General features: G+C 45.6%; 195 protein-coding genes, 20 tRNA genes, 10 rRNA genes, 4 pseudogenes and 1 riboswitch (2 of these 230 only partly in view). Of the genes and pseudogenes, 90 read left to right on the forward strand and 139 right to left on the reverse strand.

What is annotated here, in order from left to right; all coding sequences use genetic code 11:
- The 4 genes from rsmE to ruvX all read left to right on the forward strand — a co-directional run.
- Positions 1-568, forward strand: the 3' portion of a protein-coding gene (gene rsmE, locus DBX26_RS12790; protein WP_118119390.1) for a 16S rRNA (uracil(1498)-N(3))-methyltransferase. The gene continues 164 nt to the left of window position 1, outside the view; only the last 568 of its 732 coding nucleotides appear in the window; its start codon lies off the left edge, out of view; the stop codon is at positions 566-568.
- 14 nt (positions 569-582) lie between these two features.
- Positions 583-1,533 carry a glutathione synthase gene (gshB, locus tag DBX26_RS12795; RefSeq protein ID WP_014233028.1) on the forward strand — a complete coding sequence of 317 codons (951 nt, stop codon included), beginning with the start codon at positions 583-585 and terminating at the stop codon, positions 1,531-1,533.
- Between the two features lie 379 nt (positions 1,534-1,912).
- Entirely contained in the window at positions 1,913-2,476 is a 564-nt protein-coding gene (locus DBX26_RS12805; protein WP_014233029.1) for a YqgE/AlgH family protein, read from the forward strand.
- A gap of 41 nt (positions 2,477-2,517) precedes the next feature.
- A complete protein-coding gene (gene ruvX / locus DBX26_RS12810; RefSeq protein WP_014233030.1) occupies positions 2,518-2,943 on the forward strand; it encodes a Holliday junction resolvase RuvX in 426 nt (141 codons plus the stop codon).
- A 65-nt stretch (positions 2,944-3,008) separates the two neighbouring features.
- Here the strand turns inward: ruvX and DBX26_RS12815 are convergent, their stop codons facing one another.
- The gene (locus DBX26_RS12815) at positions 3,009-4,115 is read right to left on the reverse strand and encodes a PilT/PilU family type 4a pilus ATPase (RefSeq protein WP_014233031.1); all 1,107 of its coding nucleotides are present in this window, start codon (positions 4,113-4,115) and stop codon (positions 3,009-3,011) included.
- Between the two features lie 30 nt (positions 4,116-4,145).
- Positions 4,146-5,186: a type IV pilus twitching motility protein PilT gene (locus DBX26_RS12820; protein WP_014233032.1), complete on the reverse strand. Its 1,041-nt coding sequence runs from the start codon at positions 5,184-5,186 to the stop codon at positions 4,146-4,148.
- A 28-nt stretch (positions 5,187-5,214) separates the two neighbouring features.
- On the opposite strand from DBX26_RS12820, the gene DBX26_RS12825 reads away from it, so the two are divergent.
- The 7 genes from DBX26_RS12825 (at position 5,215) to hemW (ending at position 10,204) form a co-directional block, all read left to right on the forward strand.
- Positions 5,215-5,928: a YggS family pyridoxal phosphate-dependent enzyme gene (locus DBX26_RS12825; protein ID WP_118119392.1), complete on the forward strand. Its 714-nt coding sequence runs from the start codon at positions 5,215-5,217 to the stop codon at positions 5,926-5,928.
- 122 nt (positions 5,929-6,050) lie between these two features.
- Positions 6,051-6,869 carry a pyrroline-5-carboxylate reductase gene (gene proC, locus DBX26_RS12830; RefSeq protein WP_118119394.1) on the forward strand — a complete coding sequence of 273 codons (819 nt, stop codon included), beginning with the start codon at positions 6,051-6,053 and terminating at the stop codon, positions 6,867-6,869.
- A 52-nt stretch (positions 6,870-6,921) separates the two neighbouring features.
- On the forward strand, positions 6,922-7,479 hold the full coding sequence (locus DBX26_RS12835) for a YggT family protein (protein ID WP_014233035.1): 558 nt from the start codon (positions 6,922-6,924) through the stop codon (positions 7,477-7,479).
- Positions 7,479-7,769, forward strand: coding sequence for a DUF167 family protein YggU (gene yggU / locus DBX26_RS12840; RefSeq protein ID WP_118119396.1), 291 nt, complete (start codon positions 7,479-7,481; stop codon positions 7,767-7,769). Before DBX26_RS12835 ends, yggU begins: the two co-directional genes overlap by 1 nt.
- A gap of 74 nt (positions 7,770-7,843) precedes the next feature.
- Complete coding sequence (locus tag DBX26_RS12845) at positions 7,844-8,275, forward strand: DUF4426 domain-containing protein (RefSeq protein WP_020334002.1); 432 nt, start codon at positions 7,844-7,846, stop codon at positions 8,273-8,275.
- Positions 8,276-8,408: 133 nt separating this feature from the next.
- A complete protein-coding gene (locus tag DBX26_RS12850; protein ID WP_118119398.1) occupies positions 8,409-9,011 on the forward strand; it encodes an XTP/dITP diphosphatase in 603 nt (200 codons plus the stop codon).
- A 17-nt stretch (positions 9,012-9,028) separates the two neighbouring features.
- Complete coding sequence (gene hemW, locus DBX26_RS12855; RefSeq protein ID WP_118119819.1) at positions 9,029-10,204, forward strand: radical SAM family heme chaperone HemW; 1,176 nt, start codon at positions 9,029-9,031, stop codon at positions 10,202-10,204.
- Positions 10,205-10,283: 79 nt separating this feature from the next.
- Here the strand turns inward: hemW and glsB are convergent, their stop codons facing one another.
- The 3 genes from glsB to trmB all read right to left on the reverse strand — a co-directional run bounded on the left by glsB (position 10,284) and on the right by trmB (position 13,052).
- Positions 10,284-11,204 (reverse strand): glutaminase B, encoded by a 921-nt coding sequence (glsB, locus tag DBX26_RS12860; RefSeq protein WP_014233039.1) that lies wholly within the window; start codon positions 11,202-11,204, stop codon positions 10,284-10,286.
- Between the two features lie 88 nt (positions 11,205-11,292).
- Positions 11,293-12,321, reverse strand: a complete 1,029-nt coding sequence (locus DBX26_RS12865; protein ID WP_118119400.1) for a TRM11 family methyltransferase — start codon at positions 12,319-12,321, stop codon at positions 11,293-11,295.
- Between the two features lie 11 nt (positions 12,322-12,332).
- Positions 12,333-13,052 (reverse strand): tRNA (guanosine(46)-N7)-methyltransferase TrmB, encoded by a 720-nt coding sequence (gene trmB / locus DBX26_RS12870; RefSeq protein ID WP_014233041.1) that lies wholly within the window; start codon positions 13,050-13,052, stop codon positions 12,333-12,335.
- A gap of 203 nt (positions 13,053-13,255) precedes the next feature.
- On the opposite strand from trmB, the gene mutY reads away from it, so the two are divergent.
- The 16 genes from mutY to DBX26_RS12950 all read left to right on the forward strand — a co-directional run bounded on the left by mutY (position 13,256) and on the right by DBX26_RS12950 (position 19,395).
- Positions 13,256-14,332, forward strand: a complete 1,077-nt coding sequence (gene mutY / locus DBX26_RS12875) for an A/G-specific adenine glycosylase (RefSeq protein WP_118119402.1) — start codon at positions 13,256-13,258, stop codon at positions 14,330-14,332.
- Positions 14,333-14,351: 19 nt separating this feature from the next.
- Complete coding sequence (locus DBX26_RS12880) at positions 14,352-14,624, forward strand: oxidative damage protection protein (RefSeq protein WP_014233043.1); 273 nt, start codon at positions 14,352-14,354, stop codon at positions 14,622-14,624.
- Between the two features lie 92 nt (positions 14,625-14,716).
- Complete coding sequence (gene mltC, locus DBX26_RS12885; RefSeq protein WP_118119404.1) at positions 14,717-15,859, forward strand: membrane-bound lytic murein transglycosylase MltC; 1,143 nt, start codon at positions 14,717-14,719, stop codon at positions 15,857-15,859.
- A gap of 100 nt (positions 15,860-15,959) precedes the next feature.
- Positions 15,960-16,035, forward strand: a tRNA-Phe gene (locus tag DBX26_RS12890).
- A 54-nt stretch (positions 16,036-16,089) separates the two neighbouring features.
- Positions 16,090-16,165: transfer RNA gene (locus DBX26_RS12895), tRNA-Thr, on the forward strand.
- Between the two features lie 7 nt (positions 16,166-16,172).
- A tRNA-Phe gene (locus DBX26_RS12900) sits at positions 16,173-16,248 on the forward strand.
- Between the two features lie 72 nt (positions 16,249-16,320).
- A tRNA-Asn gene (locus tag DBX26_RS12905) sits at positions 16,321-16,396 on the forward strand.
- 69 nt (positions 16,397-16,465) lie between these two features.
- A tRNA-Thr gene (locus tag DBX26_RS12910) sits at positions 16,466-16,541 on the forward strand.
- Between the two features lie 7 nt (positions 16,542-16,548).
- Positions 16,549-16,624: transfer RNA gene (locus DBX26_RS12915), tRNA-Phe, on the forward strand.
- A gap of 54 nt (positions 16,625-16,678) precedes the next feature.
- Positions 16,679-16,754, forward strand: a tRNA-Asn gene (locus DBX26_RS12920).
- Positions 16,755-17,008: 254 nt separating this feature from the next.
- Positions 17,009-18,634 carry a methyl-accepting chemotaxis protein gene (locus DBX26_RS12925; RefSeq protein ID WP_118119406.1) on the forward strand — a complete coding sequence of 542 codons (1,626 nt, stop codon included), beginning with the start codon at positions 17,009-17,011 and terminating at the stop codon, positions 18,632-18,634.
- A 233-nt stretch (positions 18,635-18,867) separates the two neighbouring features.
- Positions 18,868-18,943: transfer RNA gene (locus tag DBX26_RS12930), tRNA-Phe, on the forward strand.
- Positions 18,944-18,997: 54 nt separating this feature from the next.
- Positions 18,998-19,073 (forward strand) — tRNA-Thr (locus DBX26_RS12935).
- A 20-nt stretch (positions 19,074-19,093) separates the two neighbouring features.
- Positions 19,094-19,169: transfer RNA gene (locus DBX26_RS12940), tRNA-Asn, on the forward strand.
- A gap of 39 nt (positions 19,170-19,208) precedes the next feature.
- Positions 19,209-19,284, forward strand: a tRNA-Thr gene (locus tag DBX26_RS12945).
- A gap of 35 nt (positions 19,285-19,319) precedes the next feature.
- Positions 19,320-19,395, forward strand: a tRNA-Asn gene (locus tag DBX26_RS12950).
- A gap of 1,209 nt (positions 19,396-20,604) precedes the next feature.
- Here DBX26_RS12950 and DBX26_RS12955 read toward each other — a convergent pair.
- The 9 genes from DBX26_RS12955 to DBX26_RS13000 all read right to left on the reverse strand — a co-directional run bounded on the left by DBX26_RS12955 (position 20,605) and on the right by DBX26_RS13000 (position 27,933).
- Positions 20,605-20,681, reverse strand: a tRNA-Asp gene (locus tag DBX26_RS12955).
- 31 nt (positions 20,682-20,712) lie between these two features.
- Positions 20,713-20,829, reverse strand: a 5S ribosomal RNA gene (rrf, locus tag DBX26_RS12960).
- Positions 20,830-20,847: 18 nt separating this feature from the next.
- Positions 20,848-20,923, reverse strand: a tRNA-Thr gene (locus DBX26_RS12965).
- 61 nt (positions 20,924-20,984) lie between these two features.
- A 5S ribosomal RNA gene (gene rrf / locus DBX26_RS12970) occupies positions 20,985-21,100 on the reverse strand.
- Between the two features lie 93 nt (positions 21,101-21,193).
- Positions 21,194-24,084 (reverse strand): 23S ribosomal RNA (locus DBX26_RS12975).
- A gap of 294 nt (positions 24,085-24,378) precedes the next feature.
- A tRNA-Ala gene (locus tag DBX26_RS12980) sits at positions 24,379-24,454 on the reverse strand.
- A 45-nt stretch (positions 24,455-24,499) separates the two neighbouring features.
- A tRNA-Ile gene (locus DBX26_RS12985) sits at positions 24,500-24,576 on the reverse strand.
- Positions 24,577-24,641: 65 nt separating this feature from the next.
- A 16S ribosomal RNA gene (locus DBX26_RS12990) occupies positions 24,642-26,194 on the reverse strand.
- Together the 16S, 23S and 5S rRNA genes with 4 tRNA genes alongside form the textbook arrangement of a ribosomal RNA operon.
- A 485-nt stretch (positions 26,195-26,679) precedes the next feature.
- Positions 26,680-27,933, reverse strand: a complete 1,254-nt coding sequence (locus tag DBX26_RS13000) for an HD-GYP domain-containing protein (RefSeq protein WP_118119408.1) — start codon at positions 27,931-27,933, stop codon at positions 26,680-26,682.
- Positions 27,934-28,233: 300 nt separating this feature from the next.
- On the opposite strand from DBX26_RS13000, the gene DBX26_RS13005 reads away from it, so the two are divergent.
- Positions 28,234-28,908, forward strand: coding sequence for an SDR family oxidoreductase (locus tag DBX26_RS13005; protein ID WP_118119410.1), 675 nt, complete (start codon positions 28,234-28,236; stop codon positions 28,906-28,908).
- Positions 28,909-29,045: 137 nt separating this feature from the next.
- Here the strand turns inward: DBX26_RS13005 and DBX26_RS13010 are convergent, their stop codons facing one another.
- The 4 genes from DBX26_RS13010 to DBX26_RS13025 form a co-directional block, all read right to left on the reverse strand.
- A complete protein-coding gene (locus DBX26_RS13010; protein WP_118119413.1) occupies positions 29,046-29,984 on the reverse strand; it encodes a bile acid:sodium symporter family protein in 939 nt (312 codons plus the stop codon).
- Between the two features lie 1,092 nt (positions 29,985-31,076).
- Complete coding sequence (locus DBX26_RS25665) at positions 31,077-31,241, reverse strand: hypothetical protein (protein ID WP_254063484.1); 165 nt, start codon at positions 31,239-31,241, stop codon at positions 31,077-31,079.
- 277 nt (positions 31,242-31,518) lie between these two features.
- A complete protein-coding gene (locus DBX26_RS13020; protein ID WP_118119417.1) occupies positions 31,519-32,643 on the reverse strand; it encodes an ImmA/IrrE family metallo-endopeptidase in 1,125 nt (374 codons plus the stop codon).
- Positions 32,643-33,254: a peroxidase gene (locus tag DBX26_RS13025; protein ID WP_118119419.1), complete on the reverse strand. Its 612-nt coding sequence runs from the start codon at positions 33,252-33,254 to the stop codon at positions 32,643-32,645. Before DBX26_RS13025 ends, DBX26_RS13020 begins: the two co-directional genes overlap by 1 nt.
- Before the next feature lie 548 nt (positions 33,255-33,802).
- On the opposite strand from DBX26_RS13025, the gene DBX26_RS13030 reads away from it, so the two are divergent.
- The 4 genes from DBX26_RS13030 (at position 33,803) to DBX26_RS13045 (ending at position 38,736) form a co-directional block, all read left to right on the forward strand.
- On the forward strand, positions 33,803-36,670 hold the full coding sequence (locus DBX26_RS13030; protein ID WP_118119421.1) for a DNA polymerase: 2,868 nt from the start codon (positions 33,803-33,805) through the stop codon (positions 36,668-36,670).
- Positions 36,671-37,301: 631 nt separating this feature from the next.
- On the forward strand, positions 37,302-37,901 hold the full coding sequence (locus tag DBX26_RS13035) for a hypothetical protein (protein ID WP_118119423.1): 600 nt from the start codon (positions 37,302-37,304) through the stop codon (positions 37,899-37,901).
- Between the two features lie 60 nt (positions 37,902-37,961).
- On the forward strand, positions 37,962-38,432 hold the full coding sequence (locus DBX26_RS13040) for a hypothetical protein (RefSeq protein ID WP_061871896.1): 471 nt from the start codon (positions 37,962-37,964) through the stop codon (positions 38,430-38,432).
- Positions 38,433-38,466: 34 nt separating this feature from the next.
- Positions 38,467-38,736, forward strand: coding sequence for a hypothetical protein (locus DBX26_RS13045; protein ID WP_025534411.1), 270 nt, complete (start codon positions 38,467-38,469; stop codon positions 38,734-38,736).
- Positions 38,737-38,976: 240 nt separating this feature from the next.
- On the opposite strand, the gene DBX26_RS13050 is transcribed toward DBX26_RS13045, so the two are convergent.
- The 3 genes from DBX26_RS13050 to DBX26_RS25740 form a co-directional block, all read right to left on the reverse strand.
- Positions 38,977-39,177 (reverse strand): hypothetical protein, encoded by a 201-nt coding sequence (locus tag DBX26_RS13050; RefSeq protein WP_118119425.1) that lies wholly within the window; start codon positions 39,175-39,177, stop codon positions 38,977-38,979.
- 85 nt (positions 39,178-39,262) lie between these two features.
- A complete protein-coding gene (locus tag DBX26_RS25490) occupies positions 39,263-39,400 on the reverse strand; it encodes a hypothetical protein (RefSeq protein ID WP_005484894.1) in 138 nt (45 codons plus the stop codon).
- Positions 39,401-39,415: 15 nt separating this feature from the next.
- Positions 39,416-39,538, reverse strand: coding sequence for a hypothetical protein (locus tag DBX26_RS25740; protein WP_254901957.1), 123 nt, complete (start codon positions 39,536-39,538; stop codon positions 39,416-39,418).
- Between the two features lie 223 nt (positions 39,539-39,761).
- Here DBX26_RS25740 and DBX26_RS13055 point away from each other — a divergent pair, with 223 nt between their 5' ends.
- From DBX26_RS13055 to DBX26_RS13060, 3 genes are all read left to right on the forward strand, one after another.
- Positions 39,762-40,622, forward strand: a complete 861-nt coding sequence (locus DBX26_RS13055) for a YafY family protein (protein ID WP_301951771.1) — start codon at positions 39,762-39,764, stop codon at positions 40,620-40,622.
- A gap of 396 nt (positions 40,623-41,018) precedes the next feature.
- Entirely contained in the window at positions 41,019-41,144 is a 126-nt protein-coding gene (locus tag DBX26_RS25745; protein ID WP_273982550.1) for a hypothetical protein, read from the forward strand.
- Positions 41,145-41,373: 229 nt separating this feature from the next.
- A complete protein-coding gene (locus tag DBX26_RS13060; RefSeq protein ID WP_061894856.1) occupies positions 41,374-41,832 on the forward strand; it encodes a hypothetical protein in 459 nt (152 codons plus the stop codon).
- 528 nt (positions 41,833-42,360) lie between these two features.
- On the opposite strand, the gene DBX26_RS13065 is transcribed toward DBX26_RS13060, so the two are convergent.
- The 5 genes from DBX26_RS13065 to DBX26_RS13085 form a co-directional block, all read right to left on the reverse strand.
- Complete coding sequence (locus DBX26_RS13065; RefSeq protein ID WP_025629828.1) at positions 42,361-42,792, reverse strand: DUF2787 domain-containing protein; 432 nt, start codon at positions 42,790-42,792, stop codon at positions 42,361-42,363.
- Positions 42,793-42,892: 100 nt separating this feature from the next.
- Positions 42,893-43,393, reverse strand: coding sequence for a hypothetical protein (locus DBX26_RS13070; protein ID WP_118119429.1), 501 nt, complete (start codon positions 43,391-43,393; stop codon positions 42,893-42,895).
- Between the two features lie 44 nt (positions 43,394-43,437).
- Positions 43,438-43,821 (reverse strand): hypothetical protein, encoded by a 384-nt coding sequence (locus tag DBX26_RS13075; protein WP_053805198.1) that lies wholly within the window; start codon positions 43,819-43,821, stop codon positions 43,438-43,440.
- Between the two features lie 103 nt (positions 43,822-43,924).
- Entirely contained in the window at positions 43,925-45,163 is a 1,239-nt protein-coding gene (locus DBX26_RS13080; protein WP_118119430.1) for an integrase family protein, read from the reverse strand.
- Between the two features lie 108 nt (positions 45,164-45,271).
- A protein-coding gene (locus DBX26_RS13085; RefSeq protein ID WP_118119432.1) for an IS3 family transposase occupies positions 45,272-46,449 on the reverse strand; the annotation gives its coding sequence in 2 pieces (ribosomal slippage) (positions 45,272-46,182 and positions 46,182-46,449; 1,179 coding nt in all).
- Positions 46,450-46,999: 550 nt separating this feature from the next.
- Between DBX26_RS13085 and DBX26_RS13090 the strand changes: the two genes are divergently transcribed.
- The 4 genes and pseudogenes from DBX26_RS13090 to DBX26_RS13105 all read left to right on the forward strand — a co-directional run.
- The gene (locus DBX26_RS13090; RefSeq protein ID WP_118119434.1) at positions 47,000-48,889 is read left to right on the forward strand and encodes a PTS mannitol transporter subunit IICBA; all 1,890 of its coding nucleotides are present in this window, start codon (positions 47,000-47,002) and stop codon (positions 48,887-48,889) included.
- A gap of 139 nt (positions 48,890-49,028) precedes the next feature.
- The gene (locus DBX26_RS13095) at positions 49,029-50,177 is read left to right on the forward strand and encodes a mannitol-1-phosphate 5-dehydrogenase (protein ID WP_118119436.1); all 1,149 of its coding nucleotides are present in this window, start codon (positions 49,029-49,031) and stop codon (positions 50,175-50,177) included.
- A gap of 53 nt (positions 50,178-50,230) precedes the next feature.
- Positions 50,231-50,767, forward strand: a complete 537-nt coding sequence (locus DBX26_RS13100) for an MltR family transcriptional regulator (protein ID WP_118119821.1) — start codon at positions 50,231-50,233, stop codon at positions 50,765-50,767.
- A gap of 341 nt (positions 50,768-51,108) precedes the next feature.
- Positions 51,109-51,243: pseudogene (locus DBX26_RS13105) on the forward strand (IS3 family transposase); the annotation flags it as partial.
- Positions 51,244-51,459: 216 nt separating this feature from the next.
- Here DBX26_RS13105 and DBX26_RS13110 read toward each other — a convergent pair.
- From DBX26_RS13110 to DBX26_RS13130, 5 genes and pseudogenes are all read right to left on the reverse strand, one after another.
- Positions 51,460-52,488 (reverse strand): annotated as a pseudogene (locus DBX26_RS13110) (IS110 family transposase).
- Between the two features lie 274 nt (positions 52,489-52,762).
- Positions 52,763-53,440, reverse strand: a complete 678-nt coding sequence (locus DBX26_RS13115; RefSeq protein ID WP_118119822.1) for an HNH endonuclease — start codon at positions 53,438-53,440, stop codon at positions 52,763-52,765.
- Between the two features lie 106 nt (positions 53,441-53,546).
- Positions 53,547-53,792 carry a hypothetical protein gene (locus DBX26_RS13120; protein ID WP_162889703.1) on the reverse strand — a complete coding sequence of 82 codons (246 nt, stop codon included), beginning with the start codon at positions 53,790-53,792 and terminating at the stop codon, positions 53,547-53,549.
- A gap of 390 nt (positions 53,793-54,182) precedes the next feature.
- Positions 54,183-54,267: transfer RNA gene (locus DBX26_RS13125), tRNA-Leu, on the reverse strand.
- 188 nt (positions 54,268-54,455) lie between these two features.
- Positions 54,456-55,121 carry an SDR family NAD(P)-dependent oxidoreductase gene (locus DBX26_RS13130; protein WP_118119440.1) on the reverse strand — a complete coding sequence of 222 codons (666 nt, stop codon included), beginning with the start codon at positions 55,119-55,121 and terminating at the stop codon, positions 54,456-54,458.
- Between the two features lie 178 nt (positions 55,122-55,299).
- Here DBX26_RS13130 and DBX26_RS13135 point away from each other — a divergent pair, with 178 nt between their 5' ends.
- Positions 55,300-56,568: a DUF2254 domain-containing protein gene (locus DBX26_RS13135; RefSeq protein ID WP_118119442.1), complete on the forward strand. Its 1,269-nt coding sequence runs from the start codon at positions 55,300-55,302 to the stop codon at positions 56,566-56,568.
- A gap of 193 nt (positions 56,569-56,761) precedes the next feature.
- Positions 56,762-57,241: an RDD family protein gene (locus tag DBX26_RS13140; protein WP_118119444.1), complete on the forward strand. Its 480-nt coding sequence runs from the start codon at positions 56,762-56,764 to the stop codon at positions 57,239-57,241.
- A gap of 31 nt (positions 57,242-57,272) precedes the next feature.
- Here the strand turns inward: DBX26_RS13140 and lptG are convergent, their stop codons facing one another.
- Together lptG and lptF are read right to left on the reverse strand one after the other, a co-directional pair.
- Complete coding sequence (lptG, locus tag DBX26_RS13145) at positions 57,273-58,343, reverse strand: LPS export ABC transporter permease LptG (protein WP_014233052.1); 1,071 nt, start codon at positions 58,341-58,343, stop codon at positions 57,273-57,275.
- A 3-nt stretch (positions 58,344-58,346) separates the two neighbouring features.
- Complete coding sequence (lptF, locus tag DBX26_RS13150) at positions 58,347-59,447, reverse strand: LPS export ABC transporter permease LptF (RefSeq protein WP_020334475.1); 1,101 nt, start codon at positions 59,445-59,447, stop codon at positions 58,347-58,349.
- Positions 59,448-59,647: 200 nt separating this feature from the next.
- Here lptF and pepA point away from each other — a divergent pair, with 200 nt between their 5' ends.
- From pepA to DBX26_RS13180, 5 genes and pseudogenes are all read left to right on the forward strand, one after another.
- A complete protein-coding gene (gene pepA, locus DBX26_RS13155) occupies positions 59,648-61,156 on the forward strand; it encodes a leucyl aminopeptidase (protein WP_020334476.1) in 1,509 nt (502 codons plus the stop codon).
- Positions 61,157-61,258: 102 nt separating this feature from the next.
- A complete protein-coding gene (locus DBX26_RS13160; RefSeq protein WP_014233055.1) occupies positions 61,259-61,708 on the forward strand; it encodes a DNA polymerase III subunit chi in 450 nt (149 codons plus the stop codon).
- Between the two features lie 159 nt (positions 61,709-61,867).
- Entirely contained in the window at positions 61,868-64,726 is a 2,859-nt protein-coding gene (locus tag DBX26_RS13165; protein ID WP_118119446.1) for a valine--tRNA ligase, read from the forward strand.
- A gap of 204 nt (positions 64,727-64,930) precedes the next feature.
- Positions 64,931-65,335 (forward strand): DUF2061 domain-containing protein, encoded by a 405-nt coding sequence (locus DBX26_RS13175; RefSeq protein WP_065297407.1) that lies wholly within the window; start codon positions 64,931-64,933, stop codon positions 65,333-65,335.
- A gap of 63 nt (positions 65,336-65,398) precedes the next feature.
- A pseudogene (locus DBX26_RS13180) lies at positions 65,399-65,875 on the forward strand (GNAT family N-acetyltransferase); the annotation flags it as partial.
- 20 nt (positions 65,876-65,895) lie between these two features.
- On the opposite strand, the gene DBX26_RS13185 reads toward DBX26_RS13180, so the two are convergent.
- Complete coding sequence (locus tag DBX26_RS13185; RefSeq protein WP_118119447.1) at positions 65,896-66,696, reverse strand: hypothetical protein; 801 nt, start codon at positions 66,694-66,696, stop codon at positions 65,896-65,898.
- Between the two features lie 146 nt (positions 66,697-66,842).
- Complete coding sequence (gene rraB, locus DBX26_RS13190) at positions 66,843-67,259, reverse strand: ribonuclease E inhibitor RraB (protein ID WP_014233060.1); 417 nt, start codon at positions 67,257-67,259, stop codon at positions 66,843-66,845.
- A gap of 558 nt (positions 67,260-67,817) precedes the next feature.
- Between rraB and arcA the strand changes: the two genes are divergently transcribed.
- From arcA to DBX26_RS13220, 5 genes are all read left to right on the forward strand, one after another.
- The gene (gene arcA / locus DBX26_RS13195) at positions 67,818-69,041 is read left to right on the forward strand and encodes an arginine deiminase (protein ID WP_014233061.1); all 1,224 of its coding nucleotides are present in this window, start codon (positions 67,818-67,820) and stop codon (positions 69,039-69,041) included.
- Between the two features lie 150 nt (positions 69,042-69,191).
- Positions 69,192-70,196, forward strand: a complete 1,005-nt coding sequence (locus DBX26_RS13200) for an ornithine carbamoyltransferase (protein ID WP_020334483.1) — start codon at positions 69,192-69,194, stop codon at positions 70,194-70,196.
- Between the two features lie 273 nt (positions 70,197-70,469).
- Positions 70,470-71,399 carry an aspartate carbamoyltransferase gene (gene pyrB, locus DBX26_RS13210; protein ID WP_014233063.1) on the forward strand — a complete coding sequence of 310 codons (930 nt, stop codon included), beginning with the start codon at positions 70,470-70,472 and terminating at the stop codon, positions 71,397-71,399.
- A 15-nt stretch (positions 71,400-71,414) separates the two neighbouring features.
- Positions 71,415-71,876, forward strand: coding sequence for an aspartate carbamoyltransferase regulatory subunit (gene pyrI / locus DBX26_RS13215; RefSeq protein ID WP_014233064.1), 462 nt, complete (start codon positions 71,415-71,417; stop codon positions 71,874-71,876).
- A gap of 130 nt (positions 71,877-72,006) precedes the next feature.
- Positions 72,007-72,396: a RidA family protein gene (locus DBX26_RS13220; protein WP_014233065.1), complete on the forward strand. Its 390-nt coding sequence runs from the start codon at positions 72,007-72,009 to the stop codon at positions 72,394-72,396.
- A 75-nt stretch (positions 72,397-72,471) separates the two neighbouring features.
- Here DBX26_RS13220 and DBX26_RS13225 read toward each other — a convergent pair whose 3' ends face one another.
- The 8 genes from DBX26_RS13225 to mlaF form a co-directional block, all read right to left on the reverse strand.
- Positions 72,472-73,197 (reverse strand): 1-acylglycerol-3-phosphate O-acyltransferase, encoded by a 726-nt coding sequence (locus tag DBX26_RS13225; protein ID WP_065297409.1) that lies wholly within the window; start codon positions 73,195-73,197, stop codon positions 72,472-72,474.
- Between the two features lie 129 nt (positions 73,198-73,326).
- Positions 73,327-74,592, reverse strand: coding sequence for a UDP-N-acetylglucosamine 1-carboxyvinyltransferase (gene murA / locus DBX26_RS13230; RefSeq protein ID WP_014233067.1), 1,266 nt, complete (start codon positions 74,590-74,592; stop codon positions 73,327-73,329).
- 9 nt (positions 74,593-74,601) lie between these two features.
- Entirely contained in the window at positions 74,602-74,856 is a 255-nt protein-coding gene (gene ibaG / locus DBX26_RS13235) for a BolA family iron metabolism protein IbaG (protein ID WP_014233068.1), read from the reverse strand.
- A gap of 3 nt (positions 74,857-74,859) precedes the next feature.
- A complete protein-coding gene (locus tag DBX26_RS13240) occupies positions 74,860-75,180 on the reverse strand; it encodes a lipid asymmetry maintenance protein MlaB (RefSeq protein ID WP_065302910.1) in 321 nt (106 codons plus the stop codon).
- Complete coding sequence (locus DBX26_RS13245; protein WP_020334486.1) at positions 75,180-75,818, reverse strand: phospholipid-binding protein MlaC; 639 nt, start codon at positions 75,816-75,818, stop codon at positions 75,180-75,182. The genes DBX26_RS13240 and DBX26_RS13245 overlap by 1 nt, the downstream gene beginning before the upstream one ends.
- A gap of 2 nt (positions 75,819-75,820) precedes the next feature.
- On the reverse strand, positions 75,821-76,309 hold the full coding sequence (gene mlaD / locus DBX26_RS13250) for an outer membrane lipid asymmetry maintenance protein MlaD (RefSeq protein ID WP_014233071.1): 489 nt from the start codon (positions 76,307-76,309) through the stop codon (positions 75,821-75,823).
- 2 nt (positions 76,310-76,311) lie between these two features.
- Entirely contained in the window at positions 76,312-77,103 is a 792-nt protein-coding gene (gene mlaE / locus DBX26_RS13255; RefSeq protein WP_014233072.1) for a lipid asymmetry maintenance ABC transporter permease subunit MlaE, read from the reverse strand.
- A complete protein-coding gene (gene mlaF / locus DBX26_RS13260; protein ID WP_014233073.1) occupies positions 77,093-77,896 on the reverse strand; it encodes a phospholipid ABC transporter ATP-binding protein MlaF in 804 nt (267 codons plus the stop codon). Before mlaF ends, mlaE begins: the two co-directional genes overlap by 11 nt.
- Positions 77,897-78,353: 457 nt before the next feature.
- On the opposite strand from mlaF, the gene DBX26_RS13265 reads away from it, so the two are divergent.
- From DBX26_RS13265 to mgtE, 11 genes are all read left to right on the forward strand, one after another.
- The gene (locus DBX26_RS13265; RefSeq protein WP_014233074.1) at positions 78,354-79,319 is read left to right on the forward strand and encodes a calcium/sodium antiporter; all 966 of its coding nucleotides are present in this window, start codon (positions 78,354-78,356) and stop codon (positions 79,317-79,319) included.
- A 39-nt stretch (positions 79,320-79,358) separates the two neighbouring features.
- Positions 79,359-80,330, forward strand: coding sequence for an arabinose-5-phosphate isomerase KdsD (kdsD, locus tag DBX26_RS13270; RefSeq protein ID WP_014233075.1), 972 nt, complete (start codon positions 79,359-79,361; stop codon positions 80,328-80,330).
- Positions 80,331-80,407: 77 nt separating this feature from the next.
- Complete coding sequence (gene lptC / locus DBX26_RS13275; RefSeq protein WP_014233076.1) at positions 80,408-80,971, forward strand: LPS export ABC transporter periplasmic protein LptC; 564 nt, start codon at positions 80,408-80,410, stop codon at positions 80,969-80,971.
- Positions 80,952-81,446 (forward strand): lipopolysaccharide transport periplasmic protein LptA, encoded by a 495-nt coding sequence (gene lptA, locus DBX26_RS13280; protein WP_014233077.1) that lies wholly within the window; start codon positions 80,952-80,954, stop codon positions 81,444-81,446. The genes lptC and lptA overlap by 20 nt, the downstream gene beginning before the upstream one ends.
- A 1-nt stretch (position 81,447) precedes the next feature.
- Entirely contained in the window at positions 81,448-82,173 is a 726-nt protein-coding gene (gene lptB / locus DBX26_RS13285) for an LPS export ABC transporter ATP-binding protein (protein WP_014233078.1), read from the forward strand.
- Between the two features lie 50 nt (positions 82,174-82,223).
- The gene (locus tag DBX26_RS13290) at positions 82,224-83,696 is read left to right on the forward strand and encodes an RNA polymerase factor sigma-54 (protein ID WP_020334488.1); all 1,473 of its coding nucleotides are present in this window, start codon (positions 82,224-82,226) and stop codon (positions 83,694-83,696) included.
- A gap of 23 nt (positions 83,697-83,719) precedes the next feature.
- Entirely contained in the window at positions 83,720-84,007 is a 288-nt protein-coding gene (gene hpf, locus DBX26_RS13295) for a ribosome hibernation promoting factor (RefSeq protein ID WP_014233080.1), read from the forward strand.
- Positions 84,008-84,009: 2 nt separating this feature from the next.
- A complete protein-coding gene (gene ptsN, locus DBX26_RS13300) occupies positions 84,010-84,456 on the forward strand; it encodes a PTS IIA-like nitrogen regulatory protein PtsN (protein WP_014233081.1) in 447 nt (148 codons plus the stop codon).
- A gap of 15 nt (positions 84,457-84,471) precedes the next feature.
- On the forward strand, positions 84,472-85,335 hold the full coding sequence (rapZ, locus tag DBX26_RS13305; RefSeq protein WP_014233082.1) for an RNase adapter RapZ: 864 nt from the start codon (positions 84,472-84,474) through the stop codon (positions 85,333-85,335).
- Positions 85,336-85,337: 2 nt separating this feature from the next.
- Positions 85,338-85,613 carry an HPr family phosphocarrier protein gene (locus DBX26_RS13310; protein WP_014233083.1) on the forward strand — a complete coding sequence of 92 codons (276 nt, stop codon included), beginning with the start codon at positions 85,338-85,340 and terminating at the stop codon, positions 85,611-85,613.
- Between the two features lie 244 nt (positions 85,614-85,857).
- Complete coding sequence (mgtE, locus tag DBX26_RS13315) at positions 85,858-87,213, forward strand: magnesium transporter (protein WP_014233084.1); 1,356 nt, start codon at positions 85,858-85,860, stop codon at positions 87,211-87,213.
- 78 nt (positions 87,214-87,291) lie between these two features.
- On the opposite strand, the gene pmbA is transcribed toward mgtE, so the two are convergent.
- Positions 87,292-88,635 carry a metalloprotease PmbA gene (gene pmbA, locus DBX26_RS13320; protein WP_065297413.1) on the reverse strand — a complete coding sequence of 448 codons (1,344 nt, stop codon included), beginning with the start codon at positions 88,633-88,635 and terminating at the stop codon, positions 87,292-87,294.
- A 110-nt stretch (positions 88,636-88,745) separates the two neighbouring features.
- On the opposite strand from pmbA, the gene yjgA reads away from it, so the two are divergent.
- The gene (yjgA, locus tag DBX26_RS13325; protein ID WP_014233086.1) at positions 88,746-89,273 is read left to right on the forward strand and encodes a ribosome biogenesis factor YjgA; all 528 of its coding nucleotides are present in this window, start codon (positions 88,746-88,748) and stop codon (positions 89,271-89,273) included.
- 66 nt (positions 89,274-89,339) lie between these two features.
- Here the strand turns inward: yjgA and DBX26_RS13330 are convergent, their stop codons facing one another.
- Positions 89,340-90,302: a D-2-hydroxyacid dehydrogenase gene (locus tag DBX26_RS13330; RefSeq protein ID WP_118119449.1), complete on the reverse strand. Its 963-nt coding sequence runs from the start codon at positions 90,300-90,302 to the stop codon at positions 89,340-89,342.
- Between the two features lie 32 nt (positions 90,303-90,334).
- Positions 90,335-91,087, reverse strand: a complete 753-nt coding sequence (gene rluA, locus DBX26_RS13335) for a bifunctional tRNA pseudouridine(32) synthase/23S rRNA pseudouridine(746) synthase RluA (protein WP_014233088.1) — start codon at positions 91,085-91,087, stop codon at positions 90,335-90,337.
- A 392-nt stretch (positions 91,088-91,479) separates the two neighbouring features.
- Here rluA and DBX26_RS13340 point away from each other — a divergent pair, with 392 nt between their 5' ends.
- Positions 91,480-92,745 carry an NRAMP family divalent metal transporter gene (locus DBX26_RS13340; RefSeq protein WP_065302916.1) on the forward strand — a complete coding sequence of 422 codons (1,266 nt, stop codon included), beginning with the start codon at positions 91,480-91,482 and terminating at the stop codon, positions 92,743-92,745.
- Between the two features lie 88 nt (positions 92,746-92,833).
- Here the strand turns inward: DBX26_RS13340 and rapA are convergent, their stop codons facing one another.
- Positions 92,834-95,743, reverse strand: coding sequence for an RNA polymerase-associated protein RapA (gene rapA, locus DBX26_RS13345; protein ID WP_014233090.1), 2,910 nt, complete (start codon positions 95,741-95,743; stop codon positions 92,834-92,836).
- A gap of 567 nt (positions 95,744-96,310) precedes the next feature.
- Between rapA and DBX26_RS13350 the strand changes: the two genes are divergently transcribed.
- The gene (locus DBX26_RS13350; RefSeq protein WP_014233091.1) at positions 96,311-97,687 is read left to right on the forward strand and encodes a PhoH family protein; all 1,377 of its coding nucleotides are present in this window, start codon (positions 96,311-96,313) and stop codon (positions 97,685-97,687) included.
- A 73-nt stretch (positions 97,688-97,760) separates the two neighbouring features.
- Here DBX26_RS13350 and tldD read toward each other — a convergent pair whose 3' ends face one another.
- The 26 genes from tldD to DBX26_RS13480 form a co-directional block, all read right to left on the reverse strand.
- A complete protein-coding gene (gene tldD / locus DBX26_RS13355; protein WP_020334495.1) occupies positions 97,761-99,206 on the reverse strand; it encodes a metalloprotease TldD in 1,446 nt (481 codons plus the stop codon).
- 11 nt (positions 99,207-99,217) lie between these two features.
- Positions 99,218-100,039 (reverse strand): carbon-nitrogen hydrolase family protein, encoded by an 822-nt coding sequence (locus DBX26_RS13360; RefSeq protein ID WP_118119452.1) that lies wholly within the window; start codon positions 100,037-100,039, stop codon positions 99,218-99,220.
- Positions 100,040-100,080: 41 nt separating this feature from the next.
- The gene (locus tag DBX26_RS13365; RefSeq protein WP_118119454.1) at positions 100,081-103,959 is read right to left on the reverse strand and encodes a YhdP family protein; all 3,879 of its coding nucleotides are present in this window, start codon (positions 103,957-103,959) and stop codon (positions 100,081-100,083) included.
- Positions 103,960-103,970: 11 nt separating this feature from the next.
- Positions 103,971-105,440 carry a ribonuclease G gene (gene rng / locus DBX26_RS13370; RefSeq protein ID WP_014233095.1) on the reverse strand — a complete coding sequence of 490 codons (1,470 nt, stop codon included), beginning with the start codon at positions 105,438-105,440 and terminating at the stop codon, positions 103,971-103,973.
- A gap of 18 nt (positions 105,441-105,458) precedes the next feature.
- Positions 105,459-106,028: a nucleoside triphosphate pyrophosphatase gene (locus DBX26_RS13375; protein ID WP_065297419.1), complete on the reverse strand. Its 570-nt coding sequence runs from the start codon at positions 106,026-106,028 to the stop codon at positions 105,459-105,461.
- A gap of 4 nt (positions 106,029-106,032) precedes the next feature.
- A complete protein-coding gene (gene mreD / locus DBX26_RS13380) occupies positions 106,033-106,521 on the reverse strand; it encodes a rod shape-determining protein MreD (protein WP_014233097.1) in 489 nt (162 codons plus the stop codon).
- On the reverse strand, positions 106,511-107,410 hold the full coding sequence (gene mreC, locus DBX26_RS13385; RefSeq protein ID WP_014233098.1) for a rod shape-determining protein MreC: 900 nt from the start codon (positions 107,408-107,410) through the stop codon (positions 106,511-106,513). Before mreC ends, mreD begins: the two co-directional genes overlap by 11 nt.
- A 149-nt stretch (positions 107,411-107,559) precedes the next feature.
- Positions 107,560-108,603 carry a rod shape-determining protein gene (locus tag DBX26_RS13390; RefSeq protein ID WP_014233099.1) on the reverse strand — a complete coding sequence of 348 codons (1,044 nt, stop codon included), beginning with the start codon at positions 108,601-108,603 and terminating at the stop codon, positions 107,560-107,562.
- Between the two features lie 152 nt (positions 108,604-108,755).
- Positions 108,756-112,496: a DUF6701 domain-containing protein gene (locus DBX26_RS13395; protein ID WP_118119456.1), complete on the reverse strand. Its 3,741-nt coding sequence runs from the start codon at positions 112,494-112,496 to the stop codon at positions 108,756-108,758.
- Positions 112,497-112,501: 5 nt separating this feature from the next.
- Positions 112,502-112,942, reverse strand: coding sequence for an MSHA biogenesis protein MshP (locus DBX26_RS13400; protein WP_118119458.1), 441 nt, complete (start codon positions 112,940-112,942; stop codon positions 112,502-112,504).
- Positions 112,932-113,663 (reverse strand): PilW family protein, encoded by a 732-nt coding sequence (locus DBX26_RS13405; RefSeq protein ID WP_118119460.1) that lies wholly within the window; start codon positions 113,661-113,663, stop codon positions 112,932-112,934. The genes DBX26_RS13400 and DBX26_RS13405 overlap by 11 nt, the downstream gene beginning before the upstream one ends.
- Positions 113,663-114,271, reverse strand: coding sequence for a prepilin-type N-terminal cleavage/methylation domain-containing protein (locus tag DBX26_RS13410; RefSeq protein WP_118119462.1), 609 nt, complete (start codon positions 114,269-114,271; stop codon positions 113,663-113,665). Before DBX26_RS13410 ends, DBX26_RS13405 begins: the two co-directional genes overlap by 1 nt.
- A complete protein-coding gene (locus tag DBX26_RS13415; protein WP_118119464.1) occupies positions 114,268-114,780 on the reverse strand; it encodes a type II secretion system protein in 513 nt (170 codons plus the stop codon). Before DBX26_RS13415 ends, DBX26_RS13410 begins: the two co-directional genes overlap by 4 nt.
- A 124-nt stretch (positions 114,781-114,904) precedes the next feature.
- Positions 114,905-115,135 carry an MSHA biogenesis protein MshA gene (locus DBX26_RS13420; protein ID WP_162889704.1) on the reverse strand — a complete coding sequence of 77 codons (231 nt, stop codon included), beginning with the start codon at positions 115,133-115,135 and terminating at the stop codon, positions 114,905-114,907.
- 71 nt (positions 115,136-115,206) lie between these two features.
- Entirely contained in the window at positions 115,207-115,707 is a 501-nt protein-coding gene (locus tag DBX26_RS13425) for a type II secretion system protein (protein WP_118119466.1), read from the reverse strand.
- A gap of 288 nt (positions 115,708-115,995) precedes the next feature.
- Positions 115,996-116,451 carry an MSHA biogenesis protein MshF gene (locus DBX26_RS13430; RefSeq protein WP_118119468.1) on the reverse strand — a complete coding sequence of 152 codons (456 nt, stop codon included), beginning with the start codon at positions 116,449-116,451 and terminating at the stop codon, positions 115,996-115,998.
- 3 nt (positions 116,452-116,454) lie between these two features.
- Positions 116,455-117,678: a type II secretion system F family protein gene (locus DBX26_RS13435; RefSeq protein WP_065302927.1), complete on the reverse strand. Its 1,224-nt coding sequence runs from the start codon at positions 117,676-117,678 to the stop codon at positions 116,455-116,457.
- Between the two features lie 8 nt (positions 117,679-117,686).
- On the reverse strand, positions 117,687-119,411 hold the full coding sequence (locus tag DBX26_RS13440) for a GspE/PulE family protein (RefSeq protein ID WP_020334510.1): 1,725 nt from the start codon (positions 119,409-119,411) through the stop codon (positions 117,687-117,689).
- Entirely contained in the window at positions 119,408-120,508 is a 1,101-nt protein-coding gene (locus tag DBX26_RS13445; RefSeq protein WP_118119470.1) for a lipopolysaccharide assembly protein LapB, read from the reverse strand. Before DBX26_RS13445 ends, DBX26_RS13440 begins: the two co-directional genes overlap by 4 nt.
- On the reverse strand, positions 120,505-121,350 hold the full coding sequence (locus DBX26_RS13450) for an ExeA family protein (RefSeq protein ID WP_118119472.1): 846 nt from the start codon (positions 121,348-121,350) through the stop codon (positions 120,505-120,507). Before DBX26_RS13450 ends, DBX26_RS13445 begins: the two co-directional genes overlap by 4 nt.
- A 44-nt stretch (positions 121,351-121,394) precedes the next feature.
- Positions 121,395-123,074 (reverse strand): pilus (MSHA type) biogenesis protein MshL, encoded by a 1,680-nt coding sequence (mshL, locus tag DBX26_RS13455; RefSeq protein WP_081280096.1) that lies wholly within the window; start codon positions 123,072-123,074, stop codon positions 121,395-121,397.
- 20 nt (positions 123,075-123,094) lie between these two features.
- Positions 123,095-123,427, reverse strand: coding sequence for a hypothetical protein (locus tag DBX26_RS13460; RefSeq protein ID WP_020334514.1), 333 nt, complete (start codon positions 123,425-123,427; stop codon positions 123,095-123,097).
- On the reverse strand, positions 123,420-124,070 hold the full coding sequence (gene gspM / locus DBX26_RS13465; protein WP_014233114.1) for a type II secretion system protein GspM: 651 nt from the start codon (positions 124,068-124,070) through the stop codon (positions 123,420-123,422). The genes DBX26_RS13460 and gspM overlap by 8 nt, the downstream gene beginning before the upstream one ends.
- Positions 124,067-125,512, reverse strand: a complete 1,446-nt coding sequence (locus tag DBX26_RS13470) for an MSHA biogenesis protein MshI (RefSeq protein WP_118119474.1) — start codon at positions 125,510-125,512, stop codon at positions 124,067-124,069. Before DBX26_RS13470 ends, gspM begins: the two co-directional genes overlap by 4 nt.
- A gap of 11 nt (positions 125,513-125,523) precedes the next feature.
- Positions 125,524-127,533, reverse strand: coding sequence for an RNase E specificity factor CsrD (gene csrD, locus DBX26_RS13475; RefSeq protein WP_065297434.1), 2,010 nt, complete (start codon positions 127,531-127,533; stop codon positions 125,524-125,526).
- Positions 127,534-127,770: 237 nt separating this feature from the next.
- Positions 127,771-128,310: a single-stranded DNA-binding protein gene (locus tag DBX26_RS13480; RefSeq protein WP_014233117.1), complete on the reverse strand. Its 540-nt coding sequence runs from the start codon at positions 128,308-128,310 to the stop codon at positions 127,771-127,773.
- A 277-nt stretch (positions 128,311-128,587) separates the two neighbouring features.
- On the opposite strand from DBX26_RS13480, the gene DBX26_RS13485 reads away from it, so the two are divergent.
- The 4 genes from DBX26_RS13485 to DBX26_RS13500 all read left to right on the forward strand — a co-directional run bounded on the left by DBX26_RS13485 (position 128,588) and on the right by DBX26_RS13500 (position 135,101).
- Positions 128,588-129,232, forward strand: coding sequence for a LuxR C-terminal-related transcriptional regulator (locus DBX26_RS13485; RefSeq protein ID WP_118119476.1), 645 nt, complete (start codon positions 128,588-128,590; stop codon positions 129,230-129,232).
- Between the two features lie 179 nt (positions 129,233-129,411).
- A complete protein-coding gene (gene galU / locus DBX26_RS13490) occupies positions 129,412-130,284 on the forward strand; it encodes a UTP--glucose-1-phosphate uridylyltransferase GalU (protein ID WP_014233119.1) in 873 nt (290 codons plus the stop codon).
- 148 nt (positions 130,285-130,432) lie between these two features.
- Positions 130,433-133,255: an excinuclease ABC subunit UvrA gene (gene uvrA, locus DBX26_RS13495; protein WP_118119478.1), complete on the forward strand. Its 2,823-nt coding sequence runs from the start codon at positions 130,433-130,435 to the stop codon at positions 133,253-133,255.
- Between the two features lie 67 nt (positions 133,256-133,322).
- Positions 133,323-135,101 (forward strand): PglL family O-oligosaccharyltransferase, encoded by a 1,779-nt coding sequence (locus DBX26_RS13500; RefSeq protein ID WP_118119480.1) that lies wholly within the window; start codon positions 133,323-133,325, stop codon positions 135,099-135,101.
- A gap of 49 nt (positions 135,102-135,150) precedes the next feature.
- On the opposite strand, the gene DBX26_RS13505 is transcribed toward DBX26_RS13500, so the two are convergent.
- Positions 135,151-136,272 (reverse strand): alanine--glyoxylate aminotransferase family protein, encoded by a 1,122-nt coding sequence (locus DBX26_RS13505; protein WP_065297439.1) that lies wholly within the window; start codon positions 136,270-136,272, stop codon positions 135,151-135,153.
- 227 nt (positions 136,273-136,499) lie between these two features.
- A riboswitch (Lysine riboswitch) is annotated at positions 136,500-136,678 on the forward strand.
- A gap of 99 nt (positions 136,679-136,777) precedes the next feature.
- Here DBX26_RS13505 and lysC point away from each other — a divergent pair.
- Positions 136,778-138,130, forward strand: a complete 1,353-nt coding sequence (lysC, locus tag DBX26_RS13515) for a lysine-sensitive aspartokinase 3 (RefSeq protein ID WP_065302936.1) — start codon at positions 136,778-136,780, stop codon at positions 138,128-138,130.
- Positions 138,131-138,193: 63 nt separating this feature from the next.
- On the opposite strand, the gene metH is transcribed toward lysC, so the two are convergent.
- Positions 138,194-141,874, reverse strand: coding sequence for a methionine synthase (gene metH, locus DBX26_RS13520; protein ID WP_065297440.1), 3,681 nt, complete (start codon positions 141,872-141,874; stop codon positions 138,194-138,196).
- Positions 141,875-142,066: 192 nt separating this feature from the next.
- Between metH and DBX26_RS13525 the strand changes: the two genes are divergently transcribed.
- Together DBX26_RS13525 and DBX26_RS25495 are read left to right on the forward strand one after the other, a co-directional pair.
- A complete protein-coding gene (locus DBX26_RS13525; protein WP_024372849.1) occupies positions 142,067-143,425 on the forward strand; it encodes a sodium:proton antiporter in 1,359 nt (452 codons plus the stop codon).
- Between the two features lie 255 nt (positions 143,426-143,680).
- A pseudogene (locus DBX26_RS25495) lies at positions 143,681-144,716 on the forward strand (IS630 family transposase).
- A gap of 302 nt (positions 144,717-145,018) precedes the next feature.
- Here the strand turns inward: DBX26_RS25495 and DBX26_RS13550 are convergent.
- From DBX26_RS13550 to dusA, 16 genes are all read right to left on the reverse strand, one after another.
- Positions 145,019-145,095 (reverse strand) — tRNA-Asp (locus DBX26_RS13550).
- Positions 145,096-145,138: 43 nt separating this feature from the next.
- Positions 145,139-145,254: ribosomal RNA gene (gene rrf, locus DBX26_RS13555) — 5S ribosomal RNA — on the reverse strand.
- A gap of 93 nt (positions 145,255-145,347) precedes the next feature.
- Positions 145,348-148,238, reverse strand: a 23S ribosomal RNA gene (locus tag DBX26_RS13560).
- A 275-nt stretch (positions 148,239-148,513) separates the two neighbouring features.
- Positions 148,514-148,589 (reverse strand) — tRNA-Ala (locus DBX26_RS13565).
- Positions 148,590-148,634: 45 nt separating this feature from the next.
- Positions 148,635-148,711: transfer RNA gene (locus tag DBX26_RS13570), tRNA-Ile, on the reverse strand.
- 65 nt (positions 148,712-148,776) lie between these two features.
- Positions 148,777-150,329 (reverse strand): 16S ribosomal RNA (locus tag DBX26_RS13575).
- Between the two features lie 318 nt (positions 150,330-150,647).
- Positions 150,648-150,764 (reverse strand): 5S ribosomal RNA (gene rrf, locus DBX26_RS13580).
- 93 nt (positions 150,765-150,857) lie between these two features.
- Positions 150,858-153,748, reverse strand: a 23S ribosomal RNA gene (locus DBX26_RS13585).
- A gap of 280 nt (positions 153,749-154,028) precedes the next feature.
- A 16S ribosomal RNA gene (locus DBX26_RS13590) occupies positions 154,029-155,581 on the reverse strand.
- Positions 155,582-156,203: 622 nt separating this feature from the next.
- Entirely contained in the window at positions 156,204-156,983 is a 780-nt protein-coding gene (locus DBX26_RS13605) for a phosphoadenylyl-sulfate reductase (RefSeq protein ID WP_020334598.1), read from the reverse strand.
- Positions 156,976-158,712 (reverse strand): assimilatory sulfite reductase (NADPH) hemoprotein subunit, encoded by a 1,737-nt coding sequence (cysI, locus tag DBX26_RS13610; protein WP_014233128.1) that lies wholly within the window; start codon positions 158,710-158,712, stop codon positions 156,976-156,978. Before cysI ends, DBX26_RS13605 begins: the two co-directional genes overlap by 8 nt.
- Complete coding sequence (locus DBX26_RS13615; RefSeq protein WP_014233129.1) at positions 158,712-160,583, reverse strand: assimilatory sulfite reductase (NADPH) flavoprotein subunit; 1,872 nt, start codon at positions 160,581-160,583, stop codon at positions 158,712-158,714. Before DBX26_RS13615 ends, cysI begins: the two co-directional genes overlap by 1 nt.
- A gap of 117 nt (positions 160,584-160,700) precedes the next feature.
- A complete protein-coding gene (locus DBX26_RS13620) occupies positions 160,701-160,931 on the reverse strand; it encodes a hypothetical protein (RefSeq protein ID WP_014233130.1) in 231 nt (76 codons plus the stop codon).
- A 150-nt stretch (positions 160,932-161,081) separates the two neighbouring features.
- Positions 161,082-161,741 (reverse strand): TIGR04219 family outer membrane beta-barrel protein, encoded by a 660-nt coding sequence (locus DBX26_RS13625; RefSeq protein ID WP_020334602.1) that lies wholly within the window; start codon positions 161,739-161,741, stop codon positions 161,082-161,084.
- A gap of 108 nt (positions 161,742-161,849) precedes the next feature.
- Complete coding sequence (pspG, locus tag DBX26_RS13630; RefSeq protein WP_014233132.1) at positions 161,850-162,065, reverse strand: envelope stress response protein PspG; 216 nt, start codon at positions 162,063-162,065, stop codon at positions 161,850-161,852.
- A 163-nt stretch (positions 162,066-162,228) separates the two neighbouring features.
- The gene (gene dusA, locus DBX26_RS13635) at positions 162,229-163,209 is read right to left on the reverse strand and encodes a tRNA dihydrouridine(20/20a) synthase DusA (protein ID WP_014233133.1); all 981 of its coding nucleotides are present in this window, start codon (positions 163,207-163,209) and stop codon (positions 162,229-162,231) included.
- A gap of 344 nt (positions 163,210-163,553) precedes the next feature.
- Between dusA and zur the strand changes: the two genes are divergently transcribed.
- The gene (zur, locus tag DBX26_RS13640) at positions 163,554-164,012 is read left to right on the forward strand and encodes a zinc uptake transcriptional repressor Zur (RefSeq protein WP_014233134.1); all 459 of its coding nucleotides are present in this window, start codon (positions 163,554-163,556) and stop codon (positions 164,010-164,012) included.
- A 15-nt stretch (positions 164,013-164,027) separates the two neighbouring features.
- Positions 164,028-164,489: a chemotaxis protein CheX gene (locus DBX26_RS13645; RefSeq protein WP_005381269.1), complete on the forward strand. Its 462-nt coding sequence runs from the start codon at positions 164,028-164,030 to the stop codon at positions 164,487-164,489.
- A 90-nt stretch (positions 164,490-164,579) separates the two neighbouring features.
- On the opposite strand, the gene pgi is transcribed toward DBX26_RS13645, so the two are convergent.
- Complete coding sequence (gene pgi, locus DBX26_RS13650) at positions 164,580-166,232, reverse strand: glucose-6-phosphate isomerase (protein ID WP_020334604.1); 1,653 nt, start codon at positions 166,230-166,232, stop codon at positions 164,580-164,582.
- A gap of 306 nt (positions 166,233-166,538) precedes the next feature.
- Here pgi and DBX26_RS13655 point away from each other — a divergent pair, with 306 nt between their 5' ends.
- Positions 166,539-166,958 carry a secondary thiamine-phosphate synthase enzyme YjbQ gene (locus tag DBX26_RS13655; RefSeq protein ID WP_118119485.1) on the forward strand — a complete coding sequence of 140 codons (420 nt, stop codon included), beginning with the start codon at positions 166,539-166,541 and terminating at the stop codon, positions 166,956-166,958.
- A gap of 57 nt (positions 166,959-167,015) precedes the next feature.
- Here DBX26_RS13655 and alr read toward each other — a convergent pair whose 3' ends face one another.
- Positions 167,016-168,092, reverse strand: coding sequence for an alanine racemase (gene alr, locus DBX26_RS13660; protein WP_118119830.1), 1,077 nt, complete (start codon positions 168,090-168,092; stop codon positions 167,016-167,018).
- A 13-nt stretch (positions 168,093-168,105) separates the two neighbouring features.
- Complete coding sequence (locus DBX26_RS13665) at positions 168,106-169,506, reverse strand: replicative DNA helicase (protein ID WP_020334607.1); 1,401 nt, start codon at positions 169,504-169,506, stop codon at positions 168,106-168,108.
- Between the two features lie 320 nt (positions 169,507-169,826).
- On the opposite strand from DBX26_RS13665, the gene DBX26_RS13670 reads away from it, so the two are divergent.
- Positions 169,827-170,591: a DUF481 domain-containing protein gene (locus tag DBX26_RS13670; protein ID WP_024372658.1), complete on the forward strand. Its 765-nt coding sequence runs from the start codon at positions 169,827-169,829 to the stop codon at positions 170,589-170,591.
- Between the two features lie 87 nt (positions 170,592-170,678).
- Here the strand turns inward: DBX26_RS13670 and rplI are convergent, their stop codons facing one another.
- The 14 genes from rplI to pilM all read right to left on the reverse strand — a co-directional run bounded on the left by rplI (position 170,679) and on the right by pilM (position 181,844).
- The gene (gene rplI, locus DBX26_RS13675) at positions 170,679-171,131 is read right to left on the reverse strand and encodes a 50S ribosomal protein L9 (protein ID WP_065297445.1); all 453 of its coding nucleotides are present in this window, start codon (positions 171,129-171,131) and stop codon (positions 170,679-170,681) included.
- Between the two features lie 33 nt (positions 171,132-171,164).
- The gene (rpsR, locus tag DBX26_RS13680; protein WP_000090472.1) at positions 171,165-171,392 is read right to left on the reverse strand and encodes a 30S ribosomal protein S18; all 228 of its coding nucleotides are present in this window, start codon (positions 171,390-171,392) and stop codon (positions 171,165-171,167) included.
- A 16-nt stretch (positions 171,393-171,408) separates the two neighbouring features.
- Positions 171,409-171,711, reverse strand: a complete 303-nt coding sequence (priB, locus tag DBX26_RS13685; RefSeq protein ID WP_014233141.1) for a primosomal replication protein N — start codon at positions 171,709-171,711, stop codon at positions 171,409-171,411.
- A gap of 8 nt (positions 171,712-171,719) precedes the next feature.
- Positions 171,720-172,109: a 30S ribosomal protein S6 gene (rpsF, locus tag DBX26_RS13690; protein WP_014233142.1), complete on the reverse strand. Its 390-nt coding sequence runs from the start codon at positions 172,107-172,109 to the stop codon at positions 171,720-171,722.
- Between the two features lie 231 nt (positions 172,110-172,340).
- Positions 172,341-173,012, reverse strand: coding sequence for a ribulose-phosphate 3-epimerase (gene rpe, locus DBX26_RS13695; RefSeq protein ID WP_014233143.1), 672 nt, complete (start codon positions 173,010-173,012; stop codon positions 172,341-172,343).
- A 100-nt stretch (positions 173,013-173,112) separates the two neighbouring features.
- The gene (locus tag DBX26_RS13700; protein ID WP_014233144.1) at positions 173,113-173,952 is read right to left on the reverse strand and encodes a Dam family site-specific DNA-(adenine-N6)-methyltransferase; all 840 of its coding nucleotides are present in this window, start codon (positions 173,950-173,952) and stop codon (positions 173,113-173,115) included.
- A gap of 69 nt (positions 173,953-174,021) precedes the next feature.
- Entirely contained in the window at positions 174,022-175,515 is a 1,494-nt protein-coding gene (locus DBX26_RS13705; RefSeq protein ID WP_118119487.1) for an SPOR domain-containing protein, read from the reverse strand.
- Positions 175,516-175,567: 52 nt separating this feature from the next.
- The gene (aroB, locus tag DBX26_RS13710; RefSeq protein ID WP_118119489.1) at positions 175,568-176,668 is read right to left on the reverse strand and encodes a 3-dehydroquinate synthase; all 1,101 of its coding nucleotides are present in this window, start codon (positions 176,666-176,668) and stop codon (positions 175,568-175,570) included.
- Positions 176,669-176,699: 31 nt separating this feature from the next.
- Positions 176,700-177,218, reverse strand: a complete 519-nt coding sequence (aroK, locus tag DBX26_RS13715; RefSeq protein WP_014233147.1) for a shikimate kinase AroK — start codon at positions 177,216-177,218, stop codon at positions 176,700-176,702.
- A gap of 188 nt (positions 177,219-177,406) precedes the next feature.
- Complete coding sequence (locus tag DBX26_RS13720; protein ID WP_162889729.1) at positions 177,407-179,146, reverse strand: type IV pilus secretin PilQ; 1,740 nt, start codon at positions 179,144-179,146, stop codon at positions 177,407-177,409.
- A gap of 31 nt (positions 179,147-179,177) precedes the next feature.
- Positions 179,178-179,693, reverse strand: coding sequence for a pilus assembly protein PilP (locus DBX26_RS13725; protein ID WP_020334614.1), 516 nt, complete (start codon positions 179,691-179,693; stop codon positions 179,178-179,180).
- Positions 179,683-180,276 (reverse strand): type 4a pilus biogenesis protein PilO, encoded by a 594-nt coding sequence (locus DBX26_RS13730; protein WP_020334615.1) that lies wholly within the window; start codon positions 180,274-180,276, stop codon positions 179,683-179,685. The genes DBX26_RS13725 and DBX26_RS13730 overlap by 11 nt, the downstream gene beginning before the upstream one ends.
- Positions 180,269-180,844 (reverse strand): PilN domain-containing protein, encoded by a 576-nt coding sequence (locus tag DBX26_RS13735; protein WP_118119493.1) that lies wholly within the window; start codon positions 180,842-180,844, stop codon positions 180,269-180,271. The genes DBX26_RS13730 and DBX26_RS13735 overlap by 8 nt, the downstream gene beginning before the upstream one ends.
- Entirely contained in the window at positions 180,828-181,844 is a 1,017-nt protein-coding gene (gene pilM / locus DBX26_RS13740; RefSeq protein WP_065302946.1) for a type IV pilus assembly protein PilM, read from the reverse strand. The genes DBX26_RS13735 and pilM overlap by 17 nt, the downstream gene beginning before the upstream one ends.
- A 143-nt stretch (positions 181,845-181,987) precedes the next feature.
- Here pilM and DBX26_RS13745 point away from each other — a divergent pair, with 143 nt between their 5' ends.
- Positions 181,988-184,555: a penicillin-binding protein 1A gene (locus DBX26_RS13745; RefSeq protein ID WP_118119495.1), complete on the forward strand. Its 2,568-nt coding sequence runs from the start codon at positions 181,988-181,990 to the stop codon at positions 184,553-184,555.
- A 62-nt stretch (positions 184,556-184,617) separates the two neighbouring features.
- Here DBX26_RS13745 and oxyR read toward each other — a convergent pair whose 3' ends face one another.
- Positions 184,618-185,526: a DNA-binding transcriptional regulator OxyR gene (gene oxyR / locus DBX26_RS13750; RefSeq protein ID WP_118119497.1), complete on the reverse strand. Its 909-nt coding sequence runs from the start codon at positions 185,524-185,526 to the stop codon at positions 184,618-184,620.
- Between the two features lie 158 nt (positions 185,527-185,684).
- On the opposite strand from oxyR, the gene DBX26_RS13755 reads away from it, so the two are divergent.
- On the forward strand, positions 185,685-186,413 hold the full coding sequence (locus DBX26_RS13755) for a redoxin family protein (RefSeq protein WP_014233155.1): 729 nt from the start codon (positions 185,685-185,687) through the stop codon (positions 186,411-186,413).
- Positions 186,414-186,626: 213 nt separating this feature from the next.
- On the opposite strand, the gene argH is transcribed toward DBX26_RS13755, so the two are convergent.
- The 4 genes from argH to argC form a co-directional block, all read right to left on the reverse strand.
- The gene (gene argH / locus DBX26_RS13760) at positions 186,627-188,501 is read right to left on the reverse strand and encodes an argininosuccinate lyase (RefSeq protein WP_118119499.1); all 1,875 of its coding nucleotides are present in this window, start codon (positions 188,499-188,501) and stop codon (positions 186,627-186,629) included.
- A gap of 246 nt (positions 188,502-188,747) precedes the next feature.
- On the reverse strand, positions 188,748-189,962 hold the full coding sequence (locus tag DBX26_RS13765) for an argininosuccinate synthase (protein ID WP_118119501.1): 1,215 nt from the start codon (positions 189,960-189,962) through the stop codon (positions 188,748-188,750).
- Positions 189,963-190,051: 89 nt separating this feature from the next.
- Positions 190,052-190,843, reverse strand: coding sequence for an acetylglutamate kinase (gene argB, locus DBX26_RS13770; RefSeq protein ID WP_014233158.1), 792 nt, complete (start codon positions 190,841-190,843; stop codon positions 190,052-190,054).
- A 21-nt stretch (positions 190,844-190,864) separates the two neighbouring features.
- The gene (argC, locus tag DBX26_RS13775; RefSeq protein WP_020334620.1) at positions 190,865-191,869 is read right to left on the reverse strand and encodes an N-acetyl-gamma-glutamyl-phosphate reductase; all 1,005 of its coding nucleotides are present in this window, start codon (positions 191,867-191,869) and stop codon (positions 190,865-190,867) included.
- 144 nt (positions 191,870-192,013) lie between these two features.
- Between argC and argE the strand changes: the two genes are divergently transcribed.
- From argE to DBX26_RS13790, 3 genes are all read left to right on the forward strand, one after another.
- The gene (gene argE / locus DBX26_RS13780) at positions 192,014-193,150 is read left to right on the forward strand and encodes an acetylornithine deacetylase (protein WP_118119503.1); all 1,137 of its coding nucleotides are present in this window, start codon (positions 192,014-192,016) and stop codon (positions 193,148-193,150) included.
- A gap of 277 nt (positions 193,151-193,427) precedes the next feature.
- Positions 193,428-196,061, forward strand: coding sequence for a phosphoenolpyruvate carboxylase (gene ppc / locus DBX26_RS13785; protein WP_014233161.1), 2,634 nt, complete (start codon positions 193,428-193,430; stop codon positions 196,059-196,061).
- Positions 196,062-196,502: 441 nt separating this feature from the next.
- Complete coding sequence (locus tag DBX26_RS13790; protein ID WP_014233162.1) at positions 196,503-197,042, forward strand: PadR family transcriptional regulator; 540 nt, start codon at positions 196,503-196,505, stop codon at positions 197,040-197,042.
- Between the two features lie 76 nt (positions 197,043-197,118).
- On the opposite strand, the gene metF is transcribed toward DBX26_RS13790, so the two are convergent.
- The 3 genes from metF to DBX26_RS13805 all read right to left on the reverse strand — a co-directional run bounded on the left by metF (position 197,119) and on the right by DBX26_RS13805 (position 201,861).
- Complete coding sequence (gene metF / locus DBX26_RS13795) at positions 197,119-198,015, reverse strand: methylenetetrahydrofolate reductase (RefSeq protein ID WP_014233163.1); 897 nt, start codon at positions 198,013-198,015, stop codon at positions 197,119-197,121.
- A gap of 264 nt (positions 198,016-198,279) precedes the next feature.
- Complete coding sequence (locus DBX26_RS13800) at positions 198,280-200,688, reverse strand: bifunctional aspartate kinase/homoserine dehydrogenase II (protein WP_118119505.1); 2,409 nt, start codon at positions 200,686-200,688, stop codon at positions 198,280-198,282.
- Positions 200,689-200,697: 9 nt separating this feature from the next.
- The gene (locus DBX26_RS13805) at positions 200,698-201,861 is read right to left on the reverse strand and encodes an O-succinylhomoserine (thiol)-lyase (RefSeq protein ID WP_020334622.1); all 1,164 of its coding nucleotides are present in this window, start codon (positions 201,859-201,861) and stop codon (positions 200,698-200,700) included.
- Positions 201,862-202,087: 226 nt separating this feature from the next.
- Here DBX26_RS13805 and metJ point away from each other — a divergent pair, with 226 nt between their 5' ends.
- Entirely contained in the window at positions 202,088-202,408 is a 321-nt protein-coding gene (gene metJ, locus DBX26_RS13810; protein WP_014233166.1) for a met regulon transcriptional regulator MetJ, read from the forward strand.
- Between the two features lie 113 nt (positions 202,409-202,521).
- Here metJ and DBX26_RS13815 read toward each other — a convergent pair whose 3' ends face one another.
- The 12 genes from DBX26_RS13815 to fkpA all read right to left on the reverse strand — a co-directional run bounded on the left by DBX26_RS13815 (position 202,522) and on the right by fkpA (position 212,415).
- The gene (locus tag DBX26_RS13815; RefSeq protein WP_014233167.1) at positions 202,522-203,793 is read right to left on the reverse strand and encodes a malic enzyme-like NAD(P)-binding protein; all 1,272 of its coding nucleotides are present in this window, start codon (positions 203,791-203,793) and stop codon (positions 202,522-202,524) included.
- 210 nt (positions 203,794-204,003) lie between these two features.
- Positions 204,004-204,480: a bacterioferritin gene (gene bfr, locus DBX26_RS13820; protein ID WP_118119507.1), complete on the reverse strand. Its 477-nt coding sequence runs from the start codon at positions 204,478-204,480 to the stop codon at positions 204,004-204,006.
- Between the two features lie 96 nt (positions 204,481-204,576).
- Positions 204,577-204,762 carry a (2Fe-2S)-binding protein gene (locus DBX26_RS13825; protein WP_076633424.1) on the reverse strand — a complete coding sequence of 62 codons (186 nt, stop codon included), beginning with the start codon at positions 204,760-204,762 and terminating at the stop codon, positions 204,577-204,579.
- A gap of 334 nt (positions 204,763-205,096) precedes the next feature.
- Entirely contained in the window at positions 205,097-206,281 is a 1,185-nt protein-coding gene (gene tuf, locus DBX26_RS13830) for an elongation factor Tu (RefSeq protein WP_014233170.1), read from the reverse strand.
- Positions 206,282-206,434: 153 nt separating this feature from the next.
- On the reverse strand, positions 206,435-208,534 hold the full coding sequence (gene fusA / locus DBX26_RS13835) for an elongation factor G (RefSeq protein WP_118119509.1): 2,100 nt from the start codon (positions 208,532-208,534) through the stop codon (positions 206,435-206,437).
- 75 nt (positions 208,535-208,609) lie between these two features.
- Positions 208,610-209,080, reverse strand: a complete 471-nt coding sequence (gene rpsG / locus DBX26_RS13840) for a 30S ribosomal protein S7 (protein WP_005382796.1) — start codon at positions 209,078-209,080, stop codon at positions 208,610-208,612.
- Between the two features lie 101 nt (positions 209,081-209,181).
- Positions 209,182-209,556 (reverse strand): 30S ribosomal protein S12, encoded by a 375-nt coding sequence (rpsL, locus tag DBX26_RS13845; protein WP_004399892.1) that lies wholly within the window; start codon positions 209,554-209,556, stop codon positions 209,182-209,184.
- A gap of 179 nt (positions 209,557-209,735) precedes the next feature.
- On the reverse strand, positions 209,736-210,011 hold the full coding sequence (tusB, locus tag DBX26_RS13850; protein ID WP_118119511.1) for a sulfurtransferase complex subunit TusB: 276 nt from the start codon (positions 210,009-210,011) through the stop codon (positions 209,736-209,738).
- A gap of 7 nt (positions 210,012-210,018) precedes the next feature.
- Positions 210,019-210,375 carry a sulfurtransferase complex subunit TusC gene (gene tusC / locus DBX26_RS13855; protein WP_118119513.1) on the reverse strand — a complete coding sequence of 119 codons (357 nt, stop codon included), beginning with the start codon at positions 210,373-210,375 and terminating at the stop codon, positions 210,019-210,021.
- The gene (gene tusD / locus DBX26_RS13860) at positions 210,372-210,767 is read right to left on the reverse strand and encodes a sulfurtransferase complex subunit TusD (protein WP_118119515.1); all 396 of its coding nucleotides are present in this window, start codon (positions 210,765-210,767) and stop codon (positions 210,372-210,374) included. Before tusD ends, tusC begins: the two co-directional genes overlap by 4 nt.
- Entirely contained in the window at positions 210,764-211,486 is a 723-nt protein-coding gene (locus tag DBX26_RS13865) for a transcriptional regulator (protein ID WP_014233175.1), read from the reverse strand. The genes tusD and DBX26_RS13865 overlap by 4 nt, the downstream gene beginning before the upstream one ends.
- Positions 211,487-211,632: 146 nt before the next feature.
- Positions 211,633-212,415: an FKBP-type peptidyl-prolyl cis-trans isomerase gene (gene fkpA / locus DBX26_RS13870; protein WP_014233176.1), complete on the reverse strand. Its 783-nt coding sequence runs from the start codon at positions 212,413-212,415 to the stop codon at positions 211,633-211,635.
- A gap of 128 nt (positions 212,416-212,543) precedes the next feature.
- Here fkpA and DBX26_RS13875 point away from each other — a divergent pair, with 128 nt between their 5' ends.
- Positions 212,544-213,530, forward strand: a complete 987-nt coding sequence (locus DBX26_RS13875; protein WP_118119517.1) for a WD40 repeat domain-containing protein — start codon at positions 212,544-212,546, stop codon at positions 213,528-213,530.
- Positions 213,527-213,754, forward strand: coding sequence for a SlyX family protein (locus DBX26_RS13880; RefSeq protein ID WP_014233178.1), 228 nt, complete (start codon positions 213,527-213,529; stop codon positions 213,752-213,754). Before DBX26_RS13875 ends, DBX26_RS13880 begins: the two co-directional genes overlap by 4 nt.
- Positions 213,755-213,824: 70 nt before the next feature.
- On the opposite strand, the gene DBX26_RS13885 is transcribed toward DBX26_RS13880, so the two are convergent.
- The 5 genes from DBX26_RS13885 to kefG form a co-directional block, all read right to left on the reverse strand.
- Positions 213,825-214,766, reverse strand: coding sequence for an isoaspartyl peptidase/L-asparaginase family protein (locus DBX26_RS13885; protein WP_014233179.1), 942 nt, complete (start codon positions 214,764-214,766; stop codon positions 213,825-213,827).
- Between the two features lie 116 nt (positions 214,767-214,882).
- Positions 214,883-215,440 (reverse strand): peptidylprolyl isomerase, encoded by a 558-nt coding sequence (slyD, locus tag DBX26_RS13890; RefSeq protein ID WP_014233180.1) that lies wholly within the window; start codon positions 215,438-215,440, stop codon positions 214,883-214,885.
- Positions 215,441-215,532: 92 nt separating this feature from the next.
- A complete protein-coding gene (locus DBX26_RS13895) occupies positions 215,533-215,733 on the reverse strand; it encodes a YheV family putative zinc ribbon protein (protein WP_014233181.1) in 201 nt (66 codons plus the stop codon).
- A 33-nt stretch (positions 215,734-215,766) separates the two neighbouring features.
- Positions 215,767-217,563 (reverse strand): glutathione-regulated potassium-efflux system protein KefB, encoded by a 1,797-nt coding sequence (gene kefB, locus DBX26_RS13900; protein WP_118119519.1) that lies wholly within the window; start codon positions 217,561-217,563, stop codon positions 215,767-215,769.
- On the reverse strand, positions 217,547-218,143 hold the full coding sequence (gene kefG, locus DBX26_RS13905; protein WP_014233183.1) for a glutathione-regulated potassium-efflux system ancillary protein KefG: 597 nt from the start codon (positions 218,141-218,143) through the stop codon (positions 217,547-217,549). Before kefG ends, kefB begins: the two co-directional genes overlap by 17 nt.
- Positions 218,144-218,318: 175 nt before the next feature.
- Here kefG and DBX26_RS13910 point away from each other — a divergent pair, with 175 nt between their 5' ends.
- The 6 genes from DBX26_RS13910 to crp all read left to right on the forward strand — a co-directional run bounded on the left by DBX26_RS13910 (position 218,319) and on the right by crp (position 224,079).
- On the forward strand, positions 218,319-220,238 hold the full coding sequence (locus tag DBX26_RS13910; RefSeq protein WP_065297703.1) for an ABC transporter ATP-binding protein: 1,920 nt from the start codon (positions 218,319-218,321) through the stop codon (positions 220,236-220,238).
- The gene (locus DBX26_RS13915; protein WP_014233185.1) at positions 220,235-220,723 is read left to right on the forward strand and encodes a TIGR02444 family protein; all 489 of its coding nucleotides are present in this window, start codon (positions 220,235-220,237) and stop codon (positions 220,721-220,723) included. The genes DBX26_RS13910 and DBX26_RS13915 overlap by 4 nt, the downstream gene beginning before the upstream one ends.
- 168 nt (positions 220,724-220,891) lie before the next feature.
- Complete coding sequence (locus DBX26_RS13920) at positions 220,892-221,899, forward strand: hydrolase (RefSeq protein WP_065297459.1); 1,008 nt, start codon at positions 220,892-220,894, stop codon at positions 221,897-221,899.
- 87 nt (positions 221,900-221,986) lie between these two features.
- Positions 221,987-222,199, forward strand: coding sequence for a YheU family protein (locus DBX26_RS13925; RefSeq protein ID WP_014233187.1), 213 nt, complete (start codon positions 221,987-221,989; stop codon positions 222,197-222,199).
- Positions 222,200-222,336: 137 nt separating this feature from the next.
- A complete protein-coding gene (locus DBX26_RS13930) occupies positions 222,337-223,206 on the forward strand; it encodes a phosphoribulokinase (protein ID WP_014233188.1) in 870 nt (289 codons plus the stop codon).
- A gap of 240 nt (positions 223,207-223,446) precedes the next feature.
- Positions 223,447-224,079: a cAMP-activated global transcriptional regulator CRP gene (crp, locus tag DBX26_RS13935; RefSeq protein WP_005381432.1), complete on the forward strand. Its 633-nt coding sequence runs from the start codon at positions 223,447-223,449 to the stop codon at positions 224,077-224,079.
- Positions 224,080-224,179: 100 nt separating this feature from the next.
- On the opposite strand, the gene DBX26_RS13940 is transcribed toward crp, so the two are convergent.
- From DBX26_RS13940 to trpS, 6 genes are all read right to left on the reverse strand, one after another.
- On the reverse strand, positions 224,180-224,971 hold the full coding sequence (locus DBX26_RS13940; RefSeq protein WP_118119521.1) for a DUF1338 domain-containing protein: 792 nt from the start codon (positions 224,969-224,971) through the stop codon (positions 224,180-224,182).
- A gap of 223 nt (positions 224,972-225,194) precedes the next feature.
- Positions 225,195-226,652, reverse strand: coding sequence for a succinylglutamate-semialdehyde dehydrogenase (gene astD / locus DBX26_RS13945; protein WP_118119523.1), 1,458 nt, complete (start codon positions 226,650-226,652; stop codon positions 225,195-225,197).
- 28 nt (positions 226,653-226,680) lie between these two features.
- On the reverse strand, positions 226,681-227,700 hold the full coding sequence (astA, locus tag DBX26_RS13950; protein WP_014233191.1) for an arginine N-succinyltransferase: 1,020 nt from the start codon (positions 227,698-227,700) through the stop codon (positions 226,681-226,683).
- 216 nt (positions 227,701-227,916) lie between these two features.
- Positions 227,917-229,128 carry an aspartate aminotransferase family protein gene (locus tag DBX26_RS13955; RefSeq protein WP_014233192.1) on the reverse strand — a complete coding sequence of 404 codons (1,212 nt, stop codon included), beginning with the start codon at positions 229,126-229,128 and terminating at the stop codon, positions 227,917-227,919.
- Positions 229,129-229,489: 361 nt separating this feature from the next.
- On the reverse strand, positions 229,490-230,077 hold the full coding sequence (locus tag DBX26_RS13960) for an aminodeoxychorismate/anthranilate synthase component II (RefSeq protein ID WP_014233193.1): 588 nt from the start codon (positions 230,075-230,077) through the stop codon (positions 229,490-229,492).
- 218 nt (positions 230,078-230,295) lie between these two features.
- On the reverse strand, positions 230,296-230,686 hold the end of the coding sequence (gene trpS, locus DBX26_RS13965; protein WP_014233194.1) for a tryptophan--tRNA ligase. It continues 626 nt past the right edge of the window; 391 of the gene's 1,017 nt are visible here — the last part of the coding sequence; its start codon lies off the right edge, out of view; its stop codon occupies positions 230,296-230,298.

Consider the following 230,686-nt stretch of genomic DNA (forward strand, 5'->3'; position numbering starts at 1 on the left):
AGAAGTCAGCAAAAAGAATGTCCTCGTAGACATCTCTGAGCGCGTAGAGAACAGCATTGAATCCCCTTTGGATCTTCACCTAGGACAGGTGATTTCACGAGGCGACAAGATGGAGTTCACCATTCAGAAGTCAGTCGAACTCGGAGTAAATACCATCACTCCCCTTATTTCTGAACGTTGTGGCGTAAAGCTCGATCAAAAACGATTTGAGAAGAAACTGGCCCAATGGCAGAAGATTGCTATCAGCGCTTGCGAGCAGTGTGGACGTAACATCGTTCCTGAAATTCGCCCAATCATGAGCTTGGAAGAGTGGAGCAAAGAAGAGTACGATGGACTTAAGCTCAACCTTCACCCTCGTGCCAAATACTCGATCAACACCCTGCCTACACCAGTTGAAAAAGTGCGCCTGCTGATTGGCCCTGAAGGCGGTTTGTCAGCTGAAGAAATCGATATGACGCGCGAGTACCAATTTGAAGAGACGCTTCTCGGCCCGCGAGTACTTCGCACCGAAACCGCGGCTCTTACCGCAATTACAGCTTTACAAGTTCGTTTCGGCGATCTTGGTTAAAACGGAGAAAAATAATGATCAAACTCGGTATTGTAATGGACCCAATTTCGTCCATTAACATCAAAAAAGACTCTAGCTTTGCCATGATGCTTGAAGCGCAACGCCGCGGCTACGAAATCCACTACATGGAAATGAATGATCTTCATCTCGACCAAGGTGTGGCCATTGCCGACACCAAAGTGGTTGAGCTAAAAGAAGATCCAAACGGCTGGTACGAATTCAAATCAGAGCAAACTATCGAGCTATCTGAGTTAGACGCGGTTCTGATGCGTAAAGATCCTCCGTTTGACACTGAATACATCTACGCAACGTACATCCTTGAGCGTGCAGAAGAGCAAGGCACACTGATCGTCAACAAACCTCAGAGCCTTCGTGACTGCAATGAGAAGTTGTTTACAGCATGGTTCCCTGAATTGACTCCAACCACTATCGTTACCCGTAAAGCTGAAAAGATTAAAGCATTCCGTGAAGAGCACGGCGATGTGATCTTAAAGCCTCTTGACGGTATGGGCGGTGCGTCTATTTTCCGCGTAAAAGAGAACGACCCAAACGTATCAGTGATCATCGAAACGCTGACTAACCATGGTCAGAATTACGCGATGGCACAAACATTCGTGCCTGATATCAGCAATGGTGACAAGCGCATACTCGTGGTTGATGGCGAGCCAATGCCTTACTGTCTGGCACGTATTCCTGCAAAAGGCGAAACGCGCGGTAACCTTGCGGCGGGCGGCACGGGTGAAGCTCGTCCTCTAAGTGAAACAGACATTAAAATTGCCCAAACCGTAGCACCAACTCTGAAAGAAAAAGGTCTTATTTTTGTGGGTCTTGATGTGATTGGCGATAAGCTGACAGAAATCAACGTAACCAGCCCGACCTGTATTCGTGAAATCGAAGCAGCATTTGATATCTCAATCACGGGCAAACTAATGGATGCCATTGAACGCCGAGTAAAAGGCGAATAAATAGGGTCTGTTTATCTTACGTGGTTAATTTTTGTTCGAGATAAAAACGTTTTAATCGCGGCGAGTGGTTTGTAGCCTAGTCATTCTAAGCAAAATACCTCTCAACAAAGAGTAAAGCGCTTTTAGCCGAACCCTTCGGGCAGCGTTTGTGGATACTTTCTACTGCGTTATCGGCTTATCAGGTAGGTCAACTACATTTCAAAGCCTCTGCCTTGTATAAAGAACCCACAAACAGCTGCAAAAATCAGCACGAAAGGTCAACAGACCCTAAATATATAGTAAAGTTATAGTAGAGAGCCAAATGCAAACTTAAGCAAATTCATGCATATAGTGCTAATTTGCTTAAGTGCACTTCTGAGTCCTAAGGATCAGTATGAATATGAACCTCACAAACCATTTTTTAGTTGCCATGCCTGGAATGAAAGATCCCTATTTCCAGAATAGCGTGATCTACGTCTGCGAGCACAACGAAGAAGGCGCAATGGGGTTGATAATCAATGCGCCAGTCGATATCACGGTGGGTAACATGCTTAAGCAAGTCAAAGTACAACCTGTACACCCGCGTTTGTTCGAAGCAAGCCTTGACCGGCCTGTATATAACGGCGGCCCGATCTCAGAAGATCGTGGCTTTATTCTGCATAAACCAAAAGATTACTATGAATCCAGTATTCAGATGACCGATGAGCTTGCAGTGACAACCTCGCGAGACATTCTGACTGTGTTGGGGACCGAAGCTGAGCCAAGCGACTATTTGGTTGCTTTGGGCTACGCAGGTTGGAGCGCAGGGCAGCTGGAAAATGAGTTAGTTGAAAACTCCTGGCTGACCATTGAAGCTACGCCAGAAATCATCTTTGATACTCCAATTACAGACCGTTGGAAAAAAGCAGTAGAAAAACTGGGGATCGACCCGAGTCAGCTTTCTTCTGATGCAGGACATGCCTGATAAAGCAGACTGTTCCCCTAGATTGAGATTTGAGACACCTTATGTCACGTACAATTATGGCTTTTGATTTTGGAACCAAAAGCATCGGCAGCGCGATTGGCCAGGAAATTACCGGTACCGCCTCTCCGCTCAAGGCTTTTAAAGCCAATGATGGCATTCCAAACTGGGACGACATCGAAAAACAGATCAAAGAATGGCAACCGGATTTATTGGTTGTGGGTTTACCAACAGACCTACACGGTAAAGACTTGGAAACCATTACTCCACGCGCGAAGAAGTTTGCTAACCGTCTACAAGGTCGTTATGGCTTACCAGTCGAGCTTCACGATGAACGTTTGTCCACGGCAGAAGCTCGAGCAGACTTATTTGAAATGGGTGGCTATAAAGCGCTGTCGAAAGGAAATATCGACTGTCAATCGGCAGTTGTCATTCTAGAAAGCTGGTTTGAAAACCTTTGGAATGAGTAAATTTGTCTGAAAAAGAAAAGGTTGGCTTGTGCCAACCTTTTTTAATGTCTGGAATATGGGAAATCCTAGTCCATATCAATCTTAACGTTCGCCAAGCTTCCTGTTGCCAGAGGCTCACCGCGCTGAGTTTTCAGCATGAGACGCAGGTCATTTGCCGAATCTGCACTGTGCAGTGCATCTTCTTCACTGATTTTGCCTTGCATCACTAACTTGTAGAGCGACTGGTCAAAGGTCAGCATACCAAACTCGTTTGAACGAGCCATCGTCGACTTAAGTTCATGCAGATCGCCACGACGGATTAAATCCGAAACACGCGGGCTGTTCAGCAGGATCTCAAACACGCCATGACGCCCCTGCCCACTTTTATCGCGGATCAGCTGCTGACCAACCACGCCTTTTAAGTTCATAGACAGATCAAACAAGAACTGCTCTTTTTGATCTTTAGGTACTAAATGCAGAATCCGCTCTAATGCCTGGTTGGCGTTGTTAGCATGGAGAGTCGCCATACACAAATGCCCGGTTTCAGCAAAGGTCATCGCATACTCCATGGTCTCTCTACTGCGGATTTCGCCGATCAGAATCATATCCGGAGCCTGTCGCAGGGAGTTTTTCAGTGCCACTTCGTAGCTTTCTGTGTCTAAACCGACTTCACGCTGGGTTACGATACAACGCTGGTGTTCATGAACAAATTCTATCGGATCTTCTACCGTCAGGATATGCCCGGTCTTATTACTGTTTCGGTAGCCTGTCATCGCCGCCATTGTGGTCGACTTACCAGAGCCAGTCGCACCAACCACCAGCACCAGACCTCGCTTGGCTATCGCTAAATCTTGCAACACCAGAGGCAGTTTGAGCTGCTCAAAGGTAGGGATGTCGGTCTCAATACGGCGAATAACCGCGCCCGGCAATTCTCGCTGGAAAAAGGCACTGACACGGAATCGACCACAGTCTCTGACGATAGCAAAGTTAGACTCTCGACTTTTTCGAAACTCCTGTCGACGCTCAGGATCCATTGCATTATCCAACAACTGCGCCACATCATTTTCTGTCAGCTTGTCACCTTGCGGACGTAACTCGCCGTCGACACGAAACAAAATCGGCGCACCGACCGTGATATAAAGATCCGACGCTTGCAGCGCCAGCATACCTTCAAGAAATTTATTCAGATCCATTTTCCGTATTCACCATTACCTGTATGAGTGTTACGAGAACTGCTGTACATCAAGCCCAACTTTGCTGTCGGCCTCTTCGTGAGAAACAATACCTTGCGCCAATAGCTGACGAGCATTTTGCTCCATAGTCTGCATGCCGTGTGCCGCACCAGTTTGAATTATCGAGTACATCTGTGCGACTTTATCTTCACGAATCAAGTTACGGATTGCAGGTGTCGCCATCATGATTTCGTGGCAGGCGACTCGGCCACCACCATTGCGCTTAAGTAACTTCTGGGCAATGACTGAACTCAACGATTCTGACAACATTGAACGCACCATGTCTTTGTCGCTACCCGGGAATACATCGATAATACGGTCGATGGTTTTTGCGGCTGAGCTGGTGTGTAGCGTACCAAAAACCAAATGACCGGTTTCTGCAGCGGTCAATGCAAGGCTGATGGTTTCTTTATCACGCATCTCACCAACCAAGATGACATCCGGGTCTTCACGCAACGCACTGCGCAAGGCGTTTTGGAAGCTATGAGTGTCACGGTGAACTTCACGCTGGTTGATCAAACATTTGTTGTTGGTATGAACAAATTCAATTGGATCTTCAATTGTGAGAATGTGCTTATTGTGATTACGATTGATGTAGTCGACAATGGCAGCTAGAGTCGTCGATTTACCAGAGCCGGTTGGTCCGGTTACCAGAACCAAGCCTTTTTGCCCGCTGGCAATCTTGCTGAAGATTTCTGGAGCTTCGAGTTGATCAAGCGTTGGTATGCTGCTTGGAATGGTACGAAATACCGCCGCGCAGCCGCGGGACTGGTTAAATGCGTTGACACGAAAGCGACCAACGTTCTGTAGTTCAAAAGAAAAATCGACTTCGAGTTTTTCTTCGAACTCACTGCGTTGAGCATCATTCATGATTTCGAATACCAAGCGATGAACCTCTTGGTGTGTAAACGCTGGAATCCCGAGCTTTCTCACATCGCCATCAATTCTGACCATAGGTGGTACACCTGCAGAAAGATGTAGATCTGAGGCATTATGTTTTACACTAAAATCCAGTAACTCAGTGATATCCATTTAAAATCCTTAAGTCTAAAGTACAGCTATGAGTAGTATTCAACAAAATATTGAACATATCACCTCTCAAATTCGCAACGACGAGCAAAAATGCGGTCGTGCTCCGGAGTCAGTGCAACTTCTAGCGGTAAGTAAAACCAAACCCGTTGAAGCCATTCTTGAAGCTTACCAAGCTGGTCAAACCGCATTTGGTGAAAACTATGTGCAAGAGGGCGTGGATAAAGTTCAGCACTTTGCACAGCATTATCCAGATAATTGCATAGAATGGCACTTCATAGGCCCAATTCAGTCCAATAAATCACGCCTTGTCGCTGAACATTTCGATTGGGTTCACACCATCGACCGCGCAAAGATCGCGCAACGTCTTAATGATCAACGTCCTAGCGAATTAGAACCCTTACAGGTACTGATTCAAGTGAACACCAGTGGCGAAGACTCAAAGTCTGGCGTAACCGATGCAGAAATATTCGAACTGGCTGAGTTGATTTCTCGCCTTCCGAACCTCACCTTAAGAGGATTGATGTCTATTCCTGCTAACGTATCGGACTATGATGCACAACTTCATGAGTTCCAGAAACTGGCGGCATTGAAGCAAGCGCTTATGCAGCAGTATCCGGACATCGACACATTGTCCATGGGGATGAGTGGCGACATGGAGGCGGCGATAGAAGCCGGTAGTACTATGGTTCGTATCGGAACAGCGATTTTTGGCGCACGTGACTATAACTCAAAAAGTGAATAGCCATTACCAGTAAGCGAAAAAAGCTCAATCTTCGCATCACAAAGTTAAGCGGTAAGACTTAATTGTCACTATGCACACCTGTGCATTATAAATAGTAAAGTATCACAATGGAAATCAGACAAATGGAACATAAAAAGATTGCCTTCATCGGTGCAGGTAACATGGTGCGAGCCATCATTTCTGGCTTAGTCTCAAATGGTTACCCGGCACAAAATATTGTGGCAACCGCACCTTCAGAAACACGCCGCTTGCCACTCGAGCAAGATTTTGGCATCCGTACGACCAGCGATAACATCCTCGCTGCATCAGAAGCGGATGTAGTGGTGTTGTCTGTGAAACCACAAATGATGGCGGAAGTATGTAAACCACTGCAATCTGTCGATTTCAGTAACAAGTTAGTGATTTCTATCGCTGCTGGCATTAATTGTTCACGTTTAGATGAGATGCTAGCGACTAAGTTGAACTTGGTTCGTGTGATGCCAAATACGCCTTCCCAACTCGGTTTAGGCATGAGTGGTCTTTTCGCTCCAGAACACGTTACTGAGCAAGATAAAGACTTTGCCGCTCAATTAATGGAAGCGGTAGGTAAAGTGGCTTGGGTAGCACAAGAGTCTGGCATCAACAACGTGATTGCGGCTGCCGGTAGCGCGCCGGCTTACTTCTTCTTGTTTATGGAAGCAATGCAAGCAGAAGCAATAGCACAAGGCTTTGATAAAGACACAGCTCGTCTGCTGGTTCAGCAAGCTGCATTAGGTGCTGCAAGCATGGTTGTGGCTAATCCAGAGACTGAGCTATCCACATTCCGTGAAAATGTCACCTCTAAAGGCGGCACAACAGCGGAAGCACTACGCACATTCAACGAACATCAACTTTCTGATATCGTAGCAAAAGCAATGCAGGCAGCGGTTGCTCGTGCGGAAGAAATGGAAAAACTATTTTAATTATCTGGATGCTTACAGAGAAAAGCCATCCACCACTTGTTAAGGGTACCTTATGAATTCAATGAGTTTTCTCATCTCAACCCTATTTGACCTGTATATCATGGTCGTTATATTGCGTATTTGGTTGCAAGCTGCGCGCGCAGACTTCTATAACCCTTTCTCGCAATTTATCGTTAAAGCTACTCAGCCTGTGATTGGCCCTCTGCGTCGTTTTATTCCGTCTGTAGGTAATATCGACCTGGCTACTGTTCTCTTTGCGTATCTATTGTGTGTACTTAAGTTCGTTGCACTGATCCTAATCGCATCTAGCGGTTCAGTGTCTTTCAGTATCGAGTTCCTATTCTTGGGCTTACTATCTCTGATTAAAGCTGCTGGCGGCTTGTTATTCTGGGTATTGCTGATTCGTGCAATCCTCAGCTGGGTTAGCCAAGGCCGCAGCCCTATCGAATATGTATTCCACCAGCTGACAGAACCAATGTGCGCGCCAATCCGTCGCATTCTTCCTGCATTCGGTGGTCTGGATCTTAGCGTCCTGGTTCTGTTTATTGGTCTACAATTCGCCAACTTCCTGATGGGCGATATTATCGGCCCTATCTGGTTCCAACTGTAGTGTCAGCCGCAGTTTGGCGCGATGGCGAGGACATTGTCCTAAGACTCTATATTCAACCCAAAGCAAGCCGCGATAAAATCGTCGGCTTGCATGGAGAAGAGTTAAAAATCGCCATTACTGCGCCGCCTGTCGATGGTAAAGCCAATGCGCATCTCACCAAGTTCTTGGCTAAGCAGTTTAAAGTCGCTAAAGGTTTGGTTCACATAGAAAAAGGCGAACTGGGACGACACAAACAAATTCGGATAGAATCGCCTACCCAGATACCTAATGACATAGAAGCCATCTTATGATGGCTTTTTATTTAATCTTCGAATCGGTTATTTAAATTAAACTTAAATGGAAGTGTCTCCTTGAGGATTTCACAATGAACAAATGGATTACCGCGTTACTGATCAGCCTATTGTCTTTCCCAACTTTCGCTGAACAGTTCAAAAACATGAAAGACATCGAAGTACATTACGTGGCGTTTAACTCTACCTTTTTGACGCCTAAAATAGCGCGAAGCTATGACATCAAACGTAATGGCTATCTTGCGATCATCAATATTAGTGTGCTGGACAGAGCTTCACTCGGAAAACCGGCGTTAGAAGCACAAGTTGCTGGGCAAGCTAAGAACCTGATTGGTCAAACTCAGCAGTTAACCTTCCGAGAAGTCAAAGAAGGTGACGCGATTTACTACCTAGCGGAACTGCCAGTCACACATGAAGAAACTTTTACCTTCGATATTGATGTAAAATCGGGAAACAAAGGCTCAGGAAAGCTTCAATTTACCCAGAAGTTTTATGTTGAAGAGTGATATGTCGAAAAGTAATTAGATCATGATGATCTAAACGCTTTTGGACACCTGCAGACCAAAAGCCATATAAAGTTAGAAATAAAACGATAAGGAGAACGACATGTTCTCCTTATCACAATGAAAAGAGAACCCCATGAAAAAGATTGTGTTAGCAACAGGCAACCAAGGCAAAGTACGTGAGATGGCTGATTTGCTCTCCGATTTCGGATTCGAAGTATTAGCACAAAGCGAATTCAACGTCTCTGAAGTTGCAGAAACAGGCACCACGTTTATTGAAAACGCGATCATCAAAGCCCGCCACGCAGCACAAGAAACTGGCCTACCGGCAATCGCTGATGATTCTGGTTTAGAAGTCGACTACCTTAACGGTGCACCTGGCATCTATTCTGCGCGATACGCTGGCGAAGGCTCGACAGATCAAGAGAACTTAGAAAAGCTGTTAAAAGCGATGGAAGGTGTACCAGAGGCGGGGCGCACCGCGCGTTTCCACTGTGTATTGGTTCTGATGCGTCATAAAGACGATCCAACGCCTGTCGTTTGTCATGGCAAATGGGAAGGCCGTATCCTGACAGAAGCTCACGGTGAGAATGGCTTTGGCTATGACCCTGTCTTTTTTGTACCAGAGGATGACTGCGCATCTGCGGAGCTAGAACCTGCGCGTAAAAAGCAGCTATCACACCGTGGTAAAGCGCTTAAGTCTCTGTTTGCTCAGTTATCAGAACAAGCCGCTCAGTAAGGTAAACGAGTTTGACCATATTAACGCCCCCAGCACTCAGTCTCTATGTCCACATCCCATGGTGTGTGCAAAAGTGCCCATACTGTGATTTCAACTCGCATGAGCTCAAGGCAGAGATCCCAGAAGAGCAATACATCAACGCCCTGCTGGAAGATCTGGATACCGACATTGAGAAGTATCGCTTGAACGATGCGCCGCGTCCTCTGCACTCGATCTTTATCGGAGGCGGTACGCCTAGCCTGATTTCAGCACAAGGGATTGAGCGCCTGTTAAAAGGCATTGAAGAACGTATTCCATTCAAAACTAACATCGAAATTACGATGGAAGCTAACCCGGGCACAATTGAAGCGGAACGTTTTGCCGGCTACCGAAAAGCAGGGGTGACGCGTATTTCCATTGGTGTGCAAAGTTTTGAGCAAGAGAAGCTAGAGCGTCTTGGTCGGATTCATGGCAAAGATGAGGCCGTCAATGCGGCTAACCTTGCTCACCAAATTGGCTTAAATAGCTTTAATCTGGATTTAATGCACGGCTTGCCAGATCAGAGTATTGAGCAGGCTCTGGCCGATTTGGACAAAGCGATTGAACTAGCACCGCCGCACCTGTCTTGGTATCAGCTCACCATTGAGCCGAATACTATGTTCTACTACAAGCCGCCGACGCTACCTGACGACGATGACTTATGGGACATCTTCGAGCTAGGACATAAAAAACTGGCGGCTGCTGGGTACGTACAATACGAGATTTCTGGTTACAGTAAGCCGGGCTTCCAATGCCAGCACAACCTCAATTACTGGCGCTTTGGGGATTACCTCGGCATTGGTTGTGGCTCACACGGTAAGCTGAGTTTTGCTGATGGGCGTATCATTCGTACCACAAAAGTAAAACACCCTCGTGGGTATCTGGCTGCATACCAAAATATGGTGAAGCCGTACCTGCATACTGAACAATTCGTCGAAGATGAAGACCGTCCGTTTGAGTTCTTTATGAACCGTTTTCGTTTAATGGAAGCGTGTCCAAAACAAGACTTTATCGATACAACAGGATTACCACTGAGTAGCATTCAAGACACCATCAACTGGGCGTTAGAGCTGGGATACTTGAGTGAGACAGAAACACACTGGCAAATCACTGAAAAAGGTAAGCTTTTCCTGAACGACTTGCTCGAAGCGTTTATGGCAGAAGAAGACGAATAAGCGTATCTGATATCAAGCGATAAAAAATGCCTCTCTATGTGAGAGGCATTTTTATTTATTCTGATAAAAATGGCCAGCTCTAGAAAATGGAACGACCGATTCGCTCAGAAAGCAATTCCAAAGCTTTAGTGCCAGCTAATGAGTTACCAGCAGGGTCGAGCTCCGGAGACCAGACTGCAATGGTCATATCCCCCGGTACGACGGCAATAATGCCGCCACCCACGCCAGATTTGCCCGGCATACCGACTCGGTAGGCAAACTCACCTGCGCCGTCATAAAGCCCACACGTTGCGAGCAGCGCATTCAACTGCTTAGTTTGAGTCGGTGAGACAATCGGCTTACCGGTATGCACAGACGTACCTTTGTTGGCTAAATAGCTAAAGGTTTTCGCCAAATCAACACAGCTCATCTTCAATGCGCAGGCGTGGAAATAGTTTTGCAGCACTGGAATAACTTCATTCTCGAAATTACCAAATGAGCGCATCAGATAAGCGATCGCAGCGTTGCGGTCACCATGCATCATTTCAGAAGCGGCCACCACTTTGTCGTACACAATGTGGGTATCGCCGGAAAGCTGACGAACAAATTCAAGCAAGCGCTGACGCGGTGCAGACAAACGGCTTTGCAGCAGATCGGCAACCACTATCGCACCAGCGTTGATGAACGGGTTACGTGGAATGCCCTGCTCCATCTCTAACTGGATTAAAGAGTTAAAAGCCTGGCCAGAAGGCTCTTTGCCTACCCTTGCCCATATTTCTTCTTGTTTATATAAGCACATCGCCAGCGTCAGGCTCAGGGCTTTAGAAATAGACTGGATAGAAAAAGGCTCGTCGGCGTCTCCCGCCTTAATCACTTCGCCGTCATTGGTGTATACCGCAATACCTAACTTGTTGCTGGGCACTTTTGCCAGAGCTGGAATGTAGTCTGCTACTTTTCCCTGACCGATCAAAGGACGAACTTCGGTCAGAATATCTGTCAAAATTTCCACTGTAGGTTTCATTGTTCACCTTATTATCACTGATTTAATTCAGAGGTAAAAAAAGCCAACAGTGTGTTGGCTTTTCAAGTATTTGTTATCGAACAATCAATTATGGTTTCACTGCCACAATAATGTTGCGGTTGATAGATTGATCCACGCGGTGAAGATAACCGATATAAGGGTCTTCTGAAAGCACCTTCCATCCCTGTTCTTCAAATAATGCCGCGACATCTTTCCATTTCAGTGTGAACTCGTTGAAAGACAACACCACAGAGCCTTGCTTTTTCAGTACCACTTTCCATGCAGGCAGGGCTTCTTTTAATAGCTCTAATGGGCTGCGGTTCAGTTTGCTGTCTTTGGCATTTTTACTGCCGTGCTGCACGCCGTAAGGCAAGTCAGACACCATGACATCCACCGAATTCTTCTTCACAACTTGGTCTGCGATACGAGTATCCGCCGAGTACAGCTTCATCGTCTGAAGGTTACCTTGGTTGTAATCTTCTTTTGTCGCTGCAGCTTCAACCACGAAACCATCGGCCACTTTTTTGCCACCAGAAGTGCGCTTTTCTTTGCTCACTTTATGCTTAAAGCGACCATTCTTCATAAACTTAACGACGAAGGTTTGGATCTCTTGAACCCATTTCTGGTTGATCTCAACACCCACCACGTTCAAACCATGGATCAAACCTTCAAATAGTGTTGTACCCTTACCACACATCGGATCCATTAACGTCAGTTGCGCGCTATCTGTGTTAGCGGCACTCACGCCAAGGTTTACCATCAAACGCGTAAACTGTTCGTTTGTTTTTCCGGTGTAACGCAGGATCTGACTCATGCTCTCAGGGAAAGTGTTGAACGCAGGCGCCTGAATTGGACGTAACAAACCATCTTCACGCACTTCAAACAGCGCGTAGTAAATAGATGATGCGGCAATCTTGCGTGACTGCTCGTCGTTGAGCGCTTCTGCACACGAGAACACCAATGCTGCAGGTAAGCCGACATCTTTACTGCCAATTTCAGTCACTTCAACACCTTCAGAAGCCAGCATTGCTTTTAGCTCTGAACATGCGATGGTCATTGCGCTATCAAAATAAATACGGTTGTGACCCGGATTCGCTAATATCGCATAGTGGTACATCACCTGGCTCCTTAAGCAGTACGCTTGAATTTGATGTCCCACACACCGTGACCAAGACGGTGGCCGCGAGCTTCAAACTTAGTCAATGGGCGCTCTTCAGGGCGAGGAACAAAGTCACCTTCTTCAGCAATATTTTCAAAGCCTGGTGCCTGGTTCATGATTTCAATCATGTGCTCAGCGTAGTTTTCCCAGTCCGTTGCCATATGGAAGATACCCTCATTAGGGATAAGCTTCTGGCGAACCATTTCAGCAAACTCTAGCTGTACGATACGACGCTTGTGGTGACGTTTTTTGTGCCATGGGTCAGGGAAGAACAGTTGTAGAGTCGCCAAGCTATCATTTGGGATCATGTGCTCAAACACTTCAACCGCATCGTGACACATTACGCGCAGGTTAGTCAGACCCGCTTCACGTGCATCAGCAAGACAAGCGCCAACACCTGGGCTATGTACTTCAATACCGATGAAGTTTTTCTCAGGTGCGTTCTTTGCCATTTCAACTAGTGAAGCGCCCATACCAAAACCGATCTCAAGTACAACCGGGTTGTCGTTACCAAAGACTTCTTTCCAATCAAGAAGTTCTGCTTTGTAATCGATACCCATCGTTGGCCAGCACTCATTCATCGCACTCTCTTGGCCCTTAGTTAGGCGGCCTTCGCGACGAACGAAACTGCGGATTTTACGGATCAGCTTGCCGTCTTCGTTGTATTCGTTAGTGGTTACTTCACTCATTGATTTTGCCTGCACATTGATTAATCAAAGCGGGGATTATCCAAAGAATTTACTCGGGTGCAAGTTTTTGTTGAGCTCTCGGTCTATCATGACTCAAAAGCTATGATGATCCCTGTAATATCCCCACACTTTATCCGTTGTACTTATCACCCAATATGTGGTGCAATTTTGCCCCTAACCAATAATAGAATACAGAGCAAGTCGTGACCCCTTTCGCCAGTGCCATTTTAGAATGGTATGACGCATATGGAAGAAAAGATCTTCCGTGGCAACAGAACAAAACCGCATACAGTGTCTGGTTGTCTGAAATCATGCTTCAGCAAACACAGGTCACTACGGTGATTCCTTATTACCAACGCTTTTTAGAGCGATTTCCGACCGTGGTCGATCTTGCTAATGCAGAGCAAGATGAAGTGCTGCACCTTTGGACGGGCCTCGGTTATTACGCCCGAGCACGCAACCTTCATACAGCAGCAAAAGAGGTGGCCCAAACATATAACGGTGAATTCCCTCTAGATATCGAGCAAATGAATGCACTGCCAGGCATTGGCCGCTCAACTGCGGCTGCTGTACTGTCATCCGTACATAAACAGCCTCATGCGATCCTCGATGGTAACGTGAAGCGAACACTTTCTCGATGCTTTGCCGTTGAAGGATGGCCGGGCCAGAAGAAAGTGGAAAACCAGCTGTGGGAAATTGCCGAGGCACATACCCCACAAACAGATGTCGACAAATATAACCAAGCCATGATGGACATGGGGGCGATGGTCTGCACACGCAGCAAACCTAAATGCACACTATGTCCTGTTGCTGATCTTTGTGTAGCGAAAAAACAAGGTAATATCCTCGACTACCCTGGTAAAAAGCCCAAGAAAGACAAACCGGTGAAGCAAACCCGCTTTGTCATGCTGCATCATAAAAATGCAAATGGGCACGAAGTATGGCTGGAGCAAAGACCCCAAACTGGAATTTGGGGCGGGCTATTCTGCTTTCCACAAACCGAACATGTTGATGTCGAAAGCGATATTGATTTGCTGTTGGAACAACGCGGCATTCAAGCTAATGACATTAAAGAGCAGCAAACGCTGATCACTTTCCGCCATACCTTTAGTCATTACCATCTCGATATCACACCAATTTTGATTGACCTGTCAAAGCAACCCGACGTGATAATGGAAGGTAACAAAGGTCTTTGGTATAACTTATCTAAACCTGAAGAAGTAGGCTTAGCCGCGCCAGTCAAACTATTGCTGGAAACGCTACCCCACGAACTTCGTTAATTGAATGCAAGGAGTCATTATGAGCCGCACTGTGTTTTGTGCTCGACTAAAGAAAGAAGGCGAAGGTCTAGACTTTCAACTTTACCCAGGTGAACTAGGTAAACGTATTTTTGATAATATCTCTAAAGAAGCTTGGGCTGAATGGCAACACAAACAAACCATGTTGATCAACGAAAAGAAGCTTAACATGATGGATCCAGAGCATCGTAAACTGATCGAAACTGAAATGGTGAACTTCCTGTTCGAAGGCAAAGACGTTCACATCGATGGTTACACGCCACCTAGCGAATAACTTGTTAAAATAAAATAAGTTTATTCAGAAACAATGACATCACATAGCACCTTGTGGTGTCATTGCCACACCATCCCGTCAAATAATTAGCCATGAAAAAAATTGTCTTTATCGTTGCAGCCCTTCTATTAACGGCAGGCTGTAGTCGCGAGGTCGTCGAAAAGTTTTATGATGTCGAGTACGAGCCAACCAATCGCTTCGCCAATAACTTAGCCGAGTTACCAGGACAATTTGAGAAAGACACCGCAGCTCTCGATTCGTTGATCAATAGCTTCTCCGGTAATATCCAAAAAAAATGGGGAAAACGAGAAGTTAAGCTCGCAGGTAAAAGCAATTACGTAAAATATATCGATAACTACCTCAGTCGCGCTGAAGTTGATTTCCAAAAAGGCGTTATCACTATAGAAACCGTTTCGCCAACCGAACCACAAAAGCACCTCAAAAACGCCATCATCACAACACTACTCACTCCTGATGATCCGGCGAATGTCGATCTGTTTTCTTCCAAAGATATCAAACTTGAAGGTCAGCCTTTTCTCTATAAACAAGTCGTCGACCAAGATAACAAGCCTATTCAGTGGTCATGGCGAGCTAACCACTTTGCCGATTACCTGATTAACCACGAAATAAAAACCAAAGACGTCGACTTCAAAAAAGCGTACTACGTAGAAATTCCCATGGTGGAAGATCACTTCATCCAACGCAGCTATCAATATGCGAACATCGTGCGCCGAGCTGCAGAGAAATACGACATCCCTGAAGATTTGATTTACGCCATTATCAAAACAGAAAGCAGTTTTAATCCATATGCCGTCAGTTGGGCGAATGCCTATGGCTTGATGCAAGTCGTACCAAAAACAGCAGGCAGAGACGTTTTCGCGCTGGTAAAAAATCGCTCGGGCCAACCAAGCCCAGAGTATTTGTTTAACCCAGAAAACAATATCGATACCGGAACCGCTTACTTCTACATCTTGAAGAATCGTTATTTAAAAGATGTCAGTCACCCTACCTCGCTCGAATACAGTATGATATCCGCGTACAACGGCGGTACTGGTGGCGTTCTCAATACCTTTAACCGCAGTGACCGAAAACGTGCGATGCGGGATCTGAATTCTCTGCAACCTAACCAGGTTTATTGGGCACTAACTAAAAAACATCCCAATGCAGAAGCACGACGCTACCTAGAAAAAGTTACAAATTTCAAAAAGGAATTTAACTCTGTGCAAACTTTCTAGCACGAGTTGAACAAAAAGCGTTCGAACAACCACTTTTTTGAAATTATTTAAAAAAAGTGGTTGACGGAAAGCGGGAAAATCCGTTTAATAGCGCTCCGTTGCCCGGATAGCTCAGTCGGTAGAGCAGAGGATTGAAAATCCTCGTGTCGGTGGTTCGATTCCGCCTCCGGGCACCACAGTTTATTAATTGTTGGTGCTTAGCACGAACAATAGTTAAAAGAATAAAGTGTGCCGACTTAGCTCAGTAGGTAGAGCAACTGACTTGTAATCAGTAGGTCACCAGTTCGATTCCGGTAGTCGGCACCATTCTTTTGCCTCGATAGCTCAGTCGGTAGAGCAGAGGATTGAAAATCCTCGTGTCGGTGGTTCGATTCCGCCTCGAGGCACCATTATTTGGTGCACTTGCTTAATCTAATTTGATTTGCAAGACACAAACAACTTTTTGTTGTTAAAAGAATAATTCCTCCTTAGCTCAGTTGGTAGAGCGACGGACTGTTAATCCGCAGGTCGCTGGTTCGAGCCCAGCAGGAGGAGCCAATTTCTAGAGTTTCATTTAGTTGGAATTCTAAAAAAGAAGAGTCCACTCTTCTAAAAAGAATAAAGTGTGCCGACTTAGCTCAGTAGGTAGAGCAACTGACTTGTAATCAGTAGGTCACCAGTTCGATTCCGGTAGTCGGCACCATTCTTTTGCCTCGATAGCTCAGTCGGTAGAGCAGAGGATTGAAAATCCTCGTGTCGGTGGTTCGATTCCGCCTCGAGGCACCATTATTTGGTGCACTTGCTTAATTTAATTGATTAGCAAGACACAAACAGAATAGTTCCTCCTTAGCTCAGTTGGTAGAGCGACGGACTGTTAATCCGCAGGTCGCTGGTTCGAGCCCAGCAGGAGGAGCCACTTTCAAGAAGCCGCATCACATGATGCGGCTTTTTTTATCTATACATTCTCCCCTACCCAATCACGACTTTCACCACCCCACATATAAAGCTCGCTTACTAAAAACTTATTTCACGATAAAAATTTAATCTCCATCATAGTTTAAACAAGCACTTGTAGGCGCTCATTTCCTTCTTCAATAAGATGCCTTGTCTATTCAATTTCTAAAATAAGCCATGCTTTGCATAGCAACTAAAACATTTGTGAGCCCAAATATGAAACTAAAAACTCAAGCCTATTTACTGTCTGCGATTATATTGCTGGCGCTGCTCGCATTAACCGCTACAGGTTTATGGACTCTGAGAGTTGCAAGTAACCTTGATAACAAAGCTCGAGTGACAGAACTGTTCAAGAGCGCATATAGCATTCTGACAGAAGTAGAAGCAATGGCTGCAAGTGGTGAACTTCCGGAAGATGAAGCAAAAGCACTGGCGACTCGCCTGCTTCGCAACAATATCTATAAAGATAATGAATACGTTTATGTTGCCGATGAGAACATGGTATTTGTCGCTGCGCCTCTCGATCCACAATTGCATGGCACCAGCTTCCATGACTTCAAAGACAGCAATAACAATAGCGTTGGCCAATTAATATTAGATATTTTGGATAACAAAACAGGCCAGATTGTCGAATATACATGGAGTCAAACACAAACTGACGGAAGCATTGAAGAGAAGCATTCAATAGCAGAAAAAACGCCTCACTGGGGATGGGTTGTAGGTACTGGTATTGGGTTTAACGAGGTAAATGCACGATTTTGGGCTACTGCACAATGGCAACTCGTTCTATGCCTCTTCATCGCAGGTGCTATTCTTACCAGCCTAATCATCGCTATCCGCAAGATGCTGAACGTATTAGGAGGAGAGCCTCATGACGTACGCCAAGCCGTTCAGGCAGTCTCTCAGGGCAATATACAGACAAGTTTCGATACGGTAGCCCCAAAAGATAGTATTTACGATGCTGTGCAGAACATGAGTCAGTCTCTGGCCATAATGGTAACGAATCTCGATAGTTCTATGCTCGCTCTGCGCTCAGAGTTATCCGCAGTTGAATCACGCTCTGGAACCATTGCTGATTTGACCCTATCACAACAGGAATCAACCGCTATGATTGCGACAGCGATGACAGAAATGGCCTCATCAGCTAATCAAGTCGCAACGTCAGCAAATGATACCGCGCGAAATACGGATGAGGCAGACAAACAAAGCCAACAAACCCAATCACTGATATGCAGTACAGTGGATAATATCCAGGGACTAGCAAATCAGTTAAGTACAGCCAGTCTGGCGGTAGCTAATTTAGATCAGGATGTAAACAACATAGTCAAAGTTTTAGATGTCATTGGTGATATCGCAGAGCAAACTAACTTACTGGCGCTAAACGCAGCCATTGAAGCCGCTCGCGCGGGTGAGCAAGGCAGAGGGTTTGCTGTTGTGGCCGATGAAGTTCGCAAACTTGCTGGCCGCACTCAAGATAGTACAAAAGAGATCCAGAACATGATCTCAAACCTCCAGCAAGGTTCTCGCCATGCTATCCAAACAATGGAGATTTGCGCCGAGACCAGTCAAAGCACAGTCACACAGTCCCAAAGTGCTTCTGAAGCTCTACAACAGATAGTGACAGCATTAGAAGCCATTACGACAATGAGCCAACAAATCGCAACGGCCGCTGCGGAGCAAACCCATGTCAGCGACGATATTGCACACCGCATAAACCTGATTGAAGAAAGCGGTTATCAGCTAAATTCAGTGGTCACAGAGAGTCAAACAAGCACTCAAAGCCTGGCTTCTTTAGCGAATGATCTGGAAGGATGGGTGAATAAGTTCTCTGTAAAGCACTAGCTTAGAGCCAATTTACTAACTTAAAGCACGTTTTCAAACGTGCTTTATTATTTTTGGCTTACTAATCAGGCAAACAAACTCGTCGTTTAGTTCCCAAGAACGCTTAAAGCAAGGTGTATCACCATTTAAAACGCATAAAAACAGCCCACTCCGAGCACAATTTCATCAAACGATATTTTATTTGAATTTTATTGTTGACCTAAGAAGCGAAAAACCGTTTAATACACCTCGTCGCCCGGATAGCTCAGTCGGTAGAGCAGAGGATTGAAAATCCTCGTGTCGGTGGTTCGATTCCGCCTCCGGGCACCACAATTTATTAATTGTTGGTGCTTTGCACGAACAATAGTTAAAAGAATAAGGTGTGCCGACTTAGCTCAGTAGGTAGAGCAACTGACTTGTAATCAGTAGGTCACCAGTTCGATTCCGGTAGTCGGCACCATTTATTCTTAAAAAGACAATTCCTCCTTAGCTCAGTTGGTAGAGCGACGGACTGTTAATCCGCAGGTCGCTGGTTCGAGCCCAGCAGGAGGAGCCACTTTCAATTAGCAAGATTATTGCTTGTTAATGAAAACGTGCCGACTTAGCTCAGTAGGTAGAGCAACTGACTTGTAATCAGTAGGTCACCAGTTCGATTCCGGTAGTCGGCACCACTTTCTTTAAAGATAAGAATATTTAAAAAGATAATTCCTCCTTAGCTCAGTTGGTAGAGCGACGGACTGTTAATCCGCAGGTCGCTGGTTCGAGCCCAGCAGGAGGAGCCACTTTTGGAAAGCTGCATCATTGATGCGGCTTTTTTTTCGTTTAAAATTCCCGAATAGCTCTTCTTCTCTTCGCAAGCAAGTCTGTATCCCTGCGTAATTAGATTTAAAAATTTTGCTTAACCAACATGCTGCCAGAAAGTTTATCTTTACTCCCCTCTCTTATTAGATCGCGATATAAATAGAAGTATGGCTCCTAAGGCTTAGCAACAGCACAAATCACATTTGCCTCTTTCATTATCCACTTCACACTCAGTCCCAGCATCAACACTCTATAGATACTCATCAAATACCAGTATTGGCTCTCTAACAGCCCTTCAATGACTTTATAAGTTGTTAGTGCGTAATGATCCCATAATAATCGTAATCACCAACCTGTAACGCTCTAGAGAGCTTACAGAGCTAGGAACAGGCTTTAAAAGTAAGCTCTTTCTTTATAACGATAAATCAAGAAAAACACTCACTAAGAGCCGACGCGAGTACTGTTAAGCCGAGAAATGTGCTAATTCATTTCAGCAGAGAAAGCTCTGTAATTAATCCTAAGCAGTTATATCAGTACACCTTACGCCAACAACACCGTAAACATGGATCGACTGGAGACTTCACCATACAGCGCCCAATCACACACCAATGCAAGCGTATAAGCCATCTTTGAAATTCCACAGTAATAAGTATTACCTTTCTAACTAAGACTCAAGACAGGTGACAGCGGGCAAAAAGAACATGAGGTTTCTTCTGACGTTCAGAATAAGCAGAGGATCTGTAGAGCTTGAGATCAAGCAAGCTCCCAACACGAGGAACTTATAGGTCTGAGTAAAGTCACTCAACACAAACTAAAAGATCCTGGCATTTCTGCTTGGATCGGGAATGAATATCAGAAGACCAGAGCCACAGGCAAGCTCTCCTGCTGGACTTATTGATCGAAGACCAACTTAACTCAGCACAAACAAAAGACCCCAGCATTTCTTCTAGGGGCTGGATAAATTGCGGAGTGGCTGAGTCGACATTCCGACGGGACGCTTTCGGCTGAAGAGCCAACATAAACTTAAATGAAAAAAGCCCTGCTATTTCTAGCAAGGCTTTAGAATAAGTGGCAGAGCGGCTCGGGTTGCAGACAACGGGCAAACCTTTTGCGGGACTCATTGGTCGAAGACCAACTTAACTCAGCACAAACTAAAAGACCCCAGCATTTCTGCTGAGGTCTGGAATAAGTGGCGGAGCGGACGGGACTCGAACCCGCGACCCCCGGCGTGACAGGCCGGTATTCTAACCAACTGAACTACCGCTCCGCATTGGTCAGACTATTTGAGTCTAATAAGAACCTGGCGATGTTCTACTCTCACATGGGGAAACCCCACACTACCATCGACGCTACTTCGTTTCACTTCTGAGTTCGGAAAGGAAATCAGGTGGGTCCAAAGCGCTATGGTCGCCAAGTAAAATTCTAATTGTAAATGGTGCTGATACCCAGACTCGAACTGGGGACCTCATCCTTACCAAGGATGCGCTCTACCACCTGAGCTATATCAGCATCAAGATGTCCCTGAAGACTAAAAAAGCCCGTTCTTTCAAACGGGCTCTTTAAATTTAAAGCCTGGCGATGTCCTACTCTCACATGGGGAAACCCCACACTACCATCGGCGCTATTTCGTTTCACTTCTGAGTTCGGAATGGAATCAGGTGGGTCCAAAACGCTATGGTCGCCAAGCAAATTCTTTAATTCGGAAAGCTGTTTTTTAATTCTCGTTATTACACATTCAATGTTCTTACATTGAGTCCATCAAAACCCCTTGGGTGTTGTATGGTTAAGCCTCACGGGCAATTAGTACAGGTTAGCTCAACGCCTCACAACGCTTACACACCCTGCCTATCAACGTCGTAGTCTACGACAACCCTTTAGGATACTTAAAGTATCAGGGAGAACTCATCTCAAGGCTCGCTTCCCGCTTAGATGCTTTCAGCGGTTATCGATCCCGAACTTAGCTACCGGGCAATGCGTCTGGCGACACAACCCGAACACCAGAGGTTCGTCCACTCCGGTCCTCTCGTACTAGGAGCAGCCCCTTTCAATTCTCCAACGCCCACGGCAGATAGGGACCGAACTGTCTCACGACGTTCTAAACCCAGCTCGCGTACCACTTTAAATGGCGAACAGCCATACCCTTGGGACCGACTTCAGCCCCAGGATGTGATGAGCCGACATCGAGGTGCCAAACACCGCCGTCGATATGAACTCTTGGGCGGTATCAGCCTGTTATCCCCGGAGTACCTTTTATCCGTTGAGCGATGGCCCTTCCATTCAGAACCACCGGATCACTATGACCTGCTTTCGCACCTGCTCGAATTGTCATTCTCGCAGTCAAGCGGGCTTATGCCATTGCACTAACCTCACGATGTCCAACCGTGATTAGCCCACCTTCGTGCTCCTCCGTTACGCTTTGGGAGGAGACCGCCCCAGTCAAACTACCCACCAGGCACTGTCCGCAACCCCGATAAGGGGTCGACGTTAGAACATCAACACTACAAGGGTGGTATTTCAAGGACGGCTCCACGAATACTGGCGTACTCGTTTCAAAGCCTCCCACCTATCCTACACATGTAGGGTCAATGTTCAGTGCCAAGCTGTAGTAAAGGTTCACGGGGTCTTTCCGTCTAGCCGCGGGTACACTGCATCTTCACAGCGATTTCAATTTCACTGAGTCTCGGGTGGAGACAGCGTGGCCATCATTACGCCATTCGTGCAGGTCGGAACTTACCCGACAAGGAATTTCGCTACCTTAGGACCGTTATAGTTACGGCCGCCGTTTACCGGGGCTTCGATCAAGAGCTTCGACCGAAGTCTAACCCCATCAATTAACCTTCCGGCACCGGGCAGGCGTCACACCGTATACGTCATCTTACGATTTTGCACAGTGCTGTGTTTTTAATAAACAGTTGCAGCCACCTGGTATCTGCGACTCTCAATAGCTCCATCCGCGAGGGACTTCACCGTCGAGAGCGTACCTTCTCCCGAAGTTACGGTACCATTTTGCCTAGTTCCTTCACCCGAGTTCTCTCAAGCGCCTTGGTATTCTCTACCCGACCACCTGTGTCGGTTTGGGGTACGATTCCTTACAATCTGAAGCTTAGAGGCTTTTCCTGGAAGCATGGCATCAATGACTTCACTACCGTAGTAGCTCGACGTCGTGTCTCAGCCTTAAAGAGAGCCGGATTTACCTAACTCTCAAGCCTACGCACTTGAACCTGGACAACCGTCGCCAGGCCCACCTAGCCTTCTCCGTCCCCCCATCGCAATTGTAAGAAGTACGGGAATATTAACCCGTTTCCCATCGACTACGCCTTTCGGCCTCGCCTTAGGGGTCGACTTACCCTGCCCCGATTAACGTTGGACAGGAACCCTTGGTCTTCCGGCGAGGAGGTTTTTCACCCCCTTTATCGTTACTCATGTCAGCATTCGCACTTCTGATACGTCCAGCATGCGTTACCACACACCTTCAACCGCTTACAGAACGCTCCCCTACCCAATATACAAAAGTATATTGCCGCAGCTTCGGTTTACTACTTAGCCCCGTTACATCTTCCGCGCAGGCCGACTCGACCAGTGAGCTATTACGCTTTCTTTAAATGATGGCTGCTTCTAAGCCAACATCCTGGCTGTCTGAGCCTTCCCACATCGTTTCCCACTTAGTAGTAATTTGGGACCTTAGCTGGCGGTCTGGGTTGTTTCCCTCTCCACGACGGACGTTAGCACCCGCCGTGTGTCTCCCGGATAGTACTTACTGGTATTCGGAGTTTGCAAAGGGTTGGTAAGTCGGGATGACCCCCTAGCCTTAACAGTGCTCTACCCCCAGTAGTATTCGTCCGAGGCGCTACCTAAATAGCTTTCGGGGAGAACCAGCTATCTCCAGGTTTGATTGGCCTTTCACCCCTAGCCACAAGTCATCCGCTAATTTTTCAACATTAGTCGGTTCGGTCCTCCAGTTGATGTTACTCAACCTTCAACCTGCCCATGGCTAGATCACCTGGTTTCGGGTCTATATCCAGAGACTGAACGCCCAGTTAAGACTCGGTTTCCCTACGGCTCCCCTAGATGGTTAACCTTGCCACTGAATATAAGTCGCTGACCCATTATACAAAAGGTACGCAGTCACAGGACAAAGCCTGCTCCTACTGCTTGTACGTACACGGTTTCAGGTTCTATTTCACTCCCCTCACAGGGGTTCTTTTCGCCTTTCCCTCACGGTACTGGTTCACTATCGGTCAGTCAGTAGTATTTAGCCTTGGAGGATGGTCCCCCCATATTCAGACAGGATATCACGTGTCCCGCCCTACTCGATTTCACTGAACACACATCGTCAACTACGGGACTATCACCCTGTATCGTCGGCCTTTCCAGACCGTTCGTCTAACGCGTGTAAAGCTTAAGGGCTAGTCCAATTTCGCTCGCCGCTACTTTCGGAATCTCGGTTGATTTCTTTTCCTCGGGGTACTTAGATGTTTCAGTTCCCCCGGTTCGCCTCGTTATGCTATGTATTCACATAACGATACTTACTTATGTAAGTGGGTTTCCCCATTCGGAAATCCCAGACTCAAGTGGCTTTTACTGCCTAATCTGGGCTTATCGCAAGTTAATACGTCCTTCATCGCCTCTGACTGCCAAGGCATCCACCGTGTACGCTTAGTCACTTAACCATACAACCCGAAGGAGTTTCGAATTGATGTTAAACAACCAAAGTTGTCTCTCATTATTTGAATGAGCGAGAGACATTAGTTTGTTTCCGCTTTAAAAAGCAGAGCCAAACTACGATTTTGCCGGACTCAAATTCCAAGAACACTTGAATGTGTTTTTAGTTGTATTCCATTAGGAATACTTTGAGAACTTTACAAATAATCTTAAAGATTATTTTGTCAGCTTTCCAAATTGTTAAAGAGCTAGATTCATTTAAGAACCATTTTTAAAAGCACTATCGCTAATGCGCTTAAAGATGGTGGAGCTAAGCAGGATCGAACTGCTGACCTCCTGCGTGCAAGGCAGGCGCTCTCCCAGCTGAGCTATAGCCCCATCAAGGTGTGTCGATACTGTATGCCAATTCCTTGGGAAGGGAATTGGTGGGTCTGAGTGGACTCGAACCACCGACCTCTCGCTTATCAGGCGAACGCTCTAACCACCTGAGCTACAGACCCAGTATCGTCTCTTTTACATAAACCGTATCAATCTGTGTGGACACTCATCGTGAGTAATCATCGTATAAGGAGGTGATCCAGCGCCAGGTTCCCCTAGCGCTACCTTGTTACGACTTCACCCCAGTCATGAACCACAAAGTGGTAAGCGTCCCCCCGAAGGTTAAACTACCTACTTCTTTTGCAGCCCACTCCCATGGTGTGACGGGCGGTGTGTACAAGGCCCGGGAACGTATTCACCGTGGCATTCTGATCCACGATTACTAGCGATTCCGACTTCATGGAGTCGAGTTGCAGACTCCAATCCGGACTACGACGCACTTTTTGGGATTCGCTCACTTTCGCAAGTTGGCCGCCCTCTGTATGCGCCATTGTAGCACGTGTGTAGCCCTACTCGTAAGGGCCATGATGACTTGACGTCGTCCCCACCTTCCTCCGGTTTATCACCGGCAGTCTCCCTGGAGTTCCCGACATTACTCGCTGGCAAACAAGGATAAGGGTTGCGCTCGTTGCGGGACTTAACCCAACATTTCACAACACGAGCTGACGACAGCCATGCAGCACCTGTCTCAGAGTTCCCGAAGGCACCAATCCATCTCTGGAAAGTTCTCTGGATGTCAAGAGTAGGTAAGGTTCTTCGCGTTGCATCGAATTAAACCACATGCTCCACCGCTTGTGCGGGCCCCCGTCAATTCATTTGAGTTTTAATCTTGCGACCGTACTCCCCAGGCGGTCTACTTAACGCGTTAGCTCCGAAAGCCACGGCTCAAGGCCACAACCTCCAAGTAGACATCGTTTACGGCGTGGACTACCAGGGTATCTAATCCTGTTTGCTCCCCACGCTTTCGCATCTGAGTGTCAGTATCTGTCCAGGGGGCCGCCTTCGCCACCGGTATTCCTTCAGATCTCTACGCATTTCACCGCTACACCTGAAATTCTACCCCCCTCTACAGTACTCTAGTCTGCCAGTTTCAAATGCTATTCCGAGGTTGAGCCCCGGGCTTTCACATCTGACTTAACAAACCACCTGCATGCGCTTTACGCCCAGTAATTCCGATTAACGCTCGCACCCTCCGTATTACCGCGGCTGCTGGCACGGAGTTAGCCGGTGCTTCTTCTGTCGCTAACGTCAAATGATAGTGCTATTAACACTACCACCTTCCTCACGACTGAAAGTGCTTTACAACCCGAAGGCCTTCTTCACACACGCGGCATGGCTGCATCAGGCTTGCGCCCATTGTGCAATATTCCCCACTGCTGCCTCCCGTAGGAGTCTGGACCGTGTCTCAGTTCCAGTGTGGCTGATCATCCTCTCAGACCAGCTAGGGATCGTCGCCTTGGTGAGCCCTTACCTCACCAACTAGCTAATCCCACCTAGGCATATCCTGACGCGAGAGGCCCGAAGGTCCCCCTCTTTGGCCCGTAGGCATCATGCGGTATTAGCCATCGTTTCCAATGGTTATCCCCCACATCAGGGCAATTTCCTAGGCATTACTCACCCGTCCGCCGCTCGACGCCGTTAACGTCCCCCGAAGGTTCAGTTAACTCGTTTCCGCTCGACTTGCATGTGTTAGGCCTGCCGCCAGCGTTCAATCTGAGCCATGATCAAACTCTTCAATTTAAGATTTTGTTGGCTCAATGAATACTGAACATTACATAAAGTAATGTTTGAATTGACTGTGCTGAATCCGAAGATTCAATGGTCACTTCGTATCATTGAAACCTAATTTGAAACCGAAGTTTCTAATTGGATTATCATCAACGAGTGCCCACACAGATTGATAGGTCTATATTGTTAAAGAGCTTGCTTTGCGAGAAGTTTTTCTCTCAAAGCGGAGGTGCATTCTAGCGATTTGGTTGTTAGTGTCAAACACTTTTTTCAACTAATTTTTCGTAGAAGCTTTTACCTCTCCGACCCTGCTGAAGCCTTATCGCGTCTGCCGTGTCGGTGGATGCGCATTATAGGGAGAAGAATTTCTTTGGCAATACTAAAAATGCAATTATTTCAAAAAAACATGCCAAGTGGACATTTTCCATCCAACCTTAAAATTACCCCAAAATAACACTCAGCATTTCTACATATTACCCACAAAACCCTGTGGATAACTAAGCATCAGTATCGAAGAAGTATGAAATTCGAGAACGCGGATTAAGATACTCTTTTATATTCTCTGGCAGTTTAGAAGGATGTATTGCGTTTACTATCCTTAAATCCTTCGACGCTAAATCAAGTATTGGGGCTTGGGTTCTCGGTACTGAGGGGTCATAAACCAAAACATTAGGGAATAATAGATTCGAAGCATTCACTGAGATAACTAACCCAATCATGTTATTGGTCAGCTGTACAACTGTTCCCGGAGGGAAGACGCCCATAAACTTAATCAGGAGTTTGAGGTTTTCCTCTTTATATAGATGTTTGCAATTCTTATATAGATGGGAAAGTGCGGTATACGGGATCTTTTGTTCTGAAGTAATTCTCGTATGACACAAGTTATCAAATGCATTGGCGACAATAATGATTTGTGCAAACTCGTTTATCTCATCCCCTTGCAACCCCTTAGGATAGCCAGAACCGTCTCTTAACTCATGATGCTGCTCAATAACTGTCTTTGCCGTTTCAGGAAAGTCCTCTATTTGGTTAGCCAGATCCAAACCATACTTAGTATGCAGCTTTAAATAGTTCTCTTCGGGAACCGTCAGTGGTTCTTGCTTTCTTAATATAGCTGTTGGAATTTTGACTTTACCCATATCGTGAAACAATGCGGCAAAGGACAGCTCTTTCAATTGATTAGCAGAGTAACCTTTTGCTCGTCCAATCATCATCGCGATAACCGCAACATTCAGCGAGTGAAAATAGATATCTTCATATTCGTTTTTGCCATTCATGAGATGCAGCGTGACATTATCGTCACACATTAACTTATCTACGATATCTTCGGTTAGCTGCTTTGCTTCGTTAACCGCAGCGACCGGACGATTACGAATTTTCATCATTACTGAGCGCATACGAGCGAGAGAACGCTCAAACTCTTTTTCACATTGAATCACTCTGCGTCGATAAGCACTCAGCTTTTCTATTCGTTTCTGCTTCTCTTGCCATAATGCTTTCGTTTCTAGATCTAACGAATCATCGCTCTTTACTTTATCTTCCCTATCTTGGTTGACAGGTAAGGGCAATGAATCGCTTTGCTCAGGATTAAAGTACACGAACTTAACGCCAAGGTGACGAATCATCTCAACTTGTCCCTGATCTTTAATTTTAAAGCTATTAAGTAAGAATGGGTGATCGTTCCATTTCAACGGTAGACGGATATGTAACCCTGGCTGAATGCGATCTACGGTAAGTTTAATTGCTGCCACTATTCACTACTGACTGGGGTTTCAATATAAGCCCTCAATTTTAAGGGAATTTATAATAAAATTCATCAGTAATGATTATCAATGAGATCAATAGCATTCATCACCTAATTGCCACTACTTCTACCAAGTGAAATAACGCTTTTTCTATATTAAAAGATGATGCTTCAAAGCAGAAACTTTGGTCGGTGTTCAGTCACAAATCAATCGCTATCTCAGTTGAAAAGGCTTACTTCCATTTATCGTTCTATTTAAGCAAGGCATAATAAATTTGAACATTCTTTAAAAACCCGGAGTCAGTAAATGAAAATTCTCGTTACAGGTGCCAGCAGCGGTATAGGATTTGAGCTAGTAAAACAGCTCTGCGCGGAACATCACGAAGTTTTTGCTACAGGCAGAAATAAGAATAAGTTAACAGAGCTACATCAACTGACTGGTTGTAAGTTTGCCTCCTATGATCTCACTGAGTCTCAGCAAGTGATGGATATGTTCAAGCAAGCGACTGAAGAACTAGGTGGGCTGGATGTCCTCATTAACAACGCAGGCATGAATACTCGTAAATGTGCGATTGATGAGTTTTCGCTAGAAGAGTTTGAACAGCAGTACGCGATCAACTTAAGAGCGCCTGCAATTCTATGTAGAGAAGCGCTATCGTTAATGAAAGAGCAGAAGTCGGGCTACATCATTAACGTCACCAGTACCGTTGCCAAACGGGCGAGCGAAACGATGGCAGTTTACACAACCATGAAACAAGGGTTAGCAGGTTTTACCGGCGTGCTAATGAAAGAAGCTCAACCTCATGGTATTAAAGTGACCAACTTATTCCCGGGCGGCACTGATACCAACTTTAGGGCAGCCAGCCGACCTGAGTACATGCAACCCGAAAGCGTGGCTCGTACTATTTTAGGGTTATTAAAGCTTCCGGAAGATGTGGTGGTACATGAAATGGTCTTTAGACCGCTTGTTGAACTTGAATAGCTCGACCGAAAGCACCTATTACCCCCTGAGTAAGATTTAGTATTCGGGGGATAACAGGCGTTTGAAGCCTCAGTAAATACCTAACAAGATAAATACCTCAGCCGATAACTTAACTTGACACTTGTTAATCAGTTGAACTATAGGCTATTAGTTACAGCCTTAGCTTTACGAGCCTTTTTGCTTGCCCAGTATCCAGCTAATAGAGAACCTGAAATGTTGTGCCAAACTGAGAATATTGTTCCGGCAATTGCCGATGCTGGCGAGAAGAACTTCATTGCGAGCGCCGTAGCCAAACCTGAGTTCTGTAATCCCACTTCAAATGCAATTGTCCGACAAGTTGATTCATTAAAGCCAAGTAGACGACAACAATAGTAACCCGCCGTCAAACCTAGGCCATTGTGTAAAATGACGGCCAAAGCTACCAATGGCCCAATGGTATTTAGGTTTTCAGCGTTTAAAGCCACAACGATGGCAATAATAACGACGATAGCGAGCATCGATATCAACGGTAATATTGCATTGACCTTAGCAACGGCTTTAGGAATAAATGTGTTAATAATGACGCCTATTGAGACAGGAAGGAGTACGATCTTAACTAAGCTCATCAACATCCCAGAAACAGGCACATCAACACTTTGACCAATCAACCCTTCTACAAGTAATGGCGTTAATATCACGCCTAATAATGTAGATATAGCCGTCATTGAAATGGAAAGCGCAACATCACCTTTGGCCAGAAATACCATCACGTTAGAGGATGTGCCACCAGCAACGCTACCAACCAGTACCATGCCGACAGTAAGCTCCGTACTAAAACCTAATAAGAAGCTGATGAGCAAAGCGGCAAGAGGCATAATTAAAAACTGAAGAAATACACCGATGCCCACCGCTTTTTTATGCTTGAGAACATTGAGGAAATCACTAGGAGATAAACTGATTCCCATAGCAAGCATGATAATCGTAAGTAAAGGGACGATTTGAGATTTTAAATCGACGAAGAGACTTGGTGAAAAGTAAGCGGTTAAGGCGAATATAACTGCCCAAACGGGGAACAGTTGGGTTAATCTCCCTATCATTTAGATGGTCCTTTTCTTTTAATAGTGATGTTGGCACTCCACCAAACTTTGCCTTTTCGTAACAAAGTTTATGACGCCAAAAGGTAGATAGTTAAGACGAGCATCTTTTCACATATCTCATTATCAAAAAAGACAACCATACCAATACGGTTTGATATTTCATCATTAAACATAGAGAGCTCAGCATTGCACCAAAGTAGTGAAAGTCACTAGTGCAAAGTTTGCAAACTTCCAGACCATACTAGTGAATACGACTTTCTCTCGGATCACTACTCTCTACCTTCGTCAAACCAAACTAAAAGCCTCCTGCTCCGGAAAAATATCGCGAACTTACCTCCAATCCAAACGAGTACACTGAAATGGCAACCGATGAACCAAATCATGGTTCATCAGCAAAGTGAGAAAAAAGTTTATAGATAAAACCGGGCAAGCCTTAGACTCACAAACTCCAGAAACAATAAAGCCCCGAATTACGTCGAGGCTCTGTATTAGAATATGGTACCGGTGGGAGGACTGATTGAGCAGGTATTCCTGCCGCCACCGCGGAGGCAACACTTGAACGTCAGTTTCAATTTTCAAACACCCAAAACGACGAAAGGCAGCTATAAAAGCGACCTTTCTATGTATGGTACCAGTGGGTGACTTGACTGGGCTTGCATCCAAGCCGCCACGCTGGATTTGAATTCACAAACTCCAGAAACAACAAAGCCCCGACTTTCGTCGAGGCTCTGTCTTAAAATATGGTACCGGTGGGCGGACTTGAACCGCCACGCCCGAAGGCAACGGATTTTGAATACAAAATCAGCAAGGCTGATCCGTGTATAAACAATCATTTAAAGTCATTTTCACACCAGAATCCATGGTAACTTATCGGCATGAAATGCACTGTTAGATAACGCAAGTAGAAAACCTTAAATAACTATCGTTTGCTGATAATTTCGCCACAAAGTGTGACAAAGGAGATCTCATCACAACCCAGTCCGCCGTTTCACTTCTAAATCAACTATAAGAGACCATAAATCTTCTCGGTCACTTTCAGATTCAAAATACCGTTGCTTAATGGGGAAGGTTCAAGTCTAGATGGTGTTGAGGCTAAACGTTTTGGGATAGCCATGTCCATTCATCCTCAGTCAACCAACCTGAGTACTCATCAACACGTGAAACAAACATTTTGTCACTTGCATCTAGATAGGGCGAGATCATGTCACGAATCTGTGTTGCATTATAATGTGTAGAAATGAGCCATGTAGAATCCATGATGTGATACCACTTAGAAAAGCCCTTTAAAACTTCATGTACTTTTTCGTATTTCTGTCCCGGAGAATTCAAATCATAACTAACGCAGTAAACTGCCATTTTAAGTCACCTAATTAATAATAAAGAGACTTCATGATAAATAGAAAACAGGTTGAATATCTGTGGTTCACTTCCCAAAAGAGTTACGATATGCGTGGCGGGTTACTACATTTCAGAAACAGAACGACAATGATGAATAATTAAGGGCAAGCACTATGAAGTACTTACCCTTATAAAATCAGAAATTAAACGGTACCACCACATCATCAAATGGAGATACTACCTGCGGCGAGTATTCTATACCTGTGATTTCAGATAGCGTTTCAATTGTAACCCCTAACTTTCGAGCCAACATATCAAATGTTATCCCTAAGTCAGACTCTAGTACTTCTATAGCCTGATTCATAACATGAGGAGATTCAATTGGGATTAACTCATCTCGACGCTCACCCTTTGTTTGACCAGTCTTACTAAACCAAACATTCGCAGAACGATATTGTTGAGCTGTAATAAAACCTAGAAAATGCGCTCTATAAATAATCGCCCTAGCACTCATTTTCCAACGCTGCTTCAAATCATACAAGCGATTCCAACTAATCCCTCGTTGAGTCAAACAACTTGGAAACTCAACCGCAAATGCTTCTCTAGGAAAGAGAAAAGCACTTGCGAACATATCAGCTTCCTTCTCTGTTTGTTTACAACCAGTTTCAATACCATTATGCATAATCAAATGACCACACTCATGAGCGATATCAAAACGTAAACGACATACACTGCCTTTTGCATTGTTGCGAATAATAATAGGGTATTTGCGATTGACCGAAAGTGCATCCACTTTTTCTGATACACCATCAAAGCAAGTAACTATCGCCCCAGCATTCTCAGCCACATCAATCATGTCGTCTATAGGTGCATCAAGAGGAAGCCCCCAAAACTTGCGAGCACCTTCAGCAATTTTTTCAACAATCGGAGCTGATAGTTCTGGAATTTTATCTGCATCAATCAAGTTGAAGCGATTCTCAGGCAAATCTAAATTTTGGTGAAGTATACCGACTAGCTGTTCTAAAACAGTGCTGTACGAAAGAACTCTATTAGCAACTACTGCTGGAGTCGTCTTTCGCTTTCTAAAGTGACATTGCTCTGCTTTTACGTCCCCTGACAAGGGCATATAAAAGAAATCTACAGAGACACCAAGAAATTCAGCTAAAGCACCAACAACATCATCAGGAGGAGTTCTTGCCTCTCCTTCATATTGATGAATACTCTGGCGACTAACAGATACGGCATCTCCTACATCTTGTAAAGTATACCCTTTTAGCGTTCGTGCGAGACGTAATCTCTCACCAACAAAAAATTCACACATTAACGATTACCATTTTGTACATCGCTGTCTTCGTTTGGCTTTTTCTTAACTGATACCTTAGCTTTGTTAAGCTTAGCTGGTTCTGGCAATGCTTCAGTGACCTTACTTAAGACAGGAACAGGTTGTTCTAGCGGCACTTCATATGCAGACACTTGCTCTTCATTGAGATATCCCGTAAAGGTGATACGCTCAACATATCGATCAGAATCAACTTCAACCGCAAAAAGCCAGCGAATATATGATGATTCACCGATATCTTCAAACAAAAATGTCATTTGTCGATGTGCTTCCGCACATGCAATTTGACGCCGTTTCCCAGGAGCTCTTGGGGAACCTCTATACATACGAACAGGAACGCCTCCGATAGAAAAAGTGAAGCGACCATCATCTTTTAACATACCAAGCCACGACCAATTTTCAGTATCTAACGTAGCCCAAATGATCTGCTGACGACAACATTCATAAGCTCTCAATCCCGTAGATCGGGCAGTGTCCCCAAGCTCTTCATTATGTAAATCAATAACGTCATCACGGACAGAACGAATTAGAGAAGCGACTTGTTTAATACGTTCAGGCGTCAACTCTGGAACAATATCCCAAGGGTCTTGCATATTTAAGGTTCCTAATAAATATATGTAGCGGTGAAATCACGTACAATAATATGCTTTTAACCAATTTTGTCAACACCATTAAAATAAGTCACCCCATAAATCACATGTCACCACAACAAGAGTAAGTCAACAGAGCGAAGTCTAATACCATCCTAGTAGCAAAGAGCCTGATCCCACTACAGGATCAGGCTCTCTATACCGCACATACAGTCAGACCAAATCGTTCACAACTCACTATCAGGGTAATACCATATTAAATCGGACCTCCTAGCGGAGTTATTTATATGTTTAGTTACACTCGATGAAAAACAGCACCGTTTTGAGAGTTCCCATACCCGGTATGGGCTTCTACTTTCATCAATTGCCCCACTCTCCATACCACACATCAAAGTCTCAAAAATCATCGTTCTGCCCCTCCCACTTTCTACACAACCTTTTAACTCACACACCAAACCAAGACGAAGCCACACTCATCAGCAGATGAGCTCTGTGGTATAAAGAGGGGCGCGTCACCCACCAACAATGCACTTGGTTATAAGAGAACAACGATGAACAATGAAAACAAACCTAACCATGTTGAAGCCATAGATAAAGAACTCGACGAATACTTCCAAGCAGAAACCACCGACCAAACCATAGAATCAAGCAGCATTGAACTCGACGCTTTTCTAGCGCAAGAGCAAACCGATGAATACTCAAGTAAAGCTGTCGATGATGAGCTCGATATATACTTCGAGAATGAACAGCAGTCACCATGGCAAGCACTCAAAGGTGATGATGAAGCGGTTCACATTGGTATAGACAGTGAGTACGTCTACAACGCCGAGGAAAACCGAAACGACATTCTGTCCTATCAGTATTATCTAATCGCAGGTGAACACCACATGAGTGATGTGGTACTTACCCCCGTTGCTGATGTTATAAAGAAGTCCAGAGCCGCAAACAAAAGCCGTGAAGATGAACTCAAGGCGATTAATCGAATCAAGAAACCACGTAAGAAATTTGAAGAGTTCTTGGTGGAAGTTCTCCAAACTGCAATGGGGCGCGGATTTATCACAGGATGGCCAAAGAAAATCTACATCTATGCGCACTACCTCAGAGCTGACATGGTGTCATTCGAAGCGTTCTGGGATACCAGTCAGAAAGCGAAACTGGAAGTCGTCAGAAGCACATTAACCTCCACGCGTGGCGCATACGGCATCGACCTCGACGCAGTGGGTAGAACCAAGCAAGCTTCAGAACCCGTCCACTTTACAGACAAGAATGGAAAGAAACGTGAGAGTCGTGTCCGCTTTGTAGATACTTTACTACTCAGTCCAGGACAAAGCGGACTTGATAACGTCGGTGAACTCATCAAAATTCCTAAAGAAGTGATACCAGAGCCATATAGTAAAAGCCGTATGGATGAGCTTTTGGTCGCAGACGAGCCACTCTTCCTTCGCTATGCCCTACGAGATGCCGAAATAACAGTGAGGTATGGATTCGATATGCAACAATTCGCCCTCGAAGACATTAAAAAATCACTCAAAGATAAAGTTCCAGAAGAACGGTTAGACAAACTTCAATTTGAACATCTACCATCAACACTGGGTAACTTCTCAGTATCACTCTTCAAAGCACTCACGGGTGATAAAGATGCATTAAACCAAGCACTCGGCATGGAGACCAAAACGATTCAATACTGGAATCAAACAAAAGGTCGTGTCATACAGAAGAAAGAAACTGTCATCACAGCTGGTCGTCGTATCTTCGAACAATTGGCAATAGACTGCTTCCATGGAGGTAGAAACGAGTGTTACGTGTTTGGTGGTGCAAACTTAGGCGATTACAACGATTTCGATCTTGCTACGGCGTACGTCAATGCCTTAATGGACATTAAACCCGTAGACTTCGAGAAAAGCTTCACTTCAACCAATATCAATGACTATCTCGGTCATAAAATGGGGTTTGCTTACGTTAAGTTTAAATTCCCAGAGCATACTAAGTTTCCATCTCTTCCAGTCAGAACGGACTTATACGGTCTGTACTACCCACTAGAAGGTTACTCTTACTGCACGGCACCTGAAATAGAAGTCGCACATAACATGGGATGTGATATTGAAATTCAGTTCGGAGTTATCGTTCCATGGATTGAAGATCAAGAGCCACTTTTCAAAGGCTTTACGGAACTCATCAGAGAGCAAAGACAAAAATACACGGATGAAGGCGATAAATTCAGAGAGAAGCTATGGAAAGAGATAGGCAACACATTGTATGGTAAATTAGGGCAAGGACTCAAAGGAAAACGAGGTTTCAACTCATTAGATGGGTTAAGCAAAAATATCCCACACTCTCCTGTTACTAATCCATATTTTGCTGCCAGTGCCACTGGCTTTGTCAGAGCCGTTCTTTCAGAACAATTAGCAGGGATTCATAAACACCATGGCGACGGAGTTACCGTTGTAAGTGCCACAACAGATGGCTATCTCGTAGACTGTACTGAAGAACAACTCCACGTTTCAGGAACCATTAGCCAACGGTTCAGTAAGATATGTGAGCAAACGGGTGACGGTAAGATGATTAAGCATAAGCACCATGCTAAACAAATCATCGCAATGAAAACCCGTGGACAAATCACTGGTGAATATGGCGATACCGAACCTGTCATAGCAAAAGCAGGCGTTAAGCCACCGGAATCAGCCTTATCATCGGCAAAGGATGAAAATGCTTATATGGTCGAACTGTTCTTAGACCGCTATCCCGGACAAAAGATCCCAAACAACTCATTGATTTCACCCCGTGACATGTACCTCAAAGACATGGACTTGATAGAAATCCAACGAGAAAAGACTCTCAACTTAGAGTTCGACTTTAAGCGTAAACCCGTTAGTCCTCGCATGACTAAAATCCGCCACCCTAAAGGTCACATCGTCGAGCATATCTACTTCGATACCGTACCTTGGAAGAACGAGCAAGAGGGGCAACAGACTCGCGCATTGTTTGATGGATGGCGACGCGATAACTGTCTTAAAACAATGGAAGATTGGGAGAACTGGATCGACTACAGCAAAACCAAACCACTACTGAAGGGGTCATACATCAAGTATGAAGAAGGCGGTTCACAGGGTGCCCTACTAAAACTCGCGTTACGTGCCCTATCTAAAGAGAGCTACGGACTGACCAAAACCATTAATGGTAAGAAACTTACTCTCAAACAACTTACTGAACTGTTTAACAATGCAGGATTTAGGATTGCAGATAATGCCATTAGTAATTCACGAGACACTGCTTTCCGTCCTAACGTACTCGCTGCCACCCCAAGACTAATCCCACTATTACGTTGGTTAATTGCAACGTTCCCTGACATGGAGATAGAACACTTTTTCCATAAAGACGAACTGGATGAAGTAAAAATGATGCTGAAGGACTCGTTATAGTAGGTAACGATAGCGGAAAACGTGAAGGGAATCACTTACACGCAAACATATAACTAATTGATTTAATAAAATTATATCGACATAAATGGATGTTACATCTTGATAGGGGATTAGGTTAACGATTTCGTGATGGGATTACTGGCGTAATCAGAGGGGAATTGCGTGACCTAATTACACTATCAAGATTCAATATCCATTTTTAGCGCTAAGTTTCTGATAGATAATCAGTTTCTCGATTAAACCCTAGCGATGAGACCGTGATTTTTCGCCAATTAACGTGTTTATTTCCTCTGTTGTCAGTAGTCGACCTTTTCTATACAAGACCTTCGCCCTGCGCTTGAAAATGAATCAGTTGTGATGAGTGTCACACTTTAGTTTATTATCAAAATTTTTATTCAACCTCCCTCCTGAGTGGCCGTTCGGGTTTTCAGGTAAGTATTCGAAATGGCTTTCACTTTGTACTGCCGGGGGCTATACCCTCGGAATCCCCCATTTAAACGCGTGCTGGACTGCTTGTAGTGAGCATGACGCGATTCTTACTGGATTTTGCCTGTCTAATTTTTAACCTTTTGATTATGTTGGGTTTTGGTTCTAAATTCGGGGGTATCAATTAAAAATAAGGATGATACCCATGAGTGAACCAATTGATTTATTAAAAGCAACCGAAGAACGACTACAGCTGCTTGCCGAGAATATTGTTGAAGTATTAGGAAATGCGGGCGCTGGTCGTGTTGTTGATAAGGAACAGTGTGAGCAAGCCCAGTACGATATTGGTGCTGCAATGCGCGAAGCTAAGCAGCTCTTTCAAGGGAACAAGAATAAGTTCGGTAAATGGCGTGATGAAAATATTATCGGCAACGGTAAACGTACGGTAGATAAGCGCACGCTTACACGTTGGACTAACTTATGTGAATTCGGAACGCTAGATGAATGTCGTAAAGTAGGATTTACCAAAGTTTACAAGTTATCGAGTAAACACTATGCCCCTTTGCGTGAGCAAATTAAACAATACCTAGAACAACACCCGGATGTTGAATCCGACACTATCAATGAAATGTTCAACGATTTTGCAACTCAATTAAAAACAGAGAAGAAACAGACCACCCCCGTTGTGAATGATGACTTAGTTGACAAGGTATCGGAACTGGAAGCTCGCCTCAAAGAGCTAGAGCAGGAAAATGCCAACCTACGTCAACAGTTAGAAGGTCAACCCACTCTTGAAGCTGCGTAACTTGTTACCGAAACGACATTATGACGTTTCGGTTTTGCTATCGACTATTAAGGAACACCCATGGCAACCGAAGTAAAAAAGAACACGGTGAATTTATTCAGTGTCAAGTTACAGGTGTCAACGAGTATCTTGGCATCAATCAATATCACTGATGGCAATATCAGTGTCAGAGCAGCGAGCGGTAAACAGCTAGCTCATTTGACTCTTAAAGATGAAGAAAGTGAGCAAAATCTCGATACGCTATTTGCTGACCTTGAGAAGCTTTGTATCCGAGACGCGAATTACTGGATAACCCTCCCAACAGGTAGTTGGGTGCGGAAAAACGCCATTCTAGGATATGAATGTCACCTTAGTGAAAAATATCAAGGACTTATCCTGAGAACTCAAGGTAACCGGATTCTTTCATTTATTCCCTGTGATGATCTAGATACACAGTTAATGATCAAACAGGAAATTCAGAAGGCTACAGCAGCCTCATCACCGTCCCGTCGTTACAAACCTAACTGGGACTTCCATCAAAGCGCAGTTTAACTGCATCTTTTACTTAACTATTGGAATATAAATTATGAACATGTCTATCTATGATTTAATCGTTAATGCTTTCACCGCTGAAGCAAATCGCACTAACCAGAACCGTCGAACTCGCCTTCGTGAGGTTCGTAAAGTTGGTCAGAATATCGAGTCGAAAGGTGGCAAGATCCAACACTGGGATCAAATCCTTGATGAGCTTGAAACCGCGCTGGTGCACGACTATGACACTAAACGCGATTCTTTCGGTTACAAGGAGACAGCGAAGCGCTTGAAGCAGGTGATTAGCGAAGTCACTGGTCACTAACGTGTTACACGTTACTCTCACTGCTTAATAGTTTTTTAATAGTACGTTTTTATCAAATAAATTGCCCAGACCTTAGCGATTATTTCATGCAAGAATTTCCATACCCTATCTGAAAGGTGTTTGTTGACGGACGTTAGCAAGCACCTTTCGACCTTCGGCTTTCCATTCTTGAAACGGCATAATGTCGGTACGAAACTACCAATAAAAAAAGAAGCAGAGTCCCCCCTACTTCTTCCCTTGCTAGATAACGTCTTTTTCCTCCATGACCCCACCAATCACTGCTCCTGCCAAAAATCCAACCGCACCAAATGCGACCATCCCTCTAGCCCCGGCGATGCGCCGCCCTAGAACGCTGCCATACTGAGCACCTCGAATCCCCGTCGATAGACTCGGCTTAAACCAGCGCTGTTGAGGGTTAGAATGAAAATGTGTTTTTGCCATAATGTTTTTCCTTTTCTATAGATACAGAAAAGGGCGATACCTTTCGATATCGCCCTTGTTGATAAGCCTAATTTAGTGATGGGACTTAATCATCGTCATCATCAGCCATGAAGTCGCCGCCAAGCCAACCATCGTCGCCCGGTTCCATGTCGAAGTCCTGACTGAAGCCAGAATCTTCTGTGCCATCATCATAGTCACCTTGGTCTTCTGTCCAGTTGCCCATAACGAATACTCCTTCTTAGCTGTAATCCATTGCGCCACATGTATCACATGACCCACCCTTGGTGACCCAACCGGGACAACCTAAAGAACGGCATGAATAACCTGATGCCATAAGTGGCTTAATGAATGTCACTTGCATTACTTGTTTCCTTTAATTGACGTTGTAGTAAATCTACGTTGTGTAGTATCCCACTGCGACCGGACAGGATATGTCCAAGACCGCAGAGTGAGTGTGAAAATAGTCATCGTCATTGCCCTGCCTTATCCGATGAAAGCTATGCCAAACCTCAGTGCGCGACGGTTTGAAACATTTAAAAATGTTTTGCCCTCAACCTGTCCAAGGGAAACCGTACGCTAGTAGCATGAGCGATAAGAGTGAAAAGCTAGCTTTAAGGCTAGGTGACATATTGACGAGATTGTTTATGGGAGAAGTGCTCTCCCCTGAGCAATTGGTAGCGGACTATCAGGTAAGCGAGAAAACCCTGAGACGCGATTTCAATGAAAGGCTAGTCAACGCTCCAATTATCCGCACCAATGAGGGTTATCGGTTAGATCCGGTAACTCGAAATAATGGTAATGCGAATACCAACAAGGTACTGCACGATACGGGTTTGTCTGCGCTACTGCCTAACCACTACAAGTTCAACGGTCAAGCTACCGTTCTGTTTAAGAACCCACGCTCCGAACCCATCGGGAAGTTCGATGCGCTGTTTAGACAACTGACCGAAGTGATCACCACTCACTCTGTGATTGACCTTGTGTACAATGGAAAAACGTTTGAATCTGTCCATCCATATCGTTTGGTAAATGACCGTGGTATCTGGTTCCTCGCTGCAACCTACTGTGACCAGTTACATTCGTACCGACTACCAAATATTTCACGGATTCACCGCCGGGAAGATAAATACAAACCGAATCAAAAGGTCCACGAGGAGATACATAAACAAGGGATGGAGTGGCTAACTCCGGATGATGCTGAGGTGCTTGTACAAGTTGATAGGGAAGTAGCTCCACGCTTTCTTGAAGGAACGATTCTCCCTCACCAGCAGCTATTGAAAGAACTGAGTGACGGTAGTTTGTTGGTTAGCAGTCGAGTATCAAGATTGAGCGATATCTTGCCTTTGTTGAAGTCTTGGATACCTCAAGTCGAGGTGCTTTCCCCTGTCAGCCTTAAGCTTGAACTTATACGCGACCTCCACGCCACATTGGATCGTTACAAGTAGTCGACACGTTTCAGACTACCGAAACCGATCAGCTTACTGAGCAATTAGATCATGATGATCCAAATGCTTTATTTGCCGTACGTAAGTGTCGTGTAATGACTTTGTCACGTTAATAAATAACGCCCTAGCGTTCTCTCTAAAAGCACAGCTCCAAGTCAACAAAGAACCCCGACATAATGTCGTTTCACTACGCTGCTACAGACAGTCCTACCCATGAACTTGTCACTATGTACCGATTTTGCGTTTACCTATGTTGGATAAGGGAAAGGGGTGATTTAGCGAAACCTCAAACCGATACTGTGCAAGGGAAAACTCAAAATGATGCCGTTTTTGGTCGTTAATTAGCAAACACTAAAATAACTTCGAAGAAGGTAAAATTTTAATAGGGGTATAACCATGATGTCTGATGCACGAACTCTGCTCCAAATCACTCAGTCCAGTCCGTATTTTTACCTAGTTGATATCGCCAACTTGTTAAGCTTCACCGCCGTTGGCTATCTACTGGGTATGATGACTAGATAAACAGAGCCATGAATTGAACTTGTCACTATAGATTCCGGTGACAAGTTCCTTTTGTTACACCTAGCCTGTTTTAACTAGCTTCTGAAAATAGGCGAAAAATTTGAGTAAAAGTTCATTTGTGTCAATCCATTCACGAATATCGTTATAAATCTATCAGTTAGACTAGTGTTTTATAAGTTAAGCATGTTTAATCCGCGTATCGAAACTAAAACAAAACAGGTACAAAAACATGTCTATTTCATTCAATAAAACAGAGCATCTACTTAACGACTGTCAAAGTGAGAAAATTGCCAAGTGTGCGGCAGCAGCTTGGGGACATGAAGCAACGATGGGAACTCAAATGTTTTTCGCAGAGTCGGACCACTACTCGATTCAGATGGCAGAAGAGCATTTGGAAAACCCAGAAAGCCAAGAAGTTATCTTCATTGAATTTCTAGCTTACAGCGACCATGAAAAGTCACGCACATCTGCGGTTGTTTACGAGAAAGAAGACCTCGTCATGCTTTGTCATTGGTTTTCATTTGGGGATGATGAGGAAGAATATTTTGAGCCTGGATATCCTATGACCACTTCCGGATTCTTCAGCTACCTGAACTCTCTACCAAATATAAAGAGACATGTTCACCCATCTGCACTAGATGACAAGTATCAGCTAGGGTTGTCTCTACTGGACGAACTAAGCCAGTAAGTTATATCTAATTCTGTTTGTACTGGGGGTAAATTGGATAAGTTGTCATTTCGTATGGCAACGTTGAAAATGATCAAGTTTTCGAGCCAAACTACGAACATAAGATTAAGGGGCGCCTCTCGTCGCATAATAGGCTAGCCTTCATCCCCTAGTTGCAGAGATAGCATCAGACAAATCATTCTCTCGGTATTTTCTATAGGCTTCCCTCCCCTTACTGCTCCCATTGCTTCGACATAGCAATGGGAGCTTTTAATAACAAAACACCAGTGTAAACCAACCAAACTCGTTAAAATTAAGACTCCCTTCCTTGGTGTTTCTACCCTTCATTGCAATTCAGCAACTTCATCCCCTCTGAATCCCGAAGGCAACGGATTGGGTAAACGTTGCTAAAACTTGCCCCAATGAAAAAGGCTTCCCATCACGCCATGATTAACATGAAGCAATGGGAAGCCTTAGTTTCACTAGGAAGTGAGTCGACTATTTTATGGTACATACATGGTGCTTTCTACTTGGTTTGTTACCGATGGGCTAATCCACAGTGACTTTTATCTCATCGAACACGCCCATTTCGACGTAGCTAAGAAAGTTGGATTCCCACATCGAGTAGAACTCCATTACCTCACTACTTGTTATCGGCAGTTCCGGAACATAGGAAAAACTCGCTGTTCCAGATGAGAAGTTAAAATCCACCTCCTTAACCAGTTCGGGATAAGGACCACCGCAATACGCAAAGTCAGTGATGTAATCAAAGATCCACTGGTCGTAGAGGCGGACAAGCCTGATTTCAACAGGGTGCCAACCGCCATTTTCCGAACTGTAGGAAGAATCTCGGAAGTTGATCACCACCGATTGGATCATGGGTGTCCATTTGCCTGATTCGCTGATCACTCGGTTTAAAGCATCTTGAAGATCGACACTGACAGGCAGCAGTAATCGCTCAACGTCAAAAGTTAAGTTCATAATAAAATCTCTTTTAGTTTGTTAGGGAAGCACTCTTGCTAAGTGCTCAGTATGAAAGCCAGAGTTGGCTTAGTGGGTAACGGGTAATGTGGTTTTGGGGTTATTTCGCTTTGGTTTCAGCGTCCACGAGAGACAGCAACTCATCACGACGTTGCTCGTAGTCTGGTGATAGAACGTGAAGAAACACCGATTTCTCCGACTGGATGATAAGACCAAGCCCCCTGCAGCAAGCAGCCATAAAACCAGCGTTGTTCGCTGACTGTCCAGAAAACACGCACTTCATCACAGAACTCTTAAACGGCTTATCACCCTGCACATCTAGTACAGCGGTGATGTCTTTAAGTGGTATCCATTCCTTGCTGTGCAGACCACCACCCTGATTTCCAGACATACGAATATAGAGCTCGTTTTCTTCATCATGAATGGCGATTTCATAGAACACATGGTTCTCCGTTTTCGGACTTAACTTCTTCGCTTTACCCTCGCGCACGATATGAGTGAAATGGTCTACTGGTTGATCGTCAGTGACCGTGACTTGTTCATTGCCTTCTACGATTTCAGGTTGAACCGTTTCTTGTTGTTGGTTTGATTTACGTGCCATAGGGCACCTCCTTTGAGATGGAATTGTTCAGGTTTAATGTGGTTTTAAGATTCAGCTTGATCAGCTAACTTGGCGACAGGGAACGTGGGACTGTTCATAGGAGCACAGCAGTACACACCAGCGCCTTCCATGGTCACTATGGCGACCGCTAATAACCAAGGACAATCATCGTCGTTTAACAACAGAACCCATTCAGGGTAGTTAGTAACAAAGCGAAGGAAGTGTTGGTCTTCCTCAGATTCTTCACTCAAGGTTTCGTCGGTATCGGACTCCTCAATCAAGTACAAGGTCGTACCGACCTCATCCCAAAACGCTTTAGTGCTTTCTTCATCACCGAATGGTTCTATCAGGTGCTCTAGCAGTTTTGCTTTCACACCATCAGGCATTGGCAGTGATTGAATGTCTTCAAACTTGTTTACTGTTTTCATTTCTAATCTCCGTTTAATAATGAAAAAAGCCCCTGTTTAGCTCGTCGCTAAACAGGGGCTTTTCTAATGTCATTTCTAAATTAACTGGTTAAACCTAACTTCTTCATTCCCAACGTATCTCTGGCTTCGCAGTCACCATATCCGACAAACGAGAGCCAATCTCCCGCCGACGCCCTACAGTCAATTTTGAGTAGCGCCTTGTTGATGAAAGGTCAGCGTGATTCAACTGCTTGGCTATGTCGTGTAACGAGACTCCTTGGCTAGCTAATAAACTCCCAACCGTATGACGAGCACTGTGTAGGGTTAGATTCGCTTTATCTCCGGGTATGTCGGGCAGTCCCATCTTGGCTTTGATAGCCTTGAAAGCATGCCTAGGTTGCCCTACTGGTTTACCCTTTTTGCGTCCAGGAAAGAGATACGGATTATTCGCCACATGAGGCACTGACCTCAAAATATCAAGCATGTAATCACTTAGATAAATAACGTGACTACTACCGTTTTTCGTATGAGGAATAATGAGTGTTTTTTCCTCCCAATTCACATCGGATTTCAAGCGTAAACGCAGTTCCTTATCCCTCGCGCCAGTCAAAAACAGCAAAGCTAGGTACGCGCCAATACTTTTGTCTTCATGGTTCAGAGCGTGACCTATGAACTCCTTTAGCTGTGATTCAGACAAGTAACCAGTGCGCACGTTATCCTCTTTCAACAAGCTCACCTTGTCAGCAATGAGTGGAGCGTCCATCAACTTGTATGCTTGACGATTGATCGTTTTGAGCAGGGCTAGAACACGGTTTATCGAAGCAGGAGCATAAGGCTTGCCTTTAATCGTAACGGCATTCTGCATCTCCATTTGGACTTTGATGATATCGGCGGCGGTTAGGTCATGAATTGATATGTGATGTATCGACTTTGCCAAACGAAATCGTGCAACATCATCCTTCCAACTGCGTTTCTGTTTAGCGAGAGGCAAATAGACTTCATCAAAGAACCGTTCAAGAGTCATCGTCTTCTCGGTAGTCTGATTGTCACGTTCAAGCTTGGGATCAATGCCTTCAAGGATCTTCTGGCGGTATTCCTTAGCGATCTTTCTCAAGGTTACAAGATCTGTCTCAGGGTGACGGCCAAGACCAATCGCAGATTTTTTACCCGGAACCTGAGGGCTAATATACCTAAGCAAGAAGCGTTTCCCGCCAGATTTACCCACTAAGCAACGTACGCCAGTAGGTAAACCAGAGTCTTTCATAGCGGATAAATTAACTTCGTAATCAGCGGATTTTGCAGTTCTAGGGTTGGGTTTAAGGTTGTTGAGGAAAGTGGTAGTGAGTCGTTGTGATTTGCTCATTCAAACCTCCATTAACTAGATATTCTATTAGTTAATATGTATTTGAATGATTGTTTGTTACGGGGTACAACAACTTACAACTCTCGACTAAAACAGCATATGTAGTGGTCAACTAAAATTGGCCACGGTTTTAGAGTTTTCCCAATACAGTCGTTCAGACTCATTGGGTGTTAGACCACCATTATATTGATGTGGCCTGAGTTGGCTGTAGTAGCCCGTGATATATCGAGTTATGTGTCCTCTTGCTTCGTTAAAACTCCGATAACCCGACACTGGTATCCATTCTGTCTTTAGGCTTCTGAAGAATCGCTCCATCGGACTGTTATCCCAGCAATTACCTCGCCTAGATAAGCTTTGCTTGATTTGATAACGCCACAACAGTTGCCGATAAGAACGACTGGTGTAATGACTTCCTTGGTCGCTGTGGAACATCACGCCTTTGGGCTTACCTCGTGATTCAAACGCCATAGAGAGTGCTTTCCCTGTCAACTTACTATCAGGCGATACTGACATCGCCCAACCAATTGGCTTTCTCGCGAACAGGTCGATGACAACAGCAAGATACATCCAGCGTTGTCCCGCCCAGACATACGTCACATCACCGACCCAGACTTGATTGGGAGCCGTAACGGCAAATTGTCGAGACAGATGGTTTGGGATCTCTACGTGCTCTTGTGATGCCTTTCGATATCGGTGCTTCGGTGTTTGGCAGCTTACCAACCCTAATAATTTCATTATCTTAGAAGCTCGATAACGTGTCAGTTTTACACCTTGAGCCGTCACCATGTCGGCAATGCTTCTCGCACCAGCAGAGCCGTTACTTGCCGTATGAACTTCTTTAATGAGACTCTTTAGTTTCACCAACTCTGGGGAAACACGCTTAGGGCGACAACGCCAGTATTTGTAACTGCTGCGGTGGACACTGAACACATGACACAAGGTGGTTACACTAAAGCTCTGCCTGAGTTTCTCGATTATCGAGAGTTGTTCAGTGAGTCCGACATCAAGAGAGCGGTAGCCTTTTTTAATATTTCATTGTGCTCTTCAAGGCGTGCAAGTTTCTTCTTCAGCTCTCGTATCTCAATTTGTTCTGGTGTCATTGGTGAGGCTCGAGGAGTCACTCCCTTTCTTTCTTGCTTAAGCTGCCTTACCCACTTATCCATTGTCGATTTACCCACACCCATGGCTTTTGCGGCTTCAACAACAGAGTAGTTTTGGTCGAGAACAAGTTGTGCTGCTTCGAGTTTGAATTCCGCACTGAAAGTGCGTCTGGTACGCTTGGTCATAGTTTCACCTGTCATGCTATGAGGTGCATCTTAACACCTCTAATCAGGTGGCCAAATTCACCGTACCACTACAATACCTTTAATTTTGATTATCTTCCTTTACAGATTCTGTTCTAAACAAAATCGAAAATAAATTTTGACGTTTATTTAGCGTAATTTTATTACAAAAAATAAAGCCAACACTCCAAAAGACGGAATATTGAACCATACCAGTTCGTAACTTGAACTAAAATTGTGCTTTTAAATTTACAAAAACACAAAAACACAACAAAGATCACAATTTAACTTCCACGAACAGCAATCAAAAACGTGACGCAAATCACAACTAAATGATAATAAATATCAACAACAAACCATTGTAATTAAAAAACAGATTACAAATGAGATCTAAATCAAAAAAAAACCCGCAACATTAATAATAAATCGAGACATAAGTCACATAAAAACCAGAAGGAGTGCCTTTTTAAAAAGTTGTGATACATTTTAAGCGACTTTTAAAGAAACGCTTTGGACCAATTTGGTCATCCAATATAAAAATTGAGGTCTCCCTATGTTATCACCAGAAGCTAAGATCAAAGTCCAAAACTTTGGTCGTTTTCTATCCAACATGGTAATGCCAAACATCGGTGCATTTATTGCCTGGGGTTTCATTACTGCACTCTTCATTCCAACTGGTTGGTTGCCAAATGAAACATTGGCATCACTTGTTGGCCCAATGATTAAGTTCCTACTGCCATTATTGATTGGTTACACTGGCGGTAAGATGGTCGGCGGCGACCGTGGTGCGGTTGTTGGTGCCATTACTACAATGGGTGTAATTGTCGGTACCGACATCCCTATGTTTATGGGGGCTATGATCGTTGGTCCACTTGGCGGCTACGCGATTAAGAAATTTGATGAATCGGTTCACGGCAAAGTGAAAAGCGGCTTTGAAATGCTAGTTAATAACTTCTCTGCCGGTATCATCGGTATGATCCTTGCCATTCTAGCTTTCTACGTTATTGGCCCTGCGGTAAAAATCTTATCTAGCGCATTGGCTGCGGGCGTAAACGTGATGGTTGAAGCAGGCGCTCTTCCTCTAGCTTCCATCTTCGTTGAACCAGCTAAAATTTTGTTTCTAAACAATGCGATTAACCACGGTATCTTCTCTCCTCTAGGTATCCAACAGTCTGAAGAGCTAGGTCGTTCAATTTTCTTCCTTATCGAAGCAAACCCAGGTCCTGGTCTAGGTCTTTTACTTGCTTATATGGCGTTTGGTAAAGGTAATGCTAAGCAGTCCGCAGCGGGCGCATCTATCATCCACTTCTTAGGTGGTATCCACGAAATTTATTTCCCATATGTACTAATGAACCCTCGCCTAATCCTTGCAGTTATCGCTGGTGGTATGACAGGTGTATTCACAAACGTGATGTTCGGTTCAGGTCTGATTTCTCCTGCGTCTCCAGGATCAATCTTCGCTGTACTATTAATGACTCCTAAAGGTGCCTACGTTGGTGTAGTTCTATCAGTTATTGCTGCTGCAACAATGTCGTTTTTGGTGGCTTCACTACTGATGAAAACATCGAAAGCAACAGATGAAGAAGACTCTCTAGATAAAGCATCTGAAGCTATGCACAACATGAAAGCAGCATCTAAAGGTCAAGCCGCTGCGGACTTTTCTATTGACTCTGCAACTGTTACGTCGATTTACGTAGCGTGTGATGCGGGTATGGGCTCAAGCGCTATGGGGGCTGGCCTACTGCGCAAAAAAGTGCAAGCTGCTGGTTTAGATATTGATGTGACGAACCTAGCGATAAACAACTTGCCAAGCGATTCACAAATTGTGGTAACCCACAAAGATTTGACAGACCGTGCACGTACTCACGCAGTGAGTGCTATGCATATATCTCTTAGCAACTTCCTAGATGGATCAGTGTACGACAACCTAGTTGCCAAACTTGTTGAAGCACAGAGTGGTGCTGTAAAAAAGTCAGAGGCACCTGCAGCGAAAGCAGAGGAAAAGAAACAGACGTTCACGCTAACTGACGACAGTGTATTCCTCGGACTAAAAGCTAAATCCAAGGGAGAAGCGATTAAGTTTGCAGGTGAGCAACTCGTCAAATTAGGTAATGTTGCACCTGAATACGTTGACGGTATGTTTGCGCGTGAAGAAGTCGTGTCTACCTACCTCGGTGAGTCAATTGCAGTACCACACGGAACCATTGAAGCAAAACAGTACGTCAAGAAAACAGGCATTGTGTTCTGTCAATATCCTGAGGGTATTCAATGGGGTGAAGAGGAAGATGATATCGCTAAGATGGTCATAGGCATCGCAGCCCAAGGTGATGAACACAACATGGTATTAATGGCGATTACCAATTCACTTGATGATGAAGCGGCCGTTGAGAAGTTACAGAACACGTCCAATAAACAAGATGTACTGGACATTCTCAATGCTTAGTGTGGCTTCAGTTTAGCTCCTGAGTGAATGAGGCCAGAACCCCCTCACTGGCCTCTTTTTTAGTCTTGATAGCTGAAGGTTTAGAAGTATGTCGTTAAGTCATCATCTATCTGGATTTAACAGTTGAAAGGTTACTATTATGAAAGTGTTACATTTTGGTGCAGGTAATATTGGTCGTGGCTTTATCGGTAAATTGCTTTCCGATGCGGGCATGGAAGTAACATTTGCAGACGTAAACGAAACGGTAGTCAACGCCCTAATTGAGCGCAAGGAATACCCAGTAAAAATCGTTGGCGAAGAGTGTGTTGTTGAGACTGTGAAGAACGTCACCGCAGTTAATTCATCGACCGATGCAGTTATTGATTGTATTGCTGAATCTGATTTAATCACAACGGCAGTTGGTCCAACGGTGCTAAAGATTATCTCACAATCAATTGCTAAGGGTATTGAAAAGCGTGCTGCTTCGGGTAACGCAAGACCGATGAACATCATTGCAGCAGAGAACATGGTGAGAGGTACAAGCCAGCTAAAAGCAGCGGTACTTGAACATTTATCTGATGAAATGAAGGCATTCACTGAAGAGAATATTGGCTTTGTGGATTCGGCAGTAGATCGTATCGTACCACCGGCTGAAGCAGGCGAAACTGATCCTTTGGCGGTAACGGTAGAGACGTTTAGTGAGTGGATTGTTGACCAAACACAATTCAAAGGTGAGATCCCAAACATCCCAGGCATGGAATGCACAGATAACCTAATGGCTTTTATTGAACGTAAGTTGTTTACTCTCAATACTGGACACCTGATTACAGCTTACTTAGGTGTATTAGCAGGGTACGAGACCATCAAAGACTCCATTGAAGATCCAGATATTCGTGCGCAAGTAAAAGCGGCGATGCAAGAGAGTGGTGCAGTTCTTGTTAAACGTTATGGTTTTGAACCAGAAGCTCACGCTGCGTACATCGAGAAAATTTTGGGTCGTTTCGCTAACCCTTACTTGCGTGATGAGGTCGATCGTGTTGGTCGTCAACCAATTCGTAAGCTAAGCCCTCAAGATCGATTGATTAAGCCATTGAATGGTACCTTAGAGTACGGTTTACCGAACAAACATCTAATTAAAGGTATAGCTTCGGCATTCCACTATAAGAATGATGATGATCCACAGGCGGTAGAATTACAGAACATGCTCGCAGAAAAAGGGTTTGCTCAGACATTAGCGTACTATTCTGAGCTGAATGTTAACTCAGGAGTTGTTAAACTAGCCGAACAAGCTTATAACGCAATCAAATAATGATGGAATATAATAGTGCCACTAATGTGGCACATTTTCCTATTGAAGAAGCCATGCCAATATACTCAAGTAATGAATCGGAACTATTAGAAGAGCTTGCTGAATCTGCTAATGCGGCAGAGTGCTTGCTATGTGCTTATGATGTATTGGAAGACATGCTCGATGCCGTATTAAAGAGTATTTTTCATAAAGATGATTATGCCGTGAAGTTTGTCGTAGATCCCCTTCTCTCAGGTAATGGTCCTTTGGGTGAAACTCTTGTTCGTATTAAACTTTTGCTTGGACTAGGAGTGATCAATAAAGAAACATATGACGACATTGAAGTGTTTGTCACTTTGAAAGAATGGGTCAAAGTTCAAGACGGTAAATTAGATTTTTGGGATCAAGACGTTATCTTCGAACTCAATCGGATTCATGCGATACAAAAAATCATGCCCATCGACTATTCACCGGAATTAGTCGAGGGCCTGAATACTGACATGAAATCGATGTTTTTAGATCGGCACTTCCAAAAAGTTCGCTCCACTATTGTACTCGCAGTTAACGATATACATCAGCAGTTATCCAAAGATAACGCTCTAACATCTTAAAACTAATACTGCCAAAGATATCTTCAATACGCTTACTCTCTTGTTAAGACAGCGTGATTAGACAGGTTTCGGAGTTACATTTTTAATATCCTTAGCCCATTCACCAAACTACGCCAAGAGCTTCTTTAAAAATTGGTTAGATGTCATCATCCCCAACGATTGTATTTCCTTACAATGTGACTCCTTACACAATGGCTGGAGAGCGCTGTAAAGTGCATGTTCAACTTTTTGCATTACTATCAATGTAGCTCCAAGTAGTGATAAAAACTTCTTGACTAACATGGGTATTTTGTTCTGTTTTCATTTCTTCAAAGTTGACTCATCAAGGTAAAAGGGCTATTCAAAAAGAGATTACCCGTTACATTATCGGATACTACTGCCAACTCAGACCACATCAGTATAACGGTGGTCTAACTCCCAATGAATCAGAACGATTATATTGGGAAAACTCTAAAACCGTGGCCAATTTTAGTTGACCATATATGGACGCCTCAGTTTTTACAACACTTTTGAATGATTGGTTCACTACCATATATTCGGCGTCGTTACAGGCTCTTTCGCCTGCGCCTTGATGTAAATCCGAAACCTATTGCCTAATCACTACATCGGCATTTAATGCCTTGGTCAACTCAGGTTACAATAGGTACGGTTAACCGTTTATTCATCAGTGTATGTAAACTTTCTTGAGGTTATTATGCAAAGGCTTTGTTTACGTCAAAGTCATGGCTTCCTGTTAATATTTTCCATGCTATACGAGCTAGTTTATTCGCAAGTGCTACCACAGCTTTATGTTTACCTTGTCTGACAGCTAAAGCGTTGAACCATTGCCCAAGTTTATCTTGCCGTTTGTTGCAAAACGCCCTACAGCCCTCGCGCCATGAATAAGTAACACACGCAGATCGGCGCTGCCATTTTTTGTGATGCTCCCTAAGCGGATTTTACTACCAGAACTTGATTGAGTTGGTACCAATCCGCACCATGCAGATAACTGCCTGCCATTTTTTGAATTGTAGACCTGAACCTATCTCACTAATAAAACTCGCTGTTACTAATGGCCCAAATCCAGGAATTGAAAGCAGTGCTTCGTAGCGAGGTTGATTTTGACAAAGAGCTTTAATATCACGCTCGATTTGCTCTATTCGATAATTTAAAGCGCATAAATCATCATATAGGGACTTAAGAAGGCTACGGAGAGTATACGAAAGATCGTTGCTTCCATCTTCTAAAGCCTCTATTAGGGACGCTTGTAGTTTTATTCTTCCGACACTAAAAATAACGCCAGATTCACCTGCTAAACTGCGAATTTGGTTTACTGTCGCCGTTCTGTTTTGGACTAAGCGGGCCCGAACACAGCGTAATGATTTAATATCTTGTTGATCTACCGTTTTTATAGGCACTTTATGGATATTAGGTCGAAAAGCTGCTTCACATATAGCAAGAGCATCATTCGCATCGTTCTTTTGGCTTGAGACAAATGGCTTAACATGTTGGGCTGGAATTAGCTGAACATCGAAGTCTAACTCTTTGAACTTCCTCCCCCCAATAGTGAGAGGTCCCACATGCTTCCATTGCAATTAAAGTTCCTTGAGGAAATTGCCTTACTTTATCGAGTAGCTTATTGCGTCTAACTTTTGATTACTCTTAATTGAATGATCTACAAGACAAACACAGACCTGAAATACATTTTTGGCTAAATCAATTCCAACAACTTTTATATCCATAATGGCAGCCCTTTAGGTTTACTATCAGCATCAAGTTTGGCAGATACCGCGAAACTTGAGTGCTGAGGCGTCCATCACATCACTACAAAGATAGGTGATAATTGCGAGCAGTAAACGCCTACACCTAATATATGGGGGGGATTGACGCCCCCTTTCTTATCAGACTACGACTTGTCAGTGGGAAACTTATATCAATCCCCTACTAGCTAATAACACACACTCTCTTTCCTTCGAAGTCATAGAGTGAAAGAGTAATTTATTTAAACGATCATTCTTACGTACATTCACTTTCTAGGGTTTGAAATCGATTAAAATGTTCCATCATGTACATTTCAAAGCGAGAGTAATCACCTCGTTCTAAGTTGTTAGTATCAAGCTCAATTCCCTCTTCAATACCTAAAGCAAGCAATGTCTTTTTATCTAATTTTTTTGACGTACGAAGCCTAAAGGACCGATTCTTCAATTCGAAGGACAAGAGGTGACTATCAAATAGCTTATCAATATGAGCGCACAGCAGTAATCCATTAGCTCCATCCAATCTGTCACTACGACCCTGACAATCTCGCCATGGACGAATATGCGAAGCAATTAATAGTTCCTTTATATCTATTAGTGTTACTGCACACCTTTCTCCTCCCCATAGTTTGGCAACTCGTTCTCGAAACACTCCCTGACCAACTCTCGCACTGATCAACTGTAACTTTTCCGTTTCAGAGACATCATCACCACATAAATCCATTACATCACTAACCATGGAGTCAATGTCTGAAGCACTATCTTGAACCAAGTTAAACAGCATGTATCTGGAACTTTTATAAAGATCTGAAACATCCTTATATGAGTCATACAGTACTAAATCTTCTGGCTTAAAGCGGATATTAAAATTAAGCAAAGCATCATCTTCAATGACTCTAGACGAATCTGCACCTACCGTTCGTAATTCATCTGACATTACGTCAAACCAACCATTATGTTGATAAGTCAAAACAGCGTGTTCTGCTTCAGGCCTAGTTAAACATTCAGCTCGCTTTATATGACCGATTGAGAGCTTTTTTCGATCAACTACCGTATACAATTCGATGTAAAAAAACACTTCCTTGATATGTTTGATTTTTAGTGTTTACTCCTTGGAGAAAGGAATACTTAAAACCATCAATTACCTTAGAAAAATCGAGTAACCACTCCTCGTGACCATATCCTGGATTTACTTCAAATGAATTTTTATCCTTACTTTTACCTTCAGGTCCTGAAGGTGCTTTCCAACCGTTATTGTTCCAGCATATTCTCGCTGCTTTCTTTTCCATAAAAAACCTTAAGTAATACTTAACTAGTTTCACACAATACCATTTAATTATTAGAGGCATGAGTTAACACGATCACAATCTCATAGCACCGTAAAGTCACCATGGTCGTACCATGGTTCTAGCAGCTCACAGGTCTTGGTAATACTGGCTTGTGCGACGGCTGCTTTTTGCATTTGTTGGATTTGCTAGGATTCCCTTGCGCACAGAATCGTCATGCGATGAACCATATATGGACCATGGTCGAAATTTTAAGGAGGGTAAAGAGAGCCTATTGGAGCGAAAAAAGAGGCGATAGCAGGAAAGGAATCTTGAGGTAAGCACCTGAAAAATCGAACATTTTCAAACGCCCAAAACGACGAAAGGCCGCTATAAAAGCGACCTTTCTATGTATGGTACCGGTGGGCGGACTTGAACCGCCACGCCCGAAGGCAACGGATTTTGAATCCGTCGTGTATACCAATTTCACCACACCGGCATCTCTGGGCTATTGCCCTTTGATGTTTGGCATTATACGTAAGCTTTTGACCTGCGCAAGCAGAAAAACCTTTAATAACTATCGTTTGCTGATAATTTCGCCACAAACTGTGACAAAGGAGAGCTCGAGCCCCGTAATCTTATCTCCGCCCACCTAGTTTACAGCTATCTTCCCAATATCTATGGCGTTTATAACCGGTTAACCGTGATATCAGAAACATAACCGTTACCGATGCTCGACACCGCATCATGAATCATTTGGGCCGCATCTTCTGCTTGCATAAAACTACTGAGATCTAATGACTTGCCACTGGTTTCCCAAAACTCCGTCGCCATCCCTCCCGGATAAACCGCAATAATTTTCATCGGTTTGCCCTTTAGTTCTAAACGAACAGACTCTATCAGACCTTTTACCGCCCACTTAACTGCGCAGTATGTGGACTCCTGAGCTTTCGGCTGTTGCGATGCAGTCGACATAATCATAACCACATTTACCGAGTGATCCTTGTAACGCTTAACCAACTCTCGCAAGACATTAATGGCAGAATTAAGGTTGTTGTTAATCAACTTTTGAATCTGTTCTGGCTCTTGTTCTTCCAACAGCCCAAAATAACCACTTCCCGCACTATGAATCACTGTTTGGGGAGGCTGGCCTAATTGATCAAATAATTGTTCAACATCCTGATGTAAAGAGAGATCACAAGCTTGGTAACCAATGTTGTTAGATAGTCTGTTTGTGATTTCAGAGAGTTTACCCTCGCTTCGTCCCGTAAGGTATGTTGGCTGACCATCGCAATCGTAAAGCTTAGCCAACTCAGCCCCAAGTCCGCTACTAGCGCCTGTAATTAGAATCATTTTTTACCTCACTACTTCACACCATCTGTACGTTTGAAAATATGCTGATATACGTGCCTTTTCATTATGGCTCATCAAACATTAACCAGACTTCAAAAAATTTAACCTATGCTTTAACAATACTAACGTTTTGAATTTTATATCCACTTTCGAATTATTGTTCGATAGGAGTCAGAGAATGACAGGATCTAAATGGCAGTGGTTGTTAAAACAGGTAACCCGCAAACTATGGGTTCGTACATCATTATTCGCCTTACTTGCGGTCGCTACCGCTTTGATGTCGATTGTTTTAAACGAATTCGTCGTACTGCCTCCCGCGATTAACGTCAGCAGTGATCTACTGAATAACATACTCAATATTCTGGCGACCTCAATGTTGGCGGTAACTACCTTTTCGCTCAATATCATGGTCTCAGCCTACACCGCCGCCAGTGCGGGAGTGACACCAAGAGCCACGAAGCTATTAATGGAAGACAGCACAACGCAAAATGCACTGGCGACGTTTCTTGGTTCGTTCTTATTTAGTCTGGTGGGGATTATCGCGCTTGGTGTTGGTGCCTATCACGAACAGGCGCGCATCTATCTGTTCATCGTAACTATGGTTGTCATCGTGATGATCATACTTACCCTACTGCGATGGATTCAGCATTTATCGGTACTTGGAAGAGTTTCAGAAACAACATCAAAAGTCGAACAAGCTCTGATAAGTGCGATTCGCAAGCGTGGAAATGAGCCTTGGCTTGGAGCCCGCCCCTGGAGTCACCCTGAACATAAACCTAGGGGAAGCAAACCTATTTACAGCCAAGAAATTGGTTACTTACAGCATATTGATATGCACCATCTTGATAGCATTGCCGAAGATAACCAATGCACCATTTACATAGAACGTCAGCCGGGTAACTTTGTTTACTCAGGGCAATCCATCGCTTGGTTATGTGGAGAGCTAGAAGAAGAAAGCGAAGTTAGCGCAGCTTTCACCATTCGAACAGAGCGTTCCTTCGACCAAGACCCTCGTTTTGGCTTGGTCGTTTTGGCAGAAATAGCTTCAAGAGCGTTGTCCCCTGCAGTCAATGATAACGGCACTGCCATTGATGTACTCGGGCGCGCTATAAGGGCATTGTCACTTTGGGGGGAGTTACTGAAGCAAAGACCCATAAAAACGCGTTTTCCTCGATTGTTTGTGCCTTCATTAAGCTGCCAAGATTTGTTTGATGATGTCTTTTTGCCGATAGCACATGATGGCGCAGCCCAACTCCAAGTTCAGATTCGCTTGCAAAAATCATTGTTAGCGATATCGAGCATGCATCCCAAACTCTTCGCCTCTCCGGCCCAAAAACTGTCAGAAAAAGCATTGGAACTCGCACTGTCTCAACATTATACCGAAGACGAAAAACACCAACTCTCTCAGCTTTCCCATCAGGTAATAGACCAGAAATTTCATGGCTGAAAACCAAAACGATTCGAACTGAATTGAAAAACTCCCAATACATTCTCTCTTATCCCCGCCCCTATCAACGATAAGTACGGCTGTAAAAGGCTGGATTTCGCCACAATTGGAGACTCTGTGCGTTGGCTCTCTTTTCACATGGGGAGGGAATCTATATTCTGACGCACAATTTGTTAAGGTAAGTGATGGAATTATGACTACTTCTACAACTCTTCCAACGGCAGGACTCTTTCGTCGACTAGCTGCTTTGGTCTATGACTCGTTGATTGTCATTGCGATAGAAATGATGGCAGCCGGAGTGGTTATGGCCTTTGTCTTTGCACTCAATGCCGCAGGGTTACTGAGCTATGGGGAATATGTCGATGCTGCGGATATGTTATCGAAGCACCCTGTAATAAGCCCAATCTTTACGCTGTATTTAGCGGTAGTTTGGATCTATTTCTTTGTTTTCTTCTGGACTCGCGCAGGTCAAACACTTGGTATGCGTGCCTGGAAACTTCAAGTACGTAACGCCGCTGACGATGCACCAATCACTGTTACTCAAGCGCTGATTCGTATTGCAACTTCAGGCTTCGGGTTAGCCAACCTGACGGTACCTATCGATCCGCAGAAACGCGGTTTCCACGACATGTGGGCCAAAACTAAAGTGGTTGTGTTACCGAAAGCACAATAAAAAAGGAAGGCATTGGCCTTCCTTTTTCTTTTTACAATTTTCTTCTTAATAGCGAGACCGCAATAGCGAGGAATACCAGGCTTGGTGCCAATGCGCCAAACACGGGAGGTATCCCGTATACCAGAGTCAACGGTCCGAAAAACTCACTGGAAATATAGAAAGTAAAGCCAGCGACTACCCCTGACAACACCCTTGCGCCCATCGTCACGCTGCGCAGCGGACCAAATACAAACGACAATGCCATCAACATCATGACCGCTATGGAGAGTGGTTGAGTCAGCTTACGCCAGAACGCAAGCTCGTAACGTGAAGCATCCTGTTCTGATGCTTTCAAGTACGTCACGTAATCGTACAAACCGCTAAGTGATAACTCTTCTGGCTTAACCGTCACAACGGCAAGCTTGTCTGGCGCCAGTGACGTTTGCCATTCCATTTGGTCGACACTTTGCTTGGATATCACGGTCTCACCTTGCATATCGGTGATTTGCACGTCTTTCATGACCCAGTTGTTGTCTTGCTCATAGTCCACTTCTTCAGCAAAGATCACTTTCTGGAGGTTCTTATCCTCATCAAAGCGCCACATATTCAGCGCATACAATTTGTCGTCTTCGACTTTGCCGATAAAGATAAAATCGTTCGCATCCCGAGCCCAAACTCCGGCCCGGACGGACACAATACTACCGCCGGATATTGCAAAAGAGCGTAGGTCACGAGCCATCTTTTGAGCTTCAGGCGCGCCCCACTGACCAAGCGTCATAACAATAAGCATTAAAGGCACGGCAGTTTTCAATACGGATAAACCGATATCCAATTTAGAAAAACCTGCAGCCTGCATAACCACCAGCTCAGAGCTTGATGCTAGCATCCCCAAACCAATCAAAGCGCCCAGCAGTGCCGCCATTGGGAAAAACATTTCAATGTCGCGAGGAATACTCAACAGTACAAAGTAAAGAGCATGCATTAGGTCATACACACCTCGACCAACTTTACGCAACTGTTCTACGTATTTGATGATGCCAGACAAGCCAACAAAGGTGGCCAAAACCAAGGCTGTGGTCGAAATAATGGTTCTACCGATATAAAGGTCTAAGATTTTGAACACGGCTTACGCTAGCCTCTTCTTGCGGAATTTTTCTTTCATTCGTCGAGCTGGAACGCTGTCCATCATGTTAGCCAAAATAGCGACTATTAGTAACATCGCATTGATTGGCCACATTCCAACGGTCGTCGGTATAGAGCCATCTTCCAGTGCCGATTTCGTTGCGCTGATCGCCAGGAAGTAAGCCAAATAAATCAGAATCGCTGGGCCCATTTTGGCGAATCGTCCCTGACGCGGGTTAACTGCAGACAACGGAATAACCAACATCGTGAGCAATGGAATACATACAAACAGTGAAATTCGCCATTGCAGCTCGGCTTGCGCTTCAGGGTCTGGATGACCAATCAAATCGGCCGTAGGGTAAGCTTCCCAGTCCCTGCCTTTCTTTTTCACTTCGCGCTGACCAATCACCCCTTCGTACTGATCGAACTTGGTGATCATATACTCCACGCGAGTAGGCACACCTTCATAGCGCGTACCTTCTTTCATCGTGATGATCTGTCGTCCATCTGACAGCTCTTTCACTTCACCTGAAGAAGAAAACATCACGCTAGGCAGAACAGAATCCCGAGGGCGCATCTGGGCAACAAACACATTGCTCAGCGTGTTGTCTTTAATATCATCGATGAACACCACAGAAGAGCCATCTGGCGTACCCTGGAATTGGCCTTTTTGAAGAAGGTCGACGCTATTTTCAGCCGCAACCTGCTCGTAGAGCTGTTCCACTCTTTCTTGCGACCATGGTGATAACCAAAGAGCGTTAAATGCCGCCACAGCAGAAGTAATCAGAGCTAAGTAAAGTGCTGCTTGCACCAAAAACTTGTTTCCGATCCCCGTCGCATTCATAACGACAATTTCACTCTCCGCATAAAGACGACCAAAAGTGATCAATATGCCGATATACAAACTCAACGGCAGCATCAATAAGCCCATTGCTGGCATATTCAAACCAACAATTGAGAAGATCAATCCAGCTGGAATATCCCCGTCAGAAGCGTCTGCGAGAACACTGATGAACTTTTGGCTCAGAAACACCAAAAAAAGTACGAAAAAGATCGCAAATTGACTCTTGAGTGTTTCGCGGATCAAATATCTAACAATAATCACGCTGAAATTACCTATACAAAACTTGTTTTTTTGGTCGAATCACTATAGTTTCCCGTTGAACCATTTATTTTTTGAAAAATTATAAACTAAATGTTAGTCGCTTAATTAGCTCTGCATGTAAGCCTGGAGCTAAAATTCAACAAGTAAGCGATCATTATCTAACATTTAGAGCAATTTGTCTTCAGGATGTAGGAGTACGCATGGAGTTCAGTGTAAAAAGTGGCAGTCCAGAGAAACAACGTAGCGCATGTATCGTTGTTGGTGTGTTTGAACCACGTCGCCTTTCTCCAGTAGCCGAACAACTTGATAAAATCAGTGACGGTTACATCAGTTCATTACTTCGCCGTGGTGATCTAGAGGGTAAACCTGGCCAGATGCTACTACTGCATCAAGTACCAGGAGTGTTGTCAGAACGCGTTTTACTTGTCGGTTGTGGTAAAGAACGTGAGCTAGGCGAGCGCCAGTACAAGGAAATCATTCAAAAGACGATCAGTACACTTAACGAAACTGGCTCAATGGAAGCCGTATGTTTTCTGACTGAGCTGCACGTTAAAGGCCGCGACACTTACTGGAAAGTTCGTCAGGCAGTTGAAGCGACTAAAGATGGTCTGTACACATTTAACCAGTTCAAGAGCGTTAAGCCAGAAACTCGCCGCCCACTGCGTAAGCTTGTTTTCAACGTACCAACTCGTCGTGAATTGAGCCTGGGTGAAAAAGCGATCACTCATGGTCTTGCTATCGCGTCTGGCGTAAAAGCGTCAAAAGACCTTGGCAACATGCCACCAAACGTAGCAAACCCAGCATACCTTGCGTCACAAGCTCGTCGTCTAGCAGACGATTACGAAACCGTGACCACCAAAATCATTGGTGAGCAAGAGATGGAAAAACTGGGCATGACATCATACCTAGCGGTAGGTCGTGGTTCGAAAAACGAATCTATGATGTCAATCATCGAGTACAAGGGTAACCCTGACTCAGATGCAAAACCGATTGTACTGGTTGGTAAAGGCCTAACGTTCGATTCAGGCGGTATCTCACTGAAACCTGGTGAAGGTATGGATGAGATGAAGTACGACATGTGTGGTGCGGCATCTGTATTCGGTACAATGAAAGCGTTAGCGAAACTAAACCTGCCTATTAACGTGATTGGTGTTCTGGCTGGCTGTGAAAACATGCCGGGTAGCAACGCTTACCGTCCAGGTGATATTTTAACAACGATGTCTGGTCAAACCGTTGAAGTACTTAATACTGACGCGGAAGGCCGTTTGGTTCTTTGTGACGCACTAACTTATGTAGAGCGTTTCGAACCAGATTGTGTGGTAGACGTTGCTACGCTAACAGGTGCTTGTGTTATCGCACTTGGTCACCATATCAGTGGCGTACTTTCAAACCACAACCCACTTGCACATGAGCTGGTAAACGCTTCTGAGCAAGCAAGTGACCGTGCATGGCGTCTACCTATGGCAGACGAGTACCACGAGCAGCTGAAGAGCCCGTTTGCTGACATGCAAAACATCGGTGGTCGTCCTGCTGGTACTATCACTGCTGGTTGTTTCTTGTCAAAGTTTGCTAAAAAGTACAACTGGGCACACTTGGACATCGCAGGTACTGCTTGGAAATCAGGCGCAGCGAAAGGCTCAACAGGCCGTCCTGTCTCAATGCTAGTCCAATTCCTTTTGAACCGCAGCGGCCAAGAGACAGAAGAATAATTTCTGAACTAAATCGAAAAGGGCCGCAAGGCCCTTTTTTATTGTCACCATATTCTCTATAACAAGAGTCGTAAGGTGAGATCAGAACTAAGCGAGAGAATGATGCAAACCGCAACTTTCTACATCATCAAAGAAGACAGCCCACAAGCGCAGCTCACTGGCTTTGAAGAGTATGTCGTATTTTTGGCTCAGCACTTTGCCCGCCAAGGCGCTAAAGTATATCTGAACTGCAACGACAAAATGCATGCCGAGCAGCTCGCTGAAGCTTTCTGGCAAATTGATGCAGACAAGTTCATGGCACATAATCTCGTAGGTGAAGGCCCTAAATACGCCACCAACATTGAAATTGGGCATCATGGTGTAAAACCGTCTTGGAATCGCCAATTAGTAATTAATTTGGCGGAAAATGAGACAACCTTTGCGAACAAGTTTGCTCAAGTGGTAGACTTCGTGCCCTGCGAAGAAAAAGCTAAACAGCTCGCAAGAGAAAGATATAAAATTTACCGACAAGCAGGCTACCAACTGCAGACGATAGAAATTCAATATCCTTAAGGGTCAATCCTTATAGTTAAGCTCTCTCTTTAGAGAGTTCACTTATAGAGATTGACTAAGATTTACCATTAACCAGAATCAAACCTCTAAATAGTTGAGCTTCGATTAAGGCAGTTAAAGCCACAATCCGCCCAAATATGACGAGGAAAAATGAGCGCTATGGAAAAAACATATAACCCAACTTCAATCGAACAAGCTCTGTATCAGACTTGGGAAGAGAAAGGCTACTTTAAGCCACACGGTGACACTACTAAAGAATCATACAGCATCATGATCCCGCCACCGAACGTCACTGGTAGCCTACACATGGGCCACGCGTTCCAAGATACGATCATGGATACGCTTATCCGTTGTGAACGTATGAAGGGTAAAAACACCCTTTGGCAAGTAGGTACTGACCACGCTGGTATCGCAACTCAGATGGTTGTTGAGCGCAAGATCGCGGCAGAAGAAGGCAAAACCAAAAACGATTACGGTCGTGAAGCTTTCATTGACAAAATCTGGGAATGGAAAGGTGAATCTGGTGGCACCATCACTAAACAGCTACGTCGTCTTGGCGCGTCAGTAGACTGGGATCGTGAACGCTTTACGATGGATGATGGCCTGTCAAATGCGGTACAGGAAGTTTTTGTTCGTCTGTACGAAGATGACCTAATCTACCGTGGTAAGCGTCTGGTTAACTGGGATCCAAAGCTACACACAGCAATCTCAGATCTAGAAGTAGAAAACAAAGACACTAAAGGCAACATGTGGCATTTCCGCTACCCACTAGCGGATGGCGTAAAAACGGCAGACGGTAAAGATTACATCGTCGTTGCAACCACTCGTCCAGAAACCGTACTTGGTGATACCGGTGTTGCTGTAAACCCAGAAGATCCACGTTACAAAGATCTTATCGGTAAAGAAATCATTCTTCCTATCGTTGACCGTCGCATCCCTATCGTAGGTGACGAGCACGCGGATATGGAAAAAGGCACTGGTTGTGTGAAAATCACACCTGCGCACGACTTCAATGACTACGAAGTTGGTAAGCGCCACCAGCTACCAATGATCAACATTTTGACTTTTGACGCCAACATCCGTGACGCGGCTGAAGTATTCAACACCAACGGCGAAGCAAGCGAGGCATACAGCACTGAGCTTCCAGCTAAATACCATGGCATGGAGCGTTTTGCTGCGCGTAAAGCTGTCGTTGCTGAGTTCGACGAGCTTGGCCTACTTGAAGAAGTGAAAGATCACGATCTACAAGTTCCTTACGGCGACCGTGGTGGCGTGGTTATCGAACCAATGCTAACTGACCAATGGTACGTACGTACTGCGCCTCTAGCGAAAACAGCGGTTGAAGCAGTTGAAAACGGCGACATCCAGTTCGTGCCTAAGCAATACGAAAACATGTACTTCTCTTGGATGCGTGACGTTCAAGACTGGTGTATCTCTCGTCAGCTATGGTGGGGTCACCGTATCCCGGCTTGGTACGACAACCAAGGCAACGTTTATGTAGGTCGCACTGAAGAAGAAGTTCGTAACAACAACAACCTAGAGTCAGTCATTGAGCTGCACCAAGACGAAGACGTACTGGATACCTGGTTCTCTTCTGCTTTATGGACATTCGGTACTCAAGGTTGGCCAGAGCAAACTGACGATCTGAAAGTATTCCACCCTTCAGACGTACTAGTCACTGGTTTCGACATCATCTTCTTCTGGGTTGCGCGCATGATCATGATGACCATGCACTTCGTGAAAGACGAAGACGGCAAGCCACAAGTACCATTCAAAACCGTTTACGTTACCGGTCTAATCCGTGACGAAAACGGCGACAAGATGTCTAAGTCGAAAGGTAACGTACTTGACCCAATCGACATGATTGATGGTATCGACCTAGAGTCTCTGGTCGAGAAGCGCACTGGCAACATGATGCAGCCTCAGCTAGCGAAGAAGATCGAGAAGAACACTCGTAAGACGTTTGAAAACGGTATCGAAGCATACGGTACAGACGCACTGCGTTTCACACTTGCAGCAATGGCATCAACAGGCCGCGATATCAACTGGGATATGAAGCGTCTTGAAGGTTACCGTAACTTCTGTAACAAACTATGGAACGCTAGCCGTTACGTAATGATGAACACAGAAGAGCAAGATTGTGGCTTCAACGGTGGTGACATTGAATACTCACTAGCGGACAAGTGGATCGAGTCTCAGTTTGAACTAGCAGCGAAAGCGTTCAACAACCATATCGACAACTTCCGTCTGGATATGGCGTCGAACACGCTTTACGAATTCATCTGGAACCAATTCTGTGACTGGTACCTAGAGCTAACGAAACCTGTTCTATGGAAAGGCACTGAAGCGCAGCAACGTGGTACTCGTCGTACGCTAATCACGGTTCTTGAGAAAACGCTACGTTTGGCTCACCCAGTGATTCCTTACATCACAGAGACTATCTGGCAAAGCATCAAGCCACTAGTAGATGGTGTTGAAGGTGAAACAATCATGCTTCAAGCTCTACCTCAATTCGACGAAGCGAATTTCCATCAAGAAGCGCTAGACGACATCGAGTGGGTTAAAGCGTTCATCACTAGCATCCGTAACCTACGTGCTGAGTACGACATCAACCCAGGTAAACCACTTGATGTAATGCTAAAAGCAGCAAGCAAAGAAGATGCGACTCGTCTAGAAGCGAACAAGCAAGTACTGATGTCTCTGGCGAAGCTAGAAGCGGTACGCGTTCTTGAAGCTGGCGAAGAAACACCAGCGTGTGCAACAGCATTGGTTGGTAAGTCTGAGCTGATGATCCCAATGGCGGGTCTTATCGACAAAGACGCAGAACTTGCGCGTCTTGATGGCGAAATCAAGAAAACGCACGGCGAGATCAAGCGTATTGAAGGCAAACTTGGTAACGAAGGCTTCGTAGCGAAAGCACCTGAAGCGGTTGTTGCTAAAGAGCGTGAGAAGCTTGAAGGCTACAAAGAAACACTGGCTAAGCTAGAAGAGCAAAAAACCACAATTGCAGCTCTTTAATCGCTAAAGCAAAAACAGAAGCCAAACGCTTCTATGCTTGAATCAAAAAGGTTGGTCATCAAGGCCAACCTTTTTTGTATCTTCCCTTCGCAACGTACGCATTGATAGCTTTCCCCTATTGAATTAATACTCACCACCCATTGGCGACAATGAGAATTATTATCGATAATAAACTCATCGAAACAAACACGATCAGTAATTATCATGAAAAAGACACTAACTTTCGCTGCATTACATTTTACTATCGCATTTAGTGTCGCTTACGTACTTACTGGCGACATCTTGATTGGTAGTTTAATTGCCATGATCGAGCCATCAGTAAACACGGTCGCTTTCTACTTTCATGAAAAAGCTTGGACAAGTGTTCCCGCTTTAAAAGCTCGTCAATTTATGACCAAGCTAAAAACCGCGAGTTTCGCAACCGTACACTTTAGCGTAGCGTTTACGGTGGTTTACTTGTTAACGGGTGATGCATTCATTGGTGGTGTCATGGCAATGCTAGAGCCATCTATAAACACAGTGGCGTACTATTTCCACGAGAAAGTTTGGTTACGTAAATCTGCAAACCAAACACCTTCATCTCACTTTGGTTTGCATCGACATGCCTAACCACAATATATTGAGCCCTTAAGGGCTCATTTTTGTAGGCAAAGCATGGAACAAATAGCACACTTCACTCTCCGCTCTCTCACACCAGAAGATAACCCAAACATAGCAAGCGTCATTCGCCAGGTTTCAGCAGAGTATGGTCTAACCGCTGACAAAGGCTATGGCGTGGCAGACCCAACGCTGGATGACATGTATTCTGTCTACAACCAACAAGGCGCAGCGTATTGGGTGATTGAGCACAATGGTGTGATCGTTGGTGGTGGAGGTTTTGCGCCACTGGCAGGAGAACCTAACGTGTGCGAGCTACAAAAGATGTACTTCTTACCACAAACTCGTGGGCACGGGCTGGCCAAACGTATTGTGGCTCTGAGTCTGCAATTAGCAAAGCAACTTGGTTATCAGAAGTGTTATTTGGAAACCACCGAGTGCTTAAAAGAAGCCATTGGTTTATATGAGAAGTTGGGATTTGAGCATTTAGATGCCCCGCTTGGACAAACAGGGCATGATGCGTGTGAAGTCGTGATGCTCAAATCGCTGTAGGAATTTAAGCACACCCAATTTTAGAGTACTAAGTGGGTAACACAAAGATCCTGGCTTAATGCCACTGAAAAATCTTGGCGTTGCCCATCTAGCTCTACTGACAATTGGTAGAGATCGCTTGGATTTGGGTTGTTGAGATCAGCGTATTTTGGCGCTTCGATCTGAAACAGAGCGCTAGCATGCTCAGCACGCACATCAATTGGTATGTGGTAAGTCATGCCGTTGAATTTGACCGATGCAGAAACCAACCCCGGTGCGAACGTCTGATAATAAAGATCAACCTTAAACTCACAACCACCACCATGGTGCCAGATCTGCTCAGTGGCAACGCGTTCTAAACGAACGTTGCGAATAAATTGTAGGTAAGGCTCCCGCCATACACCGATTCGATCGTCGCTTTTCTTATACTCTTGATCAGTAAGAGCGCACAGTTCCGGCCGATCTTCCTCAAACAGTAAGTCTTCTTCTTCCTCTAAGAATAAAATCTCAAAGCGGTTACGTCCCATCTGCATGAACGGACGAATGTCTTTCTTGTACACATTCTGGGTACCATCGCAGTCAAACAGTGCCACGCCGTTCAACCGTACTTCGGCATGGTAGTCGACGCCACCTAATACCATTTCTACCGCAGGGAATGCCATCATGGACTCATCCACTTCAATATCATGCATTAAGTGCCATTCTTGCTGGCAGATTGCTTCTTCTGACAATTCATCGGGAAGTACCTGACTTAATGGAGCAGGGAAAGTGATGTCATCCTGAGGGATAGATAGGTCCGTAAGTGGAGAGACTTGCCATAAACCGGCGAGTGACTGTTGCATATACACCTTGAGCTAGATCAATTTTTTACGCATTATGGTAAAAAAACCACACAAGCTCAATGTGAATTAGTTTCATACCTTATCGTTATCAATTGTTAGACATAAAAAAACCAGCTAAATAGCTGGTTTTTTCAATCAAGGAGAGACTATTCTTCGTCTTCATCATCTTCGTCAGAGTATAGAGCGTCTTCGCCCTCATAGTAGGTACCCCAACCGTCATAAATAATGTCGTACTTTTCAGCGAGATGAACCAGCTTCTCAACTTGAGCATCAATTGCTTCTGCATCGAGTGCAGATTCCATCGTCGCATCACAGCAAAGTAGTTTGTTGCCGTCTTCGTCTTCTGTCTCTTCTGCTTCAAGTACTTCAAAGCCCATCTTAAATGCTTCAACAACCGCTTTTTCTAGCGTATCGAAATCTTCTGCAAATAGGTGGTGCTCAATTTCGTATAGCGAATCTGGATCGCTGCCATCTTCTAGTAATGCTGCAATGATATCGCGAGTCTCTTCCTTTTGAATCTCAATTAATTCTTCTACTGATAGATATTCATCTTCGTGAGACATGTTTTGGCTCCAGATTAGTTACTTGGTGGAAACGATCCGGTGAAATATGGCACGGATTGCGACGAAAAGCCACTAACAAACGCCAAACCACAGTGATTGTTGTCAATTATTCCTTGATAAATATTAAACCCCTCTCACAAGGTCACAAAAAGTTAACAAGAAATGCTGTTTTGTAATATTCAGAAGATCCTAATTCGCATAAATAGGGCACAAACCAGCTCTCAATGCGTGTTTATGGTCCTATATTGAATACCGAGACGCCTTGCATTCTCTACTCAGCGAATAAAGAGAACCCCAAAATGCATATTTTAGAATATATATGCACATTTTATGCACTAAGCATGTAATATGCTCAAGTCAGACCAAAAGAATAAAAACGCACTTCACGCCAAAGCATAAAAACAACACAAAAAACCACCAATAGTATCCAATATCAACAAATCTGGATTTTTAATTTAAAATTAAAACGATTAACAAAATATTATCAAAGTTAACTAACTTGCATCTTATCCATAAGGTTGTCATAAATAGCGGCTGGTAAATCTGTAAGGACACAAAATGAGTAAGCTGTACGTTGGATCAGAAGTTGGTCAATTAAGACGAGTTCTTTTAAATCGCCCTGAGCGCGCCCTAACCCACTTAACGCCATCTAACTGTCATGAGTTATTGTTTGATGATGTTCTTGCGGTAGAAGCAGCAGGCGAAGAGCATGATGCTTTCGCTCGTACTTTACGCGACCAAGATGTAGAAGTACTTCTACTTCACGATTTACTAGTCGAAACCCTCGCGGTTCCAGAAGCGAAAAAGTGGCTATTGGATACTCAGATCTCTGATTTCCGATACGGCCCGACCTTTGCCCGTGATCTTCGCGCGTATTTTACAGAGATGGACAATGAACACCTTGCTTCAGTATTGCTAGGTGGTTTGGCCTACTCTGAGCTTCCTATCAAATCATCTTCTATGCTACCGAAGATGCGTCGCCCTCTAGACTTTGTTATTGAACCATTGCCAAACCATCTATTTACCCGCGATACATCTTGCTGGGTATACGGCGGTGTTTCTCTGAACCCAATGATGATGCCTGCACGTCAACGCGAAACAAACCATTTGCGTGCAATTTACCGCTGGCACCCAATCTTTGCAGGTCAAGACTTCATTAAATACTTTGGCGATGAAGACTTACACTACGATAACGCTAACGTTGAAGGCGGTGATGTTCTGGTTATCGGTAAAGGCGCAGTTCTGGTAGGTATGTCTGAACGTACCACAGCGCAAGGTGTAGAAAACCTGGCAGCTAACCTGTTTAAAGCGGGTCAGGCAACAGAAGTCATTGCGATTGATCTTCCTAAACACCGTTCATGTATGCACCTGGATACGGTCATGACACACATGGATGTCGATACCTTCTCTGTTTACCCAGAGATCATGCGTAAAGATCTGGATACATGGCGTCTGACTCCGAAAGGCACTGACGGTGAAATGAATGTTGAAGCATCGCACAACTACCTGCATGCGATTGAATCAGCACTTGGCTTAGATCAGCTGAAAATCATTACAACCGGTGGTGACAGCTACGAAGCAGAGCGTGAACAGTGGAATGATGCCAACAACGTACTGACCGTGAAACCAGGTGTGGTGATTGGTTACGAACGTAACGTCTACACCAACGAGAAGTACGATAAAGCCGGCATTCAAGTATTGACGGTACCAGGTAACGAGTTAGGTCGTGGCCGTGGTGGTGCTCGCTGTATGAGCTGTCCGATTGAACGAGACGATATTTAATCTCTTTCCGAATCAGTGAATAAAAACTAAGGTTGATGTGAATACATCAACCTTTTTTAGTTTTTAATTAAAATAATTATTCACAATAAAAGCATTTATATGTTTTAATGCAGTGATTCAAAATCAATCACACGTACAAAGGGACGAGCTATGGCTTTCAATTTACGAAATCGCAACTTTTTGAAGCTGTTGGATTTCTCAACCAAAGAAATCCAGTTCTTGCTCGAACTGTCTGCAGAGCTAAAAAAAGCGAAATATGCAGGAACAGAGCAGAAGAAACTCCAAGGTAAAAACATTGCACTCATCTTTGAGAAATCTTCTACTCGAACCCGATGTGCGTTCGAAGTTGCGGCCTTTGATCAGGGTGCTCAGGTCTCATATATTGGTCCTTCTGGCTCACAAATCGGCCACAAAGAATCGATGAAAGATACCGCGCGTGTATTGGGCCGTATGTATGATGGTATCGAATACCGTGGTTTTGGTCAGGCGATCGTGGAAGATCTCGGTGCTTACGCAGGCGTTCCAGTCTGGAATGGCCTAACCGATGAATTCCATCCGACGCAAATCCTCGCTGACTTCCTAACGATGCAAGAGCATGGACGTGGGAAGAAACTGCATGACATCACCTTTGCCTACCTAGGTGATGCTCGCAATAACATGGGCAACTCACTGATGGTCGGCGCAGCTAAAATGGGCATGGATATTCGTCTTATTGCGCCAAAAGCGTTCTGGCCGGAAGAGGAGCTTGTTGCCACATGTCAGGAAATCGCGCAGCAAACAGGTGCCAAGATCACTCTGACCGAAAGCGTTGAAGAAGGCGTTAAGGGCTGTGACTTCTTGTATACCGATGTTTGGGTATCGATGGGTGAATCTGCAGAAGCTTGGGATGAACGTGTTGCCCTAATGAAGCCTTACCAAATCAATATGGATGTGATTAAACAGACCGGCAATCCACATGTGAAGTTTATGCACTGTCTACCCGCTTTCCACAATGATGAAACCACCGTCGGTAAAGAAGTGGCTGAGAAATACGGCATGAAAGGTTTGGAAGTGACGGAAGACGTGTTTGAGTCAGAATATTCTATCGTCTTCGATGAAGCAGAAAACCGTATGCACACGATCAAAGCCGTGATGGTGGCAACGCTGGGAAGTTAACGGATTTTAGTAACAAAAACCATGATGTAATCGCTTGCACTAGTAAAAGTTAGGCGTATAATGCTCGGCAATTTGTCTGAGGATTAAGAAATGACCACGCTGATTGCTGCCGTAACAACGCGATTTGCTCTAACTAAGCGACTACGCTTGCGTGGTGTTATTTTCGTTAATTCTATCGATTTTTAAACCTCCCTATTTGGGAGGTTTTTTTATGTCCAAAATTCCTCAAGGTTAATTTTGGAGATAGTCATCACTGTTATAGGGAAGAAGATCATGGCGAACTCGCTTTACCAGAAGCACATCATCTCTATTCCAGAGCTTTCACGTGAAGAGCTGGAACTTATTGTCGCAACCGCAGGTAGCCTGAAAAAGGAACCTCAACCAGAACTGATTAAAAATAAAGTCGTTGCGAGCTGTTTCTTTGAGCCATCAACACGCACACGTCTGTCGTTTGAGACGGCAATTCAACGTGTGGGCGGCGACGTCATTGGTTTTGATAACGATGGAAATACTTCTTTGGCGAAGAAAGGCGAAACCCTTTCTGATTCCGTACAAGTCATATCTTCGTATGTAGACGCTTTCGTGATGCGTCACCCTCAGGAAGGTGCTGCACGTCTGGCGTCTGAGTTTTCAAACGGCGTACCAGTGATTAACGCAGGTGACGGTGCAAACCAGCATCCAACTCAAACTCTGCTAGACCTTTACACCATCGCTGAAACGCAAGGCCGCTTAGATAACCTTAATGTGGCATTCGTTGGTGACTTAAAATACGGTCGCACCGTTCACTCACTGACTCAGGCTCTGGCGAAGTTCAATAACATCCGCTTCTTCTTTATCGCTCCTGAAGCACTGGCAATGCCTGACTACCTTTGTGAAGAACTGGATGAAGCGGGTATTGAATACACCCTGCTCACTGACATGGAAACCGTCATTCCTGAGCTTGATATCCTGTACATGACCCGCGTACAGAAAGAGCGTTTTGATGAGTCAGAATACGCACACATCAAATCCGCTTACATCCTGACAGCCGCAATGTTAGAAGGTGCGCGCGAGAACCTTAAAGTACTGCACCCTCTACCACGTGTAGATGAAATCACAACGGATGTTGATAAAACACCGCACGCTTACTACTTCCAGCAGGCTCAAAACGGCGTATACGCCCGCCAGGCTTTGTTGGCGCTAGTTCTTAACGAAACACTGTAATCGAGGAGAAAAGACATGGCTAAAGAAACTCAATTGCAGGTAGAAGCAATCAAAAACGGTACCGTAATCGACCACATTCCAGCACAAATCGGCATCAAAGTACTGAAGTTGTTCGATATGCATAACTCGTCTCAGCGAGTGACCATCGGCCTTAATTTGCCATCGTCAGCGCTAGGCCATAAAGACCTGCTGAAAATTGAAAATGTCTTCATCAACGAAGAGCAGGCGAGTAAGTTGGCACTGTATGCACCACACGCAACCGTGAACCAAATCGAAAACTACGAAGTAGTGAAAAAGCTGGCGCTAGAGCTTCCGGAAAGAATCAACGACGTATTTGAATGTCCAAATACAAACTGTATTTCTCACAACGAGCCAGTAGAGAGCAGCTTCAAGGTATTTGAGAAGAAAGAAGAGATTCGCCTGAAGTGTAAATACTGTGAAAAAGTGTTCTCAAGAGAGATCGTTACTGAGCGATAATTCAGTAAACATTTCAGACCTCTAATAAGTTCAAATGCCCTGTATTTACGGGGCATTTTGCTCTTTACCTACCATAGATTTAGAGGCACACTGACACTCTTTATTCGCTAAAACAGATGGAACAAATAAAATGACAAAAGTACTTCACACGGAATCAGCACCAGCAGCAATCGGCCCTTACGTACAAGGCGTAGATCTTGGCAACATGGTTCTTACTTCTGGCCAAATCCCTGTTAACCCTGCAACAGGTGAAGTATCTGCGGATATCGCAGAACAAGCGCGTCAGTCTCTAGACAACGTAAAAGCTGTTGTAGAAGCTTCTGGCCTTAAAGTGACGGATATCGTGAAAATGACGGTTTTCGTTAAAGACCTAAACGACTTCGGCACAGTTAACGAAGTGTACGGCAAATTCTTCGACGAGCACCAAGTAGCAAACTACCCTGCTCGCTCTTGTGTTGAAGTTGCTCGCCTGCCTAAAGATGTTGGTATCGAAATCGAAGCTATCGCGGTTCGAAAATAAGTAAACGCGTTAGTTCATTTGAATTAAAAATGGGTAGCCTGAGCTACCCATTTTTATATGCTTGTATTTGGAAGATTAAGCGGCGTTACGCTGTTTAACTTCTTCATCCAACTCTTGCAGCTTCTCTTTCATCTGCTCACGACAAGTGTTCGCTAACTCACGAATCCCTTCTTTGGTACAACCTTCTGTGCTAACTGGTGGCATCATTTCCACAATGACATGACCGTTATTCCAGCGGTTCAGCTTGAGCTTATCAGTTGAACTACAAACGATAGGGATAATTGGCACGCCCGCACCAATTGCCGCGTGAAATGCACCTGTCTTAAATGGCAGTAAACCACGACCACGAGAACGCGTACCTTCTGGGAACATCCAAACCGACACATCACTCTCTTTCATGCTCTTAACCACTTGATCAATCGTGCCTTTCGCTTTTGAGCGGTTCGCACGGTCAATCAGAATATTACCCGTCAACCAGTAAAGCTGGCCAAACAGTGGCATCCACGCCAGGCTCTTTTTACCCACCGTGACCACTTTTGGTGTTACCGCCGCAGAAACCGTAAACATGTCCCAGTTGTTTTGGTGGTTTGCAATGTAAATGTGCTGACCACGCGAGTAAGCATCATCAGGAAGACGAAGTTCAAGTTTAACCCCAAAAACACGCGACATCTTGGCAAACAGACGGCCAAAGGTGAATACGTGTTTAGGGTTTCGTGGACTTAACAGGCAGTAACCACAACCACCAATAAACATCACAATAGCGAAAATTGCGATAGCAAACACACGTAACAGTGCAATCATTCTTATTCTCCAGAAACCGACTTCTAACAGATACAGCTATTAATTTCTCTTACTATGGAAAAGAGAGTGATATAAAAAAGCCGAAACCTGAGTTTCGGCTCTTCATATCCAAATCATCTGCTGTGCAGTTTAACTTGTCACGCTCACGCGCTCAATATTTGCGCCAAGTGCAGCCAGTTTATTTTCAATTTTGTCGTAACCACGGTCGATGTGGTAGATACGATCGACGATGGTTTCGCCTTTCGCAATACAACCTGCAATAACCAGACTTGCAGAAGCACGTAAATCTGTTGCCATTACTTGTGCTGCGCTCAAAGATTCAACGTCACCACAGATAACCGTGTTGCCTTCGATCTCAGCTTTAGCGCCCATGCGCATAAGTTCAGGAACGTGCATAAAACGGTTTTCAAAAATGGTTTCCGTGATTACGCCGCCGCCTTTCGCCATCATGTTCAATAGCGTGAATTGCGCTTGCATATCGGTTGGGAAACCCGGGTGTGGAGCAGTACGGACAGTCACGGCTTTTAGCTCACGATCTGTCATATCAACAGAAATCCAGTCTTCACCGGTTTCTACCAAAGCACCCGCTTCTTCAAGTTTCGAGAGTACCGCTTCAAGCAAATGTGCGTTGGTATTGCGACATACAACTTTACCGCCAGATACCGCTGCAGCAACTAGGAATGTTCCCGTTTCAATACGGTCAGCAACAACACTGTGCTTACAACCGCCAAGACGCTCAACACCTTCAATCGTGATGGTATCTGTACCAGCACCAGTGATTTTTGCACCCAGTTTGTTTAGGAACTCCGCCGTGTCCACAATCTCAGGTTCACGAGCAGCGTTGTCTAGTGTGGTTTTGCCTTCAGCAAGTGTCGCCGCACACATAATAGTAATAGTGGCGCCTACGCTCACTTTATCCATCACGATATGCGCGCCCTTCAGGCGACCATCGACTTCTGCTTTTACGTAACCATCTTCTAAAGTGATGGTTGCGCCTAATTGTTCTAGACCAGTAATGTGTAGATCAACCGGACGAGCACCGATCGCACAACCACCTGGTAAAGAAACCTGACCTTGGCCAAAACGCGCAACTAGAGGACCTAAAGCCCAGATTGAAGCACGCATGGTTTTCACCAAGTCGTAAGGTGCACAGTATTCATTGATGCTGCTTGGATCGACGTGAACCGAACCGTTACGGTCTACTTTAGCGCCTAAACGCTTAAGTAGTTCCATTGTTGTATCAATATCACGAAGGTGTGGTACGTTAGCCACTTCTACTGGCTCTTCAGCCAAAATAGACGCAAATAAAATCGGCAGTGCTGCGTTTTTTGCACCTGAAATGGTCACTTCACCGACTAACGGTTTGTCTGACCCAATAACTCGAAACTTTTCCATCAATAAACCTTAAAGCGACATCAGTTTCTTATCACGAGCCCACTCTTCTGGTGTGAACGCTTTAATTGATAATGCATGAATGTCATTACGCTGGATGTAATCCATCAGAGGACCATAAATTAATTGTTGTTTCTTGACGCGGCTCATTCCCTCAAAGCAAGCATCAACAGCAACCACTTCATAGTGGCTACCTTCACCTTTCACATGCACTTCTTGAAGGTTTAGTGCTTCTTCTAATAACTGTTGTACTTTTGCGCTGTCCACAATTTACCCCTGATAATTCTGTATGTGTTTGTCCACTAACGATTCAACGTTACTTAGTTGAAACAGAGTGCGCAGTTGCGCGGGCACGAAACTGAGCATTATATGACAGTTTTGCTTTTTTGCATGCTCTATTAAGTGAATTAGCATCACCATTCCCGCAGAGTCGACTCGCACCACATCTTCTAGCGAACACTCGATCTCCGCTTGGGAAGGCTTCCATTGCAGAGCATGAGCCCACAATGAAGGCACTGAATCTCTGTCCAGCGCTCCAGAGAGCTTCAGGTTATTCGTGGTTAAGTTCCACTGAGCGTGAGACTGCGCCATTACTTTTTCGCCTCAAAGCGAATCGGTTCCGCCGCCAATTTCTCAAGATCCTTCGCTACTGCCAAAATACCATCCTGGCGAATTTTCGAGTTCCACTCCGACTGCTTGCTTGATAACAGGCTTATGCCTTCAGCAATCATATCGAACGCTTCCCATTCACTGGTTTTGTTATCTTTGCGCAGTTTAAATTCTAACTTGATGTTAGGACGCGGAGCATCAATGATATCGACTTTAACACTCGTAATTCGATCAGATGGATCAAGTTTTGGCTCCGGGCCAAACTCAATTTTCTGATCGCTGTACTGAGTCAGCACTTGCGCGTAAGACGCAATCAGGTAGCCATGAAACGCATCAATAAACTCGAGCACATCTTCACGTTTAGTCCCTTTGAGGTTTGGGCCTAACAATTTTAATGCGGCGTAACGGTAGTTGACGTAAGGCATCAACTCTTCTTCCACAACCACTTTAAGATGGTTGGGATCTTGTTTAATTTTTGGCTGCTCCGCTTTTAAGCGGTCAAACGTAACTTCTGACACTTGCTTCATCATTTGATAAGGCTGTGTTTTATCAACTTCTGCCGCATTCAAGTTAAAAGCTGCGAAAACCGCGACAACTGAAAGTAGTAATCTCTTCAACATAGTTATTCCTTACTTGAATCGTCTGAGCCACCCACGCTGTAAAGCACCTGACCAATTAAGTCTTCAAGTACTAAAGCAGATTTCGTGTCTTCGATGGTATCGCCGTCAACCAACATCACTTCGTCATCAAAAACGAAGCCAGGTACTAAGCCAATGTATTGCTCACCGATCAGTCCCGATGTCAGAATCTGAACACTCGATGTTTCAGGGAACTGATTGTATTGGCTATTGATCGATAAACTGACTTCTGGCAACAGGTTGTCTGGGTTGAGAGTAATATCACTCACTCGACCAATTACAACGCCACCTACCTTGACTGGTGAGCGGACTTTCAAACTACCAATATTATCAAACTCGGCTTTGAGGGTGTAAGTATCACCAGAGCCCATACTTTTTACGTCAGCAACTTGAAAAATCATCACAAGAATCGCGCAAATTCCCGCTAATACAAAGCTGCCAACCCATAATTCTGTTTTACGTGTTTGTTGCATGATTAATTCCCAAACATCAATGCTGTCAGTACAAAGTCTAGCCCCAGTACTGCTAAAGAAGAATGCACAACAGTGCGTGTAGTTGCTCGGCTGATCCCTTCCGAAGTCGGAATCGCATCGTAGCCATTAAACAGTGCGATCCAAGTAACAGTAATCGCAAACGCAAAGCATTTGATCATACTGTTGCCAATGTCCTGCCCCAGTTCGACAGAAGATTGCATCGCCGCCCAAAAACTGCCGTGGTCGACCCCTTTCCAGTCAACGCCGACAAGCTGAGCTCCCCAGATACCGACCGCCATGAAGATCATTGCTAGCAATGGCATCGAGATAGCGCCAGCCCAAAAGCGTGGTGCAATCACTCGCTTCAACGGATCCACCGCCATCATTTCCAAGCTGGAAAGCTGTTCCGTCGCTTTCATCAAACCGATTTCTGCGGTTAAGGCAGAACCAGCACGCCCGGCAAACAGCAGAGCAGTAACAACAGGACCGAGTTCACGCAGCAAAGAAAGCGCAACCATTTGGCCAAGGCTGCCTTCTGCGCCGTAATCCACCAGTACAACATAACCTTGCAAACTCAATACCATACCGATAAACAAGCCCGATACGACAATAATCGCCAGAGACTGAACACCTACGGAGTAAAGCTGTTTGATGAGTAAAGGAAAGCCCTTCGTCGGTTGAGGCTTTGATAACAACGCCCCCAACAACATTAACGTTGCACGGCCAAAAGCTTCACAGATGGATAATGTGCGTCGACCTAATGAGGCAACAAATTGAATAAAGCTATCGACCATCAAATAAATCCTTTTCGATACTTTGAGAAGGGTAGCTAAACGGCACAGGACCATCTGCATCGCCCTGTAAGAACTGCTGCACACGCGGATCAGGATTCTTTCTTAGATCATCTGGAGTACCAAAAGCGATGATTTTACCGTTGGCAAGTAAGTAAACCCAATCGGCAATACTCATGACTTCTGGCACATCGTGAGAAACGACGATAGAGGTCAAACCCAAAGCTTGGTTCAAATTGCTGATCAGTTCGACCAACACGCCCATAGTGATAGGGTCTTGTCCAACAAATGGCTCGTCATACATGATCAAATCAGGATCGAGCGCTATCGCTCTGGCCAGTGCAGCGCGACGCGCCATACCACCAGAGAGTTCGCTTGGCATTAACTGAGCCGCGCCTCGTAAACCAACCGCTTCGAGCTTGAGCAGTACCATTGTACGAATCAACTCTTCTGAAAGATTGGTGTGTTCACGGAGAGGAAAAGCCACATTATCAAATACATTCAAATCTGTGAACAAAGCGCCAGACTGGAACAACATGCTCATCTTTTTACGAGCATGATAAAGTTTTTTGCGTGACAGGGTTGGAATGTTATCGCCATCAAACCAGATCTCGCCTTGTTCGGGATACAACTGACCGCCGATCAAGCGTAACAGCGTGGTCTTACCGATTCCCGATGGCCCCATAATTGCGGTCACTTTACCTTCAGGAACGTGCAGATCGATACCATCAAAGATCGTGCGATTTCCGCGTGAAAAAGTGAGATTGTTAACGGTGACTAAATCGTTGTTCGACATATCATCCCTTCTACTATCGGAGCGTTGGAACTCGCTGTATCATCAAGCCAACTCACGTCCGAATGTTTTTAATTTGTAACCATCGTGCTCCAACAACGTTAAGGTGTATGGTTGACAACCTTCGTACACAAGAGTGGTGGTTAGAAAGCGAAAAACGGCTTCGGTTCATTTATTAGGCTGCAATCATAAGCACATTAGCTACGAATTAAAAGCACTGTTCGATTAAATAAAGTCGGTCAAATTCAATCAATTCTTGATGAACGATGACAGAGTCATGGCTTAATATTTAAATCTTAATGCAGAATCATTGCTTTAACAGTAGTGATTAGATGAGAGAAAATTAAACACAATTTCGTTACTAACCTTTAATTTATTCGTTGTTTATCTTCCATTTTCCGCTGCAAAAGGTCAAAATTAGCGGTTACTCATCACTCTCATTTAATAGTTAGGAATTATCATGCTCGAAGCCGTAGCGTTGCTTATCGTCGGTCTTGTTTTACTTGTCTGGAGTGCAGATAAACTTGTTTTTGGTTCTGCAGCCATAGCCCGCAACGTTGGCATTTCACCTCTTGTGATTGGTATGACAATCCTGGCTATGGGCTCCTCAGCCCCTGAAATGATGGTTTCTGCTACCGCAGCCCTGGATGGAAAGACCGACACCGCCGTTGGTAACGTTCTGGGTTCTAACATTGCGAATATTGCATTAATTCTGGGGATCACGGCGCTGATTAAGCCCCTTTCGATCAGTTCTGGAGTTATTCGTCGTGAACTACCTTTGATGATAGCAGTCACATTACTTGCCGGTGTAATTCTTTGGAATAACCACCTCGGCTTTTACGAAGGTGCCCTTCTGTTTGTGCTGTTTGGTGCATTTTTATTTGTGATGTTGCAGATCAGCCGCAAAGAGCAAAAATCGGGGGACGCATTCCTCGATGATCAGGAATCGGAAATCCCTGAAGGTGTAAGCAACTCAAAAGCCGCAATCTGGGTAGTACTTGGTTTAGTATTACTGCCTGTGTCAGCGAACATTTTGGTGGATAACGCGGTTATCATTGCTAAGCATTTTGGTATGAGCGATCTCGTGATCGGCTTAACCATTATCGCTATTGGTACCAGTCTGCCAGAACTTGCCGCTTCTCTTGCTGGGGTACTCAAAGGTGAAGACGACATGGCAGTGGGTAACATCATTGGCTCGAATGTATTCAATATTCTCGCGGTAATGGGCATCCCTGGCATCATCAATCCATCCATGCTAAGTGAGTACGCAATGGGTCGTGACTTCTGGGTCATGCTGGGCGTTTCGCTATTGCTAGTTGCCATGTGTTTGGGAAGATCTCGCAGCATTAACCGTGTGGAAGGTGCCGTTCTTTTTGTTTGCTTCATTGGCTACCAAGTTTACCTGTTCGCGAACATGACCGCTTAACCACCTTATCTTTTCGTAGACATAAATTGGAGCTCTGATATGTCCCGTCAATTTGATTTTCGCGCTGCTGCAAAGCAAGTTCTTGATATTGAAGTTGCCGCTCTGCAAGAGCTGGATAAATACTTTGATGACCAATTTGAACAAGCTTGCGAAATGATACTTTCCAATAGCGGAAAAGTGGTCATCATGGGCATGGGCAAATCAGGCCACATTGGAAATAAAATTGCGGCGACGCTTGCAAGTACAGGGACTTCGGCGTTTTTTGTTCATCCGGGTGAAGCTTCGCATGGTGACTTAGGTATGATCAGCGCCGGAGACATTGTGATTGCCATTTCAAACTCTGGTGAATCTCATGAGATCCTGTCTCTGTTCCCGGTATTGAAACGCTTGAACATCAAGATCATCAGCATGACGGGCAAGCCAGAATCGAACATGGCGCAACTTTCAGATTTGCACTTGCAGATCACGGTACCACAAGAAGCCTGCCCTCTTGGTTTGGCACCAACCAGCAGTACGACAGCAACGTTAGTCATGGGCGATGCCTTGGCGGTTGCGCTGCTTCAGGCTCGTGGATTCTCCGCTGAAGACTTTGCACTGTCACACCCTGGTGGCGCACTAGGAAGAAAACTGCTGCTTAAGTTGTCTGATATTATGCATTTTGGAAATGCGCTGCCGAAAGTCTCTCCTGATTCACTGATTCGCGACGCACTTCTGGAGATTTCTGAAAAAGGACTGGGGATGACCGCCATTGTCGATGAGCACGATGCTATGCTTGGTATATTCACTGATGGCGACTTACGCAGAACTTTAGATAAGCGTATTGATATTCATACAACCGCCATTGGCGAGGTGATGACACAAAGCCCAACAACTGCGCATCCGGACATGCTTGCAGTTGAAGGTCTCAACCTTATGCAAAGCAAAAATATCAATGCGCTGATTTTATGTAATAACGGTAAAGTGGTCGGTGCACTTAATATGCATGATTTACTAAAAGCGGGTGTGATGTAAACTCATCACAACCACTTATTACACAGATTAAGGCAATAGTCAGGGACGTACTGAGCTAGAAGATAGGCCTCTAATTTATGAGTTTTACTCGCCTTATTTATTTGCTCTTGATATTCGTTATTGCATGGTGTGCTTATTATATAGTGACACCAAAAAGCACAGATACGATTCAAGTCGCACCAGATTCGGAACTGCCCATGTTCAGTGGTACTGGACTGGAAAATATCACCTATGGTGAAAATGGTGTTCGCAGTTACATCATTCGCTCCTCCAACTTAGATTATTATGCTAAGAGTGGAGAAACTATATTTAACAACCCGACATTAATGGTTTACCGTGAAGGTAGTGTCGTTGAGTGGAAGGTGACAGCTACAAGAGCTGTGTTAGATGAAAACCAAACGCTGACCTTATATGACAAAGTATTAATGCAGAACCTATTAGAAGGGGCAAGCTTTGATACCATGGCAACGGATAAGCTGGTGATTAACCTAACCAATCGTGATTTTAAAGCTGACCAACAAGTGATGTTGGTTGGACCACAATTTGAAACTACAGGAGGCGCAATGCAAGGAAACTTGAAACAGCATACTGCGACTCTGACAGATAACGTTCAAGGTCGATATGAAACCGTTACACCTTAGCCTACTAGCACTGGTTTTGGCGGCGCCTCATGCGCTGGCACTTAAGTCGGATACTCAACAGCCGGTTTACATAAACTCTGACACCCAACAGGTGGACATGAAGAGTAACCAGGTAATTTTCAGTGGTGATGTATCTCTTAAGCAAGGTAGCATCAATATCGATGCTGATAAGATCGTAGTCACTCGCGATCCTAAAACAGAAACGATTAATCAAATTCAGGCATTTGGCCAGCCAGCGACGTTCTCACAATTGATGGACGACGGTAAAACATTGAGTGGTCAGGCGACCGAGCTGGATTATCGTATATCGACTGACGAATTAACCATGAAAGGTCACGCCCAGCTAGCCCAAGACGGTAACACCATAAAAGGCTCAACCATCCGTTACCAAATCGGTCAACAAAAACTGGTGGCAGACAGCTCTGAAAACGAGCGTGTCACGACTATTTTGCAACCTAATCAGCTAGAGAAATAATATGGCGGTACTGAGTGCGAAAAACCTGGCGAAAAGCTACAAAAAACGCAAGGTGGTTACCGATGTCAGCTTAGAAGTGGAATCAGGTCAGATTGTTGGTCTACTGGGTCCTAACGGTGCAGGTAAAACGACATCCTTCTACATGATTGTCGGATTAGTGCCTCGTGATGAAGGTGTCATCACCATCGATAACCAAGACATCAGCATCTTGCCAATGCACAGTCGTTCGCGTCTTGGTATTGGCTACCTTCCTCAGGAAGCATCTATTTTTCGTAAGCTGTCAGTTGAAGACAACATTATGGCCGTTCTGGAAACTCGTCAGGAAATGACCAGAGAAGAACGCCAGGATAAACTGGAAGATTTGTTGGAAGAATTCCACATACAGCACATCCGAGCCAGCGCAGGCATGGCACTATCGGGTGGTGAACGTCGTAGGGTTGAAATTGCACGAGCTTTAGCGGCAAATCCTCAGTTTATTTTATTGGACGAACCTTTTGCTGGTGTGGACCCAATTTCAGTTGGTGACATCAAAAAAATTATTGAACACCTGCGCGACAGAGGCCTCGGTGTGCTTATCACCGACCATAACGTACGCGAAACACTAGACGTATGTGAAAAAGCCTATATCGTAAGTCAAGGACACCTAATTGCATCGGGAACTCCGGATGAAGTTCTCAACAATGAACAGGTGAAACAAGTTTATCTCGGTGAACAATTCCGTCTATGATTATATTAGGAACGGTAAGATTCTGAGCATTACAAGGTAAGTAACACTGAATGAAACCTTCATTACAATTAAAGCTAGGTCAGCAGTTAGCCATGACACCTCAGCTGCAACAAGCGATCCGTTTATTGCAGTTGTCGACCCTCGACCTTCAACAAGAAATTCAGGAAGCATTGGATTCAAACCCATTATTGGAAGTTGAAGATGGCCAAGATGAGCCTCTAGCTAACGGTGAAGATAAATCAGAGCTGGATGCATCTGAAAATAGCACCAGCGCTAACGAACCTACAGAAATTGACGTTCCAGACAGTTCCGATGTAATTGAGAAATCTGAAATCAGTTCAGAACTTGAAATCGACACCACTTGGGATGATGTTTACAGTGCAAACACTGGCAGTACAGGGCTCGCTCTGGATGACGATATGCCGGTGTATCAAGGTGAAACGACTGAGTCACTGTACGACTACCTGATGTGGCAGTTGGATTTAACCCCGTTTAGTGAAACCGACCGCACCATCGCAATGGCGATCATTGATGCCGTTGACGAATACGGCTACTTAACCCTCTCTCCAGAAGAGATTCATGAAAGCTTCGATAACGAAGATATTGAACTTGATGAAGTAGAAGCGGTACGTAAACGCATTCAACAGTTCGATCCTCTTGGCGTGGCATCGCGAAATCTACAAGAGTGTCTGCTACTTCAATTAGCGACCTTCCCTGAAGATACGCCGTGGCTTGAAGAAGCCAGAATGATTCTGACCGATCACATTGATCATCTTGGTAATCGCGATTACAAACTGGTTATCAAAGAAACCAAACTAAAAGAAGCGGATCTGCGTGAAGTTCTCAAACTCATTCAGCAGCTGGACCCTCGCCCGGGGAGCCGCATCACTCCAGATGACACCGAATACGTTATTCCTGACGTGTCCGTATTTAAAGATAATGGGAAATGGATGGTCTCCATTAACCCAGATAGCATTCCAAAACTAAAAGTAAATCAACAGTACGCCCAGCTCGGAAAAGGCAATAGTGCAGATAGCCAGTACATTCGTAGCAATTTGCAAGAGGCAAAGTGGTTAATTAAGAGCTTAGAGAGTAGAAACGAGACGCTACTCAAAGTTGCAAGATGTATTGTTGAACATCAGCAAGATTTCTTCGAGTATGGTGAAGAAGCCATGAAGCCGATGGTATTAAATGATGTAGCCTTGGCGGTCGATATGCATGAGTCCACGATTTCTCGTGTTACAACACAAAAATTCATGCATACGCCACGTGGTATTTTTGAATTGAAGTACTTCTTCTCCAGCCATGTTAGTACAGATAATGGTGGAGAATGTTCGTCAACGGCAATTCGTGCACTCATTAAGAAACTGGTCGCGGCAGAGAATACTGCAAAACCACTTAGTGACAGTAAGATTGCCGCTCTTCTGGCTGACCAAGGGATTCAGGTCGCGAGACGTACGATAGCAAAATATCGAGAATCCTTGGGTATCGCCCCTTCAAGTCAGCGTAAACGCCTACTTTAGGCACTAACTGAAAAGGAAAGTCTATGCAAATCAATATTCAAGGCCATCACGTTGATCTTACCGATTCAATGCAAGACTATGTTCAAACTAAGTTTCAGAAGCTCGAAAGATTCTTCGACCATATAAATCAGGTCCACGTTGTACTAAAAGTTGAAAAATTAACTCAAATCGCGGAAGCTACGCTCCACGTAAATCAAGGTGAAATCCACGCGTCAGCTGATGACGAAAATATGTATGCCGCGATAGATTCGCTGGTAGATAAACTGGTTCGCCAACTTAACAAGCACAAAGAAAAACTACACAGTCATTAATCATGCAACTGAGCGAAATACTGTCATTGGACTGCACGAAAAGTGCAGTCCACTGTACAAGTAAAAAACGAGCCCTTGAAATGATCAGCCGCATCGTCGCCGATCATACGGGTCAAGATTCTACCGAACTGTTCGAGTGCATGCTCAACAGAGAGAAAATGGGCAGTACTGGTATCGGAAACGGTATTGCAATCCCGCACGCAAGAATGCAATCAAGCGATAAAGCCGTTGCTGTGCTTCTCCAATGTGATGAAGCGATTGAATTTGATGCGATCGATAATCGTCCTGTCGATTTACTTTTTGCACTCCTTGTACCAGAAGAACAGTGCAAAGAGCATCTCAAGACTCTATCCTCTATGGCAGAGCGTCTGAGCGACAAGCAAGTACTCAAGTTGTTGCGCAATGCTCAAAGTGATCAAGAACTTTACGACATCATGATTCACCAATAAGCAGGACAACTAACCATGCGACTAATCGTTGTAAGCGGGCATTCCGGTGCGGGCAAGAGTATTGCGCTGCGTGTACTGGAAGACTTAGGTTACTACTGCGTTGATAACTTGCCAGTCAATTTGCTTGACGCATTTGTTCAGTCCGTTGCCGATAGCAAACAGAACGTTGCGGTGAGTATCGACATCCGCAACATTCCTAAAAAGCTCAAAGAATTCACAGGGACACTGGAAAAACTCAAACAAGAGTTAGACGTGACCATGCTCTTCTTAGATGCCGATAAGGAAACGCTGCTTAAACGCTACAGTGAAACCCGTCGTATCCATCCCCTGTCACTTGGCAATGAATCGCTCTCGCTTGATCAAGCTATTGAACGAGAAAAAGAGATTTTGAGGCCACTTAAAACTCATGCGGATTTGGTACTTAACAGTAGTGGACAGTCGCTGCATGAGTTGAGTGAGACGGTTCGCATGCGAGTTGTGGCGCGCGAAAGTAAAGGGCTGGTGATGGTATTTGAATCTTTTGGGTTCAAATATGGCCTGCCTTCCGATGCCGATTATGTCTTTGATGTGCGATTTTTACCTAACCCACACTGGGAACCGGGACTACGCCCATATACAGGTTTAGATGCCCCGATCGCCGCGTTTTTAGAACAGCATCAATCTGTCCTCGATCTAAAGCATCAAATTGAAAGCTTTATTGAGAATTGGCTCCCACTGTTAGAAAAGAATAATCGCAGCTACCTCACTGTTGCCATAGGTTGTACTGGTGGTAAACACCGCTCGGTGTACCTGACACAGCAAATCGGTGAGTACTTCGCGAAGAAGGGACACAAAGTGCAGATTCGTCATACCTCACTAGAAAAAAATGCTAAGGAGTAACGGTGGAATTAAGTCGCAAAGTATTGATCCAAAACCGTCTCGGCCTTCACGCGCGTGCCGCAGTAAAGCTAGTGGAACTGGCACAAAGTTTTGAAGCCGTCATCACCATTGATAACGAAGAAGATATCACCGCGACAGCTGATAGTGTGATGGGACTTCTTATGCTTGAGTCGGCTCAAGGTCAATACGTCACGATTCATGCCGCTGGCGACCAAGCAGAACAAGCGCTGGATGCGGTGTGTCTGCTCATTGAAGATAAGTTTGAAGAAGGTGAGTAACGCACTCACCTTTTATCTAATGTAATCAACAACTTCAAACCAAACCTTTCCAACTCCATTATCCTGAAGTAAGCAAACAACTTTGTGTTTGTCTTCAGTTTCAGTCATATCTCCTTCCGTTCTTTTACTGAGTTGCTTTCTTTTAGCAAATAATTTTGTTTAGTTTCACAAGTTGTTATTAAAAGGCGCCTAGAATTAAGTTATTATTCAACGCATTGTAAACATCAGGAATTGGGAGGAACGAATGGCAGAGCAAATAGAATTCGACCAAGCTCACCAAGCCCTCCAAGAAGTCACAGAAGCGTTGGAAAACGGACGCTTCGTCCATGTTCGCCGTCAACTCCAGGACATGGAACCTGAGGATATCGCTCACCTTTTAGAAGCGGCGCCACGTAAAAGCCGTGACGTGCTTTGGCAACTGACCGACCCTGAAGACTACGGTGAGATTCTTGACGAACTCAACGAAGACGTCAAAGACAACCTTGTATCCAAAATGGCCCCTGAAGCGCTTGCTGAAGCAACAGAAGGCATGGATACCGATGACGTTGCTTACGTACTGCGTAGTTTGCCAGATGACCTCTCACGCGAAGTCCTATCCCAAATGGACTCAGCAGATCGTCTTCGCGTAGAAACGGCCCTTTCCTACCCCGAAGATACCGCTGGTGGTCTAATGAACACCGACGTTATCACTATTCGTGGTGACGTCGACGTCGATGTAGTCTTACGCTATCTACGCATGAAAGGCGAACTGCCAGAAGCAACAGATGCATTGTATGTCATTGATGAAGAGAGCAAACTGATTGGTGAACTGCCAATCACAATGCTAATCACGACCCAGCCTGACGTCAAAATTATCGACATTATGGAAGACGCGGATGAAGCAATCACGGTGGATACCAGTGATTCTGATGTCGCGAGCCTGTTTGAACGTCGTAATTGGGTGTCGGCTCCGGTCGTGGATGAAAACCAACATCTCGTTGGCCGTATTACAATCGATGACGTGGTTGACGTTATTCGTGAAGACGCTGAACACTCGATGATGAGTATGGCGGGTATGGACGATGATGAAGATACCTTTGCACCTGTCGTAAAATCTGCGCGCAAACGCAGTATTTGGTTGGGTGCCAATGTTCTCGCTGCACTAGCGGCGGCCTCGGTTTCTAACATGTTTGAAGCGACTCTGGACCAAATGGCGGCGATTGCGGTCTTGATGACCATCGTACCATCTATGGGTGGGGTTGCTGGTAACCAGACAGTAGCACTTGTCATTCGTGGCCTTGCCCTTGGTCATATCGGTGACGCAAACAAGCGAGAGCTGTTGATGAAAGAAGCGGCCATCGGTTTGCTTAACGGCATCATGTGGGCGCTGATCATCGGTGGTATTGTCGTGGCCTGGAAAGGCAACTGGATGCTAGGTGGCATTATCTCTGCAGCCATGCTGACCAATTTACTCGTTGCTGGTATTGCCGGGGTGAGCATTCCAATTCTGCTTAAAAAGATGAACATCGATCCGGCTCTGGCTGGTGGTATGGCGCTGACAACCGTCACGGATGTCATTGGCCTGTCGGTGTTCCTCGGGCTCGCAACCATCATGATCTAAAGTTGCCTCTAACGAATAATAAAAAAGCCTGATGTTAAGTTAACATCAGGCTTTTTGGTATTTGAATCAGGCTTAAACTTACTCGCCAGCGACCTTCATAGTATCCAGTAAGATAGAGCCAGTCTGAATCTGAGAACGTGTTTCCACATCACTGCCAACGGCAACAATCTTGTTGAACATATCTTTTAAATTACCTGCAATGGTAATTTCAGACACTGGGTACTGAATTACACCGTTTTCGACCCAGAAACCAGCCGCACCACGCGAGTAATCGCCCGTGACGACATTCACACCTTGTCCCATCACTTCAGTAACAAGAAGGCCAGTACCAAGCTCTTTAAGCATTTGCTCAAAGTTCTGTCCTGTCGATTTCACGTACCAGTTATGAATACCACCAGCATGGCCAGTTGGGTCCATTTTCATTTTACGCGCCGCATAACTGGTCAATAGATACGTAGCCAGTACACCATCGGTGATAATTTCACGATCTTGTGTGTAGACACCTTCACTGTCAAACGGGCTAGATGCCAATCCGCGTAATACGTGCGGACGCTCTGACACATTAAACCACTCTGGCAGAATTTGCTTACCAAGATGATCGAGAAGGAAGGATGATTGACGGTAGAGGTTGCCGCCACTTATCGCCATAACCAAATGCCCAATCAAGCCTGTCGCAACATCTGCAGCAAACATGATCGGGTATTGTCCCGTTTTGAGTCTCTGTGCATCCAAACGGTTAACGGTGTTTTCAGCGGCTTTACGTCCTACCGTTTCAGGCGTCCAAAGGTCATCACGATGACGAGCAACCGTGTAGCTGTAGTCACGCTCCATTTCACCGTTCTTACCTACGCCAATCACACAACAGCTGGTGCTGTGACGACTCGAAGCGTAGCTTGCCAAAAGCCCGTGACTGTTGCCGTAGACCTTCACGCCATAGTGGCTATCGTAGCTCGCGCCGTCACTTTGTTTGATTGCGCTATCGTAGCTAAGCGCTTCTTTTTCTGCCGCGATCGCCACTTCTGCTGCGTAATCCGGGTCTGGAGAATCTGGGTGGAACAGATCCAAATCTGGAATCGAGTCAACCATGTACTCTTTTGCTGCTGGCCCTGCGAACGGGTCTTCGGATGTGTAATGAGCAATATCCAGCGCCGCGATAACCGTTTGTTCAATCGCAGCCTCACTCAGATCGGACGTAGACGCACTGCCCTTACGCTGACCTCGGTAAACGGTAATGCCAAGTGCACCATCGCTGTTGAATTCGACATTTTCTACGTCCCCCATGCGGGTAGAAACACTTAAACCAGTGCTTTTAGTAATTGCGACTTCTGCGGCATCAGACTTAGTCGATGCAAGCTTTAACGCTCTTGCGACTGCCTGTTCTAGCTCGGTACGTTGCTCAGCAACCTGCTGTTTAATATCCATTGTCTTTCACATCTTGTATTTGATGTTCAATAGAATAACAAGAATTTCGCTTTCTCCCCACGATTCTTGTTAAAATAGTCATAATATTAATCAAAACACAGGCAACTGAAATGGCACGTAAGAATCAAAAAGCGCCATGGGAACCAGAAGAAGAGATCATCTGGGTAAGTAAATCCGAGATGAAGCGAGACATGGAAGAACTGCAAAAGCTAGGCGAAGAGCTTGTCGGCCTAAAGCCTTCAGTTCTCGAAAAGTTTCCATTGAGCGAAGACCTGAGAGAAGCAATTGCGGATGCACAACGCTTTAAAAACGAAGCGCGTCGTCGCCAATTGCAACGTATCGGTAAACTGATGCGTTATGAAGATCCAGAGCCAATCCAGGCAGCACTGGATAAAATTCGTAACAAGCACTCTCAATTAACGGCAGTCTTCCACAAGCTGGAAGCATTGCGTGATCGTGTAGTGGAAGAAGGCGATAAAGCCATTGATGACGTAGTGGAGCTGTACCCAGAAGCCGATCGTCAACGTCTACGTCAACTGGCTCGCCAGGCAGCGAAAGAGAAAAAAGCCGGTAAACCTGCGAAAGCGTACCGCGAAATTTTCCAAATCCTTAAAGGCCTTAACGAAGAAGAATACTAATTCTTTCAAAAATAAGCCCGAAAAAAGCAGACGACTTCGTCTGCTTTTTTATTGAGAAAATGGTGCTCACACTACGCGGTTTACGCTTTCTCCGCGTTCAAATGCATTAATATTTTCAATTAAGATGTCAGCTAAGCGCTGAATAGAAGAGTCACTGCCCCATGCAACATGAGGGGTCAGCAGCAAGTTTGGCATTGCCATGTTTGCGATCAAAGGATTGCTTTCATCAGCCGGCTCTTGAGTAAAGACATCAAAACCCGCCGCCGAAATTTCACCACTTTGTAATGCATCCACCGTCGCCTGTTCGTCAACCAAACCACCGCGGCCGGTATTAATCAGGATAGCCGTGGGCTTCATTTGCTTTAACTCCGCGTCGGCAATGAGATTACGCGTGTGTTCACTCAATGGGCAATGCAGTGTAATTGCATCCGATTGCTTGAGAACGTCTTCAAACGGTACATAGCCTTGTCGGCATTCAGCTGCACCTTTTCGTTCAGCAAACAATACTTTCATTCCTAAAGCTTGTGCTAATTTTGCTGTAGCCTGCCCTAGCGCACCACTACCGATAATGCCTAATGTGCTTCCACTAATATCGCCAATAGGGTGAGTAAAAAAGCAAAACTGCTTGTTGCGTTGCCACTCGCCTGCTGCGATATCTTGATGGTAACCGAAGAGGTTGCGGCGTAGCGCGAACAACATAGCAATCACGTGTTCCGGAACGGTTTGGATCGCATAGCCTTGAACATTCGCAACAGCAATATTATGCGCTGAGCAGTAATCCACATCGACGTTATTAAAACCCGTCGCGGCAACCGCCACCATTCGTAGCTTAGGTAACTGAGTCAGCACTTGCTGATCAAGAATGACTTTATTGCTGATGACAATATCGGCATCAGCAAGTCGTTCAACAACTTGATCTGGGGAAGTAAGACCATACTCAACCCACTCATGCTCAAAGCTAGGGCGTGGGACTTGAATATGGTCAGGGATCGTAGCTCGATCAAGAAAGACGACTTTTGGCAGTAACATAACGGCTCCTTGTTCACTGCCTTAGAATAAGTTTATGGACGTGGCAGTGTTTTGTAATCTGGTAATTTACGCTCTGGGTCGAAATAGTCAAAGATCATCTCTTCCGCTTCCGGATAAAAATCACACGGAACAAAAATACTGCGTAACCAATGGGTTTTTGGATGGTAAAAGCTCAACTCCGCTGCGTGTAACTCTAAGCGTTCTGAGAATGCTTTAGCCTCGTCCATTGCATAGAACTCATCGCCCACAATAGGATGCCCCAAAGCTTGCATATGCACGCGTAGTTGATGAGAGCGCCCGGTAATAGGCAATAGACGCACGATCGTCGTCTTAACACCATTTTCGTGCTCTTCGAGTTTCGCAACTTGGAAAAGTGTTTTGGATGGTTTGCCATCTTCAAAGCAGACTTTTTGCAGCGGACGGTTCGGCCAGTCACAGATCAATGGAAGATCAATCTCACCTTCTTGCTGAGCGATATGCCCCCACACTCTTGCATAGTAGATTTTGTGCGTTAAGCGAAACTGAAATTGTTTCTTCAAGGCACTCTCTGCTCGCTTGTTTTTCGCTAACACCATCAAGCCTGAAGTCGACATATCTAAGCGATGTACGACCTGAATATCTGGGTACTGCTCTTGCAGGCGGCTCCACATACTATCGTGATGCTCGGCAAGACGCCCCGGAACGGATAATAAGCCAGAAGGCTTATTCACAGCCAAAATTTGTTCGTCTTCAAAAACGATGTCAATCCAAGGGTCGGTTGGTGGCGTGTATTCAAGCATTGCCATTGGCAGAGTCTCAAGAAATTAAAAACGCCGCGATTATAACGAGGCCTTGTCAAAAAGACATTTTATTTGAAATTAAAAACCCCACAAATCAAAAGGCATTGTAATGTCAACAAGGGGGCGAAAAACAAAAAATATCGGGATGTAAAATTAGTTTGACAAGGTAAGCAATAAGTTTATAGAGTGCTAGAGAAAGCCTGCTATTCCTGATGCTTCATATCCTTGAAGCCTCACTATTAGACATACAAAAAAATAAATACATTCAGGTTCAAACACATCATTTTTAAACATTACCGTGCGCTTAACGCCATTACTTCTCAGATATAGCGAAATAATGCTGTGAGGTGCTCCCCAAGGCTCGCTTGGGAACAAATAAAATAACAAGGACACGAAGCATGGACTCCGCCGTAACACCACCACCCCAATCAAAAATATCCTTATTCTTTCGCTCGCTAGGCCCAGGGATCCTTATGGCTTCTGCGGCCGTCGGTGGCTCTCACCTGGTTGCATCGACAAAAGCCGGTGCTATCTATGGCTGGCAGCTCGCTGCGCTAATTCTGCTGGTAAACTTTTTTAAGTACCCATTTTTCCGCGCAGGCGTGCAATACACCATGGGCACAGGTAAAACACTGGTTGAAGGCTACGCGGAAATGGGCCGCCCTTACCTCTGGGCATTTTTATTCTTAAGCGCCGTTTCCGCCGTGATTAATACCGCAGCCTTGTTAATGTTCAGTGCGAGCCTGCTGGGCTATTTCATTCCATTTTCGTTATCCATGGCTTCGCTGAGCATCATTGTGATCGCGACGTGTCTGATCATTCTTTTTGCTGGACACTACAAAGCGCTCGATACGCTATCTAAAGTCATCATGTCGGTATTGACCATTGCAACTCTGCTTGCGGTTGCGATTGCGTTTGGTAATCCGGTAGAACAAGTTGCGAATTTTGAATCACCATCAGTGTGGTCCATTGCTGCAATTGGCTTTATTGTTGTGACGATGGGCTGGATGCCGGCTCCTATCGAGATTTCGTGTTTAACCTCTGCATGGTTAAAGCGTCAGTCCAGCGAGCAAGAAGTGACGCCTCGCTCGGCTCTGTTCGACTTTAACGTCGGCTACATTGGTACAGCGATTCTTGCGATTGTCTTTTTATCGTTGGGCTCACTGATGTTGCATGGCTCAGGTGTTGAGCTGAAAAGTTCTGGCGTCGGTTTCTCTCACCAGCTTGTGGGATTATATGCCTCAACGATCGGTGAGTGGTCTCGTTACCTAATCGCGGTCATTGCATTCTTCTGTATCTTCGGTAGTACGATCACTGTCATTGATGGCTACTCACGCGTGATTTCGGACTCGCAACGTCTGTTACGTTCGCAGCCAGACACAAATCCGAAAGCAACCTCAGCTATCATGCTAGTGGTCTCTTTGCTAGCGCTGGGTATTGTGACCTTCTGGGCTTCGGCACTACTACCAATGTTGAACTTTGCAATGATTCTGGCGTTCATGACCACACCGTTCTTTGCGCTATTAAACTACATTCTTGTGAGTAAAACTGACTTGCCTAAAGCATTGGCAGTTGGACCTAAACTGAAGTGGTTGTCGATTGTAGGTTTGATTTATCTGTTCGGCTTCCTGGCGGTGTTTGTCTGGTGGAAGTGGCTAATGTAATTAGCTTCAAAGTCTCTAAAACGTAAGCAGATAAAAAGAAAAAGGCCTTCAATAGAAGGCCTTTGTTATTTGGTTTAAATACGGATTATTAGTTGTGGCTGACAACAATCAAACGTAATGAGTCCAGCTGAACCTGAGCTTGATTAATGTAGCCTGTCAGCTCTTTAATCTGTGCATCAATCGTTTCAATTTCTTCGTCACGAATGTTCGGGTTGACTGCTTTCAGTGCCTGCAAACGCTCAAGCTCTGCGTTCAAACTATGCTGCATATCTTGCTGAGCCTGCTTGCGCACTTCTTCGACTTTCTGCTCAACCAGTCCATCACCTGCTTCAATCAAACGGTGCACATCTTTTTGTACCGACGTCACCAGCTTACTGCCAAGATGACGGTTTACCGGGCTCAGCTGACGGTTGAAGCTTTCAAACTCAACTTGCGCAGATAAGTCATTACCGCGCGCATCCATCATTAGGCGAATTGGTGTTTTTGGCAGGAAGCGAGCAATTCCGCTGCGTTTCGGAGCTTGAGCATCCACAGCGTAAATCAATTCAAGCAGAATCGTACCAACTGGCAGTGCTTTATTCTTCAGTAAAGACACCGCAGACGTACCCACGCCTTCACTCATCAGAAGATCGATACCACCCTGGATCATCGGGTGTTCCCAGCTGATAAAGTGCATATCTTCACGCGACAGCGCAGTTTCACGATCAAACGTAATGGTCGCACCTTCATAAGGCAGGCCCGGGTAGCTCGGTACCATCATGTGTTCAGATGGCGTCACAACCAATGCGTTTTCGCCTTTGTCATCCTGGTTCAGGCCAATCGTATCGAACAGTGACAAAGCAAAAGTCACCAGATTGGTATCACCATCCGTTGAAGAAATTTTTTCAACGATTTGCTGCGCTTTTTCACCGCCGTTAGAGTGCATTTCTAGCAGACGATCACGACCTTGCTCCAATTGAGATTTCAGCTGTTTGTTCATTTTCGCTGATTCTTCAATAATGTCGTCCAGTTCACTGGTGTCACCAGATGCCAGTATCTCAATCAGAGCATCCGAGTATTTATCGTAAACCGCACGACCAGTCGGACAGGTTTCAGCAAACGCATTCAAACCTTCGTCGAACCAACGAGCCAAAATCGCTTGTGACGTGCCTTTCAGGTAAGGAACGTGAATGTCGATGTCGCGGTTTTGACCGATACGGTCCAAACGACCAATACGCTGTTCAAGCAAATCTGGGTTGAACGGCAGATCAAACATCACCAACTGGTTAGCGAACTGGAAGTTACGACCTTCTGAGCCAATTTCACTACAGATAAGAACCTGAGCGCCACCCTCTTCCTGAGCAAAGTAAGCGGCGGCTTTGTCACGCTCTAGAATTGACATGCCTTCGTGGAACACGGTCGCACGGATGCCTTCACGTTCACGCAACGCCTGCTCTAACTGCAAAGCGGTACTTGCACGAGATGCGATAACCAGGATCTTCTCACTGCGTTTTTCTGTTACTTTTTCCAGTAACCAGTTCACACGTGAGTCAAATTGCCACCAGCTTGATTCGTCACCTTCAAACTCCTGGAAGATCTCTTCCGGATAAAGGTTTTTCATCGCACGAGCTTCAGAACTCATCTTGCCGCCGATCATGCCAGCGACACGCATTGAGGTTGTGTATTGCTGTGGGATATCCATTGGCATCAAGTGCACATTACGCGCAGGGAAACCTTTGATTGCCGCACGTGTGTTTCGGAACAAAACACGACCTGTACCGTGGCGATCCATCAGGTTGTCGATCAATTCCTGACGAGCTGACGCTTTGTCCTCTTCATCGCTGTTGCTTTCAATAATTCGGAAAAGCGGCTCAACATCCTGCTCAGACAACAGTTCAGTGATTTGGTTTTTAGCGTCGTTAGGCAGTTTTTCACCAGTAAACAGTGAAGTAATCGCATCAGCAACTGGTGCGTATTGCTCTTCTTCCTCAACAAACGCTTCGTAATCGTAGAAACGATCAGGGTCAAGCAGGCGCAGACGAGCAAAGTGACTCTCACGACCTAATTGCTCAGGTGTTGCGGTCAGTAGCAATACGCCTGGTGTACGTTCAGCCAAACCTTCAACGACTTGGTATTCACGACTTGGTTTGTCCTGGCTCCACTCTAGGTGATGCGCTTCATCGACAACCAGTAGATCCCACTCGCCTTCCAGAGCTTGCTCAAAGCGCTTACGGCTCTTGCGTAGGAAATCCAGTGAACACAATACGTATTGCTGAGTATCAAATGGGTTTTCTGCATCCGCGAAGGCTTCAATACAACGCTCTTCATCAAAGATTGAAAAATGCAGATTGAAACGACGCATCATCTCTACCAGCCATTGGTGTTGCAGTGTTTCAGGCACCACAATCAAAATACGCTCAGCGCGACCCGACAAGACTTGCTGGTGAATGATCATACCCGCTTCGATGGTTTTACCCAGACCAACTTCATCGGCCAGGAGTACACGAGGCGCGTGACGGCGACCGACTTCATGCGCAATGTAAAGCTGATGGGGAATCAGACCAGCACGCATACCGCAAAGACCACGCATTGGGCTCTTATGTTGTTCAAACTGATTGGTGAGTGCACGGTAACGCAGAACGAAGTTGTCCATACGATCGATTTGACCTGCGTACAACTTATCTTGAGGTTTGTTGAAGCGAATTTGGTTGCTGAGGAAAATTTCGCGCAGTACGACTGCGGTTTCCTGAGTGTCTTCACGGGTACCGAAGTAAGTGTACAGACCTTCATCTTCCAGCACTTCTTCGACCTTCAGAGACCAACCTTCCTGGCAATCGATAACATCACCAACGTTAAACGTCACTCGGGTAACAGGTGCATCATTGCGTGCGTAAACTCGGTTTTCCTCTGATGCTGAAAACATCAACGTCACAGTACGAGCATCCATCGCAACTACCGTACCCAAACCTAAATCGCTTTCCGTATCACTAATCCAGCGCTGCCCCAAAGCAAATGTCATGAATTGACTACCTCGTTATTAATTCTTGATTCGTATTTCTTGTCGGTCTACTCATGCCCTCAGGCATGGATAATAGTTTAGATCTGATTCTGGCTTCTGCTACGCCGATCGCACTTGTCATGCCACTTTGGGCTGAGCAATATTCAGTCAGCTCAACATGATAAATTGCTCATAGCCTATGCGCAGAAAAAGGCCGCTAATATTACTTTAAGCTGTGATTTAGGTCACGCCGAAACCGCACTAACAGGGAACTTTTTTTCCCAAATCGTAAGTGCAATCAAATTGTAAAAAAACCATGTCAATTATTACATTGCTGCAAGCAAATATTACGTATACTTTTGATTAGGAGCGTTTAAATTTATTGCATATACCATTGGCATACAGTTTAAGCGCATAGGTACACGATTAGGATCAACACGGGTTTGCATAAGTTGTCTTGCTACTCAGTTGCACACTAACCGACGATAGCCCGACAACCTCTATTGCAAGCAATCAGAGTTAAGTCAGTTCACCTTTAAAGTGACTTAACAACTCGCAAGCACAGCCGCACTTAGGCAAGGAGACGCTATGGGCGATACCGATCGGAAACTTTTTGTACTTGATACCAATATTCTTCTTCACGAGCCCTTCGCTATATTCTCTTTCAAAGAACACGATGTCGTCATACCTATGACCGTTTTGGAAGAACTCGACCGAATTAAAGACAGCAAACGCGATGTTGCACGAGATGCTCGTGTTGCGATTCGCGCTTTGGAAGACATGTTTAAAGATGCTACGCCAGATGAGATTTCAGAAGGCATTCCAGTATCAAAAGACAATCCAGATCAAGGAGCTATTTCCATTTTGGCGGACTTCGAATTGCAGGAAACCGTCAAAGCCTTCGCCGACAAAGCTGGTGACAACCGCATCCTCAACGCGGTGCTTTATCTGCAAAACAAACGAGCACCACGTGAAGTGGTGTTAGTAACAAAAGACATCAACATGCGTCTTCGCGCCAAAGGAGCTGGCGTACGTTTTGTTGAAGACTACCGAACCGACCAACTGATTGACGATGTTCAATACCTCACCAAAGGCTTTCAGCAACGTGAAGGCGATTTCTGGAGTGGCATTGATGAAGTCGAAAGCTACGCTCTGGGCGGAAAAACCTACCACAAGCTCAGCCGTGAGCCTTTTGATCCAACATTCATAAACCAATATGTGATTGATGAAGACAGCGACTTTGCGGGCCGCGTTGAAACCATCAATGAAGACAAACTCACCCTACTCGATCTTAGTCGCGAACGTATGATGCATCGCCGAGTCTGGGATATTACGCCGAAGAACATTTACCAAGCGATGGCATTAGATGCACTCGTCGATCCGGACATCGATTTGGTGATCCTGACAGGTGCCGCGGGTAGTGGTAAAACCCTGCTAGCCATGGCGGCAGCCCTTGAACAAACTATCGAGAAAAAGATGTTCGATAAGATCATCGTAACCCGTAACACGCCAGATATCGGCGAATCGATCGGGTTCCTGCCAGGCTCGGAAGAGGAAAAAATGATGCCATGGTTGGCTGCGGTGACCGATACGTTGGAAGCGCTGCATAAGCACGACCATTGCACAGAAGGATCTCTGAAATACATTTGCGATAAAGCCAACATTCAGTTCAAATCGATAAACTTTATGCGAGGCCGTTCGATTCAAAATGCGTTCGTACTTCTTGATGAATGCCAAAACTTAACCGCTTCACAAATCAAAACCATCATCACCCGTTGTGGTGAAGGCACCAAAATCGTCTGTTCCGGTAACCTGGCCCAGATTGATTCCCATTACCTAACACCAGTCACATCTGGTTTGACTTACATGGTTGAACGCTTCAAGAACTTTGAAGGCAGTGCGAACATTCACCTTAACGGTGTGGTACGTAGCCGTCTGGCAGAGTTTGCGGAAGAAAACCTATAGGCTTAAATTCTCTTTTACTCAAAACAAAAGAGCGCTCCAATGAGCGCTCTTTTTATGATTTGTAGCGTTAGCGTTACTCAGTACCGCCAACCGTCAGTGAGTCCAGCTTCAACGTTGGCTGACCTACGCCAACAGGAACACTTTGCCCTGCTTTACCACACACACCGACGCCTTTGTCGATGCTCAGATCGTTACCAACCATCGAGACTTGCTGCATGGCTTCTATACCAGAGCCAATCAGTGTCGCCCCTTTCACCGGACGCGTGATTTTACCGTTTTCAATCAAATACGCTTCAGACGCAGAGAAGACAAACTTACCTGAGGTAATATCGACCTGACCGCCACCAAAGTTTGGCGCATACAGACCTTTTTCCACTGTTGAGATGATCTCTTCCGGTGTGTGTTCACCCGGCAGCATGTAAGTATTAGTCATGCGCGGCATCGGCAAGTGCGCGTAAGACTCACGGCGGCCGTTACCGGTTGGGTTAACACCCATTAGGCGCGCGTTAAGCTTATCTTGCATGTAGCCTTTCAATACGCCATTTTCGATGAGTGTATTGTACTGGCCATTGACGCCTTCATCGTCGACGTTCAAAGAGCCGCGCAGATCTTTCAGTGTGCCATCGTCCACAATGGTACAAAGCGAAGACGTCACCTGCTGACCCATTTTACCCGAGAAAACCGACGACTCTTTACGGTTAAAGTCACCTTCTAAGCCGTGGCCTACCGCTTCATGCAGCAATACGCCCGGCCAGCCAGAGCCAAGTACCACAGGCATCATGCCAGCTGGCGCCGCTTCAGCTTCTAAGTTAACCAACGCCATGCGAATCGCTTCGTCGGCATAGTGGAAGGCTTGCTTCACGCCGTCCGTTTCAGAAAGGAAAAAGTCGTAACCAAAACGACCGCCACCGCCTGCACTACCACGCTCGCGGCGTTCCCCTTTCTGGGCTAATACGCTGATAGACAAACGCACTAACGGGCGAATATCACCTGCGTAAGTCCCGTCTGTTGCGGCCACTAACATTTGTTCATGTACGCCACTGATGCTGATAGAGACTTCTTTGATCAACGGCTCTTTAGTACGGATGTAAGCATCAAGCGATTTCAGCAGTTCGGTTTTTTGCTGTTTTTCCCAACCTGCCAGAGGGTTAACCGCTTCATAATAAGCTTGGTTATCCGTGCGTTTAAAGGCCTGTACCTTACCATTTTGACCTTGCTGGGCAATTCCTCGCGCCGCGATAGCACTTTGTTTAAGACCGTCCAGATTAATTTGGTCGGAGTATGCGAAGCCGGTTTTTTCACCGGTTACAGCACGAACACCGACACCACAATCAATATTAAAAGAGCCATCTTTGATGATGCTGTCTTCTAGAACCAGAGACTCATGCCAGCTGGACTGAAAGTAAATGTCCGCATAATCGATCTGACGTGTCGCAATGCTGGCGAGTGTGTCAGCAATGTCTTGTTCTGTCAGACCATTTGGGGCGATGAGTGCCTGTTCTATTTGGTTTGTGCTCATAGTTAGCTCTTTTATTTCCGTCTCAATTCATTTTGAAAGCGACTGTGTTGAGTCAGCGGCATATTCTGCCTTACTTGCTGGGTTTGTGACAAATCTATCTCTGCCACCAACAAACCGACTTGGTCTTGAAATTGTTTGTGAATGCGTCCCCAAGGGTCGATGACCATCGAGTGACCCCACGTTTTTCGTCCACAAGGATGGGTACCGGTTTGATTACTGGCCAATATCCAGCACTGAGTTTCTATCGCTCTGGCACGCAATAGTATCTCCCAATGTGCTTCACCAGTCACAGCGGTGAAGGCTGCAGGAACAACAATCATCTCCGCACCAGCTAAACGCAGCTCTTTGTATAATTCAGGAAAACGTAAGTCATAGCAAATACTCAAACCAACACTGCCGATATCCGTTTCTGCGACCACCATTTGGTTACCCGCTGTAAAGGTATCAGATTCTCGATAGCTGCCATGACCGTCTGCGACTTCGACGTCAAACATATGCAGTTTGTCATAATGAGCAATGCACTTACCATGTGGCGGAAGGACTACGGTGGTGGTGGTCACTCCTCTGGCCGTTTGAATAGGCATACTACCGACGATCAAAGTCAGTTGGTTGTGTTTAGCAATATCAGCCAAACGCTGTTGTAACACACCACTTCCGAGCGGTTCGGCATGTTGATGGTACTCTTCACGGCTGGCAAACAATACTGAATTTTCGGGAGTAAGAACCAGTTTCACCCTCTGACTAGCCGCTAATTCACACTGTTTTTCGATAAAGGCCAGATTCGCTTCGATATCTGGACCAGAAGTCATTTGAATGATGCCAACACGTTCCATGTGTTTTTCCTTCCTTAAATTCCTTTGAAAACTGAGGTGGTTTATTGCGCCTGCTCACGCAGCTTTTCTGGCAGCTTATATTCACCCTGACTACGCGATATCTCTTTAACCGTCGGTGATTCGAGCGGCCCTTTGACTTCATAGTTGACTTGAGTAAATACCTCAACCACTGGAGAAATCACCGTCGAGATAGCCAACACGTACAAAGCGGTTTGTGGCGCAACGGCGAAGGCTGTCAGCATTGGTAAGCCAGACGTGATATCAGGAGTAAATTTCACCTCAGCATCCACTAATCTTTTCGTTACGTCAGCCATGCCACGAATCTGCATTTCCCCGGCGAGCGCATCCATGACGATATCATTGGTGACGAAGATGCCATCTTGAATCTTGCCCGTGCCAGTAATCGAATTGAACGCCATTCCGTTATCAAATACGTCGGTAAAATCGAGCTGCATCTTACGAATGATAGAGTCCAGACTGAACAAGCCAAGCAAACGAGCCGCTCCACTTACTTCGCTGATGACCCCTTTGCCAAATTCCGTCGATACATCACCCTGTAGTGTTTGTGTTTTCATCGACCAAGGTGCGCCATCCCACTCCATATTAGCATTCAGTTCAAATGGCGCTTGCTGGATCCCTGAAGTAATGCCAAAGCGCTCCATAAGATCGGTATTGTTATCGCCTTTAACCTTGAAGCTCAAATTGGAATGACTGCGCTCGTCAGTCAGTTCCCACCAACCACTCATATCAATGCTGTTTTTACCACTACTGAAGTTAAGCTTTTTCCACTCCAGACGATCATCGCTACGTTGCAAGTCAACATTCACCTTGCCCACTTTATACCCTTGCAACCAGAAATCATTAATTTTCAGTTTTAAGTTTGGCATTTCATCATGAAATTGGCGGTCAAATTTGGTGATTAACGGCGCACTTTGATCTTCACTGGCAAAGATGGAGCTTCGCTCTTTCTCGATTTCATCGAAACCTGGAATGTACAAATGCAGATGATCTAACGATACCGACAAGTCATTCGGTTTCAGATAGTTCGCTGTGCCTTTTACTTCCTGACTGTTCACCCGCATTCGCCAGTTTTCTTTCTTTTTACTGGCATTAAGGTCAACGTCATGAAATTCAATCTTGGCGAGCTTTAAGCTCTGAGTCTCAATGTCTACCCGGGTTGGTAACGGGATTGTCGGCGTCTTCATGTTGGAGAGTACTGAAGGGGCACTATTCGAAGGTACATTCAGCAATTCTAACCACTTGTCGACATCAATTTCATCCAGACGTATCGAGGCATCATGTCCGATAACTGGGGTCGTCTTGAAACCACCTTGTCCAATCATCAAATTGGTCGCTGTGAGGAGCGGTACCTCACCAGTAATGTCTATCTCCGTCTGGTATTTTGCGTTAGGAATCTCCAAACGGGCAGAAATGTTCTCTTGGTTTCCTGATGCCTGTAACTTCGCCAGACCAGACTCGCCCGCTTTTTTCGCTAGCGGATACGGATACTTACTGACGACTCGATTGAGTTGCGCTAATACGTCAACTTGATAGGTAAAACCCACATCATTAAGCTGTAAGCCGATGTCCATTTGCCACGGTGCGTGACCAGAAACTAAGTTCAGCCATCGCTCCCCAACATAAGGTTTGAGAGGTTCTACGTCCCAGTCACCCAGCGTATTTATGGTTACATCGTAGCCTTGGTCAGCACTTTCGCCGCGGAAATCGACTGAAATTGGCTGCGTGAGTAATTCCGCAGCGAGGCCTGAAGTCGTAACAACATCATTATCAAAATTGATGCGTCCGGTTGCGTTTTCCAAAGTCATTGGCGGAGCATCAATATCGACGCGGTTGTCTTTCAGATCCGCATAGCCCCACGCTCTAGGTTCATTCTCTTGATTAAACGGAATATTGAGCTGGAACTCCGAGTAAACCGAACCACTGACTTGTAACGCCGTCAACGCCGCACCGACCGAGTCAACTAATGGCGTCGCCATCATGTAATCGCGGACTTCATTACCCGGCGCTCTGGCTTTGGCTTCAATCTCAATATGTCCGTCCGGAGCCAGTCTCGGAATGCGGCCAGTAATTCGCTCAGCAGCAACGCCATTGAGTGTCGCCGACTTTGAATCCAGGTACATGGCATCATTTTCGAACAACAAATCCAACTGTAAATCGGTAATCGGTGGCCAAGCAGTGTCAAAGCTGAATTTTGCGTCTTTAAGGCCGACCCAAGCCTGAAACATACCGTTATGTTGCTTATACGGGAAATCGCCAAGTTCGCCGTACCACAGCAACTTGGCGGTATTCACTTTACCGCCTTGAATCGCGGTAGAAAGGTAATCGGTCAGGTCTTGCCCTAGGGCTAAGGTCGGTAGATAACGCCACGTTTCGCCAGCATTGTACAGATCCGCCTCGGCGTAGAATGACAGGAACGGACTTTGGTCTTTCGGGAAATCTAAGCGGAAAGCACCCAAAACCTGTAAATCGGGAGTAGCGGCAGTCACTTTATCTGCCCACAAACGCCAACCTTGTTGGTCTTGTTGCCAGACAATCTCGACTTCGCCTTGCTTAATATTCAGCGGCGCCTGAAAAACGTCACCATAAGGGAAGACATCATCAATCACAGTCACATTGGCTTTAGCCTGATTAACGTTACCCGACACGCTTCCCTGAACATGCTGGAAACCCGGCAACAGCTTCCACTGCGTCAACCCCAGCTGATCAAGTTCAGCGGAATAGCGCAACGTCTCCCATCCACCATTCATTGATAGACGGATATCTTCCAGTCGTCCTTTCGGCTCTATTTGATTGATAAATTTACTGGTCGACTCAGACTCTGGCGCAAGCTTTATCAGCGGCGTGATGGATTCAATATCGATTTCAGAGAGGTTAAGCGCCCAGCCGGAAGGCTGCCAGTCGAACGCAACGTCTAGCTCTGGCCATTGCTTTTCATCGGTACGAACTTTAAGTGAGTGACCATTTACTTTCCATCCATTTTTATCGGGTAGCAGCTTAAAGATACCGGATTCAATGAATAGTTCATGGCTGCCATTTTCGTTCCAGACTAACTCTGACGGCTGCAGTTCTACATAAGCATAATTAGGCTGACTGTGTTTCAGGGTTAGCCAGGTATTTAAGCTCACTTTACCGGACTCGACGCCGGATTCCACTTGCATATACGTGGTTAGCCAAGGCGCAACAGAGACATCCTGAGCACTAACATAAAACTCACCCGAGAGATCGCGCAATGAACCATGGTCTTTAAAGTTAGCACTTACCAACAGGGAGTTAATCTTAGCATCGGCGATACTAACCGTCCCTTCTGCTAGATGGCGCTTACCCTGATTGCTCCAACGGAGTCTTTCGATATCCAAGCGTCTCGTTTCACCGGAAACGGATTTATACCAGATACGCGAATTCGTGATGGTGAAGTCTTCAAACTGACGTAGCAACAGTGAATCTAATTGGTCAATTAGCTTCACTTCACTTTCCTCGGATGTCGCCACGGGCATTTCACTTTCAGCATTCGGCAGAAGACTGACGCTGCGAATATCCAGCGCTAAATTGTGGATAGTGAGATCCGCTACGACGGGTTTGAACTGGAGAAGTGACTGAATCAAATCAAATTCAATCTGAAGTTCATCAACGGCGAAACGCGCTTCCTTGTTGTTCGGCAGGTTCGCTTCTAAACCAAGTAACGCAATAGACGGGTGGCTGTTTTGCCAAGAGCCAGCAACGCTGGAGATAGAAAAGTCAAAACCTGTGCCTTGTTTGACCCAGGTTTTGATCTCATCTTGGAAATGGTCGAGCTGTGGTAATGTGACACGCAATGTCGTCACGACAATCGCGAGTAAAACCAAAACAGTGGCTAAACTCCACGCACAAAATCGCCCCAAACGGTTAAAACCAAAATTCACAAATGTCCCAATTACATCATTACAACGTCAAACTGTTCCTGAATGTACAGAGGCTCAGCCTGAATTCGAACTTGCTTACCAATAAAGACTTCGAGTTCTGCCAGCGCATGTGACTCATCACCAAGTAACGCTTCTGCAACGAACGGTGACGCATAAACAACAAAGTTGTCAGCATCGTACGCTCGATTCACTCGGGTGATTTCGCGCAGAATCTCGAAACATACTGTCTCGACCGTTTTCACTGTGCCGCGACCTTCACAAGTAGGACAACCAGAACAAAGAATATGTTCAATACTTTCGCGCGTACGTTTACGAGTCATTTCAACCAGACCCAGTTGCGTAAAGCCGTTAATGTTGGTTTTTACGCGGTCTTTCGATAGCGCAGCTTCAAGAGAAGTGAGAACACGTTGACGATGTACTTCAGAGGCCATGTCGATAAAATCGATAATGATGATGCCGCCAAGGTTACGCAAGCGCAGCTGACGAGCGATCGCCTGCGTGGCTTCAATATTGGTGTTGAAAATCGTCTCTTCTAAGTTACGACGACCGACAAACGCACCAGTGTTAATATCAATGGTCGTCATCGCTTCGGTTTGATCGATGATAAGGTAACCACCAGACTTTAGCTCCACTTTACGTTCCAATGAGCGTTGAATCTCGTTCTCCGTATCGTACATATCGAAGATAGGCTTATCGCCTTCATAAAGCTCAAGTTTGTCGGTCAGTTCAGGGACATATTCCGAGGTAAACTCTTGCAGGTTGTCATACTCCAAACGCGAGTCGACCAGAATCTTATCCAGCTCTGTGCCAACAAAGTCACGCAGAATACGCTGCGCGAGGCCGAGCTCACCGTAAAGCGTCGAACGCGTTTTATATTTAGAACGACGCTCCATAACTTTAAGCCATAAGCGCTTTAAAAAGGCCGCGTCCTGAGAAAGTTCTTTTTCATCCGCACCTTCTGCCGCGGTACGAATAATGAAGCCACCGTGTTCATCACAGTATTGGTTAACGACTTTCTTCAAGCGTTCACGTTCACGTTCACTTTCAATGCGTTGTGATACGCCTACGTGGCTTGCGCCAGGCATGAAAACCAGATAGCGGGAAGGAAGGGTAATGTCGGTCGTTAAACGTGCGCCTTTGGTGCCAAGCGGATCTTTAACCACTTGCACAACGATATCCTGACCCTGGCGAACCAGCTCAGAAATATCACGAACCTGAAACTGTTGCTTTTCGTTTTCGGCCACACACTCTGTATGCGGTACGATATCAGACGCATGCAAAAACGCCGCTTTATCTAAACCGATATCTACGAAAGCCGCCTGCATACCCGGAAGTACGCGGCTGACTTTACCTTTATAAATGTTACCTACGATACCGCGACGAGACTCGCGTTCGATATGAATTTCTTGTAGCACTCCACCTTCAATCATGGCCACACGAGTTTCACTCGGGGTCACGTTTAGCAGCAATTCTGCACTCATGTGCACACCTCAAAATAATTATAAAAATTCTTGAATTAGCTGATCGGTTTCGAACAAAGGTAAGCCTACTACTGCGTGATAACTGCCTTCGATTCGGGTGACAAAACGTCCTCCGAGTCCCTGAATACCATAACTTCCAGCTTTATCGCATGGTTCGCCTGACTGCCAATATTGTTCGATTTCTTCGTGAGTCAATGGCTTGAACCAAACATCAGTGATAACCACCACTGAATGTTGTTTTTGCGATGAAACGACACTCACCGCGGTCATCACCTGATGGCGACGACCAGATAAGCGAGTAAGCATACGCTTCGCATCTTCGAAATTTGTTGGTTTCTCTAACACGTGGTCATCACATACCACCACAGTGTCAGAGCCTAATACAACGGAATCAGGCTTAGCCAACGCTAAGCCTGCCTGAGCTTTTTCCAGAGAAAGGCGCAACACATAATCTTGCGCCTGCTCATGAGCCTGTTTGGCTTCCTCAACATCTGGTAATACGATGTCAAAATCGTAACCCAGTTGAGCAAGCAACTCCTTTCTTCTTGGAGAGCCCGAAGCGAGAACGAGTGATAAGCTTTTTTTCACACTTTTACCTAACGTGCCATGCTCGACGCACTCGTCGCATTAATAAAAACATCCATGGCCAAAGTATACAGTTTATTGCCGCCGTCCACAGGGATAATGGGTTAAATACTACGTCCTGGTTCAAATATTCCCCACAGAATATCAAAAGTTCCAGTAACACGGTAAAAAACGCAATTAAAATCGATTGTTGCCACAATGCCATATTACGGATTAACAAGAAATTCAGCGCAACCAAATAGATGATGATCGACATCATCATACCCCGAATTCCCAATGTTGAACCGACTAATATGTCCCATATCAGGCCCAGAATTAAAGCACTACCAACGTTAACGCGGTTCGGCAGAGCCAACACCCAGTAACAGGTGACTAAAAACAGCCATGATGGACGGAATAGTTCCAGATCTCCCGGCCACGGAATAGTTTGCAAAACCAGCGCAACAAAGAAGCTAACGCCAATAACCATTCGGCTTCGAAATACATTACTCGCCATCAGTTACCTCTTGTTCCACTTGCTCTGCATCTTCATCAACATTGGATTGCAACACTTTGTGCTGACGATCTTCATTTGGCCAGATGAGTAGTAGGTATCGCAGACGATCAAACTCAACCACTGGCTCCGCTTTAATGGACGCGAACTCCTGACGAGTATCGTGATCCACGATAGTGACATTCGCAACCGGATAACCTTCTGGATAAATACCGCCTAATCCTGACGTCACTAACAAATCGCCAACCTGGATATCAGTACTGGTTGGAATATGTTCGAGTTGGATTTCATCCATTTCACCATTGCCGGACGCGATCACTCTGATGTCATTGCGGATAACCTGAACAGGAATCGCGTTCTTCGCATCAGTCAGCAGTAAGACTCGAGCATTATGCGCTGCAACAAACGTTACCTGACCCACAATGCCTTTTTCGTTGATAACTGGCTGACCCACGTACACACCGTCGATCTGGCCTTTATCTATCACGACCTGATGACGATAAGGTGACGTGTCGACCGCCATGACTTCCGTCACGACTTTCTTCTCATCGCGGACAAAGGATGATCCCAACAGTTTGCGTAAGCGTTGGTTTTCTTCTCTATATTGATCGAGCAAGATCAGCTCGCTTTTCAGACGTAGCACTTCTCGCTTTAAATTACGATTGCCTTCAACGAGCGTCTGACGAGTATTAAAACGCTCAAAGACACCATCGAACATACTACGAGGCAAATTAGCGGCATACTGAATTGGCGCGACCGCACTGTTCAGTAAAAATCGAACATTAGAGAACGTATCCAGACGACTATCCGCCAGCATTAAGCTCGCCGACATGATGACAGCAAAAAACAGACGTAATTGCAGAGATGGTCCTCTGCCAAAGATCGGATTCATCTTGTTTTTGACCTGATTGCTTCCATAGCTATTGAGCCTTAATTGGCAACCTGAAATCTTGCATTAAATACGTTCAGGTATGGAGCATATTTGAATTACAGAGAGAGCAGAAATGAAGGTGAAGCTCGCTTTGAGCTCCACCTAAACTTTTATTCTTCAGAAAATAGATCGCCGCCGTGCATGTCGATCATTTCTAGTGCTTTACCGCCACCACGAGCCACACAAGTCAGTGGATCTTCAGCGATAACAACTGGAATACCCGTTTCTTCCATTAGTAGACGGTCTAGATCTTTCAGTAGTGCACCACCACCAGTCAGAACCATGCCGTTTTCAGAGATATCTGACGCAAGCTCTGGTGGACACTGTTCTAGCGCAACCATCACTGCCGATACGATACCAGACAACGGCTCTTGCAGCGCTTCAAGGATTTCATTTGAGTTCAGGCTGAAGCTGCGAGGTACACCTTCTGCAAGGTTACGGCCACGAACTTCAATCTCTAGAACTTCATCGCCAGGGTAAGCTGAGCCGATTTCGTGTTTGATTTTCTCTGCTGTTGCTTCACCAATCAAGCTACCGTAGTTACGACGAACATAATTGATAACCGCTTCATCAAAGCGGTCACCACCGATACGAACAGAAGACGAGTAAACCACACCGTTAAGCGAGATAACTGCTACTTCAGTGGTACCACCACCGATATCGACCACCATTGAACCAGTCGGCTCAGATACACGCAGGCCAGCACCGATTGCTGCCGCCATAGGCTCATCGATTAGGTAAACTTCACGAGCGCCAGCACCTAGTGCCGATTCGCGAATCGCACGACGCTCAACTTGAGTCGAACCACAAGGAACACAAACCAAAACGCGTGGGCTCGGTTTCAGGATGCTGTTGTCGTGCACCTGCTTAATGAAGTGTTGCAGCATTTTTTCTGTCACGTAGAAGTCAGCAATCACGCCATCTTTCATCGGACGAATAGCAGAAATATTACCTGGTGTACGACCAAGCATTTGCTTTGCTGCGTGACCGACTGCAGCAACGCTTTTTGCAGAACCTACACGATCTTGACGAATAGCAACTACAGAAGGTTCATCAAGGACAATACCTTGCCCCTTTACGTAAATTAGAGTGTTGGCTGTACCTAAATCGATAGATAGATCGTTAGAAAACATGCCACGAAGTTTCTTAAACATACTCTTCGTTCATCCTGCAAAGATATAAAAGACAAAAATTGTCCTAAATGTACCAATGCCTCGCTGTCACAGCAAGGTATTGGTACACAAACATGGGCGGAAAGCACCAATTTCTTGCAGTTTCCTAACTTAAGCGCAAAAACCGAAGTTTGTTACTGAGCAGTTAACCCCGGCTCACCACGGTAAATCACGCGATCGTTCCCACGGTGAATACCGAAGGTGACAACGGAGGATGGGTCTTCATCTCCTTTCCCTCTCCAGTTGTATTGGAGCCAAGGTTGACTCATATAACTACTCCCACAAGTAACATCATCTGTTTCCAACGTTTGCGGAGATGTCGTACTAGTATCATCCATTCTCAGCCAGAAACGTATTTGTTGGCGTATTGAGCTACTATCATCTGCGGAATATGGAGTAGCGTAAAGTTCGTCGCTGACACCTGAATCAACTGTCTTAGTGACTGCTTTCAACGAACCGTCTGAACCAGAAGCTTCAGACCACACCTCTTGATAACAAACATAGTCTTCATCAGAAGAATAATCAGAAGCAGAGTCATCAGTATTGGTGATAAAGCGAGAACCATTCCAGTACTCAACGCGTAGCGGAATATTGATGGTACTGACAGAAGTACCGCCGACATCATCCATTGCCACGCGGCCATAGCGGGCAGGAGGCTGAGTAGGAAATGATAAATCACATGCTGATGAATATTGCTCAGTGCTATTCAGACAAGTAGTATCGTTTTGTGTACGGCTATCTATAGGGTCTGAATTTGTCGAAATAGTGAATCCAAAGTTTGTAGTCGTTGAATTTGCATCTTCCGAAACATTGAACGGACCATCTACGCTAGACTCCCTGACTCCTTGAGTATTTAAAGTAAAGTCTCGATAAAATACCGCATATTGATCTTCCAGATACCAACGAGAATAAGTTGAATCATTGTCCCACTCCCCATCACTAACCGAAACCGTTAAACGATCACCAAGATCTTTATCATCCAAAACACTAATGCCTGCCTGTAGACTTAGATCAAACTGACTGTAATTTTCCACAGCATTGCCATCTAGCGAATATGGGACAATAGCAAACTCTGCGAGATCATAAGGCTGAGATAAATATGCAATGTCATTTTGATTATCGACACTCCAATCAGATTGTGTAATTTCAAAATAAGCAGGATAAAAACGGCCAATATCACGATAGCCTTGATTAATATCCATACCCAAATATTGAGCATCAGCTTTTACACGTAATACACCGACTTCACTCCATTTTAGCCCATTAAAAGGGAGCACTGTTTCACCAGTATAATCAGAATTTACTGTCGCTTCCCTACCAGACAAAGAGCCTTTTTTGCCACCCTCAGCTTCAGCTGGCGCAGCTAGGCTATAACTCAACATAACTTCTGATTCGGGAGAGTTACTAGCGAAGAAGTTTTCAGTGATTGCGTAACTGTTATTGCAATAGTTAATTATTGGATCTGTTTGTTTATCAAAAGTATTAACAGGATTGCCATCCTTTCCACCAGAAACCCAACGAAGCGGGCGGACTTCTAAATCAAATGATTCTCCTGCCGCAGCAAAGCCTAAGCTCGTCTTAGTAGTAATATTGCCGTCCATAGCACTACCACGTGGTGAACAAATCGCAAATGTCCACGGGCGGGAATAGACGGTGAATTGGCCTTGCAGAGTTCCGCCTTCAATCGGGCAGTCATCGCCACTGCACGTGAAATTATCATCCGTAAGAGTCACTAACATTTCACCTGAATCTTCCAGAGTTAAATCATCGGAAGATTCACCACCAGAAAATACTGGTGCATATGTTAAATCACCTACCGCACCTGAAGCAGGACGTACCCATTGAGATGAAACATCCGGCTCACCGTCATAGCCAATATCAACCACACTTCCATCGGTATTACATCCCTGAACAGTTGCAATTACTTCTATGGGGTTGTTTGCGATGACGTACTGATCAGCAACTGAAAACTTATAAGGAACAAAGTGATATGTGCCAGTTTTAGAACTGCTGTTATTTTTCGGGTTTAAAGTAGCAGTAATGCTGACAGTGTTTGTCTCATTCTTATTCTCAGAGCCTGATAATTCCAACCATAGCTTTCCACTAGCGTTGGGGCTATAACTGCCGTTATTTCCAGTACCGTTACCATCAACATCAGCCAAAGTTAAATAATTGGAGGGGCTAACTTCAATGGTCCCAGAAAAATCTCCAGTAGAATTACCATCACTATCTTGCACCTGAAGTTCTAATTGTTGTGTTTGACAAGACAATACATAAGCTGAGCTAGGTTGTAATTCTAATTTATACTCGTCATTCGGATCCTCCCCACTCCAGCAATCATAAGAGGAGTCGCGAATAACATTAACGCCTTTATTAATCGCTAAATCATTAGCCGTTATAGAACCCTGTATCGTTACAGGAAGATCAAAGTCAACCAGTCTGGCAAGAATATAAGCTCTTAATATGTCTTTTGACTTTAAATGCACTCTGGCTGAAGGTCCATAAAATACTGGAATATTAAAGCCTTTATCATTATCAAAGTTTATTTCATCATCATTTTCATCTTTATACAAAAAATCAATTTCATTGGATATTTGAAAATCAAAGTTTTGATAATCCGTCTTATTGGAAATAAGATCATTTGTACCAACAATGTTTAATATTACTCCACTTCTAAAAGATAAACTGGTGTTCTTACCCTCACCATTAGTAACTACTTTCCCTATATAAACATTGCCTGAATCAATAAAATAAGCACCAAAATTATTTCCTAGCGTTAATAACTCAATCTTTGTGTTCTCAGGAATTTTAAAAATTATTGGTTTGCCCGAATTGTTATTGCCATCTAAAAACTTCAAATCCCTATGAATTGTAACATATATTTCAGAACCACTATCGTCATAACTACAAATGACACCGTCACATAATTGCTTAAAATTTCCAGAGTCAAACTTCAGGGAATCAGAATTGTCGTCAAAAGTAATATCTAACAAAGGAGGAGTGGCAGCTTTTCTGGAAATTATATTACCATCGTCCGAATACAGAACTGGATCCGGAAAACAGCCCAAACCCTGACAAACACTTGCAGAAGGATCTTGATATGAAATCCAGGAGTCAGAAACTTTATCAAAACCGACTCGAAGGTTGTTCCAGGATTTTTTTGTGCCCCAATTTTGCTTAAGAGTATAAATATTCCTGGAATCAGAAATATAGCTATCAGACCACCCTGTTACATATGCGGATGACTCTCCTATTCTTAGCTCACTTTCTGGATAACCAGAATAATTTTTAGTATCTTCAGTCACCCAGCTTTGTATTGGCTGAGGAAAATATTTACAAGCATCAAACTTGAATGGCGGTTCGGTAACAACTTCTGGTTTAGTTAACGATAAATCACACTGTAAGTCATTTACATTACTCCCTGTAACACCAATATGAATATCTTTAAAGCCGCTAAAATCTGCCGTAACAGTATCTGCTTTTTTCACCCATGTCCCTGCACTAAATAAATAGAAACTTAATTGCCCTTGTTTATTTTGCCCATTATTATTGTTGGACTCATCATATGTAAGCCAAACGGTGTAAGTCCCGGGCTGTTTAGTTACCGTATCATTTATTAGTGCTGATGCACTTCCATTAGACCATAAAGCAATTGATTGATGATCATTAGATCTCCTTTCAGCAAAAATGGTTTGCGAGTTAAGCGGCTCATTATTGGAGCCCAACGTAGTAGTAAAATTAAACGTCGCACTAAAACTGTTTTTTGAAGTTAAGTTACCGCATGTGGCGGAGTCGTAAGCAAAAGAAAAGCTCGACCATATAGCCAGTAACACAAGTAACACAAGTAACAAATTGAATGTTTTTAGCTTTCGCATTCATACTACCCCTTCACCCAAACTTGTTGCTGACGCTGTACTTGAGACAGCCCAGAACCACAAATGGCAACACTTTTAACCACATAAAGTCCAACCTTTTTACCATCAAGCTCACCCGGTAATTCGCCCACATTTTCACAATCTAGTGTGTCGATTTTGCATGTTTTATCGACCAAACCACTTTCTATAGTTAACGTGTCAGCTTTAAGGGCATTACAAACGCTCGCAACAGCCTCGGATTTACCCAAAGGATAAAACTGTGTTAGTACCCACTCGGTACTAGACTGTGCAGCAAACCAAGCCTTCGTCCCCAAAAACTCTTTGGTTAAACCACTTTGATTTGACCATGTCACACGCATTAAGGAAGCCGATAAATATCCCATAACAACGATAACGAAGAGGACAACTATCAGCACATTGCCTTGTTGAAACTGATTACGGGACATTGAGCACCTGCACATCTTGTTGATAAACACTACGTTCACCATCTTGCTGGAACACTAGTCTAAAATGTACCAGCCCACCTCGATAAAGTGATGTATCGTCATATTTGAAATAACTCTGAGATTGGTCATCAGCATAAACAACATTATCAGCGATGGGTATGCCATTGCGTTGTACTTCTGAGCCAATAAAACAGTATTTAACTTTCGAAGATAAATCGTAAATAAAATGACGGTTGGAAACAGAACTGCTGATTACCTTGACCCCATCTGGATTGACCGAACTCACCGTATAAACGTTGTTCTCAACAGAAAGAGCGTCAAGCTGAATACTATGCGAAGATGAACTTAAGTCGCTAAGCTGTGTCGGATTAATCACTATTTTCATCTCATCATGAATAACTGGCGGCGTATCCCAAAAGCCGACGACAAACTTAATTTCATCTCCAATAAAGGAATAAAAGCCAGAGTAAGCAATAGGGATGAACTCGAGACAGTTTTTCCCATCATCTGCGATAAAAAAGCTATTTGGTACGGCATGACGAATTTCACGGGACATCTTCTCAGTCACAAACTGCGCTTGAGTTTGTAACCTTTGCCGCGCAATACTGTCAGAGTACCCTTGGACACCAAGACGCAAGTAGACTGCGATACCAAGCATAATAATGCTGCCAATGACGATGGTGACGATCATCTCTATCAAGGTAAAACCACGTATTTTCATCAGTAGTTACCTCGAACCGCAGACAGTGTCAAAGATTGAGTTTGCCCAGCGTAAATAGTCATAGTAATGCGTTTATAATCAGTAATATCGGTTGAAGCGCTACCATTTTCCTTAACATAGTTCACATCAACTTCTACACGAAAGTTTTTGTAGTCACTCTGCATGGCGTTACCCAGTACATTTTTTAACTGGTAATGCTTGCCTGAATACTTATCGTCACAACTTGATTCAGTGCCGTCGGTATACCAACACCCCATATAATCGTCGACATCATTAAAAGAGCTTGGGTTGGATAATTCTTCTCCATATAGGGTATCGACACCCAAACTCGAAGAACATAAGTTCAAAGGATTGTTTGGATGGGGGTTATCTTTGGGCTCTCCACAACGTATCAGCCCACCATCAAAATCACTCCATTGATCGAAACCACGTGCAAGAATTTGCGACATAAAGCTTTGGGCTAACGCTGAGGCACGAGTTTGATAATGAGAGGTGGCAGAATCTCGAACTTGAGGAACCAGAAAAGAGGTGAAAGCGACCATCGCAATCCCCATCAAGACAATCGCGATGATCATTTCTATTAAGGTCATGCCTCGGATCTTGTTCATGAGCATGATCCTTTGGAAACATAGCCTTGACTATTGATGTTTACTGCACAGCGGCTTTGACCATTTTTGTCTTCAATGATGATAGAAACACCGCCGCTAGCTGTCGCTAAAGAATCGCCAGAATCATCCAGAGGGTTGCCCAATAAACTGAAGTTCAGTGTCACGTCGTCTCCCAATGTTTGGGTAGAAAACTGAGCTGAGTCATCCACCACCACATCACTGCGAGCGTCTTGCGCACTACCCGACAGAGCACAAGCGGCAACAGAGCCAATGCATGATGAAGAAACTTTCAATTGGAAGTTACTATCAGGGTTGTCTACATTCGACTGCATTCTATTAACTTGTACCTGGCGAATGACAGAGATGACTTGTTCCCGAAGTGCAAATGCAGAAAAGCTACTTTTGCCGATAAAACGGCTAGCCGCAAAGAGAGAAAGGATGGAGAGAAGAACGATCACCAGGATCAATTCTGTTAATGTAAACCCTAATTTAGAGCTGCGAATTTTCATTACCCAACCTCAGGCTTAAACTTAGGACAAGCGAATTAAGTATACGATGATTTTGTATTAATTATGATAGGGTTATACGTTTTCAGTTTGAAGTGCGAGCAAGTGTACAAATAAACCGTTCTGGTTATTTATCTGCTTTTGAACGTCCTAATTCTTGTTCAATTCTATCGTAGGTTTCTTTATTACTTAGCGTCTCAGAAACGTGCTCAGCGGTTTGCTTGGTTTGCTCCCACTTAGCTTCATAAGTCTCTGGTTCAAAATTGATAAATCTTGGTAATAGCAAATAGACGATAACACCTAAGACAATTAACACAACCACAAATTCGATTGAGCTAAGACCTTGTGATTTGGGCATATGAACTATTCCAAGATTAATCAAATATAAAGAGATAAAAGGCCAGACAGGCTGGCCTTTTATCTAACTAATTAACAGCCACTATCTACAACTGTTGTGGTAGGCACAGCTGCTGATGTAGCTTCTGTGTATCTCACAAAGCAGTTACTTCCAGTGATAGCAGTAACTGTATTGTTAGTATTATCAAAACCAGCTTCCAAATCACCACTAACAAACGTTGCAACCAACGTGTTAGGAGTAGTACCTTCGTTCACAAGTGCCCAATCAGCACTTAAGCCATTAACAGCATTATCTAGACCGTTAGTAGCAGCAACTGGATAACCGAAGCCTACAAGTATATCGTCAACTAGAACTGTAGCGCCTGGTGCTGTTTTCTCAATGCCGTCAATCGCTGCTTTACCATAGGTAATACCAGCTGCACCTTCGATAGCACCTTTAAGCCCTTGAAGCGAAGAAGCTCGTGCATCAGATTGTAGGTTTAAAAAACGTGGTGCCGCAGTTACCGCTAGAATACCTAGGATTACAATTACCACTACTAGTTCGATAAGGGTGAAACCACCTTGTCTTTTCATTGTTTACTCTCTCTATGTAAGCATGCAGTAAGACTGCAACAGATAAATTTGATGACACCATTTGTAAGGGAGACAAAATGGCATTGGGCTTTAAAGTTCACTAAGTCAGATAGCGAAATAGAAACGGAACTGCTCGCGAAAAATAGTGACAGTTGACCATCATTTGGTTGCAAACGCAACGCGCTTAATATGCATTCATTTGCTCAACATTACAACTATTTACCTATCTTAATCCGAGTATTATATCTATTTTATCTGCTTGTTTATAGTACTAAAGTGTCAAAAAAATTACTCCGACAATATTTCGACACTTATTAGGTCATTCGTGTTAGCGGTGACTATCACCTTGTAAGATTTTTTGTATATATAGCTGCATATATAAAGGCCATTTTTTATCGCCCCACCTATTTCAGATGGTTCAATAGTCATGATCTTACGCTGAGGGTAATGAACCGCTAACCAGTAATCACAATCTAAGTCGCCTTGTTTGCTAAATGGAGAGACTAGCCCTCCTTCTGTCATTGTTAGGTGAAAACCGTCCATCTCCAGTTGTTTTGGCTCGCCTTGCAGTAGCCAGGCTTCTCTATAGCGCTGAACACTATCGAGCATCCAGACCTTAGCCAACCTTGCACCTGTCACTCGCGCTTCTTCTACAACTGATTGGAATTTAAACACTAATCCAACAAAAATAATAGCGACCAGGCCGCAGAGTATTAGCGTAGCTCGGTTTTGATTTTCAACCACGCATTAGCCGCCTTTGATGATGTCCAGCATCCCCCACATTGGCAGGAATATACCAAGTGCTAGCACCATAACCATGCCAGCCACGATAACCAAAAGTAACGGTTCTATCCGTGCCGTCAGTGTTTTGAGATCGTAATCCACTTCTCTGTCGTAGTAATCGGACACTTCAAGTAACAACTCATCAATGCGGCCAGTTTCTTCCCCCACCGCGATCATCTGGATCACCAATGGGGTAAATATCTTACTGTTGATGGCCGTAACAGAAATTGTGCTACCTGCTTCAATGGCTGACTTCATCTCCAAAATACGGTTTTCTAAAAAGCGATTACCCAAGGCTTCTGCAGAAAGTGCCAAAGACTGATTGAGTGGTACGCCAGACTTCAACATAAGAGCAAAAGTGCGAGAAAAACGTGATAACTGGGCGCGATTAACAATATCTCCAACGATCGGCAAGCGCAGACGGAATCGGTCAAACGCCTCCCGACCATCTGCCGTCGCAACCCAAGATTTAAAGATAATAAATCCCGCGATCATCAGAGCGATAAGCAGTACCCAATAATTCACAAAGAAGTTTGAGGTCCCAATCAAGATGCGAGTTGGCAATGGCAGATCAACGCCAAAGCGCGTGAACATGGAAGCGAACTCAGGAATCACCAATATATTCAGAACAAACATTGCGATGGTAATGAATACGATAACAAACGTTGGATAACGCATCGCCGCTTTAATTCGCTTACGGGTTTCCAGCTCCTGTTCATAATAATTGGCCAGTTGTAACAACGCCTGATCCAACCGACCCGTGTTCTCGCCCACGTTAATCATCGACACAAACAGAGGGCTGAACACTTTGCGGTGTTGCTGCATCGCAGATGACAAACTGCGGCCATTACTCAGCTCAGAAACCACATCTTCTAGCGCTTCTTTTAGCTGTTTGTTTTCGCAGTTTTGCAGTAATCCCCGCATTGAACGTAGTAACGGCACACCCGCTTTAATCAAACTGAACAGCTGACGGGAGAACAGAATAATGACTTCTAATGGAATAGCCGGAACCAATAGCTGCGACAAGCTAAACTGGTTTTTCATTCCTTCTTTCTCTAAACGTACATTTAATGGGATCACCCCTTTATTCATCAACGCTTCAGCAGCAGATTCAGAGTTAACCGCTTCGATTCTGCCACGGGTTGATGAACCGTCTAGAGTACGACCTTGATAACGAAAAGTTGGCATTCACTTACCTATAGTAAAATTGGGTCAGTTTTACCAGAAGCATCCCCTTCACCAAGGGCCATGACTTCATCCAAACTTACGGTGCCTTGCAGTGCGAGCTCCATTGCCGAAGCCAATAGCGGTTTGTATTTTTCGGATCTCCGTGCCACCTGTGCAAAGCCAACCGCATCGTTAGCACGCAGTTTATCCATCATCTCGTTTTCTAATTCGAGCATTTCAAATACACCGATTCGACCACGGTAACCCGTCAGGTTACAGTTTTGGCAACCGCTTCCTTTGTAGAAAGTCACGCCGACTTGATTAGGGAAACGTCCAGCTAACCATTGCTTACGTGATTCATCCAAACTCTCTTCTGTTTTACAGTCTGGGCAGACACGGCGGACAAGTCGCTGGGCAACCACTGCTCGTACAGCACTCGCCACCAGGTAACCTGGCGCACCCATATCAATCATTCGCAGGGCACTGTCGATAGCATCGTTCGTGTGCAGTGTACTGAGTACCAAGTGGCCAGTCAGAGCGGCACGTAAACCAATCTCTACGGTTTCTTGATCACGCATTTCACCAACCAGAATGATATCCGGGTCCTGACGCAGGAACGTGCGCAGCACACGAGAGAACGTTAGATCGATACGGCTGTTGATCTGAACTTGAGTAATACGCGGCAATCGATACTCAACCGGATCTTCTGCGGTGATGATTTTCTTTTCAGGTTCATTTAGCTCACTTAGCGCCCCATAAAGCGTGGTCGTTTTACCGGAACCTGTCGGCCCGGTGACCAGAATCATCCCGTGTGGGCGAGACAATTGACGTCGTAAGCGAGCAAGTAATTCAGGAGGTAAACCTGACTCTTCCAACGGACGTAGACCCACAGACTGGTTAAGCAGACGCATAACGACTGACTCACCATATTGAGTCGGCATGGTCGACATACGAATATCAATCGATTGTCCGCGAACTTTGATATTAAAACGGCCATCTTGCGGCAAACGTTTTTCAGAAATATCCAGTTGAGCCATTAACTTCAAACGCAGAACCAGCGCGGAAGCAATCTTAACTTCATTTAGCAGCGTTTCATGTAACACACCATCAATACGCTGACGAAGACGAAGTACTTTGTCATCAGGTTCAATATGAATATCTGACGCACCGACCTGAACCGCATCCTCAAACATGGAATTAACCAGTTTTACTACCGTTACTTCTTCGCTGTCAGTTTCGTCGATTCCGTAATCAAAGCTCTGTACATCTTGGTGCTCCGCCTGTAATTGCTCAGCAAATGAAGCGATCTCTTTAGTACGACGATAGTAACGATCAAAGCTGTCGATCAGTTGGCGTTCCGACGCGATGATAAATTCCAGACTGTATTCGCCAAGCAAGTTCATCAGCGACTCTTGCGTGAACAGATCCGCTGGATCACTCATTGCTACACGCAACGTGTGGCCATTACGAGCAACCACCATCGCGCGCAGCCGACGCGCATGAACTTCAGGTAAGATTTGTACGGCTTCAGGATCGACCGGAGCTCGGCCAAGATCAATCAACGGCAAGCCTAGCTGCTGCGATAAGAAATTGAGCATCTGTTTCTCGGTAATAAAACCAAGGTCAATCAGTGCATCACCCAATTTCTGACCGGTACTACGCTGTGCCGTTAGCGCTTGTTGAATCTGCTCTTCGGTAACAATGGCTTCATCAACTAGAAGGTCACCCAAGCGTTTTCTTAACTGAATTTTCATTGCGCATTCTCCAACTGCTTAAGAACCGTCAATCGATCGCGAATAAAGGCTTGTGACTGGTTCGATATCCCAACTTTCCCCAGCGCTTTATTGTATGAGTTGATAGCCGAAGAGAACTGCAGTGCTCGCTCCTGCTGTATACCTAACCCCATCCACCAGCGAGCATTTTCTGGATCGCGCTGGGTGAGCAATTGGTAGCTCTCCAATGCAATTTCATCCTGCTTCTGCTTTTGTGCCAACACGGCACGCATTGCCAAATAATCTCGATTTGGCATTGGCGGCATGTGAACCAATGGGCTAAGCGCCGCTTGAGGCTGTTTGGCTTTAACCAACAGCTTGGATAACGCCAGTCGCAGTGTTTGATTGTTGATGTCTAGGCTGATGCCTTCCTGCATAATTTCATAAGCTTTTCTCGTGTCACCTTTTCCAAAATAAAGCGCCGCGAGTTTTTGGCGTGTATCCACATTGGTTGGTTCATAACGCAGGGCTTCTTGGTACGCAGAAAGCGCGGTTTGCATATCATTGGCATCCAAAGCTTTCTCTGCACGACCTAACGCTTTGATCGCTAACTGATGATGCGTCAGCTCAACCTGTTCAATATTCATCGAACTTTCTGTACCAGAGCCCAATGGAGCACTTTCACTTGGAACACTAGTAACTTGAGCAAGCAGGATTGGCGCTTGCGTAACCGCTCTGATTTCTTGTCTTGGAGTAAACGAGTCAACTTCTGGTGCAGGAGTCTTTGTTATTGGTTCACTTTTTGTTACTGGTGCTTCAATAACTTGCTGTTGTTGAGCTGGCGTAGTGTAAACCTGACGACTTGTCTCTGGCGTCATTTTACTGGTCGGTGAATAAGCAGGTTCATCAAGCGTAGATTTAACCTGCAAGCCTTCCCCTGATTGATATTGTGCGAATTCATCTGATGCAACCGGACCTCGAGATACGGCCCAGCCTCCGACCGCAAGGCTCAATGAAAACCCCGCCACCAGCCATAACCAAGGCTTGCTGCGAGAAACATGGGGTATCTCGGCTCTGGTTAATTCAGACGGTGATGTTTTTTCTGTAATTTCTGATAATGCTTTATTGATGGCACTCAAGGTTGACTCCATCCCCAGAATACGGGTGTTTTAAATTTGGGTTTACGGGCATCAAATGTGTCGTGTATTGCTAGATAAACGTGCTGATTTTTCAATAAAGTACAACCTTCGTTAAACGCCGCTAACAGGGCTTTATGGCAGATTTGATTAATCAGCCTTGGTATGCCCATTGCTGAACGCCAAATCGCTTTTTTCTGCTCTACTGAAAAGATATGCGCTCCATTTCCTGCAATATCCAGACGATTATTGATGTATGCCACTCCCTCATCGAGTGAGAGTGGACGTAACTCACAGCTGAACGTAATGCGCTGGCGAAACTGTCTCAGCTCATGAGTCGCTAAGCGTTCATCAAGCTCTGGCTGACCAAATAACACGATCTGGATCAGCTTGTCATGTTCAGTTTCTAAGTTGCCAAGCAAGCGTAATGCTTCTAATGCCTGAGGAGAAAGTGCCTGCGCTTCATCCACAATCAGTACAGTTTTCTTGGCTGATGAATGAACGCGAATCAAATGTTCCTGAATGAGTGACACAATAAGCAAAGGATCGTTATTCTCTATCCCTAACTCTCTGGCGACAGCGAGCTGTAACTGCTCACCATTTAAGACTGGATTCGGCAGATAAACCAACTCTACTTGTGAGTCCAACTGCTCAATCAGTTTACGGCACACCATGGTTTTTCCGGTGCCGACTTCTCCAGTTAACTTAATTACCCCTTCCCCCATTTGAACTGCGGCCAGAATGGTCTGAATCGCTTCATAATGAGGGACTAACCCCAAAAACATTTCTGTGTTTGGGGTTAGTGAAAAAGGCTGAACTCGAAATCCAAAATGCGACAAGTACATATTCAAATCACAAACATTTTGAACAACTTAACGTCTCAATGCCGTTATTCCGCATCAGGGAACCACTCTTGAAGCAGATCACGCGAGCGTTCCAGCTCTTTTTGCCAAGAGTTCACACCAACTACCGTCGGTTTAAGCAAAATCACCAACTCGGTTTTTTGTGTCACGTTGTTCACATTACGGAACAGGTGCCCAAGAGCTGGAACATCGCCCAAGAAAGGCACTTTAGACACTTGTTCTAAGTTCTGCTGCTTCATCAGACCGCCAATAACGACAACGTCACCGTCTTTAGCGCGGATAACAGAGTCAGACTCACGAATCGAACTTTTTGCCAGTGGCAACTGCACATCTTCGAAATCTCCGCCAAGGTTCAGAACTTTAGTTTCTTCTTCAACCTCAATCACCGCAGGGTGAACATGGAGGAACACATTGCCTTTATCGTCGATCTGAGGCGTCACATCGAGTGAGATACCAGAGAAGAAAGGCGTTAGCTCCACTTCTGGTACAGCATTTGAGTTATCACCGTTACCCACGTTACTTGAGAGCTCGGTAACAAAATATTGGTCTGTGCCTACTTTTATGACCGACTTTTGGTTGTTCGCTGCGGTTATGCGTGGGCTCGATAGCACATTAAGATCGCCCTGAGTCGACATAAAGCTCAAGACGGCATCAAAGTTACCATCAGAAATGGTGACGTTCGTCTGACCACCCAGCAAGGTACCTATCGTATCTAACCCCGGTAACGTTGGTATTGTAACTCCAGTACCTGGTAATGTTGTTCCACCAGCGTAAGGACGACCCAAAGAGACACCACCAGAGCCAATCGACGCAGATAAGTTAGACCAGTTAATGCCTTGTTGATACCCGTCACTCAGCGTCACTTCCAAGATTTTGGCTTCGAGAATGACCTGGCGCTGCATACGTTCTTGAGAAACCCCCAAGAACTCTCGTACCTGACGAATGTCATCAGGGAACGCTCGAACCGTAATGACGCTAGCCTGTGGCGTAACGACAACGCTTTGCCCTTTGCCCGAGCCAATCAGGTTTGCGACCGCTTGTTGCAACATTGGCCAGAAATCACTTTCAGTGACCGTTTCAATGCGCGTGCCACCGGTTGGAGACGTTGAGCTATCACTACTGTTTTCAGAGTCTGACGAACTTGATGAGCTTGAACTGTCTGAGCTTCCTCCAGAGTTGGACGTCCCTGCAGAAGTGACAGAGCCCGTACTGATGCTCGTTAGTGAGCGACCAGTTCGTTTAAACTGCAAATAATCGACAGGAATCGTTACCGTGCGCATGCCCGCTGGATAAACTTGGATCACTTTGCCTGATTTAATCACATCATAGCCGTACATGTTCTGCACAACACTCAGTACTTCATCTAAGGTTACATCAGACAAATTAACGGTAATGTTACCCGCAACTGCCGGATGAATCGCGGCACTGTATTCAGTTCCTTTGACGAGTGAAGCAAAAAAGCTTCTCGCTTCAACGGCGTTCGCCTGAATACGAAAACGCTTGGATGTCGCTTGCTCCGAAGACGAACTGGTATCTAAGTTCGGCATTAGGTCGGCTTCAACAGAAGAAGGCAGCTCTTCTAAAGCACGACTGTTGGCTTGATTTATCGACTCATTGAGAGCTTGTTTCACTTCAACAGGATCTCGATGCCCCATGGAACATCCCATTAAAGAAGCAGTAATAATTCCTACAACTAATTTGCGCATATCTGATCAGGCTCTGACTCTTATTTTTTTACGTTTAAACCAAAAAGCTCCAGCTTCCACTGACGGTTACTCTGCTTTAAAGTTACAAATTCACTGGTGATACTCACCACGCGATAACCTTTGAACAGTTCACCCTGCTCTACAATTTGATTATCCATAATGGCACTACATTGGCTGCCAACTTTACAAACAATGCTGTTTAGTGTCGGTAGCCTCGACCGTTTTTTTGTTGGTTTGGCGTTAGATTCGGCAGCCGGCTTCTGCCAGCCAAGTGGTGCGGTAGGGTCTTGGTCTGCCCATACTCCTCCCGCAATGACCGTTAAGGCTATTGAGATAATGAACTTCTTAACCACCGATAAACGCCTCTCTAGAGCCTAATGTGTACACTTCCAACACTAATGTTGCTTTAGGATATTCATCCACTTTGTAATGAAAACTGCGCCAGTAATAGCTGGCAGGTAGCTTTTCCAACTTACCCAAATAATTCGCAATAGAGAAGTAATCTCCCGTCACTTCCATACGCACAGGATGTACGTAGTACCCTGAATATTGAGATACTTCTTTGTCGTCAGAGATCGGCTCTGAAGGCAACGTTTGCAAAGAGACTAAATGAATCCCCGTTTGTTGCTCTAACACTTGCTCAAGTAACCCCGCCATCTGCGAAGGGGTAATAAGGTGCTCAATGATCTCTGAAAGCTGCTGCGAAAGGCGCTGGCTTTCAGCAAGCAGACGTGAAACCTGCAAATCAATTTCCGAGTTTGGATCTTTCTTTAGCTGCGCTTGTATGCGCAAAATATCAATCTCAGTTTTTTGGTTGGCCTGCTTTAAGTTACTCAGCTGTTTTTCATTGTTATTTATTTGGTTAAGTTTAGGTTCGAGCACGAGCGTGAACAGCAGCATCACCACTGTCACTAAACCACACAAGGCGATCAGTATTTTTTCTCGTGCACTCATTTCACCAAAACGTTCTTCCAGAGAAAGCCAGAACTCGTTCATTTCTTTTTCTCCTCCCCGGCCTTCAATTCAAACGTGACAATACCTTTTTCATTGCGACCAATATTCACGTCATCGAAAGTACGACCAACAAGGTTGATCTCATCTTTAAATCGGTTCACCCAGCTAGGCACTGAGCTTGGCGCTTTAGCCAACCCCTTTAAGTTCAAGGTATTATTGTTAATTCGAATTTCTGATAAAGAAATCTCTCTATTGCCTAACTTAGCAAGAGACTGCATGACACCGGAGTACCCTGTCAGTTGTGAATCGTCATATTTCCCGACCGCTTTTAGCGAGTCTCGCTTAGCCTTCACGGTGCGCTCAAGACGCTCTTTCGCGGCTAACTTACTGGTGTCAGGCTGATGCTTGCGTAACTTGACCTGAGCCCTCTCCAGCTCAGATTTCATGATCTCGCCTTTGCTCTTTACAATGGCAATTTCATCTTCTAATCCTTCACTCTGCCAGGTTACGTAGCCATAGGACAGAAAAATAGCCGCCGCCGCAACACCCCAAGAAATCACCACATTTCTTAAAGTCAGAAGCTCTTTTTTCGGCTTTAAGTAGTCAGGGTATAAGTTAACGTGTAGCGCGTTAGCTGCTGTCGCAGTATTAGCCAGCACATGTCCTGATAACTCATTATCTTCGTGAATTAATGGCGAAACTTTAGTGCTCAGGCGGTAATTAAGAGATTGAACCAGCTCGTGTTCATCTTCTTCATCACAGCACACTTTCATCTGATGCAGTTGGACATGGCGCAGCTGTGACGACAAGTAGTCAATCGAGCGCTGAAGCTCCAATGACAGACTGTCCATTTGCAGCTCAGTGGAAGGAACCCCAGTCAACGGCGGCGTGACACTGCGAATGGAACGATGAAATGCAATCGTGCGTTCGACAAATGCACTGATGCGGAAGTGCCCTCGAACACTGCGTTGCAGCAAAATGAAATTACCGAGCTCCCCAGCGGTATGACCCCAAACACAGTCTTCAGGAATAATAGCGTCTAACGACAGCTGAGCGTGATTCGCGATCTGCACAAGCTTATCAAGTGTTTTTCTTGATAACACATACGCCTGAACCTTACTCGAGTTTGGCAGTTCTACAGCATCCGCAACGATATCTATTGCGCGTTCCGAGATCAGCTCTTTCAACAAAAACGGCAATGCAGCAGGCCACTCGTGACGAGGCATTGCTGGTTTATCGATTTGGTACATCTGGTAGTAGTTGTGAGACAGTACTACCTTTAATGAATCGTAAGAACTGGCTGCGACACTGAGTGCCTGTTCAACCGCTCTCTCCCAATTTGACTCAGAGACTTCAAACCGGGTCGGTCGGGTACTTTTCAGTGATGATGATAAATAGATTGCGTCTGGCTGAATAACTAAAAAACAAGCGCGACCGCTACCTGACGATCGCACAAACTTGTCTACTACTGCTTTAAGATCCATGAATATTATCTTTATTTTTTACGCCAGCGATTTCGTCTCCCTGGCTTAACTTGGGATTCTGACCGAGTGGGCTGCATCTTTTGCGGACGGGGAAGGAATTGTCGCTCTGTAGCGAAATAGCGACCTTGACCACCGTATACACCTAACTCAAGTAAAGTATTTAATTCATTCCGGTTCTCAATACCCACTGCCACAATTTTAGTTTTACTGTTTGCGGCAGCACCTAACATACTGCGAATAAAAAGCTGGTTTTCATGCCGCTGATCTATCTTGGTCACCAAGCTACGATGAAGCTTAAGGTAACGAATGTCGACCTCTTTCAAATAATGGCTACTGACGATAGTTCGCCCAGCTTGCCCAATCATTAGCTGGCATCCTAAACCTGCCAGCATTTTAGCCACTGGGCGCATAAAGTCTAAGTGTCTTACAAATTGTGCTTCCACAAACTCAAAATTGAGACACTTTCTTTGCTCACGTGACAACTGTAGCAATTCATAACGAAACCATTTGAAATATTCTCGATTAGCAAATGGGACTACAGTCAAACTCAGTGCATATGATTTTGAGTGGTCAAAATTATCCTTAAAACTTCTTAAGAATTTATTAACCACAGCCTTATCCATTTGAGTTTCGTAACCGACCTGTCTAACGGCTGAGATAAATCTGGACGCTTTCACAATGCCGTTTTCCGGGTCTTGAAGGCGGCAGGTTAACGCTTCATACAGCGGTTTTTTATGTGATGAATCATTCATTACAAAAACCGGCTGTGCATACAGTAGCACATTTTCTGGGGTCAGCGCTTTATCAAACAAAGTACGCCATCTAACACTTCCCCGAACTTCCTCATCGTGATTCCACTTTTTGAAGCGACTCCAGTTGTTGTTATTTTGTAGCTGTGCGCTGCGTAATGCAGTTTCTGCTTCATCTATAATCTGGCTATGACGCTCACCTTCTTTAAACATTGTGATACCAATGTGACACCAGTTATCTGGTTCCAATGGTTCTGGTGGCGTCAATTTCTCAAGCTGACGAATACATTGTGAAGCAAGGTTTGCTACCCCTTTTGCATCCTGATGAGGCAAAAACAACGCAAAGTCAGAGTCGTAATAGCGCGAAAAAACCACGTCAGGGTAACGCTGAACCAGGTTAGATAGCAGGCTGCCTACCTCAACGATAAAATCATCGGTAACTTGCTTATCTTGTTCCTCTTCAGCTAACTTCCAGTCATGAAGACGTACAAGCATCACTGCGCCACGCGCACCACTTTCTAATAAAGAGGATTCCAACTTACTGTCGAACAGCACTCGATTCGCCGTTCCTGTTAACTTGTCTAAAAAGGTCTGCGTTCGAATGAAAGTATCGAACCTACTGCGCTCCTGACGTGCATCTTGTAACTCTTCAATGAGCACATCGAGCGCTTCACTGGCGGTATAAGGCCACTCGGATTTATCACCTTTCGCGTATTGCTCAACACGGCCGGCCAAAATCATTCGGCCACGCTCCTCCAGCATTTCTGAACCAGCTAACTGCTCTTTTAACCAAGCGACGCCACGCATCAGACAAAAAATGATCAAAATCACCGCCAGAGTGATCGACCACAATGCCTGCATTGAATAGCCGTAACCTAAGTAAGGAGGTATCGCCTTAAAATAGATCACATAGTCCTGGTTGTGAGTAAGCGGATACTCTTTTTCAAACAAGACCGACGCGTCCATCTTATGGGACGTGTCTTTAAACCGATATACGACCGCATCATTGGTCGTCAACGTCATTTCAACAATGTTGCTGGCCTGCAGCATTTTGGGCATCCAGCGCTGCATGGAATATGCCGCATCCGGATCTTCCATCTCCTTGTCGACCACCTCAACGATCCCTTCTAAATAATGGGTAAGATATTCTTGCCCAAGCCGTTTAAAAGAGAGGGTGCCGCCGACAAATAAGATAAACATTGCGCATATCACGATCATAGTGACGAAAGCCACCAGCCGCGTGCTTAGTTTAAGAGTTGGGGTATACCTCATGAACACCGAATTCCTTTTCTATTCACCATATACCTTATTGAAATACTTATACTTGATCGATATTTAATAAACAATCTGATTAGTTTGATTGTGAGAGGCATACTGTTTTTACCGCCATAGTTTAGTTAGCGGCAAACAATGTCATCACTTGAGAACATCTCATACTATTCAGTATGGGACACAGATAATAAAAAAGCCGCGATATTCGCGGCCCTTGAAATTTCAGTGCAATTAAGATTAAAACGGAATATCGTCGTCAAAATCCATTGGTGGCTCATTGTACTGCTGCTGAGGCTGCTGTGGAGCAGATTGCTTTGGAGCTTGTTGCTGAGGCGCATTGTATTGCGGCTGAGCTGGTTGCTGAGGCTGACCCCAACCACCTTGCTGAGGTGCCTGGCCACCCATAGCAGGAGCGCCACCTTGAGCGCGACCACCCAGCATTTGCATTACGCCATTGAAGCCCTGAACTACAACTTCAGTTGAGTAACGGTCTTGACCACTCTGATCTTGCCATTTACGCGTTTGAAGTTGTCCTTCAACGTAAACTTGTGAGCCTTTACGTAGGTATTCGCCAGCAACTTCCGCAAGTTTGCCAAACAGCACAACTCGGTGCCACTCAGTTTTTTCGCGCTGTTCGCCAGTCGCTTTATCACGCCATGAATCAGAGGTTGCAATAGTAATGTTTGCTACTGCACCGCCATTCGGCATGTAACGAATTTCAGGGTCGTTACCTAGGTTCCCCACCAAAATAACTTTGTTAATTCCACGGCTGGCCATGATGTGCTCCGTTTGACTCTGGGTAGTTAAAATTTTAGCGCATTAGAATAGCACGCTTTACTGGATTGATTAAAGTCTAATACGATAGTGTTCTATCTAGTTATTATCTAGAACCAAAATCTCTATACAACCAGCACATGTAGCATTTTTAATTCACGTTGCAGACATCGCAGCGTGAAGCTTTGAATCTGAACGCATTTATTCACCAAGCGTATAGCGCAGACGTTTCTTTGATGCCAACGTACAACCTTCACTGAAGATTGGGAGATTTGACATCATGAAAAAATCAGCTTACGCCAGAAAGCTATTTCTGATCAGTATGGAAGAGAATGTGCCCCAAAAGGTAGCGGCACTGGAGAAGTACATCGAGATCGGTATCCCAGTGATCTCGACGGATGCTTTAATGGAAGCAAAGCCGAAACATCGTAATAAAATCTTACTCATCGATTTCAGTGAACATAAATCGCTTGTTCAGTCGATTAAGAATTTGCCACTGGTGTGGAAAAACTTTGAAACAGTGATTTTTAATGTCCCAAAACGCCTGACTACGGATGAGCTGCTCTCTTTCGGCCAGCTTAAAGGCGTATTCTATGCCGACGAATCGCTTGAACGAATTGGGGAAGGATTAAAAGGCATCATTAATGGCCAAAACTGGTTACCTCGCAATGTGTCCAGCCAGCTGCTTCACTACTACCGCAATGTGATCAATACCCATACCGCACCCGCGACCGTAGATCTTACCATTCGGGAATTACAAGTGTTGCGCTGTCTTCAAAATGGGGCATCCAATAGCCGAATGGCAGAAGAGTTATTTGTGAGCGAGTTTACGATTAAGTCTCACCTGTACCAGATTTTTAAAAAGCTCTCGGTGAAAAACCGCGTACAAGCGATTGCTTGGGCTGATCAGAATCTGATGTCTTAATTAACGTAACCTCCCGTTAACTAAGTTAATGCGGTTCTAACACTTAGTTTGATCCGCTCATTCTTTTTCCGGCCCCTGCCTCACAATTTTTCCTACTTTATTCATGATTAAGACATAACACTCGTGTTAAAGTTATGCGCAAATTCTTGAAGATAATGACGAGAAAGGAAATTCCCCCAATGATTAAAAAATGTCTGTTCCCTGCTGCAGGCTATGGTACGCGCTTCTTACCAGCGACCAAGTCAATGCCAAAAGAGATGATGCCGGTAGTGAACAAGCCACTGATTGAATATGGCGTTGAAGAAGCGATCCAAGCTGGTATGAACGGCATGTGTATTGTGACTGGTCGTGGCAAACACTCAATCATGGATCACTTTGATAAAAACTACGAACTCGAGCACCAAATCAGCGGCACTAACAAAGAAGAGCTGTTGGTAGACATTCGTGAAATCATTGAGTCAGCTAACTTTACCTACATCCGTCAACGAGAGATGAAAGGTCTGGGACACGCGATCCTGACTGGTCGTGAGCTGGTTGGTGATGAACCTTTTGCTGTTGTTTTAGCTGATGACCTTTGTGTCAATGAAGACGAAGGCGTTCTGGCTCAAATGGTCGCGCTTTTCAAACAGTTCCGCTGCTCTATTGTTGCGGTGCAGGAAGTCCCAGTAGAAGAAACCCACAAATACGGCGTTATCTCAGGTGAGATGATCAAAGATGATATCTTCCGTGTGGATGACATGGTTGAAAAACCAGAGAAAGGCACAGCGCCAAGTAACCTGGCCATCATTGGCCGTTACATCCTGACTCCTGACATTTTCGAGTTAATTGAAAACACAGAGCCAGGAAAAGGTGGTGAAATTCAGATTACTGATGCCCTACTAAAGCAAGCGAAAGCTGGCTGCGTACTCGCGTACAAATTCAAAGGTAAGCGATTTGATTGTGGTAGCGTAGAAGGTTACATCGAAGCAACGAATTACTGTTTCGAAAACCTGTACCTAAAAGACGAGAAGAAGTCTGAGCTAGGCAAACACGCGACTCAACGAGAAGCATAAGCTTTTCAAACTTATCACTTATTCTCACATGATTAAGCCCAGCTCAAATGCTGGGCTTTTGTTTACTGTTTTTTTGTCCAGTATTCCTTTGCACATTTCTCACACTATGTAATACTTGCCCAACTTGGTTATACATAGAGCAAATACGATGGATAAAATAGAAGTTCGCGGTGCCCGAACCCATAACCTTAAAAATATCAACCTGACTATCCCTCGCGATAAACTGACGGTTATTACTGGATTAAGTGGCTCCGGTAAGTCTTCCCTCGCTTTCGACACCTTATATGCGGAAGGTCAACGACGTTATGTTGAGTCTCTTTCGGCTTATGCGCGTCAGTTTTTGTCTCTTATGGAAAAGCCCGATGTCGATCATATTGAAGGCTTGTCACCAGCTATTTCTATCGAACAGAAGTCGACGTCTCATAACCCACGCTCAACCGTAGGTACGATTACCGAGGTCTATGACTACTTACGCCTGCTTTACGCCCGTGTCGGTGAACCTCGCTGTCCGACTCACCACACACCTCTTGCTGCCCAAACCATCAGCCAAATGGTGGATAAAGTATTGGAATTGCCTGAAGGCAGTAAAATGATGCTACTGGCACCCATCGTTAAAGAGCGTAAAGGCGAGCACGTAAAGACGTTAGAAAACCTAGCAGCACAGGGATTTATCCGTGCTCGTATTGACGGTGAAACTTGCGATCTTTCCGATCCTCCAACACTTGAATTACACAAAAAACACACGATCGAAGTCGTCGTCGATCGTTTTAAAGTTCGTCCGGATCTGCAACAACGTTTAGCTGAATCTTTCGAGACCACACTGGAGTTGTCTGGCGGTATTGCTGTTGTCGCGCCAATGGATGGTGACGGTGAAGAAATTATCTTCTCTGCAAACTTTGCTTGTCCTAAATGTGGCTACAGCATGCAGGAATTAGAGCCTCGCCTATTCTCATTCAATAACCCTGCGGGAGCTTGTGGTACCTGTGATGGTTTGGGTGTGCAGCAATATTTTGATCCAAGCCGAGTTATACAGGATGATTCATTGAGTCTGGCACAAGGTGCTATCCGTGGCTGGGATCAAAAGAACTATTACTACTTCCAGATGCTCACCTCAATTGCGGATCACTATGGCTTTGATCTTCATGCTCCGTTTAATTCTCTGCCGAAGAAAACGCAAGAGATCATATTAAAGGGTTCTGGCCGCACGGAAATTGAGTTTAAGTACATCAATGATCGTGGTGATATTCGAGTTAAACGTCATCCATTTGAAGGCATTCTGAACACGCTCGAGCGTCGTTATCGAGACACGGAGTCCAACTCTGTTCGTGAAGAATTAGCTAAATATATCTCGACTAAATCTTGTTCAAGTTGTGGCGGTACACGTCTGCGTCTTGAAGCGCGTAATGTGTTTATTGCCGACACCACACTCCCAGAGATTGTAGAACTGAGCATTGCGGATGCGCTGAGCTTCTTCCAAACGCTTAAACTGGAAGGTCAGCGTGCACAGATTGCTGAAAAGGTCATGAAAGAAATTAATGACCGCCTGCAATTTTTGGTGAATGTGGGGCTAAATTACCTCAACTTATCTCGCAGTGCTGAAACCCTGTCTGGCGGTGAGGCACAGCGTATTCGCTTAGCAAGCCAAATTGGTGCGGGCTTAGTTGGGGTAATGTATGTACTTGATGAGCCATCGATTGGCCTCCACCAGCGAGATAATGAACGTCTGCTAAAAACACTGACTCACCTGCGCGATCTGGGTAATACTGTTTTAGTTGTGGAACACGATGAAGATGCCATTCGCTGTGCTGACCATGTAATCGATATCGGCCCTGGCGCTGGCGTTCATGGTGGCAACGTCGTAGCAGAAGGCACAATGGCAGAGATCATCGCGAATCCTAACTCACTAACGGGTCAGTATCTGAGTGGTGTAAAAGAGATTGCCGTACCGAAAGAGCGTACACCTCGCGATCCTAAAAAAACCGTCGAGCTTATCGGTGCAACGGGTAATAACCTGAAAAACGTTAACTTGTCAGTGCCAGTGGGTTTGTTTAGTTGTATTACTGGCGTTTCTGGTTCCGGTAAATCAACGCTGATTAATGATACTTTCTTCAAGATTGCTCATACGCAACTCAATGGTGCCACGACTGCACATCCATCGCCTTATAAATCGATAAAAGGTCTGGAACACTTTGATAAAGTCATCGACATCGATCAAAGTCCAATTGGTCGTACACCTCGTTCTAACCCTGCTACGTACACTGGCATTTTTACTCCAATTCGCGAATTGTTTGCCGGTACGCAAGAATCACGTTCACGCGGATACAAGCCAGGGCGCTTTAGTTTTAACGTTCGAGGCGGTCGTTGTGAGGCATGTCAGGGCGATGGCGTAATCAAAGTCGAAATGCACTTCCTGCCGGATGTCTATGTTCCTTGTGATGTGTGTAAGGGCAAGCGCTACAACCGTGAAACCTTAGAAGTTCGCTACAAAGGCAAAACGATTGATGAAGTGTTGGAGATGACGGTAGAAGACGCGCGCAAATTTTTTGAACCCGTACCTGTCATTGCACGTAAACTGCAAACATTAATGGATGTAGGCCTGTCTTATATTCGCCTTGGTCAAGCGGCAACAACCCTGTCCGGCGGTGAAGCACAACGCGTAAAATTGGCCAGAGAGCTATCAAAGCGCGATACTGGCAAAACGCTCTACATTCTGGATGAGCCAACGACAGGTCTGCACTTCCATGACATCCAGCAGTTATTATCGGTACTGCACCGTCTGCGTGATCACGGCAACACAGTCGTGGTCATTGAGCACAACCTGGACGTAATCAAAACGGCCGACTGGGTTATCGATCTCGGCCCTGAAGGAGGCCAAGGCGGTGGTGAGATCATTGCTCAAGGAACGCCAGAAGATGTGTCCTTGATCGAAGGTTCACACACGGCTCGCTTCCTTAGCCCTATGTTGAAATAGAAAAAACAGGTAAAGTACAAAGACCAGCCATTGCTGGTCTTTTTTCATTCAAAACAACGCAATGTCTATGGCAACTATACATGTAAGTGGAACAAGGCTTTCTCCGGGAAAAACTCAGGTTCCTCTCAATCGCAAGTTTCTCCTCTCTTTGGCAGTACTGTTTGTGCTGGCGATGCACTTTTTTATGCCAAATCCAGGTGGTTCAGGGTTGGCTTTATCCTTCAATGCGACATCTTGGATAGCGTTTAGCTTTGCGTTAGGGATTGGTTGCTATCAAATTGCCCGTAATCAGGCATTAAGATATTCAAAATTAACTATCGGGTTATTTATCAGTGTCATCATTATGACCATCCCGATTTTTTACCCAAACGCAAACAGTCACTTAGCTGCGAATAAACTCATTGGCCTGTGGAGTGGTTTACTGTTTTTCGTTGTACTTCAGCAATTCCATTTCAGCAATAAGCATCGTCAACGAATCTTGTGGTTTATCGTGTTAGCGGTGGTGATAGAGGCTATTTTCGGTCTGACGCAATATCTCTACTTAAAACCAGATAATCCTTTCGGATACAACACCGTAGCTAACCGTCCATACGGTATCTTTCAACAACCCAATGTCATGGCTAGCTTTCTAGCAACTGGCTTAGTCATTGCCAGTTACTTACTGGCGCGTCAGCCATACAAGTACGATCGTAAGCTCAGTGATGTCTACTTACTTTATGCGGTACCCGTTTTAACCATCCCTTTGATCGTTGCGCTTGCTTCACGAACAGGTTGGCTGGCTTCTCTGTTTGCGGTCCTTCTGATTATCCCGTACATGTACCGCTACAATACCAAGCGGCGCTTTACGCATTGGGTGATTTCACTCGCAGCCGGACTGTTGTTATCAGTAGTGGTCATGCAAATCGCTTTCCCACAAGGTAACGGGTTAGCCGCCGAGAAAGTCAACATGGAATCGGCTCGCGCTTACACTTTCCCGCAAACGGTAGATATGGTGATAGAAAAACCGTTCACCGGCTATGGTTACGGAAAGTTTGAGTCGGAGTACATGATTTATACCGCTCGCCAACATGCGTTAAATGAGAAATATCCTGCCGGATTGCCTGCAATGGATCACCCGCACAATGAATTATTGTACTGGGCCGTAGAAGGTGGATTACTGCCAATTATAGGTATCTTCTTGGCCATGACATTAGTGCTGCACAGAATCTATCAGGCCAAACGCGGGACACGTTTAGCCTTACTGGCATTGTTTATACCCATTGTTCTCCACTCGCAGCTCGAATACCCGTTTTATCACTCGTTAGTGCATTGGGTAATCTTTATCATTTTAATATATTGGGTGGATCAGCGAGTTGCGCGTTATCGCCAAGGCGGCTTTACAAAAATCACGAAAAGCTTGCTGCGCATCGTAAGCTTGGCTCTGCCTGCTGTGTTTACGTTCTACATGGTGAGTGCCTTACATACCAACTACATACTAACGAAATTTGAAACCACACGCCCGACACACCCAGACATTCTTAATCAAGTCAGCAACCCTGTGGTTTGGAAAGATAGATTCGACTGGGATGTGTACAGCACCTTTCTAACTATCGGGTTACAAACACAAGACCCAAGCTTGATTCAGCCTTATATCGATTGGTCACTAAATATCATTAAAGATAAGCCACGCCCGGCCTTCTATAACAATTTGATCCTGGCTTACCAAGGGCTCGACGATGGAAGTAAAGCCGAGCAAATTCGTGCAGAGGCGCAGTTCTTATTTCCTCGGGTAGATTTCAGTAAAGTAAATTACCAACCACCATCACAAGCTCAATCTGCTTCACCGAAGCAGTCAGACGAGCAGTAAATAAACGAAAAAAGCGAAGGATTACCTTCGCTTTTTACTTCAGATGTCACTACTCTGTCAGCGACTCTTCCAGCGCTTTCAAACATAGCGCAACGTTTTCTGGACGAGCTGCGTAGCCCATCAAGCCGATACGCCACGCTTTGCCTGCCAAGGCACCAAGACCTGCACCAATTTCCAGATTATAGGTTTCCAGTAAGTGAGCTCGAACCTTCGCTTCATCAATGCCTTCCGGTACATAAATAGCATTTAATTGAGGTAGGCGATGCGCTTCTTCAACAACAAACTCAAAACCGAGCTTTTGTAGACCTTCTTTTAGTTTTTCATGCATCAATTGGTGACGAGCCCAAGCATTTTCCAAACCTTCATTTTGCAGAATCAATAGCGCTTCATGCAAAGCATACAGGCTATTCACTGGCGCGGTATGATGGTAACTACGCTTACCCTCTCCACTCCAGTAACCAAGCACTAAGCTTTGATCAAGGAACCAGCTTTGTACTGGTGTTGTTCTCGATTGAATCTTATCAATGGCAGCCTGAGAGAATGTCACCGGAGACAAGCCAGGTACGCACGACAAACATTTTTGGCTACCTGAGTACACCGCATCCAGTTGCCATTCATCTACTTTTAACGGTACCCCACCTAATGACGTAACTGCGTCGACAATAGAGAGCGCATTGTGTTGCTTGGCTAACTTACCCAAAGCTTGAGCGTCGCTGACTGCACCTGTCGATGTTTCCGCGTGAACAAATGCTAAAATCTTTGTGTCAGGATGCTGCTGCAGTGCTTGTTCGACTTTATCGACAGAGACTGGCGCGCCCCACTCGTCATCAACCAAGACAACTTCACCACCAGCACGAACAACGTTTTCACGCATGCGCTCACCAAAAACACCATTTCGGCATACGATAACTTTGTCACCTTTCTCGATAAGGTTAACAAAGCATGCCTCCATACCAGCACTACCTGGAGCAGAAACGGCAATGGTAAAGTCGTTTTCTGTCTGGAACGCGTACTTCAGCAGTTGTTTCAGCTCATCCATCATTGCGATAAACAGAGGGTCTAAGTGACCAACTGTTGGGCGGCTAAGCGCTTGCAGCACTTGCGGATAGATATCTGAAGGACCTGGTCCCATTAGGATACGGTGAGGGGGAATAAAGCTTTGGATCGGCATGTGAGCTCCTTGTTTGACGTTACTTAACCCGAGCGCGGACAATAGTTTTTAGAATTTTGAATAAGTCTCGGGCATCAAAGAACTCACACTAATGGATTTTATAGTGCTCGGCAATTAGCCGTAGGTATTGAGTTCAAACCACTGTCACAATTTCACTAATAAAAAATCTTGGAATAGTTGAAATATTCATTGACTTTGTGACGCCAAAACCGTTCAATGTTTGAGCTTTATGTGGAAGAGGAGCACTACCCAGGTAGATAATTTGTGGAACCGCAATTCCAATACGAATTATTCAGGGGGAGTAGTGCCGAGGTAAGTCAAATTTGCAGGGTTTGACTTGTCGGTTGACGTGGGTTGAGTCCCATCAACTGTCATCAGCATTGTCTGATGAAGAGCTTCTGAGGGTACATATTTCAAATATCATTCTAAATACCTCTCTTTTTGCTCTGTTCCTTTCCTCACTAAATATCGGATATATTAGTTTAAGAAGTCGTGGGAGAACTCAGTGAGCGCATTTAACGTAGCAAAATTCGGTGGAACCAGTGTTGCCAATTTCGAGGCAATGAGCCGTTGTGCCGCCATTATTGAAAACAATCCAAATACTCGCCTTGTCGTTAGCAGCGCTTGCTCTGGTGTAACGAACCTATTGGTAGAACTGGCCAATGGTGTTCAGGATCAGGAACAGCGTGCCGAGTTGCTACGTAAGCTAGCAGAAATTCATGATGACATCCTTGGTCAGCTAAGAGATGCAGCAGAAGCAAGCGCAGAGGTTTACGCTATCCTTGATACGGTAACTAGCCTTGCAGAAGCGGCTTCTATCCAAGCTAGCTCTAAACTGACAGACCATTTAGTTGCGTGTGGTGAGTTAATGTCGACGCACATTTTGGCTCAACTGATGAGAGAGCGTGGTATCAATGCGGTGCGTTTTGATATTCGTGATGTGCTAAGAACCGACGATAACTTCGGACGTGCCGAGCCAAATGTCGAAGCGATTTCTCAGCTAGCTCAAGAGAAGTTAGTCCCTCTATGCCAGGAGTCAGTAGTCATCACTCAAGGCTTCATCGGCTCAGACGAAGAAGGCAACACAACCACATTAGGTCGTGGTGGCAGTGACTACAGTGCTGCACTGATTGCTGAAGGTGTTAAAGCTTCTGGCTTAGAAATCTGGACTGATGTTCCGGGCATCTACACAACAGACCCACGTATTGCGCCAAAAGCGTCTCCAATTCCTGAGATCAGCTTTAGCGAAGCGTCAGAAATGGCAAACTTTGGTGCTAAGATCCTCCACCCTTCTACACTCGTTCCTGCTTTGCGCCACGACATTCCAGTGTTTGTTGGCTCTTCTAAAGATCCAGAAGCAGGTGGCACATGGATTCGTCACCAAGTAGAAAGCTCGCCGCTATACCGAGCTCTTGCATTGCGTTGCAACCAAACCATGGTCACTCTACGTAGTGCAAGCATGTTCCATGCATACGGCTTCCTGGCTAAAGTGTTCGAGATTCTGGCTAAACACAAAATTTCAGTAGACCTGATTACCACTTCAGAAATCAGTGTTTCGTTAACTCTAGACCAAACAGACACCTCTGGTGGTGCACCACAACTACCTCAAGCCGTAAGAGAAGAGCTAGAAGAATTGTGTAAAGTGGAAGTAGAGCACGACCTATGCTTGGTGGCTCTTATCGGAAACAACATGAGCGGTAGCAAAGGATACGCCAAACAAGTATTCGGTACATTAGAAGACTTTAACCTGCGTATGATTTGCTACGGTGCGAGCCCGCATAACTTGTGCTTCCTACTGCACAAGTCAGAATCGCAACAGGCGATTCAAAAACTGCATGCTGAGCTATTTGAAAAATAAACGCTGTTCATCTCACAATATAAAAAGGGCTGCCTGATGGCAGCCCTTTCTTTTTCCGTTGGATTAGCCGTTAATATTCGGACCTAACCATTTTTCTGCTTCAAGCCTGTCCCAACCTTTACGTTCAGCATAGCTTTCTAACTGATCTTCCTGGATCTGCGCGATCGCAAAGTAGCGAGAATCCGGATGAGAGAAGTACCAACCAGACACTGAGGCACCAGGGTACATGGCATAGCTAGACGTCAAAGACATACCGATATTCTCTTCTACGTTCAAAAGATCCCATAGCGGTCCTTTTTCCGTATGCTCTGGACATGCTGGGTAGCCAGGCGCAGGTCGAATACCTTGGTATTTTTCACGGATTAGCTCATCGTTAGATAAATTCTCATCTTCAGCATAACCCCAGATTTCTTTACGAACACGCTCATGCAGGTATTCAGCAAAAGCTTCTGCCAGACGATCGGCCACCGCTTGGATCATAATGGCATTATAATCATCGCCCTTAGCCTTATACTCATCCGCAAGTTCACGCTCGCCAATACCACCAGTGACCGCAAACGCGCCAATCCAGTCGTGCTTACCCGAGTCTTTTGGTGCGACATAATCAGACAGGCAGTAGTTAAAGCCTTTTGGTTTCTCAGTTTGCTGTCGAAGGTTACACAGGACTTTCGCGACTTCTGTACGCGATTCATCAGTGTACACTTCAATATCGTCACCCACACTCGCGGCAGGGAACAAGCCACACATGCCTCGCGCCTGCATCAGGCCTTCGCTTTCAACGCGATCAAGTAGCTCATTCGCATCATGGAACAAACGCTTCGCTTCTTCACCCACTTCTTCGTGATCGAAAATGGTCGGGTATTTTCCAACCAAAGACCAGGTCATAAAGAACGGGGTCCAGTCGATGTACTTACGTAAGGTCGCGACATCAAAATCGTCAAAAATATGAATGCCCGACTGCTTTGGTGCTGGAGGTGTATACGCCTCCCAGTCAATTGCCACTTTGTTTGCGCGAGCTTCTTCCAGAGTAACTGGCTTGGTTCGTGGCTTTTTACGGTTGTGTTGATCACGAACACGCTCGTAATCGGCATTTAATTTTTCGACGAAATCAGGACGACGTTCATCAGACAATAGTGACGTACAAACACCTACGGCACGTGAAGCATTGTTGACGTAAACGACCGGATGTTTGTAGTTCTGTTCAATTTTAACCGCAGTATGTGCTTTCGACGTTGTCGCGCCACCAATCAGCAATGGCAGATCAAAGTCAAGACGCTCCATCTCTTTAGCTACATGAACCATCTCATCTAATGATGGTGTAATCAGACCCGACAGACCGATAATATCGACGTTCTCTTCTTTGGCGACTTTTAGGATCTTTTCACATGGCACCATAACGCCAAGGTCAATGATCTCGTAGTTATTACACTGCAGTACAACACCAACGATATTTTTACCGATATCGTGTACATCGCCTTTTACCGTTGCGAGTAAGATCTTACCGTTGGTCTGACCGACCTGCTTCTCAGCGTCGATAAATGGTTCTAAATGGGCAACCGCCTGCTTCATTACACGCGCTGATTTTACTACCTGAGGAAGGAACATCTTACCTTCACCAAACAAGTCACCGACGACGTTCATACCATCCATCAATGGGCCTTCGATGACCTCTAATGGTTTAGAAGCATTAACACGAGCTTCTTCAGTGTCTTCAACGATAAACTCGGTAATGCCTTTAACTAGAGCATGTTCTAAACGCTTTTCGACCGGCCAAGTTCTCCACTCCAGTGCAGAGGCATCTTCCTCTTTACCCACACCTTTATCGGCGTATTCTGAAGCGATATCCAAAAGCCTTTCGGTAGCATCGTTACGACGGTTAAGCACGACGTCTTCTACCGCTTCGCGCAGCTTTTCAGGCACGTTATCGTAGATCTCCAGCTGACCAGCGTTAACGATACCCATATCCATACCGTTTTTGAAACAGTGGTAAAGGAACACAGCATGAATCGCTTCACGAACGTAGTTATTGCCACGGAAAGAGAACGAAACGTTAGATACACCACCAGATATCATCGCATGTGGCAGGTCACGTTTGATGTCGCCAACAGCTTCGATAAAATCGACAGCGTAGTTGTTGTGCTCATCGATACCTGTTGCAACCGCAAAAATATTTGGGTCAAAGATAATATCTTCTGGTGGGAAGCCAACTTCATCAACCAAGATACGGTAAGCATTGGTACAAATTTCAATTTTGCGCTCACGGGTATCTGCTTGTCCGACTTCATCGAATGCCATCACGATAACAGCGGCGCCATAGCGGCGAATCAGTTTCGCCTGCTCGACAAACTTCTCTTTACCTTCTTTTAGAGAAATCGAGTTCACGATACCTTTACCCTGAATACATTTCAGGCCGGCTTCGATGACTTCCCACTTTGAAGAGTCAACCATGATAGGCACTTTGGAGATTTCAGGCTCAGAAGCGCAAAGGTTCAAGAAGCGAACCATACATGCTTCTGCATCCAGCATGCCTTCATCCATGTTGATATCGATGATTTGCGCGCCGTTTTCGACTTGCTGACGAGCAACATCGAGCGCTTCATCATATAACTCTTCTTTGATTAAGCGCTTAAAGCGAGCTGAACCCGTTACGTTAGTACGTTCACCAACGTTGATAAACAAGGATTCTTTCTCGATGGTCAGTGGCTCCAGGCCAGATAAACGACATGCGACCTGAAGCTCTGGTAACTGACGAGGAGTAACCTGATTAACCGCTTCTGCCATTTGGCGGATATGTTCAGGCGTTGTACCACAACAGCCGCCAATCAAGTTCAAGAATCCACTTTCGGCCCACTCTTTAACATGCTTCGCCATATCTTCAGGAGACAAGTCATATTCGCCGAATGCATTTGGCAACCCGGCATTGGGGTGAGCAGACACAAAAGATTCAGAAATACGTGAAAGTTCTTCGACATATGGGCGCAGTTCATCAGGGCCAAGCGCACAGTTTAAGCCAAATGAGATAGGCCTCACGTGGCGTAATGAATTGTAAAAGGCTTCCGTCGTTTGACCTGATAAGGTTCGGCCAGAGGCATCAGTAATGGTGCCAGAAATCATCACAGGAAGCTCGATACCAAGCTCTTCAAATACTGAATCCACAGCGAATGCACACGCTTTAGCATTCAAGGTATCAAATATTGTTTCGATAAGAATTAAGTCTGAACCACCTTTGATTAAGGCTCGAGTAGATTCAGAGTAAGCTTCGACCAATTCATCAAAACTCACATTGCGGTAACCAGGATCGTTTACATCCGGAGAGATAGAACACGTGCGGTTTGTAGGGCCCAGAACACCTGCTACATAGCGTGGCTTTTCCGGTGTTTTAGCCGTCCATTCATCCGCCACCTCACGAGCTAACTTCGCAGCTGCAAAGTTGATCTCCTCACTTAGGCTTTCCATATCGTAGTCAGCCATAGCGATAGTGGTCGCATTAAAGGTGTTGGTTTCTAAGATATCAGCACCAGCTTCGAGGTAAGCGCTGTGTATTTCTTTGATCAATTGAGGCTGACTAAGTACCAACAAGTCGTTGTTACCCTTTAGATCACTGTGCCAGTCCGCAAAGCGTTCTCCTCGATAATCGTGCTCTTCAAGTTTGTATCCCTGAATCATGGTGCCCATACCACCATCAATCAGAAGAATACGTTGCTTCAATTGAGCTTCAATCTGTTGTCTTACATTAGTTCCCACAGTACAGCCTCATTCCTTTCGTTATGCTGTCATCCTATCACACAAACTTCAGGAGTCTAGACGTCTAAATACAGATTTCATGATTATTTTATCGACCTCTTCTCTTATCAAATAATCACGAAAAAATGTTTGCTATTTAAGCAGCATCAGCCGAGAATTCCATTCATAAAATGTTACAAACAGAGTGTTCTAATGTCGGTCTATCATACTTTATGCTTTCTCTCCGCTGCTGCGATGCTAATAGCCTTTGTAAACAGCAAAATAGGAAAGATGCAAACCACCATCGCCATTACCGCAGGTTCAATGGTACTTTCTCTCCTCATCCTAATTGCTGGTCAAAATAACTGGTTCCATCTCACAGAGATAGCGACAGAAACAGTAACCAGAATCAACTTCGAAGACTTCTTGCTCAAAGGTATCCTTGGATTTTTGCTATTTGCAGGCGGCTTAGGTATTAAACTACCTAACCTCAAAGATCAGAAGTGGGAGATCACAGTATTAGCACTCGCAGCCACTCTGTTTTCGACATTCTTCATCGGTTTTGCTCTATATGGAATCTGCTTACTGATCGGAATTAAGTTTGACTTAATTTACTGCCTACTATTCGGTTCATTGATCTCCCCAACTGACCCGATAGCCGTTCTCGCCATTGTGAAAAAATTAGATGCTCCAAAACGCATCTCGACACAAATTGAAGGTGAGTCATTGTTCAATGACGGCTTCGGTCTGGTTATTTTTGTCACCTTATTTACCATCGCATTTGGCACTGAAGCACCTACCGTAGGCAGCGTCACTATGCTCTTTATCCAGGAAGCGATTGGGGGGATCTTTTATGGTTTCCTACTTGGCTTGCTGTTCCACTACTTAATTAGTGCGACCAATGACCACTCAATGGAGTTGCTACTTACTATTGGTGTGCCAACTGCAGGCTATGCTTTCGCAGAATACCTTCACGTTTCAGGCCCATTAGCGATGGTTGTCTCTGGGATTATGATTGGCAACTGGACACGCTTTATCGGCTTCTCTAAAGAGAGTGAAGACCACCTCGACCACTTCTGGGAATTAGTCGATGAGTTTCTAAATGGCGTTCTGTTCCTTTTAATCGGTATGTCGATGCTGCTGTTCAAATTCCACCAAGAAGACTGGATCATGATGGCTATTGCTGTGCCTCTAGTACTAGCATCGCGTTACCTTAGTGTATTTTTCTCATACATTGGCTTTAAGCGATACAGAACATATAACCGTTGGTCAGTAAAAATCCTGACCTGGGGTGGCCTGCGTGGCGGTTTAGCGCTTGCAATGGCACTTTCTATCCCTTCAGGAATATGGGTCGTACAAGACAAGTTGATCGACGTAAAAGAGATCATCCTGGTAATGACTTACGCCGTTGTTGTGTTCTCTATTTTGATTCAAGGCTCAACCATTACACCAATGATTGAAAAAGCCAAAGAAGAAGAAAAGAAGATGGAGGAAGAGCGTAACGCTTTAGCCGCCTCCGAAACCAAAGAGCATAGCGTAGTGCAAGAGCCGAAAGAGCAGCTTGAATCTTAGAGTCTTACATCACTAAAAAGCAGCCATATGGCTGCTTTTTTTATAAAGGGATATTCACCACAAACTCTTAAACATCATTCACCTAAAACCGCACTCAGCAACATTTATATTCACCAGAACTAAACCCAATAGAACACGCTCTTGACGACAAAATGAATCAGCAACCGACGTTTTTATAGCTGGGCAGATATAATTGCTCAATACCAATCTAAATATGATCTAATTGAGGCCATCCAACAATAGAACTGATTCGCTATGGATAGCCTCAATAATATCGACTTTAAAAAACTCGCAAGTCAGCAGAAATCCATCCAGATGAAAATGAAACTGCTGGCCCTCGCTCATTTCAAAGATGGGCACTCTCGCACACAAATCGCCAAGTTTCTCAAGGTAAGCCGAACCAGTGTCAACAAGTGGGTTCAGACCTTTCTTGAAGAAGGGCTGGAAGGACTGCAAGAAAAGCCAAGAATAGGAAGACCACCATTCTTAACTTCCGAGCAAAAAGAGCAATTGAGCCAATACATAAAAGATAAAGCCAATGATACACAAGGCGGACGACTGACTGGTGCCGACATCCACGCTTATATCGTGAAAGAATTTGGCCAGCACTACCAGCCTGATTCTATCTATTACCTGCTCGACCACATGGGCTTTTCATGGATAACTTCCCGATCAAAACACCCCAAACAATCTCAGCAAACACAAGACGATTTTAAAAAAATTCAAAATCGAAACGATCCTTAAGATCCCAGGACATATAGCTTTAGAGTGTGTCGATGTCTGGTTTCAGGACGAAGCCAGATTTGGGCAACAAAACACGACCACACGTTTATGGGCTGAAAAAGGAACTCGCCCAAGAGCCGTGAAGCAGCAACAATTTGAGTATGCCTATCTGTTCGGTTCCGTCTGTCCCAGCAAAGGAATTGGTGAGGCTATCGTTGTCCCTTAGGTTAATAAAGACATCATGATAGAGCACTTAAAACAAATATCGGCAGTCACTGAGAAGGGACGTCACGCCGTCGTTGTTATGGATGGAGCAGGATGGCATACAGAAGACATTACCAATGACTTTAAGAATGTCAGTGTCATCAAACTTCCACCCTATTCTCCAGAGCTAAACCCTATCGAACAAGTATGGAGTTGGTTGAGGCAACGCTATCTAGCCAACCAATCTTTTACTGATTACGACGATATCATCTCCAAAGTCTGCGATGCATGGAATCGTTTTTTGGATAGCGCCAAAAGAGTCACCAAAATGTGCTCGAGAAGATGGATAGACCTGACCAATTAATTTTCCAGATTGGTATTAGAAGAAAGACTGCTTGTTTTTAGCAAGGTTTCTTAAACGGTCAAGTGGCTAGGCATGCGTACAACTGGATTCGCACATAAGCCTGACTCGATTTCCCTAAAAGGGAGTTATGTGCCATAAACGACAAAAGCCTAGTCTTTCGACTAGGCTTTCTAATAAGTGGCGGAGTGGCTGGGGTCGCAGACGACGGGCAAACCTTTTGCGGGACTCATTGGTCGAATGACCAACTTAACTCAGCATAAAAACTAAAAGACCCTAGCATTTCTGCTAGGGTCTCAAATAAGTGGCGGAGTGGACGGGACTCGAACCCGCGACCCCCGGCGTGACAGGCCGGTATTCTAACCAACTGAACTACCACTCCGCAGTGGTATCATCCGCTTTAAAGCGAACGTCCAAAATTTAAAGCCTGGCGATGTCCTACTCTCACATGGGGAAACCCCACACTACCATCGGCGCTATTTCGTTTCACTTCTGAGTTCGGAATGGAATCAGGTGGGTCCAAAACGCTATGGTCGCCAAGCAAATTCTTTAATTCGGAAAGCTGTTTTTTAATTCTCGTTATTACACATTCAATGTTCTTACATTGAGTCCATCAAAACCCCTTGGGTGTTGTATGGTTAAGCCTCACGGGCAATTAGTACAGGTTAGCTCAACGCCTCACAACGCTTACACACCCTGCCTATCAACGTCGTAGTCTACGACAACCCTTTAGGATACTTAAAGTATCAGGGAGAACTCATCTCAAGGCTCGCTTCCCGCTTAGATGCTTTCAGCGGTTATCGATCCCGAACTTAGCTACCGGGCAATGCGTCTGGCGACACAACCCGAACACCAGAGGTTCGTCCACTCCGGTCCTCTCGTACTAGGAGCAGCCCCTTTCAATTCTCCAACGCCCACGGCAGATAGGGACCGAACTGTCTCACGACGTTCTAAACCCAGCTCGCGTACCACTTTAAATGGCGAACAGCCATACCCTTGGGACCGACTTCAGCCCCAGGATGTGATGAGCCGACATCGAGGTGCCAAACACCGCCGTCGATATGAACTCTTGGGCGGTATCAGCCTGTTATCCCCGGAGTACCTTTTATCCGTTGAGCGATGGCCCTTCCATTCAGAACCACCGGATCACTATGACCTGCTTTCGCACCTGCTCGAATTGTCATTCTCGCAGTCAAGCGGGCTTATGCCATTGCACTAACCTCACGATGTCCAACCGTGATTAGCCCACCTTCGTGCTCCTCCGTTACGCTTTGGGAGGAGACCGCCCCAGTCAAACTACCCACCAGGCACTGTCCGCAACCCCGATAAGGGGTCGACGTTAGAACATCAACACTACAAGGGTGGTATTTCAAGGACGGCTCCACGAATACTGGCGTACTCGTTTCAAAGCCTCCCACCTATCCTACACATGTAGGGTCAATGTTCAGTGCCAAGCTGTAGTAAAGGTTCACGGGGTCTTTCCGTCTAGCCGCGGGTACACTGCATCTTCACAGCGATTTCAATTTCACTGAGTCTCGGGTGGAGACAGCGTGGCCATCATTACGCCATTCGTGCAGGTCGGAACTTACCCGACAAGGAATTTCGCTACCTTAGGACCGTTATAGTTACGGCCGCCGTTTACCGGGGCTTCGATCAAGAGCTTCGACCGAAGTCTAACCCCATCAATTAACCTTCCGGCACCGGGCAGGCGTCACACCGTATACGTCATCTTACGATTTTGCACAGTGCTGTGTTTTTAATAAACAGTTGCAGCCACCTGGTATCTGCGACTCTCAATAGCTCCATCCGCGAGGGACTTCACCGTCGAGAGCGTACCTTCTCCCGAAGTTACGGTACCATTTTGCCTAGTTCCTTCACCCGAGTTCTCTCAAGCGCCTTGGTATTCTCTACCCGACCACCTGTGTCGGTTTGGGGTACGATTCCTTACAATCTGAAGCTTAGAGGCTTTTCCTGGAAGCATGGCATCAATGACTTCACTACCGTAGTAGCTCGACGTCGTGTCTCAGCCTTAAAGAGAGCCGGATTTACCTAACTCTCAAGCCTACGCACTTGAACCTGGACAACCGTCGCCAGGCCCACCTAGCCTTCTCCGTCCCCCCATCGCAATTGTAAGAAGTACGGGAATATTAACCCGTTTCCCATCGACTACGCCTTTCGGCCTCGCCTTAGGGGTCGACTTACCCTGCCCCGATTAACGTTGGACAGGAACCCTTGGTCTTCCGGCGAGGAGGTTTTTCACCCCCTTTATCGTTACTCATGTCAGCATTCGCACTTCTGATACGTCCAGCATGCGTTACCACACACCTTCAACCGCTTACAGAACGCTCCCCTACCCAATATACAAAAGTATATTGCCGCAGCTTCGGTTTACTACTTAGCCCCGTTACATCTTCCGCGCAGGCCGACTCGACCAGTGAGCTATTACGCTTTCTTTAAATGATGGCTGCTTCTAAGCCAACATCCTGGCTGTCTGAGCCTTCCCACATCGTTTCCCACTTAGTAGTAATTTGGGACCTTAGCTGGCGGTCTGGGTTGTTTCCCTCTCCACGACGGACGTTAGCACCCGCCGTGTGTCTCCCGGATAGTACTTACTGGTATTCGGAGTTTGCAAAGGGTTGGTAAGTCGGGATGACCCCCTAGCCTTAACAGTGCTCTACCCCCAGTAGTATTCGTCCGAGGCGCTACCTAAATAGCTTTCGGGGAGAACCAGCTATCTCCAGGTTTGATTGGCCTTTCACCCCTAGCCACAAGTCATCCGCTAATTTTTCAACATTAGTCGGTTCGGTCCTCCAGTTGATGTTACTCAACCTTCAACCTGCCCATGGCTAGATCACCTGGTTTCGGGTCTATATCCAGAGACTGAACGCCCAGTTAAGACTCGGTTTCCCTACGGCTCCCCTAGATGGTTAACCTTGCCACTGAATATAAGTCGCTGACCCATTATACAAAAGGTACGCAGTCACAGGACAAAGCCTGCTCCTACTGCTTGTACGTACACGGTTTCAGGTTCTATTTCACTCCCCTCACAGGGGTTCTTTTCGCCTTTCCCTCACGGTACTGGTTCACTATCGGTCAGTCAGTAGTATTTAGCCTTGGAGGATGGTCCCCCCATATTCAGACAGGATATCACGTGTCCCGCCCTACTCGATTTCACTGAACACACATCGTCAACTACGGGACTATCACCCTGTATCGTCGGCCTTTCCAGACCGTTCGTCTAACGCGTGTAAAGCTTAAGGGCTAGTCCAATTTCGCTCGCCGCTACTTTCGGAATCTCGGTTGATTTCTTTTCCTCGGGGTACTTAGATGTTTCAGTTCCCCCGGTTCGCCTCCTGTTGCTATGTATTCACAACAGGATACTTACTTATGTAAGTGGGTTTCCCCATTCGGAAATCCCAGACTCAAGTGGCTTTTACTGCCTAATCTGGGCTTATCGCAAGTTAATACGTCCTTCATCGCCTCTGACTGCCAAGGCATCCACCGTGTACGCTTAGTCACTTAACCATACAACCCGAAGGAGTTTCGAATTGAAGTTAAACAACCAAAGTTGCTGTCTCATTATTTGAATGAGCGAGACAGCTTTCGATTTTGCCGGACTCAAATTCCAAGAACACTTGAATGTGTTTTTAGTTGTATTCCATTAAGAATACTTTGAGAACTTTACAAATAATCTCCTATCTGTTTAAAGATAAGGATTATTTTGTCAGCTTTCCAAATTGTTAAAGAGCTAGATTCATTTAAGAACCATTTTTAAACACACTCGTAAGAATGCTTAAAGATGGTGGAGCTAAGCAGGATCGAACTGCTGACCTCCTGCGTGCAAGGCAGGCGCTCTCCCAGCTGAGCTATAGCCCCATCAAGGTGTGTCGATACTGTATGCCAATTCCTTGGGAAGGGAATTGGTGGGTCTGAGTGGACTCGAACCACCGACCTCTCGCTTATCAGGCGAACGCTCTAACCACCTGAGCTACAGACCCAGTATCGTCTCTTTTACATAAACCGTATCAATCTGTGTGGACACTCATCGTGAGTAATCATCGTATAAGGAGGTGATCCAGCGCCAGGTTCCCCTAGCGCTACCTTGTTACGACTTCACCCCAGTCATGAACCACAAAGTGGTAAGCGTCCCCCCGAAGGTTAAACTACCTACTTCTTTTGCAGCCCACTCCCATGGTGTGACGGGCGGTGTGTACAAGGCCCGGGAACGTATTCACCGTGGCATTCTGATCCACGATTACTAGCGATTCCGACTTCATGGAGTCGAGTTGCAGACTCCAATCCGGACTACGACGCACTTTTTGGGATTCGCTCACTTTCGCAAGTTGGCCGCCCTCTGTATGCGCCATTGTAGCACGTGTGTAGCCCTACTCGTAAGGGCCATGATGACTTGACGTCGTCCCCACCTTCCTCCGGTTTATCACCGGCAGTCTCCCTGGAGTTCCCGACATTACTCGCTGGCAAACAAGGATAAGGGTTGCGCTCGTTGCGGGACTTAACCCAACATTTCACAACACGAGCTGACGACAGCCATGCAGCACCTGTCTCAGAGTTCCCGAAGGCACCAATTCATCTCTGAAAAGTTCTCTGGATGTCAAGAGTAGGTAAGGTTCTTCGCGTTGCATCGAATTAAACCACATGCTCCACCGCTTGTGCGGGCCCCCGTCAATTCATTTGAGTTTTAATCTTGCGACCGTACTCCCCAGGCGGTCTACTTAACGCGTTAGCTCCGAAAGCCACGGCTCAAGGCCACAACCTCCAAGTAGACATCGTTTACGGCGTGGACTACCAGGGTATCTAATCCTGTTTGCTCCCCACGCTTTCGCATCTGAGTGTCAGTATCTGTCCAGGGGGCCGCCTTCGCCACCGGTATTCCTTCAGATCTCTACGCATTTCACCGCTACACCTGAAATTCTACCCCCCTCTACAGTACTCTAGTCTGCCAGTTTCAAATGCTATTCCGAGGTTGAGCCCCGGGCTTTCACATCTGACTTAACAAACCACCTGCATGCGCTTTACGCCCAGTAATTCCGATTAACGCTCGCACCCTCCGTATTACCGCGGCTGCTGGCACGGAGTTAGCCGGTGCTTCTTCTGTCGCTAACGTCAAATCTATACGCTATTAACGCATAAACCTTCCTCACGACTGAAAGTGCTTTACAACCCGAAGGCCTTCTTCACACACGCGGCATGGCTGCATCAGGCTTGCGCCCATTGTGCAATATTCCCCACTGCTGCCTCCCGTAGGAGTCTGGACCGTGTCTCAGTTCCAGTGTGGCTGATCATCCTCTCAGACCAGCTAGGGATCGTCGCCTTGGTGAGCCCTTACCTCACCAACTAGCTAATCCCACCTAGGCATATCCTGACGCGAGAGGCCCGAAGGTCCCCCTCTTTGGCCCGTAGGCATCATGCGGTATTAGCCATCGTTTCCAATGGTTATCCCCCACATCAGGGCAATTTCCTAGGCATTACTCACCCGTCCGCCGCTCGACGCCGTTAACGTCCCCCGAAGGTTCAGTTAACTCGTTTCCGCTCGACTTGCATGTGTTAGGCCTGCCGCCAGCGTTCAATCTGAGCCATGATCAAACTCTTCAATTTAAGATTTTGTTCGGCTCAATGAATACTGAACATTACATAAAGTAATGTTTGAATTGACTGTGCTGAATCCGAAGATTCAATGGTCACTTCGTATCATTGAAACCTAATTTGATACCGAGGTATCTAATTGGATTATCATCAACGAGTGCCCACACAGATTGATAGGTCTATATTGTTAAAGAGCTTGGCTTTCAGTGCCTTAGCACTTAAGCGAGGTGCGTATAATACGCTTTCCACTTTGAAAGTCAACATAAAATTCTAAAAAACTTTAGAACCTTATGGTGACTTGCTTAAATATTAAGCAAGTGCAAAATAAAAGCCTGGCGATGTTCTACTCTCACATGGGGAAACCCCACACTACCATCGACGCTATTTCGTTTCACTTCTGAGTTCGGAATGGAAGTCAGGTGGGTCCAAAACGCTATGGTCGCCAAGCAAATTCTTTAATTCGGAAAGCTGTTTTTTAATTCTCGTTATTACACATTCAATGTTCTTACATTGAGTCCATCAAAACCCCTTGGGTGTTGTATGGTTAAGCCTCACGGGCAATTAGTACAGGTTAGCTCAACGCCTCACAACGCTTACACACCCTGCCTATCAACGTCGTAGTCTACGACAACCCTTTAGGATACTTAAAGTATCAGGGAGAACTCATCTCAAGGCTCGCTTCCCGCTTAGATGCTTTCAGCGGTTATCGATCCCGAACTTAGCTACCGGGCAATGCGTCTGGCGACACAACCCGAACACCAGAGGTTCGTCCACTCCGGTCCTCTCGTACTAGGAGCAGCCCCTTTCAATTCTCCAACGCCCACGGCAGATAGGGACCGAACTGTCTCACGACGTTCTAAACCCAGCTCGCGTACCACTTTAAATGGCGAACAGCCATACCCTTGGGACCGACTTCAGCCCCAGGATGTGATGAGCCGACATCGAGGTGCCAAACACCGCCGTCGATATGAACTCTTGGGCGGTATCAGCCTGTTATCCCCGGAGTACCTTTTATCCGTTGAGCGATGGCCCTTCCATTCAGAACCACCGGATCACTATGACCTGCTTTCGCACCTGCTCGAATTGTCATTCTCGCAGTCAAGCGGGCTTATGCCATTGCACTAACCTCACGATGTCCAACCGTGATTAGCCCACCTTCGTGCTCCTCCGTTACGCTTTGGGAGGAGACCGCCCCAGTCAAACTACCCACCAGGCACTGTCCGCAACCCCGATAAGGGGTCGACGTTAGAACATCAACACTACAAGGGTGGTATTTCAAGGACGGCTCCACAGATACTGGCGTACCTGTTTCAAAGCCTCCCACCTATCCTACACATGTAGGGTCAATGTTCAGTGCCAAGCTGTAGTAAAGGTTCACGGGGTCTTTCCGTCTAGCCGCGGGTACACTGCATCTTCACAGCGATTTCAATTTCACTGAGTCTCGGGTGGAGACAGCGTGGCCATCATTACGCCATTCGTGCAGGTCGGAACTTACCCGACAAGGAATTTCGCTACCTTAGGACCGTTATAGTTACGGCCGCCGTTTACCGGGGCTTCGATCAAGAGCTTCGACCGAAGTCTAACCCCATCAATTAACCTTCCGGCACCGGGCAGGCGTCACACCGTATACGTCATCTTACGATTTTGCACAGTGCTGTGTTTTTAATAAACAGTTGCAGCCACCTGGTATCTGCGACTCTCAATAGCTCCATCCGCGAGGGACTTCACCGTCGAGAGCGTACCTTCTCCCGAAGTTACGGTACCATTTTGCCTAGTTCCTTCACCCGAGTTCTCTCAAGCGCCTTGGTATTCTCTACCCGACCACCTGTGTCGGTTTGGGGTACGATTCCTTACAATCTGAAGCTTAGAGGCTTTTCCTGGAAGCATGGCATCAATGACTTCACTACCGTAGTAGCTCGACGTCGTGTCTCAGCCTTAAAGAGAGCCGGATTTACCTAACTCTCAAGCCTACGCACTTGAACCTGGACAACCGTCGCCAGGCCCACCTAGCCTTCTCCGTCCCCCCATCGCAATTGTAAGAAGTACGGGAATATTAACCCGTTTCCCATCGACTACGCCTTTCGGCCTCGCCTTAGGGGTCGACTTACCCTGCCCCGATTAACGTTGGACAGGAACCCTTGGTCTTCCGGCGAGGAGGTTTTTCACCCCCTTTATCGTTACTCATGTCAGCATTCGCACTTCTGATACGTCCAGCATGCGTTACCACACACCTTCAACCGCTTACAGAACGCTCCCCTACCCAATGCACAAAAGTGCATTGCCGCAGCTTCGGTTTACTACTTAGCCCCGTTACATCTTCCGCGCAGGCCGACTCGACCAGTGAGCTATTACGCTTTCTTTAAATGATGGCTGCTTCTAAGCCAACATCCTGGCTGTCTGAGCCTTCCCACATCGTTTCCCACTTAGTAGTAATTTGGGACCTTAGCTGGCGGTCTGGGTTGTTTCCCTCTCCACGACGGACGTTAGCACCCGCCGTGTGTCTCCCGGATAGTACTTACTGGTATTCGGAGTTTGCAAAGGGTTGGTAAGTCGGGATGACCCCCTAGCCTTAACAGTGCTCTACCCCCAGTAGTATTCGTCCGAGGCGCTACCTAAATAGCTTTCGGGGAGAACCAGCTATCTCCAGGTTTGATTGGCCTTTCACCCCTAGCCACAAGTCATCCGCTAATTTTTCAACATTAGTCGGTTCGGTCCTCCAGTTGATGTTACTCAACCTTCAACCTGCCCATGGCTAGATCACCTGGTTTCGGGTCTATATCCAGAGACTGAACGCCCAGTTAAGACTCGGTTTCCCTACGGCTCCCCTAGATGGTTAACCTTGCCACTGAATATAAGTCGCTGACCCATTATACAAAAGGTACGCAGTCACAGGACAACGCCTGCTCCTACTGCTTGTACGTACACGGTTTCAGGTTCTATTTCACTCCCCTCACAGGGGTTCTTTTCGCCTTTCCCTCACGGTACTGGTTCACTATCGGTCAGTCAGTAGTATTTAGCCTTGGAGGATGGTCCCCCCATATTCAGACAGGATATCACGTGCCCCGCCCTACTCGATTTCACTGAACACACATCGTCAACTACGGGACTATCACCCTGTATCGTCGGTCTTTCCAGACCGTTCGTCTAACGTGTGTAAAGCTTAAGGGCTAGTCCAATTTCGCTCGCCGCTACTTTCGGAATCTCGGTTGATTTCTTTTCCTCGGGGTACTTAGATGTTTCAGTTCCCCCGGTTCGCCTCCTGTTGCTATGTATTCACAACAGGATACTTACTTATGTAAGTGGGTTTCCCCATTCGGAAATCCCAGACTCAAGTGGCTTTTACTGCCTAATCTGGGCTTATCGCAAGTTAATACGTCCTTCATCGCCTCTGACTGCCAAGGCATCCACCGTGTACGCTTAGTCACTTAACCATACAACCCGAAGGAGTTTCGAATTGAAGTTAAACAACCAAAGTTGCTGTCTCATTATTTGAATGAGCGAGACAGCTTTCGATTTTGCCGGACTCAAATTCCAAGAACACTTGAATGTGTTTTTAGTTGTATTCAAATACATGAATACTTTGAGAACTTTACAAATAATCTTAAAGATTATTTTGTCAGCTTTCCAAATTGTTAAAGAGCTATGTTAGCTACAAGCTTTCGCTTGTGAACTATCAATCTGTGTGGACACTCATCGTGAGTAACCATCGTATAAGGAGGTGATCCAGCGCCAGGTTCCCCTAGCGCTACCTTGTTACGACTTCACCCCAGTCATGAACCACAAAGTGGTAAGCGTCCCCCCGAAGGTTAAACTACCTACTTCTTTTGCAGCCCACTCCCATGGTGTGACGGGCGGTGTGTACAAGGCCCGGGAACGTATTCACCGTGGCATTCTGATCCACGATTACTAGCGATTCCGACTTCATGGAGTCGAGTTGCAGACTCCAATCCGGACTACGACGCACTTTTTGGGATTCGCTCACTTTCGCAAGTTGGCCGCCCTCTGTATGCGCCATTGTAGCACGTGTGTAGCCCTACTCGTAAGGGCCATGATGACTTGACGTCGTCCCCACCTTCCTCCGGTTTATCACCGGCAGTCTCCCTGGAGTTCCCGACATTACTCGCTGGCAAACAAGGATAAGGGTTGCGCTCGTTGCGGGACTTAACCCAACATTTCACAACACGAGCTGACGACAGCCATGCAGCACCTGTCTCAGAGTTCCCGAAGGCACCAATCCATCTCTGGAAAGTTCTCTGGATGTCAAGAGTAGGTAAGGTTCTTCGCGTTGCATCGAATTAAACCACATGCTCCACCGCTTGTGCGGGCCCCCGTCAATTCATTTGAGTTTTAATCTTGCGACCGTACTCCCCAGGCGGTCTACTTAACGCGTTAGCTCCGAAAGCCACGGCTCAAGGCCACAACCTCCAAGTAGACATCGTTTACGGCGTGGACTACCAGGGTATCTAATCCTGTTTGCTCCCCACGCTTTCGCATCTGAGTGTCAGTATCTGTCCAGGGGGCCGCCTTCGCCACCGGTATTCCTTCAGATCTCTACGCATTTCACCGCTACACCTGAAATTCTACCCCCCTCTACAGTACTCTAGTCTGCCAGTTTCAAATGCTATTCCGAGGTTGAGCCCCGGGCTTTCACATCTGACTTAACAATCCACCTGCATGCGCTTTACGCCCAGTAATTCCGATTAACGCTCGCACCCTCCGTATTACCGCGGCTGCTGGCACGGAGTTAGCCGGTGCTTCTTCTGTCGCTAACGTCAAATCTATACGCTATTAACGCATAAACCTTCCTCACGACTGAAAGTGCTTTACAACCCGAAGGCCTTCTTCACACACGCGGCATGGCTGCATCAGGCTTGCGCCCATTGTGCAATATTCCCCACTGCTGCCTCCCGTAGGAGTCTGGACCGTGTCTCAGTTCCAGTGTGGCTGATCATCCTCTCAGACCAGCTAGGGATCGTCGCCTTGGTGAGCCCTTACCTCACCAACTAGCTAATCCCACCTAGGCATATCCTGACGCGAGAGGCCCGAAGGTCCCCCTCTTTGGCCCGTAGGCATCATGCGGTATTAGCCATCGTTTCCAATGGTTATCCCCCACATCAGGGCAATTTCCTAGGCATTACTCACCCGTCCGCCGCTCGACGCCGTTAACGTTCCCCGAAGGTTCAGTTAACTCGTTTCCGCTCGACTTGCATGTGTTAGGCCTGCCGCCAGCGTTCAATCTGAGCCATGATCAAACTCTTCAATTTAAGATTTTGTCGGCTCAATGAATACTGAACATTACATAATGTAATGTTTGAATTGACTGTGCTGAGTCCGAAGACTCAATGGTCACTTCGTATCATTGAAACCTAATTTGATACCGAGGTATCTAATTGGATTATCATCAACGAGTGCCCACACAGATTGATAGGTTCTTATTTTTAAAGAGCTACTCTTCTTTGCGATTCGCATCACTTCGGAAGAGGCGGCCATTCTAGCGAGATAATTTTCTGTGTCAAACACTTTTTGCTTTTTATTTTACTTTTTAAAAGTAAAGGCAATTAACTATTTCGCTTTTCTTTTTGACCTTGTCGACTTTGCTTGAACCCTTATGAGCGCTTGCCCTGTCGACGAGGTGGCATTATAGAGATCGCGCTCACGTTGGCAAGCGTTATTTTGCAAAATTTGCAAAAATAATGGTTAAACGATGACTTTTCACTCAAAGCCTTATTTATCCAACTTTACCCCTAACAATCAAACAGGTTATCCACAGAGTTATCCTTAAATACCTGTTTTTGCCCCCTGCTTTTTACTTCTATAAGTAAAAAAGAGAGCTGCTTTACAGCAGCTCTCTTTTTATAGGAGATGGAGACCGAGCTCTATCTCTTCTTATATACCCGAACCATCTTGTTCAGAGTCATCATCTTCGTGAAGTCCACATTCACGCTTCAAACCAAAGAATCGAGTTTCTTCCTCTGACATTCCAGGTTCCCACTTCTGCGTTGTATGTGTATCACCTACAGAGAGATAACCTTCATCCCAAAGTGGATGGTATTTCAGTCCGTGTTGCTCTAAGTAATAGTGGACATCTTTATTCGTCCAATCGATTACTGGCAAAAACTTAAATACGCCATTCTGAATTGATAGTATCGGCAAACCTGCTCGAGATTTGCTTTGCTCTCTGCGAAGGCCAGAAAACCAAGTTCCGACTTTAAGCTCTTTCAATGCACGACGCATTGGTTCAACTTTATTGAGTTTGTTGTACTTCTCGATCCCTTCAACACCCTGCTCCCAAAGTTTTCCATAACGAGCTTCTTGCCAATGAGCACTTTCTACTGCTCGGTAAACTTTTAGGTTGAGGTTCAGTTGCTCGGTTAACTCATCAATAAAGCGATAGGTTTCAGCAAACAAATACCCGGTATCCGTTAAGATAATTGGGATGTCTGGTTTTTCTTGAGTCACAAGATGAAGCATTACTGCGGCTTGGATACCAAAACTAGACGAAACGGCAAACTCTCCGTCTAGGTTTTCCAAAGCCCATTTTACTCGCTCTTGTGCCGAAAGCTGTTCAAGTTCGACATTGATTTGGGCAAGACGGAGGATTTGCTCCGTCTTAGTTAATGTCAGCAACTCTGCCAGCTCCGGTTTGGAAGCTACAGAATCAAGCATGCAAGTCCCTCTTAGATACTTTGACTTCTTGAATGATGCCAGCGCGGATTGCAAAATCACCAAATCCTTCGCCAGTTTCACGCTCTGTAGCCCAACGACCTACAAGCTGATCAATCTCTTCTAGTATCTGTTTGTCAGTGATGTTTTCTTTATACATCTTCGGAATACGTGTACCCGCTCGGTTACCGCCTAGGTGAAGGTTGTAACGACCCGGTGCTTTACCTACTAAACCAATTTCCGCCAACATTGCGCGGCCACAACCGTTAGGGCAACCAGTGACACGCAGAATGATGTTGTCTTCTTCAGGTAAACCGTGTTTTTCCAGGATACCTTCTACATCAGTAACAAACTGAGGTAGGAAACGTTCGGCTTCCGCCATTGCAAGCGGACAAGTCGGGAACGCCACACACGCCATTGAGTTTTTACGCTGTTCACTAACGCTATCATCAACTAGGCCATGCTCACGAGCGATCTTCTCGATTAGCTCTTTTTGATCAGCCGGTACGCCCGCAACAATCAGGTTTTGGTTCGCTGTCATGCGGAAATCACCTTTGTGAATTTTCGCGATTTCAGCGACACCCGTTTTTAGTGGCTTACCTGGGTAATCCAATAAACGACCATTCTCGATAAACATCGCTAAGTGGTGCTTACCATCAATGCCTTCTACCCAACCGATTCGATCACCGCGTTCGGTAAACTCGTATGGGCGGCTTTCTTCAAACTGAATGCCAGCACGTTTTTCTACTTCCGCTTTAAAGACGTCAATACCAACACGATCTAGTGTGTATTTAGTTTTCGCGTTCTTACGGTTTGAACGGTTACCCCAGTCACGCTGAGTCGTTACAACTGCAGCGGCAACATCGAGTGTCTTTTCTAGTGGAACAAAACCAAAGTCGTCTGCACGGCGAGCGTAAGTTGACGTATCGCCATGCGTCATTGCCAGACCACCGCCAACAAGCACGTTGAAACCAACCAGCTTGCCGTTATCTGCAATTGCGACGAAGTTCAGGTCGTTCGCGTGTACATCCACATCATTTTGCGGAGGGATCACAACGGTCGTTTTGAACTTACGTGGTAAGTAATTTTTACCAAGAATCGGCTCGTCTTCTTCTGTTGATTCGACTTTCTCACCGTCTAACCAGATTTCAGCATACGCACGCGTTTTTGGAAGAAGATGCTCACTGATCTTCTTCGCCCACTCGTATGCTTCCTGGTGCAGCTCAGACTCAACTGGGTTCGTAGTACACAGTACGTTACGGTTAACGTCACCTGCCGTTGCAATTGAATCGATACCAATACTGTTCAACGTTTGGTGCATCAACTTGATGTTTGGCTTCAGTACACCGTGGAACTGGAACGTTTGACGTGTCGTCAGACGAATACTTCCATATAGAGAGTGCTCTGTTGCAAACTTATCAATCGCTAACCACTGTGTTGGGGTAATAATACCGCCAGGCATACGAGCACGAAGCATCACGTTATGAAGAGGCTCAAGCTTTTGCTTGGTACGCTCGTTACGGATATCGCGGTCGTCTTGCTGATACATACCGTGGAAACGAATTAACTGGAAGTTGTCTGCGGTAAAACCACCAGTAATACGATCCTGTAGGTCTTGCTCAATAGTGCCACGTAATAGGTTACTTTCTCTTTTTAGACGCTCGTTATCAGATAGTGGTCCTAGCTCTTCGCCTAATACAACCTGCTTATTATTCTCAGTCGAAAAAGTCATTAGTACACATCCCTCTGATAACGTTTCGCTTTACGTAAGTCATTAATAAATTGTTCTGCTTCATCGCGAGCCAGTTTACCTTCCTGCTCTGCAACAATAACAAGTGCGTCATGAACATCTTTTGCCATGCGGGTAGCATCACCACATACATAGATGTAAGCGCCTTCTTGAATCCACTGCCAAACTTGCTCAGCGTTTTCCAGAATACGGTGTTGCACATAAACCTTTTCTACTTGGTCACGGCTAAATGCCACATCCAAACGGCTTAGTGCGCCTGACTTAAGGTATTTTTGCCATTCAACTTGGTACAAGAAGTCTTGCGTGAATGTGCGGTCGCCAAAGAACAACCAGTTTTTACCTTCTGCATCGCGGTTTTCGCGCTCTTGAATAAAGCTACGGAATGGAGCAATACCAGTACCTGGGCCTACCATGATGATTGGTGTATTGTCGTCTTCTGGCAGTTTGAAGTTATTGTTGTGTTCGATAAACACTTTAACTTCACCACCTTCTTCCAGGCGTTGTGCCAGGAAGCTAGACGCACCACCATAACGTTTCTCTTCGTTGTGATCGTACTCGACCAAACCAACCGTCAAATGCACTTCTTCATCCACTTCTGCTTGGCTTGAAGCAATAGAGTAAAGACGCGGAGTTAGACGACGAAGTAAACCTACCAGTTCATCAGCCGTTAACTTAGTTTTCTTCTCTGCCAGCACATCTACGATTTGCGTGTTAGCCGAGTACTCACGAAGCTTGTCTTTATCTTCAACCAGCTTTTGCAGCTTCTTGCTACCAGAAAGCTCTGCAAACTTAGTCACAAACTGAGGGTTAGATGTCGTGATTTCGTATTTACTCACTAGCGCACTGTGAATAGACAAGCTCTCGCCATCAACTTCTACCGTTTCAACACCTGACAGGCCAACTTTGCCAAGAACCGCATTTGCTAGTTCTGAGCTGTTTTCATACCACACACCTAACGCATCGCCAGGTTGGTAAGTAAGACCAGAGTCTTCCAGATCGATTTCGATATGGCGAACGTCTTTACCTGAATCTCGGCCAGTGATCTTTTGGCTGGTCAACAGTGTCGCTGTGTATGGGTTCTGCTTGTTGTATTGCGAGTGCGTTGCCGCTGCTTGTCCAACAGGAAGTTGCACAACTTCAGCTTCGTTACCAGATGAAAGTGTTTCTTTTACTTTCTCCAGTGCGCTCTTACGCCATTCAGTAGCAGGTGCTTCGTAGTCAACGTCACAGTCAATACGGTCGATAAACGGCTTCGCACCTAGTTTTGATAAATAAGTGTCGAAGTCTTTACCTGTTTGACAGAAGAATTCATAGCTTGAATCGCCAAGCGCAATAACACCGTACTGAAGGTTAGGCAGCTTTGGCGCTTTCTTAGATTGCAAGAACTCATGCAGTTCAATGGCATTATCTGGCGCTTCGCCTTCACCATTCGTAGACGCGACGAAAATAACGTGCGTTTCTTTAGCTAGGTTTTTGCCTTTGTAATCGCTGGCATCAAATAGCTCAACGGCAATTCCTTCTGCTTTTGCTTCTTGCTCTAAAGCTTCAGCAACACCTTTGGCATTACCTGTTTGAGAAGCAAAAATAATACTCAGTTTACCTGCTGGTTTTGCTGATACAGCGGCTGCAGCTTGCGTAATTGGCGTAGCCGCTGCACTCGGTTGATTTTGAGCCAAACCCCAGAAGTAACCACTGACCCAAGCAAGTTGTTGCGAAGACAACCCAGAGACAGTGTTTTGGAGTGAATTAAATTGTTGGTCATTCAGCGGGCTAGCGATTGGAGGAACTCCCCCTTGCCCGTTATTATCATCAGACACATTATTGTGTGAATACTCATTCTTTTGAAAAGACATTATCACGACATCCCTATTCATTGCGTGACGATAGAGTACCCACTCTCCTTAATAACAAGAAAGAATAGAAGTGAATGTTTTATAACTTTTTGGAAGTAAGAACGGCTTAGTTTTTGCTCAACGGTCTTCAATGCGGACTTGTTGAAACCCTACGGCCATCGCTGACTTTGATGCTGCATCCAAATCTTCATAAAGACATTCTTCACCATGATTGTCTGTCAGAAACACGAATCCACCTCGTGCATGCCTAAACTCCACGACCCAACCACCTTCTTGGATCGACGGTTCAATAATGGCTTCCACAAGCTGGTTTTCACGAAATAGATGTCTTAATTCATTTATTGTCATCGCTATCCCTGCTCTAACTTTCACATTGATCCTAGATAAGCATGGTCTAACTGGAGAAAATAGGCAGAAAAATTCGATTACATATAATGAAGAGGTATAAAAAAACGCCGCTTATAATGCGACGTTTTAAAACCAGAACCGTTAATCGGCTTAAAAAGTGTATTCAGCACTCAAGAAAAAGCCATCGGCGAAAATGAACTCTTTACCTAAACTTGAAAGAAATTGTTCTGATTCCAAGTCTATCACTCGATAACCACCACGAAATGCCAGTTGGTTTTCTTGCAAAGGCAGTTTGTATTGAATGCCTGCCATTAGATCTGTGCTTTTAATGCCTTTACTGTCACCAAAGTTCATTTCTCCAATCACATCAAAATTGGTATTTGGAACGGTTATTTCCGCGTAGCCGTACCATGCCCAAATGAGGTCATCAAAATCTTCAGTGCGAGGAGAGGTGCCAGCATCAATGTACTTCGTATCACTTAAATTACTGAAAGTAAGGCCGGCATCAAAGTGCAATAAATCATGCTCTAACACTTGGTAATACAGCGTCAGATCTAATTTATCAAAGCCCATGTAATCGGCATCAATGCTGGTATATCGCAAGCGTGCATTAGGAACGTATTTTACGTCATGTTCAATTGCGGCATAGAATGCGCCAGTTGTACTGCTATCTCTTCTTACTTCGTTAACTTTTGTATCTGCCGCCCAGACATCCACGCCAACTTTAGTTGAAACGGAAGACTCAGCGAAAACAGGAAAAGTGGCTGCCAGCGATAGTGCTGTTAAAGCGATGGTCGCTTTATTTGTCATGTAGTGTGTTCTCCGAGATAGCTGATATTCAACAGTTAGGGTATAAGTAGAAATATACCACACTCTCATACCCCTCCATCAACTAAATCAATGAGATCAACGGATCGCCTATTTGTAGCGAGGCTGCGCAACCACGTTTTTGAAAAACCAGATACCCAATGCGATGACAATTAGCCAAGGTAACAGTTTTAGTACCGCACCTATCATCCCCAGTAAAAACATCACAACCAGAGCAATACCTGTTGCCGCGAATACTGTCACCATTGTGATGCCCGTTACTAATAGGGTCGCCGCAAAGACTAAAAGAAAGATCAGCTCCAACATAATTACTTCTCCATACATTTTTCAAATAACAGAGCAGGTAACATGCCAACTTGGAAGAACCAATATAATTCCTTGATATATAAAAACAAAAAAGCCAGAGGCATTTCTGCACTCTGGCTTACTCATTCTCTAGTTGGTCATTTTAACCAACCACTGGTGAATTTTACACATTCAACTCTTTTGGGATCTTCGCTAACGCATCTTGCAGCACTTCTAGACCAGAACCAGGCTTGTGCGCATTTTCACTGATATGACGACGCCATTGACGAGCACCCGGCATGCTTTGGAATAAACCCAGCATATGACGAGTAATATGACCGATATATGCGCCTTTTGCGAGTTGCTCTTCAATGTAAGGGTACATTTCTTCTACAATTTCGCTGCGCTTTTTCACCGGAGCACTCGAACCAAATAGTTCTTGATCGACCGAGGCAAGAATATACGGGCTTTGATAAGCTTCGCGGCCAATCATCACACCATCAAGATGTTGTAGATGCGCTTTCGCTTCTTCTAACGATTTTACCCCGCCATTTATAGCGACAGTTAGATGAGAGAAGTCTTTCTTTAACTGGTAAGCTCGCGGGTAATCCAATGGTGGAATCTCGCGGTTCTCTTTCGGGCTAAGGCCACTTAGCCAGGCTTTGCGCGCGTGAATGGTAAACTGCTCACAACCGCCTTTCTCAGACACAATCGACACAAAATCCGTCAGGAACTCGTAAGAGTCTTGATCATCAATACCGATACGTGTTTTTACTGTAACGGGTACATCAACCACGTCTTTCATTGCGGCGACACAGTCTGCGACCAGCTGAGGCTCCGCCATCAGACACGCACCAAAGCGACCGTTTTGCACACGATCAGATGGGCAACCCACGTTCAGGTTGATCTCATCATAACCACGCTCCTCGGCAAGCTTGGCACACTTAGCCAGATCTTCAGGGTTCGAGCCACCCAACTGAAGGGCTAACGGATGCTCCTCTTCGTTGTAAGCAAGAAAGTCTCCTTTTCCATGAATGATCGCGCCTGTGGTCACCATTTCAGTGTACAGCAGGGTTTCTTTGGTCATTAAGCGATGGAAGTAGCGACAATGACGATCGGTCCAATCCAACATTGGTGCTACGGAGAGCCTGCAAGAATGAGTCATGATTTCAACACCCGTTTTTATGTTACCAAGGTCGAGCGCAGCAGTACGCCCAAAAAATAAGTCGGGTATTGTATACCCAAGTCACCTTAAGGTGCTAGTTTCCACATGAAGTTCTTGGCCATAAAACCAATCCGCAGATGATGTGAATACTGTCTCCTGCAAAGAAGAAGTGGTCGATAAAAACGATTTCTGCACCGTCTTACCATTCTGTTATGACCACTTCGTCACGATGCGAGGAGCGATTTGCTTTAATTCATGATTTTCGCAGTGATAGTAGGTAAAATGAAATATCTCTAGACGAACTTCGTAGAGAAAGAATTTATAATTGAGCACGTCCAATAGTTATGGTGAAAGGTTTGACCCCAACAATCATTGAACAAGTTGAAAATATCTGCGCCGAGCGCGGAGTAAGATTGACTCCCCAGCGCCGACGTGTGTTTGAACTTATCTGTTCGAATCGCAGTGCATCAAGTGCGTATGAGCTATTGGAGCAATTAAAAGAGAGCGAACCACAAGCGAAACCACCTACGGTTTATCGCGCCCTGGACTTTCTCCTCGAGCAAGGCTTTATCCATCGAGTAGAATCAACCAACAGTTTTATAACTTGTTGTTCTTTCAATACGCAACAACACTTTTTTCAATTACTAATTTGTGATAAATGTGGTGCTGTTGTTGAACTCGAAGACGAAAACTTGATCGCCCTGTTAGCTAAAAATGCTGAAAAGCATGGATTCAAACTCACTAATCAAGTTATTGAAACACATGGTGAATGCCAAGCCTGTGCTTCCGAAACGAAAGAATAAGTATAGAAGACCAATATGCGCGCTGAATTTGTAAACCCGTTTTTAGCTTCTTTAATGAACGTGCTGAAAACAATGGCTTCTCTGGAGCTGAAGCCTCAAAAACCTCGAATCAAAAAAGATGAAATCGCACGAGGTGATGTTTCAGGTTTAATAGGCATGGTTGGTCCGCAGACTCGTGGCTCGATGTCGATTACCTTCGATGAAGCGTTAGCACTGGAAATCATGCAGAACATGCTTGGTGAGCGCCCGAACGGACTCAATGAAGAAGTGACCGATATGGTGGGTGAAATCACTAATATGGTGACAGGTGGAGCAAAACGAATTCTGGCTGAGAGTGGGTTTGATTTTGATATGGCAACGCCGGTTGTGGTTTCTGGCCGAGGCCATACGATTCGTCACAAGTGTGAGGGCTCGATTATCATCATGCCTTTCTCCTCACAATGGGGAAATGCGTTTATCGAGATTTGCTTCGAATAACCCTCTCTATTAATGAGTGAAACTAACGCACTCAACTCAGAGATTCAAAAAAGGTCAGCAATTGCTGACCTTTTTTATTCTAATCGTGCATTACGCTTTGAAAGCTTTGAATGCGTTGATCAGACCATTTGTAGAGCTATCGTGTGAACTGATTGCCGATTCATCAGCTAGCTCTGGCAGGATTTGGTTTGCTAGTTGTTTACCTAGCTCAACACCCCATTGGTCAAAGCTGAAGATGTTCCAAATAACGCCTTGTACGAAGATCTTGTGCTCGTACATTGCGATTAGGTTACCTAGCGTGCGAGGCGTGATTTGCTTAACTAAGATAGAGTTAGTTGGGCGGTTACCTTCAAATACTTTGAATGGAGCGATTGCCGCTACTTCTTCTGCATTTTTACCAGATAGTACCAACTCTTCTTTCACTGTCTCTACACACTTACCAAACGCAAGCGCTTCTGTTTGTGCGAAGAAGTTCGACATCAGTTTCTGATGGTGATCGCTTGCTGGGTTGTGGCTGATTGCAGGTGCAATGAAGTCACATGGGATCAGCTTAGTACCTTGGTGGATTAGCTGGTAGAACGCGTGCTGGCCGTTTGTACCTGGTTCACCCCAGATGATTGGGCCAGTTTGGTAAGTCACAGCATTACCGTCACGGTCAACGTATTTACCGTTTGACTCCATGTTACCTTGCTGGAAGTACGCTGCGAAACGGTGCATGTACTGATCGTAAGGCAGGATAGCTTCAGACTCTGCGCCGTGGAAGTTGTTGTACCAAATGCCGATAAGCGCCAGGATCACTGGGATGTTGCTTTCCAGTTCTGTTGAGACAAAGTGCTTGTCCATCTCGTGCGCGCCATCAAGTAGCTCAACGAAGTTGTCGAAGCCAACGGCTAGTGCAATTGAAAGACCGATTGCAGACCATAGAGAGTAACGACCGCCGACCCAGTCCCAGAATTCAAACATGTTGTCTGTGTCGATACCGAACTCAGAAACTGCAGTCGCGTTAGTAGAAAGTGCCGCGAAGTGCTTAGCAACGTGTGCTTGATCGCCAGCCGTTTCCAGGAACCAATCACGAGCAGAATGCGCGTTAGTCATGGTTTCTTGAGTTGTGAATGTTTTAGAAGCAATCAGGAATAGTGTTGTTTCAGGATCGACTTTCTTCAGTGTCTCTACGATATGAGTACCATCAACGTTAGACACGAAGTGCAGGTTTAGATGGTTTTTGTATGGTGCCAGTGCTTCCGTCACCATGTAAGGACCAAGGTCAGAACCACCGATACCGATGTTTACGATATCTGTAATCGCTTTACCAGTGTAACCTTTCCATTCACCGCCAATCACACGCTCTGTGAAAGACTTAATTTTTTCCAGAACGGCATTTACAGCTGGCATTACGTCTTCACCATCAACCATAACCGGTGTATTCGCACGGTTACGCAGTGCAGTGTGAAGAACAGCACGACCTTCTGTTTGGTTGATCGCTTCACCACTGAACATCGCTTCGATTGCAGATTTCAGCTCAGTCTCTTTAGCAAGAGTGAACAGGTGCTTCAGAGTTTCCTCATTGATGAGGTTCTTTGAGTAGTCGACAAGAATGTCTGAGCCGAAACGTGCAGAGTATTTGTCAAAACGATCCGCGTCTTGAGCAAACAGCTCTTTTAGATCCATATCTTGTGCAGATTCGAAGTGCGCTGTTAACGCTTTCCAAGCTTGTGTTTGCGTTGGATTGATATTTTTCAACATGGTCTTTATCCCGATGTTACAGTAGGTTCCATTCCTTACAGTCTAGCGAAAACTGCGGAATCCCCGATTTAGCAAAAAGAATTTAAATGTAGATGTTTGGGCGTTTTGCCACAAAACAAGTCTTTGTAATTTTTTTTCAGGCAACAATTATGACCGAGAGCATTTACCCTCACATTGAGTTAGGTCACGTTAGCTGCCCTGAATTTGAACAATTCATTCATAGGTATAGAATAATATCATCAAGTAATGACAGGCTCTAATTGGATTAGAATAGACGCCAAATTAGAAATGTCCAAAGGAACGCGTATGTGGACGCAAAAAACACTAAATTTAAAAGCAAGAAGTCGCGGTTTTCACCTGATTACTGATGAAATTGAACAACAATTACCGCAAATAAGTACTCTTTCAGTAGGTTTGTTACACCTTTTTATTCAGCATACCTCTGCGAGTCTGACCTTGAATGAGAACGCTGATCCTACCGTCCGTATGGATATGGAAGCGCATTTCAATAAGTATGTTCCTGAGCGCGCCTCTTATTATCAGCATACTTATGAGGGAGATGACGACATGCCTGCCCATATTAAAGCATCACTACTTGGCAGCAGTGTGACGATTCCTATTCAGAATGGTCGCTTAGCGTTAGGAACATGGCAGGGCATTTACTTAGGTGAACACCGAGATTTTGGTGGCAGCCGTCGCATCATCGCGACGTTAAATGGTGGATAAAAAATAGGGGCTAACGCATTGGTTAGCCCCTATTCTTGAATTGGTATTATCCGAAAGTTACTTTGAATATTCCATTTCGACACGTGGCGTTAGCTTGGTCACTAACTCATACGCTATGGTGCCAATGTGATGAGCCACTTCCTCAACAGGTAACTCTTTGCCCCACAGAATTGCTTCATCACCGACTTTGTCTTTCGCATCCGGCCCAAGATCGACGGTCAGCATATCCATCGAGACTCGACCGGCGATAGGCACTTTACGCCCGTTGACCCACACTGGTGTACCATTCGGCGCGCCTCTTGGGTAACCGTCACCGTAACCAACTGCAATCACACCTACTTTGGTGTCTCGCTCGCTCGTCCAGGCTCCACCGTAACCAACACTCTCGCCTTTTTTCACTTCACGCACCGCGATCAGGTGAGACTTAAGCGTCATCGCGGGTTGGTAACCTAAATCTTGTGCCGTTTTATCCCCAAACGGAGATACGCCGTACATGATGATTCCCGGACGAACCCAATCGAGGTGGCTTTGTGGCCACGCCAGTAGCCCCGCTGAGGCTGCTAGTGAACGCTCACCATGACAGCCCTGCGTCAATGAATTAAACAGTTCTATCTGCTGAGATGTGATTTCACTGTCTAACTCATCAGCACAACCAAAGTGGCTCATGTAACGCAGCGGTTTAGCCACATTAGGACACGCTTTGAGTCGTGAGGCTAATTCATCAAACTGCTCAGGGCGTACACCCAGTCGATGCATACCACTGTCAATTTTGAGCCATACCACCACTGGTGTTTCCAGCTCGGCTTGTTCAAGAGCTATCAACTGCTCTTCACAATGCACAACGGTTTGGATGTTATTAGTCACCAATACAGGTAAATCACCCGAAGAATAAAACCCTTCTAACAACAAAATTGGCTTCACGACACCGCAAGCTCTCAGTTGCAGCGCTTCTTCAATACGCGCAACACCAAAAGCGTCGGCTTCACCAGTCTGCTTTGCTACGTGACGCAAACCATGGCCATAACCGTTGGCTTTCACCACTGCCATTACTTTGCTGTTTGGTGCTTGAGCTTTAACTCGGCTTAAATTGTGTTGCAATGCAGACAGGTCAATACACGCCTTCGCGGCTTTCATGTAGCTCATGGCATTACTCATCATCAATGTCGAATGCTGGACCCGCATAATTGTCAAAGCGTGAGTGTTGGCCTTGGAAAGTGAGACGTACAGAACCGATTGGACCGTTACGCTGCTTACCAATAATAATTTCAGCAGTACCTTTATATGCGCTATCTGGGTGGTAAACCTCATCACGGTAAATAAACATGATCAAGTCGGCATCCTGCTCGATAGAGCCCGATTCACGCAAGTCCGAGTTTACCGGACGTTTATCTGCACGTTGCTCCAAAGAACGGTTTAGCTGCGAAAGTGCCACAACAGGTACATTCAATTCTTTCGCCAGCGCTTTAAGCGAGCGCGAGATCTCAGCGATTTCCAGAGTACGATTGTCTGTTAACGCAGGCACTCGCATCAACTGAAGGTAGTCGACCATAATCATGGATAAACCACCGTGTTCACGGGCAACACGACGAGCACGAGAACGTACCTCTGTCGGCGTTAGACCAGAGCTATCGTCGATGTACATGTTCTTCTTCTGCATCAGGATACCCATGGTAGAAGAAATACGCGCCCAGTCTTCATCATCCAGCTGACCGGTACGAATTTTAGTTTGGTCAACACGCGACAAGGATGCCAGCATACGCATCATCAACTGTTCAGCAGGCATCTCCAACGAGAAAATCAGCACGGGTTTATCTTGCTGCATTGCCGCGTTTTCACACAAGTTCATCGCAAAAGTGGTTTTACCCATCGATGGACGTGCCGCGACAATAACCAAATCAGAACCTTGTAGGCCTGCGGTTTTCTTGTTGAGATCGGTAAAGCCAGTGTCGACACCTGTTACACCATCCTGCGGAGTTTTATATAACAACTCGATACGCTCGAGGGTTTTTTCCAGGATGTTGTCGACGTTTTGTGGCCCTTCGTTTTCACTGGTACGAGACTCTGCAATCGCGAAAACTTTACTCTCCGCTAAGTCGATCAAATCTTCTGAACTGCGGCCTTGCGGATCATAACCCGCGTCAGCGATATCGTTGGCCACGCCAATCAAGCCACGAACGATCGCACGCTCGGCAACGATATCGGCATACGCATTGATGTTAGCCGCACTCGGTGTGTTTTTCGCTAAGTCAGCTAAGTAAGCAAAGCCACCCACATCATCTAACTGCTCGTGACGTTCGAGGTATTCCGACAACGTGATAAGGTCGAGTGGTTTGCCATCTTCAAGAATGGTTTTTACACCTTCAAAGATAAGGCGGTGTGGACGGCTATAGAAATCACTGGCGACAACGCGCTCGGCAACGGTATCCCAACGCTCATTGTCCAGTAAGAGACCACCAATCACTGATTGCTCTGCTTCTAGTGAGTGAGGTGGCACTTTGATTGCGTCGACCTGACTATCTGAAGGTTTGCGATTTCTGTTTTCCGCCATGATTTTGCTCGATAACTACTAATGACCCAAGATTATAACCTTAACCCAACAGAGATGCTCCCTTGAAGCGAAAATTACTTGTTAAGAATCGGAATGCGTTCGGTTGAAAGACATTTTGATAACTAGGTCCGCTGGATAGTTAAAGCCCTAAGATAAGTGCCTACTTTATGGGAGATTTTAGCTTCTTTAATGCTGTAATTTTGCTCTTTACTAAGATTTAGTTAGCCTAACCAGGTCTAATAAAATTTAACCTACCATTGACCAAAGCGAGCATCTGTATCAGTATCATGCCCCTCCTTTTCATTACGTTCGAGGTTTATGTGTCCCGATACTGGTTACTAAGCGTTAGCATACTATGCGTGGGAGCATCGTACGCTGATGAATCAGTACAACCAGAGCAAACTATTGATGTGCCAGATCCACTGCAAACAGAAGTGGAATTTGGTTATCAAGCTCACACAGGTAACACGGACTCTCGTTCCCTGAATGCTCGTTTGAGTGCTGAATACATATCTGGTCGACATCGTTCTTATGGGGAGTGGAAATACTACAACCTGTATAAAGACGGTGAAGAAGATAAACGCTCTTCCACTTATTCGGTGCAGAGCGACTACAAACTCGGCCCTAGAACCTATTTGTATAGCAGTTTCAAAGGCGTAGATTCACGCTATAGCGCGTACTTTAAAGATTACACGCTTTCTGGAGGTCTGGGTTACCAGTTCTCCTACACGGAAGATCTCGTATTAGAGGTTGAGGTAGGTCCGGGTTATCGTTACCAGGAGCCTAATCTGGATGAAATAGATGACGACGATATTGTATTTCCGGATATCGTCCGTGAAGGAATCTTTCGTGGAAACCTGAACGCAACATGGCATGCATTGGACAACCTGAGTTTCGCAGCGGATCTCACGTTAGTAACCGGTAGCAGTAATACCAGCTTGGATAGCGAGTTCAGTGTTACTAACGACATTACTGAAGATATTGCGTTAAAACTGACTCACTCGCGTCAATACCACGACAGAGTGCCTGAGGGGTTAAGTAAAGCGGATAGTGTTTTCTCTGTAAATTTGCTTTTCGTTTTCTAATATCCATTTACCGTTCATGCCCAAACATCAGACATAAAAAAAGCACCTCCGAAGAGGTGCTTTTTAGTATTTCGTCTTGATACTGAATTACTCAGCAGCAACAACTTGTAGGTTCACAGTTGCGAAAACTTCAGAGTGAAGTTGAACGCTGATCTCGAACTCACCAGTTGTACGTAGAGCACCTTCAGGAAGGCGAACTTCGCTCTTAGCAACTTCAACGCCTGCAGCTGTAATAGCGTCAGCGATGTCACGAGTACCGATAGAACCGAATAGTTTGCCTTCGTCACCAGCTTTAGAAGCGATAACAACAGCTTCTAGAGCGTTAACTTTCTCAGCGCGAGCTTCTGCAGCAGCTAGTTGCTCAGCAACTTTAGCTTCTAGTTCAGCACGACGTGCTTCGAACATTTCAACGTTGCCTTTAGTAGCCATAACTGCTTTACCCTGTGGGATAAGGAAGTTACGAGCGTAACCAGATTTAACGTTAACTGTATCGCCAAGAGCACCTAGGTTACCGATTTTATCAAGTAGAATAACTTGCATTGCTTAATCCTCTTTCTTAATAAACGGAACCGATTACTGATGCTTGTCAGTGTACGGTAGTAGAGCTAGGTAGCGTGAACGCTTGATAGCACGTGCTAGTTGACGCTGGTACTTAGCGCTTGTACCTGTGATACGGCTAGGTACGATTTTACCAGCTTCAGTGATGTAGTTTTTAAGAGTTGCTACGTCTTTGTAATCAATCTCTTGTACGCCTTCTGCAGTGAAACGGCAGAATTTACGACGACGGAAGAAACGAGCCATGGGCTATCTCCTGATCTTAAATTTGAGTAATGTTGTCGGCATGTAACACTAATTTCCCAACACCATTTCGGCCGGTCTGATAAGCGACAAAGCCACTTACCTTAATGTTACTACCTTGTACTAAATTCTGAGTTATTGCTTGTGACCCAAGCCCGCTGACTACAACCGGCATACGACAATAAACTTGTCTCGGTAAATCAGCTTCGATAACAGTAGAGCGATGCTCTAGCCAAAACCGACAGTGTTCAATGCCACCAGGGCTTTTACTACGAATGGGCGGTTTGGCAATAGTGCCGCTCAGCTCCATTCGATTGGTCATAACAAATATTACTCAGCAGCTTCTGACTTAGCTTCAGGCTTAGCTTCAGAACGCTCTTCACGACGTGGAGCACGCTCTTCTTTTTGCTTAAGCATGATAGATTGCTCAGTGATCGCTGCTTTAGTACGCATGACCATGTTACGTAGAACTGCATCGTTGAAACGGAAAGCAGTTTCTAGTTCATCAATTACAGCTTGGTCAGCTTCAACGTTCATTAGAACGTAGTGAGCTTTGTGAAGCTTGTTGATTGGGTAAGCCAGTTGACGACGACCCCAGTCTTCTAGACGGTGGATTTTACCGCCAGCTTCAGTGATAGAACCAGTGTAACGCTCGATCATGCCAGCAACTTGCTCGCTTTGATCTGGGTGCACCATGAATACGATTTCGTAATGACGCATTGGTTGCTCCTTACGGATTATTCAGCTTCCACAATTGGCTCAGTCGTCCAGAGGAAGCAAGGAACTAAAGATAATTGACTGAGTTTTAAGGAGCACGAATAGTACAGAAAGGACGCAAATTAGGCAAGTGATTATTTGCTCAGCGCGGTGGATATTTTCTTTTCGCAAAAACCAGAAACAACAAAGGCTGCCACTCATTGGACAGCCTTTCAAATCAGCAGGTTAAATTGCTTATCTTACCTGTGATAGCTCTTCACGCATTTGGTCGATCACGGCTTTGTAATCTGGCTGACCAAAAATCGCTGACCCAGCAACAAACATGTCTGCGCCCGCTTCAGCAATTTCACGGATATTATCCACTTTAACGCCACCGTCGATTTCCAAGCGAATATCACGACCTGATTCATCAATCATCTTACGTACCGCGCGTAGCTTATCCATCGTATGAGGAATGAAAGATTGACCACCAAAACCTGGGTTGACCGACATCAGCAGAATCATATCTACTTTGTCCATAATGAACTCAAGGCTTGCCAACGGCGTTGCCGGGTTTAGTACTACACCCGCTTTACAGCCGTGCTCTTTGATCAGTTGCAGAGTACGGTCAACGTGCTCAGACGCTTCAACGTGGAAGGTGATCATCGATGCGCCAGCTTTCGCAAAGTCAGGAATAATGCGGTCAACAGGCTTAACCATTAGGTGAACATCGATTGGTGCAGTGATGCCGTAATCACGTAGCGCTTTACACACTGGTGCACCAAAAGTCAGGTTTGGCACATAGTGGTTATCCATAACATCGAAATGCACGACATCCGCTCCCGCTGCAAGAACTTTTTCTACGTCTTCACCTAGACGAGCGAAATCTGCGGATAAAATGGATGGAGCAATAAGAAAATCTTTCATACCTGACCTCAGTAGTGACGAGCAAACAGCAAACCAATTTGCGCGCAATTCTACCGAAGCCAGTGGGGAGATCCACTATTTAGAACAAATAGTGTGAGAACTATGAAGCAGAGCTGTCTGAATCAGGGGTATTAAAAAGCGCCAGCAGTTCATCAACTTTATTTCGACCACTGCCATTACGGCTGATGGTGCGCTTCACTTTTACCACGCTCAAATCCGCTCCGTGGTATAAACGACGCGTTAATGTTGTATCGTGGTTTGAAATCAGTACCGGAATGCCGCGTTCAGTGGCGGTTCTTTCCGCGATATCGGCTAGTGCCGCCTGATCATCGAGCGTAAACCCATTTCCTGCATAAGAGGTGAAGTTTGCGGTATTTGAAAGCGGCGCATACGGCGGATCGCAGTAAACAACGCTGCCTTTACGCGCACGACGAAACGTCTCGGGATAGCCTTCACAAACAAACGTGGCTTTCTTGGCTTTTTCTGCAAAGAACTCCAGTTCAGCTTCAGGGAAATACGGTTTCTTGTATGACCCAAACGGAACATTGAAACCGCCTTTTTTGTTGTAACGGCACAAGCCATTAAAACCAAAACGGTTCATGTAAAGAAAAGCAAGTGAGCGATACATCACGTCGTCGGTCTTATTGAACTCAGCGCGAATACTCAGATAAGCTTCTTTGCGGTTATTTTCGGCCACGAACCAGCGCTTCGCCTCAGAGATATATTCCTCCGGACGCGCTTTAATAAGGTTATACAGATTGATCAAATCCGGGTTGATATCAGCCAGTAAATACTGATCGTAATCTGTATTCAAAAAAACAGAGCCAGCGCCAACAAAAGGTTCAACTAGCTTTCGAGCCGGTGGTAAATGACGTTGGATGTCTTCAACCAGTCCGTATTTTCCTCCTGCCCACTTTAGAAAGGCTCGTTGCTTTTTCATCTACTGCTCTATCTATCGACCCAAAATTAAGGTTGCGGAATGTAACATATTTTTCAGCGAAGCTCAGGTTTATTTCACGCGGTCAATTTCACGTTGTACCTGGCCTAAAGATTTTGCCCATGGACTGAGCGACTTAAGTGAATCTGGCAGCGCTTCAACGGCATCACGAGCCAATTGAATTGACTGATAATCTCGGTAGGTGATGATAAACCATTCCGTTTCATTGCGGACCGTTGGATAGATACGCACTTTGTTATTCAACTGATACTCATCAAGGAATATCTGTACATCTTCCATTGAGGTCATCGCAGCAAGTTGGATGGTATAAGCGCGAGGTGACAACGCCTTTAGCTCTTCGCGAGCAAATGAAAACTTAACAACGGGTTTAGTCGCCGTCACCGATGATTCAGCGTTTTGCACTGACGAAGCATCATTTGGCTTCACCACTTTTATCAGAGACGAGTTCGTCTCTCCTTGAGCTGGTGTTGTCGCTTCTTCAGCTTGTTCGTCGTCAGATTCAGCAGGTTGCTCTTCTTTTCCTTCAAGCAGGGCGTCAACAACATCAGACTCAATCACAACACGTTGGTGCGTATCATCAATACCGACACTGGCCACCTCTTCGGTGACTGTTGGTGGTAATGAATCAGAATCATCACTTGCATTAAAAGCACCTGAACCAGTGGAATCACCTGTCACGGAAGTCAATCTACCACTTTCCGTCTCTGATAAAGTCGGGATCGCCGTTTGTTCAATGTTACCGGTCAATTGTTGCGCTCTATCATCTGGGCTCGGTTGGCTGAACATCCACCAATAACCACCAGCGACCAGCAATAACAACACCAAAATTACCAGCGTAATCTTGAGCGGGCTGCCGACAATTGAGCGGATAATGATCCTTTTTTCCACTTTCATCTCTCCTAATGCCATGATGTCACCCGGGATCGGAGCCACTCTCTTAAATGCATCCCGAACTCGTTTTTCCGATTGTTCATCCACATACCGTGCAACTAAAAACTCGAAAAAGCGACGAGCTTCTACTTCAGACAGCATATCGATATCCACCTCAACCGGCTTTATTTCTAACCCGTAGCTTATACGCGAAAGTACACCATCTAATCGGCCTGGCGGAGTGAACAGCAATACATTGATTGTCCAGTTCGGTTTTTCCTGCGCCTGCAACACGAGTGTCCATAACTCTGAAATCAGAGTCGCACTCAACAACTGTGCATCATCAACGACAATGACGATATCACAACGCTCGTCTCCTAATACCCGCTCGAGAGTATCAACCAAAGGCTCCTGTTGGTTGAATAACGCGTCGGATAGTAGTTGGCTCAATATGAGAATGCGATGCTGAAGATCATCTTGATTTCTATGACAAAGTAGCAAACATTGGTTTTTGTTGCTGGCACCCACTTCAAGATATCGTTGTGCCAACCAAGATTTACCAAAGCCAACATCGCCATTTATCACGATCAGATTAGAACCAAAGTTGGTTAATAACCTCAATCGCTCTAATAGCTCTGTTTGAGAATCTAATTCCAGACCGTGAGCAGCACTCATCTAATAACCGTAAATCCACAAAAGAATGACGCCCAACGGCGCCATTACAAGATTAAATATTCCGACCAAATTCGATAGCTTGCTCAAGCACTTCTTGAGTCGTATCAGCGATGACCTCAGCAGTACCAATGCCAGTAGGTAAAACTAACCTTAGTTGACCAGAAAGAACCTTTTTATCGCGCATCATATGTTTGATAAAGTCGTCAAAGCTCATGCTATCCGGCGTATGCACTGGCAACTTAGCCCGGCGTAAAATCGCCACAATACGTTCAAATTGCTCTTCAGAAATAAGCCCACGCAAAAGCGAAGTTTTTGCAGCCATTACCGTGCCGGATGACACTGCTTCACCGTGCAGCCAGTTACCATATCCAAGCTCAGCTTCAATCGCATGACCAAAGGTGTGGCCTAAGTTTAGTAACGCGCGAATGCCGGACTCTTTTTCATCCTGAGCCACAACTTCCGCTTTAATTTGGCAACAACGAGCAATCGCGTAAGTTAGTGCATCTTCATCCAACGCATACAGACGCTCTAGGTTTTCTTCCAGCCAAGCAAAGAAATCTGCGTCATAAATGATGCCGTATTTGATGACTTCAGCAATACCCGCTGCGAATTCACGCTCAGGCAACGTAGACAAGCAATTGGTGTCAATGATTACCGCTTTAGGTTGGTAAAACGCACCAATCATGTTTTTCCCCATAGGGTGATTGACCGCAGTTTTGCCACCGACCGAGGAATCTACTTGAGACAACAAGGTGGTTGGAATTTGAATAAAATCCACGCCACGCTGGTAACACGCTGAAGCAAAACCAACCAAATCACCGATAACACCGCCACCGAGTGCGATAATAACCACATCACGCGCATAGCTTCCTTCTAGCAGAAAGTTCATGACCTGATTAAACACTTCCAGGTTTTTGTACTTCTCGCCGTCAGGCAGTTCTAGCAACGATGCGCTGCATCCAAGTTGTTCTAGTTGATTAAGAATTTTATCTGCATACAAAGGGGCTACCGTGACATTACTGATCACGACCACTTTTTGATTTGCATTTTTGTTTGAGAGAACTTGAGAAAGGTACGCCGGGTCCTCAAACAACCCGGCGCCTATAGAGATTGGGTAGCTACGCTCAGCTAGATTGACCGTAATCCGTTCCATCGGTGTGCTCCAATTTAAAAAAGATAAATACTTATCTCTCTTCTAGCATTTTTACGATCTGGTTGGCTACCACTTTTGCACTCTGATCGTCAGTGCGAACAGTGTAATCCGCTACTTCTTCGTATAGAGGGTTACGTTCTTTAGCTAATTGCTCCAATACTTCACGAGGACTATCCGTTTGAAGTAGTGGACGCTTCTTGTCACGGTTAGTACGTGCAAGTTGCTTTTCAATCGTCGTTTCTAGGTAAACAACAACACCACGTGCAGAAAGGCGGTTACGGTTTTCTTTACTCTTTACAGAGCCACCACCCGTTGCAAGCACGATGCCTTGCTCTTGTGTTAGGTCTTCAAGCACCGATTCTTCACGCTTACGGAAGCCTTCTTCACCTTCTACATCAAAAACCCAAGAGATGTCTGCACCAGTGCGTTCTTCGATCACTGTATCGGAGTCAACAAACTCCATATGCAGCTGCTGTGCTAGATGTCTACCAATTGTACTTTTGCCGGCGCCCATAGGCCCAACAAGGAAAATATTACGTTTCTCAGCCATGTTTAGCAGTAATTTACAACATTGATTCAATAAGATCGCCACAAGAAAACACAGCTAAGCCGCTGTTCTACAAGGCTTGTGGCACCAATTCCTCACAGATAATTCGTGATAAGACCCGAAATTATCCAAGCATGGTGCCACTAATGCAACTTTATTTTTGATCTAATCTTCTTTTTGCTCACTTATGGCTATTGAATAACAACCTTTGGTGTAACGAAAATCAGCAGTTCACTTTTACCAACTTTTTCATAACTTCTGCGGAAAAGTGCACCTAATAACGGCAGATCACCGAGTAATGGCACTTTATCGACAGAGTTGGTAATGCTGTGTTGGAAAATGCCGCCAAGAACAACCGTCTCACCGTTGTTTACTAAGACTTGAGTACCTATTCTCTGGGTGTCGATTGTGACCGCTTCGCCAGTTCCCGTTTTTACCACTTGCCCCGGTCTGTCCTGAGTAACACTTAAATCCAGCACCAGACGGTTATCCGGGGTAATTTGTGGCGTGACTTTCAGACTTAACACCGCTTTTTTGAACGTAATGGTTGTCGCACCACTCGATGATGATTCTAGATACGGAATTTCTGTACCTTGTTCTATATAGGCAGGTTTTTTATTAGTCGTGATTAAACGAGGGCTTGAGATGATCTCAGCTTTCGACTCCTGCTGCAGTGCAGAAAGTTCCAGATCGAGTAAAGTGTCAGAGCCCAACTTGGCGACCTGAAACGCAATGCTGGTTGCGCTCGGGTTAGTAGCGGCCAGGTTGACGTTAAGAAAATCATCAATTCCAACACTGCCGCCCTCGCCCTCTTCACCATCACCTTCATAAAGGCCAATGGTTGCGAGGTTATTCTCAATCGAGCCACCAACGGTGTTATTGCCGTTGATGGAAGAGAATCCCCATCGAATGCCGAGTTCATCCATGTTCCCTTCACTGACGGTGACAATCCTCGCTTCGATTTGGACCTGCTTAACCGGAATATCGAGTGACTCAATAATGTCACGAATAACCAAGATATTCTCTGGCAATTCTCTGACCAATAGTGAGTTAGTGCGCTCATCAATCGTCATGCTGCCTCGCTCAGAGAGCATGCTGATATTGCCTTCACCATTAATCATCTCAGCAATATCGGATGCTTTGGCAAAATTCACTTTGATGATTTCAGACGACAGTTCGCCCATTTCCTCTTCAAGTTGCTGCTTCTCTAGTTGCTGCTTCTCTCGAAGGTCAAGTTCATCCGTCGGCGCGACAAGAATGACATTACCATCAACTCGCTTATCCAAACCTTTTACTTGCAGAATAATGTCTAAAACCTGCTGCCAAGGCACACCATCAAGTCGCAGTGTCAGGTTGCCTTCGACCGAGTCTGATACCACCAGGTTAAACTGGTTATAGTCGGCAATGAGCTGTAAGACGTTACGTACCGGGATATCCTGGAAGTTAATCGATATCAGTTTGCCTTCTTTCTCTAAAATGCTCTTATCTGGTGTTTTTTCATCAGACTTGAGTTTACTGACCGTGATTTCCAAATAGCGCCCTGCCAAACGGTAATCATGGGTGTAATCATCACTAATATGCGCGACTAAACGGGTCGTCGAGACTTCACGAAAGACTTCCACGCTGTCCACTACCGTTGAAAAGTCTTTTACATCGAGGAGATATAACTGCTCATCTTTCACTGACGTATTAAGCAAGTCGATGCTCAGTCCTTCCTGAACCCGCTGAATATCGACAATCGCAGCCGGTGAAGACAGTTCCACCACAATCACCGCGTCTTTGTCCTTGTTCGTGCGAAAGTCGATACTCTTTAACGCATTAGACATCCCGCCATCAGCCAAAGCAAAAGGGGTGAAAAGTAAAACTAACCAAAAGGATAAGAGCCCAGTGAGCATCCTTGGTGTACGTGTAAGTCCTTGTCTCATTATCATCACTCAATATCAAAAATAATTAGAGGTTTATCTATCTCAAAGCCAGCTTTACTTTGCGTTTCTGCCAGCAACCCAAACCATCAGGCAGCGTTTCGTCGATCAGTAAGTAAGAATGGGTAATTTTGGTGACCTTACCGTTGTTACGTCCGAGATACTGACCGGGAGCGACTTTGTAAACCGTTCCATTCGGAGCCTGCACAAGCCCGGAGACTGTGCTGCCTATCCCCATAACGCCTTTCAGCCTTAGCTGACTTAACGGAACTTTTTCTAACTTGCCAGTACGAGTTCTGGATGGCGGCTGCCAGCAGTCTTTTCTCGCAATAGGTTGAGTCGCTATCGTCGCCTCTCGGGGTAATTCAAAAGGCGCTCTCATTATTTGCGGTGCGTAGGCAACCGCGACATATTGGTCCGATGGTTTGAGCTTCTCAACATCCCGCCTCGCCTGATTTTCAACGTCACGAATAAAGTCCGTTAACGACTCATCATTTGCCTGACACCCCACCAGCAACATTCCCATCAGAACCATCAGCAAAGATTTATTTTTCATCTTTCTTTTCCTCTGGCTTGAACTGATAGGTATGAGCTCTTACCCGGAAGTGCAGCGTTTCACTCTCCTGACTGACGCGTTGCCAAGTCACATCTTGAAAAGTGATGATGCGTGGTAAAGTTGCAATCGCTTGTGAGAAACGGCCGATGTCATGAAAATCACCGGTTAACTCGATGTTAAGTGGCAGCTGATACAAAAAGTGATCAGACTGCTTTTCTCCCCAGTCAATTCGGGTGAAGGTCAGTTTATTGTCTATGCCGAGCTCATTAACGGACGCCAGCATGGTGGCTAACTCTTTCTGGGCGGGTAATTGCTGCAACAACAACTCGTAACGTGTAGTCAATTCATCTAACTGAGATTGGAGCTGCGGTAATGCGGCAACCTTGTTGGCTTTAATTCGTAACGCAACTTTGAGTGTTTCTTCCTGCTGGATGAGGTCATTTAATCGCTCTTCCTTAGGCACCAAGTACAGCCAATAGCCGAAACCTTGGAGCAACAGGATCAACAAACTAATGACTAGCAACTGAGGGATTAAAGGCCACTCAGCAATCTCATCCATTTCCAGATCTTGCCAATTAACCATGCTGACCTCCCTCTTCCTGCTCTACCGCTTTAAATATGAAAGACACTTTGAAGGTCTGAAATTCTTTACCGAAGCGTTCTTTGCCATGGACAATAGAGTGCATTTCAACGTCCAATAGTTTTGCCGAACGCTCCATGTTATCGAGCATGGTTGCCAGACGTGGTGTGCTATCAGAAATCCCCGCAATTTCGATTTCCAGATCATTCATTTTGATCTTATCGACGTAAACACCTTCAGGAATAACAGCAGGCATCAGGTTCATGAACTCTGTGGTTTTGTTGCGACCATTTTGCAAGCCTTCGACCACCTTCAAACGCTCTAATATTTTGCTGTGCTCTTGCTCGGCAATTTTCATTGCTTCAATACGTTGATCAAGTTCCGTAATATAGTGAGTAAGATAATCGAGTCGGTCTTGCTGCTGATCTTGTTGGATCTCATAAAACTGCCCAATCCCCCATTGAATACCAACAGCACAAAACAAGCCCAGAATGAACATGCCAACAAAACGACGGCGATGTTCTTCCCTTTGGTTCTCCCTCCAGGGCAATAAGTTAATTCGATAAAGCACGGCGACCTCCTAACCATTGGATACCTCGTACTGCCAAGCCAGCGGCGGTTGAAAAATTCTGCCATTCCACCGCTCGACGCTTACGTTTAGCGACGTTCATTTCAAATAGGCCTAAAGGATTCAGTAACTCGCACTCGACCGCCAATTGATGAGATAACTCCTCAGCCAACATTGGCGTTGTTGACCCTTCACCGGATAACCAAAGACCTTTGATGTTTTGTGATCCGTTAATGGACGTATAAAGCTGTATCTGGCGTTTGACACGATCGACCATCTGACGATTGAATTGACTCGTTTTGGCTTGCTCTTCTCCGGACAGAGGGCTTTCCTGCACAGAGCAATGAATGGAACCTGTTCCACAGGCAAACTCTTTATGAAATAGCTCGTTTTGCTCGGTGAACATCGTGAAAGAGCTCGACACAGAACCAACATCAAGCAAACCGTAGTTGTTTTTATCTGGAAAACGTTCTGTGGCCAGTTTCCATATCTGCCCGAGGCTTTGTGAATGGACCTCGACGAGAACAGGTTTAAAACCGGATTTACGTATTGCTTCAACCCGGCTCTCCACGACATCTTTACGTGTCGCAAAAACTTGGTAGCTAACTGGGCCTCGCAGGCCTCCTTCATGATTAAGACGGACAAAGTCCAGACTCAACTCATCTACGGGGAAAGGAGATTGATGAGAAAATGCCTGCACGACCGCGAACTCTATTTCGTTCTCTTCAAGGTCTTGTTCGATGTGCAGTTTTTTGCTGATAACCGCATTATCAGGCACCGAAATTGCCACTCTGCTTGCACCAAATGGCAGGTCTTTTTTCACCTGTTTAAGGGTATTTACAATTTCTTGATGATTTATGGTGTTATTTTCAGCGACAATACCATCCTTAAGTAATATTTCTTTGTAACCCAACAAGGCGAATTGCTCGCCATTGGGTTTAAGTACGACGGCTTTGAGGCTGTTATGGCCTATATCGATGCCTGTAACGATTCGCTTATCCATCTTCTACTCTCGCTCCGAAATTTCTTCGCGCAAAGGTTGTTATTAACGCCCAAATAAGAGTTAATATCTCTATGTGCTAAATTTTTGACCTAAGAGTACAAGGGTTTGCAGTTACACAGCCTCAACCAATCAGGGATTCTCCGGTGAAGTTCATAAAGCGTTTATTTTTATTAACATTGATTTGCATAATTCTTGGAGTCACCACTATTTTTGGCTTCTATCAGTACGTGAAGCCTGAATTACCAGATGTTGCAACTCTAAAAGACGTTGAATTACAAACACCTATGCAGGTGTTTAGTCAAGACGGGAAGCTGATCGCACAGTTCGGTGAAAAGCGTCGCATTCCTGTAACTTATGATGAAATTCCTCAAGACTTGATTCATGCGTTAATCGCAACAGAAGACAGCCGTTTTTACGAGCATCCTGGTATCGACCCAATCGGTATCACTCGTGCTGCAGTAGTCGTTGCGCTTTCTGGTTCAGCAAAGCAAGGGGCGAGTACCATTACTCAGCAGTTGGCGCGTAATTTCTTCTTATCAAATGAGAAGAAACTCATGCGTAAAATTAAAGAGATTTTCATCGCAATCCACATTGAGCAACTGCTGAGTAAGCAAGAGATCATGGAACTTTACGTTAACAAGATCTTCCTCGGTTACCGCTCATATGGTTTTGGTGCAGCTGCGCAGGTTTACTTTGGTAAAAGTCTCAACGATCTGACACTCAGTGAAATCGCAACGTTAGCTGGTATGCCAAAAGCGCCATCAACCATGAACCCGATTTACTCATTAGAGCGTGCAACTAATCGTCGTAACGTCGTCTTAATGCGTATGCTGGATGAGGATTACATCACTCAAGAACAGTACGATGAGGCTCGTAATGAACCGATCGTAGCGCGTTATCACAGTGCGGAGATCGAGTTATCGGCACCGTATGTTGCTGAGTTAGCTCGTGCTTGGGCAGTGAAAGAGTTCGGTGAAGAAAAAGCTTACACGTCAGGTATGAACATCTACATGACGGTAGATTCAAAACTTCAGGATGCCGCAAACGCTGCTGCCGTAAATAACCTGCTCGCCTACGATGAACGTCATGGTTATCGTGGTGCCGAAAAAGCGCTTTGGAAAAAAGGGGAAAGTGCCTGGGATACCGAGCAAATTGAACAGCACCTTAAGAAGCAGCCTACCTACGGCGACCTTTCTCCTGCAGTAGTAACCAAAGTAGAAGGGAAAACGGCACAGGTATGGGTGAAGAACAACCAGATGCAAACGATCCCTTGGTCAGGAATGAACTGGGCACGTAAATACCTAACGGATAATCGTCAGGGCTCCGCACCAAAATCAGCGCAGGATATCCTCTCTGAAGGTGAGCAGATTTGGGTTCGTGAGATGAGCTCTAGCGATGACGAAGGTAATACGGTACACAATTGGAAGCTGAGTCAGGTTCCGAATGCCAATACTGCGTTTGTCGCCATGAATCCAGAAAACGGCGCTATCTTGTCTATGGTGGGTGGCTTTAACTTTATCCATAGCAAGTTTAACCGTGCAACCATGTCGGTACGTCAGGTAGGTTCGAGTATCAAACCGTTCATTTATTCTGCCGCTATCGATAAAGGCCTGACGCTGGCGACGCTCGTCAACGATGCACCTATTAACAAATGGGATGCTGGCTCTGGTTCTGCATGGCGACCAAAAAATTCACCGCCTACTTACGGTGGTCCAACTCGCCTTCGTATCGGCCTTGCTCAATCTAAGAACGTAATGGCTGTTCGTACACTACGCGAAGTGGGTCTGGATGAAACACGTCAATACCTAACACGTTTTGGTTTTGATATTAACGATGTTCCGCGCTCAGAAACCATTGCTCTTGGTGCTGGTAGCTTAACGCCGATGAAAGTCGCGCAAGGTTATTCCGTATTTGCCAACGGCGGTTACTACGTCGAACCGTTCTATGTCGACCGAATTGAAGATGCGTTCGGTGAAGTTCTGTTTAAAGCAAACCCTAAGAGCGTTTGTAAGCAGAACTGCCCACAAGTCGTCGAACAATACACCGAAGATCGCTTTGCGAATGAGTTTGGTGAACAAGATGTCGAGATTGAAGGGTTAGCAACAGACAACGCGCTAGACAGTGATGAACCACAATACGCCCCTCAAGTTATTTCACAAGAAAATGCATTCCTGATGCGTGAAATGATGTACAGCAATATTTGGGGTGGCGGTGACTGGCGAGAAGGCACTGGTTGGAATGGCACAGGTTGGCGTGCACAATCTTTGAAACGTCGTGATATTGGCGGTAAGACGGGTACAACGAATGACTCTAAAGATGCCTGGTATAATGGATATGGCCCAGGTGTTGTAGCTGTCGCCTGGGTTGGCTTTGACGACCACTCACGAGCGCTTGGCCGTGCTACGGTGAACAGTAACCTCGGTCAAGGCCAAGTATCTGGTGCAGAGGCTGGCGGTAAAACAGCCGAGCCAGCTTGGATCGACTTTATGCGTGTGGCGCTTGAAAACACACCAGAGCAGAGTAAACAGGTTCCGGACAACATTGTACAAGTGCGCATTGATCGCAGCAGCGGCATGCTGACCGACAATGTCGATGGCAGCTCTATGATGGAATACTTCGAGAAAGGCACAGAGCCAACCGAATACTCAGGTAGCTTCTTGGAAGACAGTATTTACTCCAGCGGTGGTGGAGCAACCGAAGAACTGTTCTAAAACCTGCACAATAAACAACAAGGGGAGCTAATAGCTCCCCTTTTTTTATCAACTCATCGCTATTATGCGGCAATAGAGGATGGGTAACTCGCCAGAATATCTTTGATCTTCGCCGCAAGTGCTTCAAAGCGTGCACGCAGTGGTGAGCCAGGACGGTACACCAGAACAATTTTACGAGTGGGCGTCGGATTTACCGCTGGAATGTAACTAACGCCATCTTTTTGCTTTTCATGTGGCAGTGATAGCTGAGGTAGCAAAGTGATCCCAGCGCCTGCAGCCACCATATTACGCAGCGTCTCTAAACTCGTGGCTTTGAATCGCTCATCATCTTTTGCACCTGCCGCAAAACAAAAGCCTAGCGCCTGATCACGCAAGCAGTGGCCATCTCCGAGAGCCAGTACCGTCTTACCCTTAAGTGACATCATGTCAATTTGATCCAACGATGCCCATTCATGATCGCAAGGCACTGCCACACTTAACGGCTCGTTATACACCTCGATCTCTTTGAATGGTTCGGTTTCTGCCACGGACGCCAGTACCAGACAATCCAACTTACCATCTTCCAACTGATGCACCAGTTGCTGGGTTTGCGCTTCATGCAGGAATAACTCCAGATCCGGAAATTCAACTTTTAGATCTGGCAGGATTTTAGGTAATAAGTAAGGACCGACTGTAGGTATAAAGCCAATATGCAATGGACCGGTCATCGCGCCATTTTGGCCGCTCGCCATATCCTTAAACATTTTCACTTCACTTAAAATACGTTTTGCTTGATCCACCAGTTGTAAACCAGAGTCAGTAAACAGCACTCGGCGGCTGCTGCGCTCCAAAAGCGTTGTTCCAAGCTCGTCTTCTAACTTACGAATTTGTCCGCTAAGGGTCGGCTGGCTGACAAAACATGCTTCTGCCGCCTTACGGAAGTGTTTATGTTCCGCAAGCGCGACGAGGTACTCAAAGTCCCTAATATTCATAACACACGATTCGCTTCTATTTAGTGATAGTTAACACCTATCAAAACCATAACACTAAACGATTACAGCTATCAAAAGATTTTTATCATAATAAGCCTAATCAAACAGAACAGACACGAGCCGAACGCTCACGACTAAAAAGAATTAAAAGGAACACTATGTCTATCTCTAAAGAAGGTCAGAACATCCCACAAGTTACTTTCCCTACTCGTCAAAACGGCAGCTGGGTTAATCTCACCACGGATGAGCTTTTCAAAAACAAAACGGTCATCGTATTCAGTTTACCAGGCGCGTTTACTCCGACTTGTTCTTCAAGCCATTTGCCTCGCTACAACGAACTGCTTCCAGTATTTAAAGAGCACGGCGTGGATGAAATTTTATGTGTATCAGTCAATGACACGTTTGTAATGAACGCATGGAAACAAGAGCAAGAAGCGGAAAACATTACCTTCATACCTGACGGCAACGGTGAATTCACCGAGGGTATGGGAATGCTGGTTGATAAAAGTGAACTAGGCTTTGGTAAACGCTCTTGGCGCTACAGCATGTTGGTAAAAAATGGTGTGGTTGAAAAAATGTTTGTTGAACCTAATGAGCCAGGCGACCCGTTTAAAGTGTCAGATGCGGATACAATGCTCAACTACATCGCTCCTGACTACAAGACGCAGGAATCAATTACGGTCTTCACCAAGCCAGGTTGCCCATTCTGCGTGAAAGCGAAGCAGAACCTTATTGATAAAGGGCTTCAGTATGAAGAAGTGATCCTAGGTAAAGATGCAACGACAGTAAGCCTACGCGCGATTTCAGGCCGCACTACTGTGCCTCAGGTATTCATTGGTGGCCGACTCATTGGCGGCAGCGAAGAGCTGGAAACCTACTTAGGCTAAACCAGCCTCATTACTCAAATTACAGATAGAAAAAAGCCCCAAAATCAATATCGATTCTGGGGCTCTCTTAGATTCTTCTAAGAAAAAGCAGTGGTACTTTAATAGACCCGGCTTCCTCTTAAAGGTTCCATCTTTTTTCGAATTTTTTAGCAAATACTTATGTAACGATATCGCCACTCAGTTATGTCGTTGAATGCTAAAACGATCGACCATTTATGCTACATAACTTTTCTGGATCAACTGCTCGACCAAATTGATCTCCAGCGCAACTTCATCACACGCATGTTGACGAGGGCACTGGTCACAGTCTTTCAGTACTTTCTCCGGTAATAGAGATTTCGAAGTCGGCACAAAGTTCTGTTTCATAAAGAACTCAGGTGTTCTTGTTAACACAAAGACTTTTTTGATCGCCATTTGACGGGCTTTTTCCACCAAGTAGTTCACAATCGCACTACCCTGCCCCTGGCCTTGCCAGCCAGCTTCAATGCCCAGAGAGCGGACCTCGGCTAACCCAGAGTCATAGACGTACAATGAAGCACAACCTGTAACTTCACCATGATGCTCTGCGACCGCAAATGAGCCAATATCGCGCACCAATTCATTACGAGAGCGTGGCAGGTTTTCACCCAGGTTAGCCCAGTAAGCGACCATACCTTCTAACGTCTCGATGTCAGTCAGACGCGCAGGACGTACTTTAACTGCCGCATTATCACGCTGAATTAAACGCTTGTCTGCCTGATCAACCGCATAAGCCACTTGCTGTGGTGACACACCACCAAGCGCACAACGTTTTTCAAGACAAGATTCGATAGTAAGAATCTCATACACATCATCTTCAATGACGTCAGAGAATACTTTCAGCTCTTCTAAAGACAGCTCTTCAAGCGCGCAGCCTTTCTCAATCGCACCGACTACGGCAACACCAACAATATGGTGAGCTACACGGAATGGAATACCTTTCGCAACTAGGTAATCAGCCAGCTCAGTCGCATTCGCATAACCCTGCTTCGCCGCTTCCAGCGTTCTTTCACCATTGACTTTGATACCATCGAAACACAACGCTGCCATTTCCATGCAATCGTTCCAGGTATCTAATGCGTCAAACAAACCTTCTTTGTCTTCCTGCATGTCTTTGTTGTATGCCAGTGGCAGCGCTTTAACGGTCATCATCATCGCAGAAAGCGCACCGTAAACACGGCCAGTTTTGCCACGGATTAACTCAAGTGCATCTGGGTTTTTCTTCTGTGGCATCAATGATGAACCAGAAGTCACCGTATCAGCCAACTCGATGAAGTTCGACTCACCTGAGTTGTAGAAAATCATATCTTCAGCCAGACGCGAAAGGTGCAGCATTGAAATAGAAGCAACAGACATTAGCTCCATCACGTGGTCGCGGTCTGATACCGAATCCAGTGAGTTACGCGTTGCACGGTGGAAACCAAGATTGTGCGCTAGTTGCTCACGGTTAATTGGGTAAGCAGTACCCGCCAGTGCACCAGAACCCAGTGGACAGGTGTCTAAACGCTGTAGTGCGTCACTCAAACGAGAGTGGTCACGCTCAAACATTTCAACGTAAGCCAGACACCAGTGCGCAAAAGTCACAGGTTGTGCACGTTGAAGGTGAGTGTAACCTGGCAATACCGTGCCTTGGTGTTGCTTAGCAACGTGGACCATTTGCGATTGCAGACGATCTAAAGCAATCAATAATTGCTGACCTTGTTGACGACACCAAAGCTTAAGGTCGGTGGCTACCTGATCGTTACGTGAACGGCCAGTATGAAGTTTTTTACCTAAGTCACCCACTTTACCGATAAGTTGCTGCTCAACCCAAGAGTGGATGTCTTCTGCGTCAGAGCCTAGGATCTGATGCGGATCTTCCATCACTTCAAGTTTCAGCTCGTTTAAAGCGAGTTCAAGTTTCTGTTGTTCTTCTGCCGACAGCACATCGACAGACAGCAATGCCTTAGACCATGCAATTGAGCCTACAATGTCTTGCTCAGCCAATCGGTAGTCGAAACGCAACGAATCGTTGAATTCTTTGAATCTGGTATCTGCTGCTTGGGTAAATCTTCCGCCCCATAATGCCATTGCGTCTCTCCTGATGACTATTGCTAACTCTAAAGTACTCTAATTAGTGATGACTAAATTGATGGTCATTTGCTCACTTTTTCTTATAGGCCAACGTTACGGCAATTTGAAGAAAAAATAAAGTATAAATTCAATATTTTTACATATCTATTCACGATAATTTAGTTTCATACACATAAAAACGCGTTGAAAACAAAAAGACCTGCCAATCAATGGCAGGTCTTTTTAATCAATGATGAAATATGCTTATTTCTTCTGGCTGTTCAGAGCGCGGATACGGCTTGATAGCGAGTAAAGACGGATGAAACCACCAGCATGGCTTTGGTCGTAAACCTCGTCTGCACCGAAGGTTGCAAACTCTTCTGAGTACAAGCTGTTGTCAGAACGTTTTTGAGTAACCGTTGCCTGACCTTTGTATAGCTTAACAACCACTTCGCCATTAACATCTTGAGCAAGCTCTTCTGAAGCCGCTAGGATTGACTTACATAGTGGCGTGAACCAACGACCATCGTACACAAGGTGAGAGGCTTTAAGACCTAGCTCTTCACGGAATTCGAATGATGATTTGTCTAGCACTAGCTGCTCAACGGCACGTAGCGCTTCCATCATGATGGTGCCTCCAGGAGTTTCGTAACAACCACGAGACTTCATACCTACCAAACGGTTTTCTACGATATCGATACGACCAACACCGTGCTTCGCACCTTTCTCGTTTAGGTAAACTAGCGCATTGTATGGCGTCATTGCTTCGCCATCTACTGCAACCACGGCACCTTTCTCAACTTTTAGCGTCACGTATTCAGCTTCGTTTGGTGCTTGCTCAGGATCAACTGTCCATACCCAGCAGTCTTCGTTTGGTGCATTCCAAGTGTCTTCTAGCACGCCACCTTCGGTTGAGATGTGCCATGCGTTTGCGTCACGTGAGTAAATCTTAGTCAGAGACGCTGAACAAGGAATGTTACGCTCAGCCAGGTAATCCAGACATTGCTCACGGCTTACTAAATCCCATTCACGCCAAGGCGCGATAACATGTAGATCTGGTGCTAGTGCTGCAAACGCACCTTCAAAACGAACCTGGTCGTTACCTTTACCAGTACAACCGTGACACAGTGCGTCAGCGCCAACTTTACGAGCCACTTCAACCTGCGCTTTCGCGATGATTGGACGCGCCATTGAAGTACCTAGCAGGTATTTACCTTCGTAGTAAGCGCCAGTTTTTAGCGTTGGGTAGACGTAGTCTGCAACCATCTCTTCTTTCAGGTCAGCGATGTAACATTCAGATGCACCTGATGCTTTCGCTTTCGCTTCAATGCCTTCTAGCTCTTCTGCGCCTTGGCCTACATCAGCGACAAACGCCACAACTTCACAGTTGTAGTTCTCTTTTAGCCACGGGATGATTACTGAAGTATCTAGACCGCCTGAGTATGCGACTACTACTTTATTTACGTTCACTTTGCTCATTTTTTTCTCCAAATTTAACTGGCTCTGCTCTCGGCGGTCAGTGCCAACTACTTCCTAATGTTTAATTCTTTAAATTCTTTACTGCGACGTTATTGAGGCAGAAATTGCGTACCGATGCTCTGACCAGCAAATAGCTGCTCCAGCTTTTCAGGGTAACGCCAGGTTGCTACTTCGATAGGACGACCAAGATCATTGGCAGCCTCCAAAGCGGCTTTAACTTTGACGATCATGCCGTCAGTGATCACATGACCTTCGATCAATGCATCGGCTTCTTTTTCAGACAAGCTTTTGATCAAGTGACCTTTGCCATCCAAAACACCGCTTACATCTGAAAGTAGAACCAACTCCGCATCCAGTGCACCAGCAACCGCAACGGCCGCTTGATCCGCATTGACGTTCATCAGTTGACCTTCTTTTGTCAGGCCAATTGAACTGATGATTGGCAGCGCGCCAGTGTTTAAGATCGCTTGGATCAGTGTTGAATCACCCGGAGAGGCTTTACCTACTGCGCCCAACTCCGGATCGAGTTCTTCTACCTGACATAAACCGCCATCCGCTAAGCTCATGCCCACTGCGTTAAGACCATCTGCAATCGCCTGACCTTGTAGTAACTTATTTGCTGTACCCGCTAGTGCTCCGGCAATAACTGGGATTTGATCGTATGGCGTCACGCGTAATCCGTGCTTCTTTACGGTTTCGAGCTGCAACTTGCTCATTAGCTCGTCCACCAAGTAGCCACCGCCATGAACGATGGCGATTTGTCGCTGCGCCGAACTTTGATAGGCCGCGATGGCACCAAAAAGTTGGCTTAAGGTTTTTGTGCAAGATAAAGCTGCACCGCCTAGCTTAATGACTAATGGAGCTTGATTGGTTTGCGTCATTGCTTTTCCCTCTATCAACGACTACAGCAACGCTGTCAGTTCTGGGTAACCGTAATGAATATTTAAACATTGCATCGCTTGACTTGATGCACCTTTGAGTAGGTTGTCGATGGCAGAAATCACAATCACGTGTTCGCCTTGAACCTTCCAGCCGATATCGCAGAAAGGCGTATTTTCAACATCCTGAATACGTGGAATACCATCGCCTTTTAGACGTACCGCAGGCTTGCCTTGATACGCTTGTTCGAACGCCTGAGTCACTTGCTCTGCAGTCACACCTGCTGACAACTTCATTGTGATAGTGGCAAGAATGCCACGCTTAAAGTTGCCCAGATGAGGCGTAAAAATCACATCACAACCCAAGTGTTGAGCGATCTCTGGTTGGTGACGGTGGTTGAACACTCCGTAAGGTTGCAGGCTCACTTCGCAGAAGCTGTTGGTCATCGACGCTTTTCTGCCTGCACCAGATACGCCACTCGTCGCGTTGATCACTGGCCATTGTTGAGTATCCAATAAACCACCTTCTAAAAGGGGCTTGATGGCCAATTGCGATGCTGTTGGGTAGCAGCCAGCTACCGCAACTAAAGGAGTGTTTTTAATTGCTTCGAAGTTCCACTCCGCTAAGCCGTACACCGCTTTATCTAGCCAGTTGTTAAATTGATGCTTGAAGCCATAGAACGTGTCGTAAAAGCCTTCGCTCTGAACACGGAACGCGCCAGATAAATCGAAAACCTGACATCCGGCATCAAGGAAAATTGGGGCGAGGTCATGGCTGACTTCATGTGCTGTTGCTAAAAACACCACATCAGATTCTTCAGCCACTTGTTTTGGATCGGTTAACGGATTCACTGGCATATCGATAACGCCAGCTAACTTACCGTGCAGTTGGGCAATACTTTTTCCTGCATCTACACTGTTGGCGGAAACGTATAAACCTGATAGCGTGAGTTCTGGGTGTTTGTTAACCATTAAAGCTAACTCTGCGCCGGTGTAACCGCTGGCTCCGATAATCGTGGTTTTTAGCATTCTATAACATCCGTAAACTTAAAGGCTCAAGTGACTATTCATATTTAATTTTTGCTATATTTTGATTTTTTATTCATTAAATATGATTTAATATGTGTTTTACAGTTTTGTGCTCTGTCTGTCAATAGGAGATTTGAAGAATCCATGCAATTACCAACGTTTCTAGAGGTCTATGAAGGACTCATCAGCACCTCTTCGATCAGCTCCACCGACCCAAAATGGGACCAAGGCAATGCCAAAGTCATCGAGAAACTCGCATCCTGGTTCAAAGATCTTGGGTTCAGTGTTGAGGTGGTCGAAGTCGAACCAGGCAAACACAATATGATCGCACGTATGGGCGAAGGCGAAGGTGGCCTCCTCTTAGCCGGCCACAGCGACACGGTGCCATTTGATGAAGGGCGCTGGAACTTCGACCCGCATAAACTGACTGAAAAAGACAACCGCTTTTACGGTCTGGGTACGGCAGACATGAAAGGCTTCTTTGCCTTCATTTATGAAGCCGTCAAGAAAGTCGATTGGAGTAAACAGAAGAAGCCACTTTATGTATTAGCGACCTGTGATGAAGAAACCACGATGTTAGGTGCTAGACACTTTACCGCTAATGCGCCGTTTAAACCGGACTACTGCATTATTGGCGAACCGACCAGCCTGGTTCCAATTCGTGGCCATAAAGGTCATGTCGCCAACGCCATTCGTGTGACGGGTAAATCAGGCCATTCATCCGATCCTGCGCTTGGCGTTAACGCCATTGAGATCATGTATGAAGTGATGTTTGCCATGATGCAGCTACGCGATAAGTTAATTAAAGAGTACCACCACCCGGGTTTTGCTATCCCTAACCCAACCTTGAACTTAGGCCATATTCACGGTGGTGACAGTGCAAACCGTATTTGTGGCTGCTGCGAATTGCATTACGACGTTCGCCCATTACCTGGCATTAGCTTAGATAGTCTGGAGAACATGCTGCGCGGAGCTTTAAAAGAAGTGGAAGCCAAATGGCCGGGACGTATTGAGATAGTACCTCTGCACGAATCCATTCCGGGTTACGAGTGTCCTCATGACCACCCGTTCATTGGCGGTGTAGAAGAACTGTGTGAAACCAGCTCTCAAACCGTGAACTACTGTACAGAAGCGCCATTTCTACAGGAACTGTGTCCAACCTTGGTACTTGGACCGGGCTCTATCGATCAGGCCCACCAACCAGATGAGTTTCTTGCTTTTGATTTTATTGACCCGACCATTGATGTACTGTCTAAAGCAATGGTCAAATACTGTTGTTAGCGAAATAAAAAGACAACGTACCTGTACAGCTCCGATGAGCTGTACAGACGGTTCTTTATCACCACAATGAGTTAACCGTTAACACTAATTTAACTTGTTATTTTGTAATTAATTTTCATTTATTACGCCATAGGCCTAGTAACTTTGCTCTAAATCAGGAGAGAAGCGGAATAATTACAAACATAGTCGGCTTTATTTGACTAGAACTGGTGCTTTTCGCTAGATTGGTGTCTTAACAAGGACAATGGATGTAGTTTTTTTACGAGGCAGGACGACAATGAACGAGAAATACGCCGCACTCAAAAGCAATGTGCGCATGTTAGGCCACTTACTGGGTAATACCATTCACGATGCCCATGGCGAAGAAATCTTCGAGAAAGTGGAAACTATTCGTAAATTATCCAAATCAGCCCAAGCAGGAAACCAAGCAGACAAAGAAAGCTTGATAGAAGAAATTAAACACCTTCCTGATGAGCAATTGACACCAGTCACTCGAGCTTTTAACCAATTTCTAAATCTCACGAATATTGCTGAGCAATACCACACAATTTCACGTCACTGTGAAGAGCACATCTGCGAACCAGACGCGATCAACTCGCTATTTTCTAAACTGGTACAAAACGATGTTAGCAAGCTTGATACCGCTCAGGCTGTACGTGACCTGAATATTGAACTGGTACTGACGGCTCACCCAACTGAAATCACTCGTCGCACCATGATCAACAAACTGGTGAAAATCAACGAGTGTTTATCAAAGCTAGAGTTAAGCGACCTTTCATCGAAAGAGCGCAAGAAAACTGAACGTCGTCTGGAACAGCTGATTGCCCAAGGCTGGCACTCAGACGTCATCCGCCAACAACGCCCGACACCGCTTGATGAAGCGAAATGGGGCTTTGCTGTTGTAGAAAACTCACTATGGGAAGCCGTACCTGAGTTTTTACGCGAGATGAACGATCGTCTGGAATCTTATCTTGGCGAAGGTTTACCAATCGACGCACGTCCGGTGCATTTCTCCTCTTGGATGGGCGGCGACCGTGACGGCAACCCGTTTGTTACGCACAGCATCACGCGTGAAGTTCTGCTTCTATCGCGTTGGAAGGCGGCAGATCTTTATCTAAATGACATCAACGAACTGATCAGTGAACTGTCGATGACAGTCAGCAACGATCAAGTGCGTGAACTGGCTGGCGATGATCAACACGAACCATACCGTGCGATCCTCAAGCAGCTTCGCTCTCTGCTCAACGAAACCAAAGATATTCTTGATGCGAAGATCAATGGTCAGAAACTAGCAGTCAAAGCACCACTACAAAAAGTAGAACAGCTTTGGGAACCTCTATACGCGTGTTACCAATCACTACACGAGTGTGGTATGGGTGTAATCGCAGATGGCTCATTGCTTGATACTCTGCGCCGCGTGAAAGCATTTGGTGTTCACCTAGTTCGTCTGGATATTCGTCAGGAAAGTACTCGTCACGCAGATGCACTATCTGAGTTGACTCGCCATCTTGGTATTGGCGACTACCAGCAGTGGAGTGAACAAGACAAGCTTGCGTTCCTAACTAATGAGCTGGCTTCCAAACGCCCACTTCTACCTCGTGACTGGGAACCATCTGAACCAGTTCAAGAGGTTTTGGACACCTGTAAGATCATTGCTGCACAATCTCGTGAAGCATTCGGTGCTTACGTCATCTCCATGGCACGTACCGCGTCAGACGTTCTGGCAGTTCACTTACTGCTACAAGAATCTGGCTGTCCTTACCGTATGGATGTCTGTCCTCTGTTTGAAACCCTGGACGACTTGAATAACGCTGAGTCAGTTATTAAACAACTGATGGATATCGACCTATACCGTGGCTTTATCCAAAACCACCAAATGGTCATGATTGGCTACTCTGACTCAGCAAAAGATGCGGGTGTTATGTCTGCAGGCTGGGCTCAGTACCATGCAATGGAGTCTCTGGTTAAAGTTGCTGAAGAGGAAGGCGTGGAACTGACATTATTCCACGGTCGTGGTGGTACGGTTGGTCGTGGTGGTGCTCCTGCGCATGCTGCGTTACTGTCTCAGCCACCTAAGAGTCTTAAAGGTGGTCTGCGTGTTACCGAGCAAGGCGAGATGATTCGCTTTAAGCTGGGTCTACCAGACGTTGCCGTAAACAGCTTTAACCTATACGCCAGTGCGATTCTGGAAGCGAACCTGCTACCGCCACCAGAGCCAAAACAAGAGTGGCGTGATCTGATGGAAGTGCTGTCTCAGGTGAGCTGTGAAGCGTACCGTAGTGTTGTACGCGGCGAACCAGATTTTGTACCTTACTTCCGTCAGGCGACCCCAGAACTGGAACTCGGTAAACTGCCACTGGGATCGCGCCCTGCGAAGCGTAACCCTAAAGGTGGTGTAGAGAGCTTACGCGCCATTCCATGGATCTTCTCATGGAGCCAAAACCGTTTGGTTCTGCCAGCATGGTTAGGTGCCGGTGAAGCAATCCAGTACTCGATCGACAAAGGTCATCAAGCGTTACTGGAAGAGATGTGTCGTGAGTGGCCATTCTTCTCAACACGCCTTGGCATGTTAGAAATGGTGTACTCGAAGTGTAACATCGATATTTCTCGCTACTACGACCTGCGCTTGGTTGATGAGTCACTTCGTCCATTAGGCGAAAGATTACGAGAGCAGCTGCAGAAGGACATCAAAGCGGTTCTGAATGTAGAAAACAACGAGAACCTGATGCAACATGACCCTTGGGGTCTGGAGTCCATCCGCTTACGTAACATCTACGTTGAGCCATTGAATATGCTTCAAGCCGAGTTGCTGTATCGTACACGTCAAAATGAAGAAGCATCAGCAGACCTTGAAGAAGCGCTGATGGTGACTATTGCGGGTATCGCGGCAGGTATGCGTAACACTGGTTAAAATAGCCTGTTACTTGCAACAGATTATGATATAAAAGGCTGAGCAATCGCTCAGCCTTTCTTATACCCATCAAATTGAACAGCAATTAACCAGATAAACACCCTAAAAACACCCCAAAAAGAACCAATAAATCAGAATAAATAACCACAAAAATACATTACTGAGTATTATGTTAGTTTTTTAGTGTTATTCTTTCCTAGTATTCCACTTCATGCTTATTATTTATATACTACTCGCCTTGCTGAGAGCGAATAAATCCAACCATATCAGCTCCAGCCTCGATGGGTTCCACCCATCTTTCTAGGTGATAAACGGCTTTAAGGTGACAGGACCAACATTTGTTGGTGCTACTTATGCGTAAAAACTCAAAACGCCATTAAGAGCGCAGCTGAAAGTATAAGTAGCTTGTTTACAAGTTTATTGACCATTTGGATTGAAGACATGTCATTACCACACGTAATCTTAACTGTGCTTAGCACGCGCGATGCAACCGGTTACGATATCACAAAAGAATTCTCAGCTAGCATTGGTTACTTCTGGAAAGCGAGCCACCAGCAAGTTTACCGTGAGCTAAACAAAATGGCTGAGAAAGAACTGGTTACTTGCGTACTAGAGCCTCAAGAAGGCAAACCAGACCGTAAAGTGTACTCCATCACAGATGCTGGACGTAGCGCACTAGGTGAATGGTTTGATCAGCCAACTGCACACCCAACAGTTCGTGACGAGTTCTCAGCGAAGCTGATGGCTTGTGCTGTGCAACCTTCTGCACCTTTCCGTGAGCAACTATCTGAACTGGTTGAAGAGTCACGCAAACTGGTTTCTCACTACAAAGAAATCGAAGCTGCATACTACGCGACGCCGTCTACTCTGGATAAACAAGCACGTCTGGAGCGCCTGACACTGCGCCGCAACCTTCTACTACGCGAAACGTGGATCACGTGGGCAGAAGAAGTGCTAACTGAACTTGAAGTTATCGGCTAATCCTCTTCAAACAGCTCATAGCTTAACAACAAAAAAGGCTTGCCATTGGGCAAGCCTTTTCTTTTTCACTCACGTTTTAGACTGCAACTTGAGGACGTACACCCAAGGTGTGGCACAACGCGTAAGTCATCTCAGCTCGGTTTAGAGTGTAAAAGTGGAAGTCTTTCACACCTTCACGGCTCAGTACACGCACCATATCAATCGCCTGACTTGCACCAACTAGTTGACGAGTAACCGGATCATCGTCCAGCCCTTCAAACTGTTTGCTCATCCAGCCTGGAACTTTTACGTTATTCTGCGCAGCAAAGCGAGACGCCTGTTTAAAGTTAGATACTGGCAAGATACCCGGTACGATTTCTACGTCGATACCAGCGACAACACAGCGGTCACGAAAACGTAGGTAAGACTCTACATCGAAGAAAAACTGAGTAATCGCTCGGTTAGCACCTGCATCCACCTTACGCTTCAGGTTTAGCAGATCAGCCTGTGCGCTTTTTGCTTCAGGATGCACTTCTGGGAAAGCTGCAACTGAGATATCGAAATCATGACGAGACTTCAACAGTTCAACCAGGTCAGATGCGTACATATCAGGAGCGCCGCCACCTGGTGGAATATCACCACGTAGTGCGACGATATTTTCGATACCGTTGTTCCAGTAATCATCGGCAATCTCAATCAATTCTTCACGAGTCGCATCGATACAAGTCAGGTGCGGTGCTGCCACTAAGCCTGTTTCTGATTTGATTTCTTTGATGATGGAATGAGTTCTGTCACGCTCGCCTGAGTTAGCTCCGTAAGTAACTGATACAAACTTAGGCTTGAGTGTTTTTAGACGGTGCACAGAGTTCCATAGCGTCTCTTCCATCTTTTCATTGCTTGGCGGAAAAAACTCAAATGAAACATTAATATTGTCTGACAATTCAGCGATATTCTGGTTTAAGGCATCGATATGGCCTGCGTGCGTGTAACCCATCTTACTCTCCCTGTGGCAACCCGCCACGAAATCAAATTCTCAAATCGACGTTTAGACGTCTATATGTCTACAGAATGTATTGAATACGATTTAATGTCAACCTTGTGATTATGAATTTTTTTCACGTTAATGATGAGGATAGTTCAAGTTGATTATTGGCTAATATTTATCCACAAAAATAGTTCGCCAATAACGGTTCTGAGATTAATTATGGCACCAAGACAGGAATAAAAAACCCCGGATGAACTCCGGGGTTTTGAGTGTTTAGAATAGCCCAGCAAGGCGGTTTAAATCGGACTGAATCGCCCCTGCCGTAACTTCACGTCCAGCGCCAGGACCGCGGATAACAAGCGGGTTGTCTTTGTACCACTTGCTCTCAATAGCAAAAATATTGTCACACGGCAGTAGGTTAGCCAGCGCATGCTCACGGGACAAGGCTTCAATGCCGACGGTCGCTTTGCCATCTTTCTCTAAACGCGCAACGTAACGCAGTACCTGATCGTTTTTCTGCGCCTTGGTCAAACGTTCTTGCAGAGTCTGGCTCAGCAGCGCGGCGTTATCAAAAAACTCATCTAAGCTCAGCGTGCGCAGTTCTTCAGGAACTAACGACTCTACCTTTACGCTTCCCGGTTCGATATCCAGACCAGACTCACGCGCCAGAATAACCAGCTTACGCATCACATCAGAGCCATCTAAGTCAGAGCGAGGGTCAGGTTCTGTTAATCCTTGCTGCCAGGCTAAATCCACTAACTCGCTGAATGGCACTGAGCCATCAAACTGTTGGAATAACCATGAAAGCGTACCGGAGAAAATACCAGAGAGTGCAATAATCTCATCGCCACTCTCACGAAGATCGCGCACGGTATGGTTGATTGGTAACCCGGCACCTACCGTAGCGTTATACAGCCAGTGACGTCCAATTTTGGCAAACGCATCCTGGACCTGATGGTAATATTGACTATCAGCGGAACCTGCGACTTTATTCGCCGAAATTAGGTGAATGCCTTGCTGAGCGATATCAACGTAACATTTCGCTAATTCCTGACTGGCGGTGACATCGAGGACCACAGCTTCATCGTAGTCCTGCAAAGCACCAAGACGAGATAACCAAGAGCCGTCGTTTGCAATACTTTCGTCATTGAAGCGTGCTGAAACACTGGATGCATCAATGCCTTGGCTGTCAAACCAATACATTTGGCTATCAACCACCGCGACTAAGTCAAAGCTCATGCCATGACGTTTTTCAAGTTCATTCTTCTGTGAAGCGAATAAACTCAGCCAGCTCGAACCAATATTCCCTTTCCCGCATAATGCGACAGCAACGCGCTTCTGTGCCTGAAATAACTGGCTGTGAACCGTCTGTACCAGTTCTTCGGTATCAGTGTTACGTAATACTGCGACCAGACTTAAACCAGACTCCGTCTCAGAGATAAATTCCACCGGAGAATGTTTCAGCTTTTGCTGAAAACCAAAACAGTGGTTGGCATTAGTTGTCACACCAGCACCTACGGCAGCAATCAGAGAGTAACCATCAGTGAGGTTAATCTCCGCATCCAGATCAGATTCCTGTAGATACTTGAGTGCACCGCCAGCAATTTCTGCTGTGTATGCCAGTCGTAATATCTGCTGTTCAGGCTGAGCTTCAAATGCCAGTGGCTCCAACTGAACGCGTTTTAGGGATTCCAGAACATCACTCTGTGCTTTCTCAAAGTCATGTCCATGCGCAAATGCTAGCTGAACCAATAGCACGTCATCCAGTGAGGTGATGATTTTCGCCCCGCGACCAGAAGCCAGAACTCGCTCAATGCGGGTCGAACCTGACTCTGGCAGGTAACTGCATTTAAGGCTCAAGTCCATGGTACTTTGAGCCACAGGCTGCAAGGTTCGGCTGTGCAGTACTGGCGCAGCTAAACGAGCCAGCTCACTCGCTTCATCCAGTCTTAAGAGTGGTAGTAAACATGCATCTGATACCAGACGAGGGTCTGCGCTATAAACGCCCGCTACATCACTCCAAATCGTCACAGTGCTCACTTCGGCAAGCGCACCAATCACGGTTGCAGAATAGTCTGAACCGTTGCGGCCAAGCAGAACAGTTTCACCGTTATCGTTTTGTGCCATGAAGCCGGTAATGATCACACGCTTGTGACTATGTTGTGCCAGTGCCTCTTTGATAAGCGGGTATGAACGAGCACGATCAACTTCTGGTTGGGTACCCGCTTCTGCGCGTAGGAATGCTCGCGCATCTTGCACTACAGCAGGCAGTTGCTTTTGCGTCAGTAAAGCGGCCAGTAATCGGGAAGACCATACTTCTCCGTGGCCTAATACCGCCGCCTTTTGCGCTTCGGTCAGCGGAGAGGTCAGTTCCGCTAATGTACTGAATTCATCTTGTAAGGAGGCAAGCAGCTGTTCTTGCGCGTCTCCCTCTAATAACTCTTCAATGAGACTGATTTGAAACTGTCTCAAGCTCTGCAAAGCTTCGTGCGCAATTCGACCATCTTTTTCTAAGCCTTCAAGGAACTCAATCAGGCGGTTGGTTGTTTTACCTGCTGCAGAGACCACCACCAAGTCATTTTCTGCAGAGTATTCCTTGAGAATTCCCGCTACACGTAAGTAACACTCTGGGTTTGCCAGGCTGCTACCACCAAACTTGTGTAGCTGACGTTGTACAGTCATTATTAACTCCTATTGCTGTGCAGATTTAGTGAATGCTTGTTCTAGGTCGGCAATAAGATCTTGTGCATCTTCTAGCCCTACAGAAAGGCGCAGCAATTGCTGTGATACACCCGCTTCAGCCAAGGCTTCTTCACCCATCGCACGATGCGTCATAGACGCTGGGTGACAAATCAAGCTTTCTACCCCGCCCAGAGACTCTGCAAGTGAGAACAACTGAAGCTCTTTGACAAAGGCTTTAAGCTGCTCAAACGAGCCCGCAAACTCAAAGCTCAACATAGAGCCAAAACCAGACTGTTGCTTTTTAGCAATCTCATGGCCAGGGTGCTGTGGAAGACTTGGATGATAAATTTTCGCCACCAAAGATTGCTTCTGCAGGTAAGCCAGCACCTGCTGTGAGCTTTCTTCATGCACTCGCATACGCGCACCCAAAGTACGAAGACCTCTCAAGGTCATGTAGCTATCAAAAGGTGTGCCTGTCGCCCCAATACAGTTGCCCCACCACGCTAACTCTTCTGCATGCTCTTCCGTTTTAGCGATAATCACACCACCAATGACATCTGAGTGTCCATTGATGTATTTCGTTGTAGAGTGAATAACAAAGTCAGCGCCTAGTTCTAATGGCTTCTGGTACACAGGAGTCAAAAAGGTATTGTCTACCGCAACTAATGCGCCAACCTGCTTCGCTTTTTCACACACGACAGCAACATCGACAACACGAACCAGAGGGTTAGATGGCGTTTCTAGCAGAACTAGTTTTGGTTTCTGTGCTAATGCCGCATCCAGCGCCTGTTCGTCAGTTTGATCGACAAACAGCACCTTGAAATCGCCTTTGTTTGCACGAGTGTTAAACAGACGATAAGTGCCCCCATAACAGTCGTTTGGCGCAACAATAAGATCATCAGGTCCAATAAAAGCAGACACCCATAAGTTCAGTGCGGACGTACCACAGTTAGTGATGACAGCCCCTTTACCTGACTCCAACTCAGACAATGCACTTTCTAATAATCCACGGTTTGGGTTACCAGAGCGCGTGTAATCGTACTTAGGCACTTCCCCAAACGCAGGAAAGCCGTAGTTCGTTGAAAGGTAGATTGGTGGAACGACAGCATGATATTGGGTGTCAGACTCAATACCGGTGCGTACAGCAATAGTTGCAGGCTTACGGGAGCTCATGGGTGTATCCTTTCACAGGTGATGACTTCTAAATGGGAATGCGCTATATCTAAATGGTCAGATTCAATGAATTGCACACTTCCCTTACTGTTCTTGTCACTTTACTCGTCAAAAATTAAGACGTCAACACTTCTAGACGTCTATATGTCTTTGCTTATGGCAGTAAATGCAGCTAAAATCAGCACCTCAATTAGTTTTTAACCTATTACAAATATGAAGGTACGCAATGGCTGACTGGAATGGCGAATACATTAGCCCATATGCTGAGCATGGAAAGAAAAGCGAACAAGTAAAAAAAATCACTGTATCTATCCCGCTGAAAGTTTTAAAAGTGCTAACTGATGAACGTACTCGTCGTCAGATCAATAACTTACGCCACGCAACCAACAGCGAACTCCTATGCGAAGCATTCCTACATGCGTATACGGGTCAGCCACTTCCAACGGACGAGGACCTTCGTAAAGATCGCCCTGACGATATTCCGACTGAAGCAAAAGCTCTGATGACCGAAATGGGCATCGAATTTGAGTCATTTGACGAAGAGTAATTAGGAGCACGTTGAATACACCAAGCGGTTATTTAGCGCCTAATACTAAAAAATGACATAAAAAATGGGACGCCATCGCGTCCCATTTTTTGTACATCATTTAAATCTTTGTCTTACTCTGCCATGTAGTTTTCAGGCATTTCAATACGAGCAACACCAGAGTCAACCGCCGCTTGAGCAACAGCTTTTGCAACGCGAGGCAGTAAGCGAGCATCCATTGGCTTTGGAATGATGTAGTCAGTGCCAAACTCAAGCTTATCGACACCCGCTGCTTTCAGTACCGCTTCTGGTACTGGCTCTTTCGCCAATTGACGAATAGCGTCAACCGCAGCCAGTTTCATCTCATCGTTAATTTCGCTTGCGCGCACATCAAGCGCACCACGGAAAATAAACGGGAAACACAGTACGTTATTTACCTGGTTCGGGTAATCACTGCGGCCCGTGCCCATAATTAAGTCATCACGAACTTCATGTGCTAGCTCTGGCTTAATTTCAGGATCTGGGTTTGAACATGCGAAAACAATTGGCTTATCCGCCATCAGTTTTAATGCTTCAGGTGGAAGAAGGTTTGGACCTGATACGCCAAGGAACAGGTCAGCACCTTCAATCACATCTTCTAAAGTACGCTTGTCGGTGTTATTTGCGAATAGCTCTTTGTACTCGTTAAGATCATCACGGCGAGTATGAATCACGCCTTTACGATCCAACATGTAAATCTTTTCACGCATCGCGCCACATTTGATCAGTAGTTCCATACATGCTACTGCAGCCGCACCTGCACCAAGACAAACGATCGTAGAGTCTTCAAGCTTCTTACCTTGCAGCTCAATTGCGTTCAGCATACCAGCGGCCGTTACGATAGCGGTACCGTGCTGGTCATCGTGGAATACAGGTACATCACAACGTTCGATAAGACGCTTTTCAATTTCGAAACAGTCTGGCGCTTTAATATCTTCAAGGTTAATACCACCAAAGGTATCAGCAATGCTTGCTACGGTATTAACGAACTCGTCGATCGTGCGGTGTTTTACTTCGATATCAATCGAATCAAGTCCAGCGAAACGCTTAAACAGTAGCGCTTTACCTTCCATTACAGGTTTAGAAGCAAGCGGACCTAAGTTACCCAAGCCAAGAATCGCGGTACCGTTAGAAATAACGGCAACCATGTTACCTTTCGCGGTGTACTTGTATACATTGTCTGGGTTTTGTGCGATTTCACGTACAGGCTCAGCTACACCTGGGCTGTATGCTAGTGCAAGATCACCGGCGGTTTCTGCGGGTGTTGTCAGCTCGACTGCAATCTTCCCTGGAGTTGGGTATGCATGATAGTCAAGGGCTCGTTGGCGCTGCTCTTCTTCGGGAGTTACTGCTTTGTCTTCAGACATGTGGGCGTTTCTCTTTTTATTTTTTAGGTAAGGGGGAATAAATTCTAATGGATAGAAGTCAATCTTCATAGGTAAGATTGCGAGCAATATCCTTAAAAAATCGATATTAAAAGAGATTAGACCAGATAAGCAGGAAAAGCACCCAACTTTTAAGTCAGGTGCACTGCTGTAAGCATCAGATTTGTAAACATAACGAGGAAATTGCCGAGATTATTCCTCATCGACATACTGCGCTTGCAGATAATTTTCGATGCCAGACATCTCGATTAAGCCAAGTTGAGTCTCAAGCCAGTCGACATGTTCTTCTTCATCTTCGAGGATATCCTGAAACAAATCACGTGAAACGTAGTCTCGAATATCTTCTGCGTAAGCAATCGCATCTTTTAGATCAGGAATAGCGTCCATTTCCAGTTTAAGATCGCATTCAAGCATTTCTTTGGTATCTTCACCGATCATCAGCTTGCCGAGATCTTGCAGGTTAGGTAAACCTTCTAAGAATAGAATACGTTCAATGAGATGATCGGCATGCTTCATTTCATCAATAGACTCGTGATATTCCTTATCAGCCAGGTGCTTTAAACCCCAGTCTTTATACATACGAGCATGAAGAAAATACTGATTAATAGCGACGAGTTCGTTACCAAGTATTTTGTTGAGATGTTGGATTATGATTGGATCGCCTTTCATTGACTAGCCCCTCCTCTATTTAGGCTTCATTTAAATGTAGAAGCAAATGAGAAGGTGTCAAAAGGCTCAGCGCTTTCACCAGAGCAATTACAGTGATTAGCTAGCTTGTTTTAGTTCAGTGTAGTGTTCTGCTAAAATTTCTTTGGCTTGTCGGATGCACTTCCCGCATTGGCTACCCAAAGCTGTACATCGCTTTATCCCCCTGATATCCGTTATGCCTTCATCAACTGCCAACTTCCTAATTTTCTTGTCAGAAACACCATGACAAAGACATACAAACATACTCAAAACCCATAAACAGTAACTATCGAAAAAACAATATAAACAAGAATAGTTCTTGTTACCAGTCGTATTGAAAGGTCAATTCAGAACATTTGGTTATATTAATCTTGGAAGAATAAGAAAGGATCAAGCACTTAGAATGAATAGATAAAATGAAGATATTGGTAAGAGGGTAACACGCTGTTTTAAAGAAAGAAAAAGTAGGATCGTTTTTTATCTGCTTATAACTGAATGGATCAGTAGATATGAAAAAGGGAAGCCAAAGCCTCCCTTTTTCTGCTGCGTTTTCTTCAAGATGAAGAAACGTGCGAGATTTCGTTTAATTCGTTAAGAATTAGTCGAAGATCTTAGCAACAACACCAGCACCTACTGTACGGCCACCTTCACGGATCGCGAAACGTAGACCTTCGTCCATTGCGATTGGTGCGATTAGCTCAACAGTCATTTGTACGTTGTCGCCTGGCATTACCATTTCTACGCCTTCTGGTAGCGTGATGTCACCAGTTACGTCAGTTGTACGGAAGTAGAACTGTGGACGGTAGCCTTTGAAGAATGGAGTGTGACGACCACCTTCATCTTTAGACAGTACGTATACTTCTGATTCGAATTTAGTGTGTGGAGTGATTGAACCTGGCTTAGCTAGTACTTGACCACGTTCTACTTCGTCACGCTTAGTACCACGTAGAAGTGCACCAACGTTCTCACCCGCACGACCTTCGTCTAGAAGCTTACGGAACATTTCAACACCAGTACATGTAGTAGTGATGGTGTCTTTGATACCAACGATAGCAACTTCGTCACCTACGTTTAGGATACCACGTTCGATACGACCAGTTACTACAGTACCACGGCCTTGGATCGAGAATACGTCTTCGATTGGCATTAGGAACGGTAGGTCTACTGCACGCTCTGGTTCTGGGATGTATGAATCTAGCGCTTCTGCTAGTTCAACGATTTTCGCTTCCCACTGCTCTTCGCCGTTTAGTGCGCCTAGTGCAGAACCTTGGATAACTGGTAGGTCATCACCTGGGAAATCGTACTCAGATAGAAGCTCACGAACTTCCATTTCTACTAGTTCTAGTAGCTCTTCATCGTCAACCATGTCACATTTGTTCATGAATACGATGATGTATGGGATACCAACCTGACGGCCTAGTAGGATGTGCTCACGAGTTTGAGGCATTGGGCCATCTGTTGCAGCAACAACTAGGATACCACCGTCCATTTGCGCAGCACCAGTGATCATGTTTTTAACATAGTCAGCGTGTCCTGGGCAGTCTACGTGTGCGTAGTGACGAGTTGGAGTGTCGTACTCTACGTGAGAAGTAGAGATTGTGATACCGCGCTCACGCTCTTCTGGAGCGTTATCGATAGATGCGAAGTCTTTCGCTTCACCGCCGTACACTTTAGCAAGAGTAGTACAGATAGCTGCTGTTAGAGTTGTTTTACCGTGGTCAACGTGGCCGATAGTACCAACGTTTACGTGTGGTTTTACACGTTCAAATTTTGCTTTAGACACAATCGTGTTCCTTCCTAGTTATGATTCGCCGTGATCATTATTGATCGACGACGCGCCAGAAAATGTTATTTTATGCGCCAACGCTCGTTAGCGCAATATTTGGACGGCTTGATCTGGCAAAAAGTCGTAAACTTTTTGCCGTTCAGTCGTCAATTAGTAACCACGCTCTGCAATAATTTTATCTGCGAAGTTTTTCGGCACTTCAGCGTACTCGTGAAACTCCATAGAGTAAGACGCACGGCCTTGAGTTGCAGAACGTAGGTCTGTTGCGTAACCAAACATCTCAGATAGTGGAACTTGAGCACGGATGATCTTCAGACCAGCCACACCTTCATCCATACCTTCGATGATACCGCGACGACGGTTTAGGTCACCAACAACGTCACCCATCCAATCTTCCGGAGTGGTTACTTCGACATTCATCATTGGCTCTAGAATCACAGGTTGCGCTTCTAGTGCACCTTTCTTGAATGCCATTGAGCCAGCGATCTTAAACGCCATCTCACTTGAGTCTACATCGTGGTAAGAACCATCAAATAGTGTAGCTTTAATATCTAGTACAGGGTAACCCGCTAGAACACCACTATTCATTTGCTCTTCGATACCTTTCGATACCGAGCTGATGTATTCCTTAGGAACCACACCACCCACGATTTCGTCGACGAATACGAAACCTTCACCAGGCTCTGAAGGCTCAAGTTTGATCCACACATGACCGTATTGACCACGACCACCTGATTGACGAACAAACTTACCTTCCACTTCCGCTTTACCACGGATGGTTTCACGGTAAGCAACCTGAGGTTTACCAACGTTACAATCAACGCTGAATTCACGCTTCATACGGTCAACGATGATATCTAGGTGAAGTTCACCCATACCTGAGATCAGAGTCTGACCTGTTTCGTCGTCCGTTTCCACGCGAAATGATGGATCTTCAGCAGCCAGTTTACCTAGCGCGATACCCATTTTTTCTTGGTCTGCCTTAGAACGAGGTTCTACAGCAATCTGAATAACGGGCTCAGGGAATTCCATACGTTCCAGAATCACTTTGTGGTTCTGGTCACACAGAGTGTCACCTGTAGTTACGTCTTTCAGACCAATAGCAGCGGCGATATCACCAGCGCGAACTTCTTTAACTTCTTCACGCTTGTTGGCATGCATCTGAACGATACGACCAAAACGCTCTTTCTTCTCTTTTACAGAGTTGTAGACACCGTCACCTGAGTTTACTACACCAGAGTAAACACGCATGAAAGTAAGCGTACCCACAAATGGGTCAGTCGCGATCTTAAACGCTAGCGCAGAGAAAGGTTCGTTGTCGTCAGCGTGACGTTCAACTTCATTTTCTCTTTCATCAACACCTTTAATTGCAGGTACATCAGCTGGTGATGGCAAGAATTCGATCACTGCATCTAGTACCGCTTGAACACCTTTGTTCTTAAACGCACTACCACAAGTGGCAAGTACGATTTCGTTATTTAGTGTACGAGTACGTAGCGCTTGTTTGATCTCGGCTTCAGTCAGCTCACCTTCTTCAAGGTACTTGTCCATCAGCTCTTCGCTAGCTTCCGCAGCAGATTCAACCATATGGTTGCGCCATTCTTCGGCAAGCTCGATCATGTCAGCTGGAATGTCTTCGTATGTGAACGACATGCCTTGGTCGGCTTCACTCCAGTTGATCATTTTCATCTTGATAAGGTCGATGACACCTCTGAAGTCCTCTTCAGCACCAACGTTAAGTTGGATTGGAACAGGGTTCGCACCAAGACGATTTTTAATTTGGTCCACAACGCGTAGGAAGTCTGCGCCTGCACGGTCCATCTTGTTAACAAAAACCATACGTGGAACGTGGTATTTGTCTGCTTGACGCCATACAGTTTCAGACTGAGGTTCAACACCAGATGAGCCACAGAACACAACCACAGCACCATCAAGTACACGAAGAGAACGCTCTACTTCGATAGTAAAGTCAACGTGTCCAGGGGTATCAATGATGTTTACGCGATGCTCTGGGAATTGTGCTTCCATACCACGCCAGAATGTCGTAGTCGCAGCTGAAGTGATAGTGATACCACGTTCCTGCTCCTGCTCCATCCAGTCCATGGTTGCTGCACCATCGTGAACTTCGCCGATTTTGTGAGAAAGGCCAGTGTAGAACAGAATACGCTCAGTTGTGGTTGTTTTTCCTGCATCTACGTGAGCACAGATACCGATATTACGGTAGCGCTCAATAGGAGTTTTACGAGCCACGATTGTATCCTCTTACTAAGGTGTACCTTAGAGTATAGAAAAGTGCTGCGAGAGAACCTCGCAGCACAGAAGGTATTACCAGCGGTAATGAGCGAACGCTTTGTTTGCGTCAGCCATGCGGTGAACGTCTTCACGTTTCTTAACCGCAGTACCTTTGTTCTCAGACGCGTCTAGCATTTCAGCAGCTAGGCGTTGAGCCATAGATTTTTCACCACGCTTGCGCGCAGCTTCAACCAACCAACGCATAGCAAGTGCGTTACGGCGAACCGGACGTACTTCTACAGGTACTTGGTAAGTTGAACCACCAACACGGCGAGATTTAACTTCTACCGCAGGGCGTACGTTTTCAAGAGCTTCTTCAAAAATAGCTAAGTGGTCTTTACCAGACTTTTCAGCCATAGCATCTAGTGCAGTGTAAACGATTTTCTCTGCAGTAGATTTTTTACCGTCAACCATTAGGATGTTAACGAATTTTGCCAGCAATTCAGATTTGAATTTTGGATCTGGAAGGATCTTACGCTGACCAATGACGCGACGACGTGGCATGGATTTATCTCCGTTGTCTTCTTCAGGTTTTATCCAAAACTTTTCAGTTTTTTCAAAAAATTAAAAATAATTTAGTGTTTGGCCTTACTTAACGGAATCCATTAAGACTTAGGACGCTTCACACCGTACTTAGAACGACCTTGTTTACGGTCATTTACGCCAGCACAGTCTAGTGCGCCGCGAACAGTGTGGTAACGCACACCTGGAAGGTCTTTAACACGACCACCACGGATTAGAACAACTGAGTGCTCTTGAAGGTTGTGACCTTCACCGCCGATGTACGAAGTAACTTCGAAACCGTTTGTCAGACGAACACGACAAACTTTACGAAGTGCTGAGTTAGGTTTTTTAGGTGTAGTAGTGTAAACACGTGTACATACACCACGTTTTTGTGGGCACGCTTCTAGTGCAGGCACGTTGCTTTTAACAACTTGCTTTGCACGTGGCTTACGTACCAACTGGTTAATAGTTGCCATTAACTAGCTCCTGATTTACTTGAAAGTAAGCTTTGTGAAAAATCTAGCCCTAATTACCTTTAGGCATTTAGGGACGCAAAATTCTATGCAGCAGTGAGAGGTGTGTCAAGAAATATACGGATCTTTTTTGTTCAATTGGGGTAATTAGTCCGTAAAGCTTTATCGACAGTAATTCATGTTCAATCCCAAGTAAGGGATTTATCTTGTTTTACGGTCAATTCAACGAAGCCGGTATAGGTCACTACTCTAACGGAAGGACTGATGCGATTCCCCATTCCTCTGGCTTGAATATCGCTCTCGAGAGCGAAGACAGCCGCGTTCTTGACATGATGGAACGCTTGATGCTGCGGGTTTGCAGCGTACACAGCATCTTCAATGAGTAAAATGTCGTCTTGTTCACTCCAAAGAGCCACAGCATCTTCTAGGGCAGAGACGGTTTTGATGATATGTAACATGGCGTCCTCAGAATGACAGTAGTTTGCCTGCTTGTTGCAGTTTCTCTTTAACTTGTTCAAGCGTTAACGACTGTGCATCGATGACCAGGTCGGCTTGAGCTAATCCTCGCTGCGCAAGTGAATCAGAGCATACAAACACTTGTTCAATATCATACAGATCGAACAGCTTGAGCATAGGTGCGTAATCTTTGCTTAGAATGGCCGATGGATCTTGCCCTAGTAAAAGCTGGTAAACACCATCGCCGATAAATATCACGCTAATGTCTTCACAATAGGCGGAAGCGGCAAGCAGGGCATCCACACCCTCGCGTCCAGAGGACTGCCCGTGAGGCGCGCTACGAAATAAATAAGTTAACTGGCTCAAAACTGCACCACTCGGTCCTGGGTTAGCATTGCTTCGGCTAAACTGCCTAATCCTGCCTGAGTAAAACCTTGCGCTAAATTGTTTTGAGTTAAGCCGTGCTGGTTGGCTTCTTCTTCACTCACAATCCCGCGACGCAATGCCGCTGCCACGCAAGTTTCAAGGCTCACGCTGTGCTCCTCAGCGAAGACTTGCCATGCTTTATTCAAATCGAACTCATCGTTGGCTGGTACACTCAGTGCGCTACCATTGCTCACGCCCTCTTGGTAGAAAAACACACTCACTACCGTGTGCCCTTGCTCAACCACCGCTTTGGCAAATTGATAGGCGCTGCGGGCAGACTGGCTACCGTACACTGGGCCATTTACAAGCAAAGTGTAAGTTAATCCACTCACTCTGATTCGTCCTCAGTTTTACGCTGACGAATGTATAAATAGACCGTGTGCTTAGAGATATTCAGACGATCAGCGACGCGGTTAATCGCATCTTTGATATCAAAAATACCTTTGTCGTACAGTTCCATAACGATCTGACGGTTCTTGGTGTTGTTTGATACCGATTTGTCCGCATTAATTTCTTCAATCGTGCGCTCAACCGTCTGGTCCACCAGCTCTTCAACATCACTTGCGAAGTTCACCGATGATGCCGCCTCTTTGGCCTCTTGAGTAGGCATAAAAGATTGCAACACTTGCGAGAATGGCGCATCCAGATTGACGTTAATACATAGCAGGCCAATAACACGGTTCTCGCCATTACGGATAGCAACCGTGATAGACTTCATCAACACGCCGCCTTTCGCACGCGTAAAGTACGAACGAGAGAAATTGCGCTCAGAGCCTTCGATGTCTTTGAGCATTTTCAGTGCTAAGTCTGTGATAGGTGAACCAACCTGACGGCCTGTATTTTCACCATTGGCTATTTTAATCGCAGAGGTATTCAGATCTTCCAGAGAGTGAAGAACGATTTCACAAAACGGGCCAATCAGACTGGCAATACCATCAACGACCGCCTCGTAAGACCTCAAGATGATTTTATCGTGCTCAGTGAATGGCATCACGTTGACGGATTCCATTTCGAGCAACATCTCCGCATTAATTGTTTCTGTAGTTGTCATAAGCCTTCGAGCGAAAAATCAACAAATTGGTGTAAGTTTATCAGAAAATTTGAAAGTCAACCTAGCAAACTCTCCAACTAGTGACCTAGAACAAAAAAGGCCCGTTAAACGGACCTTTTTCAATAACTTAGCTTGAGTTATTCTGATTACTCAGCTTTATCATTCTCTACTTTTAGCAGTTCAACTTCGAATACGAGCGTTGAATTAGCAGGAATGCTTGGCGTGTCTTGGTCGCCGTAAGCAAGCTCTGGCGGGATAACGAACTTGAATTTAGAACCTACAGGCATTAGCTGCACGCCTTCCGTCCAACCTGGGATTACACGGTTTAGAGGGAATGTTGCTGGCTCGCCACGATCGTAAGAGCTATCGAACTGAGTACCATCAGTCAGTGTGCCTTTGTAGTGAACCTGTACTGTGTCAGTATCTTTTGGCTTCTCGCCTTCTGCTGGGGTGATCACTTGGTAAAGAAGACCAGATTCCGTTTTCACTACGCCTTCTTGCTTCTCAAACTCAGCGCGGAAGTCATCGCCAGCTTTCTTCGCTGCTGCCGCTTTCTCAGCCGCTTGCGCTTGCATCTTGTCCGCTACGCGCTTATCCAGAGATTCTAGCGCTGCGCGAGTTTCTTCTTCATTTAGCTCAGCGTTGCCTTTAAATACATCTTCAATACCTTTAAGAACGAGGTCTTTGTTTAGGTCGATGCCGATTTCGCTTGGTTTCTCGATGCTAGTGCTTAGGTAGTTAGCAAATGAAACGCCAATTGCGTACGCCGCTTTGTCATCGTCGGTTTTAAAGTGAACTGCTTTGCCAGTTTCTGCTTGAACTTGCTCAGCTTGAGGTGCAGCTTCTTCTGCTTTTGTTTCTTCTTTCTGACAGCCTACCGCTAGCATTACTGTTGCAGCAAGTAGCGACACTTTTAAAACTGATTTCATTAAATTCTCCCAATAATGGCTTAGCCATTGGTTGTTGTGCACAATTCTTCTATGAGACTAGTGAAGACAATCGTTATACCAATATACTAGCTATATGTCTTAAGACACAAACTGGATTATTAGATGTGATGCAAAGAATTTCTCATTTATTCCTATATTTAATTGTCATCACCACGTTAAATGGTTGCTTTTTTGCCGAGTCTGAAGTGCAACGCTGGCCCCTTGAACCGCAAGGGTCGACCAGTTTTGCACTGAGCCGAGATGGCCGATTCGCGCTGCTCTATTCTCAAATAGATCACTTAATATTATGGGACCTTGAGCAAAATGAACAATTAGCCAAACTGGGCGAACTGGATGCTGATGCGAATGTGGTGTCTCATATTCGCATCTCAGACAACGGTCGTTATGCGGTGACCGCAGGCCAGATGAACTTCGCGGTCTGGGATCTTGGCTGGACACAAGCCAAAGGGCTTTGGTCGATTTCAGATGCTCTGATTCGCGATATAGACATCACCAGTAACGGCGAACAAGTGCTGCTTGGCCTTTCAAACGGTAAAGCGATTTATGTCAACTTAGTCACCGGGCGTCGTCTGGAGTTCCTTGCTCATCAAGAAAAAGTCAACAGCGTGGCTATATCTCCCAATGGCCGTTTTGCGCTAACGGGTGGCAATGACTATAAGGCCTTTCTCTGGGATACCGAGTCCGGACAGATTCTGCGAGCCTTTGAGCATGAACAACGAGTGGTAAGAGTTGCTTTACAACGCGATGGGAAACTGGCGATGAGCTCGGATGGCGGCAACCAAGCCATTATCTGGAATTTGGAGACAGGTGAAAAAGTGTCGGAGTTGAGCAGCTGGTCCCGTCAATTGATATTCTCCACCGCAAGGTTCTCTGATGACGGCTCTCAACTGGTCACTGGCAGCCCATCCGGTCGCGTGTCCGTGTGGGATACTCAGAGCGGTAAACGAGTCGATGGATTCGAAGTCGAGCCGAAAAAAGATACTCGCCCTCCTCGTGCGGTCGTGTATGATGCAGCCTTTGATGCCAAACAACGTGTAATTACTGCCACTTCCGCAGGTATCGCCCAGGCTTGGCAGTTAGAGAACGGATCATGACAGAAAAACTTATTCAGCAACTGGAAGCGCGCATTAATGACCTTGAGTGTCAGGCTGCGTTCCAAGAACAGACGATTGACGATCTGAACCAAGCGTTATCTCAGCAACAATTGCTGATTACTAAGATGCAAGATCAGATGAAATACGTGGTGGGCAAAGTAAAAAATATGGACTCATCCAATATGGAAGATCCAGCCAACGAGCCGCCACCACCACACTACTAATGTGTGGCGAGAAAGACGAAACAAAGCCCGGCAATAAGCTGGGCTTTGTTTTTGGGCTCTATTTCAAAGGCTATTCATCCGCATAGATTTTTACACTCAACTCGCCTTGAGTGTTGATACCCGCCCGGTACATGCCGGAACTGTTCATCGCAAAATGCAGTTCTCCCTCTGCATCGATAGCAATCAAACCACCTTCCCCACCCATGGCTTTTAGATCGCCCTGAATCACTGTCTCACAGGCGGTATGTACATCTTCTTTGAGATAGCGTATTCGTGCCGCCACATCTTCTGCGACGCGTTTACGAATAAAGAACTCGCCCATGCCCGTGGTAGAAACCGCAACCACACCGTTTTCAGCCACGGTTCCACAGCCGATCAACGCTGAATCACCAATCCGACCGTATTTTTTGTTCGTCACGCCACCCGTGCTGGTCGCCGCCGCTAAGTTACCATGCTGATCCAAAGCAACCGCACCGACCGTTCCGTGTTTACGATCATCAGGATAACGAGACTCAGAAAGCGCGAACTCCCCTTTCTCTCGCATCGAGATCAGCTGTTCGTAACGTCGATCAGTAAAGAAGTAATCTTGTTCGGTATATTGGTGTCCATTTTCAAAAGCGAATGTTTCGGCCCCCTCACCAACCAGCAGGACATGATTGCTCTTTTGCATCACATCTCGCGCCAGCTCAATCGGGTTTTTAATATGCCTTACGCCCGCCACCGCACCAGCAGCCAAATTACTGCCATCCATGATTGAAGCGTCCATCTCAACCATTTCATTGTGTGTTAATACTGAGCCTTTACCAGCATTGAAGTGAGGGGAATCTTCCAGCACTTTGACTGCTGCAACGACCGCATCGAGTGACGCTCCGCCGTTCGCCAATATCTGATGACCCGCTTTTGCGGCAGCTTCCAGATCCGTCAAAATAGCCTGTTGCAGTGAATCACTCATTTGTTCACGCAATATTGTGCCAGCGCCGCCGTGAATGGCGATGGAGAATGGTTTGTTCATAACGTTACCAACAACTGAATTAACTATTCAGCACTAAACATCAGATAAACAAAAAGCGCAAGTTGACGATCAACTTGCGCTTTTTCATTCAGAATTTAGAAGGTGTTAACTGCGAATTAGTGAGAACCGCAGCTACCGCCGCCACAACAGCCGCCTTCATGATCATGGTCGTGATCGTGGTCATGATCGTGACCACCACAACAACCACCACCTTGGTGGATGTGACCGTGTTCGATCTCTTCTGCAGTTGCTTCGCGAGTTGCTACAACTTCAACTTCAAACGTCAGTGTTTGACCAGCAAGCATGTGGTTACCATCAACCACTACTTCTTCGCCGTCTACTTCTGTTACTTCTACAGGGATTGGACCTTGATCAGTATCCGCTAGGAAACGCATACCTACTTCGATTTGGTCAACACCCTGGAACACTTCTGCAGGAACACGTTGAACAAGCGCGTCGTTGTGCTCGCCGTAAGCATCTTCAGGAGCTACAGTTGCAGAGAACTTGTCGCCTGCCACTTTGCCTTCAAGTTCTTTTTCAAGACCTGTGATTAGGTTGTTGTGACCGTGAAGGTAATCAAGAGGTGCTTCAGTTGTTGATTGATCAACAACAACACCGTCTTCCAACATTACTTTGTATGCAAGGCTTGCAACAACGTTCTTTTCGATTTTCATACTAACTCCAGAGAGATTAATTGACTTAACCTGAACGGGGTTAAGTACTGAGTTGATACGGTGTATTATGGGGATCTATTATCGAAGTTCAATTACTCCGGCTTAAAAATCCCGATCATTTCCTGCCCTGAGTGTTTATTTTTCTCTACAGATTGCGGTTTACGCTGCTCTGTATAATCACACTCAACGCACTCTACCAACTCAATGTTGTTCTCTATCCACCAGCGTAGGGTATCTTGCTGGCTGCACTGTGGACAACTTGCACCAGCAATAAAACGTTTTTTAATTTTCACGCTATTTCCTTATCTTGAAGCTAAGTTCAAGTACTACTTCCAATGATTGGGCGACTGATGATCGCTTTCCATTTCACGACCAAAAATTTCTTCTAGCTCTTTACGAGCTTCTTTCGCTCTTTGAGCGAGTTTCTTATCTTCACTGTGTTGAGGCAGTAAGTCTTTAAGCATAGCATTATCTAACTTGCGAAAATGTGCTTCTGCCCGCTTTGCTTGATATGGGTGCATGCCGAGTTCGACGAGCGTCTGACGACCAAGATCAAGTGCCCCTAAGAAGGTTTCACGCGAGTAGTTTTGCACTCCATGGCTCATCAGCTGGTAGGCTTCAACGCGGCTTCGAGCTCGGGCAAGTAATTTAAGCTTAGGAAAATGTGCCCGGCAGATGTCGACGATCGCCATGACTTCATCTGGCGAATCAGTACAAATCACCAAGGCTTCCGCTTTATCCGCGCCAGCTGCGCGCAACAAATCGATCTGGGTTGCATCACCATAAAACACTTTGTAGCCATACTTACGTAACAGATGAATTTGGCTGGCATCACTTTCTAATACCGTCACTTTAATTTTGTTGGCATACATCAAACGCCCAACCACCTGACCGAAACGACCAAAACCCGCGATGATTACCCGTGGACGACGGTCGACCACATTGCTGGTGACGCTTTCCTCTTCTTGGTTAAGCGTATGTGCAAACCACTTCTTTTGTCCCATCAAAATGAGCGGTGTTGTCACCATCGATAAACTGACCACGACCAACAAAAACGCGACTTGCTGTTGAGTTAAGATGCCTTCCTGGCTCGCCGCTGTGAAAATCACGAACGCAAATTCCCCGCCCTGGCTCAAAATGGCCGCCATACGGCTACGTGCTTTTGTGCGAACACGGGCAGCACGCGCCAGTGCGTACAGAACCAACCCTTTCACCGATACCAATACCACAACTGCAGCAAGGATCTCCAAAGGTTGCAGAGCCAGTAAGCCAAGGTTTACCGCCATCCCAACTGCGATGAAAAACAACCCGAGTAGCAAACCTTTAAAAGGCTCGATAGCTATCTCTAACTCATGACGATATTCACTTTCCGCCAGTAGTACACCAGCCAGAAAGGTGCCAAGCGCCATCGATAAGCCCAGCTTTTGCATCACAACCGAAATGCCCAGAACAACCAATAAAGCTGCAACGGTAAATAGCTCACGTACCCCGCTCATGACAACAAATCGAAACAGAGGACGCAGCAAGAAGTGACCGCCAATCAATAACGCAATAACGCTGCCGAGCACCGTCAATACATCTAACCAATCTCCGCCAGTTTGTCCCCCGGCTAACAGAGGCAGTATGGCCAACATCGGGATGACGGCAATATCCTGAAACAGAAGAACTGCAAAGCCTGACTGCCCGGTCTCCGTGCCATTCAGCCCTTGCTCTTCAATCACTCTCAACGCAATAGCGGTTGAAGACAGCGCCAGTCCCATCCCAATCACCAGGCTCACTTGCATGCTCAGCCCGAACAAACTGACAACACTGCCGATCACAAATGTGGTCACCACAACCTGCGCTCCACCAAGTCCTAAAATCGGCCCTCGCATCTGCCACAGTTTTTTGGGATTCAATTCGAGGCCAATTAAGAACAGCAGCAATACGACCCCGAGCTCAGCAAAGTGCAAAATTGCATCTACATCACTGATCAGCCCTAATCCCCATGGGCCAATCAAGACGCCCGCTAATAGATAGCCCAGCACCGAGCCCAAACCAAGTCGCTGGGCAAGTGGTACGGCGATAACCGCAGCGGAAAGGAACACCACACTGCTTTGAAGAAACTCACTGGTGACTGCCATGCTGAACTCCCTGTTCGTTTGCTGCGTTCCAGTCTTTCAAAGGATCGCCCAACCATCGACGATACTGCTCCGCATGGTCATAACGCTCAATATCGGAGACATTACGTGACCAATACAGAACCAGAGGTTCCAGCCAATGCATTTGACACAGTGCCGCAGTCAACTCAAATGGCTGAAGAATCTGCTCTAACGGATATTTGTTGTAGCCTTTAGTACTGAATGCTTCCTCTTTGCCGCCCGTGGTGATCACACTGCGCCAGTATTTCCCTTTCAGAGCGCAACCATCGCCGAACGCAAATCCTTTACCAAGCACACGATCCAGCCACTCTTTTAACAAAGCAGGACAGGAATACATATAAAGAGGATGATGAAATACGATCACATCATGCGCCATCAGGAGCTCATGTTCGTGGCTAATATCAATAAAGAAGTCTGGATACGCACCATACAGATCGTGCACCGTTACGTGATCAAGCGATTGAATTCTCTTTATCATCACTTGATTGGCAATGGAGTTATAGGGTTCTGGGTGTGCATAGATAACCAGAACTCTTGGGGGGCTAGACGCTGTTACAGCCAAATGGTCGTCCTTGTGGTCATTTTTATCCGTTATCAAAATGTTATACGTTTTTGTGCAGCATAATGCAATTCGTGCGCAGAGATCGACTTTTAGCGCCAATACCCCTACTATTCACCGCTAGATAACGACCTTAGTGACAAAGCAACGCGCACTGCGCAAAGTGAATGACGACTCTATGATTACCTTTTCTGATATTCAGTTACTGCGTGGCGGTAAACCTCTTTTAGATCAAGCTTCTGCGACTATCCATCCCGGAGATAAAGTCGGCTTAGTGGGCAAAAATGGCTGTGGTAAGTCCACCCTGTTTGCTTTGCTAAAAGACGAACTGTCCATTGATGCCGGCTCGTTCAGCCAACCACAGCACTGGGAACTGGCATGGGTAGCACAGGAAACCCCGGCGCTGGAACGCAGTGCATTAGAGTATGTCATTGATGGCGACCGTGAATTTCGCGGCCTTGAACAGCAACTCGAAGCGGCTGAAGAGCAAGACAACGGTACTCTGGTTGCGGAAATTCACGGCAAAATCGAAACCATTGGTGGTTACAGCATTCGCGCCCGTGCAGCAGAGTTGCTTGATGGCTTAGGGTTCAGTCAGGAGCAGATGAGCTGGAGTCTGACTCAATTTTCTGGTGGTTGGCGTATGCGCCTTAACCTGGCTCAAGCGCTGCTTTGTCGCTCAGATTTACTATTGCTCGATGAGCCAACCAACCACTTGGATTTGGATGCGGTAATGTGGCTGGAACGCTGGCTACAAAACTACCCGGGTACGCTGATTCTGATCTCGCACGACCGTGATTTTCTCGATCCTATCGTTGGTCGCATCATTCACATCGAGAACCAGCAGCTCAATGAATACACTGGCAACTACTCGTCATTCGAAAACCAGCGCGCACAAAAAATGATTCTGCAGCAAGCTATGTACCAAAAGCAGCAGAAGCAGATGTCGCACATGCAAAGCTACATCGACCGATTCCGCTACAAAGCGTCCAAAGCACGTCAGGCGCAAAGCCGTATTAAAGCACTGGAACGCATGGAGAAAGTGCTACCGGCGCAGTTCGATAACCCGTTCAGTTTTGAATTCCGTGAACCTGCCGCTTTGCCAAATCCAATCATGATGATGGATGATGTCTCGGCAGGATACGATGACAACTTAATTCTGGAGAAAATCCGCCTTAACCTAGTTCCGGGCAGCCGCATCGGTCTACTTGGTCGTAACGGCGCGGGTAAATCAACGCTGATCAAATTACTATCTGGCGAGCTCAAAGCACAAGGCGGCGACCTGACCTACTCACAAGGCGTGAAGATTGGCTACTTCGCTCAGCACCAGCTTGAAACTCTCCACCCGGAAGAAACGCCGCTGCAACACATGATGCAAATCGCGCCGGATCAAACCGAGCAACAATTGCGTGATTATCTGGGTAGTTTTGGCTTCCAGGGTGATAAAGCGCTGGAGAAGGTCGCACCATTCTCTGGCGGTGAAAAAGCACGTTTGGTGTTGGCATTGATCGTTTGGCAGAAACCAAACCTGTTACTACTCGATGAACCAACCAACCACCTAGACTTAGACATGCGTCAGGCATTGACGTTGGCGTTGCAAACGTTCGAAGGCGCAATGGTGATCGTGTCGCACGACCGTTACCTGTTACGTGCAACGACAGATGACTTGTATCTCGTTCATGACCGCCAAGTTGCGCCATTTGATGGTGACTTAAATGACTACTACAAATGGCTAACAGAGCAACAAAGAGTTGAGCGTAAAGAGGCGCAGGCATCGCAACCCGCAAAGGACACCGCCAACAGTGCCTCTGCCAAAAAAGAGCAGAAGCGCCGAGAAGCCGAATTTCGTAAACAAACGGCACCAATTCGCAAAACGCTGACACAATTAGAAAATAAAATGGATAAGTTGGGTGCAGCACTAGCAAAAGCAGAAGAGCAATTGGCGGATAACTCACTGTATGAAGCCGAAAATAAAGCTAAACTAAATGAAGTGTTAGCGCTTCAATCATCGAGCAAATCAGAGCTCGAAGAAGTTGAGATGGAATGGATGTCTGTTCAGGAAGAGTTAGAGCAGATGGAGCTAGAGTTTAATCAATGACAAATAAGCACGCAGAATACACCCTTACCTTAGAGCATCTATGGCAATTCAGTTTGCAGTTTTATGGTGTCCGGGAAGTAAAAGAAGCGTGCTTGTCATTACAAAACAACTATCACGGCAACGTGAATCTGTTACTGCTGCTCCGATGGCTCGACGAGCAGCAGCTTATCTTCCAAGAAAAAGACTGGCATTTGGTTCAAAGCTGTCTAGGCCGAAGTGAGACCTTACTACACTCTTTTCGCGACCTTCGACGCCACCTCAAATCTCAAGTCAATGATGCATTGTATCGCGAAACACTGCAGTTTGAGCTTCAGCTAGAAAAACAGCAGCAATCCGATTTAGTCGACTGCATCAACTCGCTCAGCCTGATAAAAAACGACGGTGATCCTCTCACGCTCAGATATTGCCGTCAGTTAGGCGGTGAACATTTACAACAAGCTTTTGCTATCCCAGTGCCAAATATTCACCCGCCAAAGCATCCATAAATTGCAATAAACAACGTGGAATGCTGGTTCCTTGAACTGGCTCCGGTGACAACACTCTGAATCCTGCATCTTGAAGTCATTTAGGTATAAAGTACCTATAATATTTATAAAGGATTATATTAATAAGTTCTCCCATGGATGTTGGAGGACGCATAAGAGCAGTTAGGTATGACACAATTTTTAGCAGCCGCTGGGATGAAAAACCCGCACCTCCAGACCCTTCTACCACGCTTTATTCGTAAAAAAGCGTTGTTTGCCCCTGTCTGGCAAACGCTGGATACCACGGATGGCGATTTTCTCGATATCGCCTGGAGTGAAGATCCAAACAAAGAAACCGCTCAGCATAAACCTATTTTTATCCTGTTTCACGGCTTGGAAGGCTGCTTCTACAGCCCGTATGCCAACGGACTCATGAACGCGTTTGCTCAGTCTGGCTGGCTTTCGGTGATGATGCATTTTCGCGGCTGTAGCGGAAAGCCAAACAAAAAAGCCCGCGCTTATCACTCAGGAGAAGTGACAGACGCTCGCTTTTTCCTTGAACATCTTGAAAAGCAATTTCCGGACAACCCTAAAGTCGCCATTGGTATTTCCTTAGGGGGGAATATGCTGGCAAACTACTTAGCGCAATATCAAGATAACCCGATATTGAAAGCGGCAACGATTGTGTCTGCTCCTCTCGACTTAGCGGCTTGCGCTAACCGCATTGAACAGGGTTTTTCCAAGGTTTACCGCCGCTATTTGCTTTCATCTTTAAAACGGAACGCCTTACAAAAGCACACGTTACTCCATGGTGAGCTGGCACTCTCTTACAATTCAATCAAGCGTGTCACGCGCTTACAAGAGTTCGATGATTTGATCACCGCCCCTCTGCATGGGTTTAAAGATGCTCAAGACTATTACACCCAATGCTCTGGGCTGAGCAAGTTACAACAAATCAAACTGCCGACTCTGATCATTCACGCTAAGGATGACCCATTTATGACTGATGAGGTTATCCCTAAGTTTGTACTGCCCGCCAATATTGACTATCGCCTGTATGAGCACGGCGGCCATGTTGGTTTTATCTCAGGGTCTGCATTAAAGCCGAAGTTTTGGCTCGAAGAAGCGTTGCCATCCTATTACGAGAGTATCGCTGCGGATCACCTTTCTGCTGTATCGAAACGTAAGACACAGTAGACTTGGAGACGTTGGCCTTTAGCACTCAGTTTTTTGCTGCAAAGGTCAACAAATCCTACCCACTCGTCATAAAATTTTGAGGTATTTATGATCATTCCTTGGCAAGACATTGCGCCAGAAACACTGGAAAACCTGATTCGTGAATTTGTTCTGCGTGAAGGGACAGATTACGGCACGCTGGAAGTATCTCTGCAAGATAAGATCGACCAAGTTAAATTACAGTTAGAGAAAGGCGAAGCGGTTATCGTGTATTCCGAACTGCATGAAACGGTGGATATTCAATTAAAAGCAAAGTACTAGGTTCTTTTCCCCAAGCCCTTCACACTTTACCGTACCCCACCCGATGACAAGCCGTTGTTACGTGCTATAGTGGACCATCACTTGTGCAGTAGATGCCTGCTGCACTTAAAGGAAAGTAATTTTCGACAAGGTTTGTCATGTCAGCTAAACACCCAATTATTGCAGTTACCGGCTCATCCGGAGCCGGCACGACCACTACATCTGAAGCCTTCCGTAAGATGTTCAATATGATGAACGTCAAACCAGCCTGGGTTGAAGGTGACAGCTTCCATCGCTTTACTCGCCCGGAAATGGATATAGAAATTCGTAAAGCGCGCGAGCAAGGCAGACACATCAGCTACTTTGGTCCTCAGGCCAATGACTTTCCTGGCTTGGAAAAGTTTTTCCGCCAATATGGCGAAGAAGGTACTGGCAGCATACGTCGCTATCTGCACACCTTTGATGAAGCAGTACCGTATAACCAGATGCCAGGCACTTTCACACCGTGGCAAGACCTACCAGACAACAGCGACGTACTCTTCTATGAAGGGTTGCACGGTGGCGTGGTCGATGGTGAAGTGAATGTATCGCAACATGTCGATTTTCTGATTGGCATGGTACCGATTGTGAACTTGGAGTGGATTCAAAAATTCGTCCGGGATACACGTGACCGCGGCCACTCAAGAGAGGCCGTCATGGACTCCATCGTACGCTCGATGGATGACTATCTGAATTACATTACTCCGCAGTTTTCACGTACTCATATCAACTTTCAGCGCGTGCCAACCGTGGATACATCGAACCCACTCAACGCGAAAGGCATCCCGAGTCTGGATGAAAGTTTTGTCGTCATCCGACTACGTGGGATCAAGAATGTCGACTTCCCTTACCTGTTGGCCATGATTGACGGCTCGTTTATGTCACGTCACAACACGATAGTCGTGCCGGGCGGTAAGATGAGTTTTGCAATGGAGCTGATCGTGAGGCCTATCCTACAACAACTGATAGAAACAGGAAAAATTGGCTAAAAATCTCGCTTTCGGAGTGTTTACTTTTCATACCGTGATCATGTGCACAGTTTTGCGTACAAAATAGCAACCATGGCACGATTAAAATCAAGAAATCATCCTAGAAAAAGGATACTATTTCTTACCGAAACACAAGATAGCTTGCAGCATATAAAAAGTGCTCTTATTCTAGTAAGCCTGATTCAGGCTTAGCTAAAATATGGATAGCGCAAGCGTACCCTGCAGAGGAAGTGAGATATTATGGTTCTAGGTAAACCTCAAACCGACCCGACATTAGAGTGGTTTCTTTCACACTGTCACATTCATAAGTACCCTTCAAAGAGCACGCTGATTCACGCAGGTGAAAAAGCTGAAACCTTGTACTACATCGTTAAAGGTTCTGTTGCGGTTCTTATCAAAGACGAAGAAGGTAAGGAAATGATCCTTTCTTACCTAAACCAAGGAGACTTTATTGGTGAACTTGGTCTATTCGAGGAAGACCAAGAGCGCACAGCTTGGGTTCGAGCTAAATCTCCTTGCGAAGTTGCTGAGATTTCTTTCAAGAAATTCCGTCAGCTTATCCAAGTAAACCCAGACATCCTAATGCGTCTTTCTGCGCAGATGGCTCGTCGCCTTCAAGTAACCAGCCAAAAAGTGGGTGACCTAGCGTTCCTAGACGTAACTGGTCGTATCGCTCAGACGCTTCTGAACCTTGCAAAACAACCAGACGCGATGACTCACCCAGATGGCATGCAAATCAAGATCACTCGTCAAGAAATCGGTCAAATCGTTGGCTGTTCTCGTGAGACAGTTGGTCGTATCTTGAAGATGCTAGAAGAGCAGAATCTAATCTCTGCGCACGGTAAAACTATCGTAGTTTACGGTACTCGTTAATCTAAGATTCGAGTAACGCAAATAAAGAATAAAGCCACCAATGGCAACATTGGTGGCTTTTTATTTAGATCAGGAAAACGTATTGCTAGCCGAGAAGGCCTTAACCGTTAGTGCTCTCAAAGATTTTATCAGCCGAAGCTGCAACAAAACCCGGATAAAGCTCACCATTTTCCATTGGGTAGCGTTTCGCGAATTCGTAAAAACCACCCGGAATGATCTCAGAGCCTTCAGTAAAGTAAACCGGCACTTTATCTGCCATGGTTGAAGACTGTTCTAACAGGACTTCAGGCGAGCCTTTCACTTCTCCACCCGACTCGTTAATCACAAATCCTGCTTGGCGTAAGTGATCGTTCACTTGCTTCACTTCATCATGCTGATTCAGTTGATTTACACTGACCGTGAAGTGGTTAGCGCCGTATCCATGAGCCGCCAGCCAAGACGCGTATTCACTCTCTTTTGCCAAAATCTGGTAATCTGCAAAACTGAGATCCCATAAGCGGCCGCCATGTAAAAATGCGCTATCTGCGAGTTTATCTGCATCCACTTGTGCTGCCAGTTTAGCAACAATCGCTTGTAGCTCTGGCGAACACTCTTCTACTTTAAGCTCACTGATGAACACTTTAGGCTGTTTTGGGTCTGGGTGCTCGTAGTGCTTAGCGACAAGCTTTTTGCTTTCAAATACATAGTCACCACACGCCTTGTAACCAATCGCTAAAAATGGCTTCGCCAGCGTCTCAATGCCAAGAGGCTCAACATTGAATGTGCGCAGTGCAATATGGTCGTTAATCAAAGGCTCATCTTCTTGAAGAAGTTGATGAACTTTAGCAGCAGAGGGGCAAAGACGCTGAATGTAGTCTTGCCATAAAGATTCAAATAACACATCAGGGGTCATAACGGCTCCTTGTTACGAGATGTAGGGTAAGAATGTTGGCGGCTCGTTCACAGCGCTAACGCTGTCCAGAATAATGAACGAGCAGCCTAACCTGTGATGAAGTATCAGTCAGTCGTACACTCATTTTTAATTATTTTCATGCCGACCTCATTAAGACTCCATACTTTAATGATGCATCGGCAATCCGAGCCACGAAGTACCGCCGTGGCTCTATTGCTGAAACTTAAAGTTCTACACCTGGGCTCAATGTCGCAGGAAGCAGTGTTTCGCCACCTTCCATTGATGCCATTGGGTAAGCACAGTAGTCAGCCGCGTAGTATGCGCTTGGACGAAGGTTACCAGATGCACCAGGACCACCAAACGGCGCGTCACCACTTGCACCAGTCAACTGACGGTTGCGGTTTACGATACCTGCGCGGATGTGGTCAACAAAGTATTCCCACTCTTGGTCGTCGGTTGAAACCAAACCTGCTGAAAGACCAAAGCGAGTATCATTCGCCAGTTCCACTGCTTTTTCCAAGCCTTCGTAACGTACAACTTGCAGCAGTGGGCCGAAGTATTCTTCATCTGGCAACTCAGCGATATTCGTCACATCAATGATGCCCGGAGAAACAAACGCCGCTTCACCCGCTTTCGCTTCGATTAGGCTCTCTCCACCCAGTGACTGTAGGTTAGCTTGCGCATCAAGAATGAACTTCGCCGCTGCCACAGAAATTTGTGGTCCCATAAACGGTGCTGGTTCTGCAAATGGTTGGTCTACGCGAATCTTATTCGTCGCTTCAACCAATTTAGTAATCAATGCATCACCTTTTTCACCAAACGGTACGTACAGGCGACGTGCACAGGTACAACGCTGGCCAGCACTGATGAATGCAGATTGAATGATGGTGTAAACCGTTGCGTCTAGATCACCGTAGTTATCAGAGATAACCATTGGGTTGCTACCGCCCATTTCTAGCGCTAACATTTTGCCAGGTTGACCTGCAAATTGGCGGTGCAGAATGTGGCCAGTGTTTGCACTACCGGTAAATAGGACACCGTCGATGCCTTTCGCATCCGCTAGGGCAATACCAGTCTCTTTCGCACCTTGAACCAGGTTAATCACACCTTTAGGCAGACCTGCTTCTTCCCACAGTTTCATCGCCAGCTCGCCAGTCCAAGGCGTTTGCTCTGATGGCTTGAATACCACTGTATTACCAGCTAAAAGAGCAGGAACAATGTGGCCGTTTGGCAGGTGACCTGGGAAGTTGTAAGGGCCAAATACCGCCATCACGCCCAAAGGACGGTGACGCAGAACGATTTGGTTACCCGCCGCTTCACGCGTTGCTTCACCAGTACGCTCATGGTAAGCGCGGATTGAAATTGCGATCTTACCTGCCATTGCTGCCGCTTCTGTGCGGGTTTCCCAAATTGGTTTACCCGTTTCTTTCGCTATCACTTCAGCAATTTTTTCGCTGTTTTCTTTCACTTTTTCTGCAAACGCCAGCACGATGGCTTCGCGCTCTGCAAATGGACGATTTTTCCAGTCAACAAAAGCAGCACGAGCCGCCGTTACAGCTTGATTTACTTGCTCAGCCGTCGCACCTTTGCCGTGCCAAATCACTTCCTGATTGTATGGAGACAGTGACGTAAACTCTTCACCCTGACCCTGTACCCATTCACCTGCAATCCAATGTGTCATTGTTACTATCCTTAAATTTTGTCGTCTGTTACTGCGGTAGAAGGCGAACGAAGTCCCCTTCCTCGACTAAAAGTGCGTCGGCAAGTTCTGGTGCTAGTACAACACTCTGTGTTTCAGGGTCATACGCTGCTTTTGCTGCTGCGGCACGGAAGTTCTCGAATGATGCGTTACACATCAGGAAGTCTTGCGTGCTGTTATGCGCTGCGATTTTTACGCGAGCACGGAACGAATGGCGCACAGATTCAACATTGCGCAGATCGCACTCTACCGTTGGACCTGCATCGAAAATGTCGACGTAGCCACGGTTAGTAAATCCTTCACGCTCCAGAAGTTTGAGTGCCGGACGCGTTTTGTCATGCACCTGGCCAATCACCGCTTGTGCTTCTGGGCTGAGTAAGTTGATGTAGATTGGCAGCTTAGGCATTAAGTCCGCGATAAAGCCTTTCTTACCAATACCTGTCAGGTAGTCCGCAAGAGTGAAGTCAATCGAGAAGAAGTGTTCTTGTAACCACTGCCAGAATGGAGAATTACCATTTGCATCAGAGACACCACGCATCTCAGCAAAAATGGTTTCAGAGAAACGCTCTGGGTGCTCTGCCATCATTAAGAAACGGCATTTAGACATCAGGCGACCATTCAGACCCTGGCGGAATTTCTCACGCAAGAAAAGAGTACAGATTTCGCTGTTACCCGTGTAGTTATTACCAAACGTCAGCAACTTCACTACATTATTCACGCCTAACTTAGGCGATGAGTGAACGACTTTACTGATGTGGTAAGAGTAGAAAGGTACATCCCAACCAATAGATGCTTCGATTCCGGTCGTACCTGCAACTTCACCCGTTTCAGAGTCAAAGCCGACCATTAGGTAGCCTTCATCACCCGGCTCATTTACGTCCGGTTTGCTAAAGCTGTACTCTGAATGTTTGATTCGATTGGTTAACAGTTCTTCGTTAACCGGTAGAGATGTAAATCCGTGACCAGACTCAACCGCACAAGTGTGCAGCGAATCATAATCCGACATCGCGATAGGGCGAACTACTAGCATCAATACTCCCTCCAGATGCAAGAAAATCCTAATAAACCTTAACCAGGGATAAGAAAGTCGTAACAACTTCAACTTTCATTTCGTTACTAAAGCCTTGAGTCGGTGCTGACTGGCTTAAATTATCCCGAGTTGAGGTTATTTATATTTTAGGAAAAACTCCCCCGTCAGAAATCCTTAACGGGGGTAAATACGTTGACGTTTATTCTGTTGTATCGCTTACACTAAAGTCGCGATCGCTTTATCCAGTTTCGCCAAACCTTCTTCAATTTCTTCTTGTGTAATAACCAGTGATGGTGTGAAACGCACGACGTTCGCGCCCGCAATCAGTACCAACAGGCCTTCTTTACCCGCAGCGACCAATACATCACGTGCGCGACCTTTCCATTCTTCGTTCAGTGCTGCACCTAGTAATAGGCCTTTACCACGAACTTCTGAGAAGATGTTGTATTTTGCGTTGATTGCTTCCAAGCCTTCACGGAACATTGCTTCACGCTCAAGAACGCCAGCCAATGTTTCAGGCTTAGTGACTTCGTTTACCACCGCTTCGGCTACTGCACATGCCAGTGGGTTACCACCGTAGGTTGAACCGTGAGTACCAACTTTAAGGTGCTCAGCCAGTTTTGCCGTTGTTAGCATTGCGCCGATAGGGAAACCGCCACCTAGAGATTTCGCTGTGCTTAGAATATCTGGTGTGATGCCAAGGCCTTGGTACGCGTAGAAATGACCTGTACGGCCGTTACCTGTTTGAACTTCATCAAAAATCAATAGTGCGTTGTGCTTGTCACACAGCTCACGTACTGCTTGAGCAAATTCTGGTGTTGGTGGCACGATACCGCCTTCACCTTGTAGTGGTTCCATCATCACTGCACAGGTACGGTCTGAAATGTGCGCCTGAAGCGCTTCAATGTCGTTGTATGGTAGGTGTGTTACGTCACCTGGCTTAGGACCAAAACCATCAGAGTAAGCTTCCTGACCGCCCACCGTTACCGTAAAGAACGTACGGCCGTGGAAGCCTTGTTTGAATGCGATGATTTCTGATTTTTCAGGACCATGTACATCGGCAGCGTAACGACGAGCCAGTTTTAGTGCCGCTTCGTTCGCTTCTGCGCCAGAGTTAGCAAAGAAAACACGCTCAGCAAAGCTCAATTCTGTCAGCGTTTTAGCCAGACGAAGAGCAGGCTCGTTAGTCATTACGTTACTTAGGTGCCAAAGCTTCTTGCCTTGCTCAGTTAACGCCTCTACCATCGCAGGGTGACAATGACCCAGACAGCTCACCGCAATACCACCAGCAAAGTCGATGTATTCATTACCTTCCTGATCCCAGATACGTGAACCTTCACCTTTCACCGGGATCATTTCCATTGGGTTATAACAAGGTACCATCACCTCATCGAATAAACCGCGCTCTACTTTAATTTCCGTTGTCATCGCACATTCCTTCTTAATACCGCATGCTTAGCAGATAAGCGAACTTAATCGGTTCCCTTTACCAGCAAATAATGTTTTGCATTTAAGCTATCGCGGCATTGTATTTACATTCAATTAACCATTTCAATAGTGATTTATTCTTTTTACATTGGCTCAAAACTGCCAATAATCACCACTCGTGATTATTTATGCATGAAGAAACAAAAATAGCGAAGATTTTTTTTATAAAAGGCTGGTAATACAGGAGCTAGAAGGGGAAAAAAGAAATGAATAAGGCGAGGCAGAATAGTGAAACGCATAGTTTTGCAATCCACTCATACCGCCTAAAAGATGAATTATTTGTTAAGAAAAGTGATCAAGATCAGATCAGTTCACGCGCTAGAAAGTTTGCCAGCAGTTCATGGCCCTGTTCTGTTTTGATAGATTCAGGATGAAATTGCACCGCATCAATGGGCAGAGTCTTGTGTTGGTAGCCCATGATTTCATCCATACTGCCGTCTGGCAGTTCTGTCCAGGCGGTCAATTCAAACACATCAGGCAATGTTCCATTCTCAACCACAAGAGAGTGGTAGCGCGTCACAGTAAGAGGATTATTGAGGTTTTTAAACACACTGCGGCCATTGTGACGTACCGGAGAGGTTTTGCCATGCATCACCTGTCGCGCACGTACCACGTTTCCACCAAAGGCCTGAGCAATGGCTTGATGCCCCAAACAGACACCCAGAATTGGCAGCTTACCAGCAAAGTGCTTAATCGCTTGTAACGAAATCCCTGCTTCGTTTGGCGTACAAGGACCAGGAGAGATGACTAAGTGAGTCGGATTAAGTGCTTCAATTCCCTGAATATCTATTTCGTCATTGCGCACTACCTTTACCTCTGCGCCAAGTTCGCAAAAATACTGATAAAGGTTATAAGTGAAAGAGTCGTAGTTATCGATGATCAACAACATAAGGTGTCGCTTGCTCCCAATCCGTTTGGCATTACCGTCTCAACCACACTTTTGTGATATATGGAGGGCGGTATTTTGCAACACCAAACCAGAAAGGCAAGTTTTTACTGAATAAAAAGCCCGTATATACGCACACGCGAAGTCTATTCACGGTCAACAGATCAAAAAAAGCTCCGCATTACGGAGCTTTTTAGAAGACTGTGTACTTAACGCTATGACTATGGACGAGTCACAAAACCTACCGCTGCGTAAGCTTTCTTCAACGTCTCTGCTGCACGAGCCGATGCTTTTTCTGCACCTTGCTTCATCACTTCATCCATATAAGCACGATCGGCACGAATACGGTGGTATTCAGCCTGAATTGGCTCAAGCATAGCCACAACCGCTTCACCAACGTCTTTCTTGAACGGACCGTACATTTCTACACCTTTGTACTTCGCTTCGATTTCTTCAAAGCTCATACCTGTCGCCGCTGAGTACAAACCCATTAGGTTTGCGATACCCGCTTTACTCTCAATATCATGACGAATGCTTGGTGGTGTTTCTGTGTCTGTTTGCGCTTTGTTGATCTTCTTAATGATCGACTTAGGCTCTTCAAGCAGCGTGATA

It is taken from the genome of Vibrio sp. dhg (assembly GCF_003443775.1).
Classification (GTDB): domain Bacteria; phylum Pseudomonadota; class Gammaproteobacteria; order Enterobacterales; family Vibrionaceae; genus Vibrio; species Vibrio natriegens.

What these genes read in the sequence shown, in the direction of transcription:
- gshB (WP_014233028.1), top strand. Translation starts at nt 583, where the DNA reads ATGATCAAACTCGGTATTGTAATGGACCCAATTTCGTCCATTAACATC.
- DBX26_RS12805 (WP_014233029.1), top strand. Translation starts at nt 1,913, where the DNA reads ATGAACCTCACAAACCATTTTTTAGTTGCCATGCCTGGAATGAAAGAT.
- ruvX (WP_014233030.1), top strand. Translation starts at nt 2,518, where the DNA reads ATGTCACGTACAATTATGGCTTTTGATTTTGGAACCAAAAGCATCGGC.
- DBX26_RS12815 (WP_014233031.1), bottom strand. Translation starts at nt 4,115, where the DNA reads ATGGATCTGAATAAATTTCTTGAAGGTATGCTGGCGCTGCAAGCGTCG.
- DBX26_RS12820 (WP_014233032.1), bottom strand. Translation starts at nt 5,186, where the DNA reads ATGGATATCACTGAGTTACTGGATTTTAGTGTAAAACATAATGCCTCA.
- DBX26_RS12825 (WP_118119392.1), top strand. Translation starts at nt 5,215, where the DNA reads ATGAGTAGTATTCAACAAAATATTGAACATATCACCTCTCAAATTCGC.
- proC (WP_118119394.1), top strand. Translation starts at nt 6,051, where the DNA reads ATGGAACATAAAAAGATTGCCTTCATCGGTGCAGGTAACATGGTGCGA.
- DBX26_RS12835 (WP_014233035.1), top strand. Translation starts at nt 6,922, where the DNA reads ATGAATTCAATGAGTTTTCTCATCTCAACCCTATTTGACCTGTATATC.
- DBX26_RS12845 (WP_020334002.1), top strand. Translation starts at nt 7,844, where the DNA reads ATGAACAAATGGATTACCGCGTTACTGATCAGCCTATTGTCTTTCCCA.
- DBX26_RS12850 (WP_118119398.1), top strand. Translation starts at nt 8,409, where the DNA reads ATGAAAAAGATTGTGTTAGCAACAGGCAACCAAGGCAAAGTACGTGAG.
- glsB (WP_014233039.1), bottom strand. Translation starts at nt 11,204, where the DNA reads ATGAAACCTACAGTGGAAATTTTGACAGATATTCTGACCGAAGTTCGT.
- DBX26_RS12865 (WP_118119400.1), bottom strand. Translation starts at nt 12,321, where the DNA reads ATGTACCACTATGCGATATTAGCGAATCCGGGTCACAACCGTATTTAT.
- trmB (WP_014233041.1), bottom strand. Translation starts at nt 13,052, where the DNA reads ATGAGTGAAGTAACCACTAACGAATACAACGAAGACGGCAAGCTGATC.
- DBX26_RS12880 (WP_014233043.1), top strand. Translation starts at nt 14,352, where the DNA reads ATGAGCCGCACTGTGTTTTGTGCTCGACTAAAGAAAGAAGGCGAAGGT.
- mltC (WP_118119404.1), top strand. Translation starts at nt 14,717, where the DNA reads ATGAAAAAAATTGTCTTTATCGTTGCAGCCCTTCTATTAACGGCAGGC.
- DBX26_RS12925 (WP_118119406.1), top strand. Translation starts at nt 17,009, where the DNA reads ATGAAACTAAAAACTCAAGCCTATTTACTGTCTGCGATTATATTGCTG.
- DBX26_RS13005 (WP_118119410.1), top strand. Translation starts at nt 28,234, where the DNA reads ATGAAAATTCTCGTTACAGGTGCCAGCAGCGGTATAGGATTTGAGCTA.
- DBX26_RS13010 (WP_118119413.1), bottom strand. Translation starts at nt 29,984, where the DNA reads ATGATAGGGAGATTAACCCAACTGTTCCCCGTTTGGGCAGTTATATTC.
- DBX26_RS25665 (WP_254063484.1), bottom strand. Translation starts at nt 31,241, where the DNA reads ATGGATTCTACATGGCTCATTTCTACACATTATAATGCAACACAGATT.
- DBX26_RS13020 (WP_118119417.1), bottom strand. Translation starts at nt 32,643, where the DNA reads ATGTGTGAATTTTTTGTTGGTGAGAGATTACGTCTCGCACGAACGCTA.
- DBX26_RS13025 (WP_118119419.1), bottom strand. Translation starts at nt 33,254, where the DNA reads ATGCAAGACCCTTGGGATATTGTTCCAGAGTTGACGCCTGAACGTATT.
- DBX26_RS13030 (WP_118119421.1), top strand. Translation starts at nt 33,803, where the DNA reads ATGAACAATGAAAACAAACCTAACCATGTTGAAGCCATAGATAAAGAA.
- DBX26_RS13035 (WP_118119423.1), top strand. Translation starts at nt 37,302, where the DNA reads ATGAGTGAACCAATTGATTTATTAAAAGCAACCGAAGAACGACTACAG.
- DBX26_RS13040 (WP_061871896.1), top strand. Translation starts at nt 37,962, where the DNA reads ATGGCAACCGAAGTAAAAAAGAACACGGTGAATTTATTCAGTGTCAAG.
- DBX26_RS13045 (WP_025534411.1), top strand. Translation starts at nt 38,467, where the DNA reads ATGAACATGTCTATCTATGATTTAATCGTTAATGCTTTCACCGCTGAA.
- DBX26_RS13050 (WP_118119425.1), bottom strand. Translation starts at nt 39,177, where the DNA reads ATGGCAAAAACACATTTTCATTCTAACCCTCAACAGCGCTGGTTTAAG.
- DBX26_RS25490 (WP_005484894.1), bottom strand. Translation starts at nt 39,400, where the DNA reads ATGGGCAACTGGACAGAAGACCAAGGTGACTATGATGATGGCACAGAA.
- DBX26_RS25740 (WP_254901957.1), bottom strand. Translation starts at nt 39,538, where the DNA reads ATGCAAGTGACATTCATTAAGCCACTTATGGCATCAGGTTATTCATGC.
- DBX26_RS13055 (WP_301951771.1), top strand. Translation starts at nt 39,762, where the DNA reads ATGAGCGATAAGAGTGAAAAGCTAGCTTTAAGGCTAGGTGACATATTG.
- DBX26_RS25745 (WP_273982550.1), top strand. Translation starts at nt 41,019, where the DNA reads ATGATGTCTGATGCACGAACTCTGCTCCAAATCACTCAGTCCAGTCCG.
- DBX26_RS13060 (WP_061894856.1), top strand. Translation starts at nt 41,374, where the DNA reads ATGTCTATTTCATTCAATAAAACAGAGCATCTACTTAACGACTGTCAA.
- DBX26_RS13065 (WP_025629828.1), bottom strand. Translation starts at nt 42,792, where the DNA reads ATGAACTTAACTTTTGACGTTGAGCGATTACTGCTGCCTGTCAGTGTC.
- DBX26_RS13070 (WP_118119429.1), bottom strand. Translation starts at nt 43,393, where the DNA reads ATGGCACGTAAATCAAACCAACAACAAGAAACGGTTCAACCTGAAATC.
- DBX26_RS13075 (WP_053805198.1), bottom strand. Translation starts at nt 43,821, where the DNA reads ATGAAAACAGTAAACAAGTTTGAAGACATTCAATCACTGCCAATGCCT.
- DBX26_RS13080 (WP_118119430.1), bottom strand. Translation starts at nt 45,163, where the DNA reads ATGAGCAAATCACAACGACTCACTACCACTTTCCTCAACAACCTTAAA.
- DBX26_RS13090 (WP_118119434.1), top strand. Translation starts at nt 47,000, where the DNA reads ATGTTATCACCAGAAGCTAAGATCAAAGTCCAAAACTTTGGTCGTTTT.
- DBX26_RS13095 (WP_118119436.1), top strand. Translation starts at nt 49,029, where the DNA reads ATGAAAGTGTTACATTTTGGTGCAGGTAATATTGGTCGTGGCTTTATC.
- DBX26_RS13100 (WP_118119821.1), top strand. Translation starts at nt 50,231, where the DNA reads ATGCCAATATACTCAAGTAATGAATCGGAACTATTAGAAGAGCTTGCT.
- DBX26_RS13115 (WP_118119822.1), bottom strand. Translation starts at nt 53,440, where the DNA reads ATGTCAGATGAATTACGAACGGTAGGTGCAGATTCGTCTAGAGTCATT.
- DBX26_RS13120 (WP_162889703.1), bottom strand. Translation starts at nt 53,792, where the DNA reads ATGGAAAAGAAAGCAGCGAGAATATGCTGGAACAATAACGGTTGGAAA.
- DBX26_RS13130 (WP_118119440.1), bottom strand. Translation starts at nt 55,121, where the DNA reads ATGATTCTAATTACAGGCGCTAGTAGCGGACTTGGGGCTGAGTTGGCT.
- DBX26_RS13135 (WP_118119442.1), top strand. Translation starts at nt 55,300, where the DNA reads ATGACAGGATCTAAATGGCAGTGGTTGTTAAAACAGGTAACCCGCAAA.
- DBX26_RS13140 (WP_118119444.1), top strand. Translation starts at nt 56,762, where the DNA reads ATGACTACTTCTACAACTCTTCCAACGGCAGGACTCTTTCGTCGACTA.
- pepA (WP_020334476.1), top strand. Translation starts at nt 59,648, where the DNA reads ATGGAGTTCAGTGTAAAAAGTGGCAGTCCAGAGAAACAACGTAGCGCA.
- DBX26_RS13160 (WP_014233055.1), top strand. Translation starts at nt 61,259, where the DNA reads ATGCAAACCGCAACTTTCTACATCATCAAAGAAGACAGCCCACAAGCG.
- DBX26_RS13165 (WP_118119446.1), top strand. Translation starts at nt 61,868, where the DNA reads ATGGAAAAAACATATAACCCAACTTCAATCGAACAAGCTCTGTATCAG.
- DBX26_RS13175 (WP_065297407.1), top strand. Translation starts at nt 64,931, where the DNA reads ATGAAAAAGACACTAACTTTCGCTGCATTACATTTTACTATCGCATTT.
- DBX26_RS13185 (WP_118119447.1), bottom strand. Translation starts at nt 66,696, where the DNA reads ATGCAACAGTCACTCGCCGGTTTATGGCAAGTCTCTCCACTTACGGAC.
- rraB (WP_014233060.1), bottom strand. Translation starts at nt 67,259, where the DNA reads ATGTCTCACGAAGATGAATATCTATCAGTAGAAGAATTAATTGAGATT.
- arcA (WP_014233061.1), top strand. Translation starts at nt 67,818, where the DNA reads ATGAGTAAGCTGTACGTTGGATCAGAAGTTGGTCAATTAAGACGAGTT.
- DBX26_RS13200 (WP_020334483.1), top strand. Translation starts at nt 69,192, where the DNA reads ATGGCTTTCAATTTACGAAATCGCAACTTTTTGAAGCTGTTGGATTTC.
- pyrB (WP_014233063.1), top strand. Translation starts at nt 70,470, where the DNA reads ATGGCGAACTCGCTTTACCAGAAGCACATCATCTCTATTCCAGAGCTT.
- pyrI (WP_014233064.1), top strand. Translation starts at nt 71,415, where the DNA reads ATGGCTAAAGAAACTCAATTGCAGGTAGAAGCAATCAAAAACGGTACC.
- DBX26_RS13220 (WP_014233065.1), top strand. Translation starts at nt 72,007, where the DNA reads ATGACAAAAGTACTTCACACGGAATCAGCACCAGCAGCAATCGGCCCT.
- DBX26_RS13225 (WP_065297409.1), bottom strand. Translation starts at nt 73,197, where the DNA reads ATGATTGCACTGTTACGTGTGTTTGCTATCGCAATTTTCGCTATTGTG.
- murA (WP_014233067.1), bottom strand. Translation starts at nt 74,592, where the DNA reads ATGGAAAAGTTTCGAGTTATTGGGTCAGACAAACCGTTAGTCGGTGAA.
- DBX26_RS13240 (WP_065302910.1), bottom strand. Translation starts at nt 75,180, where the DNA reads ATGGCGCAGTCTCACGCTCAGTGGAACTTAACCACGAATAACCTGAAG.
- DBX26_RS13245 (WP_020334486.1), bottom strand. Translation starts at nt 75,818, where the DNA reads ATGTTGAAGAGATTACTACTTTCAGTTGTCGCGGTTTTCGCAGCTTTT.
- mlaD (WP_014233071.1), bottom strand. Translation starts at nt 76,309, where the DNA reads ATGCAACAAACACGTAAAACAGAATTATGGGTTGGCAGCTTTGTATTA.
- mlaE (WP_014233072.1), bottom strand. Translation starts at nt 77,103, where the DNA reads ATGGTCGATAGCTTTATTCAATTTGTTGCCTCATTAGGTCGACGCACA.
- mlaF (WP_014233073.1), bottom strand. Translation starts at nt 77,896, where the DNA reads ATGTCGAACAACGATTTAGTCACCGTTAACAATCTCACTTTTTCACGC.
- DBX26_RS13265 (WP_014233074.1), top strand. Translation starts at nt 78,354, where the DNA reads ATGCTCGAAGCCGTAGCGTTGCTTATCGTCGGTCTTGTTTTACTTGTC.
- kdsD (WP_014233075.1), top strand. Translation starts at nt 79,359, where the DNA reads ATGTCCCGTCAATTTGATTTTCGCGCTGCTGCAAAGCAAGTTCTTGAT.
- lptC (WP_014233076.1), top strand. Translation starts at nt 80,408, where the DNA reads ATGAGTTTTACTCGCCTTATTTATTTGCTCTTGATATTCGTTATTGCA.
- lptA (WP_014233077.1), top strand. Translation starts at nt 80,952, where the DNA reads ATGAAACCGTTACACCTTAGCCTACTAGCACTGGTTTTGGCGGCGCCT.
- lptB (WP_014233078.1), top strand. Translation starts at nt 81,448, where the DNA reads ATGGCGGTACTGAGTGCGAAAAACCTGGCGAAAAGCTACAAAAAACGC.
- DBX26_RS13290 (WP_020334488.1), top strand. Translation starts at nt 82,224, where the DNA reads ATGAAACCTTCATTACAATTAAAGCTAGGTCAGCAGTTAGCCATGACA.
- hpf (WP_014233080.1), top strand. Translation starts at nt 83,720, where the DNA reads ATGCAAATCAATATTCAAGGCCATCACGTTGATCTTACCGATTCAATG.
- ptsN (WP_014233081.1), top strand. Translation starts at nt 84,010, where the DNA reads ATGCAACTGAGCGAAATACTGTCATTGGACTGCACGAAAAGTGCAGTC.
- rapZ (WP_014233082.1), top strand. Translation starts at nt 84,472, where the DNA reads ATGCGACTAATCGTTGTAAGCGGGCATTCCGGTGCGGGCAAGAGTATT.
- mgtE (WP_014233084.1), top strand. Translation starts at nt 85,858, where the DNA reads ATGGCAGAGCAAATAGAATTCGACCAAGCTCACCAAGCCCTCCAAGAA.
- pmbA (WP_065297413.1), bottom strand. Translation starts at nt 88,635, where the DNA reads ATGGATATTAAACAGCAGGTTGCTGAGCAACGTACCGAGCTAGAACAG.
- yjgA (WP_014233086.1), top strand. Translation starts at nt 88,746, where the DNA reads ATGGCACGTAAGAATCAAAAAGCGCCATGGGAACCAGAAGAAGAGATC.
- DBX26_RS13330 (WP_118119449.1), bottom strand. Translation starts at nt 90,302, where the DNA reads ATGTTACTGCCAAAAGTCGTCTTTCTTGATCGAGCTACGATCCCTGAC.
- rluA (WP_014233088.1), bottom strand. Translation starts at nt 91,087, where the DNA reads ATGGCAATGCTTGAATACACGCCACCAACCGACCCTTGGATTGACATC.
- DBX26_RS13340 (WP_065302916.1), top strand. Translation starts at nt 91,480, where the DNA reads ATGGACTCCGCCGTAACACCACCACCCCAATCAAAAATATCCTTATTC.
- rapA (WP_014233090.1), bottom strand. Translation starts at nt 95,743, where the DNA reads ATGACATTTGCTTTGGGGCAGCGCTGGATTAGTGATACGGAAAGCGAT.
- DBX26_RS13350 (WP_014233091.1), top strand. Translation starts at nt 96,311, where the DNA reads ATGGGCGATACCGATCGGAAACTTTTTGTACTTGATACCAATATTCTT.
- tldD (WP_020334495.1), bottom strand. Translation starts at nt 99,206, where the DNA reads ATGAGCACAAACCAAATAGAACAGGCACTCATCGCCCCAAATGGTCTG.
- DBX26_RS13360 (WP_118119452.1), bottom strand. Translation starts at nt 100,039, where the DNA reads ATGGAACGTGTTGGCATCATTCAAATGACTTCTGGTCCAGATATCGAA.
- rng (WP_014233095.1), bottom strand. Translation starts at nt 105,440, where the DNA reads ATGAGTGCAGAATTGCTGCTAAACGTGACCCCGAGTGAAACTCGTGTG.
- mreD (WP_014233097.1), bottom strand. Translation starts at nt 106,521, where the DNA reads ATGGCGAGTAATGTATTTCGAAGCCGAATGGTTATTGGCGTTAGCTTC.
- mreC (WP_014233098.1), bottom strand. Translation starts at nt 107,410, where the DNA reads ATGAATCCGATCTTTGGCAGAGGACCATCTCTGCAATTACGTCTGTTT.
- DBX26_RS13390 (WP_014233099.1), bottom strand. Translation starts at nt 108,603, where the DNA reads ATGTTTAAGAAACTTCGTGGCATGTTTTCTAACGATCTATCTATCGAT.
- DBX26_RS13395 (WP_118119456.1), bottom strand. Translation starts at nt 112,496, where the DNA reads ATGCGAAAGCTAAAAACATTCAATTTGTTACTTGTGTTACTTGTGTTA.
- DBX26_RS13400 (WP_118119458.1), bottom strand. Translation starts at nt 112,942, where the DNA reads ATGTCCCGTAATCAGTTTCAACAAGGCAATGTGCTGATAGTTGTCCTC.
- DBX26_RS13405 (WP_118119460.1), bottom strand. Translation starts at nt 113,663, where the DNA reads ATGAAAATACGTGGTTTTACCTTGATAGAGATGATCGTCACCATCGTC.
- DBX26_RS13410 (WP_118119462.1), bottom strand. Translation starts at nt 114,271, where the DNA reads ATGAACAAGATCCGAGGCATGACCTTAATAGAAATGATCATCGCGATT.
- DBX26_RS13415 (WP_118119464.1), bottom strand. Translation starts at nt 114,780, where the DNA reads ATGAAAATTCGCAGCTCTAAATTAGGGTTTACATTAACAGAATTGATC.
- DBX26_RS13420 (WP_162889704.1), bottom strand. Translation starts at nt 115,135, where the DNA reads ATGCCCAAATCACAAGGTCTTAGCTCAATCGAATTTGTGGTTGTGTTA.
- DBX26_RS13425 (WP_118119466.1), bottom strand. Translation starts at nt 115,707, where the DNA reads ATGAAAAGACAAGGTGGTTTCACCCTTATCGAACTAGTAGTGGTAATT.
- DBX26_RS13435 (WP_065302927.1), bottom strand. Translation starts at nt 117,678, where the DNA reads ATGCCAACTTTTCGTTATCAAGGTCGTACTCTAGACGGTTCATCAACC.
- DBX26_RS13440 (WP_020334510.1), bottom strand. Translation starts at nt 119,411, where the DNA reads ATGAAAATTCAGTTAAGAAAACGCTTGGGTGACCTTCTAGTTGATGAA.
- DBX26_RS13450 (WP_118119472.1), bottom strand. Translation starts at nt 121,350, where the DNA reads ATGTACTTGTCGCATTTTGGATTTCGAGTTCAGCCTTTTTCACTAACC.
- mshL (WP_081280096.1), bottom strand. Translation starts at nt 123,074, where the DNA reads ATGCGCAAATTAGTTGTAGGAATTATTACTGCTTCTTTAATGGGATGT.
- gspM (WP_014233114.1), bottom strand. Translation starts at nt 124,070, where the DNA reads ATGAACGAGTTCTGGCTTTCTCTGGAAGAACGTTTTGGTGAAATGAGT.
- DBX26_RS13470 (WP_118119474.1), bottom strand. Translation starts at nt 125,512, where the DNA reads ATGGATCTTAAAGCAGTAGTAGACAAGTTTGTGCGATCGTCAGGTAGC.
- csrD (WP_065297434.1), bottom strand. Translation starts at nt 127,533, where the DNA reads ATGAGGTATACCCCAACTCTTAAACTAAGCACGCGGCTGGTGGCTTTC.
- DBX26_RS13480 (WP_014233117.1), bottom strand. Translation starts at nt 128,310, where the DNA reads ATGGCCAGCCGTGGAATTAACAAAGTTATTTTGGTGGGGAACCTAGGT.
- DBX26_RS13485 (WP_118119476.1), top strand. Translation starts at nt 128,588, where the DNA reads ATGAAAAAATCAGCTTACGCCAGAAAGCTATTTCTGATCAGTATGGAA.
- galU (WP_014233119.1), top strand. Translation starts at nt 129,412, where the DNA reads ATGATTAAAAAATGTCTGTTCCCTGCTGCAGGCTATGGTACGCGCTTC.
- uvrA (WP_118119478.1), top strand. Translation starts at nt 130,433, where the DNA reads ATGGATAAAATAGAAGTTCGCGGTGCCCGAACCCATAACCTTAAAAAT.
- DBX26_RS13500 (WP_118119480.1), top strand. Translation starts at nt 133,323, where the DNA reads ATGGCAACTATACATGTAAGTGGAACAAGGCTTTCTCCGGGAAAAACT.
- DBX26_RS13505 (WP_065297439.1), bottom strand. Translation starts at nt 136,272, where the DNA reads ATGCCGATCCAAAGCTTTATTCCCCCTCACCGTATCCTAATGGGACCA.
- DBX26_RS13525 (WP_024372849.1), top strand. Translation starts at nt 142,067, where the DNA reads ATGTCGGTCTATCATACTTTATGCTTTCTCTCCGCTGCTGCGATGCTA.
- DBX26_RS13605 (WP_020334598.1), bottom strand. Translation starts at nt 156,983, where the DNA reads ATGCTTGATTCTGTAGCTTCCAAACCGGAGCTGGCAGAGTTGCTGACA.
- cysI (WP_014233128.1), bottom strand. Translation starts at nt 158,712, where the DNA reads ATGACTTTTTCGACTGAGAATAATAAGCAGGTTGTATTAGGCGAAGAG.
- DBX26_RS13615 (WP_014233129.1), bottom strand. Translation starts at nt 160,583, where the DNA reads ATGTCTTTTCAAAAGAATGAGTATTCACACAATAATGTGTCTGATGAT.
- DBX26_RS13620 (WP_014233130.1), bottom strand. Translation starts at nt 160,931, where the DNA reads ATGACAATAAATGAATTAAGACATCTATTTCGTGAAAACCAGCTTGTG.
- DBX26_RS13625 (WP_020334602.1), bottom strand. Translation starts at nt 161,741, where the DNA reads ATGACAAATAAAGCGACCATCGCTTTAACAGCACTATCGCTGGCAGCC.
- pspG (WP_014233132.1), bottom strand. Translation starts at nt 162,065, where the DNA reads ATGTTGGAGCTGATCTTTCTTTTAGTCTTTGCGGCGACCCTATTAGTA.
- dusA (WP_014233133.1), bottom strand. Translation starts at nt 163,209, where the DNA reads ATGACTCATTCTTGCAGGCTCTCCGTAGCACCAATGTTGGATTGGACC.
- zur (WP_014233134.1), top strand. Translation starts at nt 163,554, where the DNA reads ATGGTGAAAGGTTTGACCCCAACAATCATTGAACAAGTTGAAAATATC.
- DBX26_RS13645 (WP_005381269.1), top strand. Translation starts at nt 164,028, where the DNA reads ATGCGCGCTGAATTTGTAAACCCGTTTTTAGCTTCTTTAATGAACGTG.
- pgi (WP_020334604.1), bottom strand. Translation starts at nt 166,232, where the DNA reads ATGTTGAAAAATATCAATCCAACGCAAACACAAGCTTGGAAAGCGTTA.
- DBX26_RS13655 (WP_118119485.1), top strand. Translation starts at nt 166,539, where the DNA reads ATGTGGACGCAAAAAACACTAAATTTAAAAGCAAGAAGTCGCGGTTTT.
- alr (WP_118119830.1), bottom strand. Translation starts at nt 168,092, where the DNA reads ATGAAAGCCGCGAAGGCGTGTATTGACCTGTCTGCATTGCAACACAAT.
- DBX26_RS13665 (WP_020334607.1), bottom strand. Translation starts at nt 169,506, where the DNA reads ATGGCGGAAAACAGAAATCGCAAACCTTCAGATAGTCAGGTCGACGCA.
- rplI (WP_065297445.1), bottom strand. Translation starts at nt 171,131, where the DNA reads ATGCAAGTTATTCTACTTGATAAAATCGGTAACCTAGGTGCTCTTGGC.
- rpsR (WP_000090472.1), bottom strand. Translation starts at nt 171,392, where the DNA reads ATGGCTCGTTTCTTCCGTCGTCGTAAATTCTGCCGTTTCACTGCAGAA.
- priB (WP_014233141.1), bottom strand. Translation starts at nt 171,711, where the DNA reads ATGACCAATCGAATGGAGCTGAGCGGCACTATTGCCAAACCGCCCATT.
- rpsF (WP_014233142.1), bottom strand. Translation starts at nt 172,109, where the DNA reads ATGCGTCATTACGAAATCGTATTCATGGTGCACCCAGATCAAAGCGAG.
- rpe (WP_014233143.1), bottom strand. Translation starts at nt 173,012, where the DNA reads ATGAAAGATTTTCTTATTGCTCCATCCATTTTATCCGCAGATTTCGCT.
- DBX26_RS13700 (WP_014233144.1), bottom strand. Translation starts at nt 173,952, where the DNA reads ATGAAAAAGCAACGAGCCTTTCTAAAGTGGGCAGGAGGAAAATACGGA.
- DBX26_RS13705 (WP_118119487.1), bottom strand. Translation starts at nt 175,515, where the DNA reads ATGAGTGCTGCTCACGGTCTGGAATTAGATTCTCAAACAGAGCTATTA.
- aroB (WP_118119489.1), bottom strand. Translation starts at nt 176,668, where the DNA reads ATGGAACGGATTACGGTCAATCTAGCTGAGCGTAGCTACCCAATCTCT.
- aroK (WP_014233147.1), bottom strand. Translation starts at nt 177,218, where the DNA reads ATGGCTGAGAAACGTAATATTTTCCTTGTTGGGCCTATGGGCGCCGGC.
- DBX26_RS13720 (WP_162889729.1), bottom strand. Translation starts at nt 179,146, where the DNA reads ATGATAATGAGACAAGGACTTACACGTACACCAAGGATGCTCACTGGG.
- DBX26_RS13725 (WP_020334614.1), bottom strand. Translation starts at nt 179,693, where the DNA reads ATGAAAAATAAATCTTTGCTGATGGTTCTGATGGGAATGTTGCTGGTG.
- DBX26_RS13730 (WP_020334615.1), bottom strand. Translation starts at nt 180,276, where the DNA reads ATGGTTAATTGGCAAGATCTGGAAATGGATGAGATTGCTGAGTGGCCT.
- pilM (WP_065302946.1), bottom strand. Translation starts at nt 181,844, where the DNA reads ATGGATAAGCGAATCGTTACAGGCATCGATATAGGCCATAACAGCCTC.
- oxyR (WP_118119497.1), bottom strand. Translation starts at nt 185,526, where the DNA reads ATGAATATTAGGGACTTTGAGTACCTCGTCGCGCTTGCGGAACATAAA.
- DBX26_RS13755 (WP_014233155.1), top strand. Translation starts at nt 185,685, where the DNA reads ATGTCTATCTCTAAAGAAGGTCAGAACATCCCACAAGTTACTTTCCCT.
- argH (WP_118119499.1), bottom strand. Translation starts at nt 188,501, where the DNA reads ATGGCATTATGGGGCGGAAGATTTACCCAAGCAGCAGATACCAGATTC.
- DBX26_RS13765 (WP_118119501.1), bottom strand. Translation starts at nt 189,962, where the DNA reads ATGAGCAAAGTGAACGTAAATAAAGTAGTAGTCGCATACTCAGGCGGT.
- argB (WP_014233158.1), bottom strand. Translation starts at nt 190,843, where the DNA reads ATGACGCAAACCAATCAAGCTCCATTAGTCATTAAGCTAGGCGGTGCA.
- argC (WP_020334620.1), bottom strand. Translation starts at nt 191,869, where the DNA reads ATGCTAAAAACCACGATTATCGGAGCCAGCGGTTACACCGGCGCAGAG.
- argE (WP_118119503.1), top strand. Translation starts at nt 192,014, where the DNA reads ATGCAATTACCAACGTTTCTAGAGGTCTATGAAGGACTCATCAGCACC.
- ppc (WP_014233161.1), top strand. Translation starts at nt 193,428, where the DNA reads ATGAACGAGAAATACGCCGCACTCAAAAGCAATGTGCGCATGTTAGGC.
- DBX26_RS13790 (WP_014233162.1), top strand. Translation starts at nt 196,503, where the DNA reads ATGTCATTACCACACGTAATCTTAACTGTGCTTAGCACGCGCGATGCA.
- metF (WP_014233163.1), bottom strand. Translation starts at nt 198,015, where the DNA reads ATGGGTTACACGCACGCAGGCCATATCGATGCCTTAAACCAGAATATC.
- DBX26_RS13800 (WP_118119505.1), bottom strand. Translation starts at nt 200,688, where the DNA reads ATGACTGTACAACGTCAGCTACACAAGTTTGGTGGTAGCAGCCTGGCA.
- DBX26_RS13805 (WP_020334622.1), bottom strand. Translation starts at nt 201,861, where the DNA reads ATGAGCTCCCGTAAGCCTGCAACTATTGCTGTACGCACCGGTATTGAG.
- metJ (WP_014233166.1), top strand. Translation starts at nt 202,088, where the DNA reads ATGGCTGACTGGAATGGCGAATACATTAGCCCATATGCTGAGCATGGA.
- DBX26_RS13815 (WP_014233167.1), bottom strand. Translation starts at nt 203,793, where the DNA reads ATGTCTGAAGACAAAGCAGTAACTCCCGAAGAAGAGCAGCGCCAACGA.
- bfr (WP_118119507.1), bottom strand. Translation starts at nt 204,480, where the DNA reads ATGAAAGGCGATCCAATCATAATCCAACATCTCAACAAAATACTTGGT.
- DBX26_RS13825 (WP_076633424.1), bottom strand. Translation starts at nt 204,762, where the DNA reads ATGTTTGTATGTCTTTGTCATGGTGTTTCTGACAAGAAAATTAGGAAG.
- rpsG (WP_005382796.1), bottom strand. Translation starts at nt 209,080, where the DNA reads ATGCCACGTCGTCGCGTCATTGGTCAGCGTAAGATCCTTCCAGATCCA.
- rpsL (WP_004399892.1), bottom strand. Translation starts at nt 209,556, where the DNA reads ATGGCAACTATTAACCAGTTGGTACGTAAGCCACGTGCAAAGCAAGTT.
- tusB (WP_118119511.1), bottom strand. Translation starts at nt 210,011, where the DNA reads ATGTTACATATCATCAAAACCGTCTCTGCCCTAGAAGATGCTGTGGCT.
- DBX26_RS13865 (WP_014233175.1), bottom strand. Translation starts at nt 211,486, where the DNA reads ATGACAACTACAGAAACAATTAATGCGGAGATGTTGCTCGAAATGGAA.
- fkpA (WP_014233176.1), bottom strand. Translation starts at nt 212,415, where the DNA reads ATGAAATCAGTTTTAAAAGTGTCGCTACTTGCTGCAACAGTAATGCTA.
- DBX26_RS13875 (WP_118119517.1), top strand. Translation starts at nt 212,544, where the DNA reads ATGCAAAGAATTTCTCATTTATTCCTATATTTAATTGTCATCACCACG.
- DBX26_RS13880 (WP_014233178.1), top strand. Translation starts at nt 213,527, where the DNA reads ATGACAGAAAAACTTATTCAGCAACTGGAAGCGCGCATTAATGACCTT.
- DBX26_RS13885 (WP_014233179.1), bottom strand. Translation starts at nt 214,766, where the DNA reads ATGAACAAACCATTCTCCATCGCCATTCACGGCGGCGCTGGCACAATA.
- slyD (WP_014233180.1), bottom strand. Translation starts at nt 215,440, where the DNA reads ATGAAAATCGAAAAGAACGTTGTTGCAAGCCTTGCATACAAAGTAATG.
- kefB (WP_118119519.1), bottom strand. Translation starts at nt 217,563, where the DNA reads ATGGCAGTCACCAGTGAGTTTCTTCAAAGCAGTGTGGTGTTCCTTTCC.
- DBX26_RS13910 (WP_065297703.1), top strand. Translation starts at nt 218,319, where the DNA reads ATGATTACCTTTTCTGATATTCAGTTACTGCGTGGCGGTAAACCTCTT.
- DBX26_RS13915 (WP_014233185.1), top strand. Translation starts at nt 220,235, where the DNA reads ATGACAAATAAGCACGCAGAATACACCCTTACCTTAGAGCATCTATGG.
- DBX26_RS13920 (WP_065297459.1), top strand. Translation starts at nt 220,892, where the DNA reads ATGACACAATTTTTAGCAGCCGCTGGGATGAAAAACCCGCACCTCCAG.
- DBX26_RS13925 (WP_014233187.1), top strand. Translation starts at nt 221,987, where the DNA reads ATGATCATTCCTTGGCAAGACATTGCGCCAGAAACACTGGAAAACCTG.
- DBX26_RS13930 (WP_014233188.1), top strand. Translation starts at nt 222,337, where the DNA reads ATGTCAGCTAAACACCCAATTATTGCAGTTACCGGCTCATCCGGAGCC.
- crp (WP_005381432.1), top strand. Translation starts at nt 223,447, where the DNA reads ATGGTTCTAGGTAAACCTCAAACCGACCCGACATTAGAGTGGTTTCTT.
- DBX26_RS13940 (WP_118119521.1), bottom strand. Translation starts at nt 224,971, where the DNA reads ATGACCCCTGATGTGTTATTTGAATCTTTATGGCAAGACTACATTCAG.
- astD (WP_118119523.1), bottom strand. Translation starts at nt 226,652, where the DNA reads ATGACACATTGGATTGCAGGTGAATGGGTACAGGGTCAGGGTGAAGAG.
- astA (WP_014233191.1), bottom strand. Translation starts at nt 227,700, where the DNA reads ATGCTAGTAGTTCGCCCTATCGCGATGTCGGATTATGATTCGCTGCAC.
- DBX26_RS13955 (WP_014233192.1), bottom strand. Translation starts at nt 229,128, where the DNA reads ATGACAACGGAAATTAAAGTAGAGCGCGGTTTATTCGATGAGGTGATG.
- DBX26_RS13960 (WP_014233193.1), bottom strand. Translation starts at nt 230,077, where the DNA reads ATGTTGTTGATCATCGATAACTACGACTCTTTCACTTATAACCTTTAT.